The sequence below is a fragment of the Polaribacter filamentus genome, from assembly GCF_002943715.1.
Lineage (GTDB): Bacteria > Bacteroidota > Bacteroidia > Flavobacteriales > Flavobacteriaceae > Polaribacter > Polaribacter filamentus.
Genome location: NZ_MQUA01000013.1, coordinates 1 through 230,686, shown reverse-complemented (window position 1 = coordinate 230,686; position 230,686 = coordinate 1). Strand labels below are relative to the sequence as shown.

Annotated in this window: 224 protein-coding genes, 1 tRNA gene, 1 other RNA gene and 8 pseudogenes (1 of these 234 cut by a window edge); 108 read left to right on the top strand and 126 right to left on the bottom strand. The window is 31.5% G+C overall.

The features are described from left to right. From htpG to BST83_RS20110, 10 genes and pseudogenes are all read left to right on the top strand, one after another. Positions 1-768, top strand: partial view of a molecular chaperone HtpG gene (gene htpG / locus BST83_RS03175; RefSeq protein WP_104808542.1) — the final stretch only. 1,146 nt of this gene lie to the left of the window's left edge; 768 of the gene's 1,914 nt are visible here — the last part of the coding sequence; its start codon lies off the left edge, out of view; it ends in the stop codon at positions 766-768. Positions 769-920: 152 nt separating this feature from the next. Next, a complete protein-coding gene (locus BST83_RS20390) occupies positions 921-1,094 on the top strand; it encodes a hypothetical protein (RefSeq protein ID WP_240614632.1) in 174 nt (57 codons plus the stop codon). 23 nt (positions 1,095-1,117) lie between these two features. Next, complete coding sequence (locus BST83_RS20385; RefSeq protein ID WP_240614631.1) at positions 1,118-1,267, top strand: hypothetical protein; 150 nt, start codon at positions 1,118-1,120, stop codon at positions 1,265-1,267. Continuing rightward, a pseudogene (locus BST83_RS20380) lies at positions 1,267-1,731 on the top strand (amidohydrolase family protein). The gene BST83_RS20385 and the pseudogene BST83_RS20380 overlap by 1 nt, the downstream one beginning before the upstream one ends. Before the next feature lie 176 nt (positions 1,732-1,907). Next, positions 1,908-2,534: a hypothetical protein gene (locus BST83_RS03165; protein ID WP_104808541.1), complete on the top strand. Its 627-nt coding sequence runs from the start codon at positions 1,908-1,910 to the stop codon at positions 2,532-2,534. A 788-nt stretch (positions 2,535-3,322) separates the two neighbouring features. Then, entirely contained in the window at positions 3,323-4,558 is a 1,236-nt protein-coding gene (locus tag BST83_RS03155) for a DEAD/DEAH box helicase (protein WP_104808540.1), read from the top strand. A gap of 260 nt (positions 4,559-4,818) precedes the next feature. Then, the gene (locus BST83_RS19570) at positions 4,819-4,893 is read left to right on the top strand and encodes a hypothetical protein (protein WP_146092190.1); all 75 of its coding nucleotides are present in this window, start codon (positions 4,819-4,821) and stop codon (positions 4,891-4,893) included. An 18-nt stretch (positions 4,894-4,911) separates the two neighbouring features. Beyond that, positions 4,912-5,427, top strand: coding sequence for a GNAT family N-acetyltransferase (locus tag BST83_RS03145; protein ID WP_104808538.1), 516 nt, complete (start codon positions 4,912-4,914; stop codon positions 5,425-5,427). Positions 5,428-5,532: 105 nt separating this feature from the next. Next, positions 5,533-7,341 (top strand): DUF885 domain-containing protein, encoded by a 1,809-nt coding sequence (locus tag BST83_RS03140; protein ID WP_104808537.1) that lies wholly within the window; start codon positions 5,533-5,535, stop codon positions 7,339-7,341. Positions 7,342-7,386: 45 nt separating this feature from the next. Beyond that, positions 7,387-8,562 carry a nuclear transport factor 2 family protein gene (locus tag BST83_RS20110; RefSeq protein WP_205853545.1) on the top strand — a complete coding sequence of 392 codons (1,176 nt, stop codon included), beginning with the start codon at positions 7,387-7,389 and terminating at the stop codon, positions 8,560-8,562. 2 nt (positions 8,563-8,564) lie between these two features. On the opposite strand, the gene BST83_RS03130 is transcribed toward BST83_RS20110, so the two are convergent. Both BST83_RS03130 and BST83_RS03125 read right to left on the bottom strand, forming a co-directional pair. Next, positions 8,565-8,975, bottom strand: coding sequence for a hypothetical protein (locus tag BST83_RS03130; protein ID WP_104808536.1), 411 nt, complete (start codon positions 8,973-8,975; stop codon positions 8,565-8,567). Beyond that, positions 8,962-9,546, bottom strand: coding sequence for an RNA polymerase sigma factor (locus BST83_RS03125; RefSeq protein WP_104808535.1), 585 nt, complete (start codon positions 9,544-9,546; stop codon positions 8,962-8,964). Before BST83_RS03125 ends, BST83_RS03130 begins: the two co-directional genes overlap by 14 nt. 146 nt (positions 9,547-9,692) lie before the next feature. On the opposite strand from BST83_RS03125, the gene BST83_RS03120 reads away from it, so the two are divergent. The 3 genes from BST83_RS03120 to BST83_RS03110 all read left to right on the top strand — a co-directional run bounded on the left by BST83_RS03120 (position 9,693) and on the right by BST83_RS03110 (position 12,509). Next, positions 9,693-10,073 (top strand): DUF6249 domain-containing protein, encoded by a 381-nt coding sequence (locus BST83_RS03120; protein ID WP_367889139.1) that lies wholly within the window; start codon positions 9,693-9,695, stop codon positions 10,071-10,073. Positions 10,074-10,164: 91 nt separating this feature from the next. Beyond that, on the top strand, positions 10,165-11,490 hold the full coding sequence (locus tag BST83_RS03115) for a M28 family peptidase (RefSeq protein ID WP_104808533.1): 1,326 nt from the start codon (positions 10,165-10,167) through the stop codon (positions 11,488-11,490). Between the two features lie 428 nt (positions 11,491-11,918). Beyond that, a complete protein-coding gene (locus BST83_RS03110) occupies positions 11,919-12,509 on the top strand; it encodes a hypothetical protein (protein WP_104808532.1) in 591 nt (196 codons plus the stop codon). A 301-nt stretch (positions 12,510-12,810) separates the two neighbouring features. Here BST83_RS03110 and BST83_RS03105 read toward each other — a convergent pair whose 3' ends face one another. Together BST83_RS03105 and BST83_RS03100 are read right to left on the bottom strand one after the other, a co-directional pair. Beyond that, on the bottom strand, positions 12,811-14,277 hold the full coding sequence (locus BST83_RS03105; protein ID WP_104808531.1) for a MoxR family ATPase: 1,467 nt from the start codon (positions 14,275-14,277) through the stop codon (positions 12,811-12,813). A gap of 90 nt (positions 14,278-14,367) precedes the next feature. Continuing rightward, positions 14,368-15,495: a vWA domain-containing protein gene (locus BST83_RS03100; RefSeq protein ID WP_104808530.1), complete on the bottom strand. Its 1,128-nt coding sequence runs from the start codon at positions 15,493-15,495 to the stop codon at positions 14,368-14,370. 125 nt (positions 15,496-15,620) lie between these two features. Here BST83_RS03100 and BST83_RS03095 point away from each other — a divergent pair, with 125 nt between their 5' ends. Together BST83_RS03095 and BST83_RS03090 are read left to right on the top strand one after the other, a co-directional pair. Further along, positions 15,621-16,499 (top strand): TIGR01777 family oxidoreductase, encoded by an 879-nt coding sequence (locus BST83_RS03095; protein ID WP_104808529.1) that lies wholly within the window; start codon positions 15,621-15,623, stop codon positions 16,497-16,499. 101 nt (positions 16,500-16,600) lie between these two features. Next, positions 16,601-16,834, top strand: a complete 234-nt coding sequence (locus BST83_RS03090; RefSeq protein ID WP_104808528.1) for a hypothetical protein — start codon at positions 16,601-16,603, stop codon at positions 16,832-16,834. A gap of 461 nt (positions 16,835-17,295) precedes the next feature. Here BST83_RS03090 and BST83_RS03085 read toward each other — a convergent pair whose 3' ends face one another. The 6 genes from BST83_RS03085 to rsfS are packed head-to-tail and all read right to left on the bottom strand — an operon-like array spanning position 17,296 to position 21,985. Beyond that, positions 17,296-17,568, bottom strand: coding sequence for an acyl-CoA-binding protein (locus tag BST83_RS03085; protein ID WP_240614630.1), 273 nt, complete (start codon positions 17,566-17,568; stop codon positions 17,296-17,298). After that, positions 17,543-18,199 carry a phosphatidylserine decarboxylase family protein gene (locus BST83_RS03080; protein WP_104808527.1) on the bottom strand — a complete coding sequence of 219 codons (657 nt, stop codon included), beginning with the start codon at positions 18,197-18,199 and terminating at the stop codon, positions 17,543-17,545. The genes BST83_RS03085 and BST83_RS03080 overlap by 26 nt, the downstream gene beginning before the upstream one ends. A gap of 2 nt (positions 18,200-18,201) precedes the next feature. Beyond that, entirely contained in the window at positions 18,202-18,996 is a 795-nt protein-coding gene (locus tag BST83_RS03075; protein WP_104808526.1) for a phosphatidate cytidylyltransferase, read from the bottom strand. A gap of 57 nt (positions 18,997-19,053) precedes the next feature. Further along, complete coding sequence (locus BST83_RS03070) at positions 19,054-19,581, bottom strand: hypothetical protein (protein WP_240614629.1); 528 nt, start codon at positions 19,579-19,581, stop codon at positions 19,054-19,056. Between the two features lie 7 nt (positions 19,582-19,588). After that, positions 19,589-21,595 (bottom strand): ATP-dependent zinc metalloprotease FtsH, encoded by a 2,007-nt coding sequence (gene ftsH, locus BST83_RS03065; protein ID WP_240614628.1) that lies wholly within the window; start codon positions 21,593-21,595, stop codon positions 19,589-19,591. Positions 21,596-21,616: 21 nt separating this feature from the next. After that, positions 21,617-21,985 carry a ribosome silencing factor gene (gene rsfS / locus BST83_RS03060; protein WP_104808525.1) on the bottom strand — a complete coding sequence of 123 codons (369 nt, stop codon included), beginning with the start codon at positions 21,983-21,985 and terminating at the stop codon, positions 21,617-21,619. 87 nt (positions 21,986-22,072) lie between these two features. On the opposite strand from rsfS, the gene BST83_RS03055 reads away from it, so the two are divergent. After that, a complete protein-coding gene (locus BST83_RS03055) occupies positions 22,073-22,804 on the top strand; it encodes a biotin--[acetyl-CoA-carboxylase] ligase (protein ID WP_104808524.1) in 732 nt (243 codons plus the stop codon). Here the strand turns inward: BST83_RS03055 and BST83_RS03050 are convergent. Together BST83_RS03050 and pyrE are read right to left on the bottom strand one after the other, a co-directional pair. Beyond that, positions 22,801-23,190 carry an orotate phosphoribosyltransferase gene (locus BST83_RS03050; protein ID WP_104808523.1) on the bottom strand — a complete coding sequence of 130 codons (390 nt, stop codon included), beginning with the start codon at positions 23,188-23,190 and terminating at the stop codon, positions 22,801-22,803. The genes BST83_RS03055 and BST83_RS03050 overlap by 4 nt on opposite strands. 12 nt (positions 23,191-23,202) lie before the next feature. Beyond that, positions 23,203-23,844, bottom strand: a complete 642-nt coding sequence (pyrE, locus tag BST83_RS03045) for an orotate phosphoribosyltransferase (RefSeq protein ID WP_104808522.1) — start codon at positions 23,842-23,844, stop codon at positions 23,203-23,205. A 7-nt stretch (positions 23,845-23,851) separates the two neighbouring features. On the opposite strand from pyrE, the gene BST83_RS03040 reads away from it, so the two are divergent. Then, entirely contained in the window at positions 23,852-24,448 is a 597-nt protein-coding gene (locus tag BST83_RS03040; RefSeq protein WP_205853544.1) for an NUDIX hydrolase, read from the top strand. Positions 24,449-24,753: 305 nt separating this feature from the next. Continuing rightward, positions 24,754-26,415: a SulP family inorganic anion transporter gene (locus BST83_RS03035; protein WP_104808521.1), complete on the top strand. Its 1,662-nt coding sequence runs from the start codon at positions 24,754-24,756 to the stop codon at positions 26,413-26,415. A 57-nt stretch (positions 26,416-26,472) separates the two neighbouring features. On the opposite strand, the gene BST83_RS03030 is transcribed toward BST83_RS03035, so the two are convergent. Further along, complete coding sequence (locus tag BST83_RS03030; protein WP_240614627.1) at positions 26,473-28,665, bottom strand: DUF3427 domain-containing protein; 2,193 nt, start codon at positions 28,663-28,665, stop codon at positions 26,473-26,475. Between the two features lie 121 nt (positions 28,666-28,786). Between BST83_RS03030 and BST83_RS03025 the strand changes: the two genes are divergently transcribed. Then, entirely contained in the window at positions 28,787-29,665 is an 879-nt protein-coding gene (locus tag BST83_RS03025) for an IS982 family transposase (RefSeq protein WP_104808411.1), read from the top strand. On the opposite strand, the gene BST83_RS21350 is transcribed toward BST83_RS03025, so the two are convergent. Genes BST83_RS21350 through BST83_RS03015 form a run of 3 tightly spaced genes read right to left on the bottom strand, consistent with a single transcriptional unit; the run spans position 29,662 to position 31,217 of the window. Then, complete coding sequence (locus tag BST83_RS21350) at positions 29,662-29,985, bottom strand: DEAD/DEAH box helicase family protein (protein ID WP_367889138.1); 324 nt, start codon at positions 29,983-29,985, stop codon at positions 29,662-29,664. The two genes, BST83_RS03025 and BST83_RS21350, sit on opposite strands and share 4 nt — an antisense overlap. Positions 29,986-29,992: 7 nt before the next feature. Then, positions 29,993-30,826 carry a DEAD/DEAH box helicase gene (locus tag BST83_RS03020; RefSeq protein WP_367889137.1) on the bottom strand — a complete coding sequence of 278 codons (834 nt, stop codon included), beginning with the start codon at positions 30,824-30,826 and terminating at the stop codon, positions 29,993-29,995. After that, positions 30,819-31,217, bottom strand: a complete 399-nt coding sequence (locus BST83_RS03015) for a (deoxy)nucleoside triphosphate pyrophosphohydrolase (protein ID WP_104808520.1) — start codon at positions 31,215-31,217, stop codon at positions 30,819-30,821. Before BST83_RS03015 ends, BST83_RS03020 begins: the two co-directional genes overlap by 8 nt. 443 nt (positions 31,218-31,660) lie before the next feature. Between BST83_RS03015 and BST83_RS03010 the strand changes: the two genes are divergently transcribed. Then, positions 31,661-32,059, top strand: a complete 399-nt coding sequence (locus BST83_RS03010) for an HU family DNA-binding protein (protein WP_104808519.1) — start codon at positions 31,661-31,663, stop codon at positions 32,057-32,059. Between the two features lie 61 nt (positions 32,060-32,120). Here BST83_RS03010 and BST83_RS03005 read toward each other — a convergent pair whose 3' ends face one another. From BST83_RS03005 to BST83_RS02970, 8 genes and pseudogenes are all read right to left on the bottom strand, one after another. Then, positions 32,121-34,334, bottom strand: coding sequence for a xanthine dehydrogenase family protein molybdopterin-binding subunit (locus BST83_RS03005; protein ID WP_104808518.1), 2,214 nt, complete (start codon positions 34,332-34,334; stop codon positions 32,121-32,123). Beyond that, positions 34,331-34,795, bottom strand: coding sequence for a (2Fe-2S)-binding protein (locus BST83_RS03000; protein WP_104808517.1), 465 nt, complete (start codon positions 34,793-34,795; stop codon positions 34,331-34,333). The genes BST83_RS03005 and BST83_RS03000 overlap by 4 nt, the downstream gene beginning before the upstream one ends. Before the next feature lie 275 nt (positions 34,796-35,070). Next, on the bottom strand, positions 35,071-36,177 hold the full coding sequence (locus BST83_RS02995; RefSeq protein ID WP_104808516.1) for a lactonase family protein: 1,107 nt from the start codon (positions 36,175-36,177) through the stop codon (positions 35,071-35,073). After that, positions 36,170-36,646: a pyridoxamine 5'-phosphate oxidase family protein gene (locus tag BST83_RS02990; RefSeq protein WP_104810764.1), complete on the bottom strand. Its 477-nt coding sequence runs from the start codon at positions 36,644-36,646 to the stop codon at positions 36,170-36,172. The genes BST83_RS02995 and BST83_RS02990 overlap by 8 nt, the downstream gene beginning before the upstream one ends. A gap of 52 nt (positions 36,647-36,698) precedes the next feature. Continuing rightward, positions 36,699-38,452: pseudogene (locus BST83_RS02985) on the bottom strand (M14 family metallopeptidase). Positions 38,453-38,454: 2 nt separating this feature from the next. Beyond that, positions 38,455-38,910 (bottom strand): pantetheine-phosphate adenylyltransferase, encoded by a 456-nt coding sequence (gene coaD / locus BST83_RS02980; RefSeq protein WP_104808515.1) that lies wholly within the window; start codon positions 38,908-38,910, stop codon positions 38,455-38,457. 159 nt (positions 38,911-39,069) lie between these two features. Beyond that, the gene (locus BST83_RS02975) at positions 39,070-39,486 is read right to left on the bottom strand and encodes a four helix bundle protein (RefSeq protein WP_104808514.1); all 417 of its coding nucleotides are present in this window, start codon (positions 39,484-39,486) and stop codon (positions 39,070-39,072) included. A gap of 155 nt (positions 39,487-39,641) precedes the next feature. Beyond that, positions 39,642-40,619, bottom strand: a complete 978-nt coding sequence (locus BST83_RS02970; protein ID WP_302849472.1) for a D-alanine--D-alanine ligase — start codon at positions 40,617-40,619, stop codon at positions 39,642-39,644. An 86-nt stretch (positions 40,620-40,705) separates the two neighbouring features. Between BST83_RS02970 and BST83_RS02965 the strand changes: the two genes are divergently transcribed. Beyond that, positions 40,706-41,314 (top strand): PASTA domain-containing protein, encoded by a 609-nt coding sequence (locus tag BST83_RS02965; RefSeq protein ID WP_104808512.1) that lies wholly within the window; start codon positions 40,706-40,708, stop codon positions 41,312-41,314. An 84-nt stretch (positions 41,315-41,398) separates the two neighbouring features. Beyond that, entirely contained in the window at positions 41,399-42,436 is a 1,038-nt protein-coding gene (locus BST83_RS02960; protein ID WP_104808511.1) for an RluA family pseudouridine synthase, read from the top strand. A 183-nt stretch (positions 42,437-42,619) separates the two neighbouring features. Here BST83_RS02960 and BST83_RS02955 read toward each other — a convergent pair whose 3' ends face one another. The 7 genes from BST83_RS02955 to BST83_RS02925 all read right to left on the bottom strand — a co-directional run bounded on the left by BST83_RS02955 (position 42,620) and on the right by BST83_RS02925 (position 47,008). Next, on the bottom strand, positions 42,620-43,087 hold the full coding sequence (locus BST83_RS02955; RefSeq protein WP_104808510.1) for a DUF6428 family protein: 468 nt from the start codon (positions 43,085-43,087) through the stop codon (positions 42,620-42,622). Positions 43,088-43,225: 138 nt separating this feature from the next. After that, a complete protein-coding gene (locus BST83_RS21690) occupies positions 43,226-43,378 on the bottom strand; it encodes an ArsR/SmtB family transcription factor (RefSeq protein WP_437438450.1) in 153 nt (50 codons plus the stop codon). 102 nt (positions 43,379-43,480) lie between these two features. Beyond that, positions 43,481-44,389: a hypothetical protein gene (locus tag BST83_RS20375; protein WP_240614626.1), complete on the bottom strand. Its 909-nt coding sequence runs from the start codon at positions 44,387-44,389 to the stop codon at positions 43,481-43,483. A gap of 13 nt (positions 44,390-44,402) precedes the next feature. Next, a complete protein-coding gene (locus tag BST83_RS02940) occupies positions 44,403-44,879 on the bottom strand; it encodes a hypothetical protein (protein ID WP_104808509.1) in 477 nt (158 codons plus the stop codon). 48 nt (positions 44,880-44,927) lie between these two features. Continuing rightward, positions 44,928-45,809 (bottom strand): hypothetical protein, encoded by an 882-nt coding sequence (locus BST83_RS02935; protein WP_104808508.1) that lies wholly within the window; start codon positions 45,807-45,809, stop codon positions 44,928-44,930. A gap of 81 nt (positions 45,810-45,890) precedes the next feature. Next, complete coding sequence (locus BST83_RS02930; RefSeq protein WP_104808507.1) at positions 45,891-46,427, bottom strand: hypothetical protein; 537 nt, start codon at positions 46,425-46,427, stop codon at positions 45,891-45,893. Positions 46,428-46,468: 41 nt separating this feature from the next. Continuing rightward, on the bottom strand, positions 46,469-47,008 hold the full coding sequence (locus BST83_RS02925; protein ID WP_104808506.1) for an RNA polymerase sigma factor: 540 nt from the start codon (positions 47,006-47,008) through the stop codon (positions 46,469-46,471). Between the two features lie 201 nt (positions 47,009-47,209). Here BST83_RS02925 and yaaA point away from each other — a divergent pair, with 201 nt between their 5' ends. Further along, positions 47,210-47,968, top strand: a complete 759-nt coding sequence (gene yaaA / locus BST83_RS02920; RefSeq protein WP_104808505.1) for a peroxide stress protein YaaA — start codon at positions 47,210-47,212, stop codon at positions 47,966-47,968. A 141-nt stretch (positions 47,969-48,109) separates the two neighbouring features. Here yaaA and BST83_RS02915 read toward each other — a convergent pair whose 3' ends face one another. Further along, entirely contained in the window at positions 48,110-48,880 is a 771-nt protein-coding gene (locus BST83_RS02915; protein WP_104808504.1) for a Brp/Blh family beta-carotene 15,15'-dioxygenase, read from the bottom strand. A 202-nt stretch (positions 48,881-49,082) separates the two neighbouring features. Between BST83_RS02915 and BST83_RS02910 the strand changes: the two genes are divergently transcribed. Then, the gene (locus BST83_RS02910; protein ID WP_104808503.1) at positions 49,083-49,805 is read left to right on the top strand and encodes a bacteriorhodopsin-like; all 723 of its coding nucleotides are present in this window, start codon (positions 49,083-49,085) and stop codon (positions 49,803-49,805) included. A 154-nt stretch (positions 49,806-49,959) separates the two neighbouring features. Here BST83_RS02910 and BST83_RS02905 read toward each other — a convergent pair whose 3' ends face one another. Continuing rightward, entirely contained in the window at positions 49,960-50,655 is a 696-nt protein-coding gene (locus BST83_RS02905; RefSeq protein WP_146092108.1) for a hypothetical protein, read from the bottom strand. Between the two features lie 427 nt (positions 50,656-51,082). Here BST83_RS02905 and BST83_RS02900 point away from each other — a divergent pair. Next, positions 51,083-51,957: pseudogene (locus BST83_RS02900) on the top strand (IS982 family transposase). Positions 51,958-52,043: 86 nt separating this feature from the next. Here the strand turns inward: BST83_RS02900 and BST83_RS02895 are convergent. The 3 genes from BST83_RS02895 to BST83_RS21680 all read right to left on the bottom strand — a co-directional run bounded on the left by BST83_RS02895 (position 52,044) and on the right by BST83_RS21680 (position 53,789). After that, on the bottom strand, positions 52,044-53,468 hold the full coding sequence (locus BST83_RS02895; RefSeq protein ID WP_104808501.1) for an L-serine ammonia-lyase: 1,425 nt from the start codon (positions 53,466-53,468) through the stop codon (positions 52,044-52,046). Positions 53,469-53,557: 89 nt separating this feature from the next. Beyond that, positions 53,558-53,647 carry a DUF2853 family protein gene (locus BST83_RS21685; RefSeq protein WP_437438458.1) on the bottom strand — a complete coding sequence of 30 codons (90 nt, stop codon included), beginning with the start codon at positions 53,645-53,647 and terminating at the stop codon, positions 53,558-53,560. A gap of 40 nt (positions 53,648-53,687) precedes the next feature. Continuing rightward, positions 53,688-53,789, bottom strand: a complete 102-nt coding sequence (locus tag BST83_RS21680; protein WP_437438457.1) for a DUF2853 family protein — start codon at positions 53,787-53,789, stop codon at positions 53,688-53,690. 351 nt (positions 53,790-54,140) lie between these two features. Between BST83_RS21680 and dnaK the strand changes: the two genes are divergently transcribed. The 6 genes from dnaK to BST83_RS02860 all read left to right on the top strand — a co-directional run bounded on the left by dnaK (position 54,141) and on the right by BST83_RS02860 (position 61,255). Next, positions 54,141-56,045 (top strand): molecular chaperone DnaK, encoded by a 1,905-nt coding sequence (gene dnaK, locus BST83_RS02885; RefSeq protein WP_104808500.1) that lies wholly within the window; start codon positions 54,141-54,143, stop codon positions 56,043-56,045. A 138-nt stretch (positions 56,046-56,183) separates the two neighbouring features. Further along, positions 56,184-57,071 (top strand): metallophosphoesterase, encoded by an 888-nt coding sequence (locus tag BST83_RS02880; RefSeq protein WP_104808499.1) that lies wholly within the window; start codon positions 56,184-56,186, stop codon positions 57,069-57,071. A gap of 9 nt (positions 57,072-57,080) precedes the next feature. Continuing rightward, positions 57,081-57,623 carry a hypothetical protein gene (locus BST83_RS02875; RefSeq protein ID WP_104808498.1) on the top strand — a complete coding sequence of 181 codons (543 nt, stop codon included), beginning with the start codon at positions 57,081-57,083 and terminating at the stop codon, positions 57,621-57,623. Positions 57,624-57,756: 133 nt separating this feature from the next. Beyond that, complete coding sequence (locus BST83_RS02870; RefSeq protein WP_104808497.1) at positions 57,757-59,913, top strand: TonB-dependent receptor; 2,157 nt, start codon at positions 57,757-57,759, stop codon at positions 59,911-59,913. Positions 59,914-60,167: 254 nt separating this feature from the next. Then, positions 60,168-60,590 carry a DUF2141 domain-containing protein gene (locus BST83_RS02865; RefSeq protein WP_104808496.1) on the top strand — a complete coding sequence of 141 codons (423 nt, stop codon included), beginning with the start codon at positions 60,168-60,170 and terminating at the stop codon, positions 60,588-60,590. Between the two features lie 41 nt (positions 60,591-60,631). Continuing rightward, on the top strand, positions 60,632-61,255 hold the full coding sequence (locus BST83_RS02860) for a hypothetical protein (RefSeq protein WP_104808495.1): 624 nt from the start codon (positions 60,632-60,634) through the stop codon (positions 61,253-61,255). A gap of 102 nt (positions 61,256-61,357) precedes the next feature. On the opposite strand, the gene BST83_RS02855 is transcribed toward BST83_RS02860, so the two are convergent. The 12 genes and pseudogenes from BST83_RS02855 to kynU all read right to left on the bottom strand — a co-directional run bounded on the left by BST83_RS02855 (position 61,358) and on the right by kynU (position 70,455). After that, the gene (locus BST83_RS02855; protein ID WP_104808494.1) at positions 61,358-62,440 is read right to left on the bottom strand and encodes an amidohydrolase family protein; all 1,083 of its coding nucleotides are present in this window, start codon (positions 62,438-62,440) and stop codon (positions 61,358-61,360) included. A 142-nt stretch (positions 62,441-62,582) separates the two neighbouring features. Next, positions 62,583-63,116, bottom strand: coding sequence for a 3-hydroxyanthranilate 3,4-dioxygenase (locus BST83_RS02850; protein ID WP_104808493.1), 534 nt, complete (start codon positions 63,114-63,116; stop codon positions 62,583-62,585). A 138-nt stretch (positions 63,117-63,254) separates the two neighbouring features. After that, entirely contained in the window at positions 63,255-64,049 is a 795-nt protein-coding gene (locus BST83_RS02845; RefSeq protein ID WP_104808492.1) for an SDR family oxidoreductase, read from the bottom strand. 174 nt (positions 64,050-64,223) lie between these two features. Next, positions 64,224-64,346 (bottom strand): DUF6500 family protein, encoded by a 123-nt coding sequence (locus tag BST83_RS20370; protein WP_240614625.1) that lies wholly within the window; start codon positions 64,344-64,346, stop codon positions 64,224-64,226. Next, positions 64,339-64,779 carry a GNAT family N-acetyltransferase gene (locus tag BST83_RS02835; RefSeq protein ID WP_240614624.1) on the bottom strand — a complete coding sequence of 147 codons (441 nt, stop codon included), beginning with the start codon at positions 64,777-64,779 and terminating at the stop codon, positions 64,339-64,341. The genes BST83_RS20370 and BST83_RS02835 overlap by 8 nt, the downstream gene beginning before the upstream one ends. Next, positions 64,772-66,213: pseudogene (locus tag BST83_RS02830) on the bottom strand (aldehyde dehydrogenase). The gene BST83_RS02835 and the pseudogene BST83_RS02830 overlap by 8 nt, the downstream one beginning before the upstream one ends. Beyond that, a complete protein-coding gene (locus tag BST83_RS02825; RefSeq protein WP_104808491.1) occupies positions 66,214-66,618 on the bottom strand; it encodes a RidA family protein in 405 nt (134 codons plus the stop codon). Between the two features lie 4 nt (positions 66,619-66,622). Beyond that, positions 66,623-66,937: a hypothetical protein gene (locus BST83_RS02820; RefSeq protein WP_146092107.1), complete on the bottom strand. Its 315-nt coding sequence runs from the start codon at positions 66,935-66,937 to the stop codon at positions 66,623-66,625. Further along, positions 66,915-67,145: pseudogene (locus tag BST83_RS21345) on the bottom strand (DUF1697 domain-containing protein). The gene BST83_RS02820 and the pseudogene BST83_RS21345 overlap by 23 nt, the downstream one beginning before the upstream one ends. Positions 67,146-67,279: 134 nt before the next feature. Next, positions 67,280-68,689 carry an FAD-dependent oxidoreductase gene (locus tag BST83_RS02805; protein WP_104808488.1) on the bottom strand — a complete coding sequence of 470 codons (1,410 nt, stop codon included), beginning with the start codon at positions 68,687-68,689 and terminating at the stop codon, positions 67,280-67,282. Then, the gene (locus tag BST83_RS02800) at positions 68,673-69,170 is read right to left on the bottom strand and encodes a hypothetical protein (protein ID WP_146092106.1); all 498 of its coding nucleotides are present in this window, start codon (positions 69,168-69,170) and stop codon (positions 68,673-68,675) included. Before BST83_RS02800 ends, BST83_RS02805 begins: the two co-directional genes overlap by 17 nt. A 22-nt stretch (positions 69,171-69,192) precedes the next feature. Further along, positions 69,193-70,455 (bottom strand): kynureninase, encoded by a 1,263-nt coding sequence (gene kynU, locus BST83_RS02795; RefSeq protein ID WP_104810760.1) that lies wholly within the window; start codon positions 70,453-70,455, stop codon positions 69,193-69,195. 169 nt (positions 70,456-70,624) lie between these two features. Here kynU and BST83_RS02790 point away from each other — a divergent pair, with 169 nt between their 5' ends. Beyond that, positions 70,625-71,812: a C40 family peptidase gene (locus tag BST83_RS02790; RefSeq protein ID WP_104808486.1), complete on the top strand. Its 1,188-nt coding sequence runs from the start codon at positions 70,625-70,627 to the stop codon at positions 71,810-71,812. 154 nt (positions 71,813-71,966) lie between these two features. Here BST83_RS02790 and serA read toward each other — a convergent pair whose 3' ends face one another. Beyond that, positions 71,967-73,859: a phosphoglycerate dehydrogenase gene (serA, locus tag BST83_RS02785; protein ID WP_104808485.1), complete on the bottom strand. Its 1,893-nt coding sequence runs from the start codon at positions 73,857-73,859 to the stop codon at positions 71,967-71,969. A gap of 140 nt (positions 73,860-73,999) precedes the next feature. Further along, positions 74,000-74,770 carry a UbiA prenyltransferase family protein gene (locus BST83_RS02780; RefSeq protein WP_240614623.1) on the bottom strand — a complete coding sequence of 257 codons (771 nt, stop codon included), beginning with the start codon at positions 74,768-74,770 and terminating at the stop codon, positions 74,000-74,002. Between the two features lie 225 nt (positions 74,771-74,995). Between BST83_RS02780 and gcvP the strand changes: the two genes are divergently transcribed. From gcvP to BST83_RS02750, 6 genes are all read left to right on the top strand, one after another. Further along, the gene (gene gcvP / locus BST83_RS02775) at positions 74,996-77,833 is read left to right on the top strand and encodes an aminomethyl-transferring glycine dehydrogenase (protein ID WP_104808483.1); all 2,838 of its coding nucleotides are present in this window, start codon (positions 74,996-74,998) and stop codon (positions 77,831-77,833) included. Between the two features lie 360 nt (positions 77,834-78,193). Further along, positions 78,194-78,526, top strand: coding sequence for an ArsR/SmtB family transcription factor (locus tag BST83_RS02770; protein ID WP_104808482.1), 333 nt, complete (start codon positions 78,194-78,196; stop codon positions 78,524-78,526). Between the two features lie 26 nt (positions 78,527-78,552). Further along, positions 78,553-79,185: an arsenate-mycothiol transferase ArsC gene (locus tag BST83_RS02765; protein ID WP_104810759.1), complete on the top strand. Its 633-nt coding sequence runs from the start codon at positions 78,553-78,555 to the stop codon at positions 79,183-79,185. Between the two features lie 2 nt (positions 79,186-79,187). After that, a complete protein-coding gene (gene arsB, locus BST83_RS02760) occupies positions 79,188-80,222 on the top strand; it encodes an ACR3 family arsenite efflux transporter (protein WP_104808481.1) in 1,035 nt (344 codons plus the stop codon). 446 nt (positions 80,223-80,668) lie between these two features. Further along, positions 80,669-81,349 carry a hypothetical protein gene (locus BST83_RS02755; protein ID WP_104808480.1) on the top strand — a complete coding sequence of 227 codons (681 nt, stop codon included), beginning with the start codon at positions 80,669-80,671 and terminating at the stop codon, positions 81,347-81,349. A 516-nt stretch (positions 81,350-81,865) separates the two neighbouring features. Continuing rightward, positions 81,866-82,312 carry a GNAT family N-acetyltransferase gene (locus BST83_RS02750; RefSeq protein ID WP_104808479.1) on the top strand — a complete coding sequence of 149 codons (447 nt, stop codon included), beginning with the start codon at positions 81,866-81,868 and terminating at the stop codon, positions 82,310-82,312. A gap of 311 nt (positions 82,313-82,623) precedes the next feature. On the opposite strand, the pseudogene rpmE reads toward BST83_RS02750, so the two are convergent. The 5 genes and pseudogenes from rpmE to BST83_RS02730 form a co-directional block, all read right to left on the bottom strand. Then, positions 82,624-82,818, bottom strand: a pseudogene (gene rpmE, locus BST83_RS20365) (50S ribosomal protein L31); the annotation flags it as partial. A gap of 21 nt (positions 82,819-82,839) precedes the next feature. After that, positions 82,840-83,319 carry an FAD-binding oxidoreductase gene (locus BST83_RS21340; protein ID WP_367889136.1) on the bottom strand — a complete coding sequence of 160 codons (480 nt, stop codon included), beginning with the start codon at positions 83,317-83,319 and terminating at the stop codon, positions 82,840-82,842. 12 nt (positions 83,320-83,331) lie between these two features. Beyond that, a complete protein-coding gene (locus tag BST83_RS21335) occupies positions 83,332-84,237 on the bottom strand; it encodes an FAD-binding oxidoreductase (RefSeq protein WP_367889135.1) in 906 nt (301 codons plus the stop codon). 116 nt (positions 84,238-84,353) lie between these two features. Then, the gene (locus tag BST83_RS02735) at positions 84,354-85,436 is read right to left on the bottom strand and encodes a nickel-binding protein (RefSeq protein WP_104808478.1); all 1,083 of its coding nucleotides are present in this window, start codon (positions 85,434-85,436) and stop codon (positions 84,354-84,356) included. Between the two features lie 114 nt (positions 85,437-85,550). Continuing rightward, positions 85,551-85,805: a type B 50S ribosomal protein L31 gene (locus BST83_RS02730; RefSeq protein ID WP_104808477.1), complete on the bottom strand. Its 255-nt coding sequence runs from the start codon at positions 85,803-85,805 to the stop codon at positions 85,551-85,553. Between the two features lie 254 nt (positions 85,806-86,059). Here BST83_RS02730 and BST83_RS02725 point away from each other — a divergent pair, with 254 nt between their 5' ends. Beyond that, a complete protein-coding gene (locus BST83_RS02725; RefSeq protein ID WP_104808476.1) occupies positions 86,060-87,097 on the top strand; it encodes a glutaminyl-peptide cyclotransferase in 1,038 nt (345 codons plus the stop codon). 44 nt (positions 87,098-87,141) lie between these two features. Further along, positions 87,142-88,647, top strand: a complete 1,506-nt coding sequence (locus BST83_RS02720; protein WP_104808475.1) for a hypothetical protein — start codon at positions 87,142-87,144, stop codon at positions 88,645-88,647. Between the two features lie 55 nt (positions 88,648-88,702). Here the strand turns inward: BST83_RS02720 and BST83_RS02715 are convergent, their stop codons facing one another. After that, positions 88,703-88,933 (bottom strand): hypothetical protein, encoded by a 231-nt coding sequence (locus tag BST83_RS02715; RefSeq protein WP_104808474.1) that lies wholly within the window; start codon positions 88,931-88,933, stop codon positions 88,703-88,705. Between the two features lie 109 nt (positions 88,934-89,042). Beyond that, complete coding sequence (locus tag BST83_RS02710; protein ID WP_104808473.1) at positions 89,043-90,317, bottom strand: metal-dependent hydrolase family protein; 1,275 nt, start codon at positions 90,315-90,317, stop codon at positions 89,043-89,045. Between the two features lie 67 nt (positions 90,318-90,384). Here BST83_RS02710 and BST83_RS02705 point away from each other — a divergent pair, with 67 nt between their 5' ends. Both BST83_RS02705 and BST83_RS02700 read left to right on the top strand, forming a co-directional pair. Further along, positions 90,385-91,065, top strand: coding sequence for an SDR family NAD(P)-dependent oxidoreductase (locus tag BST83_RS02705; RefSeq protein ID WP_104808472.1), 681 nt, complete (start codon positions 90,385-90,387; stop codon positions 91,063-91,065). Between the two features lie 66 nt (positions 91,066-91,131). Further along, positions 91,132-91,686, top strand: a complete 555-nt coding sequence (locus tag BST83_RS02700) for a SprT-like domain-containing protein (protein WP_437438456.1) — start codon at positions 91,132-91,134, stop codon at positions 91,684-91,686. A gap of 40 nt (positions 91,687-91,726) precedes the next feature. Here the strand turns inward: BST83_RS02700 and BST83_RS02695 are convergent, their stop codons facing one another. From BST83_RS02695 to BST83_RS02680, 4 genes are all read right to left on the bottom strand, one after another. Then, complete coding sequence (locus tag BST83_RS02695) at positions 91,727-93,190, bottom strand: DUF389 domain-containing protein (protein WP_104808470.1); 1,464 nt, start codon at positions 93,188-93,190, stop codon at positions 91,727-91,729. A gap of 115 nt (positions 93,191-93,305) precedes the next feature. Beyond that, a tRNA-Lys gene (locus BST83_RS02690) sits at positions 93,306-93,378 on the bottom strand. 62 nt (positions 93,379-93,440) lie between these two features. After that, positions 93,441-94,208, bottom strand: a complete 768-nt coding sequence (locus BST83_RS02685) for an ABC transporter ATP-binding protein (RefSeq protein ID WP_104808469.1) — start codon at positions 94,206-94,208, stop codon at positions 93,441-93,443. Next, on the bottom strand, positions 94,209-94,949 hold the full coding sequence (locus tag BST83_RS02680; protein WP_104808468.1) for an MlaE family ABC transporter permease: 741 nt from the start codon (positions 94,947-94,949) through the stop codon (positions 94,209-94,211). It abuts the gene before it with no gap. Positions 94,950-95,091: 142 nt separating this feature from the next. On the opposite strand from BST83_RS02680, the gene pafA reads away from it, so the two are divergent. Beyond that, a complete protein-coding gene (pafA, locus tag BST83_RS02675; protein ID WP_104808467.1) occupies positions 95,092-96,705 on the top strand; it encodes an alkaline phosphatase PafA in 1,614 nt (537 codons plus the stop codon). 6 nt (positions 96,706-96,711) lie between these two features. Continuing rightward, positions 96,712-97,830, top strand: coding sequence for a T9SS type A sorting domain-containing protein (locus BST83_RS02670; RefSeq protein WP_104808466.1), 1,119 nt, complete (start codon positions 96,712-96,714; stop codon positions 97,828-97,830). On the opposite strand, the gene BST83_RS02665 is transcribed toward BST83_RS02670, so the two are convergent. Both BST83_RS02665 and ctlX read right to left on the bottom strand, forming a co-directional pair. Then, a complete protein-coding gene (locus BST83_RS02665) occupies positions 97,831-98,505 on the bottom strand; it encodes a PrsW family intramembrane metalloprotease (RefSeq protein WP_104808465.1) in 675 nt (224 codons plus the stop codon). It lies immediately after the preceding gene. A gap of 15 nt (positions 98,506-98,520) precedes the next feature. Then, entirely contained in the window at positions 98,521-99,456 is a 936-nt protein-coding gene (ctlX, locus tag BST83_RS02660) for a citrulline utilization hydrolase CtlX (RefSeq protein ID WP_104808464.1), read from the bottom strand. Between the two features lie 178 nt (positions 99,457-99,634). On the opposite strand from ctlX, the gene BST83_RS02655 reads away from it, so the two are divergent. After that, positions 99,635-100,570 carry a fasciclin domain-containing protein gene (locus BST83_RS02655; protein WP_104808463.1) on the top strand — a complete coding sequence of 312 codons (936 nt, stop codon included), beginning with the start codon at positions 99,635-99,637 and terminating at the stop codon, positions 100,568-100,570. A gap of 76 nt (positions 100,571-100,646) precedes the next feature. On the opposite strand, the gene BST83_RS02650 is transcribed toward BST83_RS02655, so the two are convergent. The 36 genes and pseudogenes from BST83_RS02650 to rpsL all read right to left on the bottom strand — a co-directional run bounded on the left by BST83_RS02650 (position 100,647) and on the right by rpsL (position 123,291). Continuing rightward, positions 100,647-101,561 carry a dimethylarginine dimethylaminohydrolase family protein gene (locus BST83_RS02650; protein WP_104808462.1) on the bottom strand — a complete coding sequence of 305 codons (915 nt, stop codon included), beginning with the start codon at positions 101,559-101,561 and terminating at the stop codon, positions 100,647-100,649. A gap of 70 nt (positions 101,562-101,631) precedes the next feature. Continuing rightward, a pseudogene (locus tag BST83_RS02645) lies at positions 101,632-102,917 on the bottom strand (citrate synthase). Between the two features lie 176 nt (positions 102,918-103,093). Continuing rightward, on the bottom strand, positions 103,094-104,380 hold the full coding sequence (gene eno / locus BST83_RS02640; RefSeq protein ID WP_104808461.1) for a phosphopyruvate hydratase: 1,287 nt from the start codon (positions 104,378-104,380) through the stop codon (positions 103,094-103,096). A 274-nt stretch (positions 104,381-104,654) separates the two neighbouring features. Further along, positions 104,655-105,773, bottom strand: a complete 1,119-nt coding sequence (carA, locus tag BST83_RS02635) for a glutamine-hydrolyzing carbamoyl-phosphate synthase small subunit (protein WP_104808460.1) — start codon at positions 105,771-105,773, stop codon at positions 104,655-104,657. Positions 105,774-105,865: 92 nt separating this feature from the next. Then, positions 105,866-106,339 (bottom strand): 50S ribosomal protein L17, encoded by a 474-nt coding sequence (gene rplQ / locus BST83_RS02630; protein WP_104808459.1) that lies wholly within the window; start codon positions 106,337-106,339, stop codon positions 105,866-105,868. A 60-nt stretch (positions 106,340-106,399) separates the two neighbouring features. Then, entirely contained in the window at positions 106,400-107,392 is a 993-nt protein-coding gene (locus BST83_RS02625) for a DNA-directed RNA polymerase subunit alpha (RefSeq protein WP_104808458.1), read from the bottom strand. A 94-nt stretch (positions 107,393-107,486) separates the two neighbouring features. Beyond that, positions 107,487-108,092 (bottom strand): 30S ribosomal protein S4, encoded by a 606-nt coding sequence (gene rpsD / locus BST83_RS02620; protein ID WP_104808457.1) that lies wholly within the window; start codon positions 108,090-108,092, stop codon positions 107,487-107,489. A gap of 120 nt (positions 108,093-108,212) precedes the next feature. Next, positions 108,213-108,596, bottom strand: a complete 384-nt coding sequence (rpsK, locus tag BST83_RS02615) for a 30S ribosomal protein S11 (protein WP_091891560.1) — start codon at positions 108,594-108,596, stop codon at positions 108,213-108,215. Positions 108,597-108,675: 79 nt separating this feature from the next. Next, positions 108,676-109,041 carry a 30S ribosomal protein S13 gene (rpsM, locus tag BST83_RS02610; protein WP_104808456.1) on the bottom strand — a complete coding sequence of 122 codons (366 nt, stop codon included), beginning with the start codon at positions 109,039-109,041 and terminating at the stop codon, positions 108,676-108,678. Next, positions 109,041-109,157 (bottom strand): type B 50S ribosomal protein L36, encoded by a 117-nt coding sequence (gene ykgO / locus BST83_RS02605; protein ID WP_004568720.1) that lies wholly within the window; start codon positions 109,155-109,157, stop codon positions 109,041-109,043. Before ykgO ends, rpsM begins: the two co-directional genes overlap by 1 nt. A gap of 17 nt (positions 109,158-109,174) precedes the next feature. Further along, positions 109,175-109,390 (bottom strand): translation initiation factor IF-1, encoded by a 216-nt coding sequence (gene infA, locus BST83_RS02600; protein WP_104808455.1) that lies wholly within the window; start codon positions 109,388-109,390, stop codon positions 109,175-109,177. A gap of 1 nt (position 109,391) precedes the next feature. After that, positions 109,392-110,713: pseudogene (gene secY / locus BST83_RS02595) on the bottom strand (preprotein translocase subunit SecY). A gap of 13 nt (positions 110,714-110,726) precedes the next feature. Continuing rightward, positions 110,727-111,176 (bottom strand): 50S ribosomal protein L15, encoded by a 450-nt coding sequence (gene rplO, locus BST83_RS02590; RefSeq protein WP_104808454.1) that lies wholly within the window; start codon positions 111,174-111,176, stop codon positions 110,727-110,729. Between the two features lie 13 nt (positions 111,177-111,189). Beyond that, positions 111,190-111,372: a 50S ribosomal protein L30 gene (gene rpmD, locus BST83_RS02585; RefSeq protein ID WP_104808453.1), complete on the bottom strand. Its 183-nt coding sequence runs from the start codon at positions 111,370-111,372 to the stop codon at positions 111,190-111,192. An 11-nt stretch (positions 111,373-111,383) separates the two neighbouring features. Next, positions 111,384-111,908, bottom strand: coding sequence for a 30S ribosomal protein S5 (gene rpsE, locus BST83_RS02580; protein WP_104808452.1), 525 nt, complete (start codon positions 111,906-111,908; stop codon positions 111,384-111,386). 3 nt (positions 111,909-111,911) lie between these two features. Next, positions 111,912-112,262, bottom strand: coding sequence for a 50S ribosomal protein L18 (rplR, locus tag BST83_RS02575; RefSeq protein ID WP_104808451.1), 351 nt, complete (start codon positions 112,260-112,262; stop codon positions 111,912-111,914). Positions 112,263-112,273: 11 nt separating this feature from the next. Then, positions 112,274-112,819, bottom strand: coding sequence for a 50S ribosomal protein L6 (gene rplF / locus BST83_RS02570; protein ID WP_104808450.1), 546 nt, complete (start codon positions 112,817-112,819; stop codon positions 112,274-112,276). 10 nt (positions 112,820-112,829) lie between these two features. Beyond that, on the bottom strand, positions 112,830-113,228 hold the full coding sequence (rpsH, locus tag BST83_RS02565; protein WP_104808449.1) for a 30S ribosomal protein S8: 399 nt from the start codon (positions 113,226-113,228) through the stop codon (positions 112,830-112,832). Positions 113,229-113,390: 162 nt separating this feature from the next. Further along, positions 113,391-113,660: a 30S ribosomal protein S14 gene (gene rpsN, locus BST83_RS02560; RefSeq protein WP_104808448.1), complete on the bottom strand. Its 270-nt coding sequence runs from the start codon at positions 113,658-113,660 to the stop codon at positions 113,391-113,393. Positions 113,661-113,663: 3 nt separating this feature from the next. Next, complete coding sequence (rplE, locus tag BST83_RS02555; protein WP_104808447.1) at positions 113,664-114,215, bottom strand: 50S ribosomal protein L5; 552 nt, start codon at positions 114,213-114,215, stop codon at positions 113,664-113,666. Between the two features lie 8 nt (positions 114,216-114,223). Then, a complete protein-coding gene (rplX, locus tag BST83_RS02550) occupies positions 114,224-114,526 on the bottom strand; it encodes a 50S ribosomal protein L24 (RefSeq protein WP_104808446.1) in 303 nt (100 codons plus the stop codon). A 13-nt stretch (positions 114,527-114,539) separates the two neighbouring features. Continuing rightward, positions 114,540-114,908 carry a 50S ribosomal protein L14 gene (gene rplN, locus BST83_RS02545; RefSeq protein ID WP_018943600.1) on the bottom strand — a complete coding sequence of 123 codons (369 nt, stop codon included), beginning with the start codon at positions 114,906-114,908 and terminating at the stop codon, positions 114,540-114,542. Position 114,909: 1 nt separating this feature from the next. Then, positions 114,910-115,167, bottom strand: a complete 258-nt coding sequence (gene rpsQ, locus BST83_RS02540) for a 30S ribosomal protein S17 (protein WP_004568734.1) — start codon at positions 115,165-115,167, stop codon at positions 114,910-114,912. A gap of 20 nt (positions 115,168-115,187) precedes the next feature. After that, positions 115,188-115,379, bottom strand: coding sequence for a 50S ribosomal protein L29 (rpmC, locus tag BST83_RS02535; RefSeq protein WP_100947456.1), 192 nt, complete (start codon positions 115,377-115,379; stop codon positions 115,188-115,190). A gap of 1 nt (position 115,380) precedes the next feature. After that, positions 115,381-115,830: a 50S ribosomal protein L16 gene (gene rplP, locus BST83_RS02530; RefSeq protein WP_104808445.1), complete on the bottom strand. Its 450-nt coding sequence runs from the start codon at positions 115,828-115,830 to the stop codon at positions 115,381-115,383. Positions 115,831-115,852: 22 nt separating this feature from the next. Next, the gene (gene rpsC, locus BST83_RS02525; RefSeq protein ID WP_104808444.1) at positions 115,853-116,575 is read right to left on the bottom strand and encodes a 30S ribosomal protein S3; all 723 of its coding nucleotides are present in this window, start codon (positions 116,573-116,575) and stop codon (positions 115,853-115,855) included. A gap of 11 nt (positions 116,576-116,586) precedes the next feature. Then, positions 116,587-116,991, bottom strand: coding sequence for a 50S ribosomal protein L22 (gene rplV / locus BST83_RS02520; protein WP_104808443.1), 405 nt, complete (start codon positions 116,989-116,991; stop codon positions 116,587-116,589). A 6-nt stretch (positions 116,992-116,997) separates the two neighbouring features. Continuing rightward, entirely contained in the window at positions 116,998-117,276 is a 279-nt protein-coding gene (gene rpsS, locus BST83_RS02515; RefSeq protein ID WP_015482224.1) for a 30S ribosomal protein S19, read from the bottom strand. Between the two features lie 6 nt (positions 117,277-117,282). Further along, positions 117,283-118,107 (bottom strand): 50S ribosomal protein L2, encoded by an 825-nt coding sequence (gene rplB / locus BST83_RS02510; RefSeq protein WP_104808442.1) that lies wholly within the window; start codon positions 118,105-118,107, stop codon positions 117,283-117,285. A 15-nt stretch (positions 118,108-118,122) separates the two neighbouring features. After that, positions 118,123-118,413, bottom strand: coding sequence for a 50S ribosomal protein L23 (gene rplW / locus BST83_RS02505; RefSeq protein ID WP_104808441.1), 291 nt, complete (start codon positions 118,411-118,413; stop codon positions 118,123-118,125). A gap of 9 nt (positions 118,414-118,422) precedes the next feature. Beyond that, entirely contained in the window at positions 118,423-119,052 is a 630-nt protein-coding gene (rplD, locus tag BST83_RS02500; protein WP_104808440.1) for a 50S ribosomal protein L4, read from the bottom strand. After that, positions 119,052-119,669: a 50S ribosomal protein L3 gene (rplC, locus tag BST83_RS02495; protein WP_104808439.1), complete on the bottom strand. Its 618-nt coding sequence runs from the start codon at positions 119,667-119,669 to the stop codon at positions 119,052-119,054. Before rplC ends, rplD begins: the two co-directional genes overlap by 1 nt. A gap of 294 nt (positions 119,670-119,963) precedes the next feature. After that, complete coding sequence (rpsJ, locus tag BST83_RS02490) at positions 119,964-120,269, bottom strand: 30S ribosomal protein S10 (RefSeq protein WP_004568745.1); 306 nt, start codon at positions 120,267-120,269, stop codon at positions 119,964-119,966. A gap of 18 nt (positions 120,270-120,287) precedes the next feature. Next, the gene (fusA, locus tag BST83_RS02485) at positions 120,288-122,405 is read right to left on the bottom strand and encodes an elongation factor G (RefSeq protein ID WP_104808438.1); all 2,118 of its coding nucleotides are present in this window, start codon (positions 122,403-122,405) and stop codon (positions 120,288-120,290) included. A gap of 5 nt (positions 122,406-122,410) precedes the next feature. Next, the gene (gene rpsG / locus BST83_RS02480; protein ID WP_104808437.1) at positions 122,411-122,890 is read right to left on the bottom strand and encodes a 30S ribosomal protein S7; all 480 of its coding nucleotides are present in this window, start codon (positions 122,888-122,890) and stop codon (positions 122,411-122,413) included. Positions 122,891-122,916: 26 nt separating this feature from the next. Further along, positions 122,917-123,291 carry a 30S ribosomal protein S12 gene (gene rpsL, locus BST83_RS02475; protein WP_018943587.1) on the bottom strand — a complete coding sequence of 125 codons (375 nt, stop codon included), beginning with the start codon at positions 123,289-123,291 and terminating at the stop codon, positions 122,917-122,919. 257 nt (positions 123,292-123,548) lie between these two features. On the opposite strand from rpsL, the gene BST83_RS02470 reads away from it, so the two are divergent. From BST83_RS02470 to rlmB, 10 genes are all read left to right on the top strand, one after another. Next, positions 123,549-125,129 carry a BamA/TamA family outer membrane protein gene (locus BST83_RS02470; protein WP_146092105.1) on the top strand — a complete coding sequence of 527 codons (1,581 nt, stop codon included), beginning with the start codon at positions 123,549-123,551 and terminating at the stop codon, positions 125,127-125,129. Positions 125,130-125,357: 228 nt separating this feature from the next. Further along, positions 125,358-128,486 (top strand): SusC/RagA family TonB-linked outer membrane protein, encoded by a 3,129-nt coding sequence (locus BST83_RS02465; protein ID WP_104808435.1) that lies wholly within the window; start codon positions 125,358-125,360, stop codon positions 128,484-128,486. A gap of 52 nt (positions 128,487-128,538) precedes the next feature. Next, the gene (locus BST83_RS02460) at positions 128,539-129,939 is read left to right on the top strand and encodes a SusD/RagB family nutrient-binding outer membrane lipoprotein (protein WP_170062721.1); all 1,401 of its coding nucleotides are present in this window, start codon (positions 128,539-128,541) and stop codon (positions 129,937-129,939) included. Positions 129,940-129,963: 24 nt separating this feature from the next. Then, entirely contained in the window at positions 129,964-130,893 is a 930-nt protein-coding gene (locus tag BST83_RS02455; protein ID WP_104808433.1) for a hypothetical protein, read from the top strand. Positions 130,894-130,911: 18 nt separating this feature from the next. Further along, complete coding sequence (locus BST83_RS02450) at positions 130,912-132,204, top strand: hypothetical protein (RefSeq protein ID WP_146092104.1); 1,293 nt, start codon at positions 130,912-130,914, stop codon at positions 132,202-132,204. A gap of 157 nt (positions 132,205-132,361) precedes the next feature. Continuing rightward, a complete protein-coding gene (locus BST83_RS02445) occupies positions 132,362-134,923 on the top strand; it encodes a M4 family metallopeptidase (protein WP_104808431.1) in 2,562 nt (853 codons plus the stop codon). Between the two features lie 597 nt (positions 134,924-135,520). Then, positions 135,521-138,643, top strand: coding sequence for a SusC/RagA family TonB-linked outer membrane protein (locus BST83_RS02435; RefSeq protein ID WP_104808430.1), 3,123 nt, complete (start codon positions 135,521-135,523; stop codon positions 138,641-138,643). Between the two features lie 72 nt (positions 138,644-138,715). Continuing rightward, a complete protein-coding gene (locus tag BST83_RS21330; RefSeq protein WP_367889134.1) occupies positions 138,716-139,537 on the top strand; it encodes a RagB/SusD family nutrient uptake outer membrane protein in 822 nt (273 codons plus the stop codon). Further along, complete coding sequence (locus BST83_RS21325; RefSeq protein ID WP_367889133.1) at positions 139,522-140,280, top strand: RagB/SusD family nutrient uptake outer membrane protein; 759 nt, start codon at positions 139,522-139,524, stop codon at positions 140,278-140,280. Before BST83_RS21330 ends, BST83_RS21325 begins: the two co-directional genes overlap by 16 nt. An 86-nt stretch (positions 140,281-140,366) precedes the next feature. Beyond that, entirely contained in the window at positions 140,367-141,131 is a 765-nt protein-coding gene (gene rlmB, locus BST83_RS02425) for a 23S rRNA (guanosine(2251)-2'-O)-methyltransferase RlmB (protein WP_104808429.1), read from the top strand. Positions 141,132-141,165: 34 nt separating this feature from the next. On the opposite strand, the gene BST83_RS02420 is transcribed toward rlmB, so the two are convergent. Then, positions 141,166-141,813 carry a rhomboid family intramembrane serine protease gene (locus tag BST83_RS02420; protein WP_240614621.1) on the bottom strand — a complete coding sequence of 216 codons (648 nt, stop codon included), beginning with the start codon at positions 141,811-141,813 and terminating at the stop codon, positions 141,166-141,168. 136 nt (positions 141,814-141,949) lie between these two features. Between BST83_RS02420 and BST83_RS02415 the strand changes: the two genes are divergently transcribed. Beyond that, positions 141,950-143,221 carry a replication-associated recombination protein A gene (locus BST83_RS02415; protein WP_104808427.1) on the top strand — a complete coding sequence of 424 codons (1,272 nt, stop codon included), beginning with the start codon at positions 141,950-141,952 and terminating at the stop codon, positions 143,219-143,221. Here BST83_RS02415 and BST83_RS02410 read toward each other — a convergent pair. The 4 genes from BST83_RS02410 to BST83_RS02395 are packed head-to-tail and all read right to left on the bottom strand — an operon-like array spanning position 143,218 to position 146,653. Next, entirely contained in the window at positions 143,218-144,012 is a 795-nt protein-coding gene (locus BST83_RS02410; protein ID WP_104808426.1) for a hypothetical protein, read from the bottom strand. The genes BST83_RS02415 and BST83_RS02410 overlap by 4 nt on opposite strands. A gap of 1 nt (position 144,013) precedes the next feature. Further along, positions 144,014-145,384 (bottom strand): DUF5723 family protein, encoded by a 1,371-nt coding sequence (locus BST83_RS02405; RefSeq protein ID WP_104808425.1) that lies wholly within the window; start codon positions 145,382-145,384, stop codon positions 144,014-144,016. A 1-nt stretch (position 145,385) separates the two neighbouring features. Beyond that, positions 145,386-145,931 (bottom strand): hypothetical protein, encoded by a 546-nt coding sequence (locus tag BST83_RS02400; RefSeq protein ID WP_146092103.1) that lies wholly within the window; start codon positions 145,929-145,931, stop codon positions 145,386-145,388. Between the two features lie 35 nt (positions 145,932-145,966). Next, the gene (locus tag BST83_RS02395; RefSeq protein ID WP_205853542.1) at positions 145,967-146,653 is read right to left on the bottom strand and encodes a YjjG family noncanonical pyrimidine nucleotidase; all 687 of its coding nucleotides are present in this window, start codon (positions 146,651-146,653) and stop codon (positions 145,967-145,969) included. 315 nt (positions 146,654-146,968) lie between these two features. Between BST83_RS02395 and BST83_RS21045 the strand changes: the two genes are divergently transcribed. From BST83_RS21045 to BST83_RS02380, 4 genes are all read left to right on the top strand, one after another. Beyond that, positions 146,969-147,268 (top strand): oligosaccharide flippase family protein, encoded by a 300-nt coding sequence (locus BST83_RS21045; protein ID WP_254712442.1) that lies wholly within the window; start codon positions 146,969-146,971, stop codon positions 147,266-147,268. Positions 147,269-147,279: 11 nt separating this feature from the next. Further along, the gene (locus BST83_RS02390) at positions 147,280-147,966 is read left to right on the top strand and encodes an oligosaccharide flippase family protein (RefSeq protein WP_254712441.1); all 687 of its coding nucleotides are present in this window, start codon (positions 147,280-147,282) and stop codon (positions 147,964-147,966) included. 1 nt (position 147,967) lies between these two features. Next, the gene (locus tag BST83_RS02385; protein WP_104810758.1) at positions 147,968-149,560 is read left to right on the top strand and encodes an asparagine synthetase B family protein; all 1,593 of its coding nucleotides are present in this window, start codon (positions 147,968-147,970) and stop codon (positions 149,558-149,560) included. 136 nt (positions 149,561-149,696) lie between these two features. Next, a complete protein-coding gene (locus BST83_RS02380; RefSeq protein ID WP_240614620.1) occupies positions 149,697-150,155 on the top strand; it encodes a DapH/DapD/GlmU-related protein in 459 nt (152 codons plus the stop codon). Between the two features lie 3 nt (positions 150,156-150,158). On the opposite strand, the gene BST83_RS02375 is transcribed toward BST83_RS02380, so the two are convergent. From BST83_RS02375 to radC, 3 genes are all read right to left on the bottom strand, one after another. Then, complete coding sequence (locus BST83_RS02375; protein WP_146092102.1) at positions 150,159-150,911, bottom strand: GNAT family N-acetyltransferase; 753 nt, start codon at positions 150,909-150,911, stop codon at positions 150,159-150,161. A 153-nt stretch (positions 150,912-151,064) separates the two neighbouring features. Further along, positions 151,065-152,369, bottom strand: coding sequence for a polysaccharide deacetylase family protein (locus BST83_RS02370; RefSeq protein WP_104808420.1), 1,305 nt, complete (start codon positions 152,367-152,369; stop codon positions 151,065-151,067). Between the two features lie 70 nt (positions 152,370-152,439). After that, positions 152,440-153,126, bottom strand: coding sequence for a RadC family protein (gene radC / locus BST83_RS02365; protein WP_104808419.1), 687 nt, complete (start codon positions 153,124-153,126; stop codon positions 152,440-152,442). Between the two features lie 171 nt (positions 153,127-153,297). Between radC and trkA the strand changes: the two genes are divergently transcribed. The 6 genes from trkA to BST83_RS02340 all read left to right on the top strand — a co-directional run bounded on the left by trkA (position 153,298) and on the right by BST83_RS02340 (position 160,875). Continuing rightward, on the top strand, positions 153,298-154,644 hold the full coding sequence (gene trkA, locus BST83_RS02360) for a Trk system potassium transporter TrkA (protein ID WP_104808418.1): 1,347 nt from the start codon (positions 153,298-153,300) through the stop codon (positions 154,642-154,644). A gap of 1 nt (position 154,645) precedes the next feature. Next, the gene (locus BST83_RS02355; RefSeq protein ID WP_104808417.1) at positions 154,646-156,145 is read left to right on the top strand and encodes a TrkH family potassium uptake protein; all 1,500 of its coding nucleotides are present in this window, start codon (positions 154,646-154,648) and stop codon (positions 156,143-156,145) included. Positions 156,146-156,322: 177 nt separating this feature from the next. After that, a complete protein-coding gene (locus tag BST83_RS02350) occupies positions 156,323-159,208 on the top strand; it encodes a DUF8693 domain-containing protein (RefSeq protein WP_104808416.1) in 2,886 nt (961 codons plus the stop codon). Between the two features lie 27 nt (positions 159,209-159,235). Beyond that, positions 159,236-159,403 (top strand): hypothetical protein, encoded by a 168-nt coding sequence (locus BST83_RS19770; protein ID WP_170062720.1) that lies wholly within the window; start codon positions 159,236-159,238, stop codon positions 159,401-159,403. 89 nt (positions 159,404-159,492) lie between these two features. Further along, positions 159,493-160,629 carry a phosphoenolpyruvate carboxykinase (ATP) gene (locus BST83_RS02345; protein WP_104808415.1) on the top strand — a complete coding sequence of 379 codons (1,137 nt, stop codon included), beginning with the start codon at positions 159,493-159,495 and terminating at the stop codon, positions 160,627-160,629. Between the two features lie 27 nt (positions 160,630-160,656). Beyond that, entirely contained in the window at positions 160,657-160,875 is a 219-nt protein-coding gene (locus BST83_RS02340) for a hypothetical protein (protein ID WP_104808414.1), read from the top strand. Here BST83_RS02340 and BST83_RS02335 read toward each other — a convergent pair. Continuing rightward, positions 160,859-162,211, bottom strand: a complete 1,353-nt coding sequence (locus BST83_RS02335; RefSeq protein WP_104808413.1) for a UDP-N-acetylmuramate--L-alanine ligase — start codon at positions 162,209-162,211, stop codon at positions 160,859-160,861. The two genes, BST83_RS02340 and BST83_RS02335, sit on opposite strands and share 17 nt — an antisense overlap. A gap of 151 nt (positions 162,212-162,362) precedes the next feature. Between BST83_RS02335 and BST83_RS02330 the strand changes: the two genes are divergently transcribed. Beyond that, positions 162,363-162,656, top strand: a complete 294-nt coding sequence (locus BST83_RS02330) for a hypothetical protein (protein WP_104808412.1) — start codon at positions 162,363-162,365, stop codon at positions 162,654-162,656. On the opposite strand, the gene BST83_RS02325 is transcribed toward BST83_RS02330, so the two are convergent. Next, entirely contained in the window at positions 162,636-163,514 is an 879-nt protein-coding gene (locus tag BST83_RS02325; protein ID WP_104808411.1) for an IS982 family transposase, read from the bottom strand. The two genes, BST83_RS02330 and BST83_RS02325, sit on opposite strands and share 21 nt — an antisense overlap. A gap of 144 nt (positions 163,515-163,658) precedes the next feature. Here BST83_RS02325 and BST83_RS02320 point away from each other — a divergent pair, with 144 nt between their 5' ends. Together BST83_RS02320 and BST83_RS02315 are read left to right on the top strand one after the other, a co-directional pair. Continuing rightward, entirely contained in the window at positions 163,659-169,970 is a 6,312-nt protein-coding gene (locus BST83_RS02320; protein WP_367889132.1) for an alpha-2-macroglobulin family protein, read from the top strand. A 95-nt stretch (positions 169,971-170,065) separates the two neighbouring features. Further along, positions 170,066-170,512, top strand: coding sequence for a hypothetical protein (locus BST83_RS02315; protein ID WP_104808410.1), 447 nt, complete (start codon positions 170,066-170,068; stop codon positions 170,510-170,512). Between the two features lie 34 nt (positions 170,513-170,546). Here BST83_RS02315 and BST83_RS02310 read toward each other — a convergent pair whose 3' ends face one another. Both BST83_RS02310 and BST83_RS02305 read right to left on the bottom strand, forming a co-directional pair. Then, entirely contained in the window at positions 170,547-171,068 is a 522-nt protein-coding gene (locus BST83_RS02310) for a DUF4136 domain-containing protein (RefSeq protein ID WP_104808409.1), read from the bottom strand. A 3-nt stretch (positions 171,069-171,071) separates the two neighbouring features. Further along, positions 171,072-172,082, bottom strand: a complete 1,011-nt coding sequence (locus BST83_RS02305) for a M28 family peptidase (RefSeq protein WP_104808408.1) — start codon at positions 172,080-172,082, stop codon at positions 171,072-171,074. A gap of 68 nt (positions 172,083-172,150) precedes the next feature. On the opposite strand from BST83_RS02305, the gene kdsA reads away from it, so the two are divergent. After that, positions 172,151-172,969 carry a 3-deoxy-8-phosphooctulonate synthase gene (gene kdsA / locus BST83_RS02300; RefSeq protein WP_104808407.1) on the top strand — a complete coding sequence of 273 codons (819 nt, stop codon included), beginning with the start codon at positions 172,151-172,153 and terminating at the stop codon, positions 172,967-172,969. 619 nt (positions 172,970-173,588) lie between these two features. Next, positions 173,589-174,152: a hypothetical protein gene (locus tag BST83_RS02295; protein ID WP_104808406.1), complete on the top strand. Its 564-nt coding sequence runs from the start codon at positions 173,589-173,591 to the stop codon at positions 174,150-174,152. On the opposite strand, the gene BST83_RS02290 is transcribed toward BST83_RS02295, so the two are convergent. Then, positions 174,149-174,370: a DUF3820 family protein gene (locus tag BST83_RS02290; protein WP_104808405.1), complete on the bottom strand. Its 222-nt coding sequence runs from the start codon at positions 174,368-174,370 to the stop codon at positions 174,149-174,151. The two genes, BST83_RS02295 and BST83_RS02290, sit on opposite strands and share 4 nt — an antisense overlap. Next, the gene (locus BST83_RS02285; protein ID WP_104808404.1) at positions 174,371-175,576 is read right to left on the bottom strand and encodes an NAD(P)-dependent oxidoreductase; all 1,206 of its coding nucleotides are present in this window, start codon (positions 175,574-175,576) and stop codon (positions 174,371-174,373) included. Between the two features lie 174 nt (positions 175,577-175,750). Here BST83_RS02285 and ssrA point away from each other — a divergent pair. Next, positions 175,751-176,143: a transfer-messenger RNA gene (gene ssrA, locus BST83_RS02280) on the top strand. Positions 176,144-176,907: 764 nt separating this feature from the next. Continuing rightward, positions 176,908-177,141 (top strand): hypothetical protein, encoded by a 234-nt coding sequence (locus BST83_RS02270; protein ID WP_104808402.1) that lies wholly within the window; start codon positions 176,908-176,910, stop codon positions 177,139-177,141. A 513-nt stretch (positions 177,142-177,654) separates the two neighbouring features. Here BST83_RS02270 and BST83_RS02265 read toward each other — a convergent pair. Together BST83_RS02265 and BST83_RS02260 are read right to left on the bottom strand one after the other, a co-directional pair. Then, complete coding sequence (locus BST83_RS02265) at positions 177,655-178,833, bottom strand: AIR synthase related protein (RefSeq protein WP_104808401.1); 1,179 nt, start codon at positions 178,831-178,833, stop codon at positions 177,655-177,657. A gap of 313 nt (positions 178,834-179,146) precedes the next feature. Further along, positions 179,147-181,330: a glutamine synthetase III family protein gene (locus tag BST83_RS02260; RefSeq protein WP_104808400.1), complete on the bottom strand. Its 2,184-nt coding sequence runs from the start codon at positions 181,328-181,330 to the stop codon at positions 179,147-179,149. Between the two features lie 169 nt (positions 181,331-181,499). Between BST83_RS02260 and BST83_RS02255 the strand changes: the two genes are divergently transcribed. Beyond that, on the top strand, positions 181,500-182,525 hold the full coding sequence (locus tag BST83_RS02255) for a glutamine synthetase beta-grasp domain-containing protein (RefSeq protein WP_104808399.1): 1,026 nt from the start codon (positions 181,500-181,502) through the stop codon (positions 182,523-182,525). A 75-nt stretch (positions 182,526-182,600) separates the two neighbouring features. On the opposite strand, the gene BST83_RS02250 is transcribed toward BST83_RS02255, so the two are convergent. Further along, a complete protein-coding gene (locus tag BST83_RS02250; protein WP_104808398.1) occupies positions 182,601-183,143 on the bottom strand; it encodes a DUF4136 domain-containing protein in 543 nt (180 codons plus the stop codon). An 11-nt stretch (positions 183,144-183,154) separates the two neighbouring features. Further along, positions 183,155-185,143, bottom strand: a complete 1,989-nt coding sequence (gene hutU / locus BST83_RS02245) for a urocanate hydratase (protein ID WP_104808397.1) — start codon at positions 185,141-185,143, stop codon at positions 183,155-183,157. A gap of 133 nt (positions 185,144-185,276) precedes the next feature. On the opposite strand from hutU, the gene BST83_RS02240 reads away from it, so the two are divergent. The 8 genes from BST83_RS02240 to BST83_RS02205 all read left to right on the top strand — a co-directional run bounded on the left by BST83_RS02240 (position 185,277) and on the right by BST83_RS02205 (position 195,230). Further along, positions 185,277-188,720 carry a methylmalonyl-CoA mutase family protein gene (locus BST83_RS02240; protein ID WP_104808396.1) on the top strand — a complete coding sequence of 1,148 codons (3,444 nt, stop codon included), beginning with the start codon at positions 185,277-185,279 and terminating at the stop codon, positions 188,718-188,720. A gap of 314 nt (positions 188,721-189,034) precedes the next feature. Next, the gene (locus BST83_RS02235) at positions 189,035-189,229 is read left to right on the top strand and encodes a hypothetical protein (RefSeq protein WP_104808395.1); all 195 of its coding nucleotides are present in this window, start codon (positions 189,035-189,037) and stop codon (positions 189,227-189,229) included. Between the two features lie 102 nt (positions 189,230-189,331). Next, on the top strand, positions 189,332-189,556 hold the full coding sequence (locus BST83_RS21320) for a sulfurtransferase (RefSeq protein ID WP_104808394.1): 225 nt from the start codon (positions 189,332-189,334) through the stop codon (positions 189,554-189,556). Positions 189,557-189,565: 9 nt separating this feature from the next. Next, the gene (locus tag BST83_RS02225) at positions 189,566-190,441 is read left to right on the top strand and encodes a sterol desaturase family protein (protein ID WP_104808393.1); all 876 of its coding nucleotides are present in this window, start codon (positions 189,566-189,568) and stop codon (positions 190,439-190,441) included. A gap of 126 nt (positions 190,442-190,567) precedes the next feature. Continuing rightward, positions 190,568-191,458 (top strand): dienelactone hydrolase family protein, encoded by an 891-nt coding sequence (locus tag BST83_RS02220; protein WP_104808392.1) that lies wholly within the window; start codon positions 190,568-190,570, stop codon positions 191,456-191,458. A 150-nt stretch (positions 191,459-191,608) separates the two neighbouring features. Next, a complete protein-coding gene (locus tag BST83_RS02215) occupies positions 191,609-192,430 on the top strand; it encodes a class I SAM-dependent methyltransferase (RefSeq protein WP_104808391.1) in 822 nt (273 codons plus the stop codon). A 59-nt stretch (positions 192,431-192,489) separates the two neighbouring features. Continuing rightward, on the top strand, positions 192,490-193,938 hold the full coding sequence (locus BST83_RS02210) for an FAD-dependent oxidoreductase (RefSeq protein WP_104808390.1): 1,449 nt from the start codon (positions 192,490-192,492) through the stop codon (positions 193,936-193,938). 104 nt (positions 193,939-194,042) lie between these two features. Next, on the top strand, positions 194,043-195,230 hold the full coding sequence (locus BST83_RS02205) for a BaiN/RdsA family NAD(P)/FAD-dependent oxidoreductase (protein WP_104808389.1): 1,188 nt from the start codon (positions 194,043-194,045) through the stop codon (positions 195,228-195,230). A gap of 51 nt (positions 195,231-195,281) precedes the next feature. Here BST83_RS02205 and BST83_RS02200 read toward each other — a convergent pair whose 3' ends face one another. The 3 genes from BST83_RS02200 to BST83_RS02190 form a co-directional block, all read right to left on the bottom strand. Continuing rightward, the gene (locus tag BST83_RS02200) at positions 195,282-197,243 is read right to left on the bottom strand and encodes a YgiQ family radical SAM protein (RefSeq protein ID WP_104808388.1); all 1,962 of its coding nucleotides are present in this window, start codon (positions 197,241-197,243) and stop codon (positions 195,282-195,284) included. Between the two features lie 227 nt (positions 197,244-197,470). Next, a complete protein-coding gene (locus tag BST83_RS20105) occupies positions 197,471-198,064 on the bottom strand; it encodes a hypothetical protein (protein WP_205853541.1) in 594 nt (197 codons plus the stop codon). Between the two features lie 194 nt (positions 198,065-198,258). Beyond that, positions 198,259-198,849, bottom strand: a complete 591-nt coding sequence (locus tag BST83_RS02190) for a DJ-1/PfpI family protein (RefSeq protein WP_170062719.1) — start codon at positions 198,847-198,849, stop codon at positions 198,259-198,261. A gap of 111 nt (positions 198,850-198,960) precedes the next feature. Between BST83_RS02190 and BST83_RS02185 the strand changes: the two genes are divergently transcribed. The 3 genes from BST83_RS02185 to BST83_RS02175 are packed head-to-tail and all read left to right on the top strand — an operon-like array spanning position 198,961 to position 202,966. Further along, the gene (locus BST83_RS02185) at positions 198,961-200,895 is read left to right on the top strand and encodes a CocE/NonD family hydrolase (RefSeq protein WP_104808387.1); all 1,935 of its coding nucleotides are present in this window, start codon (positions 198,961-198,963) and stop codon (positions 200,893-200,895) included. A gap of 16 nt (positions 200,896-200,911) precedes the next feature. Next, positions 200,912-202,738, top strand: coding sequence for a Xaa-Pro dipeptidyl-peptidase (locus BST83_RS02180; RefSeq protein ID WP_104808386.1), 1,827 nt, complete (start codon positions 200,912-200,914; stop codon positions 202,736-202,738). A 42-nt stretch (positions 202,739-202,780) separates the two neighbouring features. Then, positions 202,781-202,966, top strand: a complete 186-nt coding sequence (locus BST83_RS02175; RefSeq protein WP_104808385.1) for a hypothetical protein — start codon at positions 202,781-202,783, stop codon at positions 202,964-202,966. 88 nt (positions 202,967-203,054) lie between these two features. On the opposite strand, the gene BST83_RS02170 is transcribed toward BST83_RS02175, so the two are convergent. Beyond that, complete coding sequence (locus BST83_RS02170) at positions 203,055-204,098, bottom strand: IS5 family transposase (RefSeq protein ID WP_104808384.1); 1,044 nt, start codon at positions 204,096-204,098, stop codon at positions 203,055-203,057. Between the two features lie 102 nt (positions 204,099-204,200). Between BST83_RS02170 and BST83_RS02165 the strand changes: the two genes are divergently transcribed. After that, the gene (locus BST83_RS02165; RefSeq protein WP_104808383.1) at positions 204,201-204,479 is read left to right on the top strand and encodes a DUF4174 domain-containing protein; all 279 of its coding nucleotides are present in this window, start codon (positions 204,201-204,203) and stop codon (positions 204,477-204,479) included. A gap of 6 nt (positions 204,480-204,485) precedes the next feature. Then, positions 204,486-205,928, top strand: a complete 1,443-nt coding sequence (locus BST83_RS02160) for a flavin-containing monooxygenase (RefSeq protein WP_104808382.1) — start codon at positions 204,486-204,488, stop codon at positions 205,926-205,928. Positions 205,929-206,064: 136 nt separating this feature from the next. Here the strand turns inward: BST83_RS02160 and BST83_RS02155 are convergent, their stop codons facing one another. Continuing rightward, the gene (locus BST83_RS02155; protein ID WP_104808381.1) at positions 206,065-206,250 is read right to left on the bottom strand and encodes a hypothetical protein; all 186 of its coding nucleotides are present in this window, start codon (positions 206,248-206,250) and stop codon (positions 206,065-206,067) included. A 35-nt stretch (positions 206,251-206,285) separates the two neighbouring features. Here BST83_RS02155 and BST83_RS19765 point away from each other — a divergent pair, with 35 nt between their 5' ends. From BST83_RS19765 to BST83_RS19760, 5 genes are all read left to right on the top strand, one after another. Next, positions 206,286-206,450, top strand: a complete 165-nt coding sequence (locus BST83_RS19765; RefSeq protein ID WP_170062718.1) for a C1orf53 family protein — start codon at positions 206,286-206,288, stop codon at positions 206,448-206,450. A gap of 56 nt (positions 206,451-206,506) precedes the next feature. Continuing rightward, the gene (locus BST83_RS02150; protein WP_104808380.1) at positions 206,507-207,217 is read left to right on the top strand and encodes a DUF4197 domain-containing protein; all 711 of its coding nucleotides are present in this window, start codon (positions 206,507-206,509) and stop codon (positions 207,215-207,217) included. Between the two features lie 101 nt (positions 207,218-207,318). Next, complete coding sequence (locus BST83_RS02145; protein WP_104808379.1) at positions 207,319-208,857, top strand: glycoside hydrolase family 16 protein; 1,539 nt, start codon at positions 207,319-207,321, stop codon at positions 208,855-208,857. Between the two features lie 11 nt (positions 208,858-208,868). Then, positions 208,869-208,952: a hypothetical protein gene (locus BST83_RS19560; RefSeq protein WP_146092189.1), complete on the top strand. Its 84-nt coding sequence runs from the start codon at positions 208,869-208,871 to the stop codon at positions 208,950-208,952. 108 nt (positions 208,953-209,060) lie between these two features. Next, entirely contained in the window at positions 209,061-209,237 is a 177-nt protein-coding gene (locus BST83_RS19760; RefSeq protein WP_170062717.1) for a hypothetical protein, read from the top strand. 9 nt (positions 209,238-209,246) lie between these two features. Here BST83_RS19760 and BST83_RS02140 read toward each other — a convergent pair whose 3' ends face one another. Next, positions 209,247-210,035, bottom strand: coding sequence for an ABC transporter substrate-binding protein (locus BST83_RS02140; RefSeq protein WP_104808378.1), 789 nt, complete (start codon positions 210,033-210,035; stop codon positions 209,247-209,249). Beyond that, a complete protein-coding gene (pyrF, locus tag BST83_RS02135) occupies positions 210,025-210,852 on the bottom strand; it encodes an orotidine-5'-phosphate decarboxylase (RefSeq protein ID WP_104808377.1) in 828 nt (275 codons plus the stop codon). Before pyrF ends, BST83_RS02140 begins: the two co-directional genes overlap by 11 nt. Positions 210,853-210,935: 83 nt before the next feature. Here pyrF and BST83_RS02130 point away from each other — a divergent pair, with 83 nt between their 5' ends. The 5 genes from BST83_RS02130 to BST83_RS02110 all read left to right on the top strand — a co-directional run bounded on the left by BST83_RS02130 (position 210,936) and on the right by BST83_RS02110 (position 213,761). Then, complete coding sequence (locus BST83_RS02130) at positions 210,936-211,430, top strand: TlpA family protein disulfide reductase (protein WP_104808376.1); 495 nt, start codon at positions 210,936-210,938, stop codon at positions 211,428-211,430. Positions 211,431-211,512: 82 nt separating this feature from the next. Beyond that, entirely contained in the window at positions 211,513-212,271 is a 759-nt protein-coding gene (gene tpiA / locus BST83_RS02125; RefSeq protein ID WP_104808375.1) for a triose-phosphate isomerase, read from the top strand. Positions 212,272-212,349: 78 nt separating this feature from the next. Next, positions 212,350-213,186 (top strand): 50S ribosomal protein L11 methyltransferase, encoded by an 837-nt coding sequence (gene prmA, locus BST83_RS02120; protein WP_104808374.1) that lies wholly within the window; start codon positions 212,350-212,352, stop codon positions 213,184-213,186. A gap of 23 nt (positions 213,187-213,209) precedes the next feature. Continuing rightward, positions 213,210-213,485 (top strand): ATP-dependent Clp protease adaptor ClpS, encoded by a 276-nt coding sequence (locus BST83_RS02115; RefSeq protein ID WP_104808373.1) that lies wholly within the window; start codon positions 213,210-213,212, stop codon positions 213,483-213,485. A gap of 3 nt (positions 213,486-213,488) precedes the next feature. Continuing rightward, positions 213,489-213,761: a hypothetical protein gene (locus tag BST83_RS02110; protein ID WP_104808372.1), complete on the top strand. Its 273-nt coding sequence runs from the start codon at positions 213,489-213,491 to the stop codon at positions 213,759-213,761. 169 nt (positions 213,762-213,930) lie between these two features. On the opposite strand, the gene BST83_RS20360 is transcribed toward BST83_RS02110, so the two are convergent. Further along, positions 213,931-214,110 carry a hypothetical protein gene (locus tag BST83_RS20360; RefSeq protein WP_240614619.1) on the bottom strand — a complete coding sequence of 60 codons (180 nt, stop codon included), beginning with the start codon at positions 214,108-214,110 and terminating at the stop codon, positions 213,931-213,933. A 1,037-nt stretch (positions 214,111-215,147) separates the two neighbouring features. Between BST83_RS20360 and BST83_RS02100 the strand changes: the two genes are divergently transcribed. Both BST83_RS02100 and BST83_RS02095 read left to right on the top strand, forming a co-directional pair. Next, positions 215,148-215,921: a DUF6090 family protein gene (locus BST83_RS02100; protein WP_146092101.1), complete on the top strand. Its 774-nt coding sequence runs from the start codon at positions 215,148-215,150 to the stop codon at positions 215,919-215,921. A gap of 476 nt (positions 215,922-216,397) precedes the next feature. Continuing rightward, positions 216,398-217,390, top strand: coding sequence for an IS1595 family transposase (locus BST83_RS02095; protein ID WP_104808370.1), 993 nt, complete (start codon positions 216,398-216,400; stop codon positions 217,388-217,390). Between the two features lie 128 nt (positions 217,391-217,518). Here BST83_RS02095 and BST83_RS02090 read toward each other — a convergent pair whose 3' ends face one another. Next, a complete protein-coding gene (locus tag BST83_RS02090; protein ID WP_146092100.1) occupies positions 217,519-218,628 on the bottom strand; it encodes a helix-turn-helix domain-containing protein in 1,110 nt (369 codons plus the stop codon). Positions 218,629-218,876: 248 nt separating this feature from the next. Between BST83_RS02090 and BST83_RS02085 the strand changes: the two genes are divergently transcribed. The 9 genes from BST83_RS02085 (at position 218,877) to BST83_RS02040 (ending at position 230,476) form a co-directional block, all read left to right on the top strand. Continuing rightward, the gene (locus BST83_RS02085) at positions 218,877-220,313 is read left to right on the top strand and encodes a GldL-related protein (RefSeq protein WP_104808368.1); all 1,437 of its coding nucleotides are present in this window, start codon (positions 218,877-218,879) and stop codon (positions 220,311-220,313) included. Between the two features lie 4 nt (positions 220,314-220,317). Beyond that, positions 220,318-221,136, top strand: a complete 819-nt coding sequence (locus tag BST83_RS02080; RefSeq protein WP_104808367.1) for a hypothetical protein — start codon at positions 220,318-220,320, stop codon at positions 221,134-221,136. Positions 221,137-221,329: 193 nt separating this feature from the next. Beyond that, the gene (locus tag BST83_RS02070) at positions 221,330-221,698 is read left to right on the top strand and encodes a GldM family protein (RefSeq protein ID WP_104808365.1); all 369 of its coding nucleotides are present in this window, start codon (positions 221,330-221,332) and stop codon (positions 221,696-221,698) included. A 5-nt stretch (positions 221,699-221,703) separates the two neighbouring features. Continuing rightward, complete coding sequence (locus BST83_RS02065) at positions 221,704-223,830, top strand: DUF6089 family protein (protein ID WP_104808364.1); 2,127 nt, start codon at positions 221,704-221,706, stop codon at positions 223,828-223,830. 98 nt (positions 223,831-223,928) lie between these two features. Next, positions 223,929-224,273 carry a hypothetical protein gene (locus BST83_RS02060; protein WP_146092099.1) on the top strand — a complete coding sequence of 115 codons (345 nt, stop codon included), beginning with the start codon at positions 223,929-223,931 and terminating at the stop codon, positions 224,271-224,273. Beyond that, the gene (locus tag BST83_RS02055) at positions 224,274-224,801 is read left to right on the top strand and encodes a T9SS type A sorting domain-containing protein (RefSeq protein ID WP_104808362.1); all 528 of its coding nucleotides are present in this window, start codon (positions 224,274-224,276) and stop codon (positions 224,799-224,801) included. 3 nt (positions 224,802-224,804) lie between these two features. Then, positions 224,805-229,514: a beta strand repeat-containing protein gene (locus tag BST83_RS02050; protein ID WP_104808361.1), complete on the top strand. Its 4,710-nt coding sequence runs from the start codon at positions 224,805-224,807 to the stop codon at positions 229,512-229,514. 160 nt (positions 229,515-229,674) lie between these two features. Beyond that, a complete protein-coding gene (locus BST83_RS02045) occupies positions 229,675-230,025 on the top strand; it encodes a hypothetical protein (RefSeq protein WP_104808360.1) in 351 nt (116 codons plus the stop codon). 22 nt (positions 230,026-230,047) lie between these two features. Beyond that, positions 230,048-230,476, top strand: coding sequence for a hypothetical protein (locus BST83_RS02040; protein WP_146092098.1), 429 nt, complete (start codon positions 230,048-230,050; stop codon positions 230,474-230,476). Positions 230,477-230,686: the final 210 nt, after the last annotated feature.

The following is a 230,686-nucleotide window of genomic DNA, read 5'->3' as shown; positions in this document are numbered from 1 at the left end:
AAAAAATGGAACGATATTAAAGTAATTATTGAATACGGAATGTTATCCGAAGATAAATTCTTTGATAAAGCTAAGAAATTTGCTTTGTACCCAACAGTTGCAGACACTTATTTTACGTTTGATGAATTGCTTGAAAAAACAAAAGACAATCAAACTGATAAAGACGGTAATCACGTTATTTTATATGCTTCAAACAAAGATGCACAACACAGTTATATCGAAGATGCAACTGCAAAAGGATATGAAGTTGTTATTTTAGATTCTCCTATTATTTCACATTTAATGCAAAAATTAGAAGGTGGAGATGCAAAAGTAAAATTTACAAGAGTAGATTCTGATTTTATTGATAATTTAATCAAAAAAGACGAAACTGCAATTTCTAAATTATCCGAAGAAGAAAAAACTACTTTAAAGCCAATTATTGAAACTGCAATTGCTTCTGAAGCATATACAGTTCAATTAGAAGCGATGGATTCTGATGCTTCACCATTTATTATTACGGTTCCCGAATTTATGCGTAGAATGAAAGAAATGCAAGCATCTGGCGGTGGTGGCGGAATGATGGGAATGGGTAATTTTCCAGACATGTATAATTTGGTAGTAAACACCAATAGTCCGTTAATTTCTAACATCTTAAATAGTAAAGATGTAAACGAACAAAAACACTTAATTTCTCAAGCTTTTGATTTGGCTAAATTATCTCAAAACCTTTTACATGGTAAAGAGTTAACAAGTTTTATTAAAAGATCTTACGAATTGATTAAGTAAACGCCATTGCGAGGAACGAAGCAATCTGTTGATTTAATAAGTAGACTGCCACGACACACCTCCTAGCAATGACAAATAATACCAACACCACTTTGTGAAAACAGAGTGGTTTTTTTTTAGGTTAAATTTAACTTTGATTCCTTTATTAAAAAATGATTATTGACGTACATACACACCTTAACAATTACCATGAAGACAGAGTAACGTCTATTACAGACAGTTTAGATTTACTTTCAAAAACAATGAAAGAAAATAATGTAGATTACTCTTTGTTGCTATCTTCTTTCAAAGTAAATGAACATAGACCAAGTAAAAACAGGTTGTAGAAGCTGTACAAGAATATAAAAACATGGGTGCTGTAGCAGGAATAAGTTACTTATATTATAATTATAAAAATGTTATAGCAATGAGTGAATATTTAAAAGAAGGACATATTAAAGGATTAAAATTTTATCCTGGTTATGAACCTTTTTATCCTAGGACATCCGTTTTAAACTAATGTATAAAATGGCAATAGAATTTGATGTTTCTGTAATGTTTCATTCTGAAAACACTTATGCACCAGTCGGAAAAGTAAAATATTCTCATCCTTTACATATTAATGATTTGGCGATAGATTACCCATATTTAAAAATTGTAATTTGTCATGTTGGTAATCCTTGAATTAAAGATTGCATGGAAGTTCTGTATAAAAACCCAAACGTTTATATAGATATTTCTGGATTAGTTTTAGGCAATTTTAATGATAAGTTTGAACGCTATGTAAAAAAAGAAATCGAAGAAATGATAACCTCTGCTGGCGACCCAAAGTATTTATTATATGGTGCAGATTGGCCAATATCTAACATGAAATCATATTTAAAATTTATGAATCAATTAGATTTAGCAGAAGACAAAAAGGAATTAATTCTATGGGAAAACACTGCAAAATTATTTAAGATTGATATAAATGAATTAAAATAAAAGCTATTTGATTCTTCCTTTCTAGGATAAAAAATTCAAAATTTCTTTGTGAAAACAGAGCCGTTTTTTTAATTAAAATTCTAAAAAAATAGCTAATTTTGTATACATTTTAATGATAAACAGTAAACTGTTAAACCTATTTAAAAAACAACTCTAAAAAACATAAACTACTCAAAATGAACAGATTTACTACATTAATTTTAATACTATTTTCAATTATTAGCTGTGAAAAACAAAACAGTAATTCATATATTAAAAATGAAGATGAAGCCATCAATGACATCCTACTTGAAATGACGAGGTTTGATGAAATGAAAAATGTGATTGACACTAAAAATAAAAAACTTATTTTATATGTAGATGCTTTTTTAGACACTACAACGGCACTAACCTACAAACCAGAACGTTATATAAATAACATTGACACTAATAGTTTATCAATTGAAGAAATTGAAAAAAACGAAAAAGAATTTTTACAAGATTCAATAAAATATGAAAGAGAAAAAAATTTATTCTTAGGTCTAAAAAATAATCAATTAAAAAAACGTACCCTCGATTATTTCTTTAAAAATGATCAATTAAATATTAAATATTTTGATGCTGAAAAAATTGAAAATTTTGACACTAACGAAAATGAATTTGGCTATTTATTTATTTCAAGAATAATTTTTAATGATGATTATACAAAAGGGTATTTGCATTATGATTTTATTTGTGGTGATGGTTGTGCTTGGGATTATAATATCGAGATTGTAAAAACAGACAATAAATGGAAAATATCAGACTATTTTTCAGGTGGATAGTTTTGTGTGATTAAAAATAAAAACCTTAATTGATTTGTATATTTCAAGTTTTACAAGAGAAGTATTTAAAAACTTAAGATTATCCATACTAAAATACTGGTTGTGTTTCGTGCAGAAAAAAATCTGTCTCTCATAAAAAAATAACTAGAATCGAATACCTTTGTAACTTATCCGTTACACGTATGTTGTGAAAGAAATTGATATTACAAAAGATTGTCCCTAATTTATTGACAAACAAAACGAAAAAAAATTCTTTAAAATTCTTTCAACTTATTAGAGAAATTAAAGTTATCAGCACAAACTTTATTAAAAAACTAAAAGCTACTTAGTTTTATGAGCTGAGAATTAAAGCCTGGAATAAATATCGAGTGCTAATATTTGCAATTGACCATCTAAATTTTACTGAATGCAAAAAAGCTATTTATCTGACGGTATTTTAAAAAAAATCGGTAATAAATTATAATAAAGCGCTAAAATAAACCCAAAAATAGTAGCGGAATACTTAAAAGAAAATACTTACAGAAAAATCAATAAATGCAAAAGAATTAATTGCAAAAGATTTAGAATAAAAGCAACAAATTACAATATCATATAAAAAAGCAACTCTATTTTATTTGACTAAAAACGTATTTCATTTCTACAAACTTCCTAATTTTACTTAGAAATTTACTCAATCAAAAAACCGCTACTTTCCTTAACGCAACAAAGTTAAAAGAACTTTTTTAAAACAACAATTTCATCAAAAACCATTCTCCAATTTAAACTACCTTTGCAGTAAAAATACATCAATGCAGTTTTCTGATTTTCCTTTCAATAAATCTATCTTAAAAGCAGTTGCCGAAGAAAGATATCACACACCAACTTTAGTTCAAGAAAAAGCAATTCCTTTAGTTTTAGAGAAAAAAAACGTTATTGTTTCTGCACAAACAGGAACAGGAAAAACAGCTGCTTTTGCGCTGCCTATCATTCAACTTTTGTTTGATAAACCAATTGAAGAAAATGAAGTAAGAAAGATAAAATCATTAGTGGTTACTCCTACTCGTGAGTTGGCAATTCAGATTTTAGAAAACTTTAAAAGCTACAGCAAATACACAAATTTAAAAACTACAGCAGTTTTTGGTGGTGTTTCTTTAGAACCTCAAAAAGAAGAATTGGCAAACGGAATTGATATTTTAATCGCAACGCCAGGAAGGTTAATCGACCTGCAAATGCAAGGAAATATCGATTTAGGCGCAATTGAAATTTTTGTTTTGGATGAGGCCGATTTAATGTTAGATATGGGTTTTATAAACGACGTAACTAAGATTGAAAAATTATGTCCGAAGAAAAAACAAACCTTACTTTTTTCAGCTACCATTCCAGAAAAAATAGACGAATTAGCAAAAACAATTGTAAAAAACTCGGTTAAGGTTGAAATAAATCCAGAGGAAACTACGGCAAAAAATATTGGTCAGTTATTGTACTATCTTCCAAAAAAGAACAAAACAGATTTGTGTTTACACTTATTAAGAAACACGATAAACGGACGAATTTTAATTTTTAGACGCACAAAACTTGGCGTTGATAAATTGGAACAATCATTACTTAAGAACGAATACAAAGCAACAAGTATTCATGGTGATAAAACTCAGGGGGTCAGAAATCAGGCTATTGATGACTTTAAAACTAAAAAATCGAATATTTTAATTGCTACGGATGTTGCTGCTCGTGGAATTGACATTAGCAATGTAGATGCAATTATAAATTTTGATATCCCAAATGTGCCAGAAACCTACGTACATAGAATTGGTAGAACTGGTAGAGCAGGTAAATCTGGAATTGCATTTTCTTTTTGTTCTCCAGATGAAAATAGTTATATTAAAACCATTGAAGCGTTAATTGAAAAACCAATTAAAATTATTACCGAACATCCTTATGTTATTGATAAACCAAAACATAAAAAATTACAACCAAATACAATGAGTAAAAACAAAAAAGGTAGAAAATCGGATAATTCTAAAAAGAATAAAAAACGCTGGTATTAAAATTTAATTTTTGTGTATCAAAAATAACACAACATGCAAAAGGCAATCCTTGTAAAATTCTTCCTTTGTCTCTTTTTATGCAGTTATCAACTTCATAGTCAAACAAAAAAAGTGTCTAAAATTGCTGCTTGGGATGATTATGATTATGGTAAAAACTACCCTTTTAAAGAACAATCCAACGAAATATTACTAGATACTTTTGATGAACACATCAATTCTGAAAGAAAGATTCTTTCACATACGGAACTTCTGCACAAAGAATATGTTGGTTTACAAAAGGTTTTAAAACTAGTTATATAAATCAAGGTGGCCCTTTTAATACAAATTCTTCATAATTTATTTTTCACCAACTTATGTATACAATTATAAAAGCAACTTTAAAAGATGCTCAACTTTTATCAATAATTGGCAAAGCAGCTTTTTTAGTTGCCCACGGTCATTCTGCTCCTAAAAAAGATATTGATAATTATGTGAGTCAGAATTTTAACGAAGAAAACTTTAAAAAAGAGTTATCAGACGTTAAAAATGAATATTATTTAATTTATTCTGACGCTAAAATTGCTGGTTATTCGAAAGTGATTTTAAACTCAAAAAACGAAAATATAAGCTCAGAAGACATCACTCTTTTAAGTAGATTATATTTATTAGAAGCCTTTTACGGCTTAAATTTAGGCAAAGAATTGTTCAATTTTAATGTAAACCTATCAAAAGAAAACAATCAAAAAGGAATTTGGTTAGCAGTTTGGGTAGAAAACCAAAGAGCCATCAGATTTTATGAAAAAAGAGGTTTTGTAAAAGTTGGAAAATTTGATTTCAAAATTTCTGAAACGCATTACAACCCTAATCACATTATGTACTTGGCGTTTTAAGCTAGCAACAGATAATAACTTAAAAACTCTCTTTTTATAAAACTTTATACCTCAATTTATTGAGGTATTCTTTTTTGTATCTTTGAGAAAATCAACCTACTATAAATGAAAAAAATACTGCTAACCGTTTTAGTTATTTCCGCACTTATTATTTCTTGTACTAAAGAAAAAAAAGAAGTATCAATCACTAAAGAAAACATCCCTTTTAATCAATTGCTTATAGACTATAATGAAGGTAAGTTACAACTAGATCCTATAGCGGCTACGTTTGCTGGAGACAATAGATATAATGATGTTTTTCCTAACTTTTTATCAGACGAATATCAGCAAAAATCCAAAGATTTTTACACAAATTATAAAGCAAAACTCAAGGATTTTAAGGATGCTGATTTAACTGAAAGCGAACAAATGAGTAAGGCTGTTTTAGATTGGGATTGTGAAATGGCACTTGCTCAAGGTAGTTTTAAAAACGATGTGTTATTTCCTATCAACCAAATGTGGACGGTTAATTTAACCATGGGACAATTAGCTAGTGGAAGCAGCGCACAACCTTTTGCAACGGTTAAAGATTACACAAATTGGTTAAGCAGATTAGAACAATATAATGTTTGGTTAGTTTCTGCGGACGCAAAAATGAGACAAGGTGTTACTGAAGGTTACGTTTTACCAAAATCTTTAATTAAAAAGATAATTCCGCAATTTGAAAGTTTATCAGAAGTAACCACGGATGGAGAAGGAATTGTGGATGTTTCTAACCATTTGTTTTATTCGCCAATCAAAAAATTTCCTGAAAGTTTTACAGAAAAAGAAAAAGCAACTTTCATAGAAAAATACACTTCAATTTTAAATTACAAATTAATTCCGTCTTTTAAATCATTGGCATTATTTTTAAAATCAGAATACCTTTCCGCAGGACGAAAAAGTAGTGGAATTTCGGAGGTTCCAAATGGTGAAGCATACTATAATCATGCTATAAAAAACTACACTACAACCAATATGACTGCCGATGAAATTCATGCACTTGGTTTGAGCGAAGTTGCTAGAATTTTATCAGAAATGGAAAAGGTAAAAAAAGAAGTTGGTTTTAAAGGCACTATAAAAGAATTTTTTAATGAAGTTAGGACTAAAAAAGAATTGATGCCTTACAGCACTCCAAAAGAAATTTTAGATCATTTTAATGCTATTCATAAAAAAATGAAACCGCAATTAGAAAAATTATTTGGAAACAAACCCAAAACCCCTTTTATCGTTAAACAAACAGAAAAATTTAGAGAAGCCTCGGCGAGCGCAGAATACAATCCTGGTTCTTTAGATGGCACAAGGCCTGGTGTTTTTTATGTTCCGATTCCCAATGCTACAAAATACAATATGGTCTCGGATGAATCATTGTTTCTGCACGAAGCGATTCCTGGGCATCATTATCAAATTTCACTAACACAAGAAAATAAGGATTTACCAGATTTTAGAAAAACAATTTGGTACAGTGCGTATGGCGAAGGTTGGGCTTTGTACACAGAGAATTTAGGAAAAGAATTAGGTTTGTACACAGATCCTTATCAATATTTTGGAATGTTAGGCGCAGAAATGCATAGAGCAATTCGATTGGTTGTTGATACCGGAATTCATGCAAAAGGCTGGACTAGAGAAAAAGCAATACAATATTCCTTAGATAATGAAGCAGAATCTGAAGACGGAATTACTTCTGAAATTGAGCGCTATATGGCAAACCCAGGACAGGCATTATCATATAAAATTGGACAATTAAAAATTAGAGAACTACGAGCTAGAGCAAAAGCTACTTTGGGTGATAAATTTGACATTAGAGAATTTCATCATCAAGTTTTAGAAACAGGTTGTATTCCTTTGGCTTTATTAGAAAATAAAATTGATAAGTGGATTGAAACCATGAAATAAGTAAAACAGTATTGTCATTTTAAAAAACTTAACCTAAGTCATTATATGAAAAACCTAACCTTTCTTTCGTTCTTTATTGCAATGAAACTTTTCTGTCAAACAAATACGGAAGTAAGTGTTTTTGATATTATTATGACCGAAAAAGGGTATGATTTGATAAATGGAAAAAATATTTCTAATAATGCAGGTTATAACAGTCAGCCTTTTTTTTATGACGACAACAACATCATTTTTTCCTCTACGAGAAATAAAAACACAGATATTGCTATTTATAATTTAGAAACGGAAACAAAACGTTTTATTTCTGATACTCCAAATGGAGGCGAATACTCACCGCAAAGAATTCCTGAGTCAAATGATATTTCTGCCGTTCGCTTAGATGACGATGATTTTCAAAGTTTTTACAGCTACGACCTTAATACAGGGAAAAACAAAAAATTGATTTCAAATTTAAGAGTAGCTTATCCTAATTGGTTTGATAAAAATACAGTAATAGCTATTTCTATCATAAATGATTCTTTAGACCTATTTATTTGCGATATTAAAAAGAAAACAAATACATCAGTTGCAAAAAATGTTGGGCGTTCTGTGCATAGAATTCCGAATACAAATTTAATGAGCTTTATCAGTAAAGAAAATAAAGATTCTTGGTTGTTGAAATCCTTAAATCCTGAAACAAAAGAGATAAAAACGATTATATCCTTAAAATTACAAGAAGATGTAACTTGGCTACCAAACGGAACTTTATTAATTTCTAAAGGAAACGACATCTATCAATTTGATCCTGAAAAAGATAAATCACCACGTTTATTTTTTAGTTCTATGGATGACAATATCAATAATATTTCTCGAATTGCTGTAAATTCTGATGGAACAAAATTAGCATTAGTTGCAGAAGTATCCCCAGAATATTTAGCGCAAGAACAATTAGATGCATACAATAAAAGAGATATTGACGCTTTTTTAAAACCGTATGCTAAAGATGTAAAAGTATATAGATATCCTAATAATCTTGAGTATGAAGGTTTGGAGAATATGAGAAACCGCTACGAAGGTTTTTTTAAAAATAACCCTGATGTAAATTGTAAATTAATCAATAGAATTGTGAATAAAAATCAAGTAATAGATCATGAATTGGTTACCGCAAATGGCAATATTTTTAAAGCAGTAGCTATTTACACTATAGAAAACGGTAAAATAATATCTGTAACTTTTATGTAAAACTAATCCAAGCGTTTATTAAAATGATTTTTTAAAAATACTACTTGTGCAAAAAACATCAATCCAAAGAAAAAGATAGCATAAAAAACAGTGTTAGAAACTTTTAGGTTATCTAAAAAATTAGGAATTTGAATTTTATCAAAGAAATAAAAATCTAATTTTGGGATGTTGATGAAACTTTTTTCTGAAGATTTAAAAGGGATTAAAACTACTGCCAAAACCGATAGAAATATTACAAACCATCCTTTTTTAGAAATCAATTCTTTTGAAACAAAGACACTCTTTTGATGTTCTACAACGATTTTATTCATTAAAGAAGCTGTAAAATCTTTTGACGGACTTTCCATTTTAATTTCTTTTACATATTTTTTTGCAAAAGCATCTAATTCTTTGTTGTTATTAATTTCTTCCATAATGACTAATTATTTCTGGTTCTATATTTTCTTTAACAATAGCTAATAATCTTTTTCTTGCTCTGTGTAATTTCACTTTTAAATTGGATTCAGATATTTCTGTAACTGCTATAATTTCTTTCAAATTTAACTCATCAAAATAAAACATCCAAATTAAAGAGCGTTCATCTTCTGGTAATTTAAACAAACATTCATCCATTATTTTTGCCCTTTCTTTTCTTTCTATACCTTGTAAAATAGTATCTACAGAGACAATTTGATTGTAAGTTACTTCATTAATTTCTAACAAAGTAGTATGCTTTTTATTTTTTTTGATGGCATCTAAACACGCATGATACGCAATTCGATACAACCAAGTACTAAATTTAGAATCTCCTTTAAACTTCTTTAAATTCTTAAATGCTTTTATAAATGTATCTTGACTAACCTCTTCTGCGTCTTCTCTATTCTTAGTCATTTTAAATGCCAAACTAAAAACCATATTTTTATAGGCACCAACGAGATATGCAAATGCATTTACATTTCCACTGAGGACTTTATCAATATATAGTTGGTCGTTGTTGTTGGTCATTTTTACTTTGACTGCAACTCTTAAATTTAGGTTACAGTTTTTTTGAAAAATATTTTTTTATACTTTTTGTAACCTTTATTTAAATGCAATCGTCAAAGCTACAAACACAATAAAATTAATCATTTAAATTTTAAAATAATATAATTATGGAAGTAGCAATTTTAGCAGTAATTTTTGGAAGCATCTTTGGAGTATTCTATTTATTCTTTTCAACCAGAAATAAAGAACGTTTAGCCTTGATAGAAAAAGGAGCAGATGCAAGTATTTTTATGTCTAGCAAAAAAAGAAGTGCAGCGCCATTTTGGAAAGTACTAATCTTAAATTTAGGTTTATTAGCAATGGGAGTTGGAGTAGGAATTTTATTAGGAACTTTTTTAAGTTATCATTTTGGTTATGAAGGTACTTGGGAAAACAGACCACAAAACGCTATTGATTCTGGAGTTTTTTACGCTGCTTCTATCTTTTTATGTGCAGGAGGATCTTTATTAATTGGCTTTAATCAAACTAAAAAATTAGATAAAGAATAATTTTAATCTTGTTAAATTTTAAAAGAGAATAGATTTAGTTATCTATTCTCTTTTTTCTTTTGTAATTTAGTTTCTTTAAAAATTTTTATTGATGAAAACACTAAGCTTTCTATTTTTACTATTTTCCGTTGTTGTTTCAGCACAAACAGATTCTAGAATCTATGGTATTATTGATGCTGTTTCTGCGGATAGAATTAAAGCTGATATAAAAACACTCACAAAATTCGGCACAAGAAACACCTTTTCTGATACCATTTCTGATACTCGCGGAATTGGGGCTGCAAGACGTTGGATAAAATCTGAATTCGAAAATATATCCAAAGGATGTAATAATTGTATAAATGTCTTTTATCAGAAAGATTTAGTTACAAAAGAAATGGGTAATAGAGTTCCTCATAATGCCTATGTTGTAAATGTTGTAGCCATTCAAAAAGGAACAAAATATCCAAATAAATTTATAATTATGAGCGGTGATATAGATTCGCGCGCAAGTGACACGATGGATTTTACAACGAATGCTCCTGGTGCAAATGACAATGCTTCTGGAATGGCAGGAACCATAGAAACTGCAAGAGTTTTATCAAAATATAAATTTGAAAGCAGTATTATTTATGTTGGTTTATCTGGAGAAGAACAAGGTTTATTTGGTGGTGCAGGATTAGCAAAATATGCCAAAGAGAAAGGTTGGGAAATTATTGGTATTTTAAATAATGATATGATTGGCAATATAACTGGTGTTGATGGCGTAATTGATAATAGATCTTTTAGGATTTTTTCTGAACCAGTTCCTGCAAACGAATCAGAAAATGAGAGAAGAATGCGTCGTTTTTATGGGGGTGAAGTTGACGGAATTTCGCGTCAATTGGCAAGGTATATTCATAAAAGTGTAAAAACATATATGCCCGAAATGAACCCAATGATGATTTATAGATTAGACAGATTTGGACGTGGAGGACACCATAGACCCTTTAATGATTTAGGTTTTGCTGGTATTAGAATTATGGAAGCGCACGAAAATTACACGCAACAACATCAAGATATTAGAGAAGAAAACGGCATCAAATATGGAGATACTTTTGATCATGTTAATTTTCCGTATGCTAAAAAGCTAACGGCAGTAAATGCCATAAATTTGGCAGGTTTAGCATGGGCACCAGAATCGCCAAAAGAAGTTGAAATTGGAGGAATTGTAGAAGCATCGGTAAAGCTAAAATGGACAAAAGTTGATGGCGCAAAAGGATATAAAATTTATTGGAGAGACACTACTTCTCCTACTTGGGATCATTCCAGATATGTTGAATCTACAGCGTTTACTTTAGACGGAATTGTAATTGACAATTTCTTCTTTGGAGTTGCCGCTGTTGGAGAAAATGGTCATGAGAGCGTGGTTGTGTTTCCGAATAAAATAATGAGGTAAAGTAACTTTATTTATATGGATTGATTTATCAAAAAACAAACTACTGAATAGAACTATTACCCTCCATAAAAAATTAGAAAATTCAATATAGCAAGAACCTTAATTTCTAAAATAACAAAACTTATTAAAGATTTGCACTAGGCTTTAAGTTTAGATAAAAATCAAGTTAAGTAAGAAGTCTTTTTAACTACAAAAGTGTATCTGACCTTCTCAGAAATATTAAAAAATGTGAATTATTTTAAATTATATCAGAAATACAAGTTTTTGAAATATGCCAACCAAAAGTGTTTTTACCTCAAAACATTTAACCTATTTTATTAATTACCACTTTATTATAAACTAAAATTATTTAAACATAAGATAATTCAATAGTTTTATGCTCAAATATAATAGTATTACTATTATATTTGAGCATAAAACTACTAATCATGAAAAATATTTTATTAATTACCTGTGTATTAATTTTTAATTTATCTTTTTCGCAGAAAGATGTAAATGCTTTATCAGAAAAAATATTTTATAGCAATATTGAAGAGAACCACTATATACCAACTTATGATTTTTTTGCTTTAGAAAAACAGAAAGAATTACAAGCACTAAAAACAATAAAAGTGATTAATAATTCCGAAGGGAAATTTCCTCTTTACAGCCATGAAGATCAAAGTTTATTTGATTTTGAAGGAATGGTTCCTCAAAAAAGTATCCTAAATCTTAATAGCATTACATCGATTAAAAATAACAATGATTTTCTGGATCAAGTAATATTAAAAATTTTAAATGATAAAAAAATTAATATAGTTGACTTTCAAAATAGTTCAGATTTTAACGGTGATAAAAACTACCATTTTTATAATAATTATGCAACTGATGTAAATAAGTTGATTATTGCATACCAACTTAAAGGAGAAACTGATTTTCAAATTGGCATGGAAATTAATAATTTTATAAATAAAATTCTAAAAACAGAAATTGATAAAACCTTACAAAACAGTATAAATCTATTTGCAATAAACTTTTAAGACTTATAACTGGTATTTATTTAAATTTGGTTGATTGATGATTGGCATCCTATTTTAGGATGTCAATTTTTGTTTAAAAGTAATGCCTTTCTCCGATGCAAAATAAGCCTGAACTTTATTTTAAAAATGATGCTGACTTTAAAATTTGATACTTAGAAAATCATATTTGAAGAGTGGGCTTTTTTTTGGTAAAATCAAAAGTAAGGAGAAACTACAGAAATTATCATTTTTTATAAGTTACATAAAAAAGACCTTTCAGATTTTTGCAACTTGAAAGGTCTTTATTATTATAATTAGATTTCTACAATCCGTCTATAAAATTACCATACGGATCTTTAAATTGAGTTCCTTCTGCAAATCTATATTTGCTTAGTTTTTTAAATTCTACCAATGCCCACAATACAAATTCTTTTACAAAATAACTTTCTTGTTTTTTTGTATTTGGTTGATGCTCGTTCAACAAAGCCTCTAAAGGAGAAATTTTATCTAATAAACTTTTATACGCCTCTTCATTTAAATCGTCTAGAATTTCAAAATCTGAATCTGTATTAAAAAACCAAGAAATCACTTCGTCATATGGAGATTCTGCGGTTTGCTTTTCTAATTTTTTAATCTCAGGAAAATAGATAGGAAACAAACTTTTTACAGCATTCCCTATTAAACTTTTTGCAACAAATGCCGCTCCTTCTTGCTCTCCCTCATACACCAATTCTACTTTACCAGTAATTGCAGGAATAATTCCGTCAAAATCACTTAAACGTAAGGTAGTTTTCTCATCACCCGAAATTAACAATCTTCTTTCTGCTGTACTTAATAAGTTTTCGAAAGCAGTAATACTTAAACGAGCACTTACGCCACTTTTAGCATCTACAAACTCACTTTCTCTCGCTTCAAAAACAATTTGTTCTAACAAATCTTTTGCCAATTCTGGTACAAAAATGGTTTCAGTTTGACGCTTGTCTAACTTCGCTTCTTGTTGCGTAATTATTTTTGCAGTCTCGATGTCTTCTGGATAATGTGTTAAAATTTGAGATCCAATTCTATCTTTTAAAGGCGTTACAATACTACCTCTATTTGTATAATCTTCTGGGTTTGCAGTGAATAAAAACTGCATATCTAAAGGCAATCGTAATTTAAAACCTCTAATTTGAATGTCTCCTTCTTGTAAAATATTAAACAATGCAACCTGAATTCTAGCTTGTAAATCTGGCAATTCATTAATTACAAAAACACATCTGTTTGCTCTTGGAATCATCCCATAATGAATCACTCTATCATCTGCATAACTTAGCTTTAAATTTGCAGCTTTTATAGGATCAATATCACCAATAATGTCTGCAACAGTTACATCTGGCGTTGCTAATTTTTCTGCAAAACGCTCACTTCTGTGCATCCAATAAATTAAAGTTTCGTTACCTTTTTCTCGAATGGTTTCAATTGCAAATCTTGAAATCGGATTTAAAGGATCATCATTAATTTCTGAACCTGTTACAACCGGAATATATTCATCCAATAAGTTTAACATCAATCTTGCCAAACGTGTTTTTGCTTGTCCTCTTAATCCTAATAAATTGATATTGTGTTTGCTTAAAATTGCTCTTTCTAATTCAGGAATTACGGTGTTTTCATAACCATGAATACCTACAAAAGTGGTCTCTTTATTCTTTATTTTAAGAATCAGATTTTCTCTCAATTCGTCTTTAATTGATCTTGATTGATATCCAGATGCTACTAATTCTCCTAATGTTTTTATATTTTCTATATTCATTTAAATCGCTTTTTGCTATTGGCTTTTTGCCTTTAGTACTTACTCGTATTTTATAAAAATGCCAATAGCCCTTAGCTAAAAGCGATTTTTTTATCCTTTAATTCTCTTCTTTCTATTTGTTTCGTAATCTTCAAAAATCATTTCACCCAAACCTTTAAGGCCTGTATAAAATGCTTTTCCTTGATTTGCTTGTGTAAATGCTCTTACAAATTGCATTAAATATGGGTCTTGTGCAATCATAAAAGTAGTTATCGGAATGTGTAATTTTCTAGCCTGTTGCGCCATTGCATAACATTTGTTTACAATGTATTTATCTAAGCCATTGCTGTTCTTGTAATACTGACCGTCTGGCAAACGCAAACAACTTGGTTTCCCGTCCGTGATCATAAAAATTTGTTTGTTCGTATTTCTTTTTCTTCTTAACAAGTCCATTGCTAATTGTAAACCAGCAACTGTATTTGTATGATAAGGCCCAACTTGTAAATACGGTAAATCTTTAATTTTTATTACCCAAGAATCATTTCCAAAAACGATTATATCTAAAGTATCTTTTGGATATCTAGTAGTAATTAATTCAGCCAAAGCCATCGCTACTTTTTTTGCAGGCGTAATTCGATCTTCGCCGTATAAAATCATAGAGTGACTAATATCAATCATTAGTACTGTACTCATCTGACTTTTATGCATTGTTTCTTCAACAACTAAATCGTCTTCTGTTAAACTAAAATCCTCAATTCCGTTATTAATTTGAGCATTTTTTAAACTTTCGGTCATAGAAACTTTGTCTAACGCATCACCAAATTGATAATTTCTAAAATCACCCGTATGCTCATCCCCTAAACCCGGAGATTTACTTTTATGATTTCCAGAACCACTTCGTTTAATTTTTCCGAAAATATGATTTAATGCTTGCTGACGAATTGCACGTTCCGTTTTCGGCGTAATTTTTGTTCCACCTGTTCCGTCTGCTTTTATTTCTTCTTTTATGTACCCTTTCTTCTTTAAGTCTTCTACAAAATCATCGATCGTATAATTTTCATCTGTTAATTTATACTCCGTATCCAAAGAACGCAACCAATCTATGGCTTCTTCAAAATCACCTGAAGTGTGGGTAATGAGCTCTTTAAATATTTCGAATAACTTATCAAAAGGAGACTGGTTTTCTGCCTCAAAAGTTTTAAAGACAAATCCTTTTCTTTTAATATTATTTTTTTTCATCGAGTATAAAAATACAGCTTTATCAGCAGTAAAAATAAAGATTCACATTGCTTTATTATATCTTAATATAGATTTGTTTTATCAAATTTAAAAAACACTGAACAAAAAATAATTATATTTACGCTATGGCAAAGATATTAATTACCGGTGGTACAGGTTTGGTTGGAAAAAGACTAACAGAAATGTTGGTTGATAAAAATCATGAAGTTGTAATTTTAAGTAGAAATCCTAAACATAAAAATGAATTCAAATGGGATCTTTCCACCAATTATTTGGATGAAAAGGCACTCAAAAATACCGATTATATTATTCATTTAGCCGGAGCCGGAATTGCAGACGAACGTTGGTCAGCACAAAGAAAAAAAGTAATTATTGATAGTAGAGTGCAATCTGCAAACTTTCTTTTTGATAAAATAAATGAATTAAAAATCGATTTAAAAGGTTTTATTTCTGCATCTGGCGTTGGTTTTTACGGTGCTATTACTTCGGATAAAATTTTTAAAGAAACTGATAAAGCTGGTGATGATTTTTTAGCGGATGTTTGCATCAAATGGGAGCAAGCTGCACAGCAATTTTCAACAAAAAACATTCCTGTAACTATTTTAAGAACGGGTATTGTTTTAGCTGAAAAAGGCGGAGCATTAGACAAAATGAAAACACCAATAATATCTCCTTTAGGTTCTGGAAAACAATATTTACCATGGATTCATATAGACGATTTATGCGAACAATATATCGATGCCGTTGAAGGTAATTTAATCGGTGTTTTTAATGCAGTTGCGCCTGAACACCAAACAAGTGCATCTTTTTCTAAAGCACTTGCTAAAAGTATTAAAAGACCTTTTATAGGAATTTGTGTTCCTGCTTTTATGTTGAAACTTTTATTTGGAGAGTTGGCGGTTATCCTTTTAGAAGGAAGTAGAATTTCAGCAAAAAAAGTTACAGAAACCAATTTTAAATTTCAATTTCCTACACTTAAAAAAGCATTAGAAAATATTAATTAGACGCTATAACTTTCTTCTTTTTTCAAAATATAGAGAGCGCATCAAACAAAAGTACATGGTTCTTTTAATATCGTAACATTTTTCTAACTTGCTAATTACGCATGATACAATTTATACTCAATTCTAAAATTATTAAAACGGATGAAAACTCTGGAATCACATTAATAGATTTCATTAGAGATAACCAACACTTAAAAGGAACAAAAATTGGTTGCCGAGAAGAAGATTTTGGAGCTTGCAAAGTTTTAATCAGAGCCTTAAACAACAACACCGTTAGTTACCAAAATATAACCTCTTGTATTTCTCCGCTAGGAAATGCACATTTGCTTTTTTAATAGGAAAAACAATCAATTCAGAAACAATACTGCAAGCTGAAGAAGTTTTACAATCAGAAATTGTACCAATTAGTGATGTAAGAGGCACATCAACCGACAAAAGAACTTTTTAATTTTGTAATCTTTACTTGCATCTTTCGTAAAAAGACTACTTACAGGAATTGAAAACTCAGTGCTATCAATTACTTCTTTTAAGTCATTGCCTTCACCTCCAGATAGCACATAAACCTTATTAAGCTGTCCACCTCAACCTAATTTTTCGGTAGTTTTATACGCCGTAAAATTAATTTCATTTTTAGCATTTACTGAAGCAAAAGGTAAAGTACTCTTATTCGTGTTTTCTATTTCACCTGTTTTATTTTCTTACTTTTTAGCATCCGTATTATATGCAGTAAAGTTAAATGCGGTTGCGGTCACTAAAAACGAAATAATAATTATTTTAATACTCTTTTTTAATTTGTTTAATATTCTTTGGCAAGTTTTATGTATTTTCTTTTTGCTTTTTCTGCAGACATACCATTTAATTGCATCCAAGCATTAAATTTAAAGGCACTTCTTACATCTAAACCACTATTAAAAGAGAATTTATTACCAAAATTTGCTTGCTTGTAATAAGCATAAAATTTTAGCATTATATCAGAAGCAACCGCTTTTTTCAACTTAGAAATTTTGTCGAAAGCAGCTTTATACTCTATATCTAATTCTATTTTATTTTTCTGCGATAACTTGGACACCACCTTTTACTTTATCTCCTAAATTTACGTTTACCTTAGTTCCTATTGGCAAATAGATATCAACCCTAGAACCAAATTTAATAAAACCTGCATCAGTTCCTTGCACAACTGTATCTCCTTCTTTAGCATAATTTACAATCCTTTTAGCTAAAGCCCCTGCAATTTGTCTATATAAAATTTTTCCAAAAGATATATTTTCTATAACCACGGTAGTTCGTTCGTTTTCAGTGGATGACTTTGGATGCCAGGCAACTAAAAATTTTCCTGGATGGTATTTGCTATATTTAATAATTCCGCTCATAGCATATCTTGTAATATGCACATTTATTGGAGACATAAAAATAGAGATTTGTAACCTTTTATCTTTAAAAAATTCTGGTTCCTCAACTTCTTCAATGACAACAACTTTACCGTCTACTGGAGCTATAATTTGAGTATCGTCTATATTTGTAAACCTTTTAGGGTTTCTAAAAAATTGCAATACAATAACTACAAAGCCTAAAACAATTACTTGAATAGTTTTTACCAACCAAGTAATATCAATAAATTTTTCTACTAATAAAATTGACGAAATTGCAATAATAAAAGTGATTGAAATAATTTTATACCCTTCTTTATGAAAACGAATCATTTTTAAATAATAAAGTTAATATACAAATATACAAATGGCGCAGCAAATAACAAGCTATCTAATCTATCTAAAATACCACCATGTCCTGGCATTATAGTGCCACTATCTTTTATTTTAGCCTGTCGTTTAAATTTTGATTCCACTAAATCTCCAATAGTACCAACTACAGAAACAATTAGGCCTATAATTAGCCAATCTAATACAGAAAAATCAAAATTAAGTTTACTTATTAGAAAAGCCGCCAAGAGCGAAAAAGTTAAACCTCCGAGAAAGCCTTCAACCGTTTTTCTTGGTGATACTGAAGGAAACAACTTACGAAATCCAAAATTTTTACCAACTAAAAAAGCAAAGGAATCATTTATCCATATAATGGATAAAATACTTATCATTAAATAGGGGTGGAAACTATTTTTATGAAACGGAAGTAAAACCAAAAAACACATAGAAAATATTACATATCTAATTGTTACTCCTAATTTAGACCGATCATTAGAAAAAGTAATTTGTTTTTTTGCAAATAATTGATACACCAAAAACAACGAAGAAAATAACGTTACGGCCAAAACTATAAGCGTAGCATAACTATTTTGCCTTTGGATCATCAAAAATAGAACGAAAGCATAAAAAATATAGGATGCGTAGTTTTTTAATGAAATCATTTTTGTGAATTCCCAAATACATAAAAATCCACATATAGTAATCAATACTATATAAGATTCTTTTGATAATAGAATCGCAGAAATAAATATTAAAACATAAATTATTCCAGAAAGACTCCTTCTTAAAAGGTGGCGCATATTATAAATCTTCTAATAGCAACAAATATAAGTTTTTTGAATTACTGTTGCCATAGTTTAAAAATTATCATCATTATTATTAATAATATAATTTTTTATAGCCGATATGTTTGTGGGCAAACGCTCTGTACTATTCGTCTTTATGCCTGTTAAACCTTGACCTGTATCTTTAACCAGTTGACTCGTAGTTGCGTACACAATAAAATTTTCTGAAAAGTCCTTTAACCTTGTACTACCTAATTGATTTGAAGAAAATAGAATATCTCCATTATCCGCAATTAAATGTTCGCAAGAAGTAAGTATTGGCGTATTATCGTTAAATTTAGGTGTTACTTTAACCGTATTTTTATCAAATAAAGTAACTAAACTTGTATCTAACAAATAAACTTCATCCCAACCATTCTCAGAAAAGACTTTTTTTAAATTATCAATGACTTCCTCCGCATTTAAACAGTATAAAAACTTACCTTCTTTTTTAACAAAATTATGCACAAATAAATCGTCAAGAGATAACTTTACATCTTGATTTTCTATTTCTCTATCCTCATGTATTTGGATATTAAAGAGTCTTTTTAAGAAATTCATTTAAAACCTATTCTTCTGAGATTTTATCAACTACTGTTGTATCTAATTCTTCTGTGTTATTTTCATTAACTACTGGTGCCTTACTTTCATCTTCCTCTACTTCTTCCACTTCATCAAAAGGTCTTTTACCAAATATTTCTTGTAAATCATCCTTAAAAATAACTTCTTTTTCTAATAGCAATTCTGCTAATGCTGTTAGTTTTTCTTTATTTTTATCTAAAAGTTCAATAGCTCTTTGATATTGAGTCTCAATCATTTTAGAAATTTCTTTATCAATTTTTCTACCAGTTTCTTCGCTATAAGGTTTTACGAAAGCATCATTCCCTGAAGAGTCATAATACGTAATATTACCAACTTCCTCATTTAAACCATAGACGGTAATCATTGCTCTAGCTTGTTTAGTTACTTTTTCTAAATCGCTTAAAGCTCCTGTAGAAATTTTATTAAACATCACTTTTTCTGCAGCTCTACCTCCCATTGTAGCACACATTTCGTCTAACATTTGTTCGGTTTGCACAATCATTCTTTCCGCAGGTAAATACCAAGCAGCTCCTAAAGACTGCCCTCTTGGCACAATCGTAACTTTTACTAAAGGTGCAGCGTGCTCTAACATCCAACTTACAGTTGCATGACCCGCTTCGTGAAACGCAATTACTTTCTTTTCTTTGGGTGTAATTACTTTATTTTTCTTTTCTAAACCACCAACAATTCTGTCAACAGCATCTAAAAAATCTTGGTGATGAATTGCTTTCTTACCAGTTCTTGCAGCAATCAAGGCAGCTTCATTACACATATTTGCAATATCTGCACCAGAAAAACCTGGAGTTTGTTTTGCTAAAAAACCTATTTTAACATCATCTGCTAACTTTAATGGTTTTATATGAACTTCAAAAATTTCTTTTCTTTCATTAATGTTTGGTAAATCAACATAAATTTGTCTGTCAAAACGACCTGCACGCATTAACGCACTATCTAAAACGTCTGCTCTGTTGGTTGCAGCAAGTACAATAACGTTCACATCGGTTCCAAAACCATCCATTTCAGTTAATAGCTGATTTAAAGTATTTTCACGTTCGTCATTACCACCAGTCATGTTGTTTTTTCCACGAGCTCTACCAATAGCGTCAATTTCATCAATAAAAATAATAGATGGTGATTTTTGAGCCGCTTGTTTAAATAAATCTCTAACTCTAGAAGCTCCAACACCCACAAACATCTCAACAAAATCTGAACCCGATAAAGAGAAAAAAGGAACGTCAGCTTCTCCCGCTACTGCTTTTGCTAACAAAGTTTTCCCTGTTCCTGGAGGACCTACTAATAAAGCTCCTTTTGGAATTTTACCTCCTAATGAAGTATATTTATCCGGATTTTTTAAAAAATCAACAATTTCTTGTACTTCTTCTTTTGCGCCTTCTAAACCAGCAACATTTTCAAAAGTAGTTTTTACTTTCGTGTCTTTGTCAAATAATTTAGCTTTCGATTTTCCGATGCTAAAAATTTGACCTCCACCGCCTGCTCCACCACCTGCACCAGACATTCTTTTCATAAAAAACAACCAAACTGCAATTAAAATGATAAATGGCAGAAAACCAAGAATAGCATCAAAAATACTCGTGCTTTCTTTGTTATCAACATCAACAATTAAATTATTTTCTTTTTTAATCGTTGCAATATTTTCCTCAAAAGTTCTTAAATCTCCAAAATTATATTCGTACACAGGAGAACCAGGCCTATAAAAGGTTGCAGAAGTTTGCTTTACATGCTTCGCTTTTTTAAGGGCATCTGCTGTTAAAAACAATTGTGCAACATCTTTATTAATAACTACAATTTCTTTAATGTCGTTGTCTCTTAGTATTTCTTCAAATTTATTTTTTGAAATACTTTTAGAAGCCAAATCTCCACTACTAAAAAATTGCACTGCAATTATTACTATAAAAATCGCCCCATAAATCCAGTATGAACTAAACTTAAACTTGGGTAAATTTGATTTATTTTCTTTATTTGAATCGCTCATTTTTTATAAAAATCAATAGGATTAAACTGGATTTATTTCTGTAATTTTTGCATCGCCCCAAAGGCTTTCGATGTCATAAAAGTCTCTAACATGCTTTTGAAATACATGAACAACCACGTTAACGTAATCCATTAAAATCCATTCAGAATTTGTTTGACCTTCTATATGCCAAGGTTTGTCCTTTATTGTTTTACTAACTACTTTTTGAACAGAACCAGAAATTGCATTTACTTGTGTATTAGAATTACCAGAACAGATTATAAAATAATCACAAACTGTATTTTCTATTTCTCTTAAGTCTAATAATAAAATATTTTCTCCCTTAACATCATCTATCCCTTTAATAATCACAGAGATTAAATCATCGATGCTTGCTTGCTTTTTTGCCATTAATATTTTTTCTAATTTAGTGCAAAGTTATTATTTTTTTGCGAGTATTTTATGTATTATTGAACTAGTTTACACTTTATTTAACACTTGAAAATAATCAAACTTAATGCCACCAATTCTACCAATTCTTTTTTAAAAGAATTAGGGCAAGATACTGCGCTAGAAAACTTTACGATTGTAGTTACAAATGAGCAAAAAAAAGGTCGCGGTCAACAAGATAGCCAATGGGTCTCCGAACCTTTTAAGAACCTTACATTCAGTGTTTTTACAAATGAATTTGATTTAGAGATTAGACATCAAAAATATTTAAATTTTGCAATCTCATTGGCTCTTTTTAACACCCTTTCAAGTCATAAAATCCCTAATCTTTCTATAAAATGGCCAAACGACATTTTGTCAGCAAACAAGAAAATTTGTGGTATTCTTATAGAAAACAACATTAAGGGCCCTAAAATTAATAGTTCTATCATTGGAGTTGGCTTAAATGTAAACCAAGAAAGATTTCTAGATTCCTTAAATAATGTATCTTCTTTAAAAAATATCTGCAATTTAGAATTTGATTTAGACCTCTTATTGCTAGAAATTATTAAAAATTTAAAAAAGACAATACACCTACTCTTGTTAAACGAATACCTAAAATTAGAAACTGATTATTTAAATGCTTTGTATAAAAAAAATATACCAGCGATGTTTAAAGACAAAAATGGCTTGTTATTTATGGGCAAAATTATAGGTGTTTCTAAGTATGGTAGTCTTCAACTTGAATTAGAAGATGAAACCATCAAAGAATTCGGAGTTAAAGAAATTTCTTTTCTTTAAAGTTTCTCTAAATTATCGGTTAACGTTTCAATAAAATTTGTCAATGGTTTTTTGACCATCATTGCCATCATCATATTAAATTCTCCGTTAAAATCTAACTGAACTTTAGAAGACGCTTCATCAATCTCATCAATATTTGCCACCAATTCAAAACTTAACTTACTACTTGCCGCGCCTAAAGTTATGTTAGAAAATTCTGTACTTTCTTTTAAAACCAATCTTATTTCTGGCATTCCTTTTAATCCGAAGATAAAAGAATCGCCATCCACTTCAAACTTATGAATAGATATTGGCATTAATTGTTCAAAGTTTTTTAAATCTGATAAAAACTTAAAAGTTTCTTTTTGAGATTTATTTACTACTACTTTTGTACCACTAATATTCATGTTATTTGTTTTTTATTGTTTCCATTGACTAGGGTTTGCACTCCATTCTTGCAATGTATTTAATTCTTTTTCAGAAATGTAATCACTATCTAAGGCTTGTTCTAGTAAGTTTTCATAATTACTTAGTGTAGTTAAATGAATGTTTTTTTCTTTAAAATTGTCTGCAGCAATTTGAAAACCATAGGTAAAAATAGCAACCATTCCTTTTACGACAGCTCCAGCTTCCTTTAAAGCAGCAACAGCATTTAAACTGCTATTTCCTGTGCTAATTAAATCTTCTATTACCACCACATTTTGACCACTTTCTAAATGCCCTTCAATTTGGTTTTTTCTACCATGACTTTTAGGTTCTGGTCTCACATATACAAACGGCACCCCTAATTCTTGAGCAACCAAAACACCAATAGCAATTGCGCCCGTTGCCACGCCGGCAATTACATCTGGCTTACCATATTGCAATTCAACAATTTTAGCAATTTCTTCTTTTAAGAAAATACGAACTGAAGGAAAAGACAACGTAATTCTATTATCGCAATAAATAGGAGATTTCCAACCAGAAGCCCATTGAAATGGATCACTTGGACTTAACTTTATTGCTTTAATTTGCAATAAATGTTCGGCTGTTTTTTTTGCGTTATCTTTGTTTAAAATCATACTGCAAATGTATACAGTTTTTGTAAATGATAAACCAATTATTATTACATCTTCTTTAAAAAAAGAAAATAATTTTCCGGTTTACGACTTTCAAAATATTGTTTTTGATGAAATCCTTCACAAACTAAAAACCGAAACGATAAAAGGTATGAACCTCTATTCTTCTGATTTGAAGAATGATTGGCCTGTTTTCCTGGAGAATATGGACGTTATTCCTGCCGCAGGCGGCTTGGTTCTAAATCTTAAAAAAGAAGTGTTATTTATTTTTAGAAATAATTTTTGGGATTTACCAAAAGGAAAAATTGAAAAAGGAGAAAGTACTGAAACTGCTGCAATTAGAGAAGTTGAAGAAGAATGTGGCATTTTTAATTTAGCAATCGAAAAGAAATTAATTACAACCTATCATATTTATTTTTATAAAGGAGTAAAACTAAAGGAAACACATTGGTTTTTAATGAACTCAGATTTTGATAAACAATTAGTTCCACAAACGGAAGAAGGAATTACAGACGTTTGTTTTAAAAATAACACGGAGATTCATGAGGCTTTAAAACATACTTTCGAGAATATTAAATTAGTTTATAAATCGTATCAAAAGATCTAAATTAATCCGTTGTGCATTTTGAGTTAAAAAATCTCTTTCAATGTTAGTTTGAGTGATTTTTTCTTTAAAAAATGAATAAAAATCAAACATAAGAGAACCTATTTAAGAGCTAAAAGTTCTTGTTTATAATTTCTAAAAGTGAAGCCATCTTGATTCTTAAATACAACAAAGTAATTTTATAATGAAGCACAAATAAAAGAGCCCATTTACTTCGAAATTAACATCCAATATTTATTAACTCCTACGCACCAAGCCTATCTAAAAAAAACCAACTACCTTTGCCGACTTTTAAAAGCTACTAAATTATGACTGAATTCATTAGAAAAATAATACCAAATGCTAAAGACGATGTGTTAGCAGGAATCACCGTTTCTTTAGCGATGATACCAGAAGTGGTAGCTTTTGCATTTGTGGCTCAAATAGATCCTTTAGTTGCACTTTCTGGTGCATTTATCATCGGATTAATTACTGCTGTTTTTGGTGGAAGACCAGGTTTAATTTCTGGTGCTGCAGGCGCCGTTGCTGTTATTTTTGTAAGCATGATTTCTGAAGGTCATACAAAAGGAATGTTATTTAATACACCAATAGACAACATGGGGTATTTTTATTTACTTGCCTGTGTTATTCTAATGGGAGTGATTCAAATTCTTGCAGGAGTGTTTAAATTAGGTCGTTTTGTACGTTTAATTCCGCATTCTGTAATGATGGGATTTGTAAACGGATTAGCAATTGTTATTTTCTGGGCACAAGTAAAAATGTTTACACATAAATCTTTAAAGGTTTCAGAAAATGGTGTAGACCAATATGTAAGCACGTATATGTTTGGTAAAGAGTTATACATTATGCTAGGCTTGGTTGGTTTAACAATGGCAATTATTTGGCTATTACCAAAAATCACAAAGAAATTACCGGCATCTTTAACTGCTATTTTAGTAACTACCTTTATTGTTGTTTTTTCTGGCATAGAAGTTACAACCGTTGGTTCTTATATTATTGAAGGTGGCGGAACGGGTTTAAAAGGAGAATTCCCAACACCTAATTTAGAGCTTTGGCATAACTTACCTTTCAATTTAGATACCCTAACATTTATTTTGCCTTTTGCATTTTTAGCCGCTTCTGTAGGATTGATAGAGTCTTTAATGACGATGAATTTAGTGGACGAATTAACGGAAACTAGAGGAAACGGAAATCGAGAATGTGTTGCGCAAGGTGCAGGAAATATTGTAAGTGGTCTTTTTGGCGGAACTGGTGGTTGCGGAATGATAGGACAAACTGTAATTAACATCAATGCGGGTGGTAGAGGACGTTTATCCGGAATAATAATGGCGTTAACGTTACTGACTTTTATTCTTTTTACTGATAAATTAATAGAACAAGTGCCCATTGCAGCTTTAATTGGCGTAATGTTTATGATGGTTATTGAAACTTTTGCTTGGTCTAGTTTTAGAATTTTAAAGAAAATACCAAGATCTGATGCTTTTGTTCTAATCATCGTTTCTTCGGTAACCGTGGTATTCGATCTTGCCATTGCTGTATTTGTTGGTGTTATTGTTTCTGCATTGGTTTTTGCTTGGGAAAGCGCTAAAAAAATTAGAGCTAGAAAACGTTTTAAAGAAGATGGTACTAAAGTGTATGAAATTTGGGGGCCACTATTCTTTGGGAGTATTGCCGCGTTTAATGAAAAGTTTGATGTTAAAAATGACCCAGAAAAAGTAGAAATAGATTTTGTAGAAGCACGTGTTTCCGATCATTCTGCCATAGAAGCTATTTATGCCTTGGTAGAAAAATACCAAGCCGAAGGTAAAAAAATTACGTTAAAACACTTAAGTGAAGATTGTAAGGTGCTTTTACACAAAGCAAGCCCAATTTTTCTAGATATTATAGAAGAAGATATTGATGACCCTCGGTATCATTTAGCGGCAAACCCAGAGAAGTTTCCGAAACCTTTGAAAGAGTATAAGTTTTAGAGGAATATTAAATATATAATTAAAAAAGCTCAACTGGTAAACGTTGAGCTTTTTTAATTAATCTAAGACTTTTACAAATTCACTTATAACACTCATTTCTTTAGCACTTTCTTCATCAAGAATTATACTTTTAAAACTTTTATCATAGGAATTAGGCTTAAGTAAAATTGAATCATGGCGATATCCTTCCTCTGTAATAGTTTTTACACTTGAATATGTTTTAACAGTAAATGCGGAATTAAAATCTGGGTCGAAAGAATCTCTATTTTCTATTAGTAAAATTTTGCCACTACGAGAACCTGTTACATTTTTTTTGAATATGCAAATTGAATTGTTTGGAATTGTTTTATTCATTGAATCCCCAATTACTCTACAAGCGAAATAATCATCAGATGCATATCTTTCTTGCACAGGAATTAAGTTGTATTGTTTTTCATCTTGCATTTCACTAAAATTACCTGCTGCTGCATGAAAATCATATAGCGGAATTGTAAATTGGAATGTCTTTTCTTTTTTTTCTATTAATTTTATTTCATGTTTAGAGTTGTTTTGAGGTAGTTTTTGCCTTTTAACTGCTGTAATATAATTGTATAAGTCATCTTTTACAGGTTGTTCTAATAGAAACTTAAAATGTATAATAGGTTTTCCTGAATCTGGCATTTCTGCTTGCTGAATAGAGTCCTTTATGATTGATGCATCTCCCATAAAATAGAAATCTGTTCCTTCAGCATCTTCTTTTTTTACGAATAATAATATGCGTTTTGAGGCGACTACATTTTTTATTTCTTGACTAGATAACTTTCTATTTGACCTTGATTCCCATGCGAAAACCGAAGGAGTAACGAAGTAGTCATTATACTTTATAGTATTTTCAATATCATCAGATTTATGATAAGTTACAAAACAAGGAGTGACTTCATTTCTTGTTCTATATCCATAAACAGTGCTACTTACATCATTTTCCCAGTTCAACAATCTGCAAACATCTTTACGACTATACTTATTGAAAAGTAGCAGTCCATCTCTGTAATAATCTTTATTGAAATTTTTATTGAAGTTGTGAATTGAATAGTTTACAGAATCAAACAAGAATTCTCTAAAAGTGGTGTTTGTAATTAACTTTATAAATTCATCATAAAATTTGAAAGTATTATTTTCTATAAAAATGACTTTCTCTTCCTTTCGGATAAAGCTGAAATTGATATTTGAAATACATGATTTTATTGTTTCTATACTTGGTCTATATTGGTATTTATCAAATATTAATTCATTTAACTTTGAAATAGTGAGTTCATTGCTATTAAGTAGTTCTTTTAAAATAATGCTTTCTTCAATTCTTTTTGCATTGTTTATTTCTTTAGAAAAGAGTTCTAATAATTCAGAGAGCCTTTTATCTAGTGATTTATCAAATGTTTTATCAACCTTGTTAATGAAATTAAAATATGATTTAGAATATTCAATGAATGAGAAAGGGTCTCTTGAATTATTTTTTACAAAGTCAATCATCATTGGAATACGTCCAATTCTGCTTTTTAAATTATTGTAATCTATTTTTAAATCCGTTAATAATTGCATCTTTGCAGAATCAATTGAAGCATAGATTCGTTCTTTAGTGATTTCATCAAAATTGATTGTTGATTCTCCCGGAATCATGCTGCTGCCCTCTGAAATCAACTTTCTTATTTTGTCTTTATTGAAGGAGGTGTCTCCATATAAAGCTATTGGTATTAAATAATTATTTTTATAATTCCCAATAAAATCAATGATAGTTAAGTAATACTTGTTCTCGGTTTTTCTTAATCCTCGTCCAAATTGCTGTATGAATATTATAGCTGATTGGGTCGGACGAATCATAATAACTTGATTGATTTTTGGTATATTAATTCCTTCATTAAAAATATCAACAGTAAAAATATAATCTAACTTTATTGATAAATCGTCACTTTCTAATAACTCTATGGCTTTTGTTCTTTCGTCTTCTGAACTATCTCCAGTTAAAGCAATTGTTTTGTAACCTTTTTGGTTGAATTTATCTGATAATTCTTTTGCTTCATTTTTTTTGGAACAAAAAATTAGACCTCTTGTTAACCCATTATCAGAACCATAAAAGTCAATTTTAGAAATAATTTTATTAACTCTTTCTTCAGATGTTAAAAGTCTGAAGTCAGATTCATTTTCAAGTATTTCGTCGTTAACAGATAAATCTGTTACACCATAATAATGAAAGGGAATAAGCATATTCTCTTCCATTGCTTTATTCAATCTTATTTCATAAGCTATAACCCGTTGTGCATTATAAATAGTTAAAAAAAGTTATTCATTTGACTATTAAAAGTCGTATATTTAATTGACAATCAATCGATTAAATACGATGAATAACTTTAGAGCAAATTACGATAAAATTTTAGAAGTCTTAGCCACAATTACAGAAAAGGAACAATTTTTACGTCAAAACAGGAAACCAAAACTAAAAGACATTGAATTAATCGCTATGAATTTAACAGCAGAATATATGGGTATAGACAGTGAATGTCAGTTGTTTCGGGATATTCCAGAATATTTGTTTGCTAAAATAGAGCGATCAGTTTACAATAAACGGAAGCGAAAATTATTTTTTGCCATTGAATTTATAAGAACTCAACTCTCCAATAAGTTCACGGAGTTTGAAAACTATTATGTAGTAGATAGTATGCCTTTGGAGATTGTAAAACTCTCAAGAAGCGGGAGAAGTAAAGTTTGTAAAGAGTACTTTTATTCAGCCCCAAATAGAGGTTATTGTGCTAGTCAAAACATGCATTATTATGGCTATAAAATACATGCTGTTTGTTCTATTGATGGCGTGTTTAAAAGTTTTGATATTAGCAAAGCTTCTGTACATGATATTCATTATTTAAAAGACATTAAAAATCAGTTTAATAACTGTGTGGTTTTAGGGGACAAAGGATACCTAAGTGCGGACTATCAGTTAGATTTATTTGAGAGTAAACAAATTAAATTAGAAGTTCCAATGCGTAAAAATCAACAGAATTACAAAAAACAAACGTATATTTTTAGGAAGAAAAGAAAACGAATTGAGACCTTGTTTTCTCAACTTTGTGACCAGTTTAAAATACGGAATAATTATGCGAAAACTTTTGAAGGTTTTAAGACAAGAATTCTCTCAAAATTAACAGCACTAACTATCATTCAATACATTAACAAATTTGTTTTTAATAGGAATATAAACAATTTAAAAGTCAATATTGTTTAAATGCACAACGGGTAAGCTATATTATGGTCGTATAAACTATAAATTTCTTTGTCGTCGGTTCTATCAGGTGTTGCCGTCATACCAAGAAGAAAACTTGGCTTAAAATATTCTATTAATCTAATATATGAATCTGCTCCTGAACGATGAGACTCATCTATAATAATATAATCAAAAAAATCTTTATCAAATAATCCTAAATGATTTGATTTTGAAATTGTTTGAACCGTTGAAAACACAAAGTCTTTATCTAATTCTCTTTGATTTCCAGAATATAATCCCATTGTTTTTGTCTTTCCGAAAACTGACTGAAAAGTCCCCATTGCTTTTTTAGCAATGTTTAATCGGTGTACAACAAATAAGAGTTTTTTTTGGATTAAAGGCTTTGGCATCAAAAGCAGCTAAATATGTTTTACCTGTTCCTGTTGCAGAAATTATTAGAGCTTTATTATTTTCTTTTCTTACGTTTTTTAAGTTCTCTAATGCTTCTATTTGCATCGAGTTTGGTGTTATTTCTATATTGAGTTCTTTAAATAATTCCTCTTCACTTTTTTTGTAAACTAAAAATTGCTTTTTGTAAATCTCTTCATATTTTTCAATATATGTCTCATTTACAATTTCTCCTATTTCAAAATCATCTTGAAACTCTTTAATTACTTTATCGACTAAGGAACTTGAGTTTCTTGCAGAAACTTTAATATTCCATTCTTTATTCGTAGATAAAGCAGAGGAAGTTAAATTGCTGCTTCCTATGACTAAATTATAGTATTCAGAGTGCTTAAAAATATAACCTTTAGAATGTGAGTTTTCTTTAGTTATAATTTTTAATTCAATGTTCGGAAATTGTAAAAGCCTTTTTAGAGCTTCGGGTTGTGTGAAATTTAGATATTGAGAAACAAGAATTTTTCCTTTTACACTTTTTCCTTCAAGTTTTTTAAAAGTATTTATTAAAGCAGCTACTCCGCTTGTTGTAACAAAAGCAACAGATATAAAAAAGCTTTCACAACTTTCTAACTCTTTTATAATTGTTGTTAATACTTTCTTTCGCGGAATTTTTCTGTTTACCAATAACTCCGGTTGATAAAGAGCATCAGAATCTAAAGATTTGTCAATAAACCCTGTTAGTAAACTACCTTTAAAATTATCATTAAATGATTTATTCATTCTCAATTAATCTATTAACTATTGGAATATCCGCCTCAGCCCAATCTAGTTTATCTAAGTTTTTTATTGTTAGCCATTCAGAAGAAATGTGCTCGTTTAATTGAATATCTTTTGTTTTAGAATAACATTTAAAGCTATGCATTGTTAGTTCAAAATCAGGATATTCATGAATAACTGTTAAAAATAATTCGTCTATTTTAATTGGTGTAAAATTTAACTCCTCTATAAGTTCTCGCTTTAATGCTTCTATTTTTGATTCGCCTTTTTCAATTTTACCACCAGGAAATTCAAATTTTTCCGAAATATAACTTAGTTTGTCTTTAGGTCTCTGAACACAGAAGATTTCATTTTTAAAATAAACTATTGCTGCTACAACCTCAATCTTATTCATCTACTTTTTTTTGATTAATTACATAAACTTCAGATCTTAATTAACGGATAATTAGAGTTTCTAATTTAGAAACTCTAATAAAAGTTTCCGTAAGGCAACTAAAGTAAAAAAACTATTTACAACATCTCTTATAATACTCAGTAAAGTTATAATAAGTTTATAGGTTGGTAAAACCTTAAAGGTTCTAAGTGCAAGCAGCCTCCCAATCTCCGTTAACACGCTCCCCTATCTATTTTATCAGCGACTACATACTTTTACAACGCGCATACGTATCTATTTTGTAAATATACTAGTATAATTACACAAATTTACTAGTATAAATTTAAGATTATACTAGTATAAATTTTAAAAAAATGTAGTATTTTTACAAAAGATGTGCGTAGAAGCTTTGCACACACTAATTTAAAGTATATAAAGATAAAAATACAAAAAATAATTAAGAAATGGCAATACGGTATAGAATCACCAAAAGAAGCAATAGCATACAAAACAAAAAGGAACAATACATTATGCAAGCAGTTACTACTGGCACGCTAGATTTAGAATTTATTAGCGATGTAATTAGTAATGAATGCAGTTTGCATAGTGTAGATGTGCAAGCTGTATTAATTGCGCTCGGTAAAAAGTTAGATTTTTATTTACAACAAGGTAATATTGTAGACTTGGGTGCTGTTGGCAAGTTTAAAATGGGCTTTAAATGCACCGCGGAAGAAGACCCAACGCTATTATCGCCAAAACGAAATATTAAAAAGTACCACGTAAATTACCAACCTTCGGTAAAATTAAAACGAGTATTAAAAAACGGAATTACCACTTATAGAGAAGGAAGCAGGAGTATTTAATTTTTATGACAACTTGCTGTTATCCAAACACTCCTGCTTTCTTTAATCGTTGTAGCTGGTTTTAAACCATCCCTAAATCTACCAAAGGCAAACTTCTAACTCGTTTACCAGTAGCATTAAAAATAGCATTACAAATAGCGGGCGCCATTACAGGAACTCCGGGTTCACCAACACCTGTTGGATGTTTATCCATTGCTTCTATAATATCTACATGAATTTTTGGTGCGTCTTTCATTCTTGTCATTTCATAATCGTAGAAATTATGTTGCTCAACGGCGCCTTCTTTTACAGAAATTTTACCGTACAAAGCAATTGACATTCCAAAAATAGCAGCGCCTTCTAACTGGTTCTTAATATTGTCTTTATTTAAAGCCAAACCACAATCTATAGTGGTCCAAACATTTTCTACTTTTACTTTTTCATTAACTACAGAAACCTCTACAATGGTAGCAACATAGCTGTAAAAGCTATAATGAATTGCCACTCCTAAACCATGGTTTTCAGGAATTGTTTTACCCCAATTAGAAACTTTGGCGGCATTTTTTAAAACCGTTTTCATTCGTTTAGAATCATAAGGAAACTCAGATCTACCTTCAATAATTCTATCAGCTCCAATTAAATCTAAATGAAATTGAATCGGATCTTTTTTTGCCGCAAATGCCAATTCGTCCACAAAAGAATTGTTACCAAAACCACTGTGAATATGCACTACAGAGCGCAGCCAACCAATTCTTAAATTTGCTTCTGCTTGGGCATTTTCTAAAGTGAAATTAGATAAATTATACGGATTATTTGTAAAACCCATTCCCAATTCAAAACCAGAAGCATAGTCTGATAGCGGCTTAAAACTAGAAGTTATAGATGGAAATGCAACTCTTTGCAACCAGCCGGTTACCTGACCGTTTTTATCTAAAGAACCTTTTAAATATTGTGCACTTGTGGCATGGTAAAAACTATGTTGAATATCATCTTCACGCGTCCAAACCACCTGAACGGGTGCTTTTATTTTTTTGGATAAAGCAACTGCTTCTACCACAAAATCAGATTTTGATTTACGTCCAAAACCTCCACCTAAAAAAGTAACATTTATAGTAATGTTTTCTATAGGAATTTCAAAAAAGTGGGCAAGTTCTGCTCTAGCCGTTTGTGGATCTTGCACAGGCGCCCAAACTTCAATTTTATTTTGTTGAAACCATGCTGTTGCATTTGGCACTTCCATAGGTGCGTGCGCTAAAAACGGAACATGATAAATTGCTTCTATGGTTTTTGCTGCTTCCTCAAAAGCATCATCGACTTTTCCAGAACTACCAGGAACTAATTTCCCTTTTTCTTTAACTCTTTTTGTAAGTGTTTCTTTAAAATTTTCGGAATCAAATGAATGGTTTTCACCATAATTCCACTCAATTTCTAAACTTTCTTTTCCTTGAAAAGCAGCCCACGTATTATTTGCAATAACTGCAACACCGCCTAAAGCTCCAAAAAATTCTCCTGTTGGAGGCACCATTCTATCTAATTGAAAAACGTTTTCAACACCTGGTGTTTTCTCAGCCGTTTTGGCATCAAAACTTTTTACCGTTCCAAAAGTTACAGGACATCTCGCAATCGCAGCAAATTTCATATTGGGCAAGCGGATATCAATTCCGTAGGTTGCCGTGCCATGCGTAAAGTCTTTTAAATCGACACTTTTTAACGTTTTACCAATATATTTAAAGTCTTCAACTTTTTTTAGTTTGATGGTTGCTTCATCCGGAATTGCAACTTTAGCTGCTTCTTCAACTAAATCGCCAAAGAAGATTTTTTCGTTTGTATTTTTATTGATTATAAAATGGTTTTCTGCAAAACAGTCAGCTTCTGAAACGCTCCATTTCTTGGAGGCGGCAGTAATTAACATCGCTTTTGCAGTTGCACCCATTTTACGCATGGGCTCTAATAAAGTGCGTACACTTCGAGAACCATCTGTATTTTGATTGCCATATTTAGCATTTCCTGTTGCTTGTTGTACGGTAATAAATTCCCAGTCTGCTTCTAATTCATCTGCAATTGCGGATGCTAAGGATGTTCTAATTCCTTGGCCCATTTCTGATCGAGAAGCGATTAAAACAATATTACCGTCTTTCTGAATTTGCACAAATAAGTTAGGTGCAAAAGTGCCATTCATGTGCGGAATAAAATCTTTTTTATCCGAAGAAATAGTACATCCTAAGATAATTCCGCCAGTAGCTAATCCAAATAATTTTACAAAATCTCTTCGATTTATTTGCTGTATTTTACTCATATCGATTCGTTTTTAAGTGCAACAGCTTTATGAATTGCTTTTTTAATTCTTGAATACGTTCCGCATCTACAAATATTACTGCTCATGGCAGCATCGATATCTTCATCCGTAGGATTTTCTGTTTTATCTAATAAAGAAGTTGCTGCAATTAGTTGACCAGATTGGCAATATCCACATTGTGGCACATTACCATCGTTCCAAGCTTCACGTAAAAATTCTAAATTTGGTGATGATCCTTCGATTGTGAATATTTCTTTACCAATTCCGTAGGAAACCGGCATGCTACAAGATTTCGTAAGCGTGCCATCGATTAAAACAGAACAGGCTCCGCATTGACTTACGCCACAACCAAATTTTGTACCTGTTAAACCTACAATATCCCTAATTGCCCACAAAAGTGGCATATCATCCTGTACATCAATTGTGTACGATTTCCCATTAATTGATAAATTTTTACTCACTTGTATCGATTTTGAAGTTACAAGTTACGGAAATGAAATTGAATTATAAAAAAAAGAAATTTAAAACCTTTATTTGTTGAAAAATAAAAAACGTATTCCATAATCAGAAAGTTAACATTGAAGTTTTTGTTCTCTAAAAAATTCTGGTGAAACTGCCATTATAAGAACTAACAGCAAATACTATCGAATCGTGCTACTTTCGGATATTGAAAAAAGCTTTTTGCTTCTTCGCGCATTTCAGTTTGCGCCTTTGTGTTCAAAAAACTATTCTAAATTTAAAACAAAATACAAACCGGCATTGGCGCAGAAGTTTCGCTTACAAAAGTTAATTTCCCAGTTTTAGAATTGCGCCTAAAAGAAATAATATTGTCAGTATCTTGGTTGGCAACTATTAAAAATTCTTCATTTGGTGATAAAGAAAAATTACGCGGATTTTTCCCGAAAACAGCTTGATATCCTATATTTTTTAGTTTTCCGTTTTCTGGGTTTACTTCATACATCACAATTGATTCATGTCCGCGATTTGATGCATATAAAAATTTACCATCTTTTGTAATATGAATATCTGCAGCTTTGCTGTAGGCTGTAAAATCTTCTGGAAGCGTAGAAATTGAAGTTTCAACATAATAGGTGTTTTCTTTTTCTTTGACTAAAGAGACGGTATTATTTAGCTCGTTTAAAACGTATATCCATGTATTATTTGGATGAAAAGTTAAATGTCTTGGCCCTGCTCCTTCAGCCATTTCCAACGTTTTTTGATTGGTTGAAACCAATTCATTTTTCACTTCATCAATAGTAGAAAACCACAACTGATTGGTTCCTAAATCAACCGCAATCAATTCTTTTTTTGTTGGATGAAACCAAGCAGAATGCGCATGCGGTTCCTTTTGTCTATCCGTAGTTCCTTTGCCCACGTGCTGCTGTATATTTAATAGACTTGATAATTTTCCTGATGCATCCGCTTTTAATAAACCAACACTTCCGCCACCATAATTTGCGGTTACAATATAATTTTCATCATTTAAGGCCACAAAACAAGGTCCTGCTCCCCCACTTTCTTCTTTACTTATAAGTTTCAAGGAATCTTTTTGAATTCTAAAAGATTTCACAAAACCCGTTCCGTTTTCATTTATTTCTCCAACTGCAAAAAGTGTTTTATTATCTTTTGATTTTACTAAAAAAGTTGGATTCACCGTTTGGGCAACCAATCCTATTTTAGTAAGTTCACCTTCTGATGAAATTTCGTATTTATAAATTCCCTTAGAATCTTTTTGTGTATACGTTCCAACATAAAAAGAGTAATTTTCTTTCTGTACTGATTTGCATCCAGTCATTAATATAGTTGTAATTAATATTAAAAAACCTGTTGCTATTTTATTCATTTTTAAATTTAATAATTGGAGTTTCCCAAGAAATTGAGTCCCCTAAAATTTGGTATTTCTCACTTATGATCGTTGCTTTATTAGGTATAAACTTTATCAACATAAAATCTGTTGTTTTGTTTTTATAAAAATTTTCCCATGCTGTTTTCCAGAATTTTTCTTTCTCCTTTTGGGTATTTACGATGTTTGCAGTTCCTTGTAACGTAACATAACTCGCACTTTTTGCGTCAAAATAATACAAGGTTACGTTCTTGTTTTTTTTAATCTGACGAACTTTTAAACTTCTCGAATTTGTTCCCATCCAAACTGTAAAGTCTTCTTCTGGCAAAAAAGGATCCATTGCTCTTACATGCGCAACCCCTAAAGAATCTATGGTAATTAATGCGCAGTTTTTGGCATCTGTCATAATTTCTTTTGCAATTTCTTTGATGTCTTTTTTAACAGGATTTGCAGCGTTATTGCAACTCATTAAAACAAATAAAAAAACGGAACTAAAAAAATATTTTATCAAAAATTGAAATTTAGAAAATTTTAAAAACGGGTAAACGTACATGAGCTTTTTCATAATAAACAGAATTTTTGTAAATAAAATCTAATTGCGCACGTGGGTTTTTAGCAAAATCAGCATCCGAAGCTAATTTATCTTCAAAAGCTTTTTTTATTGTAGGGTTTTCTAACAGAATCTTTTCTGCAACATCTTCAAAAACATAGGCAGAATACCCTTCTTTTTGTTGTAAAATAGTATCGAAAAAGTTCCAGTTAAAAAAGGAATCTGTAGCTTCTGCTTCTAAAGTTTCAAGCAAATAACGCACTCCATTTTGATTGGTGTCAATATAAATATCCCTTTTTTAAAGTTGATTTTTGCTGATGATTTCTCAATAGTTGTATTGAAATGTAAATAATGGCCTTCATAAGGCCTTTTTGAAGTTTCAAAATCTTTGATATGACTTACCACCACAGTAATTGTAGTGTCTTTTTCAAAACGCGTAAACTCAATTTTATTGTTTACTAATCTACCAATAATATCATGCCAACCTTGTTGTAAAATATAGGCTTTCGGGATGTTGACGTCTTTAATCACTACAAACTCATCATAATATTTTATAACTTTTTCAAAAGGTTTCGTTTTATCGTAAAACAGTCTTTTTCCATTCGTTACTTTACTATCAATGAGTTCGCCTTCGTATCCTTTAAAAGATAAATCGCTATATTTTTCTTCATCAACTTTAAACTGAATCGGATATGCTTTATTCGCTAAGATTTCTTGTGTCGCTTTAGAACGTAAATCTTTTATAATTACGGAGTTCTCTTCTGTAAAATCAAAAATAGAAAACAGCAATTCATAGGTTTGCTCTACTCTAATCTTATACGGTTTTAACATGTGCGTTTCTACCATTAAGCCCAATGTATGAAAGAGTGTTGTGTATCCTGTAGAATATCTTGGCGAATCGAAAAACTGGGAAAAACCGGCTTCTGGGGTAGTACCCCATACATTTACATATGGTGTTATATGAACGCCTTTATTCTCTAAAGATTCCTCTATTTTTGGACGCATTTCGTTTTGTAAAAACGCTCCTAAATTACCGCCTAATTTGTTGTGTTGGGTAAATAAATGTGTAATTGCATATTGATAATCTGCTCCATTACTTACATGATTATCTACAAAAACATCCGGATTTACCGTGTGAAAAATTTCGGCAAAAGCAGCTGCATTTTTAGTGTCTTGTTTAATAAAATCTCTGTTTAAATCGAAATTTCTTGCGTTTCCTCTAAAACCATATTCTTTTGGCCCATTTTGATTGGCTCTTGAATGCGAATTTCGATTTAAAGAACCACCAACATTGTAAACAGGAATTACGCAAATAATCGAATTTTTATACTTTTCTTGCAAAGAGTCGTTTTGCACAATATCTCTTAAAAGCAGCATGGAAGCGTCAATTCCGTCTGATTCTCCCGGATGAATTCCGTTGTTAATTAAAATGCTGTTCTTTGTTGAACTTTTAATTTCATCAACATTAAAAATCCCTTCTCTATTATAGACTACTAAATGCAAAGGTTCACCGGAATCTGTTTGCCCAAAAGAGAACATCGAAATTTGACTATAGGTTTCTGATAGTTTAGTATAAAATGCAATTACATCTTTGTATTCTGGTGTTTCTGTTCCCTTTGATTTTTCAAAAAGTGTAGTAAAATCTGTGTTTTCTTTGGAGGTAGTATCACAAGAAATCATCAGAAAGAAGAATGCAAAAAAGCTGATTTTAAAAAAATATTTCATCATTATTTAACTCTTACTGTTTTAGGAACTAATTTTGTATAATCTCCATTATTTCTGATTACATCTCGCACAATGGAAGAAGATATATAAGATCTGTTTGCCGATGTTAGCAAAAAGACCGTTTCAATTGGTGCTAAATCTCTGTTTGTGTGTGCAATCGCTTTTTCAAACTCAAAATCTGCAGGATTTCTTAATCCTCTTAAAATGAAATCAACATCATTTTTTTGGCAAAAATGGACTGTTAAGCCTTCGTACGTAACCACTTTTATTTTAGGTTCATCTTTAAAACAATCTTCAATAAATTTTTTGCGTTCATCCAACGAAAACATGTATTTTTTATCTGCATTGATTCCGATTGCAATAATGAGTTCATCAAACAATTTTACACCTCTTTTTATAATATCAAAATGACCTAATGTTATTGGATCAAAAGATCCTGGAAAAATTGCTTTTTTCATATTTTCTTAATTTGGATTCAAGACTTTTTTGATTCAAAAATCATGACTTATGTTTCTAACTTAAAATTAATTTCTCTATATATTTTTGATGCCTCTAATTTACTTGATATTTTGATTTTTTTGATTCACGAAACATGACCTGTAAAATCTCACTTAAAATTAAGTCTTATTTCTTGCCTCAAAATATTCCTGTTTTTTATTTTTGAGACAAGATATTTTTGATTCTATTCTATCAATAAAATTTGAAATTTTTTGTTGTAATTTTTTAATTCTAATTTCTAAATCAGAAAACTTTTCTTTGGATATAAAATTAAGGTTTTTACAAATTATTAATTGGGTTTCCCATTCAAAAGCTGAGCCTAAACTATCATCTAGGTATTTTATAAAATGTTTATTCGTTCTTTTGCTGGTGCCTTCTGATATATTTGATGCAATTGAAACCGAACATCTATTCATTTGACTAACTAAGTCGAACTTTTCGTAATCTGGTATACTTGATGTAAACCCATAATTTAAGGTAATTAATTCAATGGCTTCTTGCCAAATTTGTAGTTTCTTAAAATTATGTCTTTTCATCGGTTTGTTGTTTTTTATTGATTTGATGTTTTAATTATTTGATTTTCATAAAAATAAAAAAACAAATCAGTAATCTAAACTACCATCTTTATTAACTAATAAAATCAAACTAGTTCTTAAAAAATCCTGAATCCTGAATCTAAAACATCCTGAATCTAAACCAAAGCAGATTCAATAGCAGATTCAAATAATTCGGCTAAAGAAATTCCGGCTGCTTGCGCTTGTTGCGGCAAAATACTAGCTTCTGTTAAACCAGGAACTGTATTTATTTCTAAAAAATGAGGTTCGCCATTTACCAAAATATATTCCGATCTCGAAAAACCAGACATATTTAAAACTTTATACACCTTTTCTGCAACGGCCTCTACTTTAAGCTGTTCTTCGGATGAAATTCTTGCAGGTGTAATTTCATGCGATTTTCCTTCATATTTTGCCTGATAATCAAAAAAATCATTTTCTGAAACAATCTCTGTAATAGGCAAAACTTTTGTTTCTCCTTTATATTGAATAACACCAACAGAAACCTCTGTTCCGTCTAAAAAAGACTCAATTAAAATAGCAGAATCCTCTTTATATGCAACTTCAATACCGATTAAAATTTCCTCTTTAGAATACGCTTTCGAAATACCATAGCTAGAACCTGCATTGTTTGGTTTTATAAAACATGGCAAGCCAACTTTAGCAATTATTTCATCCGTATCTATGACATCACCTTTATTTAAATAGACAGAAATTGCCGTTTTAACACCATATTCTTTCACTACGCTTAAGGTATCTCGTTTGTTAAATGTTAATGCCATTTGATAATAAGGTGCAGAAGTATGCTTGATTCCTACTAAATCAAAATAGGCAAGTAATACCCCGTTTTCTCCAGGATTTCCGTGAATTGCATTAAAAACACAATCGAAAATGATTGATTTTCCATCCATTAAAAATGAAAAATTGTTTTTATCTATTGTATATTCATTTTCTTGATCATCCAAAGCAACCCATTTTTCTTTTAAAATATGAACTCTAAAAGAAGTGAATTTATCCTTGTCTAAATGCTTGTAAACGACACTTCCACTTGTTAAAGAAATGTTTACTTCGGATGAAAATCCACCCATTACAATCGCTATATTTTTTTCATCAATCTAAAATAATAAAAACAAATTTATCAAAATATAAATAGAAACAACAACGTTTAGTTTTTATATCTTTGAACCCTTAAAACTTTTCTATGAGTATAATTCAGTTTTTTAAAAGTAAAACCTTTTTTAAGCAAATTGCATTTGCAGTTATTGGTGTAGTTGTATTTGTCTTTTTCTTAAAGTTTTGGTTAAATGTTACTACAAATCACGATCAAAGAATTCAAGTTCCCGATTTACACAAACTAACAATTACTGAGGCTGAAAGAACATTAAATGAATTAAATTTAGATTTTGTAGTAAAAGATAGCGCAAGATACAATCCTACCTATCCTAAAAAATCTGTGATTGAACAAAATCCGTTAGCTGGTGCTTTTGTAAAAGAAAAACGTAAAATTTACCTGAGTTTAAATCCTTCTAAATATAGAGATATTACAATTCCTAATTTAAACGGACGAACAAAAAGACAAGCTATTTCTGAATTACGAGCAATTGGTTTTATCGTTGGAATAAATTTTACCTATGTAAATGATATTGGCAAAGACGTTGTTAGAGGTTTAAAACACAAAGGAAAAATTGTGAATGCAAATGACAAATTAGAAAAACACTCTATAATTCAATTGGTTTTAGGGGATGGTGAAGGTGACGGGACGCCGGTAATAATACCAGAAGAACTTATTATAGAAGAAGAGGCGCAGTAAGCAGTAAGCAGTAAGCAGTAAGCAGTAAGCAGTAAGCAGTAAGCAGTAAGCAAATTTAAAATATTTGCAATTAAAATAAAAAACATGCAAGAAAATATTTCTGAAGATAATGATAATGATGATTTATACGAACACTACAGATTTACGGCTAGTGTTGGTCAAGAGCCTTTAAGAGTTGATAAATTCTTAATGAACTTTATTGAAGGTTCTACAAGAAATAAAGTGCAACAAGCTGCAAAAGCTGGTAATGTTTTAGTGAATGATGTTGCTGTAAAATCAAATCATAAAGTAAAGCCAAATGATATTGTAAGAATTGTTTTGGCCTATCCACCGGCAGAAAATTTATTAGTTGCAGAAGAGATTCCTTTAGATATTATTTATGAAGATGATACCGTAATTGTTGTAAACAAACCAGCAGGAATGGTCGTACATCCAGGTCATGGAAATTATTCTGGAACTTTGGTAAACGGTTTAATTTATCACATAGAAAATTTGCCTACAAATTCTAATGAAAGACCAGGTTTGGTGCATAGAATTGATAAAGATACCAGCGGATTATTAGTAATTGCAAAAACCGAATTTGCAATGGCTAATTTATCGCGTCAGTTTTTTGATAGAACTACAGAACGTTTGTATTATGCATTAGTTTGGGGAAATATTGAAGATGATGAAGGCACAATTGAAGGCAATATAGGCCGCAGTTTAAAAAATCGTTTGCAAATGTCTGTTTTTCCTGATGGCGATTTTGGGAAACATGCAGTTACCCACTATAAAGTTTTAGAGCGTTTAACGTATGTAACTTTAGTGCAATGTAAATTAGAAACCGGGAGAACGCATCAAATTAGGGCGCATTTTAAACATATTGGTCACACACTTTTTAATGACGAACGTTATGGGGGCGACGGCGTTTTAAAAGGAACTACTTTTACAAAATACAAGCAATTTGTACAGAACTGTTTTAAAGTGTTACCAAGACAAGCTTTACACGCAAAAACACTAGGATTTACGCATCCAAAAACCGGAGAGTTTATGCAGTTTAATACGGAAGTTCCGCAAGATATGGTTGATTGTTTAGAAAAATGGAGAATGTATTCTGAGAATTCTAAACATGAATTTGAATAATTTTTTTACAATTTAACAGCTTATTTATAAAATAAACAGTGATTTAGTTTAAAACTTAAATCGCTGTTTTTTTTATGTGAAAATTTTAATATCAATTTTTTCTTCCAATAAATCTAATGACACTAGATAATCCATTGTGAAATTTTCTTCGGATAAATTCACTTTGGTTTCTTTCAATTTTAACTAACAACAGCCAATACTAGGATCACAAGAATAACCTACAGCTTCAGAAATTTTAATTTTTGTTTTTTCAGCCGGAATTCCGCAAGCATCTATGGCTAAACAAGCTGTTAATTTTGAAGTTAATAAAAAGTTGGTTCCATCAAAATCTAAATTGTATTTACCAATGGTTTCTTTTCCTTGATACTCTACCTCGATTTCTAAATCATCAAACTTAAACATCTTTTCTGATAGCTCTATAATGTTCATTAATTTCTCCGGATGCAATCTGTGATCGTAATCATTTTCTTCCCAAAGTTGAAAATTTATCACCGTTTCACTTCTAACTTTACCTCCACAATCAATAAAATCTTTCGTTATTTTACCAACTTCTGTTACATGAAAATGGCTAGCAACTAAGTTACCGTTTGGTAATTGAAAGCCTATTTTACTTATACCTTTTAAATGATTTTTAATTTCTGATAATTTCATAATTTCTATTTTTTTAACAACAGCCTCCAGTTGAATTTTTGTTTAAAAATTTGCCCAAAATATTTTTTATTTTATCCCAATTATCTTGATATATGCGATAACATTCACTTGTGCCATCTATGGTGCCTTTTATAATTCCTAATTTTTCACCTCTTTTAAATATTGAGAAATAGTGGGTTTTGCCAAACCAATGTCTTTTACCAAATCTCCACAAACACAGGAATTAAGTTTTATAATAAATTCTAAAATAGCTATTCTTGCAGGATGACCTGACACTTTTGAAATGGCCACAATTTCATTTTATTCTTCTGTAAATATTTCTGAGTTGGTTAAACCCCTCTTAATTTGTTTATTGCAATATTACGATTAATTGACTTAAATAAAAAGATTTTACTATTTTTTATTTAAGTCAAACATATAACCAACAGATAAATTAAAGAATCCTGTTATTGGTAAATCGCTCTCTGCAGAAGTTGCTTTTGGTAAATTTAAGTTGTAACCTACTTCAAAATCCCAGGCTTTAGAGGTTAAAGAAATTGGAAAATTTAGTTGTGTATTTAGCAAATCAAAAATATCATAACTTACCGTTTGTAAAACTTTTCGTCCGTTTATAACTATATTTTTTTGAACTGAAAGAGTTTGTTTTGCAATAATAAAATGAATGCTAGGCCTAAAGCGCACCGCAAAATTAGAAGTTCTTTTTAGTGTAAAATTAACAAAACTGTTAGAAACAATTTGAAATGAATTATCAGTTCCAAAAAGATAAGAAGCAGAAATTGTAGATCCTAAACTTCGTTTGTTGTTTCTAATACCTACACTTAGATCTACAGAATTAGTGAAATCATCAAAATTATCTGTGTAAAAATACTTTGAATACCCTACGTTATATAGTATGCTTTTCTTTTTACCAATGGAATTAAAATATCCAACAGAAAGACTTGTGAAATCCCAACTTGGATCAAAATTTTGGTAATAAATTCCAGAAACACTAGCGTTAAAGCCTGATGAATGATAATAGGAAACTTGAGGAATTACGTTAAACTGATCTGTACCAGAATCTCTACCCGAAAAATACGTATTACTATTGTAAGAAACAGACGTATATAAAAAATTATATGAAAAATTACTCTCTATTAATTCTTCTAAAAATTGTTGATCTCTAAAAAAAAGTTCATCAATTAAACCGTCTAAATCATCAACCTTTTCTTCTTGTCCATACGAACAAAAAGAGGTTGCTATTGAAAACAATAGCAACCCAAAAACTTTAAATGTGTTTTTAAACCTTTGATAAATATGCGTCATAAATAGTTAAAAGCTAATTTCCATTATTTCTTTTTTTCTTACCATTATTAACATTATTTACTCTTGGTCCATCTTTTAATTCTCCTCTGTCTTTAGTGTCTCTTATTTTATCAATTCTTTCTTTTAGCATTTTTCTTTGCTCGCCAGTAAGTGTTTTTCTAAAGTTATCTCTGGTTTTTCTCAAACTAATTTGTTGATTTTTAACCATGTCTTTCTGACTTGTAGAAAATGTAGCTACTAAACGCATTCTTATTTCGTTTTTAGAAATTGTTTTATCATTTAAAATAGCTAACTGTTCGCTGGTAAGTGATGTTTTAAATGCTTCACGATTTGATATCATTACCTCTTTTTCTTGCTGCAATAAATCCCTTTGTTGTTGTGTTAACTCTTTCTGAATTAAATTAAAACTAGAATCTTGAGCAAAAACTACTGCATTAAATAGCATCAAACTAAAAAAGCTTAAAGTTGATATGATGTTTTTTAATTTCATGATAATGGGTTTTTACTCTTTAAAAAATCTAAAGTACAAATTTATTAATTAAATTTTACATGCATCTTTTGCTGCATCAAATTCTGTTTGATCGTTTATAGTAGCTGTAGTTCCGTCTTTATATTCAATATCAACAGGGAAATTTAAAGCTGGCTTAACAGTTGCATCAGGATTTGCTTTGCGCCATTCTCTTAATAATTTAAAATCTGCTCTCTCTGTAACTTCTATTACAGTTGCATCTTCCATTGTAAAACTTACAGGCAATACCAATTTAAAACATTTTCTTTTGTCTTTTCCTTTTTTACAAGAATCTTTAACTGCTCTTAATTCATCGGTATCAATTAAAGTTTGTACTGTTCCGTCTTCTAAGGTTACATCTACAGGAAAAACTAATTCTGGTCTTTCTGTAACATCAGTATTTTCTTTATACCAGGCTTTAATTAAACCCCAATCATCCGCACTTGTTAAAGTGATTGATGTATTATCTGCCATAATAAAGTCTATTGGATATACAAACTCAAAACATTTATGATGTCTTCTTCTTTGTCTTTTTTGATCGGTGTCTGCCAATTGTTTTCCTTGAAGAGAAAAATAAACTTCACTCGTTGCTTCTTCTTTTGACGCATCATCTGTACCTAAAACCACTTTATAACCTAAACCACTAGCAAGTTCTGCACTTTCTGCAAAGCTATCTGCTAATACAAATCTAAAAGCTGTTTCCGTTGCAACTGGTAAATTATCAACAGAGATAGTTACTTTTGTTGCACTTTCAATTTTTTCTATTAGTGCAGTATCTTCAATTGCAGTTTCTTCTGCAGTTTCTGTATCTGAACATGATGTTAATACTAAAGTTGATAAAATAAAGGCTGTAATCGAAAAGAAAAGAATACTCGATTTTAAAATACGCTCTCTTGAAATTGATGTTTTCATAATGTGTAAATTTTAAGTTAATAATTGTTTATATTATTTAGAACTCTCATTTTTAAAATAGTTTGAAAAATTTTATTTTTTTTATAAAATAACAACATCTACCAATAATTCATCTATATAAGTATCTAATAATGAGTCTCCTACAATTAAATTATCTAATACTAAATTATCTAGTTTTTGTTCCGAAAGTTCTGCCTTCACCAAAACTTCATTAAATAAAGTAACATCTGTAAATGCATCAATATCTGAATCTTCTATTAATAAGGACTCTAATAAAACCTTATCAGAGAAAGCTAACAATTCAAAATTAGGTTCAATTATAGTAGTTGTCTTGTTATAATTTTGCAACCAAACTGTTAAACTCAAAATAAAAGCCAAAGATGCTGCTGCTATATATTTAAAGTGTGGTCGCATCCAAAAAATAATTTGTTTCTTTTTGGATGCTGTTTCAATACTAGTTTCTTCTTTAATTTTATCTAAAATTGAGATTTTAGACTTCGCAAAATATCCTTCAGGAATTTCTGTTCCTAAATATTTTTTATGATGTTTAGAAATATCCCCCTTTAAACCTTCTTTTAGAAAGTTTTGATTGTTGTTATTTTCTGTAAATTTTTCCATAATATAGTAGTTAGACCCAAACCCTTTTAAATAGTTTGGAATTATAAAAATATTTTTTCTTCAATAATTTTAACAGCTGTGTAATATGTTGATTTTAATGTGCTTTCAGATGATTTTAAAACTTCAGCAATTTGCCTAAAACTTAAGTCGTCAAAATATTTCATTTGAAAAACACGCTTTTGTTTCTCCGTAAATCCATCAATAATTGTGTTTAGTTTTTTCTGAATTTCATCTCCATCAAAATATTCATCTTCAAATAAAACTTCTAAATGAGTGCTAGAAACATCATCAATATTTTCATAACTTTTTCTGTTATTCTTTTCTAAAAACCGAATAGATTCATTGTACGCAATTCGATACATCCAAGTATGTAAACTGCTTTTTTCTTGAAAATTATGAATGCTTTTATAAATTCTGATAAAAGTGTTTTGTAAAACATCATCAGCATTTTCATGTGTAGTAACAATCTTTCTAATATGCCAATACAAACGTTCTTGATAGACGCTAAGCAACTCACTAAAAGCAATATCTTTTAGTGTGGCATCTTTTAACTTTTTTACAAGTTCTGCGTCTTTACTCAATTATAATTGGTTAGTTTTTATTCTTTGACCCAAGATAAATTAAATAGTTTGATTAATTTATAGAAAAAAACAAAATACTTACCTCCATCGATTTTTTAAATAGGTTTATCAATTAAAATAGCCCTTTTTATTTGATGATTGTAGTAATCATTTGTATTTTTAAAATTTAATTTATAAAACATTTTTTTACAATTTCATAAAATGAAAATCATTATATCTCCAGCAAAATCTTTAGATTTTGAAAGTAAAGTACCAACAAGTTTACATACACAACCTTGTTTTTTAGAGCAATCAGAAAAACTTCATAAGAAACTAAAAACGCTGTCTAAAAATGAATTATCAGAATTAATGAAAATTTCTGATGATTTAGCTGCGTTGAACTATGACCGAAATCAGACTTGGCAAACTCCTTTTACAACAGAAAATGCTAAACAAGCTATTTATGCTTTTACGGGTGCTGTTTTTCAAGGAATTGATGTAAATTCTTTGGATGAAAAAAAACTACCAATCTTACAAGAAAATTTAAGAATTTTATCTGGTTTGTATGGCATTTTAAACCCTTTAGATTTAATACAGCCTTACAGATTAGAAATGGGCACAAAATTAAAAGTAGGCAGCACTGAAAATTTGTACAAATTTTGGGATGACAGTGTTGCAAAAGCTTTAAATGATGAATTAGAAGATGGTGAGTTATTAATAAATTTAGCAAGCTCAGAATACTTTAAAGTACTACCTGCAAAGGTTTTAAAGGTAACAATGATTACACCTGTTTTTAAAGATTTTAAAAACGGACAATATAAAATTGTGATGACCTACGCTAAAATGGCTCGTGGATTAATGGTTAGATATATTATTGATAATAACGTTAAAACCATCGAAGAATTAAAAGGTTTTAATATAAATAAATATCGTTTTTCCGAAGAAATGTCTTCGGGGAATGACTTGATTTTTACACGTTAAAATTAGCTGGCAATATGCAATAACATTATGAAATGCCAGTATTTTCAATAGCGGTATGCTGTATACGGCTAACTTTATCCTCAATGCAGAATGGCTAACTTTATCCTGAAAACTGAGACTGAAAACTGGTTCAAGATTGATTCAATTCTTCATCTTATGCATCACCCAAGTATGTGGCGCTGTTACTGCAAATAAAATCACAAAAACAACGGTTGCAAACAACTTTATTTGTGGAAATAGTTGGTATAAAATTAATAAACCAGCGATACTAATGATCCAATAAATCATTGCTTTTTTTACGTAAAATAAAATATTTTTCCTGTTCAAATCCCCTGAAATAAATTGTATTTGATGAATAATAGAAGGAATGGAATGCCAGAAAATAAAGTAGACCGCAAAGCCTAAAACCAAAGAAGAGGTTTTAAAAACAAGAAAAAGTAGTAGCAAATAAAAGAATTCTTTTACAAATATTTCGACCTCATTTTTTTTAGCTAAAACCAAATACAAACTTCCTATAAGTAAAAAAACAGCACTGGTAAGTAAAGTTGTTTCAATTTGAAATTTAGTGAAGGTTGCGCCTGTAAGCTCAATCATAATTTCAGCCACATCAAAAATTGATTGATAAAAAAGTAAAGAGAAAATAAATAATCCGTAGGCTAAAAAATAAACCGCGTTAAATAAAAAATTTAAATTAATTGTTTCTCCTAGATGCTCTTCTCCAAAATGGTAAGAGCTAAGTAAAACGAAAAGTAAAATTGCAATAAAAGGACTAAATAGATAGATAATTACACATAAAATGATGATGCTTACATAAATTACAAGATTTTTTCTAAACGTTTTATCCATTTTTTCTTTGGTGGATAGAATCAATAAATCATTGGCGCCGTGCAAAATACCGATAGAAACGACCATAATATAGGCTAGAAAATCTTCTACTACTTCTCCAAATTGAATACTTATCCAAAATAAGAAAAAGGTAAAAAAATCATAAAATCTTGATAATTATACATTTTTTTTCTTTCATATTTCAAAGTTATTAATTTTTATTGTATATTTGTTTATCTTTAATAGATAAATACTAAACATAATTTTTACTAACTTAAATCTATTTACAATGAATTTATCAATTATTTCTTTGTCGGTTGCAAAAATGGCACCAGATGATTACGTTGGGTTTACATTTTTTGTAGGCTGTATGGCTATGATGGCCGCTTCGGTATTTTTCTTTTTATCAATGAATAGCTTTGATAAGAAATGGCGAACTTCAATTTTAGTTTCCGGTTTGATTACTTTTATCGCTGCTGTGCATTATTGGTACATGAGAGATTATTGGGTATCAAATATGGAATCACCAACATTCTTTAGATATGTAGACTGGGTATTGACAGTGCCATTAATGTGTGTTGAGTTCTATTTAATTCTAAAAGTAGCAGGAGCTAAAAAATCGTTAATGTGGCGATTAATTTTCTTATCTGTGGTAATGTTAGTGACAGGTTACATGGGAGAAGTTCTATACAGAGACCAAGCATGGTTCTGGGGATTAATTTCAGGTCTAGCATATTTCGTAATTGTGTATGACATCTGGTTCGGTACCGCTAAGAAACTAGCAGAAGCTGCAGGCGGAGCTGTATTAAAAGCACACAAAACATTATGTTGGTTCGTATTGGTAGGTTGGGCAATTTACCCAATTGGATATATGGCCGGAACTCCAGGATGGTATGAAGGTGCATTTGGAGGATTAGACTTAGATGTTATTTACAACATTGGAGATGCTATTAACAAAATCGGCTTTGGATTGGTAGTTTACAATTTAGCTGTAAATAGCTCTAAAGAGTAATTAAATATTGATTATTAAAAAAATACCCAAGAATAATTTACATCTTTCTTGGGTATTTAATAAAATTAGTTTTAAAATAGCCGCTTTATAATAACGTATCTTATGTAGAATGATTATTTAGCCTTAAATGGTAAATATGGACTTTTTATCCAATTTACAAAACTAGTAATGATACTATAGAAAATTTATATATTGCTAACACAACATAAAGTTTAGCTAAAACTACTACTACACCCACATATTCCCATATAACGGACATAAAACCACCTAAACTCCAAGCACTACCGGCAGCCATTGTAGGATCCCAATTTGTCCAGTCTATAATTAAAATATTTCCTATAAACTCAAGATTTAAAAGCTTAGCCAATTCAGCTGTAGCTGCCATTGGTAAACCATAAGCATAATCTATATTCGCAATCCATTCTGTTCCAAAATCTCCTGAAACATTCATAGAAGTAGCCCATGATAATGTCATCGTAAAAGCACTAAACAAAGCAATAATGGCAGCTACATGACCTAGTACTTTAATATTGGCAATTGCAAAATCTTTAAAAACGAAATCAACTATTCCACTCTTCGAAGATGCTAAGTCATCTCCAGCTGATCTTATAACCTGAGAAATAGGAAATGCCGCATAAACCCATATCAACATAGAAAGTATATTCCCTAAAATATCTAACTTCTCGCCCATTCCACCAGACCATATAGGTGAAAGAATCACCATTAGTGATGTTAAAAGGACAACAAGGGCTGATACCTTGTAAAATTTACCCACCCAGTTTGGAATATTTCCTTCTGATTCTTGAACCCAAGAATTAAAAGTGTTTCCAGGTAATTTTGAATTGATCATTTGAGGAAGATCAAATAACTTGTTTAAAAATTTTTTCATCATAAAATATTTATTGGTTAATTACTCAATAGTACAAATAAATTTTTGATTAACAATAAATTAACTTTTCAACAGTATTATTATCATATTAATAAACTGCAGGTTTTAAATTAACATATCATCATTTTATTAACATAATTAATAGTTTAACGCTATGTTCAAAAGGATGAAAGCAAAAAGTTTTATGTTAGTAACTTGTTAAAATTAAAATTTACAAAAAAGAGATTTTGAGATTTTTTAAAATTTTGTTCCACATTTTTAAATTTCAAGAAGATTTAAAATCACTAAACACTAAGTATTTTAACCCGTTGTGCATTATGATTTAAGAAAAAAAAGTTGCTCATCTTACTGAAAATCAGTAAATTAATTTAACCACAAATCGCTTACAATGAGTAACTTAAATGCAAATTACGAAAGAATATTGGAAGTTTTAAGAAAAATATCAAAAGAACAACTTTTAACCTATCAAAGGAGAAAACCCAAAATGAGCGATTTAGAACTGATTAGTTTAAGTTTAACGGCTGAATTTATGGGAGTTGATAGTGAAAATGATTTATTTAGAAACTTACCAGCATCATTTTTAGCAAAAATAGAACGAAGTGTTTACGACAGGCGAAGGCGTAATTTAGTGCCACATTTAGAAATTATTCGTTTAAAATTAGCTTCTTTTTTTAATGATTTTGAAGATTATTTTATCATCGACAGCATGCCTTTAGAGGTTTGTAAATTAGCTAGAAGTTCACGTTCAAGAACTTGTAAAAAAGATATTTATAGTGCTCTAAATAAAGGATACTGTGCCTCACAAAACTCAAGTTATTACGGCTATAAACTGCATGCTATTTGCTCTGTAAATGGTGTTTTTCAAAGTATAGATTTGGGCGCTGCATCAGTTCATAATATTCACTATCTTAAAAAGATTAAGACTCAAATTAGTGATTGTACTTTAATTGGAGATAGAGGGTATTTATCCGCAGAAGTGCAACTTAACCTTTTTGAAACTTGTAATATAAAAATCAATACTCCAATAAGAAACAATCAAAATAATTATAAGAAACAACCTTACATATTTTAAAAAGAAAAAGAATTGAAACACTATTTTCACAACTATGCGACCAATTTATGATCAGAAGAAACTATGCAAAATCTTTTCATGGTTTTAAAACTAGAATATTATCAAAGATTACAGCGTTAACAACTATACAATATATCAATACATTTATATTTGATAGAAATATCAATAATATTAAAATTAGTATTATTTAAAATGCACAACGGGTTATTTTATTGCATAAACCATCTAATAAAAATGTAAAATCAAGTTAAATTTAAAAGTTTTTAGATTTTAACACCTAACAATTTGGTAAACCAACGTTAATAGCCAATCCACCTTCTGAAGTTTCTTTATAATTTTTGTGCATGTCTTTTGCCGTTTCCCACATGGTATCAATTACTTTGTCTAGAGGTACTTTAACCTCTTTAGGATCTGTTTCTAAAGCCATTTCTGCAGCATTAATTGCCTTAATTGCTCCCATTGCATTTCTTTCTATACAAGGTATCTGCACTAAACCTCCAATAGGATCACAAGTTAGACCCAAATGATGTTCCATTGCTATTTCTGCGGCCACCAGAGATTGAGCTGCTGTTCCGCCTAATAATTCGGTTAAAGCAGCAGCTGCCATGGCAGAAGAAACTCCTATTTCTGCTTGACAACCTCCCATAGCTGCTGAAATTGTAGCATTTTTCTTAAAAATACTACCAATTTCGCCAGCTGTTAATAAGAATTTTTTAATGTGACTAAAATCAGCTTCATGGTTTTCTATCACTAAATAATACATTAAAACTGCAGGAATTACACCTGCACTTCCATTTGTTGGTGCTGTTACAACTCTACCTAAAGCTGCATTTACTTCATTTACAGAAAGTGCTAGACAACTTACCCATTTTAAAATTTCTCTAAATTTCACCTCGGTACTTCTTATGGCAGTAATCCATTCTTTAGGATTTGTATAATTGGTATCTTTAATTAATTTTTGATGAGAAGAAAAAGCTCTGCGCTTCACATTCAATCCTCCAGGAAGTATTCCTTCTGTATGACAGCCAATGTACATAGATTCTAGCATCGTTTCCCATATTCTAGTTAGCTCAAAGTCTATTTCATCTGAGGGGCGCAGTTCAAGTTCATTTTTTAGAACAATATCAGAAATTAATAAGCTCTCTTTTTGACAATACTCTTCTAATTGAATCGCCCAATTAATAGGAAATGGAAAATTCTTTTTTGTAATTTCTATCGCTTCTTCTAAATGATCTTTTTCTTGCACGATAAAACCTCCACCAATAGAAAAATAGGTTTCAGTTGATATTTCTTTGCCTTTGCAAAAACCTCTAAAAGTTATTCCGTTTGCATGAAAAGGAAGAAACTCTTTATTGAAAACAATATTTTCAACAGAAAAAGTAATTTCTCTCTCGTTGTTAAATTGTAATTTATGTTGATTTTTAATTTGATTGACGATATTTTCAATTTCTGCAATAGGAATATATTCTGGATCTGTGCCGCTTAAACCAAGTAAAATTGCATAATCTGTAGCGTGTCCTTTTCCTGTAAGCGCTAAAGAACCAAATAAATCGATTCTAATTCCATCAATTTGATGAAATAATTTAGATTCATTCACAGTTTTAATCCACTGCTGTGCAGCTCTCCAAGGCCCAAGCGTATGAGAACTTGATGGGCCAACACCGATTTTGAGCATATCAAAAACACTTATAAATTGCGACATTCGTAAAAATTTGACTTATTATGACTGTAAATGTAAAAAATCCAATGCAATGAGTTGGATTTTTTTCATATAATTTAATGAAAGATTTCTTACATTCCGTAAACCGACTCTTTATCAAATTTCTTAACTGACATATAATATACTACAGCTCTGTATTTTTTTCTTTCAGATTTCCCTATTCTTTCCAGAACTTACTCAATTCCTAAATCTAATGTAGCATCATCTGCTAAACCTAATTTTTTTAATTAAAAAGTTATTTTTTACAGTTGCTAACTCTTTAGCCTCACAACCAGAAACTGTTTCTGCTTCCGCTTTGTAAATAGTAAGGTCCTAAACCTTTTATTACAGCAGCTAATAAATCAGAATTAGATCATAAATCGCTATCGTCCATAAACTTTTTATACAACGCTACTTTTTCATCGAATTTACTCATGATTTCGTTTTTAATTTATTAAATTTTTGTCCAACTTCCCAAATACAAAAACTAATTATGTATTTCAAAACGAATAGATGCTCCATGTTTTGGATTCAAATTATGTCAAAATGTCACAAATGTTTAAAAAACATTTTCTAAAACTGACATTTTTCAATTAAAAAGCAGTTGGCACACAGTTTGCCAATTACTTAAATGTAAAATTGAATTAAGAATTTTTTAAATATAAATATTGAGTTATGAGTAAAATAATTGGAATAGATTTAGGAACAACAAACTCTTGTGTATCTGTAATGGAAGGTAACGAGCCTGTTGTAATACCTAATGCTGAAGGAAAAAGAACAACACCATCTATCGTTGCCTTTGTAGGAGGTGGAGAGCGTAAAATTGGTGACCCCGCAAAAAGACAAGCAGTAACAAACCCAACAAAAACGGTTTCTTCTATCAAACGTTTTATGGGAAACAAATTCTCTGAATCTTCTAACGAAATTAAGAGAGTACCTTATAAAGTTGTAAAAGGTGATAATGACACGCCAAGAGTAGATATTGATGGTCGTTTATACACCCCACAAGAAATTTCTGCAATGGTATTACAGAAAATGAAGAAAACAGCTGAAGATTATTTAGGAACAACTGTTACTGAAGCTGTAATTACCGTACCTGCATATTTTAATGATGCACAAAGACAAGCAACAAAAGAAGCTGGTGAAATTGCTGGTTTAAAAGTTAGAAGAATTATAAACGAACCTACTGCAGCTGCTTTAGCTTATGGTCTAGATAAATCTCATGACGATAAAAAGATTGCTGTTTTTGATTTTGGTGGTGGAACACACGATGTTTCTATCCTTGAATTAGGTGATGGTGTTTTTGAAGTATTAGCAACAGATGGTGATACACATTTAGGTGGTGATGATGTTGATGCAAAAATTATTGACTGGTTAGCTGCTGAATTTAAAGCAGACGAAAACATGGATTTGACAACAGATCCTATGGCTTTACAACGTTTAAAAGAAGCTGCTGAGAAAGCGAAGATTGAACTATCTTCTTCTGCTTCAACAGAAATTAACTTGCCATATATAACAGCTACTGCTTCTGGACCAAAACACTTAGTTAGAACATTATCTAAAGCAAAATTTGAGCAATTAATTGATGATTTAGTAAAAAGAACAATAGAGCCTTGTAGAAAAGCTTTAAAAAATGCTGATTTAACAATTGCTGATATTGATGAAGTTGTTTTAGTTGGTGGTTCTACAAGAATTCCTGCTGTACAAGAAGCTGTTGAAAAATTCTTTGGAAAAGCACCAAGTAAAGGTGTAAATCCTGATGAAGTTGTTGCTTTAGGAGCTGCAATTCAAGGTGGAGTTTTATCTGGAGATGTAAAAGATGTATTGTTATTAGACGTTACACCTTTATCTTTAGGTATCGAAACTATGGGTAATGTTTTCACAAAATTAATTGATGCTAACACAACCATTCCTACTAAAAAATCGCAAGTATTCTCTACAGCAGTAGACAATCAACCATCTGTAGAAATTCACGTTTTGCAAGGTGAAAGAGCAATGGCTGCTGATAATAATACAATTGGTCGTTTCCATTTAGATGGTTTACCTCCTGCACAAAGAGGTGTACCTCAAGTAGAAGTTACTTTTGATATTGATGCAAATGGTATCATTAAAGTTTCTGCGCAAGATAAAGGAACAAACAAATCTCATGAAATTAGAATTGAAGCTTCTTCTGGATTATCTGAAGAAGATATCGCTAAAATGAGAAAAGAAGCAGAAGAAAATGCTGATTCTGATAAAATTGCTAAAGAAACTGCAGAAAAAGTAAACGGAGCTGACTCTATGATTTTTCAAACAGAAAATCAATTAAAAGAATTTGGTGATAAATTATCTGATGATAAAAAAGCGCCAATTGAGGCTGCTTTAGTAGAATTAGTTGCTGCTCACGAATCTAGAGATATTGCTCTAATTGATACTGCAATGGAGAAGATTAATGCTGCTTGGAAAATTGCATCAGAAGAAATGTATGCTGCAAAAGGAGCTGGAGAAGCAAATCCTGGAGCAGAACAACAAGGCCAACCAGAAGCTAAAGATGCTAAAGGAGACAATGTTGAAGATGTAGAATTTGAAGAAGTGAAATAACTTGTCATACTGAACTTGTTTCAGAATCCTCACAAGAAAAACATATTTTCTTAAAATAAGTAAAACGCAATCATTCATTTGATTGCGTTTTTTGTCTTTTAGTAAACCGTATATTTACACGTATTAAATTCCTTGAAAATGAAAAAATACTTTCTTCTTTTAGCTATTTCCTTATGTATAGAAAGCTGTTCAGAAAATAAAGAAACCTCTTTTAAAATAGGGATTATTTCAGATTGTCAATATTGTGACTGCGATGTTAAATGGGATCGATATTACAAGAAAGCACCACAAAGATTACAAGAAGCGATTGCCATTTTAAATAAGGATTCCCTAACCTATACGATTCATCTAGGTGATTTTATTGATAAGAATTTTGAAAGCTTAGATCGCATTCTACCACTTTGGGGAAAACTAGAATCCCCCTCATATCACGTATTGGGAAATCACGATTTTGAAGTAAAAGATTCCTTAAAAGAAGAAGTGATTAAAAGATTAAATCTTAAAAAAAGGTATTATAGTTTTGTGGAAAAAGATTGGCGTTTTATCGTTTTGGACGGCAATGATCTTAGTTTTCACGGCGCTTTAACCATCGCTAAAAAAGAACAAACAGATTCTCTTTTTAATTTATTAAAAGACAAAGAATTACCGTATTTAAAAAAATGGAATGGCGCTTTAAGTTCAAATCAATTAAGCTGGGTTAAAGGAGAATTAGATTTCGCCGTAAAAAACAATCAAAAGGTTGGTTTTTATTGCCACTTTCCAATTTTTCCAATAGATCAACATAATATTTGGAACAGAGAACAGTTCTTATCACTCATAAAACCTTATAATAACGTAAAAATCTTTTTTAATGGTCACAATCACGCAGGTGCATACCAAATCGAAAATAATGTACATTATTTAACCTTTAAAGGAATGGTAGATACAGAAAACACCTCTGCTTTTGCAAAAGTACAGTTTGATAAAGACACGATTATTATAGAAGGATATCACAGAGAGCCTTCTAGAAAATTAGTCATTAAATAAAATATTCTTTTGAAAACCTACAACCAACAAAACTTCTTTAAACATACTTTTTGCGAATTTCAACCAGTTGATGACTTTACGTTTCAAGAGAAAGAAAACTATAAAAGTAAATCTGAAAGTAGTTATTTTTATACTGAAAACGGTGTTTACCGAAAATCAAATCACTGGGGAAGAGTTGCTAATTGCCGTTGGAAAATTGCTGCTAATGAAAACTACAAAAATCAACAAATAGTTATTGGTTTTGCAAAATGGACGGACTTCTACCCTATCAATTCAACTGAAAAAATCTTTTTTATTAACGTTAATTTTAAAGAAAAAACAGCGAGACTTCAAACAAAAGTTACTGAAACGGCCAAGAAAGAAACGTTTACAAATCATTTATTTACTTTTCCTGAAGCGCAGAAAAGAATAAAACAAATAACTCATTTATTTAAGGATGATAAGTGGGCAGAATATTACGCTGTTGCTATAAAAGATTTACGCTTCGATGTAATTACGGCATTTATAAGTTCGGATATAACATTGCAGCAAATAAAAATAAATTTAAAATAATGATTCTTTTTTCTGACAAGAACTCTTAACATTAATCAAAACAACTCATCGTTCTAATACAACAACTCAGATAGTCTGTTTTTAGTAAACCAAGACATCTCCACATCTTTGTATCATCTAAAACAGCACACTGATGAAACAACTATTCTTATTCTTTTGTATTCTATATCACTTCTCTTTAATTGCACAAACAAACATTTCAGGCCAAGTTACCGACAAAAAGAACAATCCAATTTATGGAGCAAACGTTTATTTAGATGGCACTTATGATGGTGGATCAACCAATAAAAAAGGTGAATTTTCTTTTGAAACCGGAGAAAAAGGAAGTCAAACTTTAGTGGTTTCGTTTGTCTCTTTTGAAACTTACATCACAACTGCTGACGTTTCAGTTCTCAAAAATATACAAATAAAATTACGTGATGATGTAAATTCATTGGATGCCGTTGTCATCAATGCAGGAATGTTTGAAGCTGGTGAAAAGGCAAAGGTAACCGTTCTAAAACCTTTAGATATTGTAACAACTGCAAGTGCACAAGGCGACTTTTTGGCTGCTTTACAAACATTACCCGGAACTTCTACTGTAGACGAAGATGGACGATTGTTTGTGAGAGGTGGGGAAGCCGAAGAAACACAAATATTTATTGACGGAATTCGGGTTTTTACACCTTTTACGCCAAGTGCAAATAATCTTCCCGTTCGCGGTCGCTATTCTCCTTTCTTGTTTTCAGGAATTTCCTTCTCTACGGGCGGATATTCAGCAGAATATGGCCAAGCATTATCAAGTATTTTATTACTAAATACAATTGACAAACCAGCTCAAGAAAAGACAGATTTAACTTTTATGTCCGTAGGTTTAGGGATCGGAAACACACAAATTTGGGATAAAAATTCATTGAGCGTAAATGCTTCTTACATCAATTTAGCACCATATCAAGAAGCCTTTACAGACAGAAATAAATGGAACAAACCGTTACAATCTGCCAACGGAGAACTGATTTACAGACACACTTTTAAAGACGAATCTATGTTAAAATTGTATGGTGCTTTTAGCTATACTGATTTTGATGTAATTCAAGATGACATTAATTTTGAAGATGGATTTCGTTTTGGTATACAAAATAGAAACTTATATTTTAATAGTTCATACAAAAATAAATTTGGTAATAATTGGAAACTTGAAACCGGTTTAAGTTTCACAAACGATCATTCTAATTTAAAAATTATTGATGATAAAGTTGATAATACTGAAAACTCTGCACATTTTAAAATCAAGTTAAAAAAACAATTTACAACTCGTTTTAAAATCAGTTTTGGATCTGAATATTTCAGCACAAATTTTGATGAAAACTACACGCAAGTCAATACTCAAAAATTTAACTACGGTTTTAACAATAACCTCTTCGCATCATTTGCAGAAACGGATATTTTCTTTTCTAAAAACTTGGCAACTAAAATCGGAATTAGAGCCGAACATTCCGGTTTATTAAATGAATTTACCATTTCACCAAGAGCTTCGCTTTCTTATAAATCCGGAAAAAACTCACAATTTTCTTTGGCTTATGGACAATTTTATCAGAATCCAAAAAACGATTATTTAAAATTTAACTCCGATTTTAAAGCTGAAAACACATCCCATTTAATTGCGAATTTTCAGCACACGAAACAAAATCAAATTTTTAGAATTGAAGCCTATTTAAAAGATTATAAAGATTTAGTAAAATATGACACTGACTTTGTTGGCTTTAACTCAAATTTCTCAAATACCGGAAAAGGTTTTGCTAAAGGAATTGATGTTTTTTGGAGGCAAAATGGTCAACTAAAAAACACAGATTATTGGGTTTCGTATTCCTTTCTAGACACGGAAAGAGATTATAAAAATTATCCAACTCCTTCAAGGCCCAATTTTGCCTCAAAACACAATTTATCTTTGGTTGGTAAACATTTTATACCAGCCTGGAAAAGTCAAATTGGATTAACTTACACCTTCGCGTCTGGCAGAAATTACACGAACCCTAATGAAACCGGATTCTTAAATAATCAAACTAAAAATTATAATTCCTTAAGCTTAAATTGGGCCTATTTAATTGATCAGCAAAAAATATTGTACTTCTCTGTAAATAATGTTTTGGGCACAAAAAACATATTTGGATACAACTATAAAAACACGCCAAATACCGCTGGAAACTTTGAAAGGCAAGCAATAATTCCGAATGCAGATAGTTTCTTTTTTGTAGGTTTCTTCTGGACAATTAGTGCTGATAAAAAGAGTAATCAACTAGATAATTTGTAAAATATTTTGAAGCTATTTCCTGCTTTTCACTTTATCTTTTTTCGCTATATTTTTTGCTGAAAAGCAAAAATTACATCAAAAAAAGGATGCCGTTTCAATCAGGGCTAAGCATCTTTAGTAGCAAATAGCATGCACTAAAACCGAATACATTAATTAAAAACAACAGTTCAGTAATAAAAAAATACAATTCGGTATTATTCTTGCTTAATTGTTGTAAAAACGTCAGATATTTGAATCGTCAAAAAATAAGTATTATGAAAAATACAATCTTAACTTTAGCAATTATTTTCTCTGGAATCTTTTCTACGAATGCACAAGAAAATGAAACCTTCGATTTAACAATTGAAGTAAACGGAATAAAAAATAATCAGGGTAAAATATTTATAGCAATTTATGATAGTGAAGAAACTTTTCTTAATAAAGCATCCGGAATTATAGCGGAAATAAAAGACAAAAAATCCACAGGTATTTTTAAAGGATTAAAAAAAGGCACGTACGCCGTTTCCTTTTTTCATGATGAAAATAATAACCAAAAAATGGATACCAAAATTTTCGGAATTCCGAAAGAGCCTTATGGATTTTCGAATGGCGCTTCTGGTTTCATGGGACCGCCAAAATTTAACGACGCAAAATTCAACTTAGATTCAAATAAAAAGATTACCGTAAATATCAATTAAAAACTCTTTTACAATAACAACTATTTTAAAATCAATTAATTATGAAAAATTTATTTTTATTCATAGGGCTGTTTATTGCTCTAAATGTAACCGCCCAGACTCCATATCAAACAGGAATGCAAAAAGCTTTCTCTCTTTGGGAACAAGGAAAAATGACAGAAGCTTCGCAACTTTTTGAGAGAATTTCTAAAGTAGAAACAGAAAATTGGCTGCCTTCTTATTATGCGGCTACTGTTGAAATAATAGGTAGTTTTGGTTTAAAAGATGAAGCAATACTAACTGCAAAATTAACAAAAGCACAAGAATTTTTAGATGTTGCAGCATCTTTATCAGAAAATAATCCAGAAATTATAATTACGCAAGCTTTATTAAATCTTGGTTATATTGCTTATGATGGTCAAAAATACGGAATGACTTTATCTGGAAAGAACAACCAATTATACGCGCAAGCATTACAAATTGCACCACAAAACCCTCGTGTAATTCTAGGAAAAGCAGAATGGGAAATAGGTGCTGCAAGTTTTTTTGGAAATTCTACAAAGCCTTATTGCGAAGAAATAAAACGTGCAATTACAATAGGAAAAAAAGAAAAAGTTGAACAAGAATTTTATCCAAAATTTATGCTAGAAAGAGCTGAACAGGTTTTGAAACAATGTGAAGGTTAGTGTTCAATTTTCAGTAGCAGTATGCAGTAATCAACAAGTGGATTCAGTAGCAGTTTCCAGTCAAGTGCTAACTGAGAACTGCTACTACCAATTGAAAACTTATTATAATATCTTATCAATCAAATCTTGCTTAGCTTTTTCATCATCACCAAACAACCATTGTAAAACATTATCCTCCCAAATTTGCCCTTTTTCAATTTCTGAAATAATACCTTTTTGTACAGCTAAATCTAAAATTTTTCCAGGATAAGAAGACTGTTTATCGCTTTCCATTTCACCTAAAGGATACGGATCGTCTAAGCCCATTAAAACCTGATTTGTGCCTTGTCTTTTAAACATTAGACCTAAAGAATCGGTATCATGCACTAAGGTATCAAAGAAAATATTTTTATGCCCAACAGCTTTTCTTGGGTGATATTTGCCTTCAAATAAATCAGGTCTTCCATCAAAACCTTGAATTCGTCTTCCTAAATTCATTTGTGCTAATTGGCCACCATGTGCAAAACAAGTTCTAATGTTTGGGTAGCGCTCTTGCATTCCGTTTAAAGTATAAAAATGGTAGGCATCTCCACATTGTGCCAACATCCAAATTAAATGAAAACGCCAATTAGTATTCTCTAATTTTATCATTTTATCTCCATCATACGGATGAATTTCAATCGCCAATTTGTACTTGTCTGCTAATTCAAAAATTCGATCATTTTCTTCATCAAAAACACAACGCCATTGCCCAATAGAATCCATAAAATGAGTTGGTAAACACAACACTTTTAAGCCTAAATCTTCTACACAACGCTTCATTTCATCTAATGCGCCATAGATAAAACCAGGATGTACTACAAATCCGCAGGTAAATTTATCTGGATGACTATGTTGCACTTTTGCATTAAAATCGTTCTGAAAACGCAGTGCTTTTTTCATTTCTTCTAAACGCAATCCATTGCCATATAATTGAGAAAGGTTTAAAACTACCGCATGATCTATTTTATTTTTCTGCATCCAAAGTAATTTCTCATTTAAGAAAAAACTAGAATCTGTAACGGGTCTTCTCCACCCTTTTTGCAACATGTGCTTCCGTTCATCATCTACCCAAAAAATTTCTTTTTCCTTCATAAATTGAGGGATTTCTTCTGGATACGGTAATAAATGTGAATGTCCGTTTATGCGTAGTTTTCTTTTTTCCATTTATATCTGAATTCATTTCAATGTTTCAACCTCATTGCAAAGAAAGTTTTTCACTTTCTGTGGCAATCTCACTAATAATTAAGAGATCGTTTCGTGCCTTGTAATGACGCATTTTTATTTACTTACAGTATCCTGCGACCGATTAACTGCTAACTTTTTTTGGCGCTTCCATCACGGTTCCACAAGAATCACAAGTACATTTTTCTACATCAGAATAATAATTATCAAAAATGACTGGCATATCAGTCTCAATATTATCTAGTGAAAATTCTTCTCTGTACAACTGATTTCCACAATCTTCACAATACCATTCTAAAGCGTCTAACATTCTTCTAGAACGCGGATACTCAATTACTAAACCAACAGTATTTTCTTTTCTTTGTGGTGAATGCGGCACTTTTGCTGGCAATAAATAAATATCGCCTTCATTGATTTCAACATCAATCATTTCCCCCTTATCATCAATGATTTTCAAAATCATATCTCCTTCAACTTGATAGAAAAACTCAGGAGTTTCGTTATAATGATAATCTTTTCTGTTATTAGGACCACCAACAACCATCACAATATATTCACCATTTTCCCAAACTTGTTTGTTACCAACTGGCGGTTTTAATAAATGACGATTTTCATCAATCCACTTTTTAAAGTTTAAAGGTCTTACGAGTGTACTCATTTTTATAGGTGTTTTTGATTATTTAGAAACAAGGTTCAAAACTGATGAAAGGTAGTCAAAATTGTCTTAATCCTTGATTCTTGATTCTTCGCTCTTTTTTATTTTTTCTCTGGTCCATTTTCTCTTTTCTCTTTTCTCTTAAAGTGATTTCGTTCTTCCACCATCTACAGGAAGATTTATTCCGTTAATATAACTCGCTTTTTCGCTTGCTAAAAAGACAATTGCACTAGCAGTTTCTTCTGGTTTTGCAAATCGTTTTGCTGGCGAATAACTTTTCATAATCTCAGTCATCTGCTCAATACTTTTATTTTCATTTTTTGCTTTTGTCTTAATAATTTCTGATAAACGTACCGTTTCTGTAAAACCTGGCAACACATTGTTAACCGTTATTCCGTGACTACCAATTTCTTCAGCTAACGTTTTTGACCAATTACCAACGGCGTTTCTAATAGTATTACTTACACCTAAACCCGGAATTGGCTCTTTTACAGATGTTGAAATTACATTAATAATTCTACCAAAACACTGTGTTTTCATAAAAGGAACCACAGCCTGTACCAAAATGTGATTGCATAATAAATGTTGAGAAAAAGCCTGTTGAAATTCGTCTAAGGTTGCATCTAGAATCGCGCCACTTCTTGGACCTCCTGTATTATTTACCAAGATATGAAACTGTAAATTAGAATTTTCTATCACTTTTCTCAGTTCTTCTGGTTTTGAAAAATCTGCTACCAAATAGCTGTGGCATTGTTCTCGACTGCGCTCAAACTGACAAGCATTTAGTTCTTCTAAAACAGCTTTTAACTTTTCTTCATTTCTAGCGATCAGCGTAACATTTACGCCTTCTTTTGCTAATAAAATTGCAGTTGCTTTTCCTATTCCTTGTGTACTTCCGCAAACTAATGCGTTTTTATTTTGTAAGTGTAAATCCATTTTTCTTTTGATGTAAGAATAAAGAAACAAGAAGCTAGACTAGGGTGAGTCTTCTCTCTTGATTCTTTTATCTTGATTCTTATTTGTTATTTGTTACCATCTGTTTAATCCTAACTGCTTTTTCAAAATGATCTAACTCATGTGTTTAAATCCACTATTTGGCAACTCCCATTACTAATTTTGGATTCTCATTTTTATTTTAAAAAAAGCATAAAAAGACAAACCTACATTTTCTCTTTTTTTAATTATTTTATCATCGTAAACTTGAATTATTTTTTCTTTTATCTCTTTATTCATAAATTTCTTTTGCTCTATCAGAAATTTTTTCCATCAACATTTCTGGTTTTTTAATTTTCTCAAAACCAAATTTTTCATACAATGAATGAGCATCTTTTGTAGCTAAAATCCATTTATCAATCTTTTGCAATTCAGGGTAATTCATAATATGATCAATTAATATTTTAAAATGTCCTTTTCCCTGTTCCTCATCTACAACAAAAACATCCAACAAATATGCAAAAAACACTTTATCTGTCATTACCCTAGAGAATGCTATTTGATTTCCATTTTTAAACAATCCAAAATTAAGTGTGTTTTCATTGGCTTTTTTTTGTTCTTCAAAAGTTCTTAAACCACCCCAATAGGTCTTCTTTAAAAAACTGAATATCAACTCTATATCCATATCTTTTTTGTTATCAGAAAAAAATAAATCATCCTTAATTTTAATCATATTGAATACAAATATTTTTTGGTTCTGTAAAAAATCGCAACGCTTCAAAACCACCTTCTCTGCCTACTCCAGAATCTTTTTGTCCGCCAAATGGTGTTCTTAAATCGCGTAACATCCATGTATTTACCCAAACAATTCCTGTCTGTAATTGTTTAGAAAATTGCATGGTTCTATTTAAATTATTTGTCCATAAGGTTGCTGATAATCCGTACTTTACGTCATTCGCTAAAGACAAGGCTTCTTCATCGGTTTTAAACGACATGATCGTTACTACTGGTCCAAAAATTTCTTCCTGATTTAAGCTGCATTTATTATCAAAAACTTCAATAATTGTGGGTTGTAAATAATAACCAAGTTCACAGTTTTTAACGGCAACTTTATCACCTCCAAAAAGAGTTTTCCCTCCTTCATTTTTTGCAAGATCAATATAACTCTTTACTTTTTCTAAATGTTCTTTGGATACTAATGCTCCAATATTAGTAGTTTCCTCTGATGGATTTCCCACTTTTAATTCCGATACTTTTTTATAAAATCCTTCTTGAATTTTTCATAGATTGTTTCTTCCACAAAAATTCGACTTCCACACAAACAAATCTGACCTTGATTTGCAAATGAAGAACGAACTGTGGTTGCTAACATTTTGTCATAATCGCAATCTTCAAAAATGATGTTTGGGTTTTTTCCTCCTAATTCTAAAGAAAGTTTTTTAAACATTGGGGCTGCAACCCTGGCAATATGAGCTCCTGTTTTTGTTCCTCCTGTAAATGAAATTGCTTTAATATTTGGATGTGCTACAATTGCTTGTCCTGTTGTAGATCCTAATCCATGAATAATATTTAAAACGCCTTTTGGTAGTCCAGCCTCATTGCAAATTTCACCTAATAAATAAGCCGTCATGGGTGTAATTTCGCTTGGTTTTGCAACCACACAATTTCCTGCAGCAATGGCTGGTGCAATTTTCCAAGTAAATAAATACAAAGGTAAATTCCAAGGAGAAATACATCCTACAACACCTATTGGCTGGCGCAACGTGAAATTAACAGCATTAAACCCAATACTTTCATGCGCTTCTGATGAAAACTGCGTAATCGCATTTGCAAAAAATTGGAAGTTACTTGCTGATCTGGGTATATCAACTTGCTTTGCTAAACTGATTGGTTTTCCGTTGTCTTTAGATTCTGCTTTCGCTAAAAAGTCTAATTTCTCTAAAATTAAATCAGCGATTTTAGAAAGGATTTTACTTCTTTCATCCAAAGGAGTATTGCTCCATGTCGGAAAAGCGATTGCCGCCGCTTGGTATGCTTCTTCTACATCTTCTTTTGTTGAATTGGGTATTTGTCCGCACACTTCTCCAATTGCAGGATTGTAATTATCTATCCAATTATTTTTAATAGGATTTGCAAACTCGCCGTTTATGTAGTTTTGGATGTCCATTTAACTCTTTTTATAAGCAGTAACTTTAATTTCCACAACTAAATCTGGATGTGGTAATTGATGCACAGCGACAGTCGTTCTTGTTGGCCCTGTTTCTTTATTGAAAAATTCTGCATACGCTTTGTTATATCCTGCAAAATCATTCATGTTTACTAAGAATGTAGAAACATCCACCACATCTTTTAAACTAGCGCCAACTGTTTGTAAATTGGAATCTATGTTTTTTAGAACTTCGCTGGTTTGTGTTTCTATATTTAGAAATTTTGTTCCCATTTCATCAATAATATCCACACCTGCAATGGTATTGTCTGCTCTTCTAGAACTGGTTCCTGATACAAAAATAAAATCTCCCACAACTTTTACATGTGGATATGCGCCTCTTGGTGTTACTTTTTTTTCTTCCATTTTTTTATGCTTTAACTAACTGTAACAACTTTAAAGTTGTTCCTAAATTTCTTGTAGTTGAAATCACATTGAGTTTCTTTTCAATGATATTATTTGTCAATTTTGTACTACCAAATCCTGATGGACAATAAAGATAAATAAGATCATCATCAATTTTGTATTTATCTCCTTGTAATCTTCTTATTTCTATTTCTTTAATTTCTGATATTTTATTTAAAAAGGCAAAAGCGATAATTTTTTCATTTTCTAAAGGAAATGGATGACTTTTAACTACTCTTTCTAACTCTAAAAATGTTTTAGCAATTACAGGAAACATCATACCCCAATTTAGCTTTAATACCTACTTTTATTTTTTTACATATTTCTGACTTAGGTGCATCAGCCTCTAAAATAATATTCCCACTATGAATATACGTTTGTAAATTTTGAAACTTTAAATCCTTTCATTATTCATGCAGGTCTGCCGTCAGAATTTTATTTTTTCCTGATATATTAATTCCTCTTAATAAAACAATATATTTTTCCATTTTGCTTTTTAAATTTCTTATTGCTTTAGATGATCAATAACTCTATAAGTGGGTTAGCCCTGATTGAAATGGCATCCTTTTTTCTTTTTCAGAAAAAAGATATAATGGAAAGCAGGAAATAGCTTCTAAAAAAACTACATGCCTGTTATTTTATCCTCTTCTAAAATGGCATTTGTTTCCTCTTTCACTTTATCCAAAATAACTTTCAGCTCCTCTTTTGTCATATTTAAGTTTGTATGCACAGCGTCATCTGCAACCAAATTTAACAAGGCTTTATCTTGCGCTCGTCCTCTTGTCATGGCTTCATTATAGCCAATATTCTCGTTAAATGTGACTAAAGAATATTTAGAAAAATACTGCGTAGGAAAATACTTTTCTAAATCCATCTCTATCTTTCTTTTTTCTTTAAAAAGCGGATTTGCAACATGGTCTCGCATTTCATAAAAATTATCAATTGCCAAATCTGCAATCGCATCTGTATCTATTTTTCTTGCTTTTTGATAGGCTTTAAAGATAGCTTCCCAATCCCCTAAATTTTTATCTAAAATTTCATCAAAAACAACTACATCTTCAAACGAAGCATTCATTCCTTGCCCGTAAAAGGGCACAATTGCATGCGATGAATCGCCTAACAATATGGTGTTATTTTTATAAAACCAAGGCGCACATTTTACCGTTCCTAAAGGTCCTGTTGGGTTGTTGATAAACTCTTCTTTTATATTCGGAATTAAAGCCAACGCATCCGGAAATTCCTTTTCAAAAAATGCTGTAATTTTTTCTTCGGATGTTAAATTCTCGAAATTAAACTCGCCTTCATCATAACTTAAAAATAGCGTTACAGTAAAACTACCATCCATATTTGGCAATGCAATTAACATAAAATCGCCTCTTGGCCAAATATGTAAATGAGCATTACTTATTTGGTGATTCCCACTTTTATCAGCAGGGATTTCTAACTCCTTATACCCATGATTTAAATAATTTTGAGAATAGCTAAATAAAAACTTACGCTCTAAATAATAGCTTTTTCTTAGAATTGAACCAGCGCCATCAGTACCAAAAAGAACCGTTGCATCTATCGTAAACTCTTCATCCGTTTCGTAATCTTTAAAATGCGCAATCGTATTTTCAATATCCACTTTTTGACACCTTTTATTAAAGTGAAAAGTTACATTCGCATGTTTTTCTGCTTCATCTAATAAAATAGCGTTTAAATCTCCTCTAGAAATGGAATTGATATATTCATTTTCTCTTCCAGAGTAGTTCGAAGAAAATGTATTTCCTGCTGTATCATGCATCAATCTGCCATACATTGGTATACAAATCTCTCTTGCTTTTTCTTCCATTCCGCATAAACGCAATGCTTTTAAACCTCTATCGGATAAAGCCAAATTAATCGATCTTCCTGCAGAAATATCTACTTTTCGTAAATCGGGTCTGCTTTCATACACCTCCACTTTATAACCTCTTTGCGCTAATCGTAATGCTAATAATGAGCCGCACAGACCTGCTCCAATGATTAGTACCTTATCGTTTGTTTTCATTCTCTTTTATTATTATTATTTTCAACTTTTCTTTGTTTAAAACAAAAATTATAAAGCAAAAAAGTATAGTTAATACATGATTTATATTAGAAATATTACAATTATTTATATAGATCGATCCAGAATAATTCTGAAAATGCCAAGGAAAAATAGTATCAAATATTGGTAAATTAATATTGAATAATGAATTCATAATCCCAGGTGATAAATCTAATAAATCAGGAAATATTGAACCTAATAAAGTAGTCATAACAAGTATTTTAAATTTCTTTTTAACATAATAGATTAACAATAAAAATACAATCAAACTACTAATTACATCAACTTTTGAATTTATTGGATAACAATGAGGAATATAATCCAAGATTCCATGAGATAATACGCCTAAAACAAAACCAAATACACTGATTTTTTTATTTTCAAATTGACTTTCTTCATTAATCTTAGCAATTCCGACTATAATTGTTGCTCCAACTGCCATGTGAAATAATACATTCATTATGCTATAACAACCCTTTTAAAATAGTGACCATTCTATACACATCTTCATAAGAACTATACATTGGCACGGGCGCACAGCGTATAACATTGGGTTCTCGCCAATCTGTAATAATATTATTTTCTGTTAGTTTTTTATGCAAACTTTTATCTGTATTTTGAACTTGAATACTTAATTGGCAACCTCTTTCTTTTGGATCTTTAGGAGTGATAATTTTAATATCATCCGAATCAATTTCATTGATTAAAAACTCAAAATAACCAGTTAGTTTTTCTGATTTTTCTCTTAAACCACCCATCCCAACCTCATCAAATAAATCTAAAGAAGCTTTAATTGCTGCCATCGATAATATGGGCGGATTGCTTAATTGCCATCCTTCTGCACCTTGCATCACATCAAAAGGCTGTCGCATATTAAAACGTGTTTCTTTATTGTGATTCCACCAACCTGCAAAACGCGGCAAGTCTTTATTTTTTGCATGTTTTTCGTGCACAAAAACACCGCCTAAACTTCCTGGTCCCGCATTTAAATATTTGTAGGTACACCAAGCTGCAAAATCTACATTTGAATCGTGCAAATTAGGTTGCACATTTCCTGCACCGTGCGCTAAATCAATACCAACAATACAGTTTTTTGAATGTCCGATTTCTGCAATTTTTTTTATATCTAAAAACTGACCCGTATAATAATTTACGCCTCCAATTAATAATAAAGAAATTTCATCGCCTTCAAATTTTATAATCGACTCTAAATCCTCGATATTTAAAAGCGTTTCTCCTACTCTTGGTTTCCATTCTATAACGCCATCTTCATCATCAAAACCATGAAACTTTAATTGAGATTGCACCGCGTATCTATCCGAAGGAAAAGCATCGCTTTCAATTACAATTTTATATTTTGTTTTTGTAGGCCTGTAAAAAGAAACCATCAACAAATGTAAATTTGTGGTAAGCGTGTTCATTACCACCACTTCAACTGGTTTTGCTCCCACAATTTTAGCCATTTTATCTGTTAACAATTCATGGTAATTTAACCACGGATTTTTCGCTTCAAAATGCCCTTCTACCCCCAAATTTGCCCAATCTTCTAATTCCTGATTGATGTATTCTTTGGTCGATTTGGGTTGCAATCCCAAAGAATTCCCAGTAAAATAGATCCATTCATTTCCGTTTTTATCTTTCGGAATATGAAATCGATTTCTTAAATGAGAAAGAGAATCCTCTTTATCTTGCTGTTTCGCAAAAGCTAATGTGTTTTGATAATTCATCGCTAATAAAAATGATTTATCCCAAATATAAAACAATCCTTTTGAGAATTCGCTCTTTCGGAACGAATTTCACAAATTCATACAAACATTTCTATGTTGTTATAAATGATTTTCTTCATTTTATAAAACAGCAATTTTGTTTTGTATTTTAGCAAAAAATCTATATCTAATGAAGTTTATAAAATACTTTTCTTTGTTATTGTTCCTTATTTTAATGTCTTGTAAAAATGATTCAAAACTAATTTCTGAACTAGAGAGCATTCATGCATCCATAAAATCAGAATTTGCTCCTGACAAACGCGTTGAATTGTTTGACATCAATTTTGAATTGGCAGACAATCAACTTATTTTAGAGGGAGAAACCACTTCTAAAAGAGCCTTTTTAATATTATTAGATAGCTTAAATAATAGAAAGTTACAATTTACAAATAATGTACGTGTTTTGCCAGATGCTGCGGTTGGAAATCTACAATTTGCTGTGGCTAAAAATTCGGTGATTAATATTCGTTCAGAACCAAAACATTCCGCTGAATTGGGTACACAAGGTTTGTTAGGCATGTCTTTAAAAGTGTTCGATCAAAAAGGTGATTTTTATAAAATTCAAACTCCTGATATGTATATTTCTTGGGTTGATAGAGGCGGAATTCAATTACTAAACAAAGCCGAAATAGACACTTGGAATCAAGCTAAAAAAGTGCTTTTTACCAAAAATTTTGGATATGTTTTTGCTGATAAAAAGGATGAAGCTACTATTATTTCTGACGTTACTTTAGGCGGAATTTTAGAATACATTTCTGAGGATGACACATTCTATGAAGTAAAATATCCGGATAAAAGAACTGGATTTATCAAAAAAGAGGAAGCTGTAATTTATGATTCTTGGTTAGAAAACGTAGTTTCATCCAAAGAAAATATTGAAGCTGTTGCCAAAAATTTTGGAGGTTTTCCTTATTTGTGGGGAGGAACCTCCTCTAAAGGAATGGATTGTAGCGGTTTTACTAAAATGGTCTATTTATTAAATGGTTTAGTAATTCCTAGAGATGCTTCTCAACAAATAAATGCCGGAAAAACGGTCGATGCTACTTTAAATTTTAAAGATTTAGAGAAAGGAGATTTACTTTTTTTTGGAACAAAAGCAACATCAGAAACAAAACAACGTGTTGTACATGTTGCTATTTGGTTAGGTAATGATAAAATGGAATTTATTCATTCTTCTGGAAACGTTCATTTAAGTTCTATGGATGCTTCACAACCAAATTATGATGAGTTTAATAAAAATAGATATTTAGGAAGTAAGCGTTATTTAGGTGTAAAAGATGCCATGATTATTGATTTGAAGGAGAAAATGAAGTTGTAACTGGTCATGTTACAAAGAGATTCCCAGAGAAATTGCATAGAGTTTCACAGAGAAAAGTACTTTTAAATAAGCATAACTGCGAGGAATGACGACAAAAATAAAAGCCCTTCAAATTTTAAAATTTGAAGGGCTTTTTTAGGTTTAAAAAAGAAGATTAATACAACACTCTAAACTTGATAGTGCCTTCTACTTTTCTTAATTTATCAATAACTTCTTTGTTATATTCTTTGTCTAAATCTGTAATTACATAGCCAACTTTTGGATCTGTAGATAAATATTGACCAGAAATGTTTAAATCGTATTTGGCTAAAATCTTATTAATTTTTGCCATAATTCCGGGTACATTCTTATGAATGTGTAAGAATCTATGAGACTTTATTTGTCTTGGCAAACGAATATTAGGGAAGTTTACAGCGTCTACCGTATTTCCAGAATTTATATATGCCATAATTTTACTAGGCACAAAATCTGCAATATCTCTTTGCGCTTCTTCGGTGCTTCCACCAACATGAGGCGTTAAAATCACGTTTGGCAATCCTTTTAACTCTGTTAGGAATTCCCCGTTTTTTGCGGGTTCTTCTGGATAAACATCCACGGCAGCACCTGCTAATTTTCCGCTTTTTAAAGCAGCAGCCAATGCTTTAATATCAACTACAAATCCTCTTGAAAGATTAACTAAATACGCACCATCTTTCATTTGAGAAATCTCTGTTTCTCCAATAAAATTTTTGTTCGCTGCGTTGTCATCAATATGCAATGTAACTACATCGGATATCGCTAATAAATCTTCTAATTTACTTACTTTAGTTGCGTTTCCTAGCGCTAGAGTATCTTCTACATCATAGTAATAAACGTCCATTCCAAGACCTTCTGCTAAGATTGATAATTGCTTACCAATGTTACCATATCCAACAATTCCTAGTTTTTTACCACGAACTTCTCTTGAACCATCTGCTGTTTTATTCCACTGACCGTTGTGTATTTCCGTGCTTCTTTGAAAAACACTTCTCATTAACATAATAATTTCGCCAATTGCCAACTCAACAACCGAACGCGTATTACTATAAGGAGCATTGAAAACAACAATTCCTTTTTCTTTACAGGCTTCTAAATCAATTTGCTTCGTACCAATACAAAACGCACTAACCACCATTAATTTATCCGCAGCATCTACTACTTTCTGTGTAACATTAGTTTTAGAACGAATTCCTAAAACGTGTACATCTTTAATTTTTTCTATCAATTCATCTTCGGATAAACTTCTAGAAACGGTTTCTACAGAAAAGCCATCCGTTGATAACTTTGTAAAAGCATCTGGGTGTACGTTTTCTAATAATAAAATTTTAATTCTATTCTTTGGGTATGAGATATTTCTTGGCAACTTGTTTACGTATAAAAATTCATCTAAATTTGGGGCAATATGATCTGCGTTTTCTGTAGTTTTTACTCTAGAAATGTTTTCTGTATATGCAAAAAACTTATGTGCTACGCCCGATTTTCGGGTTACATAATCGCTATAACCATCACCAATAACTTGTATTTCTCCTTCTAAATCCATGTCTTTTAAACACTTTATTTTTCCGTTGTGCTGTGATAACGGATTATTAGCATCAAAACCAATAATTTTTCCATCATTAGCAAACTCAAAAGTATTTGCAAAAACTCTATCTGAAGGTATATTGTAGGCTGCTACAATAGGGTCTATAAATTCTTTAAATCCGCAGGAAATAACATAAATATCGTCTGCAAAATCTTTAAAAAATTCTTTATTTCTTTCTATGGATGCGGAAACTTGCTTCTTTAAAGCGCTTACTAAGTTCGCTAAATCTGATTGATTTGCATTTAACAGCTTAATTCTTTTTTCTAAAGATTCTGTAAATGAGATTTCGCCATCAATTCCTAAATTGGTAATATCAATTATTTCTTGAATAATTTTTTCTTTGTTAGGATTATTTTGTAGTGTAATTTCGGCTAAAACATCCAAAGCTTCCACCCTGGTTAAAGTACTATCAAAATCGAAAATATAATTTCTTTTTGTGGTAATCATTACTTTAAAATCATGGTTGAATTTAAATGCGTAAAGCTACAAAGATAGTAGACAAGTAAGAAGCCTTTTTAAAGTTTTATGATATCAATTTAATTTGTCACCAATATTGATTAACTTCATAAAAAAAAGACATTTAAGGCTTAAAAATTATGAAATCCCAAAAGAAATAGCAACCAAACAATAGGCAAAGACTCTACCCAAAAGGAGCTATAATATTTTGATTGATTGATTTTAGCTCTCATTAAGAAGATAATCATTAAAAAGAAGAACAGCATAAAAGGACTTTTTACTGTGATTTCTGTGGAGGACATAAACTCTAAAACTAACGAAAAAACGAGCAGTGCAACTCCTAGTTTCTTGGTGCTATCTATCCCTATTTTCTTTGGGATTGTTTGCAAAGAAATCGCATCAAATTTCATATCTCTAATATCAAAAGGAAGTATCAAAACAATTACCAATAAAAATCGTTGAATTGCATAAAAAACTGCTGATAAAGTCCCTTCTTTTCCGGCATCAAATAACGGAATTAAAACAGTAAACCCAGTCCAAACAAAGGCTACTACAATAATTTTTAGATAACTTATCTCTCTTAAATTTTTAGCAAATCCGCTTAAAAAAGGAACCGCATACAAAACGGTTAACAGCGCTAAAGGAAGGGATAAAAGCAGTGTTTTAAAATCAATTAAACACCCATAATAACACATAGCTAAAAAGCATAAAAAAGAAAAAATCTGAATGATTTTTAAATCGTTTGTTAAACTTTTGTGATGCAATTTTGCAACACCCGCATATTTTACAAAATTATACCCTGTAATTGTACCGCAGAAAATAAAATAATCTAAGTTTTCATTAGGGGGAAGTTTAAAATACATTTCTGTAATTCTAACAAAAGAATATACGGCTATAGCCACATGTATACTTGAATTTAAGTAAAAATTTAAAATATTTTTTAAAAACCTCATCAAACAAAAGTAAAGTTTATGTTGATAACATTGTCATTTGGTTAATAATTATTCTCAATTTAACGTAATTATGTGAATCTTAAGGATGCTAAAATCCTTATTTTTGCAATGTTAATAAAACATAAATCATCAATCAACTAAATCGATTGAATTTAAGACTGATAAAAAATTTAAATGAATACAAACTCGTTTCAACTAAGACATATTGGCCCTAATAAAAAGGAGCAAGAAAAAATGTTATCGGCTATTAAAGTAGCTAGTTTAGATCAGTTAATTAATGAAACTGTTCCAGAAAAAATCCGATTAAAAGAAGCTTTAGATTTAGAACCTGCTATGAGCGAATATGAATATTTAGCGCATATTAAAGAACTTTCAGAAAAAAATAAAGTCTTTAAAAGCTATATTGGTTTAGGCTATCATGAGGCGATTGTGCCAAGTGTTATTCAAAGAAATATTTTAGAAAATCCGGGTTGGTACTCGGCATATACGCCTTACCAAGCAGAAATTGCACAAGGAAGATTGGAAGCGTTGTTAAATTTTCAAACAATGATTTGTGATTTAACGGGAATGGAATTGGCAAATGCTTCTTTGTTGGATGAAAGTACCGCTGCTGCAGAAGCAATGGCATTACTTTTTGATGTGCGTGAAAGAAATCAAAAGAAAAATAATGTAACCAAGTTTTTTGTATCCGAAGAAATTTTACCTCAAACTTTATCGGTTTTACAAACACGTTCTGCGCCTATTGGTATTGAATTAGTTGTTGGAAACCACGAAGAATTTAATTTTTCTGACGAGTTTTACGGCGCAATTTTACAATACCCGGGAAAACTTGGTCAAGTAAATGACTATACAGCCTTCGTTGCAAAAGCGAATGAAAAGAATATAAAAGTGGCAGTTGCTGCGGATATTTTATCACTCGTAAAATTAAAAGCACCGGCAGAATTTGGAGTTGATGTTGTTGTAGGAACTACACAACGTTTCGGAATTCCGTTAGGTTATGGAGGTCCTCATGCAGGATATTTTGCAACAAGAGATTGTTATAAAAGAAATATTCCTGGTAGAATAATTGGTGTTACTAAAGACATTAATGGCAACAGAGCTTTACGAATGGCTTTGCAAACTAGAGAACAACATATTAAACGCGAAAAAGCGACTTCTAATATTTGTACTGCACAGGTTCTATTAGCTGTGATGGCTGGTATGTATGCAGCATATCACGGTAAAGACGGTTTAAAAAATATTGCTGATTACGTGCATACAAACACAAAAACGCTAGCAACTATTTTAAGTGATTTAGGCTTTAAACAACTAAATTCAGCTTATTTTGATACTATTTTAGTGGAAGTCGCAGCTGCAAAATTAAAAACAGTTGCAGAAGCAAATCACATTAACTTTAATTATGTTGATGAAAATCACGTTTCAATTTCTATCAATGAAACCGTCGGAATTACAGAAATTAAAGAAATTGTAGGTTGTTTTGAGCAAGCTTTTAATGTTAAAAGTGGTGCATTACCACAACCAATAAAAGCAATTCCAGAAGCTTTAGTAAGAAATACACCTTTCTTAGAAAACAGCATTTTTAACACGTATCATTCAGAAACAGATATGATGCGTTATATTAAAAAATTAGAGCGTAAAGATTTAGCTTTAAACCATTCTATGATTTCTTTGGGATCTTGTACAATGAAATTAAATGCTGCCTCAGAAATGTTGCCTTTAAGCAATCCGCAATGGGGAAATATTCATCCATTTGCACCGTTAAATCAGGCGCAAGGATATCAAGAAGTTTTAACAAAATTAGAACATCAATTAAATATTATTACGGGCTTTGCAGGTACTTCTTTACAACCAAACTCTGGTGCACAAGGAGAGTTTGCTGGCTTAATGGTTATTAGAGCGTACCACGAACACAGAGGCGATTCTCATAGAAATATTTGTTTAATTCCGGCTTCTGCACACGGCACAAATCCTGCATCCGCAGTAATGGCTGGTATGGAAGTTGTGGTGACAAAAACCGATGAAAAAGGAAATATCGACTTTGACGATTTAAAAGAAAAAGCGGAATTACATTCTAAAAACTTAGCGGCTTTAATGGTTACCTATCCTTCAACGCATGGTGTTTTTGAAACAGGAATTAAAGATATTACTGATTTAATTCATGCGCATGGTGGTCAAGTATATATGGATGGTGCAAATATGAACGCGCAAGTTGGTTTGACAAATCCTGCAACCATTGGTGCAGATGTGTGTCACTTAAACTTACACAAAACATTTGCAATTCCGCATGGTGGTGGAGGTCCTGGAGTTGGCCCAATTTGTGTTGCTCCTCAATTAGTGCCGTTTTTGCCAACAAACCCTTTGATTAAAACAGGTGGTGAAAATGCAATTAGTTCTATTTCTGCCGCACCTTGGGGCTCTGCATTAGTTTGTTTAATATCTTACGGATATATAACAATGTTAGGTGCTCAGGGATTAACGGATGCCACTAAAATGGCAATTTTAAACACAAACTATATTAAAGAACGTTTAAATGGTCATTATCCAACTTTATATACAGGCGATCAAGGACGCGCTGCACACGAAATGATTATTGATTGTCGTGATTTTAAACAAAACGGAATTGAAGTTGTAGATATTGCAAAACGTTTAATGGATTATGGTTTTCATTCACCAACAGTTTCTTTTCCGGTTGCTGGAACCATGATGATTGAACCTACAGAATCTGAGAGTATGGCTGAATTAGATCGTTTTTGTGATGCAATGATTTCTATTAGAAAGGAGATTAATGAAGTAACAATAGCGGACGAAAATAATCCTTTAAAAAATGCACCGCATACACAAGCCATGTTAACTGCAGATGATTGGGTTTTTCCATACACCAGAAAACAAGCTGCTTTTCCTTTGGAGTATATTGCGGACAACAAATTCTGGCCAACAGTTAGAAGAGTGGATGATGCTTTTGGAGACAGAAACTTAATTTGTTCTTGCAACCCAATTGAAGATTATATGTAAAAACACGAATTTTTTTTTACAGTTTAAAACCATCTCTTTTGAGGTGGTTTTTTTGTTTAGAAGTTAAAACTGTTTACCTGTATTGAAGTCCTATTAGTATTTAGAAACGGTTTCTTTTGTCTACTGCATCAACATTCCCAATTATTTTTATTTTAGTGAGTGATAGAAACTTCGTCTGTTCCTATTTTGAATTTACTTCTGCTAAATTTATTTTAAACCAATATGCATTTTGAATTGTACTACTTCTCTAATTGTCAGTTTGAGTGACTTTATCTTTAAAAATAGTATCGAAATCTTGTTTAAAATAGTTTTCCTTTTTATATATTAATCGTAACATTGCAATTAAATAATAAATAAGAAATGGGATTAGCAAAAACAGAAATGTTTACCGACCTACAAAACGAAATAGCCTTATTCGCAAAAGTCTTTGGACATCCTGCAAGAGTGGCAATTTTACAGCAACTATTTAAAATAGACGCCTGTTATTGTGGCGATTTGGTGAACGAAATCGGACTTGCACAACCTACAATTTCTCAACATTTAAAAGAATTAAAACATTTAGGACTTATTAAAGGAAATGTAGAAGGGACCAGTGTTTGCTATTGTATCAATGCTGAAAATTGGACAAAGATGAAAGAAACAATGTTGCTATTTCTACATCAAGATATTACTAATAAAAAAGATTGCTGTTAAAAGCATTTATCTTACTAAACAAAACAATGAGAACCACACAACCAACCTTATTTCCAGAAATAGAAAATATAATTAAGCGCTTAGAACCAGCAACTATTTCCGATGAGCGTAAAGCTATTTTAAAACCACTAACAGATTTTATTCAATCTAAAGTTTCCAGTCATCAAGAAATTCGTATCAATTTTATTTGTACACACAATTCCCGAAGAAGTCATTTATCACAAGTTTGGGCGCAAACAATGGCTAACTATTTTAACATCAAAAATGTATTTTGTTATTCTGGTGGCACAGAAGCTACAGCTTTATTTCCAATGGTTACAGAAACACTAAAAAATGCAGGCTTTCAAATTAAGACGCTTTCGCACGATAAAAACCCAATTTACAGCATTAAATATGCAAAGAATGAACATCCTATTATTGGATTTTCAAAAAAATTAGACGATGATTTTAACCCAAAATCTGAATTTGCAGCAATTATGACTTGTGATTCAGCAGATGGAGCTTGTCCATTTATTGCGGGTGCAGAAAAACGAATTCCGATAACTTTTGAAGATCCAAAAGCATTTGATGAAACACCTCAACAAGCAGAAAAATATACTGAAAGAAGTTTGCAAATAGCAACTGAATTATACTTCGTTTTCTCTCAAATAAACTCATAAATATGGCATTAAAAAAATTAAGTTTTCTCGATAAAAATCTAACCCTTTGGATATTTGTTGCCATGGCAATTGGAGTTGGACTTGGCTATTTTATTCCAAAATTTCCTAATATCATCAACTCATTCAACAGCGGAACAACAAATATTCCCATAGCAATTGGGTTGATTTTAATGATGTATCCGCCTTTGGCAAAAGTAAATTATGCGCTCTTGCCAAAAGTTTTTCGCAACACCAAAATTCTTTCTATTTCACTTATCTTAAATTGGGTTATTGGGCCCGTTTTAATGTTCTTTTTAGCCATCACTTTTTTACGCGACTATCCAGAATATATGGTCGGATTGATTTTAATTGGCTTGGCGCGTTGTATTGCCATGGTATTGGTTTGGAACGATCTTGCCGAAGGAAGTAGCGAATATGGTGCAGGTTTAGTGGCATTAAATAGTATTTTTCAAGTTTTTGCCTACAGTTTTTATGCGTGGCTTTTTATAACAGTACTTCCACCCTATTTTGGTTTTGAAGGCGCTATCGTTGATATCTCTATCGGAACGATTGCAGAAAGTGTTGCTATTTATTTAGGTATTCCATTTGTAATGGGTATTTTAAGTAGACTGATATTTGTAAAACTCAAAGGCGAAGATTGGTACACTAACAAATTCATCCCGACCATTTCACCAATCACATTAATTGCGCTGTTATTTACAATTGTGGTGATGTTCTCTTTAAAAGGCGAATTAATTGTAGAAATTCCTATGGATGTTTTAATTATTGCGGTTCCTTTATTAATCTATTTTACTATTATGTTTATCATTGGGTTTTTCGTTACCAAAGCAACGGGAGCAACCTACGATAAAACAGCTGCCGTAGCTTTTACAGCAGCAGGAAATAATTTTGAATTAGCAATTGCAGTGGCGATTGCAGTTTTCGGACTCAATTCAGGTCAAGCATTTGCAGGCGTAATTGGTCCGTTAGTAGAAGTGCCAGCTTTGATTTTATTAGTTCGCGTTTCATTCTGGCTAAAGAAAAAATATTATTCATAAAACTAGAGGAAACCCTACAAAATCTTCCTTTTACTAAACTCATTTTACGGGTTTGCCTCTCAAGAAGTTTTTAGGTTAATATCTTCGATTTTACATCCTATTTAAAATTATTTTTATACCTTTATAAAAAATGCAATGCTACTGGCATGCACGCACCACTTTACTTGCTTTGTAAAAGTTGTACATATTTTTACAATTTATTTTACTAAATTTAATTAAAAATAGTAAGATTTTTACTCGATTATACTAGTACTTTTACAAAAAACCTTAGTAACTTTTACAAGAAAGCCTAAATGCTCTGGCAAAGTTGGCTATAGGGGTTTTTCCTTATTGACTTTTTGATAGAAAAAAGTTAACATCGCTCACTTATGATATAGGTCATTGAAACAGGGAATTATCAGTTTTAAGTTGTGCTTCCTTAACACCAAACTAAAAAATTATAAAATATGAAACGTATTATTACAGCAATTTTTCTTTCAGGAATTTTGATTTCTTGTAATTCATCAGACAAAACAAAAACAACAATAAAAAAATACTCTGAAACAGAAACGGTAACAGAAAGTATTTCTGGTATGGGTAAACAATTAAAAGCTATTGACACAGATGAAGCTTTAATTGCCACAGCATTAATGGCGGCTCCCGAAGAAAGTAGGGCAGCATGTAAAGTTATTGGATATAATATGGCTGGTGAATTTGTGACGCTAAAAGAAGGAGATAATCAATTTATTGTTCTTGCAGATAACCCTAAACAAACAGGCTTTAGTGCGGCATGTTATCATAAAGATCTTGAGCCGTTTATGGCGAGAGGAAGAGTCTTAAATGCAGTAGGAAAGACGAGTCAAGAAATCTTTACGATCCGGGAAGCAGAAATGAAATCAGGTCAACTTAAAATAACTTCTGGATCTACTTTGCACATTTACTATGGAGCAAATGCACTATATGATTCTGAAACTTCAAAAGTTGGAGGAGCACAACTTCGTTATGTGGTGTATATGCCTTGGGCTACAGCAGCATCTACAGGTTTGCCAAATGCCCCTGTGGCGTCAAATCATCCTTGGATTATGAATCCTGGAACACACAAAGCGCACATTATGATTTCTCCTTTATCAGAAGAATATAAAAAATAGTGTTCATTCCTAATTAAAAAAATGATTAATGCATTGACAGAAAAAACAAGTAAAATGATCGGTGCTGACAGATAAAAGACGCAAGACTGCTTTACTTTTAAAAGAGAGAATTGATTCCCGCTATCTCACAAACAGATACAATTTATAACGAAATTATTTCGCAAAAGTAACGGATCACCTAAAAAATGAGTGTAATCTTTTATTTAAAAGGGGTGTCAAACTAAAAATTATATTTTAACTATATCTGCATTCCATCCAGAAATGGGGAATATTGACAAACTTTGTTTTGAATTAACGAAAACATTGGAAACAGAATAACGGAATGTAAACACAAGTTAAAAATTAATTTATTAATTGTTATTTACAAAAGTCCTCAGAAACGATTGCTTTACTTCCAGAAATTTTACAAGCCTTTAGTTTATAGACTAACTTTAGTCTTTAAAAAAGATGTTTCATTAGTAACTTTTTAATTTAAAATTCTAACTTCGTTATTTATGCTGAACATCATTAAAAAATATGATTGAAATAATAAGAACTAATTCAGAAAATATAGCTTTTAAAAAGCTAGTGGAGTTGCTGAATTCCGATCTTGCAAAAAGAGATGGAACCACACATTCGCTATCTCAATTTAATACTATTAATGAATTGAAATATGTGGTTTTAGCTTTAAAAGAAGGGAAACCTGTTGGCTGTGGTGCCATCACGAAATATGATTTTAATTCAACAGAAATTAAACGAATGTATGTTTCTCAGACAGTTAGAGGTCAAAGAATTGCAGATAAAATTCTTTCTGAATTAGAAAACTGGTCTCGAGAACTAGAAAGTGTAAGATGCATACTCTTTACCGGTTCAAAGCAACCTGAGGCAATTAGGCTATATCAAAGAAACGGCTACTATCCTATTGAAAAATATGGTAAACTAAAGGATATTGCAGACAGTCTTTGCTTTGCAAAAGATTTATAGCAAAGAAACGGTTGTCATACCGGTTTGTGAAATAAAATAGACTAGAAATCCGAATAAAATACATATTCCAATAAAAATTATAAGTAAATTATTTCTCATTTATTGGTTGTTATTTTAAAAGTTTAAAAATAATGTTTTAGTTTTAGAGGCAACAACTCAGTTGGTATATAAGTTGCGTTAGGGATTGAAATAGCATCCTTTTTGGAGGTATGAAAAAAAGATATAATGGAAAGCCCGACCTGAAAGGGAATGCCCAAACGAAAATTAAAATAATTACCAAATAAATACTTGTTTTACAAAGACACTCTTTTCTATTGGATTAAAAAAAAACTCCAACAAATGAATGTTGGAGTTTTAAATATGTTTAAAATTCTAAAAGTATTACTTTTTTTGAACTTTACGTATTTGGTTTTGAACTTGTCAATACGTCCTGCAGCATCAATAAGTTTAGATTTACCAGTGTAAGATGGGTGAGAAGTTCTAGAAATCTCTAATTTCACTAAAGGAGAGGATGACATCCTTGTTATTTATGGTTTTATATTTTGATTTACTCGAAATACATTGTTGGGATCATAGGTTCTTTTAATGTCTAGCAAGCGCTTGTAGTTGTGTTTGTAACTGGCCTGTATACGTTCTTGTCCTTCTTCCATCATAAAATTAGAATACGCACCACCAGAAGAATACGGGTGTAGTGCCTCCCAATAATCTTTACACCAATTGGTTATTTTATCCGCATCTTCAGGGTCTGGAGAAACGCCAACAATAACCCCTGAATATTTTGCATCGCGATATGCCCATGGTGTTTCATCTGATCCAACTCTACTTGCAGCACCGCTAATAGGGTATAAATGCATAGCAGAAAGTGGTGTAGGAATATTAGAACCAAATTTTAAGTGTTGTTCTTGAATTTCATCTCCTAACTCTTTAAAAAAGTCGGCTCTCCAATACCACTGCATTCCAGGAGGAAACAACGCGTCAAACATAGATTGTATTTGTGGATACGGCATTTCGTCTACATGTTAAAAAACAGGATTGAGTGCTAATACAGGCTTAAACAATTCTTTAAAATCAGCTGGATCACCAGTATAGCACCAAACAATACCACAAAATTGCTTGTTGTGTAAATGTTCTGGAAAGGGCGCCCCAGGAATAACCATAGTAGCAATAAATCCATTCAAATCATCGGGAGCATTGTTTAAAAAATCATGATACCATGCCATAATTTCTTTGGTCTTTTCGATAGGCCATAAAGTAGGCCCTCCTATAACTGTTTTAACAGGATGTGCTTGAAATTTAAACGAGGTTACAATTCCAAAATTCCCACCTCCACCTCGGATAGCCCAAAACAAATCTTGGTGTTGATTTTTATGTACGGTCACAAAACTACCATCAGCCAATACCATATCAGCTTCTAAAAGGTTGTCTATGGTCAAACCATATTTTCTTGACAAATGCCCAACACCACCTCCAAGGGTGAGTCCGCCAACACCTGTTGAAGAAACAACTCCTGCAGGTACTGCTAAACCGAATGGATGCGTAGCATGATCTACTTCTCTCCAAAGATTTCCACCGCCTACTCTCACCGTGTTTTTAGCAGTATTTACACGTACAGATTTGAGTCCTGATAAATCGATGACTAAACCGTTATCGCAAACACCTAAACCACCCCCATTATGTCCACCACCTCGAACGGCAATGAGTAAATTATTTTCTCTTCCAAAATTTACAGCAGCAATGACATCTGCAACATCAGAACACATCACAATCATGCCTGGATACTTGTCAATATTTCCATTATACACTTTACGTGTTTCATTGTATTCAACATCTTCTGGCGTTACAATTTTACCGCTTAGTTTTAACAAAAAAGTGTCCAACTTATTTTTTTCAATAGTATTCATATCTTTAAAGTTTAATTTTTCCATGATTAAGTTTATTTTTAGTTAGTAAAAACCAAAATTACACTCTAAAAGGTGAAGGAAACCACAAAAAAAATTCAAAAAACCATAAAATTAGCCCAAAACAAGAAAACTACTTTAGTTTAGCAAATCACTTTATGCAGAACGAAGCCTGGACTGCCTGATGTAGTTTGAAGGAGAAATACCAAAAAATCATAGAAACATTTTCTAAAATACTCAGGACTATTAAAACCTACATCATACGAAACTTCAGCAATTATATTGAACTGAGGAAACATCTCAATTGATTTTTTTAAACGATACTCTCTTAAAAAAACAGTAAAAGAAACACTTAAAGAAGCTGTCATTTTCCGGTGTAAACTAGAGCTGCTTATTCTTAAATACGTGCAGCAATCTTGTGTTTTTAGATTGGGATTATGCCAGTGGTCAGCAAGAAACGCTATAAATTCAGCAAGAAATTCGGTATCTACGGGCTTTAAATCTTTAAAGTTTAGAGTATTTAAAGATGCGTCTCCTTTTTGATACATTTTTTTAATAGCACTAGACATCACAATCTGACCTCTTCTTGAGGCTAAACATAAATTTTTAGCCTCAATGATTACTTTTTCAAAAATAATTTGAGCGTTATCTACTGGATTTCCACAGCTTAGGCCAATTTGAAGGTTTAAAGTATTTTTACTTGAAAATTCTACCAAGATTTTGGCGAAATCAATTGTACTTTGTACTGTTGTAAAGATGGTTAAAAAACGCCCTTTAGTTGATTCAACAATGGCTCCATTGTGTTTTTTAACACCTTGTTTCAGTGTATTCGAAAAAACTTTATTGATTTGAACATGATGGCTGTCTTCAATAAAATTTATGGCCATGATAAACCGAAAGGCTGGTTCTTCAATCAATTTTAAAACCTCACCCTCTTTATTAAAAGGGTCTTTCACCCTTCCTAAGAAAGCCAGCACAACAGATTCATCTACTTCAATAATTTCATTTGGCACACCTCCATGTGCATGGTCATGCATTTCCCTAACCGCTTCTTTACTAAGAGCTTCTACCAAACAAAAAGCTACTTTTCGCACTTCGTCAAACCAGTAGGTAATTGCTTTACAACCGTGTTGATCTTGAATTCCAAGATCAAGTAAATGTTCTTGAGCGGCTTCTTTAGCAGAAACGTCACTAATAAAACTATGTCGGTCTAAATAAATTGGCATATATTTTTTATGCAATATAAATAAAAAAAACAGTTGTTAAATTCTAAGAACTATACCACAAAAAAAACCTCGACAGTGTCGAGGCTTTTTTATATGTTAAAAATTGTAAAAAAATTACTCTTTTTTAAATTTTGCGTATTTGTTCTTAAATTTATCAATACGTCCTGCAGCATCGATAAGTTTAGATTTACCAGTGTAAAAAGGGTGAGAAGTTCTAGAAATCTCTAATTTTACTAAAGGATAAGCTACACCATCAACATCTAAAGTTTCTTTAGTGTCTACAGTAGAACGGGTTAAAAAAACATCTTCATTAGACATGTCTTTAAAAGCTACCATTCTATAATTTTCTGGATGAATTCCTTTCTTCATTGTTTTATATTTTAATACTTTAATGTTATGTTTGTATGCGGAAAGTTGGTAAAGTTTTACGCAATCTTCTAGATAGTTAATAATTAACCATTTTGAGATTGCAAATTTAACCTTATTTTTTAATTTACAAATAAAAAAATAGTTTTATTTAGTCTTTTAAATACTTTACGTAAAAAACGGATTAACTTTGTACCTAAAATGAGATAATATATCTGATTTTTAAATATTTAAAACCCAAATATAATACTTAAATAATGAAAAAGCTTGCTGTTCTTATTACCTTTTTAACCCTCTTATTCATTACTTCTTGTAATGATGGCTACAAATTTACTTTAAATGTTGTTAAAAAAACGACACTAAACTCTTCTATATCAATTACTTTAAAAGAGAAAAATGACAAACCCGTTGATAAAGTTCAGTTTTTTGTTGACGGACTAGAAATTACTGCGGATGGAAATACTGCAACTATTAATACTTCAGATTTTGGTGTTGGTAAACACGTAGTTTCTGCTCTGGCATTTTTTCCTGGAAAAACAAAAAAAGTAAATAATTCTTTTGAAGTTTTGGCAGATAAAGCTCCTGCAATTTATACCTATAAAATTATAAATTCTTTTCCGCATGATACCGAAGCGTACACACAAGGTTTAGAATATTATAACGGTTTTTTGTATGAAACTACGGGCAAAAAAGGACAATCTTCACTAAGAAAAGTAGAAATTACTACTGGTAAAGTTTTACAAAAAATAGCTTTAGACAACCAATATTTTGGTGAAGGAATGACCATTTTAAACAATAAAATTTACTGGCTAACTTGGCAAGCTAAGAAAGGGTTTGTCTATGATTTAGAAACTTTTAAACTAGAAAAAGAATTTGCATTTAATAAAAGTGAAGAAGGCTGGGGTCTAACCAACAACGGAACAGAACTTATAAAATCTGACGGTACAAACAAAATTTGGTTTTTAGATCCTGTAAGTTTTAAAGAAAAAAAATATTTACAAGTCTATACCAATAAATATGCTTTAGACAACTTGAATGAATTAGAGTTCATCGATAACAAAATTTATGCAAATAAATATCAGCAAAATGTAATGGTGATTATTGATGTAAAAACAGGTGCAGTATTAGGTGTAGCAGATTTATCTGATTTAAAAATCGAAATGGAAAAAACACAAAAGTTAGTTCCTGAAGATGAAGTTTTAAACGGAATTGCTTTTGATGCCGAAAACAATAGATTGTTTGTTACAGGAAAGCATTGGGGCAAACTTTTTGAAATTGAATTGATTAAAAAATAATAAACCAATCATTTTTAAGTTCTATTTTTATATAAAATTGATTTATGCGCTATTTCCTTACATTTCTTATTTGTGTTGCTCTAATCTCTATGAGTTCTTGTAGAAAAGATTTTTCTACAATTCCTAATTTTGGCGAACTAGAGTTTTCTAAAGACACTATTTTTTTAGACACTGTTTTTACGAATATTGGTTCTGCAACCTATAATTTAAAGGTGTACAACAGAGGAAATAAAGCTATTACCATTCCTAAAATTGCTTTGGAAAACGGAACTTCATCAAACTATAGATTAAATGTTGACGGAATTGCAGGAAAAGAATTTAATGACATTGATATTTTAGCAAAAGATAGCATCTTTGTATTTATAGAAACGACCATTGATGCCAATAATGTTGTAAATCCGTTATACACAGATCGAATTTTGTTTGATAATGGGGCCAATCAGCAAGGTGTAGATTTAGTGACTTTGGTACAAGATGCCAACTTTATTTTTCCAGGTAAAGATCCTTTAACGATGAAAATTGATAGTTTAACGATTGGCGGACAAGTGACCTCTATTAAAGGTAGGTTTTTAACGGATGCTGAACTGACGTTTACAAACACAAAACCAACTGTTATTTATGGATATGCAGCGGTTCGTGCAAATAAAACGTTAACAATTGAAGCGGGTGCAAGAGTTCATTTTCATGACAATTCGGGTTTGATTATTGACAATAAAGCAACCTTGAAAGTAAATGGTACTTTAACTGAAAGAGTGATTTTCGAAGGCGACCGATTAGAAAGTGGTTTTAATAAAATTCCTGGTCAATGGGGCACCATTTGGATGCGCGCCGGAAGTAAAGACAATGAAATTAACTTTGCACAAATTAAAAACGGAATTATTGGAATCCTAATTGATAGTATCGGCTCTACTTCTACTCCAACTTTAAAATTACAAAACTCAGAAATTTACAACCATTCAAACTTTGGAATTCTTGCCAGAGAAACAAATATAGAGGCGTATAATGTAGTAATCGGTTCGGCAGGAGAAGCTTCTTTAGCTGCCACCATTGGCGGAACTTACAATTTTACACACAGCACATTTGCTAATTTCTGGAATAATGGAATTCGTCAATTACCAGCTGTTTTAATCAATAATTTTTTTACGTATGTTGATGATGGACTAGAAATAATTGAAACCAGAGATTTACATGCTGCTAATTTTACCAATTGTATTTTTGATGGAAATAATAATATTGAATTTCTAATTGATAAAGTTGATGGTGGTAGGATCTTTAATTACAACATTAGCAATTGTATGATTCAGTTTAATGATACTAGTAATTCTTTTGAAGGAAATTCTGAATTAGATTTTACAAACCCATTTTATCAAAACATACTTTTAAACGGAAATACAAATTTTAGAAATTCTCAAAATCAAGATTTTATTATTGGGCAAGATTCAGATGCCATTAATAAAGCGAAAACCTCAATTTTTACTCTAGATATTTTAGGAGTTGATAGAACTACAAAACCTGATATTGGCGCTTATCAGCATATTACTTTTGAATAATTTACGATGATAAACATACATAAACCTTTCCAGTTTTAAAACCTGAAGGGTTTACTTATTTTTGATCATTAGCTTCTGATTCTAGTTTCTTTTTCTTTCTATAACTAAGAAAAGAACCAGCAGCAATAAACCCCCAAATTGTTCTATACGTCCAAACATTTAATTCAAATCCAAAAATAACTTCAATTGTATTATTACCGGCAAAAGAGAAAACAATATTTAATATTCCTATAATTACAAAGACTAAATCCCACTTTTTATTTCTCATTTTAATAGTTGTTTTCATTTAAGTTCCACTGCTTTTTTATTTAAAAAAATATCAGAAACCTATTTTACTAATATCGATCAAAAAATTAACTTAAATAGATAAAGTGCTCAAACTGTATCTTTAGTAATTACTTTTTATAAACAACACCCTCTTTCATTACAAAAACCACGTTTTCCATAGTGGCAATATTCTCAGTAGGATCTTCATCCACAGCAATAATATCTGCAAAAAAACCTTTTTGAATTTGTCCAATTTCGTTTTCCATCTTCAATAACATTGCGTTTGTAATCGTCGCAGATTGTATCGCCTCGATTGCTGGCATTCCTGCTTCCACCATAAAACCAAACTCTTTTCCGTTATTACCGTGCTTAAAAACACCCGCATCTGTTCCGAATGCAATTCCGACTCCTTTTTTATACGCTCTTGCAAACGTTCCTTGAATTTGCGGACCAACCGCCAACGCTTTTGGCACAACGATATCCGGATAAAAACCTTTTATTTTTGCTTTTTCCTCTACTTCTTTTCCGGCAGTAATTGTAGGTACTAAATAAGCATCGTGTTTTTTCATGAGTTCCATCGTTTCATCACTCATATAGGTTCCGTGTTCTATGGTTTTTACACCGCCAATTATAGCTCTTTGCATTCCTTCATCCCCGTGAGCATGAGCCGCAACATGCATTCCGTAATCTTTTGCCGTTTCACAAATTGCCTTAATTTCTTCGACTGTAAATTGAGGATTATCGCCAGATTTAGCAACACTTAAAACACCACCAGTTGCGGTAATTTTAATACAATCTGCACCGTTTTTATATTGTTGTCTAACGGCTTTTCTACCCTCTTCAACAGAATTTACAACTCCATCTTCTGGCCCAGGGTTTCCCATTAATTCTCTGCTACTTCCGTTTGTAGGATCTGCATGACCACCCGTTGTAGCTAAGGATTTACCAGCTGTAAAAACTCTTGGACCAATAATTTTACCTGCATTAATAGCATTTCTCAAAGATATATTTACACCGGAACCACCTAAATCTCTCACGGTTGTAAATCCGTTTTTTAAGGTTACTTCTGCAAAATTGACAGAATTGTAAGCAACATCCGCTTCATTTAAAATATACCCATTTAATCTTGAATTTGCTGTAAACTCTTGCTCGATATGCACATGAAAATCAATTAAACCAGGCATTACCACTTTATCACGCAAGTCAATAGAAACTACAGATTTTGGTATTATATAGCCATCCATGACGTCAACAATTTTATTTTTCTCAACAACAATTGTCTTCTCTGTACTGATTTTTCCTGATTTTGTATCCATTAATTTCCCACATAAAATATAGGTCGTTTGCGCTGTTAAATTTTGAATAAAAATGAACGTTATAAAAAGTAAAACTATTTTTTTCATTTGTTTGATTTTAATTCTGAAATGTATGAAAATTTGAGTAGATTGCTTATTCAAAATTTAAAAATTAATGAAAAACGTTGTTATTACAGGAACTAGTAGAGGAATTGGTTTTGAATTAGCTAAATTGTTTGCTAAAAACGGGCATCAAGTGCTGGCTATTTCTAGAAATACAAAACCTTTAGAGACTGTGAATCATAAAAATATCTCTGTCCTTTCTGTTGATATTTCTAAAAATACCGATGTTAAAAAAGTAACCAATTTCATCGAACAAAACTGGAAACAAGTTGATATTTTAATCAACAATGCAGGCAAACTCATAAACAAACCTTTTACAGAATTAACTTCGGATGATTTTTTAGAAGTGTATAAAGTAAATGTTTTCGGAGTGGCACAAATTACTAAAAATTTAATTCCTTTTTTACCAAAAGGAAGCCATGTTGTGACCATAAGTTCTATGGGCGGAATTCAAGGAAGTATGAAGTTTCCTGGTTTAGCTGCATATTCTTCATCAAAAGGGGCTGTAATTACCTTATCAGAATTACTAGCAGAAGAATACAAAGAACAAGAAATTGCCTTTAATGTTTTGGCCTTGGGAGCTGTGCAAACAGAAATGTTAGAAGAAGCCTTTCCTGATTATAAAGCGCCTCTTTCGGCCGCAGAAATGGCAAATTATATCCATGATTTTTCTTTAACCGGAAATAAGTTTTATAATGGTAAAGTACTGGAAGTATCCTCTTCAACACCTTAGTTAATAAGCAATAAGAAAAATTAAAAATTGAATACAGATTATATAAAATTTATTCCTTTGAAATCAATGCCGTTTGTTCAATTTTTAATTGATGAACACTCTTTTGATTTGTTTATTGTGAACCAAAGAGCCACAAAACACGGTGATTTTAGAAAACTTCCCAGTGGTCGATTTCAAATTACAGTAAATAACAACCTAAACAAGTATCAATTTTTATTGACTTTAATTCATGAAATTGCACATCATGTAACACATCAGAAATTTGGACGCGTGCAACCTCACGGACAAGAATGGAAAACAGTTTTTCAGCATTTAATGTTGCCTTTTATTCATCCAGAAATTTATCCGAAGGAAATATTACCTTATTTGGCAACCTATTTAAAAAACCCAAAAGCAAGTACAGATGCCGATGTGAATTTATCTTTAGCCTTAAAAGGTTTTTCTGCTGATTCTGGAAAACATTTTATTTTCGATATTCCTTTTGGTAATTTATTTGAATTTAAAAACGCCATTTACAAAAGAGGAAACAAGCGCCGAACAAGATATGAATGTTTAAATATGCACACCAAAAAAGTGTATTTATTTAATCAAAATGCAGAAGTAAAGATTTACAACTCGTAAATAATTTACGTAAAAAAGCATCCCTAAAGGATGCTTTTTTTTATCGCTCTCTTTTCATATATAGCGTATCTAACTCCATTTCTTTTTGAAGCCAATCTCTTAACTCCTTTTCAATAGACTTGATAAAGCTATCTGATAATCTATAATTCCATTTAATAGTTGCTGTAGGAATTGTATCAATCTTTATAAAATCTTTTGAAAATAAAACATTTGCAAAGCCAATCGCTTCAATATCTTTATATCTAATTTTCACATCTTTAGATATTCTACTAAAAGCAATAACTTTTTTATTTTTATTTAATGCGTCTTGTTCAATTCTGTAGTTCAACTTAATAATATCTTCTTGTAAAACTGCAATTTGCCCTTGTAAACCGGCAATAATATTCTTGCTTTCTTGTAGTTCTTCTCTTTTATCTCTATAGGCAGTTGTAATTAACTCGAAACTCTTAGTATCACTCCCCTTAATCTTTATCTCAAAATCTTTTATTTTGGTATAATTAGGATTATTATACAACTGATTTTTTAAAATATTTCTTTCACCTTCCGTAACTTCATTAAAAAAATTTAAACTAATCTCTTTATTTTTAGAACTATACGACTCATCAATTAACTGAAAGTTCGATATTGTTTTAACCTCTTTATTGATAAAAGAATTAAACTGTGTTTTAATTTGATTTTCATTAAAAACGGTTATAAACGTGAAAATTGCAGGAATCATAACAGTAATTCCAATCACAGTCGCTATCGCTGAATAGCGTTTTCTTTTAGCTGCATTTGCGTATTTATGCATTGGAAAACGCAATAATTTTAAGACTAAAAAAGTAGCCAAAGCAATAAAAATTGTATTAATTGTAAATAAATACATCGCACCAAAAAAGTAGGTAAAATTTCCTTTTGCTAAACCATAACCTGCCGTACATAAAGGCGGCATTAAAGCTGTAGCGATAGCCACACCAAAAATAACAGAAGCAATCGTTCCTTTTTTGGTTCTAGCGACCATTAAAGCTAATCCGCCAAAAAAAGCGATTAATACATCTCTAATATCTGGACTTACTCTGCCTAACAATTCTGAGTTATCTTCACTTAATGGAAAAAAATAAAAGAATAAAAAAGAGGCGAATAAACTTAGACCAATCATGGTACCAAGATTTACTAGCGATTTTCTAAAAATTTCAATATCATTAATTGCAAACGACATTCCTATACCAAGGATTGGACCCATTAAAGGCGATATAAGCATGGCTCCAATAACAACTGCTGTAGAATTAGCATTTAAACCAATAGAAGCCACAAAAACGGCGAAAATAAGAATCCAGGCGGTTGCGCCTTTAAAAGGAATATCTGCTTTTATAGCATTTATTGTAGCTTCATGATCTGTATCGTCGCGAAAGTCGAAAAGTTCGAGTAAATATTTCTTGACGCTTAATAGCAACCCTTTTGCTTCGTTTTTTATTTCATGCTTAGATTGCTCGGAAGTATCTTTAGACTGATTATCTTTTTCCATTTATACGTAATTAATAAGATGTAAATATATATAGAAAATGTAACTAATTAAACTTAAAAAACTTTGAAGCATAAAAAAACTCTGCAAAATTTTGCAGAGTTTTTAATTTAAAATGTGACCGGGCTGGGGCTCGAACCCAGGACCATCTCCTTAAAAGGGAGATGCTCTACCAACTGAGCTACCAGGTCATCTTTTCTTTTCTTAGCGGCTGCAAATATATAAGTTTTTTTTAAAAAAACAAATATCTTTTCTATTTTATTTCTTTTAAATATGCCTGCCTTACTTTTTTAAATAAATTGGAAGAATACACAAAGTCTACAACTGACTCATTATCAGTTTTAAATATCTCATCACTACTCCCCTCCCAGGCCTTTAAACCATTTTTTAAAAACATGATTTTTTCTCCAATTTCCATCACAGAATTCATATCATGTGTATTAATTACAGTTGTAATGTTATATTCGTCGGTAATTTCTTGAATTAATTTATCTATGACAGTAGCAGTTTGAGGATCTAAACCAGAATTTGGCTCATCGCAAAATAAATATTTTGGATTCATTACAATGGCTCTTGCAATTGCAACTCTTTTTTGCATCCCTCCGGATAATTCTGCTGGAAGTTTTAAATTTGAATTTTCTAAATTCACTCTGTTTAGTGCAAAGTTTACTCTATCTAACATTTCTGAATTCGAGTTATCTGTAAACATTTTTAAAGGAAACATAACATTTTCTTCTACTGTTTGAGAATCAAATAAAGCACTTCCTTGAAAAACCATTCCTATTTCTTGCCTCCATTGCCTTTTTCCTTCAATGGTAAATTCGGTATTTACTCTTCCATCAAACGAAATTGTTCCCTCTTCTGGTGTATGCAGTCCTATAAGTGTTTTTAATAAAACTGTTTTTCCTGATCCACTTTGACCAATTATTAAACTAGTTTTACCAGGATGAAATGTTGTAGATATTCCTTTTAAGACTTTTACATCACCGAAACCTTTATGTAAATTTTTGACTTCTATCATTTAGGTTAATAACATTTGGGTTAAAAAATAATTGGCTATTACGATTAAAATAGTAGTCCAAACAACTGCTTTTGTGCTTGCTTTTCCAACAGCAATTGAGCCTCCTTGTACATAATAACCATGATAAGATGGCACTGTGGCTATTAAAAAAGCAAAGAGTAATGTTTTAATCATAGAATACACTAACAAAAAAGGCTTAAAATCGGTTTGTAAGCCTGTTACATAATCTACTCCACTAAACAAACCTGACAAAACACCTGTAAGCCAACCTCCAAAAATACCCAGGACCATTGCCAAAATAATTAAAAATGGATAAAAGAAAACGGTCGCTAAAACTTTTGGTAAAACTAGATAATTTAAAGAATTGATACCCATAACTTCTAAAGCATCTATTTGCTCTGTTACGCGCATTGCACCAATACTTGAAGTAATATAAGAACCTACTTTTCCTGCTAAAATAATTGAACAAAAGGTAGGTGCAAATTCTAAAATAATAGATCTTTTAGCTGCAAAACCTATTAAAGAATCTGGTATAAATGGGCTATCTAGGTTTAATGCAGTTTGTAAAGCGATTACACCACCAATAAAAAAAGAAATAAACATAATAATTCCCAAAGATTTTAAACCAAGTTCTTCTATTTCTTTAAATAACGCTTCATAAAAAACCCTCGCTCTTTGAGGCTTTTTAAAAACCTGAACAAGCATCATAAAATATTTACCAATATGTTCTATGTAATTCACAGATTAAATTTTATGCTAAAGTATTAAATTTACATCAATAGAGTGTAAAATCCATCAATCAAAAATAAAATTTAAGTACTTTTGAGCTTAACTTAAGTTTAATTATTATGAAAAAAAACATTTTTCTTTAGTTTTATGTACAATTCTATTTTTAGGTTGTAAACTTCAAGAAATAAAGCAAGAAATCAAATCAGAAAAACCAAAACTTGTAATTGGAATTGTTATTGATCAAATGCGATATGATTATTTAACACGTTTTTCTGATAGATATAGTGAAAACGGATTTAAACGCTTGTTAAACCATGGTTTTTCGCTTGAAAATGCACACTATAATTACATACCTACCTACACCGCTGTTGGGCACACCTCTATTTATGCAGGAACAACGCCAGATAATCATGGAATAATCTCTAATGATTGGTATGATAAATATTTAAAAAAATCTATTTATTGTGTCGATGATAGTACGTACAAAACGATTGGAAATGAGGGTACTTCTGGAAATAAATCTCCGGCAAGAATGCAGACAACTACAGTTACAGATCAACTGCATTTGGCTCAAAATATGAAAGGAAAAACCATAGGGATTGCCATAAAAGATCGATCTGCAATTTTACCCGGCGGTCATACCGCTAACGGTGCGTATTGGTTTGATGGTGGACAAAACGGACAATGGATTTCCTCATCATTTTACATGGATAAATTACCAAAATGGGTGTTAGATTTTAACAAATCAGGGAAAGCAGACAACTATTTAAAAGCTCCATGGAAACCATTTTATGATATAGAAACATACACAAATAGTATTGTTGATGACAATATTTATGAAGGAAAATTTACAGGTGAAACTACGACTGCTTTTCCGCACGATATTCCTAATTTAAGAATGCAAAATGGCAATTTTGATATTCTAAAAGGGATTCCTGCCGGTAATTCTTTTACTGCAGATTTTATAAAAGCTGCAATTATTGGCGAGAATTTAGGGAAAACTGAACATACAGACTTTTTAGCGGTTAGTTTCTCTTCTACCGACTACATAGGGCATCAATATGGTCCTGCATCTAAAGAAATTGAAGATACATATATACGTTTAGACAAAGATTTGGCTGATTTATTGTCATTTTTAGACCAACAAGTTGGACAAAATAAGTACACTGTTTTTTTAACCGCAGATCATGCTGCTGTTGATGTACCAGCCTATTTACAGTCGGTAAAAATTCCTGCACATTATTTAAATTTTAGTGAATTTAAAGAAGCTGCTTTAGAGGTAACAAAAAAATATTTTAATTCTGTTGAGTTGATAGAAAATATTTCTAATTATCAAATATTTCTAGATAAAGATAAAATAGAATCTTTAGGCTTCGATAAAAATGAAGTAGCAGAAAAATTAGCTGAAGAAGTTATGAGTTTTGATGGAATTTATAAAGCGGTAACCGCAAAAACGTTGCAAACAAGCAGATTTACAGACGGCATTTTAAACTCATTACAAAATGGCTACAATCAAAAGTTTTCTGGTGATGTAATGCTAATTCCATATCCTGCAACTTTAACTGGCGGAAGAACAGGAACTTCGCATGGCTCGGGATATTCTTATGACACACACATTCCTGTTATTTTTTATGGAAACGGAATTAAACAAGGCGTATCAAAAAAGAGTTATGAAATTATAGATATTGCACCAACAATTTCCAACTTATTACAAATTGAAGCACCAAACTCATCCACAGGAAAAATTATTGGGGAAGCTTTGAAATAAAGAATTATGAAAATTACTTCTCCAAGTTTGATTTTATTGTTGTTCCTAAATTCATTTTTAGGGCAAAGTCAAATTACAAGTTTTAAAGAAAAATTTGAACTTCCAGAAGTCGTAAAAGAAACTTCTGGTTTACTTTTTTTTGATGGAAAAATCATTACACATAATGATAGCGGAGATGATGCATACTTATATGAATTAGATAGTTTAACAGGTGGTGTTTTAAGACGAATTACAATCTCAAATGCTACCCATGTTGACTGGGAAGATATAACTGAGGATGAAACTTACATCTATATTAGTGACACAGGAAACAATAAAGGCACAAGAACAGATCTAAAAATTTACAGAATTTTAAAATCTGATTTTAAAAATAGTAACACTGTTTCCGCAGAAACAATTTTATTTTCTTATGAAGATCAAACAAATTTTATAAGTTCTGATAACCATAATTTTGACGCAGAAGCCTTGGTGATTTTCGAAAATAATTTTATACTTTTCACTAAAAACAGAGGTGATTTAAAAACCAATGTTTATAAAATTCCAACCACAATTGGCAATCATACAGCTGTAAAAATTAGTAGTGCAAATGTTGCAGGTTTAATTACCGGCGCAACAGTGCAAAATAATAACTTTTTACTTTGTGGAATTGACGCCAGCGCAATTCCTTTTTTAGTGTATATAAGTTCTAATAGAGCTCCTGGTGATGACATATTTAAATCTGGGTTTCAGAAATATTCGTTATTTAATGAACTGGATTTTGGCAATCAAGTTGAAGGGATTACTAGTTTTGACAATGGTAGGTTTTATATTTCTAGAGAAGCTGTAAACCAAAATAATTTTTCCTTAAAACAAAAATTATTTGAGTTCAGAGATGATAGAGCTATACTTTTATCAGCAGTAAAAAATGATTTTGAAAATTTAACGATTTCTCCAAATCCAACTTTCGGAAATATAACTATCCAAAGCAATAAAGAGATACAATCAATTTCTATTTATACTATTCTAGGAGAAAAACTTATGGTCTTTAATTCTCATCAAAAAGAAATAAATATTTCTCATCTTTCTAAAGGAATCTATTTATTAAGAATTCAATTTAATAACCAAGAAATTATTATTAAAAAATAATTAAATATTAAAAACAGAATTTAACTGATGTTTTTTTATCGCTTTTCGAGACAAGAAAATTCCTACAAATAAAGAAGCGAAGGCACCAATTATTGTTCCTGGTATAAAGTTGATAAACAAGAAGAAATCATAAGCTCCGTGAAAAAGTGTCGCCACTAATAAACCTAGTAGATTTAAAATTCTTCTATTTTTAGAAAATTTTGCTTTTCCCATAAAATATCCCATTAAAACAGCAAAAGTTGCATGCGCTGGTACGGCCGTAAAAGCTCTTGTAATTCCTGTTTCAACTCCATTCTGTAAAACATATAAAACATTTTCTAATGCTGCAAATCCCATAGAAACCATAACTGCATAAACGATACCATCAAAAGGCTCGTTAAATTCTTTATTGGTTTGCGCATAGTATTTTACAATTATATATTTAGAAAATTCTTCAACCAAAGCAACTACAACAAATGCCTTAATAAATTGCTGAAAAATACTCTCATAGTCTGTTACTGTAAAAACAACAGTGGCAACAGTACTTAAAATAAAAGTAATTAAAATACTGGCAAAAGCACCTAAAAGAAAGTTTTTGAATAAAAAAAGAATTGGTTCTTTTTCGAATTTATCTTTAAAATAAATATATAGAATTATTACCATAACAGGTGCTACAGCAAGGAGTAATAAGCTCATTTTATAAATATCTTTTTAATTTTTAGGTAGAAAAACTTCTGCCATCATACAACGTGCACTTCCGCCACCACAGGCTTCTATAGTAGCTAAAGAGCTAGAAATTATTTTGCAATGTCTGTTAATTTGAGATATTTGAGACTGTGTTAAACAATCGTGAGCGGCCTGACTCATTACTAAAAAAAGTTCTTCATTAGCACCTTTTACTTGCAACATGTTTCCAGCAAAACTAGTAACTTGCTCTTCTGTTATATCAATTACCTGCTTTTTGTCTTCCTTAAGACTTTTCATTAGATTTTTTCGTTCACTTTTGTCATCTATGGTTGACAAACAAACTACGGCAAAGGTTTCTGCAACACACATCATCACATTTGTATGATAAATTGCTTCTCTTTTGTTATCTACCGTTTGATAAGATGTAAAAACTACAGGAGTATATTCAAAATCTTCACAAAACTCTATAAACAAATCTTCGTCTGCTCTAGGAGATAAGGCGCAATACGCTTTTTTATTTTCACGATCTAAAATCATGCTTCCTGTGCCTTCTAAATAAACCTGTTCGTCTTCCGCAGAGGTATAATCAACAATATTCTCAATTAAAAAACCACTCTTTTCTAATTCTTCTAAAACATCCTCTCTTCTTTCTAAGCGTCTATTTTCAGCAAACATTGGGTACAGAGCCACAGTTGCATCCGCATGAAAAGAAACCCAGTTATTAGGAAAAATAGAATCCGGAGTATCTAATTCTTTCGTATCTGATACGACAACGACCTCGACACCAAAACCTCTTAATTTTTCTACAAAAGCATCAAATTCCCCTTGTGCTTTTTGATTCACTGTTGCTGGCAATAAATCTTTTAAAACTTTTTGATAGTAATTATTTACCGCAGTTTGTTCGTTCATCCTAAAATTTACAGGACGAATCATTAAGATTGAATTTGTAGTTTGTAGCATATTACTGATTAAATATCAAGGCAAAATTATACTTTTTTTCACAGTTTGTAATGTATTTAGATATCTATTTTTATTTAACCTTTTTTAGAAAATATTTAACATTTTATTACAAGTTTTTGTTTAATCTTTTATTAATATTGTTAAACAAAAAATAAATACTAATTTAAATACTACAACAATGAAATTAATTACAAAATTTTTTAGCTTATTTTTGTTTGCATCCTTATTAGTATCTTGCAGCAACAATGATGAACCTACTATTGAAACAAATACAATTGTAGATGTGGCTGTAAACAACAATTTAACAAGCTTGGTTGCTGCTGCAACAAGAGCAGATTTAGCAAGTATCTTGTCTAGTCCTGGTTCTTATACCGTATTTGCGCCTACAAACGATGCTTTTCAAACTTTATTAGACTCTAACCCTGCTTGGAATACTATTAATGATATTCCAGTTGCTACTTTAAGAGCGGTTTTACTTTTTCATGTTTTAGAAACTGAAGTAAAATCTACAGATTTATCTGATACTTATGTAAATACTTTGTCTGTAGGACCAAATGAAGAGCAGTTATCTTTACAAGTAGAAGTAATTGGCGGCGTTACATTTAATGGAAATACTACACCAATTACTGTAGATGTGCAAGCTTCAAATGGTATTGTACATGTGATAAATAAAGTAATGTTACCACCAAATGTTGTAACATTGGCTTTAAATAATGATGGTTTTACAAGCTTAGTGGCTGCCTTAACAGATAGCAGACATACAATTGATTTTGTTGCAGGTTTATCGGGCGCTGGACCGTTTACCGTTTTTGCACCAACAAACGCAGCTTTTCAAGCATTATTAGATTCAAATACTGATTGGAACTCGCTTGCGGATGTTCCAGTAGCTACTTTAGAAGCAGTTCTTTTATATCATGTAGTAGAAGAGGCTAATGTTCAGTCAGGAGAGTTAACTAATGGAAATGTTTCTACTTTAGGAGGGATAATAACCATTGATTTAACCAATGGAGCTCAAATAAAAACAACAAGTTCTCAGACAGTAAATATCATTGTTGTTGACGTGCAAGGAACTAATGGAGTAATTCACGGTATTGATACTGTATTATTACCATAATAAATTTGTTTCTGAACAAAATAATTCATAAAAAAAGCTGCAAATTGTAGCTTTTTTTATGAATTATTGTAACCTATTAATCTCTTATTAGAGGCATTGTAGAACATCTTAAAAGACCTTCTTGCTTTGCAATTTCTGCATAAGGAACTTCTTCAACTATAAAATCATTTTTTCTTAACCAACTATTTAACCTCGTAAAGTTTTTCTCAGAGATAATTACTTCTTCAGAAATTGAAAACACATTACTATTCATGCTATACATCTCTTCTTTTGTAATTTCAAACACATTCTCTTTTCCAAAATAATTCAATAACCAATCATATTCTCTTTCAATTAGAAATCCATTTTTATGTAAAATGGCTTTATTTTTTCCTATTGGCTGAAAACAACAATCTAAATGTAACGCATTTTCTTTAGCGTCTTTATTTGATTTTCTTAACTCAAAAGACTTCACAGTTTTATGAGGAAACAGTTCTTGTAAAGCAATTACTGCATCCATATTAGTTCGAGCTGTAATATAATCAGCATAATCTGCACCCGAATACGTGCCTACAAAAATATAATCATTCCAAGGCACAACATCTCCACCTTCTAAATGACACTCTTTAGGCAATTGAATGATATTTTCGTCATCAATTTGTTCTAGCACGTGTTTTATTGCTAAATACTCTTTTTCTCTATCCGGTAAAATATTTGCTTTTATCAATTTATCTTCAATTACAAAAGCAATATCTCTTGAAAATATTTGATTATAATCGTGAAGAATACTTGGTCTAAAAACTTCAACATTGTATTTTTTAAAAACTTCAGCAACCGCTTCCATTTCTAAAATCATGTCTTCTTCTTTTGGATATGTGCCAGCCAAGACATGCTGTATACTTTTAGGATCATAACAATCTTCCACTTTTGGAACTGGTCCAATACTTTTGGCAGTTCCTAAAATAACGGACCTCAATCGAGACGTTTCATTTTGAATATTAAGTTGTAACATATTTTCAAATGTATAAAAAAAGCTCCATAAATTTATGAAGCCCTTATTTTTTTAGTAAAAAATATTTTTTTTATCTTTTATCTAATTCTACGAAACCTCTTTCTGTTTCACCAATATAGATTTGACGTGGTCTTCCTATTGGTTCTTTGTTTAATCTCATCTCTTTCCATTGCGCTATCCAACCTGGTAAACGACCTAATGCAAACATTACGGTAAACATATCAACCGGAATCCCCATAGCTCTGTAAATAATACCTGAATAGAAATCTACATTAGGATATAATTTTCTTTCAACAAAATAAGGATCGCTTAAAGCTTCTTTCTCTAATGCTTTAGCAATCTCTAGGATTGGATCGTCAACTCCTAAGTTATTTAAAACTTCATCCGCAGCTTTTTTGATAATTTTCGCCCTTGGATCAAAGTTTTTATACACTCTATGTCCAAAACCCATTAATCTAAAAGGATCCTCTTTATCTTTAGCCTTAGCCATATATTTTTCAGTGTCTCCACCATCCACTTGAATCGCTTCTAACATTTCTAAAACTGCCTGATTTGCTCCTCCATGAAGTGGACCCCAAAGTGCTGATATTCCTGCTGATAAAGATGCAAATAAACCTACATGAGAAGAACCTGCGATTCTAACAGTAGATGTAGAACAGTTTTGTTCATGATCTGCATGCAAAATTAATAATTTATCTAAAGCATTTTTTATTATTGGGTTTACAACATATTCTTCATTTGGTTGTTCAAACATCATTTTTAAGATGTTCTCTACATACCCTAAAGATTTAGAGCCATAATTTAGAGGTAATCCTTGTTTTTTACGCATTGTCCAAGCTACTAAAACAGGAAATTTACCCATTATTTTCACTACTGAATTATACATATCTTGCTCTGAATCTACATTTACTGAAGAAGGATTAAAAGCTGTTAATGCACTTGTTAATGATGACAAAACACCCATTGGGTGGGCTGTTTTTGGGAAAGCATCAATTATTTTCTTAATATCATCATCTACTAAAGACTGTACTTTTATATCTGCATGAAATTTATCTAATTGTACTTTATTTGGTAAATTCCCAAAAATTAATGCAAACGCAACTTCTAAAAAATCTGCCTTTTCTGCTAATTCTTCAATAGGAAAACCTCTGTACCTTAAAATACCCTTTTCACCATCTAGAAAAGTAATAGCGCTTACACAAGACCCTGTGTTTTTGTAACCAGGATCTATAGTTATTAAACCATCTGTTACTTCTCTTAATTTTTTATATCAATGGCAATTTCATTCTCTGTTCCTTTTATTAAAGGAAATTCGTAGGAATTATCTCCAATCTGTAATTTTGCTATATCCGACATTTATGATGATTTTTAAAGTATTTATGTATTTTACGAAGATATCATTTTTAAAGGGATTTTAAAAATGAACATAGATAGATTTTTGATATTTTAAGATAGTATTAGCTTATTCAGTTTATAAAAAAAAAGAACCTCATAAAAATTATGAGGCTCTTTAAATCTTAAAAAATAATTTATTATATTTTAAACGCTTTCTCTTTAGGAAAATAAGCTGTTTCTGCTAATTCCTCTTCAATACGTAGTAATTGATTGTATTTTGCCATTCTGTCTGAACGTGAAGCTGAACCTGTTTTAATTTGACCACAATTTAATGCTACTGCTAAATCTGCAATAGTGTTATCTTCTGTTTCGCCCGATCTATGAGACATAACAGTTGTATATCCAGCATTTTTTGCCATATTAACTGCAGCAATAGTTTCTGTTAAAGTACCTATTTGATTCACTTTAATTAAAATAGAGTTTGCTATTCCGTTTTCTATTCCTCTTGACAAACGCTCTACATTTGTAACAAATAAATCATCACCAACTAATTGAACTTTATCCCCAATTTTTTCAGTTAAATATTTCCAACCATCCCAGTCGTTTTCATCCATACCGTCTTCAATAGAAATAATAGGATATTTTTCGGATAGCTCTGATAAATAATCTGCTTGTTCTTTACTTGTTCTAATTTTTCCGGTTTCACCTTCAAATTTAGAATAATCGTATTTTCCATTTACATAAAACTCTGCCGCTGCACAATCTAAAGCAATTTTTACATCATCACCAAAAACATAACCTGCATTTTCTACAGCTAAAGCAATCGTTTCAATAGCATCTTCTGTACCCTCTAACGTTGGTGCGAAACCTCCTTCATCACCTACAGCAGTAGATAAATTTCTATCATGCAAAACCTTCTTTAAATTATGAAATATTTCAGAACCCATTTTCATTGCTTCTGTAAAAGTTCTCGCTTTAACAGGTATTACCATAAACTCTTGAAAAGCAATAGGTGCATCAGAATGAGAACCACCATTAATGATATTCATCATTGGCACTGGCAATGTATTCGCAGAAACTCCACCTACGTATCTGTATAATGGCATTCCTAACTCATTAGCTGCAGCTTTTGCAACTGCTAAAGAAACACCCAAAATAGCATTTGCCCCTAATTGAGATTTATTTGGCGTACCATCTAAATCTATCATTAATTTATCAATTGCATTTTGTTCAAAAACAGAAACTCCTAAAAGTTCTTCAGCAATTATAGTATTTACATTTTTTACAGCTTTTAAAACTCCTTTACCCATGTAGTCTTTTCCACCGTCCCGTAATTCAACAGCTTCATGTTCTCCTGTTGAAGCACCTGAAGGAACTGCTGCCCTGCCAAGAATTCCATTTTCTGTAGTTACATCTACTTCAACCGTAGGATTGCCTCTTGAATCAAAAATTTGACGTGCATGAACGCTAATTATTATACTCATTATATCGTTTTTATTTAATTAATGTATCTTTTTTTTCCGATGCTAAATTACAACATGTAATAAGCATTTAATAATTTGTCTCTAATTAATTACGAAAACGTTTGCTATAAACAGACTTTTAAATAAAAAAAAACCCACTCAATAAATTGAGTGGGAAAATTGCTATGAAAAAGAATGTGATTTTTACATCACTCCTCAAAAATACTATTTAAAAGTTAATTAATCATTAAGAATTTGTTAAAAAACAGCTACCTATCGATGAATAACCATAAAGTTACGATATAACTTTTTTTCCTTCTTTAATATTCGTTATAAACTGATCAAATAAATACTCCGAATCGTGCGGTCCAGGACTTGCTTCTGGATGATATTGTACTGAAAAAACATTCTTGTTTTTCATTCTGATACCAGCTACCGTATGATCATTTAAATGAACATGCGTAATTTCAATATTTTCATTTGCTTCGGTTTCTTCTCTGTTGATTGCAAAACCATGATTCTGTGAAGTAATTTCTCCTTTACCTGTTGATAAATTCTTCACTGGATGGTTGATTCCTCTATGTCCATTGTGCATTTTGTAAGTAGAAATTCCGTTAGCCAAAGCAATTATCTGATGTCCTAAACAAATACCAAATAAAGGTACATCTCTTTTAATAATTTCTTTTGCCAATGCCTGTGCTTCAAATAAAGGTTCTGGATCTCCTGGTCCATTTGATATGAAATAACCATCAGGATTAAAAGCTGCTAAATCCTCAAAAGTGGCATTATAAGGAAAGACCTTTATGTAAGCTCCTCTTTTAACAAAGTTTCCTAAAATATTCTTTTTGATGCCAATATCTAAAACTGATATTCTTATCTCTGAATTTTCATCCCCAACAATATACGGTTCTTTTGTAGATACTCTGGATGCTAATTCCAAACCATCCATACTTGGTACTTCCATAAGTCGTTTTTTTAGTTCCTCAATATTGTCGACATCCGTAGAAATAATTGCGTTCATAGCTCCATTATCCCTAATATAAGCTACTAAAGCTCTTGTGTCTACATCAGAAACAGCAACTACATTATGCTCTGTAAACCAATCTTTTAAATTTCCATCAGAATCTACTCTTGAATGTGTAAAACTAAAATTTCTACAAATTAGACCAGAAATTTTAATCCCATCGGATTCTACTTCATCCTTGTTAACTCCGTAATTCCCAATATGAGCATTTGTTGCCACTAACAATTGCCCAAAATACGATGGATCTGTGAAGATTTCTTGATAACCGGTCATTCCAGTATTAAAACAGATTTCCCCGGTAGAGGTTCCTTCTATTCCGACAGATTTTCCATAAAAAATTGTTCCATCTGCTAATAAAACTAGCGCCTTTTTACGTGTTTGATATTTCATTGATTCATGTTATTTTTAATAATGTAAAAATATAAAAAAAGGGATAAACGTATACGTTTATCCCTTTAATATAATTTAAAAATTTTCATTTTTTATTCTTCAGATTTTTCTTCTGTCTTTGTTCCTTCTACTTGAGCATCATCCACTTTTTTGCTTTTTCCTCTACGAGTAGTTTTCTTAGTTTTAGTTCCGTTAGGATTGTAAATTTCGTTGTAATCAACAAATTCTACCATTGCCATAGGAGCGTTATCTCCTTGACGATTTCCTAATTTGATGATACGTAAATATCCTCCTGGACGATCTGCAACTTTTACAGAGATCTCTTTAAATAATTCTGTAACTGCAAATTTATCGCGTAAATAAGCAAATACGATACGTCTATTGTGCGTAGTATCCGACTTAGATTTTGTAATAATTGGTTCTGCAAATAAACGTAAAGCTTTCGCTTTAGCTACAGTAGTATTAATACGCTTGTGCTCTATTAAGGAACAAGTCATATTTGCTAACATTGCTTTTCTATGCGCTGTTTTTCTACCTAAATGATTGAATTTCTTTCCGTGTCTCATGACGTTTGTTTTATACTTTCATCTTGCATCTACTCATTTTGAGGAGCAAAATATGAAAGATTAATCTCTATCTAATTTATATTTTGTTAAGTCCATTCCAAAGTTTAAACCTTTAACAATAACTAACTCTTCTAATTCTGTTAATGATTTTTTACCGAAATTACGGAACTTCATTAAGTCACTTTTGTTAAAAGAAACTAAATCTCCTAAAGTATCTACTTCTGCTGCTTTTAAACAATTTAAAGCTCTTACAGATAAATCCATGTCGATTAATCTAGTTTTTAATAACTGACGCATATGTAATGATTCTTCATCATACGTTTCTGTTTGTGCAATTTCATCTGCCTCTAAGGTGATACGCTCATCAGAGAATAACATAAAGTGGTGAATCAAAATCTTTGCAGCTTCCGTCAATGCTTCTTTTGGATTGATTGAACCATCAGTATCAATATCGAAAACTAATTTTTCATAGTCCGTTTTTTGTTCTACACGAAAATTTTCGATTGTATATTTTACATTCTTAATTGGTGTATAAATAGAATCTGTGAAGATAGTCCCTATTGGTGCCGAAGCTTTTTTATTCTCTTCTGCAGGTACAAATCCTCTACCTTTTTCTATTGTAATTTCTGCATTTAATTTAACAGATTTATCCATATTACAAATTACTAAATCTGGATTCAATACTTGAAAACCAGAGATAAATTTCTGCAAATCTCCAGCAGTAAACTGCTCTTGACCAGATACTGAGATAGAAACAGTTTCTCTATCAGTTTCATCTATTTGTTTCTTAAAACGAACTTGTTTTAAGTTTAAGATAATTTCCGTAACATCCTCCACAATTCCAGGAACAGTAGAAAACTCATGCTCTACACCATCAACTCTTAATGATGTAATTGCAAATCCTTCTAAAGAAGATAAAAGTACTCTTCTTAAAGCATTTCCTACAGTTAAACCAAAACCTGGTTCTAAGGGTCTAAACTCAAATCTACCAGAAAAATCTGTAGATTCAATCATTACCACCTTATCTGGTTTTTGAAAATTTAATATTGCCATTTTTCTTCGTTTTAATTGTTATTTAGTTGCGCGGTATATAAGTCTGAAGAAGTACATACAAACCCTTTGGCTAAATTACAATGTGATTAATTTATTACTTAGAATATAATTCTACGATTAATTGTTCTTTGATATTTTCTGGGATTTGTAATCTTTCTGGTACTTTAACAAAAGTTCCAGTTTTTGTATCTACGTTCCAAGTTAACCATTCAAATACATTGCTGTTAGAAGCTAATGCATTGTCGATAGCTTGTAAAGATTTAGATTTCTCTCTTACAGCAACAACATCACCCTCTTGTAAACTATAAGAAGGAATATTAACGATTTCCCCGTTAACAGTAATGTGTCTATGAGATACCAATTGACGTGCTCCACTTCTTGAGTTAGAAACACCCATTCTGTAGACAACATTATCTAAACGAGATTCACATAATTGTAATAAAATTTCACCTGTAATTCCGGACGCAGCCTGTGCTTTTTTAAATAAATTACTGAATTGGCGCTCCAAGATACCATAGGTATATTTCGCTTTCTGCTTCTCCATTAACTGAGTTGCATATTCAGATTTTTTACCTCTTCTTCTAGCATTTCCATGCTGTCCTGGTGGGTAATTTCTTTTTTCGAAGTTTTTATCTTCTCCAAAGATCGCTTCGCCAAATTTACGAGCAATTTTAGTTTTTGGTCCTGTATATCTTGCCATTTCGTTTTTGTTATAGATAGGGATTATGAATTAAGGCTTCCTCCTTCGATAATCTTAAAATCCTATCTTGTTAAAATATAAATTTTTGTTTTTAAACCAGAGCACTGAAACTAATTCAGCTTAAACTCTTCTCCTTTTAGGTGGACGACAACCATTATGAGGAATTGGAGTAACATCAATAATTTCTGACACTTCAATACCTGCATTATGAATAGATCTAATGGCAGATTCTCTACCATTACCTGGACCTTTAACGTAGACTTTTACCTTACGTAAACCTGCCTCTTTTGCAACATTTGCACAATCTTCTGCCGCTAATTGGGCTGCATAAGGAGTATTCTTTTTAGAACCTCTAAAACCCATTTTACCTGCAGATGACCATGAAATTACATCACCTTTTTTATTTGTTAAAGAAATAATAATATTATTGAAAGATGCAGTTACGTGCGCTTCTCCAATAGCATCAATTATTACTTTACGTTTTTTTGAACTTGCTTTTGCCATAATTGTTTAAGTTTTAGTAATTTAGTTTTCTAACTTTATAGTTTAAACTATTATTAGATCTTTATTACTTTATCTAACTTTATTTTTTCTTGTTAGCCACGGTTTTTCTCTTACCTTTTCTTGTGCGAGAATTATTCTTAGTTCTTTGACCTCTTAATGGGAGACCAAGTCTATGACGAATTCCTCTTTGACAACCGATATCCATCAAACGTTTGATGTTAATCTGTATTTCAGAACGTAATTCACCTTCAATTGTGAAAGATCCTACTTGTTCTCTAATTGCTGCGATTTGATCATCAGTCCAATCTTGAACTTTGATACTTTCATCAACCTCTGCTTTTGCTAAAACTTTTTTAGCTCTACTACTTCCTACACCAAAGATATAAGTTAAAGCAATAACTCCTCTTTTGTTCTTTGGAATGTCTATACCTGCTATTCTTGCCATTACCCTTGTCTTTGTTTAAATCTAGGATTTTGTTTATTAATTACGTATAATCTACCTTTTCTGCGCACTATTTTGCAGTCGGCACTTCTTTTTTTGACTGATGCTCTAACTTTCATCTGTTCTATGTTTTTTTTTAGTATCTGTAAGTAATTCTTGCTTTTGATAAATCGTATGGACTCATTTCTAATTTTACTTTATCCCCAGGTAATAATTTAATATAATGCATACGCATTTTACCTGAAATGTGAGCCGTAACAACATGTCCATTTTCTAATTCTACACGGAACATCGCATTTGATAATGCTTCTGTAATTGTCCCATCTTGTTGAATAGCTGATTGTTTAGCCATATTATTTATTCGATTTTCTGTTACTATTCCCTGTCTTCATTAAACCATCATAGTGACGATTTAATAAATAAGAATTTATTTGCTGCAAAGTATCAATTGCAACTCCTACCATAATTATTAAAGATGTTCCACCATAAAACATTGCCCAACTTTGCTGAATCCCAAACTTAAATGCAATTGCAGGTAAGATTGATAAAGCCGCTAAAAATAACGATCCTGGCAATGTGATTCTAGATAAAACACTATCTAATCTATCTGCAGTATCTTTCCCTGGTCTAATACCAGGAATAAAACCACCACTTCTCTTTAAATCATCCGCCATTTTATTCGTTGGAATAGTAATAGCAGTATAAAAATAACTAAAAATGATAATCAAAAATGCAAAAATAACATTGTAACCAAAACCATTCATATCTTGTAAACCCGCCATAAATGGAAATCTTTGAGCCAATGCAACTGGTAAAAACATAATTGCTTGTGCAAAAATAATAGGCATAACACCCGCAGCGTTTAACTTCAATGGAATATAATCCCTTGATCCCGCAACATTTTGAACATTTCCAGCAACCGTTCTTCTAGCATATTGAACTGCAATTTTACGAACAGCCGTTACTAATAATACAGTTAATAAAATTACTACAAACCAAACAATGATTTCAATTAAAATCATCATTACCCCCCAGCTCCTGCATTTGTTGTTTTTGCAACAAATTCCTGTAAAAATGCCGCAGGGAAATTGGCGATAATACCAACAGTAATTAATAATGAAATACCATTACCAACACCTTTGTCTGTAATACGCTCACCCAACCACATCGCAAAAATTGTTCCTGCAGTTAAAATAATGATAGATGATATCCAAAAAGTAGCTCCACTTACTAAAAAAGCTTCAGGTCCTAGACCAAATTGTGTTTTAATAGCAGTGATATACGTTGGTGCCTGCACTAACGTAATACCAATTGTTAACCATCTTGTTATCTGAGTAATTTTTTTACGTCCACTTTCTCCATCCTTTTGTAGCTTCTGTAGATAAGGAACCGCAATTCCCATTAACTGAACTACAATAGATGCAGAAATATATGGCATAATACCAAGAGCCATTACTGACGCCCTAGCAAATGCTCCTCCTGTAAATGCATTTAATAAACCTAAAAGACCACCTGAAGTACTTTCTTTTAAAGCTGATAACTGCAATGGATCTATTCCAGGTAATGGAACAGCTGCCATAAAACGGTAAACAGCAATTAAACCGATCGTAAGAAGAATTTTATTCTTTAATTCCTCGATGCTAAAAATGTCTTTTAATCTATTTATAAAATTCATCATTTACAATTTCTTATAAAGTAACAGTTTCACCTCCAGCTGCTTCAATAGCCGCTTTTGCTGTTGCTGTAAATTTATGTACAGTTATGTTTAATTTAGCCTTTAATTCTCCACCACCTAATATTTTAACTAAGTCGTTTTTACCTGCTAAACCAATAGCAACTAGATTTTCTAAATTAACTGTATCTGTTATCTTTCCGCTATCAACCAAAGATTGTAATTTATCCAAGTTGATTCCTTGATATTCCTTACGGTTTATGTTTGTGAAACCAAATTTTGGCACACGTCTTTGAAGTGGCATCTGCCCTCCTTCAAAACCGATTTTTCTAGAATAACCTGAACGCGATTTTTGTCCTTTATGACCTCTAGTAGCAGTACCACCATGGCCAGAACCTTCACCACGTGCAATTCTTTTTCCTTTTTTAATGGAACCTTCTGCGGGTGTTAAATTATGTAAACTCATTTTTCTAAATATCTTATTTAATTTCTTCGAAAGAAACTAAGTGTTTAACTGTATTTACCATACCAACTATTGAAGGAGTTGCCTCGTGCTCAACAGTCTGGTTCATTTTACGTAAACCTAATGCCTCTAAAGTTCTCTTTTGACTCTGAAGACGCCCGATTTGACTTTTTACTTGTGTAACTTTAATTCTTGTCATCGTTCTTAGATTTATCCGTTAAATACTTTCTCTAAAGAAATCCCTCTTTGTTTCGCAATCGAACCAGCACTGCGTAATTGTAATAAAGCATTAAAAGTCGCTTTTACTACGTTGTGAGGATTTGATGAACCTTGAGATTTCGATAATACATCATGTATACCAACTGACTCTAATACGTGCCTTACAGCACCACCAGCAATAACTCCTGTACCATGAGATGCTGGCTTAAGGAAAACTTTCGCTCCACCAAACTTCCCTTTTTGTTCATGAGGTAAAGTTGCTTCTAAAATTGGTATTCTTACTAAATTTTTCTTTGCGTCTTCAATCGCTTTAGCGATTGCTGAAGAAACATCTTTAGATTTCCCTAATCCATGCCCAACAACTCCATTACCATCACCAACTACTACGATTGCAGAGAAACCAAATGCTCTACCACCCTTAGTTACTTTAGTAACACGTTGTACACCAACTAATCTATCTACAAGCTCTAGTCCACTTGGTTTAACTCTTTCTACGTTTTTATAACCTTGCATAATTTCTTAAAATTTTAAACCAGATTCTCTTGCAGCATCAGCTAATACTTTAACTCTACCGTGGTATAAATACCCATTTCTGTCAAAAGCAATTGTTTCAACTCCAGCTTTAACAGCTTTCTCAGCGATTGTTTTACCAACAGCTGCTGCCGCTTCTACCTTAGTATCTGCTTTTATTTCTTTATCTCTAGATGAAACTGAAGCTAATGTTACTCCATTTACATCGTCAACTAGTTGCGCGTATATTTCTTTGTTACTTCTATAAACCGATAATCTTGGTTTTGTAGGAGTACCAGAAATAATTTTTCTAATTCGACGCTTAATTCTAGTTCTTCTTTGTAGCTTTGATAATGCCATAATGCTATGTATTATGCAGATTTACCTGCTTTTCTTCTTAATAATTCACCAACAAACTTAACTCCTTTTCCTTTATAAGGCTCTGGAGCTCTGAAAGAACGAATCTTAGCAGCAATTTGACCAACGAGTTGTTTGTCAAATGAAGATAATTTAATGACCGGGTTTTTCCCTTTCTCAGATATTGTTTCGACTTTAACTTCTGGAGCTATTTCTAAAACAATATTATGAGAGTAACCTAACGCTAAATCTAATTTCTGACCTTGACATGATGCTCTATAACCAACACCTACAAGTTCTAAATCTTTAGTCCAACCTTTACTTACACCATCAACCATATTACTGACTAACGCTCTCATTAAACCATGTTGTGCTTTATGGTCTTTACTTTCGGACGCTCTATCTAAAGTGATAATACCATCTTCAATTACTATTGAAATACCGTTTGAAATAGTTTGAGTTAATTCTCCTAACGTTCCTTTAACAGTTATAACATTGTCTTTTATGTTTACATCTACACCTTGTGAAATGCTAACGGGATTTTTTCCTATTCTACTCATTTCTTATAGATTAATAAACATAACATAAAACCTCTCCTCCAACTTTCTCAAGACGTGCTTTTTTATTTGTCATTACACCCTTAGATGTAGAAACAATAGCAATACCAAGTCCGTTTAATACCCTTGGCATCTCTGTAGAGCCAACATATTTACGCAAACCAGGTGTACTGATACGTTGAATTTTTCTAATTACTGACTCTTTTGTGTCTCTGTCATATTTTAAAGCTATCTTGATAGATCCTTGAACCTTATTATCATTAAATTGATAGCTTAAAATATATCCTTGATCAAACAAAATTTTAGTCATTTCCTTCTTCAAATTTGAAGCCGGAATTTCTACTACTCTGTGCCCTGCTGCGATTGCATTTCTTACTCTAGTAAGAAAATCCGCGATTGGATCTGTATACATATTTATTTATATTGCGATTACGGTTTTTAATTACCTCTATTTGTCCTACAGATTTCTCTGTGATAACTAAACCTATAATCAGTTAAAATTCTAATATTGAAAAAAAATAGAGCGTGCAAAGATACACATTCTATTTTTATTCTTATACTTTATTTTTGATTTCTACCAACTTGCCTTTCTAACACCTGGTATCAATCCTTGATTCGCCATTTCACGGAACGTTACACGAGAAAGACCAAACTGACGCATATATCCTTTTGGACGACCAGTTAATTTACATCTATTGTGCAATCTAACAGGCGATGCATTTTTTGGTAATTTTTGCAAACCTTCATAGTCTCCAGCTTCTTTTAAAGCTTTCCTCTTTTCAGCATATTTTGCAACAATACGTTCTCTCTTGCGCTCTCGCGCTTTCATTGATTCTTTAGCCATTTCTTAATTTTTTTTGAATGGTAAACCTAATTCGCCTAATAATGACTTCGCTTCTTTATCAGTATTTGCAGATGTTACGAATGTAATGTCCATACCGTTAATTTTTTTCACTTGATCAATATTAATTTCTGGGTAAATGATCTGCTCAGTAATTCCTAAATTGTAATTACCTCTTCCATCAAAACCGCTAGCTTTTATACCGTTAAAGTCCCTTACACGAGGTAACGAAGCTGTAACAAGTCTATCTAAAAATTCGTACATTTTATCCCCACGTAAAGTAACTTTAACGCCAATTGGCATTCCTTTACGCAACTTAAATGCTGCAACATCTTTCTTAGACATCGTAGATATTGCTTTTTGACCAGTAATCTTAGTCACTTCTTCTAAAGCATAATCTATTAATTTCTTATCTGCGATTGCAGCACCAACACCCTTAGAGATAACAATTTTCTCTAATTTAGGCACTTGCATTACATTCTTATAACTGAATTCTTCAGTAAGAGCTTTAATTACTCTTTCTTTGTATTCTGCTTTTAATCTTGGTACGTAACTCATGATTATTCCTATTTTTTAGTTTTTTTAGAGACTCTAGTCTTAGTATCTCCATCAACTTTATAACCTACTCTTACAGCTACACCTTCTTCAACTAACATTAAGTTAGAAATGTGCAGTGATGCTTCTTTTTTTACGATACCACCTTGAGGACTTTGAGCGCTAGGTTTCGTGTGCTTAGAAACTAAGTTCACACCCTCTACTAAAACTCTGTCTTTCTCCTTTATGATTTCTAAAACTTTACCTTCAGATCCTTTATGGTCTCCTGCAATTACTTTTACAGTGTCTCCTGATTTAATCTTAAACTTCTTCATCTTGTATAATAATTTAAAGCACTTCAGGTGCTAATGATACTATTTTCATGAATTGTTTCTCACGAAGCTCACGAGCAACGGGCCCAAAAACACGAGTTCCTCTCATTTCCTCTGTAGGATTTAAAAGTACACAAGCGTTATCATCAAACCTGATATATGATCCATCCTTACGTCTAACTTCTTTCTTAGTTCTAACAACAACTGCTCTTGATACTTGACCTTTTTTCACAGTCCCGTTAGGAGTTGCCGACTTTATAGATACCACAATTTTGTCACCAATACTTGCGTAACGTTTTCTCGTTCCTCCCAAAACTCTGATTACTAAAACCTCTTTGGCTCCAGTATTATCTGCTACCTTTAATCTTGATTCTGTCTGTAACATATTATTTAGCTCTTTCTAGGATTTCTACTAATCTCCAACGCTTAGATTTACTCATAGGTCTAGTTTCCATGATTCTAACAGTATCTCCCTCGTTGCAATCATTCTTTTCGTCGTGTGCAACGTACTTCTTAGTCTTTAATACGAACTTTCCGTACATCGGGTGCTTTACTCTCTTTGTTTCAGCCACAACAATAGATTTCTCCATTTTGCTACTCGAAACAACACCAATTCTCTCTTTTCTAAGATTTCTTTTTTCCATCTTTAAAACTGACTATAGAATTATTGTAATTCTCTTTTTGTTAATTCTGTTGCAATTCTTGCTACAGTTCTTCTTAATCCTCTCAATTGCAATGGATTCTCCAGAGGAGTTATTGCGTGAGCCATTTTAAGATCAGTATAATTCTTTTGCAACGCTCCAAGCTTCTCGTTAAGATCTGCTATAGATAATTCTTTTACTTCTGATTGTTTCATTTTATTTAGAATTATGTGTTAGTACGTCAACATCAAAATCTCTTGCCACCACAAACTTCGTTCTTACTGGAAGTTTTTGAGCCGCTAAACGTAAAGCTTCTTTTGCCACATCCATTGATACACCACCAATTTCAAACAAAATTCTACCCGGTTTAATAACTGCAACAAAATGATCTGGTGCTCCTTTACCCTTACCCATACGTACCTCTAAAGGTTTTTTGGTAATAGGCTTGTCTGGGAATATTTTAATCCATAACTGCCCTTCTCTTTTCATATGACGAGTTGCTGCGATACGAGCTGCCTCAATCTGACGAGAAGTTAATAAATTCTGATCTACAGATTTGATACCAAACATTCCGTTAGAAAGTTGATTCCCTCTTCCGGATAAACCAGACATATTTCCTTTCCCCTTCTGTACCTTACGGTATTTTACTCTTTTTGGCTGTAACATTTTTAATTTCTAATTTTAAAAATTATTTTCTTCTACGAGGTTGCTGACGTTTAGTCCCATCTCCTCCTTTAGCGCCACTTTGCTTTTTAGACAAACCAACTAATGGAGATAATTCTCTTTTACCATAAACCTCACCCTTCATAATCCATACTTTAACACCGAGTCTTCCGTATTGTGTATGAGCTTCTACAAGTGCATAATCGATGTCAGCCCTAAAAGTAGAAAGAGGAATTCTACCTTCTTTATAATGCTCTGAACGCGCCATTTCAGCTCCGTTTAAACGACCTGAGATTTGAATTTTAATTCCTTCAGCATTCATACGCATTGTAGCCTGAATAGCCATTTTAGTAGCTCTCTTATAAGAAATTCTATTCTCAATTTGACGCGCAACACTAACTGCTACTAACTTAGCATCTAGTTCCGGACGTTTAATTTCAAAAATATTAATTTGAACTTCTTTACCTGTAATTTTTTTAAGCTCTTCTTTTAACTTGTCTACCTCTTGTCCACCTTTCCCGATAATAATACCTGGCCTTGCGGTAGTGATAGTAACGGTTACAAGTTTAAGTGTACGCTCTATAATTACTCTAGAAACACTTGCCTTCGATAATCTAGCATTTACATACTCTCTTATCTTAAAATCTTCAGCTAATTTATCTCCGTAGTCATTGCCGCCATACCAGTTAGATTCCCAACCTCTGATGATTCCTAAACGATTTCCTATTGGATTAGTTTTTTGTCCCATTTCTACCTTGATTAATTACTTAAATTTTTACTACCTAACTCTAAAGTAACGTGGTTAGAACGCTTGCGTATTCTGTGTGCACGCCCTTGTGGAGCTGGTCTTAATCTTTTTAACATCCCTGCGCTATCTACACAAATAGATTTTACAAATAATTTAGCATCTTCTATAGACTCATCTTCATTTTTAGCTTGCCAGTTTGCAATTGCAGACAATAACAATTTCTCTAAATTTATCGATGCTTCTTTAGGGCTAAATTTTAAGATTTGCAAAGCTTTTTCAACTTCAACACCTCTTACTTGATCTGCTACTAAACGCATTTTTCTTGGTGACGTAGGACAGTTAGTAAGCTTTGCGAAAGCACGTTGCTTTCTATCTGCTTTTAACTGATCTGCCATATTTTTTTTACGAACTCCCATTTCCTGCTATTTTTTTCCTTTATTTTTTGCACCAGCATGTCCTCTAAATGAACGAGTTGGTGAAAATTCGCCTAATTTATGCCCTACCATGTTTTCTGTAACATAAACTGGTACAAATTGACGTCCATTATGAACAGCAATTGTTTGTCCTACAAAATCTGGAGTAATCATACTTGCTCTAGACCAAGTTTTGATTACAGTTTTGTTACCAGCCTCTACATTAGCTAACACTTTTTTCTCTAACTTATAGTGAACGTAAGGTCCTTTTTTTAATGATCTTGCCATAACTTATTATTTCTTTCTACGTTCTATAATATACTTATTACTAGCTTTAGTCTTAGATCTAGTTTTGAATCCTTTCGCAGGAATACCGTTTCTCGATCTTGGATGACCTCCAGAAGCACGTCCTTCACCACCACCCATTGGGTGATCCACAGGATTCATTCTTACTGCATTTACTCTTGGTCTTCTACCCAACCATCTTCTTCTACCTGCTTTACCAGATACTAATAATTGATGATCTGAATTAGATACAACTCCAATTGTAGCCGTACAAGTTAACAAGATTAATCTAGTTTCACCAGAAGGCAATTTCACAGTTGCATACTTACCAGCTCTTGCCATTAATTGAGCAAAAGAACCCGCAGAACGAGCCATAACAGCTCCTTGTCCTGGACGTAATTCTATACAAGAAATTGTAGTTCCTAAAGGAATTTCACTTAAAGCCATTGAGTTACCAATCTCTGGAGCAACTCCAGTACCTGATACAACTACTTGACCTACGTTTAAACCGTTTTGTGCAATCACATAACGTTTTTCACCATCAGCATAACTCAATAGTGCAATAAATGCTGTACGATTTGGATCGTACTCTATTGTTTTAACTGTTGCAGGAATACCGTTTTTATCTTTTTTGAAATCGATAATACGATATCTTTGTTTATGACCACCTCCTATATTACGAGTTGTCATTCTACCTTGACTGTTTCGACCTCCAGATCTTTTTTTCGGAGCAAGTAAACTTTTCTCCGGCTTATCAGTTGTAATGGCGTCGAACCCATTTACAACTCTAAAACGCTGACCTGGTGTTATTGGTTTTAATTTTCTAACTGACATTTTGTGTCTTTGTTCTTAAAGATTGTTATAAAAATCAATGCTTTCTCCTTCTGCTAATTGAACGACAGCTTTTTTGTACCCACTTTTAATACCAGTAACTAAACCTTTTTTAGTAAACTTAGTATTTCTTTGAATTGGATAATTTAAAGTCTTAACGCTTGATATAGAAACTCCGTAAGCTGACTCAACAGCATTTTTAATTTCTAATTTATTAGCTTTCTTATCTACTACAAACGTATAACGATTAAATATTTCGCTATGATTTGTTGCTTTTTCCGTAATAATAGGTTTTATTAAAATACTCATTGTGAATCCCTATTTGCTTAAATTAGTGTTAATTTCTTCCAAAGAACTTTCAGTAATCACTATTTTACTAGCATTTAAAACACCATATGTGTTTATTTCTGAAGCGTTTATTACCTTAGAGTTTTTTAAGTTACGTGATGATAAATATACATTCGCATTATCACTACCTAACACAAACAATGATTTTCTAGCACCTAAGTCTAAAGCCTTTAAAACATCCACAAAGTGCTTAGTCTTTGGGCTGTCAAAATTAAAGTCTTCTACAACTACTAAATTATTGTCGTTTGCTTGTATACTTAAAGCTGATTTACGAGCTAAACGCTTTAAGTTTTTATTCAATTTAAAAGAATAACTTCTTGGTCTTGGACCGAACATACGACCTCCACCTCTAAAAACACCGGACTTGATAGAGCCTGCTCTCGCAGTACCAGTTCCTTTTTGTTTTTTTATCTTTCTTGTAGAACCTGCTATTTCTGCTCTCTCCTTAGATTTATGAGTTCCTTGACGTTGATTTGCCAAGTACTGCTTTACATCTAAATAGATTGCATGATCATTAGGTGCTATACCAAATACATCGCTAGAAAGTTCAACTTTTCTACCTGTATCTTTTCCTGTAATATCTAAAACTGCTACTTCCATTATCTCTGAATAGTTACAAAAGCATTCTTGTGTCCAGGAATCGCTCCTTTAACAATAAGTAGGTTCTTTTCAGCAACTACTTTTAATACTCTTAAGTTTTGTACTTTCACTTTATCTCCACCCATTCTTCCGGCCATACGCATTCCTTTGAATACTCTTGCAGGATATGACGCAGCACCAATAGAACCTGGAGCTCTTAAACGGTTATGTTGACCATGAGTAGCTTGTCCAACTCCGGCAAAACCGTGACGTTTAACAACTCCCTGAAAACCTTTACCTTTTGATACACCAGATACATCTACAAATTCTCCTTCAGCAAAATGTGCTACTGTGATCGAATCTCCTAATTTAAACGTTCCTTCATATCCTTGGAATTCAACGACTTTCTTTTTAGCAGTGGTGCCAGCTTTTTTAAAGTGACCATCTAACGCTTTGTTAGAACTCTTTGCTTTTTTGTCATCGAAACCAAGTTGTAGTGCATTGTAGCCATCAACCTCTTTGGTTCTGACTTGGGTAACAACGCAAGGACCGGCTTCGATTACAGTACAAGGAATATTCTTCCCGTTTGCATCAAATAAGCTGGTCATCCCAATTTTTCTTCCTATTAACCCAGACATTTAGTTAAAATTTTAGACGATAAATATAATTATCCAGCGCGTCTATTATTAATATTTGTTTTTGAAACTATCGTTTCGAATAATCCTTTGAGTTTGTTGCAAAAAAAACAGCGTAAAACAAATTCAACGCTGATTTGTTTTTACCGTTTTTCCTTCGCGAAACGCTCTGGACATGTTACTATTATTGAATTAATATCAAAAATAGCCTTTCCCCTACTCTATTTCGGGTTGCAAAAGTATAAAAAACTTTCGGTTTAAAAAAATTAAACCGAAAGTTAATCATTTACTTTCTAATTATACTTTGATTTCAACTTCAACACCACTTGGTAATTCAAGTTTCATTAAAGCATCAATAGTTTTCGAAGAAGAACTATAGATGTCTAATAATCTTTTATACGAAGCTAATTGAAATTGCTCTCTAGATTTTTTGTTTACGTGCGGTGAACGTAATACAGTAAAAATCTTTTTATGTGTTGGTAAAGGTATAGGTCCGTTTACAACAGCACCAGTACTTTTTACCGTCTTTACAATTTTTTCAGCAGATTTATCTACTAAGTTGTAATCGTAAGACTTTAATTTTATTCTAATTTTTTGACTCATCTTGTATTATTTAGTAGATTAACCTTTAGCTTTTGCAATTACTTCTTCGGATACATTAGAAGGAGTTTCAACATAATGTGAAAATTCCATAGTAGAAGTTGCTCTACCAGAAGACATCGTTCTTAAAGCAGTAACATAACCAAACATTTCTGATAATGGAACTAAAGCTTTTACAACTTTTGCACCAGCACGATCACTCATGTCATTAACCTGGCCTCTTCTTCTATTTAAATCTCCAACGATATCTCCCATGTTTTCCTCTGGAGTTAACACTTCTACCTTCATTAATGGTTCCATAATTTTTGCTTTTGCAGATTTTGCAGAAGCTTTAAAGCCCATTCTTGCAGCTAGTTCAAAAGACAATGCATCAGAATCCACAGCGTGGAAAGACCCGTCTCTTAATGTAACTTTCATTGAATCCATTTCGTATCCAGCTAGAGGACCATTACGCATCGCTTCTTTAAACCCTTTTTCAATAGAAGGAACAAATTCTTTAGGCACATTTCCACCTTTAATAACAGATGTGAATTGTAATCCTTGAACACCTTCATCAGCAGGACCAATTGTAAATACAATATCAGCAAACTTACCACGACCACCTGATTGTTTTTTATAAACTTCTCTGTGTTCTGCTTCAGCTGTAATAGCTTCTTTATATTCTACTTGAGGTTGCCCTTGATTTACTTCTACTTTAAACTCACGTCTTAAACGATCTACAATTACATCTAAATGCAATTCACCCATTCCAGAAATAATAGTTTGTCCAGAAGCTTCATCTGTTCTTACTGTAAACGTTGGATCTTCTTCAGCTAATTTTGATAAGCCAATTCCTAATCTATCAACATCTGCCTTAGTTTTAGGCTCCACAGCAATACCAATTACCGGATCAGGGAAATCCATAGATTCTAACACTATTGGGTGTTTTTCATCCGTTAAAGTATCTCCAGTCTTGATAGACTTAAATCCTACAGCAGCACCAATATCTCCGGCTTCGATAAAATCGATAGCGTTTTGTTTATTAGCATGCATTTGATAGATTCTAGAAATACGTTCTTTTTTTCCTGAACGATTATTTAAAACATAAGAACCAGCGTCTAAACGACCCGAATATACTCTAAAGAATGCTAAACGACCTACAAAAGGATCTGTAGCAATTTTAAAAGCTAAAGCAGCAAACGGCTCATCTACACTTGGTTTGCGTAATTCTTTTTCGTCTGTATCTGGATTTACACCCACAATACCTTCTTTATCCATAGGAGAAGGTAAATAACGACATACAGCATCTAAAAGGAACTGAACACCTTTATTTTTAAATGCAGAACCACAAATCATAGGAATAATAGACATGTCCATAACAGCAGCTCTTAATGCAGCGTGCACTTCTTCTTCTGTTATAGAGTCTTCATCCTCCATATATTTTTCTAACAAATTTTCATCATAAGCAGCAACTTCTTCAATAAGTTTACCACGAAGAATCTTTGCTTCTTCTTTCAATTCTTCAGGAATATCAACAACATCAAATGTTGCGCCCATTCCTTCTTCATGCCATATAATAGCTCTGTTTTTAACTAGATCTACAATACCTTTAAAGTTCTCTTCATCACCAATGTTTAAAACAATTGGTACTGCATTAGAACCTAACATTTCTTTTACCTGCCTACAAACCATCATAAAATCAGATCCTTGACGGTCCATTTTATTGACAAAACCAATTCTTGGCACTTTATAATTATCGGCAAGCCTCCAGTTTGTCTCTGATTGTGGCTCTACACCATCAACAGCAGAAAACAAAAACACTAAACCGTCCAAAACACGTAAAGATCTATTTACTTCTACAGTAAAATCTACGTGACCAGGAGTATCAATAATATTAAAGTGGTAATCTTTAGTTTCTGGAAGAATCTCTGCATTTTCCTTTGGAAACTGCCATGTACAAGTAGTTGCAGCAGAAGTAATTGTAATACCTCTTTCTTGCTCCTGCTCCATCCAGTCCATTGTAGCTGCACCGTCATGTACTTCCCCTATCTTGTGAGAAACACCAGTGTAAAACAATACACGTTCTGTAGTTGTGGTTTTTCCAGCATCAATATGCGCTGCAATTCCAATATTTCTTGTGAATCTTAAATCTCTCGCCATTTCAATTAAAATCTAAAGTGAGAGAATGCCTTGTTCGCTTCTGCCATTTTGTGAGTATCTGTACGTTTTTTAACAGCAGCACCTTCTTCTTTAGCCGCAGCTAAAATTTCAGCAGCTAAACGCTGTGCCATTGTTTTCTCGTTTCTTTTACGAGTGTACAAAATCATCCATTTAATAGCCATAGATACTTTACGATCTGGTCTAATTTGCATTGGAATTTGGAATGTTGCACCACCAACACGACGAGATCTTACTTCTACGTGGGGCATTACATTTGACAAACCGTCTTTCCAAATTTCTAAAGCCGATTTTTCTTCGCCTTCTCCTTTTCTCTCTTCTACTAGGTCTAAAGCATCATAAAATACTTTAAACGCTACAGACTTTTTACCACTCCACATTAAGTTATTAACGAATCGCGTTACTAGCTGATCGTTAAACTTTGGATCCGGTAATAAGACCCTTTTTTTTGCTGCTCTTTTTCTCATGTCTTTACATTAAAAAAGTTACTAAATTACTTTTTTGGGCGTTTCGCACCATACTTAGACCTACGTTGAGTTCTACCCTCAACACCTGCTGTATCTAATGCACCACGTACTACGTGATATTTAACACCTGGTAAATCTTTTACCCTTCCACCTCTAACTAATACTATCGAGTGCTCTTGTAAGTTATGTCCTTCACCTGGGATATACGCGTTTATCTCATTACCATTTGTCAATCTAACTCTGGCAACTTTACGCATTGCTGAATTAGGTTTTTTTGGTGTTGTAGTATAAACACGAGTACATACTCCACGTCTTTGCGGACAAGACGACAAAGCAGCCGATTTACTCTTCTTAGTTATTTTGGTTCTTCCTTTACGAACTAATTGTTGAATAGTTGGCATACTAAATTATTACTGTTTTTCGTTTATAATTAAACATTGTCTCTTTTTTAAGAGTCCGCAAATGTACAATTAAATTCTAATTATTCAAATATCAACAAGTTATTTTTTTAAATTGATTTTATTTCGGTCAATTTTTATGATTTTATTTTACATTTGAACCTAATATAGCCAGTACTTTGATTCAAAAAATTAGTCATTATATATATATAATCTTTTTTGTTTTTTTTTCAAGTGATTTTTTTGCTCAAAAATTAAATTTGAAAATAGCTTCTACTAGAGAGGCTGAAAATTTAATTTTAAACAAAATGGAGTATCAGAAGAAACACACAGATACTGTTTCTATCGGCAGCGAAATTTATAAAATCTCTAAATATTTAGAAAATAACGGATATTTTACGCATACAGTTGATAGTGTCCAGAAAACCTCAAAAGAACAGCTAGTTTATTTTTCTTTAAATGATAAAATTGATAACGCGGTTTTGAAAACAAATTCAGATGTTTCTTTTTTAGTTGCTACTCATACTATAGAAAATAACTTAATTTATATACCAATAGAAAAATTACAACCTCTTTTATTAAAAATCTCAAAATATTTAGACAACCAAGGAAGGTCCTTTTCTAAAGTTCAACTAAAAAATATTTTAATTAAAGATAAGACCTTATTTGCTAATTTAGAAATTCAATCATCAGAAAAAAGAACTATTAATAGTGTTTTGGTAAAAGGTTATGAAGCCTTCCCTACTTCTTTTCTAAAAAACTATTTTAATATAAAATCAAACGCTGTTTTTAATCAAAAAAAAATAAACGAAATTTCGAATACATCAAAAGGGTTACAATTTATCAAAGAAATTAAACCTCCAGAAATTTTATTCACAAAAGACTCTACGCTATTGTATTTATATTTTAAGAAACATCAAACTAACAGCTTTGATGGTGTGGTTAATTTTGCGTCCAAGGAAAATGGAGATTTATTGTTTAATGGAAATATTGATCTAAAACTTAATAATGTTGCAGACCTTGGTGAAAAGTTTGAGTTATTTTGGAATAGTATTGGGGATGAGCGTCAAGAATTTAAAATGGTAGCTGAACTTCCATATATTTTTAAGTCTCCAATTACACCAGAAATTGCATTCTCAATTTACAAACAAGATTCGACTTTTTTAAACACCACTTTTAATTCAAAAATAAAATATTCCATTTCTGAAAAAATAAAACTAGGATTAAGTTATTCCTCTGAAACTTCATCAGAACTCAACAAATCTAGCCTAACAAATAACGTTGATAATTTTACTAATAGTTTTATTGCCATTCACCTATCCTACATCAAGCCTAAATTCGACTTATTTTTTAACAATAAATTTTATTTAGAAGTAATCCCATCCTTTGGAAAAAGAAAATCTGACAACAAAACTACAAATCAATTTAAAATAAGAACAATTGCAACATATATTTGGGATGTAAATTTTAGAAATAGCATTTATATTAAAAATGATACAGGTTTTTTAAACTCTGGAAGCTATTTAAACAATGAGCTATTTAGAATTGGAGGAGCAAATTCGATTAGAGGATTTAATGAACAAAGTATTTTCACAAGCAGTTATACGTTTTTTAATATTGAATATCGATACTTAACATCCGAAAAATCTTTTATATATTCCATTACAGATATTGGAAGCATCAAAGAGAATAGCAAAAAACTGCTAAGCCTAGGGTTAGGATATCGATTTATAAATAACAACTCACATATCAATATCGGCGCAGTAATTAGCAGAAACCAAAACAATCAAATTCAATTTAAAAACTCCAAAATTATTATTGATTGGACAATTTATTTTTAAAAAAACAGACATGATAGATTAAAAAACAACAAAAAACCAAATACCTTATTAATTTCATAAAAAACCTAAATCTAACAAATAAATAACACCCTGTTAAACAGCTGTTTACAACGATAAAAAAAATTTATATATATATATTCATTTATCTGGTTTATTTTTATGTTAAAAAATTGTTTATTTAAGATTAATTTAAGACTTTTGAAGTTAATTAATTCAAATAATTATAAAATGAATACAAAGTTTAATCGAATTTTAACGCTATTACTGGCGTTTGTAGTGCAAATAAGCTTTGCACAGCAGAAAACTATTTCTGGAACAGTATCTGATAACTCAGGATCTATACCAGGAGTAAGTATTATAGTAAAAGGAACTACAATAGGTGTACAGACAGATTTTGATGGTAAGTATGCTATCAAAGCTGCACCAGGAGATGTTTTAGTCTTTAGATATCTTGGTTACAAGACTTTAGAAAAAACGGTAACTGCTTCTACTACTTTAAATGTAACCTTACAAGAAGGTGGTGAAATATTAGATGAAGTGGTAATTACTGCTTTTGGTATTAAAAAAGAGGAAAAAGCACTTGGGTATTCTGTACAGAGTATTAAAGGTGAAAGTTTAACCGAAGCTAGAGAAAGCAATATTACTAACTCTATTAGTGGTAAAATTGCGGGTGTACAAGTTACTGGAACATCTGGTAGTGTTGGTGCTTCTTCTAGAATTGTATTAAGAGGTAACTCCTCTATTACTGGTAACAATGAACCGTTATTTGTAGTTGATGGTGTTCCAATTAACAATAGTAGTTTTGGTAGTGCTACATCAGGTGGGGGAGTAGATTTACCAAACGGTGCTGCGGATATTAACCCAGATGATATTGAATCTATTACCGTGTTAAAAGGGCCTAATGCTGCTGCATTATATGGTTTAAGAGCAAGTAATGGTGTTATTGTAATTACAACAAAAAGAGGAAATCCAAACAAGAAATTTAGTGTTTCTATGAATACAAACTTAACATTCTCTAATCCTTTATTGTTACCAGATTATCAGAATTCTTATGGTCAAGGTGGGGATACAAGTTTTTTCCAATATGTGAATGGTGCTAGTGGTGGTATCGGAGATGGTGTTGATGAAAGTTGGGGACCAGCTTTAGATGCTGGTTTAGAATTTGTTCAATGGGATTCTCAATTAACAAATAATGGAAATCCAACTCCTTGGATCTCTCACCCAGACAATGTGAAAGATTTCTTAAACACTGGGATAAATATTTCAAATAACGTTTCTATTACTAGTGGTTCTTTTAGATTATCTATAGGGAATAGCAAAGAAGAAGGAATGGTGCCTTTTACAGAATTAAAGAAATTTACTGTTGGTATTAGCGGGTCATTAGATATTGCAGATCATACTAAAGTAGGAATATCATTAAATTATCTAAACCAAGATAGTGACAATCTCCCTATTAGTGGATATAATAATGAAAATCCTTTTCAACAATTTATTTGGTCTGCAAGACAAGTGAATTTTACTGATTTAAGAGACTGGAGAAACTTCCCTTCAGCACCAGTAGGAACTGCAGCAGAAGGAACACCATTAAACTGGAATCATAACTTTCAGAACAATCCATATTGGATTTTGGAAACCAACACAAATACATTTGAAAAAGATCGTATTATTGGAAATGTAACAACAGAAACTCAATTAACAGATCACTTAACATTATCAACTATGTTAGGAGTAGATATGTTTAGTCAAAGAACAACTAATAGACAAGCTTTTGGTAGTAACAATGCACAAAGCGGTTCTTATCAAGAAAGAATTAGAAGATTTGAAGAAATAAATGCAAATTTCTTATTAAGTTATAATAATAATATAACAGAAGATTTTGGATTTTCTGTGAGTTTAGGTGGAAATCATATGAACAGAACAGGTGATAACGTCAATGGTTATTTACCAAACTTAGAATTACCTAATTTATATAGCCTGTCTAATTTACAAACTGGTTCTACTGCTGTACTTAGTAATTACCATGCTGATCAACAAATTAATAGTTTCTATGCAACAGGACAACTTGCATATAAAAACATGGTATTTTTAGATTTTACAGGTAGAAACGATTGGGCTAGTATATTACCAACAGCTAATAATTCTTTCTTTTACCCCTCGGTAGCAGCTTCTGTTTTATTGTCTGATGTATTCGAAGGTATTAAAGAAAGCAATGTTAATTTATTAAAAATTAGAGGTGGGTGGTCTCAAGTTGGGGGTACTGGTGCTTTAGGTGAGTATTCTTTGAATCAAACTTTTGGATTGAGTAATTCAGGCTTTGGAAATCAGGCAAGTGTGCCTAATACACAGTTTAATCCAAACTTAAAAGCAGAAACAGTAACTGGAATTGAATTTGGTCTAGATTTAAAAATGTTTAGCAACAGATTGCGTTTTAGTGCAACGTACTACGATCAAAAAAGTAATGACTTGTTAGTACCTATTGGAGTTAGCGCTGCTACAGGTTTTACAAGTGTTTGGGATAATATCGCAGATATGCAAAATAAAGGTTTCGAATTACAATTAGGAGGTACCATCATTAAAAAAGCAGATTTTACGTTTGATCTTGATGTAAACTTTGCTAAAAACGTGAACGAAGTAACTTCGTTAGGTGATTTAGATAGTTATGTATTAGGTGGCCAATGGGGTGTTAGTTTAGAAGCTAGACCAGGTCAACCTTATGGCTCTTTGGTAGGTAGAGATTTTGAAAGAACAGCTGATGGTCAAGTAATTTACGAAAACGGCTTGCCATTAATTGACGAAACTCAACAAATAATTGGTAATATCGCACCAGACTGGACAGGAGGGGCTAATTTTGCTTTCCAATATAAAGCTTTTAGTTTATCTACTTTAATTGACGCTAAAATTGGTGGAGATGTACACAGTATGACTTACGCATGGGGTCGTTACGCCGGTACTTTGTCTGAATCTCTTATTGGTCGTGAAACTGGTATTGTTGGAAATGGCGTTATGGCTGATGGTAATGGAGGTTATGTTACTAACAATGTAGTTGTTGGTGCTAAATCTTTTAATCAAGCTTCTTATTCAAACTCTATTGAATCAAGTGCTATATTTGATGCATCTTATGTAAAATTAAGACAAGTATCAATTGGATATACGTTACCTCAAAAATATCTAGAAAAAACAATTATTCAGTCATTAAAATTCTCAGTAGTAGGTAGAAATTTAGCTATTTTATACAAGAATGCACCGCATATTGATCCAGAAACAGGATTTAGTAGCTCAAATGGTAATCAAGGTCAAGAATTTGGTCAATATCCATCTGCAAGAAATATTGGATTTAATGTTAACTTGAGATTTTAATTTATAAATAGAAAAACATCATGAAAAAATAAATATAATTTTATATACTTTTTTGAGCTTTCTTTTAATCACAGGTTGTGATGAAGGTTTCGAGGAGTTAAATGTGGATCCAAATAACTCCACAGCGGTGCCTGCACATCTTTTATTAGGTAGCCCGCAAAGAATATACATGAATACACTCTACTCAGCGCAATTAGGTGGTGATATGGGAGAATGTTGGGGACAGCATTGGGCTAAAGTACAATATAACGATGAGGCAAGATATGTGCCAAGACGAGGTAATATTGACGCAATTTGGAATAATATCTATGCAAGTGTTATCTCTGAGTCTAAAGCAATGTATGCTTTAGCAGAATTAGAAGGTAATAACAGTCTTAAAGGTGCTGCCTTAGTAATGCAGGCTGTAGGTTACCAAACCTTAGTAGATTTTTATGGCCCAATTCCATTTACGCAAGCAATTGACGGTGCTATATTACAACCCGCTTATGATGATGAAGCTGTTGTTTATGAAGGAATTATTAAAATGTTATCAGATGCGGCAGCATTATTTGCTACTTCGACTGGAGAAATAACAGCTACTTCCGATCTTTTTTATGGAGGTGATACTTCTAAATGGTCAAAACTAGCGAATTCACTAAAATTTAGAGCTTTAATGAGGATCTCTTCAACGAGAAGTGTAAATGCCGAATTACAAGCTTTAATGGGGACTATGTTTACCTCTAATAGTGACAATGCGCAATTAGCATATTTAGGAGCTGCGCCGGATGCAAATCCTATATGGGAAACAATTATTGATGGAAACAGACCTGAATACAAAGTGAACTCTGTATTAGTAGAGATGTTAAAAACTTTAAATGATGACAGATTAACAGTTTATGCATCTGTGAATGCTAGTGGAGATTATTTAGGTAAACCTTCGGGGTTTGGGAATCAAACTAGTTTACCTAATGAAGATTTAGGATATACTTATGCTAATATTTCTGGTTTAGGAGATTTTTATTTAACACCGACACTTCCAGGGGTACTAATGTCTTATTCTCAATTAAGTTTTTTAATAGCGCAAGCAGCTAATGAAGGATATATTTCAGGAGGAAATACTCAAGCATCAAACTGGTATAAAGAAGGAATTAGTGCAAGTTTTTCTTTCAACGGATTAGATGCTACTGCATATTTAAGTCAACCAGGTTTAGGTTTTACGACACAAACGGATGGACGAACAAAAATAGCAACACAAGAATGGATTGCTTTATATGGTCAAGGATTTGAAACATGGACAGAATGGAGAAGAAATAAAATCCCTGTTTTGGCACCAGCTGCTGAAGCTCCTATTTCTCAAATTCCATCTCGTTTGTACTACCCAACCACTGAACCTTCTTTAAACAAGGCAAGTTACAATGCAGGCGTATCCAAAATTGGCGCAGATGAATTAACATCACCATTATTCTGGCAATAATCTAACACTAAAAATATTATTAAGATGAAAAAAATAAAATATATTTTACTTACTTTATTTACAATAGCTACTGTAGTATCTTGTATAGATGAAGATAATGATGAACTAACAGGAGATGCGACTACTGGTGGTTTATTGAAACTAAACAATAGATTGATAGGATATGTTGTAGGTGATGGCGCAAGCTATACTGCAACAGGAAATGTTTTTCAAGGACGTGAGCAAACGAATTCAGTTGGCGTTTATATAGCATTTACAAACTCTATAACTGGAGAAACAAGTAATGAAGTATTGTATGAAACCATTGATATTTCAGAAACAACCATAGGGGCTACTGGTTCTTTTTCGACAAGTTTTACTTATGAGAATTTAATTGAAGGATTATCTCTTTCAACAGGTTCATTGCCAGCAAGTGATGGAGAATTAAGCATTGGAGATTTTTGGGAATTACGTTATGTGTCTACTTTAAATAACGGAAAAATTGTATCGAATAGTAGTACAACAAAAGTTTCTGTAGGTACTCGTTTCGCTGGTACTTATAGACCTTTAGATGGAGCCTATTATAGAATTGGTGTTGAAACCTATGTATTAGCAGATTGGATAAACTATTGTCCAGTAACAACCATAGAATCTGTAGATGCTACTACTTATAGAGTTGTCGAATATTTTGGACCTTTTAATGGTAACGAATGGTATTTTCAAATTGATGGCAATGATAAAATTACTTATCCTGCAAATACACCTGCGGGTGAAGCACAATTGGGTAATGGTCAACCTTTTATAACTTGTGAATCAAATGCAGCAGACATGACAGATGTACCGTGTGGCCCTCTAACAAACTTTGTAACTCGTTTTGATAATGGTGCAGATCAGCTTACTATGTCTTTTGGATATTTTACATCTGGATCAGGTGCTAGAACTTTTTATCAAGTGTTAGAAAAAATAGTAGATTAATTATAAAAACTCTTAAAAATGAAAAATAAATTAATAAAAATATCGTTCCTATTTTCTCTATTTACCTTGTTATTGTCTTGTAATGATAATGAGGATTATACAGGTGATAGTGTACTTAAAGCTACCTCGCCTTCTTTGAATGTTACTTTAAGTTTTGAAAACTCACAAACTTTAGTTGAGCAAGAAAAAGAGTATGCTTTTACAGTAACAATTAGTGAAAAGCAGGTAACTGATGTAGTGATTTACTTAGAGCAAGTTTCAGGAGATGCAACTGATGGAGTCGATTTTTCGATTCCTCTTACTGTAACAATTAAAAAAGGTTCTTTAAGCGTTTCTGATGTAATCGCAATACACGCTGATGAACTTATTGAAGAAACAGAAACAGCAACTATCCAAATTGGAACTGGACTAGAAGCAAATGTTCAAAGTGTAAGCGGTCAAACGGTTTCTTTTAGCATTGCTAACTTGACAGACGGTGATTTAGTTGCTAACATGTCTTGGGCAGCATCAAGTGCGGTTACCGATAACTATGGTAATGCAATTGAGCCTTATGATCTTGCTGATTTAAGATTACTGCTAACAGACTCACCTTACACACAAGTTTTTGATAGTGCTGATGGTGCTGGTGCCGAAACGTACATATTATCTGGTGATGCACCTGACGGTACATACTCATTCGTTGCAGATTTTTATGCTGCGATGTCCGAAATATCAGCAGATATAGATATAACACTTACTTTTAATCAAGTTGGATCTATTAATGGTCAGACACATTCTTTTTCTGCCGCTTTAAATACTACTGATTCGTGTGCAGGTTTAAATTATGTAATGGCAACTGTTACCAAATCTGGAAATTCATATTCATTTGAAGAAGTAGGTGAGAAAAGTACACTAGATCTTTCTATTTTGGCTGGAACTTGGTCAGGTAATGCAACTTGGTACGAATACTTTGGATACACATCAGAAGTTGTAACTAATGTAGACGCTAATGGAGATGTGTATGTAACTGGAATTGCTTTCCAATGGTTTGAAGGATGGTGGGGTGAAGTAATTATATCAAGTACTCCTGTTAAAGTTACCATTACAGATCCTTGTACTGGTGCATTCATAATTGAAGAGCAACCTTATATTGTTTCATCTTACAATGGAGCTATACAACCAGCATACGGTTTAAGCGGTTCTGGAACAATAGATTTTTCGGGAGCTAGTCCAACAATGACGATATACCCAGTATTTCATCAAAGTGGTGGTACATTTAGTGGACCAGAATTTGATGGTATTCCTTTTGCAGAATATTTAACCTTAGATTAAATATCTTTTAAAAGTAATTTAAAATGCCATTCCTTAAAAAGGATGGCATTTTTTTTATGCTCATATTTAACATTAGTAGTAATTCGAAATTATATAAAAATTAACTATTTATAGTAATAAAAGTTTTATATTAACGAAAAAAATAAAATTCATAAACATGAAGAAAAGTTACTTATTATTAATTGCATTTATATTTACAATATACACCTCAAAGGCCCAAGATACTGCCTCAAAAGCAATTGCTGATTTACAAGCAACAACACAAGCGATCGTTACATTAAATAAAAATTTACAAACACCAGGATTTATAAAATTTCCGATGCTCAGTCCTTACCGATTAGAAGGAAATACCATTAAAGCAAAAGTAAATAGCTTTTTAAATACTTATAAATCCATATATACGATTACCGATGTTGATGCATCCTTAAAAGACGCAGAAATCAGCACGGATGTTTATGGATTACAACATTTTGTGCTAAAACAATATTATAAAGGTGTACCCGTCTTCGACGCTGAATTGAAATTCCATTTTAATAAAAATGAAGATTTAAATTCCATCAATGGGAATATTATTTCCAACATCAATATTAACCATATTCCCAGCATCAATAAAAATAACGCTGGAAACATAGCATTGCGTCTTCTTAAATCGCAAAATTTAAATAAGTCTGGTGCAGCTTTAAAAATCATTTCCAACGAACTGTATCTTTTTCCTAAAGGATTAGCACAAGGTTACGTAACCACTAAGCACTTAGCGTACAGAATTGAAATCAGAAATGATTTAGACGTAAGAGAATTCTTATTTATTGACGGGCACAGCGGGAAGCTAATAGAGCAATTTACTGGTATAGCACATGCTTTAAATAGAATACTTTATGAAGTAAATACAGATAATAAAAGATATTCTGAAGGAGGGTCAACTTTCTTTTTATCACAATGGCAAAAAAATGAAATAGAGACTGCCGGTCATGTCTATTATTTCTTTAAAAATGCGTTTGGTGTTATCTCTTATGACAATAATGACGCTCAAATGGTTACTATCAATAATAATCCAGATATTGATTGCCCAAATGCAACTTGGAACGGAGTGTCTGCAAATTATTGTGATGGTACAGCTTCCGATGATGTGGTAGCACATGAATGGGGGCATGCATACAATCAATACACTGCTAACTTAATTTACTCTTATGAATCCGGTGCGTTAAATGAATCCTTCTCTGATATTTGGGGAGAAACAATAGATCTTTTAAATAATTATCAAGACGATGGCGAAGATGATTCTGTACGAACTGGATCTACTGTAACCAACAGATGGCAAATGGGTGAAGATGCAACCGCTTTTGGTGGAGCTATTCGTGATATGTGGGATCCAACAATTTTCGGACACCCTAGTAACGTTACAGGTAGCGATTATTGGTGTGAAACAGGAGATAACGGCGGTGTGCATATGAACTCAGGAATACCAAATCACGCATATGCTTTGATCGTTGACGGCGGTTCTTTCAATGGTCAGACAATAACTGGTTTAGGATTTACAAAAGCCGCTCATATTTTTTGGAGAGCACAAAGTCAGTACTTAACCCAGACTAGTAGGTTTTCAGCTTTTGCAGACGCAATAGAGGCATCTACTAATGATTTGATTGGAATCGCTTTAGAAGGTTTATCGACAACAGAAACGGCTGCAGGAACTTCAGGACAAAGCATCACTACATCCGACTACGATCAAGTAGTTAAGGCACTGATTGCAGTTGAATTGCGTACTGAAAATAACTGTACTTTTGCAACAATATTGTCCGCGAATGAAGAAATCTGTGGAGCTTCTGCGAGTAATCCGATATTTCAGGAAGATTGGGAGTCTGGTGTTTCTGAAGGTTGGATAATCACACAATTACCCGAAAATACAGAGAAATGGGAAGCGAGAGAATGGGTATTAAGAAGTAATCTTCCAAAAGAAAGAGAAGGTATCGCTCTTTATGCTCCAAATCCAGCAAACGGTCTTGAAGATGGAGGAAACTGTGATACACAAAATGGAATTATTCGTTTGGAAAGTAGATCAATTTCAATACCAGATTATACAGATGGTATTTTTGAATTGGCTTTTACACATAATATTGCTTCTGAGCCAGCATATGACGGTGGTAATATAAAATATAGCTTAGATGCAGGTACTACTTGGGCAATAATCCCTGGTGATGCCTTTACTGTTAATGCTTACAATACGGTATTGACTGCAGACAACGACAATAACAACCCTATGGTAGAAGAAGAAGTTTTCTCTGGTGTAGATGAAAATTCTGTCAGTAGTATTTGGGGCCAAAGTGTAATCAATCTTTCTTCATTAGGCCTAGTAGCCAACTCCTCAATAAAACTTAGATGGGAATTTGGAAGTGACGGATGTAATGGGAACGATGGGTGGTATATTGATGATATTGTTATTTATAACTGCTCTCAAACTTTATCTATAAACGATATAGACTTTTTAAATAAAAACATTAATATATACCCTAACCCTTCTCAAGGGATCTTTAATATAGAAATGAAAAATATTTCAGATTTTCATTATGAAATTTTTGATATTAGTGGTAAGTCAATTACAAATAAAATTGACGTTACTTTAAACTCATTCGAAATCAATTTAAGTAACTATTCTAAAGGAATATACTTCTTAAAATTACAATCAAATGAAGAAGTAATAACAAAGAAGTTGATCATAAAATAAAAATTTAATCTTATTTTATAAAAAAAACCACCTCTTTCGAGGTGGTTTTTTTTTATTCTTTTTTTAGCATACATCTGCGCCATGACAAAAGAAACAACAATTATATTTGGTATTAGAACAATCATTGAAGCTATAGAAAGCGACGCTACAGTCAACAAAATATAACTTCAAAAAGGATTAAGAGGAAATCTCTTTTACGAATTAGACAAAATCATAAAAGACAAAAATATTACTACAAGCTTAGTTCCTGTTGAGAAATTAGATAGGTTATCTAAAAACTAAAATGATGAAAAATAAACAAAACAAAACTTAGTGCTTACAAATAACCAACAAAAAATAATTAGTACGTAGAAATCACTTAATGATTAAAAACCAAAAATTAACTTGATAAAAATGAAGGTTGATAATTTTAAATGCTCGAAAAAAAGCCAAATTAAACTAAACCATCTTTTTTTTTAATGTAAAAACAATAAAAAAAAGCATTTGTAAAGAATAATGCAATAAAATCGACTTTATTTTAAAAATTTACTGTTAAAAAATTGTTTATTTAATATTAATTTAAGATTTTTACATCTAATTAATTCAAATAATTATAAAATGAAGACAAAGTTTAATGGAATTTTAACGCTATTACTAGCGTTGGTCGTGCAAATATCCTTTGCACAAGACAAGACTATTTCGGGTACTGTTTCTGATCAATCAGGACCGTTACCAGGAGTAAGTATTTTAATCAAAGGTGCTTCTACAGGGACTGAAACAGATTTTGACGGTAAGTATACGATATCAGCATCAGAGGGAGCTGTTTTAGTTTTTCGCTATTTAGGTTACAAAACTCTAGAAAAAAGAATTGGTAACTCTAATGTTATTAACTTAACAATGGCAGAAGACAGTAGTGTTTTAGAAGAAGTCGTTATAGTTGCTTATGGCACTTCAACAAGAGAAGCTTTAACAGGTTCAGCGAGTGTGGTTACAACAAAAGACTTGGCATTAAGAAATGTTACATCTCCAATTGCTGCAATTGAAGGTAAAGCAACTGGTGTTCAATTTGTATCAGCGTCTGGTCAACCAGGTTCTGACCCAACAATAGTTATTAGAGGTGTGGGTACTTTAAATGGAAGTTCAGATCCATTGTATATCGTTGATGGAATTCAATTTGAAGGAGGTTTGAATACAATAAACCAAGATGATATTGCATCTATGACTATCTTAAAAGGTGGTGCTTCGACTTCTTTATATGGTGCTCGTGCTGCAAATGGTGTTGTATTAATTACTACAAAAACTGGTACAAAAGGAAAAACTCAAGTAAATGTTACTACTCAATACGGCCTAGTAACTAGAGGGATTCCAGAATATGATTATCTAAACCCAGGTCAATATTATGAAACAATGTGGGAAGCATACAAAAATTCTTTAACTGGAGCTACTGCTGCTGCAGACGCTTCTGTAGGAATTTATTCTCGTTTAGGTTACAATCCTTTTAATGTGCCAAACGATCAAATAGTTGGTACTGATGGAACTTTAAACCCTGCAGCTCAAGTAACTTATAAAAGTTTAAATTGGTACGATGTTTTAGATCAAGTTGGAACAAGATCTAATCATTCTGTAAACGTTGCATCTGGTGGAGAAAACCATAAAGTGTTTTTCTCTGCTTCTTACTTAGACGAAGAAGGTTATATTATTACTTCAAAATTTGATCGTATTACAACTCGTGTAAACGGAGATTTTAATGTGAATAAATGGTTGAAAATTGGAGGTAGTGCAAATATTTCCATTTCAGAATCTAAGGGACCACCTTCTAGAGGTGGAAGTATTGCAAACCCTTTTGGATTTGCTAAAAATATCGGATCTATTTATCCTGTATACTTAAACGATGCTGATGGTAATTTAGTACTTGATGCAGCTGGTAATCGTATTTTTGATGTAGGTGAAGGAGATATTTCTCTAAATCAAGGATCTAGACCTAATAATCCTGGGCGTCATGCAATAGCTGAAGCAATATTAAATGATGAGTTAAACAGAGATAATACTTATGGTTTTAGATATTATGCGGACTTAAACATTACAGAAGGTCTTAATTTAAGACTTAACTACGGAATGGATATTAATGAAGGAATTAATAAAAGTTACGAAAATCCAATTGTAGGAGACGGGCAACCAACAGGTAGATATGGAGAGACAAGATTTAGAAGAGACGTTATTAACTTCTCTCAAGTATTAGATTACACTAAATCTTTTAAGAACGTACATAATTTCAATGCTACATTAGGTCATGAAAGTTATCAAAGAGATTTTTCTAGCAACGACGGTTTAGCAACTACACAGACAGCTTCAGGTATTTTTGAATTTGATAATTTTGCAATCCCTGTAAGATTAGGTGGTTCTACAACCACAAAGAGAATTGAAGGATATTTTGCAAGATTAAAATACGATTATGATAATAAGTATTATATCTCTGGTTCTGTAAGAAGTGATGGTACTTCTGTATTAAGTACAGATGCAAGATGGGGTACTTTCTATTCTGTAGGTGGTGCATGGAGAATAGATCAAGAAGATTTTATTAAAAATGTTTCTTTTATAGATCGTTTAAAATTAAGAGCCTCTTATGGACAAGTAGGTAATGATGATTTAAATGATTTCTTTATCTCTCAAGCTTTATATTCATTAACATCTAATGCTGGTGTTCCAGCTATCGTATTTACAAACCCTGGTAACCAACTATTAGAATGGGAAACTGTAGGAAGTTGGGAAGCAGCTTTAGAGTTTGGTTTATTCAATAACTTTTTAGATGGTAGTGTAGAATATTGGGAAAAGAATTCTACAGATTTATTGTACAACTTGCCAATACCATTATCTAATGGTATTAATTCTGCTCCTTTTAATATTGCAGATGTTAGTAATTCAGGTATTGAACTTAGTTTAACGGCTCATTTATTAAACAAAAGTGACTTTAAATGGGATGTAACTGTTCAGGCTTCAACTTTTAAGAATGAAATAGTTAAATTACCAGAACCATTTATAAATGGTTCTAAAAGATGGGAAGTTGGAAGATCTAGATATGACTTCTTTTTGTTTCATTCTGCAGGTGTAGACCCAGCAAATGGAGATGCCTTGTATTACATGTATGAAGATGATTTAGATGGTAACAGTGTTGCTATTTTAGATGCAAATGGTGTTCATGAAACTACTAATGATTGGAATGATACTCAAAGAGCATATTCAGAAGCGAACACAATTCCTGATGTTTTAGGTTCTATTTCTAATACTTTTAGTTATAAAGGATTTACAGCAGATTTATTATTTACCTACGGTATAGGAGGTGACCTTTTAGATAACGGATATTCTGCAATGATGCATACTGGTAATTATGGAAACTCTTATCATCCAGATGTTTTAAATGCATGGAAACAAGCAGGAGACATTACAGATGTTCCTAGATTAGAAGTAGGTAGTACAACACAAGTACAAACTCAATCTACTAGATTTTTAACAGATGCTTCTTTTTTAGCACTTAAAAATGTAAATGTTGGGTATAGTTTTAATGACTTAATTACAGAAAAATTAGGTGTAAGTAATATGAAAGTATACGTGTCTGGTGAGAATTTATTCATAAATACTGCAAGAACAGGACTTAATCCTCAATTCAATTTAGGAGGAACGGGTGCTGGAAACGATTTTAATCCTGCTAGAACAGTAACTTTTGGATTAAATATATCTCTTTAAATTCATAATAATAAAAATAATAATCATGTTAAAAAAATAAGTTTATTGTTATTGGTGGTTTTAACAATCACAATGACATCATGTAACGAAGAATTTTTGGAGACTACACCAACAGATGCAATATCTGCTGGAGATGCCTTATCGTCTCCAGAGAATATGCGTTTAGTTGTTAATGGTCTTCATAGAATAATGTTTGCTCAAAATGGTTTTATTCCAGGAGGAGAAAATACTAGAGCTGGTATGCATTACTTCTTACCAATGTTTGATGTAATAAGTGGAGACTTAATACATTCTGCAAGAGGTAATGGATGGATGAGAGCTGAATTACAATGGAATACTCATACATTAGAAACTTCTACTACTGTTGAGCAATTATGGTACCAACGTTACCAAATTATTGCAAGTGCTAATTCTATCATTAACAAAGTAGAACAAGATGGATTAACCAAAGATGCTAATATGAACGATATTTTGGGACAAGCACATGCATATAGAGCTTGGGCTTACCATTCTTTAGTATCTACTTATGGTAAAGGTTATATTATAGGGATCCCTGCTACAGATCCTGGAGTTCCTTTATTGTTTGCTACAGAAGCACCTTACACAAGTGAGCCTAGATCCACAGTGCAAGCTGTTTATGATCAAGTATATCAAGATATAGATACTGCTATCGATTATTTTAAGGTTGCAGCTCCTAGTGATAACAAATCTAATTTAGATCTTAACACAGCATACGGTATTAAAGCAAGAGTAGCATTATCTGCAGGGAATTGGTCTGTAGCATCAGAAAACGCTATTTTAGCACGTAATGGTTATGCTCTTATAAACAAAGATGGTTGGAACTCTGGTTTTAATACTACAGATTTATCTGAAGTAATTTGGGAGCGAGAGTAATCTCTACAGAAACAACATTTTTTGCTTCTTATTTCTACTACATGTCTCCTACTTTTCAAGGAAGTCAGAATAGAGGAAATCCAAAACTTATCAGTAAGTTAGTGTATGACGCTACTCCTGCTACGGATTATAGGTCAGATTTATATTTACCAATGGCACCAAATACTAATGGTTCTGCGGCAAATGATCAAGGTGGTTTTGGAAACGACCCTAACTACACAGATGCGGCTGCATTCCAAGCAGCAAGAAGAGCTATTGAAGATGCATGGGGTGTAACTTCTAGACATAATCAGCATCCTTATATGCATGTAAAGTTTAGAAATAAAAACCCAGGCACTATAGACCCAGATGATGTTATTTTCATGAGAGCATCAGAAATGTATTTAATTGAAGCGGAAGCTGAAGCAATGATGGATGATGTTGCAGGAGCTCAAGCTGCATTGAAACCATTAGGTGAAGAGAGAGATTCGGCTTACGATGTTACCATATTTAATACTAAAGAAAAATTAATGGACCATATCAAATGGCAAAGACGTATTGAATTGTACGCAGAAGGTTTTGGATATCATGATCATATCCGTTGGGATGAAGGAATTAACTTAACTGGTTCTGGTGCTTCACTAGTGTTATATCAAGATGGTTTTACACAAGCAAAACCATCTCTTAATGATAAATGGATATTTAAAATCCCACAAGCGGAAATTAATGCTAATCCAAATTTATCTGCAGCAGATCAAAACTAAATTTTCTTAATATTTATTTAAAGAAACCGTCTCAATACTAATTTGAGATGGTTTTTTTTTTGCATTTATTTATCTACATTTGCAGCATGCAAGACAATACAACTATTTTTGGCATTAGAGCAATCATTGAAGCTATAGAAAGCGAGGCTACAATCAACAAAATATACCTTCAAAAAGGATTAAGAGGAAATCTATTTTACGAATTAGACAAAATCATAAAAGACAAGAAGATTACTACAAGTTTGGTCCCTGTAGAAAAATTAGATAGATTATCTAAAAATAATAATCATCAAGGAGCAGTTGCACAGATATCACCAATAGATTTTTATGATTTGGAACGACTGATAGAAGAAACTCTTGAGAGCGAAAAAATTCCTTTGTTTTTAGTTTTAGATCAACTTTCTGATGTTCGTAATTTTGGGGCCATTATAAGAACTGCAGAATGTACCGGTGTTAACGGAATTATCATACAGAAAAATGGAAGTGCGCCCGTAAATGCAGAAACCGTAAAAACTTCTGCTGGAGCTGCATTTAAAATACCAATCTGTAAAGTAGATCACATAAAAGATGCATTGTATTTATTACAAGCATCGGATATTAAGACAGTTGCAGCAACCGAGAAAACTGATGATTTAGTGTATGACATCAACTTTAATCAACCAATAGCTATTGTAATGGGTTCTGAAGATAAAGGTGTAAACCCATCTGTACTTAAAATGGTAGATTATAAAGCCAAATTACCATTGTTAGGTGAAATTGCTTCTTTAAATGTTTCTGTGGCTTGTGGCGCTTTTTTATATGAAACTTTAAGACAGCGCGTCATTGTGAGTAAAAAAAAGCAGTTAACTTAAAAGTATAGAAACTACTCTTCTCGTTATTTTCTTATTATTCCACTATTTTTTCACCTGAATGAGCTTCTGAATTTACTGGTGTTTCTTCTACTTCTTCTATTTTTGGTGGAGCAAAATTACCCTGTTCGTCAAAAAGTAAATCGAAATCTGTTTCTTTAAATTGATACTCTTCTCTTACAATACCTCTCTTTCTATGGATAATTGCGAACAAAAATCCTGTTAAAAAACCAGACAAATGCCCTTCCCAAGACATGCCCTCTTTTATAGGTAAAATGTACCAAATCATACTTCCATAGAGAAAAATAATGATCAAAGAAAGAGCTACTAATCGATAGTGTTTTCTTATCATTCCACTAAAAAAAACAAAACTAAAAAGCAGGTACACAATTCCGCTTGCACCTATATGAAAAGAATCTCTAGCAATTATCCATGTTATAAATCCTGTAAAAAAACCTCCAAATACTAAAACTTTATAAGCAACTTCTTTATAAAAATAAAAAAGACTACTTAAAAGCACGAATAAAGGAATCGAGTTGTTAAAAAGATGACCTGTATTGCTATGGATAAAATGTGTTAAAAAGACCCCTCTAAAACCTTCAAAAGTTCTAGGATACACGCCGTACTTATTAAAATTGAAGTTAAACTGTATTTCAATAAAATAAATAACCCAAATTGAAACCAAATATACTACCGGAACTAGTAAAAATGACTTCGAAAATTTAAATGTATGCACGTCTTTCATCCCTCCTAAAATAACAAAAATCTAACCAAATCCAAATTATGACATTTCTGTCAAAAATCTTTGTTATTTTTGCAAAATGAATGAACCTTTGGCAGAAAGAATTAGACCTAAAACGCTTGAAGATTATATTAGTCAACAACATTTAGTGGGTAAAACTGGTGTTTTAACAAAATTGATAAAACAAGGAATCATTCCGTCTTTAATTCTTTGGGGACCTCCCGGAATTGGTAAAACAACGCTTGCTAATATTATTGCAACGGAATCAAAAAGACCTTTCTACACTTTAAGTGCCATTAGTTCTGGCGTAAAAGATGTAAGAGAAATCATTGAAAAAGCAAAAAAAAGTGGCGGATTATTTACAACAAAAAATCCAATTTTATTTATTGACGAAATTCATCGTTTTAGTAAATCTCAACAAGATTCTTTACTTGGCGCTGTAGAAAAAGGTTGGGTAACTTTAATTGGCGCGACCACAGAAAACCCTAGTTTTGAAGTAATCCCTGCCCTACTTTCGCGTTGTCAAGTTTATATTTTAAATTCATTTGATAAAACCGATTTAATTGCCCTTTTGCACAGAGCTATTAAAAAAGATGCATTTTTATCAGCCAAAAAAATTACATTAAAAGAAACGGATGCGCTGCTGCAGGTTTCTGGCGGCGATGCAAGAAAACTTTTAAATATTTTTGAATTACTGGTTTCTGCAGATGATGAAATTGAAATTACAAACAAACTTGTTTTAGAGAAAATTCAAAAAAATACAGTTAGATATGATAAAACTGGTGAGCAACATTATGATATTATTTCTGCATTTATAAAATCGATACGAGGAAGTGATCCAAATGGTGCTGTTTATTGGTTAGCTAGAATGATTGAAGGTGGCGAAGATGTGAAATTTATTGCAAGAAGATTACTAATTTCTGCTTCTGAGGATATTGGAAACGCGAATCCTACAGCTTTAATTTTAGCAAACAATACATTTCAGGCAGTTTCAGTTATTGGTCATCCAGAATCTAAAATTATATTAAGTCAGTGTGCCGTTTACTTAGCAAATTCTCCTAAAAGTAATGCCTCTTATTTAGCGATAAATAACGCAATAGGTTTGGTTCAAAAAACAGGTGATTTATCAATTCCATTGCATTTAAGAAATGCACCCACTAAATTGATGAAAGATTTAGATTATGGCAAAAACTACAAGTATTCTCATGAGTATCCTAATAATTTTGTAGAACAAGAATTTTTACCTGATGAAATTTCTGGAACAAAATTGTATGAGCCCGGAAACAATGCAAGAGAAAATCAGTTTAAAGACGCCTTAAAAAGTAAATGGAAAAATAAATACGACTACTAGAATTTTATTTGATATTCTCTCGTTACTAATTGATTCTTTTCATAGAACTCTGCAACCCATTTTTCACCTAGTTTATATAAAATTCCGTTTTTATCGTGAATAATAAAAACGTTTTTCACATTTGTTTTTAAAATTAAAAAAACCACTTCTGGTGCAGTATTCACTAATTGAAATCCGTTATTTTTTATTTGTGCGTATAAAACATCCACAGTCTTAGAAACAATTATTTTTTCTTTTATTGTTTCAATCTCAACATCGGGAGTCATCACAACTTTTTGAGTTTTAGTCCTCGCAGTACTGTCTATATCAGCGATGAACAATTCATTTTTTTTATCCTTTTTAACATCAACTAGCAAAGGATTATAACTATAGTTAAAATCAGTCATAGTTTCATAAGCATTTCTTATAGCTTCTTGATACCCTTTCTTATAATCTTTTTCTTTGCTTTTACCCTCTTGAGAACTAAATAAAATTTCCCCATAACAATCTTTAATTTCTATAGTATTTTTTATGGTAAACATGCTAGAATCGTCTTTAATAGCTGCAAATAATGCTATACATCTATTAACTTGTAAATCTTTTGGTAGCTTATCACTATTTAAAAAAACTTTAAACCCCTTCTTTTCTAGTAAAAATTTAGTTAGCGAACTTGTTTGATATTGATCTGTTTCACTCACAAAATCAAATTTATCTGCAACCACTATATATTGATATTTATCGAAATTTATTTCTTGACTAAAACCTGAAGCGCTTATCAAAAGAACTAGAAAAAAGAGTATTTTTTTTATCATTTTAATTAAATATTAGATTGATTCCTACCTGTAAAGATAAACTATTCGCGGCTGACAGATTTGAATACTCTAAAATATTGTCTACCATTCCATACAAATTTACCTTACCAAATTGTGCAGAAAGTCCGGCTCCAATATTCGCATACGAAAAATCATCTATGGTGTACGTTACCTTTGTATGTATTTTATTAGTAATTGATTTTTGATAAAAACCAGTAAGTGCCAATTGCGGACTTAATGGTCTAAAAACACTGTAAAGCTGAATGCCTAAAGCATCCGTATAAAAATCTTTATAGGTATTATCGTAGCAATATTTACTTCTTCTTTCGCCAAAACTATACTTTAATGCAGCATTCAGTTTTGCAGGTCTCCAAGAAATATAAGATTCCTGGTTATCCTCTGTTGGCAATTGTTCTTTAAAGTTTTTATCAATTTCTCCCCAATAATTTGTTTGATTATTTGAATCGTACAGGAATTCTACTCCTTCAAAAACAAAGCTACCTTTTGCTGTAGTGTTTTTGATATCTTTTGTATGATTTATAAAACCTAAATCTAACATACTAGCAGAAAGTTCTAATTGTGGATTTATGTGAAACGTAAATCCACAATCGAAACCAATTCCTAAATTACCTCCTAAAAAAGTATTTTTCAAATACGCGTTTGGATCTTCTTGATATTCATCATCTACTACTAAACCAGAAGTTCTAGCATTTATATTTATAGTACTTAAATAATGTTTGTAAATATTATCAGTTCCTAAAATGGTAGTAATAGTACCTGTATTATTTGTCGATTCAATATTTAAAGCCGACGAATATATTTTAACCCTTCCTCCTAGCGTTAATTGGTCATTAATTTTTTTTGATACTCCCGCATGCAAAACTCCTAAAACATCTAATTTATAAAGTATTTGAGAAACACTAAAGTTTTTATTTAAATACGCATTATTACCTTCATTAAATAACGTTATAAAATCTTTTGGAAAATAAGTAATTGCATCTATTTCTTGATAAAAACCAAAGCTAAAATAAGTATTTTCGTCACCTCTAAAACCACCATTAAAAATTTCTATTTGGCTATTAAACTTCACAAAATATCTTGAACTTAATGAGTTTAACATTGTAGAAATTTTATCCTTAATATTTTTATTATCTAAGGCAAAAATATCTGTTAAAACCACATCTGAAGAACCATAAGCAATTGAAAAACCTGACAAAAAAGGCATTCCAAAATGGAATTTGTAATTAGTTTCAGCACCTGGATTTAATAATAATGTTTGAGGTAATTCTGCAAAATCATATAAAACTTGTTTATTCTGCGCAGAAATTTTAACGACTGATAAAACCAGTATAAAAAATAAAAATTTCTTCATTTTAAATACCTGATTCTATGAAAAGTGTTACTGATGATTTAAATACAAGCTCACTAATATCATTAGGATCCATTTGAGTTCCTGTGTTTTCTATAGTTGTTAAAATATTTACTTTGGTTGTGTTTAAAATAGCTGGATGTGATGCAACTTCAATCTCTTCTAAAAATATTAAATTCAAGTCACCAGCTTCCACTATAATAGGTGTAAAAGAATAGACAACGATATCACTATTGTTTAAAAAATCAACTTGAATTGTTACTTCTCTATCAAATTCATTTTTTATTTCTGCACTAAAATCTAACTTAACAAGATTATCTTTAACATAGGTGTTTTGAAAACCATAAAAATTTGTAATATCAGAAATACTGTTTTTTTGAGTACCATTTGAATCAAAGAATTGAGCTGGTACGAGAGTAAAATAAGTGAATGCTGAAGTAAAAACAGGTTTAGAAACATAGTCATCTACTTGATTAAAATCTAAACTTTCATAGCAAGATGATAGGACAAAAAAGCATAAAAACATGCTTATTTTAAAGAGGGATTTCATAAAATATTTTCTATTTATTTTAAACGTAAATTCAATTAAAGATATTGCTTTAATTCTAAAAGAGATTTTATACTAGGAAAACTAGGGTTATTTACTTCTTCTCCTACAAAATTAAAATGAATTGCGTGCATACCAGCATCCAATGCTCCTTGAATATCTGCTTCAATATTATCGCCAATCATAATAGAATTTTCTTTTTTTGCATTTGCAACCTCTAATGCAAAATTAAAAACTTTAGGGTTTGGTTTTTTAACTCCTACAGAATCAGATGTAATTACTTTCTTGAAATAATGTAAAATATTTGAAGATTGCATTTTTTTAGTTTGAATTTCTTCAAATCCGTTTGTAATAATATGCAGCTGATACTTCTCCTTTAAATAGTCTAAAACTTCAAAAGTATGCTCAAACAAATGATTAAAATCTGGCATAAAATCGACATATTCAATTGCAATTACATCAATCAACTCATCTGTGATAACATAATTTACAGCATCAAAGGTTCTTTTTAATCGCTGGTACCTTAATTCTTCTTTCGTTACTTTTTCTTCTCTATATAATTTCCAATATTGATGATTTAAAGGTCTATAAATATCTAAAAAGCTATTTAAATCTATGGTAATATTTTGCTTATCAAAAACCTTTTTGAAAGCTAAATCAGAGTTTTTTTCAAAATCCCATAAAGTGTGATCTAAATCAAAAAAGACGTGCTGTATATGTTTCATTTCCATTATATTTGAGAACAATAATTAGACTAGTAATATGCAACTATTTTCTTTTTTAAAAAAAGAGTTTGTTAAAAATGTTTTAACATTGATAACCGGATCTGCTTTGAGTCAAGTTATAATTTACGTATCTATTTTAATACTTACCCGACTTTTTTCTACAGAACTTTTTGGAATTTACATGCTATTTTCATCAGCAACTTTAATATTAAAGCCTTTAGCAACATTACAGTATGAATTTGCTATTGTTTTACCAAAAAAGGATACAGACGCCATTAATTTAGCAGGTTTTTCTTTTATTATCTTAGTAAGTTATTGTCTATTATTACTTATAATAATCTTCTTTTTAATAAAAATATTGCTGATTTCTTTAATATTACAGAACTGGCTAATTTTATCTATTTATTACCGCTGAGTGTTTTCCTTTTTGGAGGCGTTTCAATTTTTGATTATTGGAACAATAGAACTAATATGTTTAAAAACATTTCTAAAGGTTTGTTAACAAAATCGGCTGTGATGAGTTCTTCTCAAATTGCTGTTGGTTTTAGTTCTTTTAATTCTTTGGGGTTAATTCCTGGGATGTTGTTTGGTAATTTTTACAATTGTTATTTTTAATTAAAGTCTCATTGAAATCAATACGAGATGTATCACAAGAAATATCCTTAAAAAGGATGTTGTTTTTAGCGAAAAGATATAAAGATATCCCTGTTTTTAATACGATTATCAACCTAACAAATAATCTTTCTAATGAATTACCGGTACTTTTAATTACCAAATATTTTGGTTTGGCAAGCTCAGGAATTTACGGACTTGCCATTAAATTTACACGAGCTCCTGTTGGCATTTTTCAGCAATCTATAAATCAAGTTTTCTTTAATAAAGCAAGTAAAATATATAATGATGACGGTAACTTGCATGAGTTGGTTCTAAAAACAGCTAAGCATTTATTATTTATTAGCTCCTTTCTTTTTATCCCTTTATTTATACTTTCTTTTTATTTAGATATTATTTTTGGAGAAAACTGGACAGACGTTGGTTTGTATTCAAGAATTTTAATTCCGTGGTTATTCTTTGGTTTTTTAAGCAATCCAATAACTCCGTTAATTCTAATCTTAAACAAACAAAAAACGATGGTTGTTTTCGATGCTTTTTTATTGGTTTTTAGATTTTTGGCATTATTCTCAGGATACTATTTTTACAATAGTATCGTTATAGCTTTGATACTTTTTTCCGGAATTGGAATGCTTTTTAATATTCTTATTTTTATCTATCTTTTAAAAACATCCAAAGAAAAGAAGATTGCCTATAACTAACATGAACATTACTTTAAAACATAACAAAGGCTTTCAATGGTTTAAAAATGATTCTCTTTTTTTTAAAGGGTATTTTTATGTTGATGCTGTTTTTTATGAAAAAGAAAACGCCTTCAATTACTTATCAAGCATCTCTAATAGGTACGGTTTTAAGGAAATTTTAAAGAAATTAAATGGCGTTTTTACGATTCTAATTGTGGATGATCATTCTCTTTATGTTGCTTCTGATCTAACAAGATCTTTCCCGATTTTTTACACATTTCAAAACTACAAAATATTCTTAAGTGATGATATTTTTCACCTGAAAGACACTTTTGAGCTTGATGATTTTGATCCATTATCAGAAATTGAATTTAAAGCATGCAATCATACACACGGCAAAAAAACATTGTTAAAAAATGTTTTTCAAGTGCAAGCTAGCGAGTATGTGATCATAGAAAATAATGAAATAATTGAAAGTGATTTTTTCTATTCTTACGCCATAAAGAAAGAAAGTTCAGATACGTATCAAACTTTAAAAGACAATGCTGTTTTTGCTTTCGAAAATACATTTAACAGATTTATAGATTCATTACAGAATAGAACAGTCGTAATTCCTTTAAGCGGTGGTTTTGATTCGAGATTAATTGCTGTGATGTTAAAAAAATACAATTACAAAAATGTTTTGTGCTATACGTATGGCAGAAAAAACAGTTTTGAAATTGAAAATTCTAAAAAAACAGCTGAACAATTAAATTTTAAATGGATTTTTATTGAATACGATACTCAATTAATTGACGGTTACTTAAAAACAACAGAATTTAAAGAATATGCACAGTTTGCTGGTAAACTTTCTTCCATGCCAAATTTGCAAGAATATTTTGCTGTTAAATACTTAAAAGAAAAGAATTTAATTCCAGAAGATTCTATCTTTATTCCTGGTTATGCAGGCGATTTATTAGGCGGAAGTCAGTTTTTAAAAGTAATTCCAGAAAATTTAAAACACACTGAAATTGCTGATTTAATAATTAAACAGAAATTCACTAATTACCCTTTATCAGCATCAGACAAGAAAATTTTAAAAAGCGAAGTTGAAAAAAAGTTAGTTCGTTTTGATAAAAACTACTTAGAGAAAATTCCTTCATCTGTTTTTGAAGATTATGATCTCAAAGAAAAAATTGCCAAATATATTTTTAATTCGGCCAATTTTTATACTTATTTCGGCTTTGAACATCGATTTCCTTTTTGGGACAAGGAACTATTAGACTTCTTTAAAAAAGTTTCCGTAAAAAATAAATTGATGAAAACATTTTTTGATGATGTCCTAATCAATAATTATTTTGTGCCAAATAATATTTACTTTGAAAGCGAATTGCAACCATCAGAAAAAACTATACATACTCAAAAAATAAAAGAGAAAATAAAACCAATTTTGCCTACTTTTATAAAACAGAAATTTTTACTAAAAAACGATTGGAATAATTACAAACCTATTACCGATAAAATGCTTGATTCAATTTCAGTTAACGAATTAAAAGTCTATCAATTATGTAAAAATTACAATGAAATAATTACACAATGGTATCTGTATTTCTCTAAAAACAAGATAAAATAAATGTTTAAAAAATTGATTTTTTCTTTTTTGGATGGATTATAAATTGGTTGTATCCAAAATATTATAGACCTAAATATGGTTATCAACGTTATTATATTTTATTTTTCATTATTTAATTCCTCAAAAAGTATTTAGATTGAATCCAAAAGTAAAATGGCCAGTTCATTTTACATCAAAAGTGTTAGCGCCAGAAAATATAAAAAAAGGGATTTTATGTGATCCAGGAGATAACTTCAATAACTACATTCAAGCGAATAACGGAATTATTTTTGGCTCAAATATTGAATTGGGACCAGGAGTTTCGATTATTTCATCCAATCATAAAAACGATAATTTAAGAAAACATACAAAAGGAAAATCAATTACAATTGGTAATAATGTTTGGATTGGTGCAAACAGCACTGTTTTGCCAGAAGTTTCTATTGGTAATAATGTTATCATCGGCGCAAATTCTCTGGTAAATAAAGACATCCCTAGCAATTCTGTTGCTGTTGGTAATCCCTGTAAAGTTATAAAACAAAAAGAACCTTATACTGAAGATTTATCAGCAATTATTTTCAACAAAAAACTTCCAAAAAAGTTTTATGATTTTTAAACTCTAACGTTTAAATAATTTAAGTAAAAAAGGTAAATTATTATATTTTATTTGTTGATATTTCTCTGTTTTTGAGCCAAAACTTACATAATAATTAGCAATATTTTCCATTGATGAACCTCCAAAATTATAGCTATCAAAATGTGGTTGGTATTTAAAAATAGCGCGATCATTAAAAAAAGTATGTACACCGTTTTGTCTGTTAGAAATATCTGAAGCACAAACCAATTGAGTTACTTTATTTTTATGTTTTAAGAAAAAAGCAGCAGCTAATAATTTATTATTTGTATCATAAATAGTTAACAACTCTCCTACTCCATTTTTTAAAGAAAAATTCATCAGGTTTCGTAAATTAGCATAATCCTTATCAGAAATTCCTTTAACACGTTCAGCGATATTTTCTTTAAAAATAGTAATTAGTTTATCTGGATTATCTGTCCAATTTTCTATTAAATGATATTTATTTGCTTTTACAAGTTCTCTTTTTCTATTTCTATTATAGCCTTTTAAAATAGCTTCGTAGCCAATTTTTAAATCTAAATATTGAAACTGTTTGGAAATTAAAGATGCTGATTTTAAAAACTTATTTTTAGTATTTAATCGAAGTTCTACAAACATAAATTTACTGCATAAAATGGCTAAAAACGGTTGAATATCTTGGCTTTCATCCAAAGAAAAAACACCTAATTCTAACAACCAAAGAGACGGATACACATATTTAATTCCGGCTTTTTTTCGCCACGTTATTGGCATCACTGCCTCATAATCGTCTAAAACTAAAACATCCCAATGGTCTGCAACGATATCTAAATACCATGAAAACGCATAAATTCTACTTTGAATTGAATTTTCAATACAAGTATTATATTTAGTAACCTCTAAATCTTTCTTTTAATATAATTAATCATTTTATGAAGTGGCTATTTTTAACATCGATTCATACAAGCGTTTCCATCCTTTCCATCTTAAATAATCGCTTAAATTTTCATTGTGAAATAACGTTATAAAAGTGCCATCAACAGCTTTTACTTCATTTTTTAAATCTCTAATTCTACCTAAAGATTGCTTTGGTGTTAACTTCATGTAATCGTTTAAAGTAGTATCCATCAAAGCAAAAGGAAATATTTTTAAGGGCGTTTGAATCTCGAAATCCAAATCATAAAAATAAAATGGTGTACATGTGCCCGCTCTAAAACCTACATTGCTCGCATAGCCCATCGAGTAGTCTTCTTCTACCTCTAAATCTATTAAATTTTGATAAGTTTCTGGCAAAGAAAAACGCAAATAATGTTGCCTAGATCTGCTAACAGGCATATTGGTAATCGATTCTAAACGTTCTTTTTCTTTCTTTAAAAGAGCCGCATTTTGCATGGTAAAATAAGAAGGATGCAAGCCAACTCTGGCATAATCTACCATTTCTTTTATCAGCAGTTTATATTTCGTTTTTGAACCAGAAACATTAGTGTCAAAAGTTGAATAATCACCAATTAAAAAAAAGAAAATAGTTTTAACATTATAGTCTTTTTTTAATCTTAAAATTTTATCAAAAGTATCAAAAGGATCTTTTTTTAGGTTCCAAACCACCGCAGTACGATTCCAAACTTCTAACAATTTAAATTTGAATAAATCATTAAAAAAACCGCCTACACTTCTTGTTAAACTCTTATGTTTGTAGGCAAATGCATTGTCTACATCAATGGTCGAAATATAGTTATACATTCTTTTTTTGTATTCATACTCCGGAAATCTTTCTTTTAAAACGGCTAAGAATTTATATGCCCAAATATCTACGATTGGTTTTTCTAAAAATTGATGTTTATACCCTAAACTTTGTTCCGCCGTAAACCTTCCATGAGTATCTTTAACATGTGGTAAATATTCTTCGTATCTAGAAATTAAATAGAAGCTTGCAGCGAAAATATCAAAAGGTATGCTTGATTTTTTATTCGATTTAAAAAAACAAGCAATGTCATCCCATTTTTGGACACTTATTTCTAAATCATTTACACCTTGTTCAAATAATAAATTGTTGCTTTTTATAAAAAGCTCGTTGCTTAAAGGAGTCTTAGTATAGGATAATTTTGGTCCATTATGAGCAACAAAGTCTTCGATTTTTGTAGTAAAAGAAACCGGAATTACCAATGTTCTTGTTAGAATATGCTTAAAAATATAACGTACTCTAGGTGTTATTTTATGTGTGTAAACTAGTATCATTTTTTTCTATAGTTGCAAAGCTGCAAAGTAACAAAGATTCAAAGCTTACCTGCTGATAAAAACATAAAACTTATAGCAAACCTTCATCTGCAAAGCTAAAATACGCTTTTTCGGTAATTATTAAATGATCTAATAGTTTTATATCTAAAGTTGTACCGGCTTGTTTAATTTTTTGCGTCAATTGTTTATCCGCGTTACTGGGTTCTAGTTTTCCTGATGGATGATTATGACACACAATCATAGCAACAGAAGTAAGTTCTAAAGCTTGTTTAAATAACAATCTTACATCTACAATTGTGGCTGTTAAACCACCTTTACTTATTTGGTTTTTTGCCAATACTTTGTTTGAATTATTTAGAAAAAGCACCCAAAATTCTTCATGTTCTAAATCGCCGATAATAGGTTGTATAATATTAAAACCGTCTTTACTACTAGTAATTTTGGGTTTTTCTAAAGCTATTTCTAATTGCCTCCTTTTGCCTAGCTCTAAACCTGTTATTATAGAAATTGCTTTTGCTTCTCCAATTCCCTTAAATGTCATTAATTTTTCTACGGATAATTTTGCTAGTGCATTAATATTCCCTTTAACAGAATTTAAAATTCTTTTAGACAAAGCTACTGCGCTTTCATTTCTGTTTCCAGATCCAATGAGAATTGCAATTAATTCGGCATCGGACAAAGCATTTTTTCCTTTCGCCACTAATTTTTCTCTAGGTCTATCGTCTAAAGCCCAAGATTTAATAGTCAATTTTTCCATGTAACAATTTTTGATAAAAATACTAAAATGAAATTTGTTACCCAGAATTTGTTTTTTTTCGGATTTGTGTGAACTATCAAATTGAAAATCATCAATTTAAAAAGAACATCAATTTTTTAAAAAGCCAATACTTACTTTCGTATATTTGCAACCTATTTCTATATTTCAAATATGAAAATTATTATTGCAGGTGCTGGGGATGTAGGCTTTCATTTAGCAAAGCTTCTTTCTTACGAATCTCAAGACACTTACGTTATAGATTTTGATGGTGAAAAGTTAAACTACATCAACAATCATTTAGATGTAATTACCAAAAAAGGTGATGCAACTTCTATAAAGCTTTTAAAAGAAATTGGCATTGATTCTGCTGATTTATTAATTGCTGTTACTGATAGCCAAAACACAAATTTCACGATTTCTGTTATTGGAAAGTCTTTAGGAGTTAAAAAAACAATTGCGAGAATTGATAATCCAGAGTTTTTAAATGAATGTGAAGTAGATTTTAAAAAATTTGGAGTAGATTTTATGATTTCTCCTCAAGAATTAGCCGCAAATGAAATAAAAATGCTGCTAAATCAATCTTCATTTAATGATACTGTTGCCTTTGAAAGCGGCTTATTTAATGTAATGGGAACGGCACTAACTTTCAAATCGCCTTTAATAAATTTAACCGTAAAAGAAGCAAAAGAAAAATTTTCTGATGTAGATTTTATAACCATTGCTATTAAAAGAGAAAATGTTTCTCAAACCATAATTCCTAGAGGAGATACGAAGTACCAAGTGCATGATCAAGTGTATTTTTCTGTACCAAATTACAGTATGAAAGACTTGTATCCAATTCTTGGCAAGAAGCAATACAATATTAAAAATGTTATGATTCTTGGTGGAAGTAGCATTGGCGAAAAAACAGCAAGAAACCTTTGTGAAGACAATTTTAAAGTAAAGTTGATTGAAAAAAATAGAGAAAAAGCAGAAAGTTTAGCTGAAAGTTTAACCAACACTTTGGTTATTAATGGTGATGGACGAGATTTGGAATTATTAGAAGAAGAAAACATTAGAGAAATGGATGCTTTTATTGCGGTTACCGGTAATTCTGAAACCAATATTATGTCATGCTTGGTTGCAAAATCTAAAGGCGTTAAAAAAACAATCGCTCTAGTTGAAAATATGGATTATATTGATATTTCTCAGACCATAGGAATTGAATCCCTTATCAATAAAAAACTAATTGCAGCAAGTAATATTTTTAAACATATTAGAAAAGGTGAAATTTTAGAATTAGCCAATCTACATAATATTGATGCTGAAGTTTTTGAGTTTGAAGTAAAACCTAATTCTAAAGTTACAAAAGAGCCTATTAGAGATTTACGTTTTCCTAGAGAAGCTGTTTTTGGCGGAATTATTAGAGAAGGAAAAGCCTTAATGTCTTTTGGTGATATACAAATACAAACTGGAGATAAAGTAATTGTTTTCTGTTTACCAGAAGCAATATCAATAGTAGAGGGTTTTTTTAATTAGAATGGGAAGTCTAAATCTAAAAATAATTTACCGTTTTTTGGGCATCACTGCAATTCTTAATGGATTGTTTATGTTTGTTGCTTTTCCGTTTAGTTATTTTAATGAAGAAGAAGCTGCTGCTGGAATTTTAATTGCAGGAATTATTACTGTATTTATAGGACTTCTACTCTACCTTCTAAACAAACCTAAAAGCACAAATATTCATAAAAAAGAAGGATACTTAATTGTAACCTTAGGGTGGCTTACCCTCTCATTTACAGGAATGTTACCGTACTTGTTTTCAGGTGCAATACCAAGTATTTCTGATGCTTTTTTTGAAACTATTTCTGGTTATTCTACTACAGGATCTTCGATTCTTACCGATATAGAATCTATGCCAAAAGGAATTCTCTTTTGGCGTAGTGTTACACATTGGATTGGCGGAATGGGAATTATTGTGCTTACCATTGCCATTTTACCACTTCTAGGAATTGGAGGAATGCAACTTTTTATGGCAGAAGCTCCTGGACCCTCTGCAGATAAATTACACCCAAGAATTACAGACACCGCAAAACGTTTATATTTAATTTATGTATCCTTAACGTTTGCTGAGTTCTTTTTACTAAAAATTGCCGGTATGACGTGGTTTGACGCCATAAATCATGCAATGGCAACATTAAGCACAGGCGGTTTCTCTACAAAAAACAGCAGTATTGCCTACTATAATAATTTGCCTTTTGTACAATATATTATCATCTTTTTTATGCTGATTGCTGGTACAAACTTTGTACTTATTTATTTTGCTTTAAAAGGAAAAGTTCGAAAAGTTTTTCAAAGTGAAGAATTTAAATATTATTTATTTGGTATTTTAGGAACTTCGGCTATTATTGCCGTCTTAATTATATTTTATCAAGACCCAAATTTACAAACTACCATTGCACATCCAAATGTTTATGGTGATACAGAAAGTGCTATTAGACACGCATTATTTATGGTAACATCTGTAGTAACAACAACTGGTTTTGTATCCGCAGATTTTACAACTTGGAGTTTCTTTGCAACCGCTATTTTCTTTGCACTCTTTTTTACAGGAGGATCTGCAGGTTCTACAAGTGGAGGTGTAAAAGTTGTTAGACATATTATAATGCTAAAAAATAGTTTTTTAGAATTTAAAAAAGCATTGCACCCAAATGCAATAATTCCTGTTAGATATGATGGTAAATCTGTAAGCCAAACAATTGTTTTTAATATTCTTTCTTTCTTCATTATTTACATGCTTATTTTTATAATGGCATCAGTAATTTTAACTTTTTTAGGCTTAGATTTTATTTCTGCTTTAGGAGCAGCAGCTTCTTCATTAGGTAATATTGGCCCAGGATTAGGTTCTGTAAGTCCTGTAGATAATTTTGCACATTTATCTTCTACCGCAAAATGGTTTTGTTCTTTTTTAATGTTAATTGGCCGGTTAGAATTGTTTACTGTTCTAATCTTGTTTACTCCTTTCTTTTGGCGTAAGAGCTAAAATAGCCTTACTTCCTTTTTTTGTTTAAAATCGAAAAAATAAAAGTAGTCCTTCTGAAAATCAACAAAATAAAAGTGACCAAAATTTATAGAAAAAACATTTAATGTACCCTAAATACGGATTCCCGTAACCTTTTTATTTGAGTATTAATTAATTTGTAAGCCAAAATTAATTATTATGAAAAGACGAAACATTTTTAAAATTGCGATGATTTATATTCTCGCAATAACCGCTAACAATTCTTTTGGGCAAACAACAATTTATTCTGAAGGTTTTACAGACCAAGAAAACAAAGGTGCAATTGGCCCCGAACCAAATTTAGATTTAACTGGAGTTGATTGGAGTGTAGATATTTCTGCTACCGATTTGTCCACAGATAGTGATTGGTTTAAGGTGACCGACGGAGTTTTCGAAGCCAGAAATCTAGACGGAGATGCTATCTGGCTCTCAAAATCAATTACTATTTCTGATTATACTAATATATCATTTAGCTTAAGTGCGGCAGAGTCAGGAACTTTAGAAACTCAGGATATTTTTAAAACAGAATATAAAATTGACTCAGGTGCATGGACTGTAGCTTCAACCAATGGTGATTTAAGTGACGATTTCGATACTTTAACTGTAACTCAAACAGAATTAAATGGTAGTACCTTACAAATAAGAGTGATTATGAAAAATAATGCAGACACAGAATATCTAAGACTAGATAATATCATCATTCAAGGTATTTTAGCTACTTCAGAACCAACAATAACCTTTAACAACGCTTCAAGTAACCAAACAGAAACAGATGCCACCTTTGCAACTAATGGCATCCCCATAACTTTCACCAATTACGATACCAATGTCACCGTTACAGCAACCATAAACGGAAGTAGCACTTCTGAAGCGGAAGATTACACGATTGATTTAACTCCTTTGGTATTCGATGCGAATGAAACGTTGAGTATTCCTTTAAGTATTAATGATGATGCAGATTTATATAATGAAACAATTATTATTGATATTTCTGTTACTTCAGGAACTGCTACTTTAAGTATAAGTCAACATGTAGTTAACATTACAGATGATGATATATGGAATATAATCATCAACGAAATTTTAGCCGATCCAGCGGCAACAGACCCAAAACCCTCTATTGATTCAAACGGAGATTCAAATTTTAATTCCTCTGAAGATGAATTTATTGAATTGGTAAATTTAGATAATAAATCTCATCTTTTAACGGGTTATACAATATCCGATGGCACAGGTGTTAAGCATACTTTTGGTGCTATTTCGATTCCTGCTGGTGGATCGGTTGTCGTCTTTGGTGGAGGAACTCCCACAGAAATCTCAGGTATTACAGATACGGCAAATGGATTATCATTGAACAATGCTGGTGATACTATTACTTTAAAAAATTCTGAAGGAGCGTTAATAACCACTTATACGTATGGAAATGAAGGAGATGAGGACCAATCTATTGGTAGAAATAATGATTTAACAGGTGGTTTTGTAAAACATTCTGAAATTTCATCAAACCCCGTTGCTGCTTCTCCTGGGAGATACAATTCTTCAGGACAGCCTTTTAGTATGAATACATGGACTGGTGCTACTGATAATTCTTGGACAACAGCATCCAACTGGAGTTTAGGAATAGTTCCTGGAACGGAAGATGATATTCAAATATTAAAAGCAACAAGTCAACCAACGGCTTCATCCGCGGTTACTGTAAATTCAGTAATTATAAACTCTGGCACAAGTTTAATAGCTGAATCTACTTTTTCAGGAACTGCAACTTACAAAAGAAACTTACCAACTGAAAATTCTTGGTATTTTATATCCTCTCCAGTTGATGGAGAAACAATTCAGAACTTAATTTCTAATCATACTTTTTTACCCAGCAACTCTGTTGCTGGTAGAATTGGTATTGCTCCTTATGATAATATCCAAGCAATATCAGCAAAAAGATGGGCTTATCAAACTACTTCCTCTACTGGTGATTTAGAAGATGCAAAAGGATATTCAGTACAATTAGATGAAGTAAGAAATATTTCGTTTTCGGGTACCATTAGAACGGATGATTCAAATGCTGATATTCCTCTTATTCTTGGGGGAGTAAATGGCACTAATTTTAATTTAGTAGGGAATCCATACACTTCCTATATTAATAGCACAACTTTTTTAACCACGCAATCTAATGATTTAGAACCAAACTTTTATATGTGGAATGGATCCTATTATGATACAAGATCAACAGGAAGTCATGCTGATTTTATGATTGCACCCGGTCAAGGATTCTTTGTTGAAGCTAAAACTGCTAATACGGTTACTTTTGTAAAATCTAATCAAAATCATAACGCAACAAATACTTTTCAAAAAAGTAATTCAAGACCAGAAATTAAACTTTTAATTACTGATAATATATCCTCTAGATATGCAGATATTTACTATATAAATGGGACAACTACGGGTTTTGATAATGGTTATGATGGTAAGTTATTTGGCGGCGTTCCACAACCATTTGCAATATACACTCATTTAGTTTCTGATAGCGAAGGCAAAAATTTTCAGATACAATCTTTGCCAACTTCTAATTATGAAAACATGATAATTCCGATTGGAATTAATTCGGCTTCGGATAAAGACCTTACTTTTTCTGCGGAAACTTCAAACTTACCCAATGAACTTAAAGTCTTTTTAGAAGATAGATTATTAAATACTTTTACAAGTTTAGAAGAAGCAAATAGTACTTACAAAATCACTTTATCAGAGGCTATAAAAGGAATTGGAAGGTTCTATTTACATACTTCTACAAAATCACCTTTAATTACAAACAGTAGTGATTTAAAGAATATCAGTATTTACAAAACGAACAATCATAATTTAAGAATTGTTGGTTTATCACACGGAAAAACAAAATTAAAACTATTTAATATTCTTAGTAGACAAGTATTAATTTCTTCATTTACTTCTAACGGAATTCAAGATATTTCTTTACCAAAAGTAGCTGCTGGTATTTACATTGTTCAGATAGAAACTGAAACCGGTAAATTGAATAAGAAAATTACTTTAGAATAAAAACGAGAATTTTAAATACGAAACATCATGAAAAACATAAAAAACTTAAAACAAGAAATTACTCGTAAGGATGCTATCAAAAAAATAGGCTTTTATGGTAAATATGCTGCATTAACTGCTCTTGGCACTTATCTAATTTTGAATCCGCAGAAAGCACAAGCGCAAAGCCCTGAAACCCCAGGTACAGGATTCTAAATTCAATACCACATAATATTTGTAAAACGTCTCAATTTATGAGGCGTTTTATTGTTTTAATAAACACTAAATAACTACTTTTATTCTTTATGAAAAATACAACAGCACTCTATAAAGTTATTGAAGATAAAACCATTACTTGGTTTGAAAAAAATAATGAATATGTAGTATTAGAAAATACAACAGCAGATATTCTAAAAAGATTAAATAAAGGGATTTCAGTTCATGAAATCGCAACCGTTTTATCAAAAAAATTAGCTGTTCCCTTAAATAAAACGATCGATTTAATTTTAGAGCTTGAAAAAAAGTTTTTTACTAGAAATACTTCTAAAAATTCAGAAATAGATGATGATCACAAAGATATAAAAAGACCTAAAAACTTTGAGTTTATAAAGTATTATAAAATCAATGATATTATTTTTAAGATTTCTTTTTTAAGTGAAAAAGGACTTTCTCTTGTGCATCCCAAATTTGCACATTTGGTTATTGATAAAGTAACCAAATTTCAAAATGAATTTGAAGTTTTTATCAACCATAATTACATTTTTTTATACGTAAATAATACATTTATTGGTTCTTGGAGCAGTCAGAATATTCATTTCTTTCAAGGAAAATTCTCTATGGAATTAATTCAGAAAATTCATCAAAAAAAAGAAAGTGAATGGTTGGGAGTTTTTCATGCTTCTGCAATTAGTAATGGCGAGAAATCTATGCTTTTTTTAGGGGATTCTGGCAATGGTAAAAGTACTTCCTTAGCGCTTTTACAAGCAAATGGTTTTACCTGTTTAGCTGATGACTTTGTGCCGATGGATGCAAACAAACAAGAAGTTTATAGTTTTCCTGCGGCTATTTCTATTAAGAAAAATAGTCTAGAAACGTTGCTTCCTATTTATCCTGAATTAGCAACCACTGCAGAATACAACTTTATAAGATTAAATAAAATTGTGCGTTATTTAAAACCAAATAATGATGATTTTTTCGCACACTTACCTTGTAATGATTTGGTTTTTATTAAGTATGAAAAAAATGCCGAATTAAGCTGTAAAGAGATTTCTAATATTGACGCTTTTCAGCAATTAGTTCCTGATTCTTGGTTATCACCAAAAAAAGAAAATGCTCAACTATTTTTAGATTGGTTTGCAGGTTTAAAATGTTATCAATTAACGTACTCCGATAATAAAAAAATGATTGCATCTATTACCAAAATATTTAATGATGACTTATAAAGAGACACTTTTTTTATTGGAAAATGTTTGACGATTACTCATGAAGAACATAATAAAACTCTAAGAAACAGACATCATAAAAGAAGTGGAAGAAAACTTAATATAAAAAGTAGGTTAGATATTATTTACAAATCATTATTTAATAAGGATCATAGAAATTGGTTAATTAAAAGAACTACTGATAAAAACTGGTATAAAGAAAAATTAGTTCAAGTTGGGTTAAAGAAACCTACACCAAACTCTTAACCTCCTCAAAATCTAAACCACCATAATTACCAGAACTCATTAAAACGACTGCCGAATTTATTAAATTTTGACTAAATAAATAATTTTTAAATTCTTGCGGATTTGTATAAATAACCAAATCATCTCTTTGAAAAGCATTTGCAATTTGCTGTGCTGTAACTTCTTCTAATTGCTTAATTTTTACTGCATGCGGAGAATAAAAAACAACCGCTTTATCAGCAAAATCTAATGCACCTTTGTATTCTGATAAAAATTCTGCATTTAAACTAGAATACGTATGCAACTCTAAACAAGCTAAAACTGTTCTTTCTGCATGTTGTTCTTTTACCGCTTTTGTAGTTGCCGCAACTTTACTTGGCGAATGTGCAAAATCTTTAAAAATAACCGTTGAATCACTTTCTGCAATTTTTTCTAAACGTTTACTTGCGCCTTTAAAACTTACAATTGCCTCATAAAAATCGTCTTCATCAATTCCCATATGCTGGCAAATCCATTTTGCACCTGCTAAATTTTGAAGATTGTGTTTTCCGAAAATCTCTAAAGGTAAATTTCCCTCTGCGGTTTCTATGTAGGTAATTCCGTTTTCAATAAAATGTTCTGGCGTTTTATAAGGATATTTTTTAATATGATTCTCCGAAGATTCTACAACATCTTTTACAATTTCATCTTCAATGTTATACACCATACTTCCGCCATCTATCATGGAATCTGTAAAAATTTTAAACTGCTCAACATAATTCTCGAACGTCGGAAAAACATTAATATGATCCCAGGCAACGCCACTTAACAACGCTATATTTGGTTTGTATAAATGAAATTTTGGACGCATATCAATTGGCGAACTCAAATATTCATCACCTTCTAAAACAATAAAATCATTTTCATTGGTTAAATGAACCATAGTTTCAAAGCCTTCTAATTGAGCGCCAACCATATAATCTACTGCTTTTTCATGATAGTTTAATGCATGTAAAATCATCGAAGTAATCGTAGTTTTACCATGAGAACCACCAATAACAACGCGTGTTTTATTTATAGATTGCTCATACAAGAACTCAGGATAAGAATATATTTTAAGACCTAATTCCTGCGCTTTTAATAATTCAGGATTATTTTTTTTAGCATGCATTCCTAAAATAATCACATTTAATTTTGATGCTATTTTCTCAGGAAACCAGCCAAATTCTTCGGGTAACAATCCATATTTTTCTAATCTAGATTTTGATGGATCATGAATTGTATCATCACTTCCAGAAACTTGGTATCCTTTTTGGTGTAACGCAATGGCTAAGTTGTGCATTGCACTTCCACCAATGGCAATAAAATGAATTATCATTGAACAAATTTTAAGATGCAAAAATACAAAAGCTTTGTACAATATAAAGTATCTTTAGAACTAAAGTTAGTTTGAAAAAGTAACTACTAAAATTACAGTTTTTGGTATTTGAAACTAATTAAAATGACTTTGAAAATTAAAAAATCTGATTATGAAAAAAATTACTACAACCCTATTATTGATTTTCTTGTTTTCTATATCTGTAAATGGTCAAAATAATTATGACGAGCTTTGGCTTGAAGTAGAAAAATTTGAAGTTGATGGTTTGCCAAAATCAGCATTAAAAATTGTGGATGAAATCTACGAAAAAGCTGCTAATGCAAGTAATTCTCCTAATATCATAAAATCACTTTTTTATAAAAGTAAGTTCGCTTTAACTTTAGAGAAAGATGCGCAATTAAAAGTAATCAAACCCGTTGTGCATTTAAACAATATTGACTTTTAAATTGTTTATATTCCTATTAAAAACAAATTTGTTAATGTATTGAATGATAGTTAGTGCTGTTAATTTTGAGAGAATTCTTGTCTTAAAACCTTCAAAAGTTTTCGCATAATTATTCCGTATTTTAAACTGGTCACAAAGTTGAGAAAACAAGGTCTCAATTCGTTTTCTTTTCTTCCTAAAAATATACGTTTGTTTTTTGTAATTCTGTTGATTTTTACGCATTGGAACTTCTAATTTAATTTGTTTACTCTCAAATAAATCTAACTGATAGTCCGCACTTAGGTATCCTTTGTCCCCTAAAACCACACAGTTATTAAACTGATTTTTAATGTCTTTTAAATAATGAATATCATGTACAGAAGCTTTGCTAATATCAAAACTTTTAAACACGCCATCAATAGAACAAACAGCATGTATTTTATAGCCATAATAATGCATGTTTTGACTAGCACAATAACCTCTATTTGGGGCTGAATAAAAGTACTCTTTACAAACTTTACTTCTCCCGCTTCTTGAGAGTTTTACAATCTCCAAAGGCATACTATCTACTACATAATAGTTTTCAAACTCCGTGAACTTATTGGAGAGTTGAGTTCTTATAAATTCAATGGCAAAAAATAATTTTCGCTTCCGTTTATTGTAAACTGATCGCTCTATTTTAGCAAACAAATATTCTGGAATATCCCGAAACAACTGACATTCACTGTCTATACCCATATATTCTGCTGTTAAATTCATAGCGATTAATTCAATGTCTTTTAGTTTTGGTTTCCTGTTTTGACGTAAAAATTGTTCCTTTTCTGTAATTGTGGCTAAGACTTCTAAAATTTTATCGTAATTTGCTCTAAAGTTATTCATCGTATTTAATCGATTGATTGTCAATTAAATATACGACTTTTAATAGTCAAATGAATAACTTTTTTTAACTATTTATAATGCACAACGGGTGTAATCAATAGTTTTAAAGAGCATATTGCTAAAAGTGATTTCCCTACAAAAAACGTGTTAGAAAATGTTTTAGCTAATTTATATTGGCACTATTTTAATGAAAATAGATATCAGTTTTACAATAGAACTAAAACTGAAAATAAGGTTGATTCAGAAGATTTTAGAACGTGGGATTTAGACACCTTATTTAAAGAAATTCATTGTTATTTTGAAGCCTCTTTACAAAATGCTGATCAGCTTCAAAAAATAGAAATAACAGCTTTTTCAGATATATTACAAATCAACATTGAATCTAAGATTTTCAGACCAACACTGTTTGATTTTTTAGCTAACAACAGTTTACAATTTTATAAAACAACCGAAACGTCTATTACAAGTCCTGCGTATAAATTTATTATTGATGACGCTTCTTTTTTGGGTGATGTAAAAACATTTTCTGAATTAAAAATAATATCAAAAGATAGTTTGTCTTTACAATTGAATGCACTAAAAATATATCAAAAAATAATTGCTTTTCATTTAAAAGAGAACAATAAAAATGCGCTAGCAGAGATTGATATTCAACGGTTGAATTTCGTGAAGCAACATGCAACTTTTAATGATTCAGAAAATATTTTACTGTCAAGTTTAATTACATCCAAAGAACAATTTAAAAATCATGAAGCGAGTGCTTTGTATGCTTTTGAAATTGCAAATAGTTACAGAAATAAAGCAAATTCATCATCAGCAGAAAACACTAAAGATCGCTTTAAAAATAAAGAAGCAATTGCTATTTGTGATGAAACAATCAAACAATTTCCTAAAAGTTTTGGCGCTGAAAAGTGTACCCTTTTAAAAGCTCAAATTGAGCAAAAAACACTTTCTATTATTGCCGAAGAATATATTCCTATACATCATACTTCAAGACTATTAGTAAGGTATAAAAATGTTGAAAAATTATTTTTTACAGCATATAAAATCAATCAAAACAAACTTGAATTCTTTAATAAATTACACAAGTTAGAAGATAAAAAAACATTTATTAGCAAGCAAGAAAAGGTTACAAATTGGCAACATCAACTTAGAAATGAACACGATTATTTACAACACACGACTGAAGTACTTGTTCCAAAATTTGAAAACGGAATGTATTTAATTCTTGCATCAGAAAGTGAAGATTTACAAGAAAATTCCATTTACGGAACAGCACAAATTCAGGTTACAAATTTAACCTTAATTGAAAACAATTTTGACGATCACTACCAGTATCAAATTGTGAATAGAAATGCGGGAAATCCTATAAAAAAAGCTGAAATACATATTACAAATCCTAATAGAACTAACAGTGGTTTTATAAATCAATATCTAACTACAGACAAAAACGGATTTGCCACGTTTAAAAATAAATATACGTATGTTGATTGTGATATTACAGTAAAAACTAAAAATGATTTCGCTTATTTTGGTTCTCATTATTTTTATAAAAATGATCGAAATACCTATCAAGATAATACTAAAGAAATCAACATAAAACCTTTTATTTTTACGGATAGAAGTATTTATAGACCAGGACAAACTGTTTATTTTAAAGCAATTATACTTAAAAAACAAGGCGATAAATCTGACGTTTTTACAAACGAATTTGTAGAAGTTGCTTTATTTGATGTTAACAATCAAAAAATAGCATCGTTAGATTTAAAACTAAACGAATTTGGCTCTGTTGCTGGCGAATTTACTATTCCGAATAATGGTTTAACAGGCGAGTTTTCTATTGAAGTTGATGAAAGCATAGCACATGACAGCTCCTTTTATGACAATACCAATTTTGATTTTGACTACGATAATGAAGTACGGTTTTCTGTAGAAGAATACAAAAGACCCAAGTTTGAAACCGAATTTAAACCTGTTACAGAAAGTTTTAAAATCAATGATTCTGTTAAGGTAAATGGTTTTGCAAAAGCCTTTTCTGGCGCAAATATTACAGATGCAAAAGTAGTTTATAGAGTGCATAGAAAAGTACAATATCCTAGTTGGTATTATTGGTACAGACCAAACCCTACTTCAAATTCTCAGGAAATTACGAATGGTGAAAGCATTACAGATGCATCAGGTAATTTTTATATAACTTTTAAAGCAATTCCTGACGAAACCGTTTCTAAGGAAAATCTTCCTGTTTTTACCTATGAAATTACTGCGGATGTTACCGATATAAATGGAGAGACAAGAAGCGCGACAAGCTTTGTAAAAATAGGATATCACAGTTTACTTGCTTCTATTTCTTTGGATGCCGAAATTGACAAAAACACAAATGACAACATTCTAAAAATTGATACTAAAAATTTAAATGATGAGTTTGTTGCTGCAACGGGAGCGGTGAAAATTTACAAATTACAAGCGCCAAAAACACCGCAAAGAAAAAGATCTTGGCCTGCTCCTGATTATCAAGATATTTCTGAAAATGAGTTTAGAAAACTCTTTCCCAATGAACCTTATACAGATGATGAAAGTGATGAAAAAAACTGGAAAAAAGGAGCCCTTGTTTTTAGCGAAAACTTTGACACTTCAACATCCAAAGAAATCATTTTAAAAGATATAGATACCTGGGTTTCTGGAAAATATATTGCTGTTTTAGAAAGTAAAGACAAATTTAATCAAGAAGTAAAAGACGAAAAAAGAATAACACTTTTCTCATACAAAGAAAAAGAAGTTGCTGATAATTCTTTGTTTGACATTAATACCAATAAAACTTTTTATTCAATTGGTGATGCTGTTGAAGTCCAAATTAGCTCAGCTTCAAAAGATATGACGGTTGTTGTTCAAATTGAAAAGGATCATAAAATTATAGAAACCTGTTTTGTGAAGTTAAAAAACGATTCAAAAACAATTAAAATTCCCGTAAAAAAAGAAGATCTTGGTGGCTTTGCCATTAAATATCACTTTGTGAACTATAATTATTTTGAAAGCGGAAACTTATTAATTAGTGTTCCTGAAAAACAAGAAAGTATAGAAATTAGCACGAATATTTTCAGGGATAAATTACAACCCGAAGCAAATGAGACTTGGAGTTTTACCGTTAAAAATGACAAAAATGATGCTGTTGTTGCAGAAGTTTTAGCTTCTATGTATGATGCTTCTTTAGATGAATTTAAATCTCATAATTGGCAATTTAACCCAATAACTCCAAAACCAAGTTACTATTCTTATAATGTTAGTCGCGCAAATAAAAGTTTTGATAACACGTATTTCAATATCAGAAATATAGAAAGAAATTATTATGCATTTCCTTCAATTGGCAATGACACGTATAACTGGTTTGGCTTTAGCTTCAACAATAATCGCTGGATCAATCAACAATATTTAAGAACTACCAGAAGAAAAATAGATAGTTCTAGAACTGATTTTGACGGAACAATTACTGGCTTTATAGCTGATAAAAATGGAGAACCTTTGCCTGGAGTTAACGTTCAAATTAGCGGAACAACTTTTGGAACACAAACAGATTTTGATGGCAACTATTCCATTAAAATTAAAACTGGGGATGTTTTGATAGTTAGTTATTTAGGATTTAAATCTCAAGAAATTACTATAAGTAAACAAACAAACTTAGATCTCAAATTAGAAGCTGATGAAAGTAATTTAGATGAAGTTGTAGTTGTTGGTTATGGAACTCAAAAAAAAGAATCTATAACTGGGAGTTTAAGTTTATTAAAAGGAAAAGTAGCTGGAGTTATGATTGAAGAAAGTGAAAATTCTGAGAATATTCCTTTTGTTAAAATTAGAGGAAACTCATCAATTTCTGGAGAAAATCAACCTTTGTATATTGTTGATGGTGTACTTGTTGATAAATTCAATTTAAATGAAAATGATATTGCAGAAATTCAAGTTTTAAAGGATGCCGCTGCCACATCACTTTATGGTGCAAAAGCAGTAAACGGAGTTATAATTATCACTACAAAAGCTGGCTTGGCAAAGCTAGATAAGGAATTATCAAAAGTACAAGCTCGTAAAAACTTTAAAGAAACGGCTTTCTTTTTCCCACAATTAAAAACGGATGAAAACGGGAAAATAAGTTTCAATTTTACAATGCCAGAAGCTTTAACAAGATGGAAATTGCAATTGTTAGCACATTCTAAAGATTTAAAATCAGCAAGTAAAACCTTGCAAACGGTTACTCAAAAAGAATTAATGGTAGTGCCAAATGCGCCTCGTTTTTTACGTGAAAAAGATACTATTACATTGAGCGCGAAAATTACCAACTTAACAAATAATCAATTAAGCGGTGTAGCTAAATTAATTTTAACGGATCCTATTACTGGGAAAGAAATAAATACTGAATTACAAAACACAAATGCTACTAAAAGTTTCAAAGTTGATAAAGAAGGCAATACAAATGTTTCTTGGAATTTATCGATTCCGGAAACGGTGCAAGCTGTTCAATATAAAATTGTTGCAAAAGCCGGCGATTTTTCTGATGGAGAACAAAATGTGTTGCCTGTTTTATCAAATAGAATGTTAGTTACCGAAACACTTTCTATGTGGATTCGGGCAAATGAAACCAAAACCTTTACGTTGGATAAATTGAAAAACTCTAATTCAACAACTTTAAAAAATCACAAATTAACGCTAGAAATGACATCGAATCCTGTTTGGTATGCCATTCAATCTTTGCCATATTTAATGGAATATCCTTATGAATGTGCAGAACAAACCTTCTCTCGCCTTTATGCAAACACGTTAGCTAGTTTTGTGGCAAATTCAAATCCGAAGATTCAAGAAGTGTTTAATTCTTGGGCGTCCTCGGATGCACTTTTATCGAATTTAGAGAAAAATCAAGAATTAAAGTCATTGATTATTCAAGAAACTCCTTGGTTAAGAGATGCACAATCAGAAACTGAACAAAAGAAAAGGATTGCGATATTGCTCGATTTGACGAAAATGAAAAACGAAAAAGAAAAAGCCATCAATAAGTTGCAAGATATGCAGATGAATTCTGGTGGATTTCCTTGGTTTAAAGGCAGTAGATATGAAAGTATTTATATTACACAACATATTGCCACTGGTTTTGGGCATTTACAAAAATTAGGTGTTTCTGATTTTAACGCATCCACTAAAGATATGCTTGAAAAAGCAGTACGTTTTCTAGACAAAGAATTATTAGGTCAGTATACAAAATTAATAGAAAGAGCATCAGAAATTAAAGCCGAATCAAAAACAAAAAAAGAAGGAACGGAAAAATATACCGAGTTCTTAGAAAAAAACAACTTGAATTATTTTACGATTCAGCATTTATATATGCGTAGTTTTTATAGTAGTATTACTTTAGATGAAAAAACAAAAAATGCTGTTGATTATTATCAAAATCAAACCTCAAAATATTGGAATGAGTACAATTTATATGCAAAAGGTCAAATTGCATTGTCTCTTTTTAGAAATGATGAAAAAGCAGTTGCAAATAAAATTTTAAAATCTTTAAAAGAAAATTCTATTACTTCTGACGAATTAGGAATGTATTGGAAAACCAATACCGCTGGTTATTACTATTATCAAGCGCCAGTTGAAACGCAGTCTTTGCTGATTGAAACTTTTTCTGAAATTGAAAATGATGTAGAAACGATCGATAATTTAAAAATTTGGTTGCTAAAAAACAAGCAAACAAATAGTTGGAAAACTACAAAAGCAACTACAGAAGCCGTTTATGCATTGTTATTAAATGGAAGTGATTGGGTTTCTGTTACAGAAATGGTCGACATTAAGGTGGGTGACTTAGAAATAAATCCATTAGAAATGCCAGCTATAAAAGTGGAAGCTGCAACAGGATATTTTAAAACTTCTTGGAATACGGATGAAATTAAATCAAAAATGGGCGAAGTTACCATCAACAAAAAAGGAAACGGAATTGCTTGGGGAGGTTTGTATTGGCAATATTTTGAAGATTTAGATAAAATTACATCCGCAGAAACTCCGTTAAAAATCAGTAAAAAATTATTTTTGAAAGTAAATTCTGATACAGGAAAAGAATTGAAAGAAATTACTAAAAATACTTCCATAAAAATAGGAGATTTAATTACGGTAAGAATAGAATTGAGTTCGGATAGAGATATGGAATTTGTTCACATGAAAGATATGCGTGCTTCTGGAGTTGAACCAGTTAACGTACTGTCCCAATACAAATGGCAAGATAATCTAGGCTATTATGAAAGCACAAAAGACGCAGCAACTAATTTCTTTTTTGATAGAATACCTAAAGGAATTTATGTTTTTGAATATGAAGTTCGGGTAAATAATGCTGGTAATTTTAGCAACGGAATTACAACGATACAAAGTATGTATGCACCGGAATTTAGCAGTCATTCTAAAGGTATCAGAATTAATGTATTAGAAAAATAACCATTTTATTTAACAAAAGTTTAAAATAATAGAATCGAAAAAGAGGATTGATTTCTTAAATTTGTTCTCAAATTCAACTCAAAAAATATATAATTATGAAAAAAGTAGTATTCATATTTGGTTTATTAGTATCGCTAACGTTGTCTGTAAATGCGCAGGATATTGCTGATAATGCAATTGGTTTACGATTAAGTGGTGGAAATGGAGCAGGCGGAGAAATTTCGTATCAAAAAGCTCTAGGAAATAACAATAGGTTAGAAATTGATTTAGGTTTGGCAAACGAATTTGCTGATTTTAAAGCAACCGGTTTATATCAATGGGTTTGGAGTTTAGAAGAGCAATTTAACTGGTATGCTGGCTTTGGTGGAGGAATTGTTTCTGCAAACGGAACAGGAATTTATGGCGCCGGAGTAATCGGAATTGAATATAATTTTAACGAACCTGTTTTACTTTCTATAGATTATAGACCAGAAATTGGTGTTGCTGGTGGCTTAGATGGATTAAATTCGAGCTTTTCTTTAGCTGTTAGATATCAGTTTTAAGAACAACATTTTTTAAAATAATAATTCCTCTAAATTAGTTTTTAGAGGAATTATTTTTTGGTGAATACGTGTCCAAAATCTTTTTTATAATTTCATTAAAATGAAGTTTCTTTTGTTCTGGAGTTCTTTTTTCTTTTATTGTAGAGTTTAAAATCCCTTCCCAAATTACTTGATCTGTTTTAGCGTTCACAAACTCAATAACAAATTCTTCATTTAACTTCTTACCTCCAATTGGTATTCCGCCAGAAAGACCAAAACCATCATTTCCTAACCCTATTCCTATTAAATTTTTATTTGGATTTTCTGATATTTTCGAAGTAAAATTGATGAAAAAATCAGGATTTTCAACTTCTTGAAAAGTCCGTTGTTTCATTTCCAATTTGAGCGCAGAAGTTACTCTATTTACATCTAATTCATTTAAACCTTGACCAACATCTTCATAAAAACTATAGGTTTTAAAATCAGAAAAATTAATGGTATTATCAAAATCCGTCATCACTTTCGAAGACGAACATCCCATCAATAAAAACAAAAATAAATATTTTAAATTCTTCATTAATTACTGTTTTTTGTCATCTTCTAGCAAAACCCTGGTTGGGGTATCCTTACCATTAATAATACTTTCTGTTCCTTTTGCAACTGCCTGAATTGTTTGTGTAATTACGGTCATATTTAAAGTTTCAGCTTCATCAGAAACTTGATGATAATCCTTATCTACATCAATTGGTGTTGTAGAAAATGTATGAGAAGGCACGCCTAAGCGAGCCAAAGAAGCATTGTCTGATCTAAAAAATAAGTTAAAATTTGTATAGGGATCAGGAAATAACTGATATCCAGTTCCTACTAAATTCTTCTGAATAATCTTTCCAAAATCTGATCTTTCAAAACCAGTTAACCAAGCTGTATTTGGGCCAAAACTTGGTACTTTACCAATCATTTCTAAATTGATTCCTGCAACAAATTTACTCGCGTCTATTCCCTTTCCAAAATGAGTAGAACCAATCAAACCCATTTCTTCACCCGTAAAAGCAGCAAAAAGAATTGTTCTTTCATTCCCTACTTTTTTAAAATATTCTGCCAACGCTAAAACACCAGTAACGCCAGAAGCATCATCATTTGCACCATTATAAATTTTGTCATCTCCTTTTCCTTCATTTCCTAAATGATCATAATGTGCAGAAATAATAACATATTCGTCTTTTTTACTTTTGCCTTCTAAAACACCAATAATATTTGCGCTCGTAATTTCCTCCTTCCCTTTTCTTGGTTTAAAATTAAAGGTTTGTCTATACGTTTCTAAGTCATCAAAAGTGGATAAACCAATTCTTTTAAATTCATTTTCTATATATTTCGCAGCTTTTTCAATGCCCGGAGTTCCAGATTTTCTTCCTTCCATTTCATCAGAAGCCAATGTATATAAATGCTTTTTAACCGTTAAAGAATCGATAAAAAAGGCGTTTCTTAAAACTTCTATTTTGGTTGATGCAACATGCGTCTTAGTAACATTCTTTGCACTGTCGCAAGAAATTATAAATGCTAATGCTATTAAAGTGATATAAATTCTATTCATTTTTTCAGTTTTTAAAAGGATAAATATAACGCAAATTTTTTATGTATTTTTGCGTAAAATTAATACAAATGATTTTATCTGAAATTCCGAATATAAAACACACAAACGAGAACAATTTTTTCCTTTTAGCAGGACCTTGCGCTATTGAAGGCGAAGAAATGGCATTAAGAATTGCTGAAAAAATAGTTTCAATTACTGATAAATTAAAAATTCCTTTTATTTTTAAAGGAAGTTTTAAAAAAGCAAACAGAAGTAGAATTGACAGTTTTACGGGAATTGGCGATGAAAAGGCGCTAAAAATTTTACGTAAAGTTTCTGAAACTTTTGGTGTGCCAACGGTTACAGATATTCATGAAGTTTCTGACGCTCAGAAAGCAGCTGAATATGTAGATGTTTTGCAAATCCCTGCTTTTTTAGTACGACAGACAGATTTAGTTGTTGCTGCCGCAGAAACAGGAAAAGTAGTGAATTTAAAAAAAGGGCAATTTATGAGTCCGGCTTCCATGAAACACGCAGTGCAAAAAGTTCTCGATGCGGGTTCTAACAAAGCTTGGATTACAGATCGCGGAACCATGTTTGGTTACCAAGATATGATTGTCGATTTTAGAGGGATTCCAGAAATGCGTAAGTTTGCACCAACAATTTTGGATGTAACGCACTCTTTACAGCAGCCGAATCAAACCGCAGGAATTACTGGCGGAAGACCAGATATGATTGAAACAATTGCCAGAGCAGGAATCGTAAATAACGTAGATGGTTTATTTATTGAAACTCATTTTGATCCTGCAAACGCAAAAAGCGACGGCGCAAATATGTTGCATTTAGACAATTTAGAAAGTCTATTAAGTAATTTAGTTGCGATTAGAAAAACAATCAATAGTTTATAAAATTATTTAATTACTACTTTTAAAATCCTTCAAGTTTCTAAAACCTGAAGGATTTTTATTTTTGATTAAGTAAATTAAAGGGAAGAAAAATTTTCAAAAACCAATAATTACTAAAGAAAAAATACAACAACTTTAACTATTAAAAATCCGAAAATAAATATTAATTTGGTTTTATTCATTAACAAAAAAGATGCTTTGCATTTTAAGATAAAAATGAATTGATTACTTTGCTTTATGAAATCCTTACTCTTTTTTCTAGGATACTAACTAGAAATCGTGCTTACAATTTATTCCTTTATATCCATTATTTTAGAAGACTTTAACCAATTTACAACTTTTATGTTTTCAGTAATTCAAAGTCATTTTACTATGATAAAGCGTGGAAATATAAAATAATAAATTTTATAACCTTTTTTAAGTGCGAATTAATTAACAAAAATGTTTGTCATCCGAATAAAAAATACGTACTTTTCATTTAATTTTAAATCATTTTCCAAAAAAGTACTTTCAATTAAAATCTGTAAATACATTAAAACCGTTTTAAAAGGTTCTCCCTGATTTAAAATGTATGCTTTTACAAGTTTGATTTTTTTGTATATTACCCAGATTTATAAAGTTTATGGATAAACAAGATAATTTTCAGTTAAATTTTTCTTTAAAAGGATATTCAAGTATTCAAATTGGATTGTACTTTTTATTAGCTGCTTTTTTTATTAAAAAAATACTTGAAGGTTTTTTAATTGATGATAACCCAATGGGCATGCTATCTGCAGAAATTATTGAAATTTTAGTACTAGGTATTATTTTCTTAACAATGGTACTTTCTGCTTTGGCGTTGTTTTTTAAAGGTCAAAGAAAGGCAAGGAGACAAGAATATAAGCTTTGGAATACTAAAACTAAAATAAAATCCCAAGCATTTTCAACTAGTTTTATAGTAATTTTTTCGGTTCTTATTGTCTTAACTACTCAAGATTTTGCAGATTATATGACGCCTACCTTTTTATTCTTATATGGTATTTCACTCCTATTTCTAAAAAATAAAAAAAGTAAAGATTTATTTGTCTTATCTGGTATAAGTCTGCTCCTTACAGTGATCTGCATTTTAGTTCCAAATTACTGGTATTCCTCAATTTACATTCTAGGAATTGCTCATATCACGTATGGTTTGGTGGTTAAAAATTAAAATTTTCTTCTAATTTCTCTAATCATATCCTCTAAACCATTTAATTGAAGTTCATAAACCAACTCCATTTGCTTTCCTAGCTTTCCGTTTGGGAAACCTTTGGTTTTGTACCAAACAATATAATGTTCTGGTAAATCAATTAAAAAAGTGCCTTTGTATTTACCAAATGGCATTTTCATTTTAGCTAAATCAATAAGAAATTGTTTGTCTTCTGTCATTTATTCTTTTCCGTCTACATAATCTTGTAAGTATGAAAAACGTGCTGTTAACTTTCCGTTTTCCGTCATTTTTGCACGCTCTAAAACGCCATATTTATCATTATTAAAAAAAGCAGGAATTACATTTTCTAAAAACATTTCTCCAAAACCTTCACTTGCGTCTTGTGGTAATTCACAAGGTAAATTATCAACTGCCATCACGACAATAGCATTTTTGTCTTTAAAATCTACTTCGGCTTCTGTTTGAGGATTGTAGCCGTAAAAGGGATTTGCAATTGTAGATGCTCTTAAAGTTGACGCAACAGGACCATCTACATCACAAGAAATATCTGCAACATATTTGATATTAAAATCTTCTGATTTAGCATCTTCTCTGGTAAATAAATAAGGCGCTCCGTTTCCATAAAAATGCCCAGCAATAAAGAAATCTGTTACGTTTGCAAAACGCATAAAATCAGATTCATATTCTTCTGGATTATTATAAAAATCGTAATTATCAATTACTTTTCCATCTTTACGCTTATTGTAATCTAAAACATCTAGAAAACAATAAACAGATTCACTCAAAGTCTTTGTTATATAGTCATTTACAGAAACCTTTTTAATCTTCATTGCATCCAGCATCTCTTTCGCACCGTAGGCCACTTTACCGCTACCTGTTAGTAGAATTTTAGTATTTGATACATTAATTTTCTTCAATTCAGAAATTAATTCTAGCTGATTTTCTAACGTTTCTGCCTTCGGTAAATTGAAAGTTTCTTTTGTAATACCAATAGCTCTAAAACCATTGTAAGCACCAACAATACCAGCATAACGTCCAAAACCAATTAAACGTGCTCCATTTTCTTTGATAATGGTTTCATGGTCGAACAACTCAATATTTTTTTCTAAAATTGCTTTCAACAATTCTCTATTATAAGGTTGTTTTTTGATGGTATGGCTAAAGAAAAAATATTTTTTATTCGGAATTAAAGCGCCTATTGGTACTTCTTTTACGCCAAATAACACCTCGCAATCACTTATATCTTCGGAAACTTCAAAACCTAGTTCTTTATACTTTTCATCCGCAAAAATTCTAATATTAGACTTTTCAACCTTTATTTCTGATGAAGGGAATTGATCTTGAAATTCTTTTAATTTTCCTGGAGAAAATACAACCCTTCTATCTGGTGGGTTTTTAAGTTCTTTAATGATGGCAAACTTCATTTTTTATGTTTTAGAAGCTACAACGGATTTAAATATTTTCAATTTAAACGAGTTTAGTAGTATTGGTATAATATTTGTTCGAAGATATTAGATTTTATAATGATAAACAACTGTATTTTTTTATACTTTTGCAATCTATATTTCTTAGGATAAGAAATATTTCTTTGACATTTTGGGGACGACTGGTTTTGACAGCAAGATCAGTAGATTTGTAAGCATACCAAGGAATGAAATTATTCTTGTAAAACTTATTTCAACTTTTTAAACGGCGAAGATAACTACGCTTTAGCTGCTTAATCCGAAATATAGTAGGATTAGCCTAGGCACACAAGGTGTGCAAGCTTTATGTCCACGAACAGCCTTGGTTTATGGCGTTTCATATTAGGGCATCGTAAATATAAACATAGAACACCTGAAACTTCGGCAGGTTTTTGAAACTAAAGAAGTTAAGTTAAAAGTAGGTTGTTTTTGATCATCTTTTAAACGAAAACCAATCAAAAACTAAGTATGTAGAAAGCTTTTTGACTGCTTGTTTGGACCCGAGTTCGATTCTCGGCGTCTCCACTAAACGGGACAAACTCATATTTTTTGAGATTTGTCCCTTTTTATTTTGAGCTAAGTATATGTATATCTGTAAGATACACCTCAATACATCATTGATTCTTGTAGTTCGACATTTTTTTCCGTCAAATTCTATTTTTTCTGGAAAAATCAAACTAATTAGCGTCGATTTACATTCCATTCGACTCTCTGTATAGGTTTGCTTAAAATTTTCTAAATGATTAAAAACAGATTTAATCAGACCTTTACACTCATAATATTAGGTATTTAGCACATTCAAATTAGAAGCTATTTTGATCTCTTTGTCTGTTGTAACAGCCTGAGACGGGTTAAACGTTGCTAAATAATTAAGCGTTGATTTTAAATAGTTAAAACAAGCGAGCCATAAGAAGTGCTTGGCTTTACGAGCTCCCAAAACAGAAGTTGATGGATTTAATGAAGCCATACTACTCTACCAAGCTTTCAAATTATTGAATATAAATTTAATCAATTAATACTTAATTTATTGAAATTTGGCACAACGGAAAAACAAGGCACTCTGCTTTAGATTACAAAATAATTAAAGAGTTCTGGAAATAGAAAAATATTTTTAAAAATGTTACGTAACTAATAGCACGAGTTTTATTTGCAGATCCAGATAGGGTATTTTAAATAGAGGTGGTCGATAGGGATGGTGAGATAAGATACTTACTGTCTAAGATAAATTATGAGTATAAGTACTAATAGAAACATTTACAAGTTGCTACAACAGATAGAATATCGGGGAAAATATGAATGATATTTTGAAGGATAAATTAGCTCCAAAGACAGCCTTAGACAAAGATCGATATAGAAGTTTTGAAGCTTTTGCTAAAGAGAATCAACTTGAGCATCAATCAATAAAAGTATCAGCCAAAGAGTATGTAAAAAAAGAAATTTATCATGTTAAACATGCCAATCAGACCGCGCATGATTTAAAAAAATGGATAGAGAAATTCAATGGAGTCTCAACAAAATATTTATAAAATTAGTTAAATTGGTATGCATTAAAAGCAATCATAGATGAAAATAAAGGTCCAATAAAAAAAACAGTGGCACTGATAGCTACTTCTTTTTCTGCTTGGTATCAATTTAAAGACATTATCAATTTAACATATTTATATATTTAGATTAAAGCCTTATTTATTAATAACTCTTGCAGTCAAAGTTGCTACTTGATGATTTTATCTTTCTTCATTTTTTCAAAAATTTAAGCCAAAACCCTAGAAAGTTTGTCAAGATATTCCATAAATCCTTCTAATAAAAACACGTCAATTGGTTTTTAAATTAGCATTCACAATCTATTGATTAAAAGTATAAAGCACCATTTAATGAGAGTTTAAAAGTTTTTGAAATAACCTTTATCTTTTTTTTTACAAAGTCGAAACTAAGGTTATTTATTTAAACTTTAAAAAGAATTATATATTCTTTAAAAAAATTAAGTAACCCTAAAATATCGAAACTATTATACTTAAAAATATCTCTTTTTTCTCATTGAATTAGTACTCAAAAACACCAAACTCGCTTGTAATCGTCAGTTTTTTAGTTGGTGAAGCTTCTACTCTACCCACAATTTTGGCATCTACATTAAAAGATTTTGAAATTGCAATAATATCTTTTGCTGTTTCAGGCGAAACATAAATTTCCATTCTATGCCCACAGTTAAAAACTTGATACATTTCTTTCCAATCTGTTTTTGATTGTTCTTGTATCAGTTTAAATAGAGGCGGAATCGGAAATAAATTATCTTTTACAATATGCAAATTATCTACAAAATGTAAAATCTTAGTTTGCGCGCCGCCAGAACAATGAATCATTCCGTGAACTTCATCGGAAGTGAATTTAGATAAAATTTCTTTAATAATTGGCGCATAGGTTCTTGTTGGCGACAATACTAGTTTACCAGCATCAATAGGAGAATTTTCTACGGCATCCGTCAGTTTTATATTTCCAGAATATACTAATTCTTCAGGCACTGCGGCATCATAACTTTCTGGGTATTTTTCTGCTAAATATTTATGAAAAACATCGTGCCTTGCGGATGTTAATCCGTTTGAACCCATTCCTCCATTATATTCAGTTTCATAACTAGCCTGTCCAAAAGACTCTAAACCTACGATAACATCACCCCCTTTTATATTTGCATTGTCAATCACTTCAGAACGTTTCATTCTTGCGGTTACTGTAGAGTCTACAATAATTGTACGAACTAAATCTCCAACATCCGCAGTTTCTCCTCCGGTTGAATGAATAGTTACTCCGAATTTTTTTAAATCTGCAATAAGTTCTTCTGTTCCGTTTATAATTACTGATAAAACTTCACCAGGAATTTTACTTTTATTTCTTCCAATAGTAGAAGATAACATAATATTATCGGTTGCACCAACACACAATAAATCGTCAATATTCATTATTAGAGCATCTTGCGCAATGCCTTTCCACACTGAAATATCGCCGGTCTCTTTCCAATACATATATGCTAAAGAAGACTTTGTACCTGCGCCATCTGCGTGCATTATTAAACAATAATCTTCATCATTTGTTAAATAATCTGGTACAATTTTACAGAATGCTTTAGGAAATAATCCTTTATCTATATTTTTAATAGCATTGTGCACATCTTCTTTGGATGCAGATACACCTCGTTGTGCGTATCTTTTAGAAACTTCTTGACTCATATTATTGTGTTGTTCGGCAAATTTAGTCTTTTGATTAAAAAAAAACGATAGAAATCTATATGAATATTTAAAGGCAAACACCTTACCTCTGTCTAATAAAACCCAAATTTTATTTATCTAATTAAGAAATTTACGTTCTAAAAAATAACTTACATATCTTTATAGATGCAGGTAAATTTAAAGAACTTACTTTTAAGTCTTACAATAAGCGTTAGGGATTGAAACGGTATCCTTTTTTATTTTTCATAAAAAAGATTTAGTGGAAAGCCCGTTAAAACGCCCATACTTAGCAAAGCTCAGTACTCACCACTATCTATCTAGTAAACAACAATTCTCTATATTTTGTAAGTGGCCAAAGATTGTCATCTACCATCGTTTCTAGTTTATCGCAATGATATCGTATTTGCTCAAAAAACGGTTTTACATTGTTGCAATACATTTCTGCGGATTTTAATGCCGTATGTTTGTTTGCTTTTCTGCGTTCATCTATCATTTTAACACTTAGTGAGTTAATTTCTGTAATATGATTGGAGATAATCATAATTAATTCTATTTGTTCTTTTGCAATATTTTTATACTCTTCGCCAAAAATTTCTTTTAAATTTCTAGTATTTTCTAACAATGTATTCTGATAAATAATTGCCGTAGGAATGATATGATTTCTCGCAATATCGCCTAAAACCCTACTTTCTATTTGCAAACGTTTCGTATATTCTTCTATATCAATTTCAAAACGAGCCTCTAATTCTATCTTATTCATTACCTCCATTTCTTCAAATAAGTCAATGGTTTTCTTAGAAATTTTTACTTTTAAAGCTTCTGGTGTCGTTTTATGATTGCTTAAACCACGTTTTTTAGCTTCTTTTTCCCAAGATTCACTATAACCATCTCCTTCAAAACGAATTTTTTTCGATTCCTTTATGTATTCTCTTAACACATTAAATATTGCTTCATCCTTTTTTAAATTTTTAGCATCAATTAAAGAATCCACTTCTTTTTTAAATTCTTTTAATTGTTTAGCAACAATTGTATTTAAAACGGTCATCGGTTTTGCACAATTTGTCCAAGAACCAACTGCTCTAAACTCAAATTTATTACCTGTAAAAGCAAAAGGTGAAGTTCTATTTTTATCTGTGTTATCTAATAAAATTTCAGGTATTTTACCAATAATGTTTAATTTTAAATCGGTTTTTTCTTGAGGTGATAACTTTCCTTTAGTCACATTCTCTAATTCATCTAAAACTTGTGACAATTGACTACCAATAAACACAGAAATAATTGCTGACGGCGCTTCATTTGCTCCTAATCGCTGATCATTACTTTCGGATGCAATTGACGCTCTTAACAATTCTTCATACTCATAAACTGCTTTTATCGTGTTTATAAAAAAAGTTAAGAATTGTAAATTCTTCATAGGTGTTTTTCCCGGACTCAATAAGTTTACCCCATCATCTGTTGATAAAGACCAATTATTATGTTTTCCAGAACCATTGATTCCTGCAAATGGTTTTTCGTGAAATAATACTTTAAATCTATGACGTCTAGAAACTTTTTGCATTACATCCATTAGTAAAGAATTATGATCTACCGCCAAATTGGCTTCTTCATAAATAGGCGCTAATTCAAATTGATTTGGAGCAACTTCATTATGTCTTGTTTTTAAAGGAATACCTAATAACATGCACTCTTGCTCTAAATCTTGCATAAAGTTCATCGCTCTTGCAGGAATGCTTCCAAAATAATGGTCATCTAATTGTTGGCCTTTTGCAGAAGAATGTCCTAACAACGTTCTGCCCGTTAGCAAAATATCTGGTCTAGATAACGCTAACGCATCATCAATTAAAAAATACTCTTGTTCCCAACCTAAAGTTGCATATACTTTAGATGCGTTTTTATCAAAATACTTACAAATAGCAGTTGCATGCGTATCAACAGCTTGCAGCGCTCTTAATAAAGGAGTTTTATTATCTAAAGCTTCTCCCGTATACGCAACAAAAATTGTTGGAATACACAAAGTGGTTTCATAAATAAATGCGGGCGATGTTGGATCCCAAGCCGTAAAACCTCTTGCTTCGAAAGTATTTCTAATTCCGCCATTCGGAAAACTTGAAGCATCTGGCTCTTGTTGAACTAATTGTTCTCCATCAAATTTTTCCATCGCTAAGCTACCATTAATAGACTCAAAAAAAGCATCGTGTTTTTCCGCTGTAGCTCCTGTTAATGGCTGAAACCAATGTGTATAATGTGTTGCACCTTTCGAAATTGCCCAATCCTTCATGCTTACCGCAACTTGATCTGCAATTTTTCTATCAATTTTAGTTCCTTTGTCAATCGCATTCATCACACTTTCATACGCAGCTCTTGTAAGATATTGTTGCATAGCATATTTGTTAAAAACATTTTTACCGAATAAAACCGATCTTTTTTCGTTTTCAACCACTTTTATAGTGCTTCTATTTAATGTTTCTTGCAATGCGGCAAATCTAATTGTTGACATAATATGATTTTTAACTAGTATATTTTATTCTTTAAACAAATATACCCTATAAAAATTAGGGATAAAATTATTTTCAGATGATTTTTAAAATTATACCCCTATTTTTTTTGATATCTTAGTAAAATATTTCATTTTTGTAGTATTAACATCACATATACAACTATTTATTATGGCAAAAATTAAATTAGAATACATTTGGTTAGATGGATATTTTCCAACTCAGAACATGAGAAGTAAAACCAAGGTTGAAGAGCATGAAAATTTTCAAGGAACTGTTGAAGAATTAGGAATGTGGTCTTTTGACGGATCATCTACTAAACAAGCTTCAGGCGGCGCTTCTGACTGTTTATTAAAACCAATTGCTATCTATCCAGATCCTGCAAGAATAAATGGTTACTTAGTTATGACAGAGGTTTTAAATGCAGATGAAACTCCACACGTTTCTAACGGAAGAGCAACTATTGATGATGACGATGATGATTTCTGGTTTGGTTTTGAACAAGAATATTTTATTATGGATACTAAAACTCAATTGCCTTTAGGTTTCCCTATTGGTGGTTACCCTGCTCCACAAGGAATGTATTATTGTTCTGTTGGAGGGTTGCATACTCATGGAAGACTTTTAGTTGAAGAGCATGCTAATTTATGTATTGATGCAGGATTAAATTTTGAAGGTATTAATCAAGAGGTTGCTTCTGGACAATGGGAATTTCAATTGTTTGCAAAAGGTGCTAAGAAGGCAGGTGATGAAATTTGGATTGCTCGTTATTTATTAGACAGATTAACTGAAAAATATGGTTTCTATATTGAATATCATCCAAAACCATTAGGTAGAGATATGGACTGGAATGGTTCTGGTATGCATGCAAACTTCTCTAACCACGTATTAAGAACTTGTGGAGATAAAGAAATATATGGTAAAATTTGTGAGGCATTTAGACCTGTTGTAAAAGAGCATATTGCTGTTTATGGTGAGTTTAACGATCAACGTTTAACTGGTTTACATGAAACTGCTTCTATTCACGATTTCTCTTGGGGCGTTTCCGATAGAGGTGCTTCAATTAGAATTCCAATTATTGCAGTTCAAAAAGGTTGGAAAGGTTGGTTAGAAGACAGAAGACCTGCTTCTAATGGTGATCCATATAAGATTGCAGGAAGAATTATTAAAACCGTAAAATCTGCGAACATTAGTTAAAGTTTAAAAAACAATAAAACAAAAAACTCCGAAATCAGAATGATTTCGGAGTTTTTTTTTATGATTAAACTTTATCTATTTGTTTTCTTCTGGTGGAAATTTAGATATAATTTCTTTTACAAATTCTTTAATTCTAGCATCTTTATTTTCTCTGTTGTCTATTTTCAGAGCCCCTGTTCCAATCCCCTGCCAAACTAATTCTTTCTTTTTGGCGTCAATAAAATCAACAAATAAAGTACCTTCAGTAAATTGTGAAACATTTATGTTATTATTCATTCCGTTCATCATCCAAGGATTCCAACCAAATCCCCAACCAAAACCAGTATTATTGTTTTGATTTACATTTACGCGTTCTCTAGATTTGGTAAAAAAGCTAACTAACATATCTGGGTTTTCAGATTTCATAAACCCTTTTGCTAATAATTCTGATTCTACAGCCCTTAGAACACGCTTCTTATCTAAATCAGAAATAGCTGCTTTGTCAATTCCTGGCTTATAAAAAGCAAACGTTTTATAGCTATTAAAATCGGCTTTAGAATCATAATCTACAACTACTTTTACCGAGTTACAAGATGACAATAAAACCACACTAAATAAAAAAAGAACAAAATTTTTCATGATTAATTATTTTAAGTTATTGAATCTATAAGTTTATCGTCAACCATATTAGGTAGCGTTACTTGCAGGTTTTTTTCAGCTTTCATAGCTCTTTTAATTGCAAAAACAGCCTCTTTATTTCTTGCCCAACTTCTTCTTGAAATTCCGTTGTTTACATCCCAAAAAAGCATGGATTCTAAACGTTTTGACGCTGCCTTTGTACCATCAAGAAGCATGCCAAATCCGCCGTTAATCACTTCTCCCCAACCAACGCCACCACCATTATGAATGGACACCCAAGTTGCACCTCTAAAACTATCGCCAATTACATTCTGAATCGCCATATCTGCTGTAAATTTAGACCCATCGTAAATATTAGAGGTTTCTCTATAAGGAGAATCTGTACCAGAAACATCGTGATGATCTCTACCTAAAACTACTGCTCCGATTTCTCCTTTTTTAATGGCTTTATTAAACGCTTTTGCAATTTCAACTCTTCCTTCGGCATCCGCATATAAAATTCTTGATTGAGAACCCACTACCAATTTATTTTCTTGTGCGCCTTTTATCCATTGAATATTATCCGCCATTTGTTGCTGAATTTCTTCGGGCGAATGTTGTTTTATTTCCTCTAAAACTTCACATGCAATTTTATCTGTCTTGGCTAAATCTTCTGGTTTCCCCGAAGCACAAACCCATCTAAAAGGCCCAAATCCGTAGTCAAAACACATTGGTCCCATAATATCTTGCACATAACTAGAATACTTAAAATCAATTTTATTTTCTGCCATCACAGCTCCTCCTGCTCTACTTGCCTCTAATAAAAATGCATTTCCATAATCAAAGAAATAGGTTCCTTTTGCCGTATGTTTGTTGATAGCATCCGCATGTCTTCGTAAAGTTTCTTGCACTTTTTCTCTAAATCTCTTCGGATTTTCAGCCATCATTGCATTTGCATCTTCAAAAGAAATATCCGTAGGATAATAACCTCCAGCCCAAGGATTGTGCAATGACGTTTGATCTGAACCTAAATCTACATGTACATTTTCTTTATCAAACTTTTCCCAAACATCCACGATGTTCCCCAAATACGCGATGGAAACTGTTTCTTTATTTTCTTTTGCTGATTTTACTCTAGCAACTAACTTATCTAAATCGATGATTTTTTCATCAATCCAACCTTGCTGTAATCTAATTTCTGTAATTTTTGCATTTACCTCAGCACAAACGGTAATACAACCGGCAATATTTCCTGCTTTTGGCTGTGCTCCAGACATTCCGCCCAAACCAGAAGTCACAAATAAATTTCCTTTTGTTTCTTTTTTTATTTTTCGAAAGGCATTTAAAACCGTAATTGTTGTTCCGTGAACAATTCCTTGCGGCCCAATATACATATAACTTCCGGCGGTCATTTGTCCGTATTGCGAAACTCCCAATGCGTTCATTTTTTCCCAATCATCTGGTTTTGAGTAATTAGGAATTACCATTCCGTTTGTAACCACCACTCTTGGCGCATTTTTACTGGAAGGAAACAACCCCATCGGATGCCCAGAATACATTGTTAACGTTTGTTTATTAGTCATTTCTGATAAATACCTCATTGTAACTAAATATTGTGCCCAATTTTGAAAAACAGCTCCGTTACCTCCGTAGGTAATTAATTCATGTGGATGTTGCGCCACTGCATCATCCAAATTGTTCTGAATCATTAACATAATTGCCTTTGCTTGCTCAGATTTTCCAGGATATGCTGTAATATTTCTTGCAAACATTTTATAATCTGGTCTAAATCTATACATATAAATTCGACCGTATTTTTCTAACTCATCAACAAATTCAGACAGTAATTCAGCATGATGTTCGGCTTCAAAATAACGCAAAGCATTTCTTAAAGCTAATTTTTTTTCATCCGCAGATAATATTTCTTTTCTTTTTGGTGCGTGATTTATAGAAATATCATAGTGCTTTTTTGATGGTAAAATAGCCGGAATTCCTTGCTGAATTTGTTCTTTGAAAGTCATAAAACGTTCGTTTTTAAGTGTTTTTAAACAAATATATTTCTTTTTATAAATACTATTTTAAAAACAATAAAGATTTGCAGTATTTTTTAAGATTTTCGTAAATTGCAACCCTAAAATCAAACATTTATTACGAATGGAACAAATTACACCTTACACGCCTCAACATAAAGTACGAATTGTAACTGCTGCCTCACTTTTTGATGGTCATGATGCTGCCATTAATATTATGCGTAGAATTATTCAATCTACAGGAGTTGAAGTTATTCATCTAGGACACGATAGAAGTGTTGAAGAAGTGGTTAATTGCGCCATACAAGAAGATGTAAATGCCATTGCAATGACTTCTTATCAAGGCGGTCATAATGAGTATTTTAAATATATGTACGATTTATTGCAAGAAAAAGGCGCCGGACATATCAAAATATTTGCTGGTGGTGGTGGCGTAATTCTTCCTGAAGAAATTAAGGATTTGATGGAGTACGGAATTACTAGAATTTATTCTCCGGATGATGGTCGCTCTCTTGGCTTGCAAGGCATGATCAATGATTTAGTACAAACTTCTGATTATGCAATTGGTGATATTTTAAATATTGATGTCAACAATTTATCAAACAAAGAAGCTGGAAAAATTGCAAGAGTAATTTCTTCTGCAGAAAACTTTCCTGAAGTTGCAAAAGAAACTTTAGATAAAATTCATACAAAAAATAAAGATTCTAAAACTCCAGTTTTAGGAATCACAGGAACTGGTGGCGCAGGAAAATCGTCTTTAGTAGATGAATTAGTTCGTCGTTTTTTAATTGATTTTCCAGAAAAAACCATCGCATTAATTTCTGTTGATCCATCAAAAAGAAAAACGGGTGGCGCTCTTTTGGGAGATAGAATTAGAATGAATGCCATTAATAATTCAAGAGTTTACATGCGTTCTTTGGCAACTCGTCAATCAAACTTGGCATTATCAAAATATGTAAATGAGGCTATTCAGGTTTTAAAAGCAGCTGAATTCGATTTAATTATTTTAGAAACTTCTGGAATCGGGCAATCGGATACCGAAATTATAGAGCATTCTGATACTTCGTTATATGTAATGACTCCAGAATTTGGCGCAGCAACGCAATTAGAAAAGATTGATATGTTAGATTTTGCTGATTTGGTTGCCATTAATAAATTTGATAAAAGAGGTGCTTTAGATGCTGTTAGAGACGTGAAAAAGCAATACATGCGCAACAATAATTTATGGCATATTCATCAAGATGATTTACCTGTTTACGGCACAATTGCATCTCAATTTAATGATCCAGGAATGAATACTTTGTACAAAAGTATTATGGATAAATTGGTAGAAAAAACAGGCGTAGATTTAAAATCAACCATGGAAATTACCAAAGAAATGTCTGAAAAGATATTTGTAATTCCGCCAGCTAGAGTTCGTTATTTGTCAGAAATTGCAGAAAACAACAGAGGGTATGACAAAAAAGTTGATGAACAAGTTATAGTTGCTCAAAAATTATACGGGATTTATCAAACAATTCTTTCTGTCATTACGAGTGAAACGAAGCAATCTCTTCTTACAAAAATAGGTTTAGATTCAGATGAAATTTTATCCGCAGAAATAGAAATAGACGATATAGAATTTGTTAAACTTTTATTAGCTCAGTTCGAGAAAATAAAAATGAATTTTGATCCTTATAATTGGGAAGTTATTTTAAACTGGCAAGAGAAGGTTCAGAAATATAAAGACCCAATTTACACGTTTAAAGTTCGTAATAAAGAAATTAATATTGAAACACATTCAGAATCGTTATCGCACTCTCAAATACCTAAAATAAGTTTACCAAAATACGAAGCTTGGGGAGATTTATTACGCTGGAATTTACAAGAAAATGTTCCTGGAGAGTTCCCATACACAGCAGGTTTGTATCCGTTTAAAAGAACAGGAGAAGACCCAACAAGAATGTTTGCAGGTGAAGGTGGACCAGAAAGAACAAATAGAAGATTTCATTATGTGAGTTTAGGAATGGACGCAAAACGTTTATCAACGGCTTTTGATTCTGTAACTTTATATGGAAATGATCCTGGTCATAGACCCGATATTTATGGAAAAATCGGAAATGCAGGAGTTTCTATTTGCTGTTTAGATGATGCTAAAAAATTGTATTCTGGTTTTGATTTAGCTCATCATATGACATCGGTTTCTATGACTATAAATGGACCAGCACCAATGTTGTTAGGGTTTTTTATGAATGCAGCCATTGATCAAAATTGTGAGAAATACATCAAAGAAAACAAATTAGAAAAACAAGTTGAGGCAAAATTTAAAGAAATTTATGATTCAAAAGGTTTAGAAAAACCAACCTATCAAGGAAATTTACCTGAAGGAAATAATGGTTTAGGGTTGCTACTTTTAGGTTTAACAGGAGATATGGTTTTACCGCAAGACATTTATCAGCAAATAAAAAAAGATACTTTAGCGCAAGTTAGAGGAACAGTACAAGCAGATATTTTAAAGGAAGATCAAGCACAAAATACCTGTATTTTTTCTACAGAATTTGCGTTGCGTTTAATGGGTGATGTGCAAGAATATTTTATCGAAAAACAAGTTCGAAACTTTTATTCGGTTTCTATTTCTGGATATCATATCGCGGAAGCAGGCGCAAATCCTATTACCCAATTAGCCTTAACATTATCTAACGGGTTTACCTACGTGGAATATTATTTATCACGCGGAATGGACATTAATAAATTTGGTCCCAACTTATCCTTTTTCTTTTCAAACGGAATAGACCCAGAATATGCAGTAATTGGTAGAGTTGCCCGTAAAATTTGGGCAAAAGCAATGAAGAGAAAATATGGCGCAAATGAACGTGCACAAATGTTAAAGTATCATATTCAGACTTCTGGACGCTCTTTACACGCACAAGAAATCGACTTTAATGACATCAGAACTACGTTGCAAGCATTGTACGCAATTAATGATAATTGTAATTCTTTACATACCAATGCGTACGATGAAGCAATTACAACGCCTACCGAAGAATCTGTAAGAAGAGCAATGGCTATTCAGTTGATTATCAACAAAGAATTAGGGTTAACCAAAAATGAAAATCCAATTCAGGGTGCTTTTATTATAGAAGAATTAACAGATTTAGTTGAAGAAGCCGTTTTATTAGAATTCGACAGAATTACCGAAAGAGGTGGGGTTTTAGGAGCGATGGAAACGATGTATCAGCGTTCTAAAATTCAGGAAGAAAGCATGTATTATGAAACTTTGAAACACAATGGAGAATTCCCGATTATTGGCGTAAATACTTTTTTAAGTTCTAAAGGATCACCAACTGTGCAACCAGCAGAAGTTATCAGAGCAACGGAAGAAGAAAAACAATATCAAATTAAAACGAAAGAAAACCTAAACAAGGCAAATCTTAAAAATGTGGAACAGCAAATTGCAATTTTACAAGAAGCTGCGATTCAGAATGAAAATTTATTTGATAAGTTAATGGAAGCAACCAAAGTATGTTCTTTAGGACAAATTACAGAAGCGTTGTTTAAAGTTGGGGGACAATATAGAAGAAATATGTAATAACTGTTTAAAGTAAAATAATTATACTATAAGCGCATAAAAAAAGGCAACAAAATTTAGATTCTTGTTGCCTTTTTTAGTTCTTATTTTTTTTAAACTTTTGCTGGTAAATAAATTCCTTTTGTTAATAAAGAAACACCTATAAACAATAAACAGATTGTATTGCCATCGTATTTACAAAAATAATAAACCACTTGAAAAGAAGATCTTTTGTGAAAAAAGCTGTATCAGGTTCTTTTTCAACAATTAACGGATTGTGTAAAGCTGAAAGATTGTGATGGATTTTGCAAAATTATAATTTTAAAAATATAAAAATGCTTCAAGGAGACATTGAAAATTGGAAAGCTATTAATGGGAAAGTAACTCATAAAATTCCTGAAAAAGTAAAAACAGTAGTTGCATTTCCTGAAAAAACTAATATGAAATACGCAATTTCAAAAGAAGAAGTATTCAATGCTTTATCAAAAAATGTTGTAATTGTTGACACAAGATCTTTTAAAAAATTCTAAGGAAAGCAAAAAAAAGGACGCTTCATAAACAGGAAGAATTCCAAATAGCATTCATATTAATTGGGATGAAGCTATCTACTTCAACGGAAATCATACGCTAAAATCAATAGAAACTTTAGCAGAATTTTATGCAAAAAATTAAATGTAACAGAAAATAATTCAATAATTTTGTATTGTAATAGTGGCGTTCGCTCAGCGCATACCACTTTTGTTCTTATTCAACTATTAGGATATAAAAATGTAAAAAATTACGATGGTTCTTGGACAGAATGGAGTTGTTTTAATGATTTACCCTTTACTAATAAAAGTTTAACTACAATTAATTAAAAACTAAAAATGGAAAAATATTTAGATGCGTTTGTAAATGCTTTTACAGGAACTGTAAGCTGGACATGGAAGTCTATCATTTTTGAAGTGCCGTGGTATACCAATTATTTTTGGGGACTTATCGCTCTTTCGCTCATTGTTTGGATTTTAGAAATTTTCTTTCCTTGGAGAAAACAACAAGCTATTATTAGAAAAGATTTTTGGTTAGATGCCTTTTACATGTTCTTTAACTTTTTCATTTTTTCAATCGTTATAAGTGGTGTGTATAAAATTTTAGAATTGGTTTTTAGCGAGTCTAATATCACTACAAAAAGTCTAGCGCTTTTCGATATTTCTCAATGGTCTGCTTGGTTACAATTACTTGTTTTCTTTGTAATTCTTGATTTTGTTCAATGGTTTACGCATGTGTTATTGCATAAATATGCTTTTTTGTGGAAATTCCATAAAGTACATCACAGTGTCAAAGAAATGGGTTTTGCTGCTCATTTAAGATACCATTGGATGGAAAATATTTTTTACAAGCCATTGAAAACTTTTGGTGTAATGATTATTGGTGGTTTTGAACCTGAACAAGCTTATATTGTTCATTTTATCACGATTGCTATTGGTCATTTTAACCATGCAAATATTAAAATAACTTGGGGCGTTTTCAAATACGTTTTAAACAATCCAGTGATGCATTTGTACCATCATGCATATGTGGTGCCAGAAGGAAGAAACGGCATGAACTACGGCATTAGCTTAAGCATTTGGGATTACATTTTTAATACAAATTATATTCCAGAAGATAGTGGAACTATCGAGATTGGTTTTAAAGGTGATGATCAATTTCCACAAAATTTTATTAATCAAAATTTATACGGTTTTAAAAAAGGGCAGAATTAAATATAATTGTAGTAACTATTTTATAGGATAGTTTTTTTATAGCCATTATATTCAAAAAATAATCAGAACAAACTTAGCTTCCTTTTATTTTAATTATCTTAGATATAATTATAAAATATCTAAAAAATGAAAGCACTTAAAAAAGAAGATATCAGTCAAGAAGTATTTGATTTATATGACGACTACGCGCACAATAAAATAGATAGAAAAGCATTTCTTAAAAAACTATCTTTATATGCAGTTGGCGCAATTACGTTGCCCGCTTTATTAAGTTTTATTTCGCCAAATTATGTAGATTCTATATTAGTTCCATCAAATGACCCAAGGTTAAAATCAGAATTTATAACGTACGATTCCCCAAAAGGCGGCCTAAGAATAAAAGGGTTATTTTCTATTTTAAAAGATACTACAGAAAAAGTACCCGGAATAATTGTTGTTCACGAAAATAGAGGGCTAAATCCATATATAGAAGATGTTGCTAGAAGAGCTGCTTTGGAGGGTTTTGTGACTTTAGCTCCGGATGCATTATCTCCTTTAGGTGGATATCCAGGAAATGACGATGATGGTAGAGAAATGCAAAGAAAAAGAGATCAAAATGAAATGTTAGAAGATTTTATTGCGGCGTATCACTATTTAAAATCTCACAAAGATTGTAATGGAACTGTTGGTGTTGTTGGTTTCTGTTTTGGTGGATGGATTTCTAATATGATGGCTGTAAAACTACCAGATTTGGCAGCGGCTGTTCCTTATTATGGACGACAACCAGAAAATGAGGATGCTGCAAAAATTAAAGCGCCTTTATTATTGCAATACGCAGGTTTAGACAAAAGAGTAAATGATGGATGGCCAAATTTTGAAAAAGTTTTAAAAGAAAACAACATAACACATGAAGCTTATTTTTATGCGGATGTAAATCACGGTTTTCATAACAATACAACTCCCAGATATGATGAAGAAGCTGCAGATTTATCATGGGAAAGAACCATTGCTTTTTTTAACACACATTTAAAAGGTTAATCTATGTTACTTTCTTATTGCGAAAAAGAATAAAAAGCAATCTGTTTATTATGTGTTCATTATTTTATAATTGACCGATTGTTTCGTTCCTGGCAATGACTCTTCAATTTTCACTTTAATTTAAGTACTTTTATCCTTTAAATAATTAAGGTGAAAAAGAAAACACTTATCAGCAAAGAATTAGATGACTTTTACAACAAAGCATCCGAAGAAACCAGACTTGAAAAAGGAATGGGGATTTTTGAATTTGAACGTATTAAAGAACTCATAGAACTTCATATTTCCAGCCCGAAAGCAACAATTATTGATGTTGGTGGCGGAACAGGGAAATATGCTGAATGGTTAGCAAAAAAAGGACACAATGTTCATTTAGTTGAACCTGTTTTAAAACACATTAAACTCGCAGAAAAAAGAGCAAATAAGTTAAAAAACCCTTTTTCTGTTGCCATCGGCGAAGCTAAAAAGTTACCTTTCAAAACTGATTCGGCAGATTTGGTTATTCTCCACGGACCTTTATACCATCTTCAAAAAAGGGAAGATAGAGTTGCCGCAATTTTAGAAGCCAAAAGAGTTTTAAAAAAAGGCGGAATTATTTTAGGTTTCGCAATTAACGCAACAGCGTCTACGGTAGTTGGTTTAATGAACGGAATGATTCATGCAAACTCATTTTTTGATATGTGCAAGGAAGAACTCACCACAGGAATTCATAATGCACCAAAAGATTTTCCTTTTTTATTAGCGGATGCTTTTTATCATAAACCACAAGATTTAAAAGCAGAATTTTTAGAGCAAAACCTCAACTTTATAAATCTTTTTGCGGTTGAAGGAATGATTTGGTTAGACAATGAATATTTTGCAAATATGCTAGATAAGAGAAAATCGAAAACGTTAAAAACCTTGCAAACTCTTACTCAAAATGATCAATATTTGTTGCCGTTTAGTCCGCATATGATGATTGCTGTTAAGAAGTAGTTGTTTTATTTCCAAAATTAAATTTAAAAAAATACACTAAATAATTAAAAATAAGGTAGTTGAAAAAAAAAGAAGATCATTGGACTGTTTGTCAGAACTGCAAAGGCACTGGCAAAAAGAGGAAAAGTCTTCGTAAAAAAGCTATACTCAACTACCCGCTGGAGTTCGCGCAATTTAAAAAATCTAATGGCAAGGAAACCCCGCCAGCTCGCCCTAAAGGTCAACTTTATTCTTGTTTAGATTGTAATGGATCCGGATTAATTCACGCTACAAATCATCCTATAGCAGACAACGAAAACTACCCACATATCGCTATTATTGGCGGCGGAATTGGTGGAGTTGCTCTGGCAGTAGCTTGTTTGCATCGTAGAATTCCTTTTACGCTTTATGAGAGAGATCATAGTTTTGATACGCGGTCTCAGGGCTACGGACTCACCCTGCAACAAGCAAGCAAAGCCATGGCTGGACTAGGAATTCCTACTTTAGAAAAAGGCGTAATTTCTACTAAACATGTGGTTCATACTACTGATGGAAAAATCATCGGCGAATGGGGAATTAGAAAATGGGGACGATCAGACACCAAAACATCTCCTAAACGAACCAATATACATATTGCGAGGCAGTCTTTACGTTTAACTTTACTTGAGCAGCTCAACGGACAAAACTCCGTAAAGTGGGGATATCAATTATTAAGTTTTAGTGATTTCGATAGCAAAAATGTAAATCTAAAATTTCAAGTAAAAGACAAAATCATAAATGTCAAAGCGGATCTTGTCGTTGGAGCAGATGGAATTAGAAGTACCGTAAGAAATTTACTAATTGGAGAAGAAACAACTCCTTTACGTTATTTAGGTTGTATTGTGATTTTGGGAATTTGTCCTTTAAAAAATTTAAAAGGCGTAGAAAGTTCTTTACTCGATTCGGCTACCGTATTTCAAACTGCCAACGGTACTGAAAGGATTTATATGATGCCGTATAGTTCAGATGCTATCATGTGGCAATTGAGTTTTCCTATATCAGAAAAAGAGGCTAAAGAACTTCATAGTAAAGGTGTAAAAGCTCTGAAAGAAGAAGCGTGTCTAAGAACTCAGTGGCATGACCCAATTCCGCAGATTGTAGCAGCAACATTAGAAACTCAAATTTCTGGTTATCCTGTGTACGATCGCAAATTACTAAATACCGAATTATTAAAAAAAGGAACTAAAGTTACCTTAATCGGTGATGCAGCGCATCCAATGAGTCCGTTTAAAGGTCAAGGTGCAAATCAAGCCCTGTTAGATGCATTATCTCTAGCTCGAGAAATATATAAAGGATGCAAACCAGTATCTCAATGGAAGGAAATTGGAATACGAAAAAGTATATTAACTAAGTTTGAAACTGAAATGTTAGAACGAAGTGCTTCTAAAGTGAAGAGTTCTGCAGAGGCTGCAAAATTATTACATTCTGAAATTGTGATGTATAAAGGTGATGGCCCAAGAGGAAAACATCGGAAGAAAAAAGATGAATAACTTTACAACTAAATTACAACAAGAGTTAACTAAAGAAACGCAGTTGCATATTTCTAAAATTAAATAATACGGATACCGTAGTAAGAAGAGATAAATACAATAACATGAAAAAAACCATTGCCATTATTGGAGGCGGACCTTCTTCTTTTCTTCTCGCTGCTTTTTTAGACATAGAAAAGTTTGAGATCACCATCTATGAAAAAAACAAAACGGCTGGTCGTAAATTTTTAGTTGCGGGTAAAGGTGGTTTTAATGTAACACACTCAGAGCCTATGGAAGCGCTTATTAAACGATATACTCCAGATGATTTTTTAGAGAAAACTTTACGCAGCTTTACAAATAATGATTTTAGAAATTGGCTAGAACAAATAGGAATTCCAACCTACATAGGAAGCAGTAAAAGAGTATATCCAAAAGAAGGAATTAAACCTATTGAAGTGCTGAATGCGATGCTTAAAAACCTTAAAGAGAAAGGAGTTAAGATAAAATATAATCAAACTTTTTCTGATTGGGATGCTAGTAATAACCCAATTATCAATACTAAAACTTTAAAAACAGATTACACCATTTTTTGTTTGGGCGGAAGTAGTTGGAAAGTTACAGGTTCTGATGGTAGTTGGCTTAATACGTTTTCTGAAAAAGGCGTAAAAACAAAAGAATTTCAAGCCTCTAACTGCGGATATCAAATTGATTGGAAATCAGGTTTTATTCAGAAGCACGAGGGAACTCCGTTAAAAAATATCGCAATTTATTGCAATCATCTAGTTCAGAAAGGAGAAGCGGTTATCACAAATTTTGGCCTAGAAGGAAATGCTATTTATGGATTAAGTCCGCAAATTAGAAAACAATTGTCTGCAGGTTCAAAAGCAAAAATTTTTATCGATTTTAAGCCTTCATTAACATCAGAAAACATTTTGTCAAAAATAAAATTATCTAACGCTAAAAATACAACGCAGGTTTTAAAAAAAGAACTCAAATTAACTACTGCGCAAATCGATTTACTAAAAATATATCTTTCTAAAGAATCTTATTTAAATGTAGATGCATTAGTGAGAAACATTAAAAAATTTCCTTTAGAAATAATTGATATGGCAGCTATTGATGAAGCTATTTCTACCGTTGGCGGAATTGATTTAAACGCAGTTTCTGAAAATTTTGAACTTAAAAAAATTTCTAATCAGTATTGCATTGGCGAAATGTTAGATTGGGATACACCAACTGGCGGTTATTTATTGCAGGGAAGCGCAAGTATTGGTGTTTATCTGGCAAATCATTTAAATAAAAATAATTGACCAAACTAATTTAGTCAACCATTTAGATAACCTATGCTATTAAAATTGCTACTACCTTGCACTTTTAGGCGCTCTACTCACCTTTTTCTTTCTCTTATTAAAAGGAATGGCATCATCAAAAGTGTGTTGTGCTATTTTATGAGCAGTTTTGTTCTTTTTCCAAGAGTTATTTTCTGGCAATAATTTTTGAAGTAAATCGTGTCTTCCAACTTTATTCAACGTGTTTTTAATCCATTCTTTATTTTCTTTTTTATACCAAAAGAAAAATTTATGTTGATCTTCACGCTCCTGTTTCGTCTTTGGAGTCTTCGTTGGTTTTAGCGTATATGGATGGTATCCAGAATAATAAATAACCGTTGCTACTGTCATTGGCGTTGGTGTAAAACCTTGCACTTGCTCCAACTGAAAGCCCATATCTTTAGTTTCTGCAGCTAAATTTGCCATGTCTTCTACTTCACTTGCTGGGTGACTAGAAATAAAATACGGAATCAATTGTAAGTTTAATTTCTTCTTGATATTGATTCTATCGAAACGTTCTTTAAAGAGGTGAAAATATTTAAAAGAAGGTTTACGCATCAATTTTAAAACAGGATCAGAAGTATGTTCTGGCGCAACTTTTAATCGCCCAGAAATATGTTTGGTCATCACTTCTTCCGTATATGCATCTAATTCTTTTGGATCTGCATTTTTATTAAATTCTGGCACTAATAAATCATGTCGAATTCCGCTTCCAATAAACGATTTTTTAATCTTTGGATGCTTATCAACTGCTTGGTATAAATCCGTTAAAGGTTTATGAGACGTATCTAAATTAGAACAAACTACAGGCGAAATACAACTTGGTGCAACACATTTCTCACAAATAGATTGTACCTTTCCTTTCATCTGATACATGTTTGCAGATGGGCCCCCAATATCAGATAAATAACCTTTAAAATCTGGCATATTTGCCACTTTATCAATTTCTCTTAAAACAGATTCCTGACTTCTACTAGCAATAAATTTTCCTTGATGCGCAGAAATTGTACAAAAACTACAACCTCCAAAACATCCTCTATGAATATTGATAGAAAATTTTATCATTTCAAACGCAGGAATTGGCCCACGTTTGTCGTATTTTGGATGCGGTAAACGTGTGTAAGGCAAATCAAAAGAACCATCAATTTCTGCTTCTGTCATTGTAGGAAAAGGCGGATTTATCACCAACGTTTTTCCTTCCACTTCTTGTAGAATTCTACGCGCTTTCAATTTATTTGATTCTTGCTCAATCACTTTGAAGTTTGAAGCAAATGTTTTTTTATCGGCCAAACAAGCTTTATGAGAATTTATTGTTACATCTTCCCAATCGTTTACAAAAGGTAATTTTTCTTTATTTTCATCAATTAAAACAGCCGTTTGTTTGATGTTTTTTAGACTCGAAAACGGCACCCCTTTTTGCAATAATTCTACAATTTCTCGCAAAGGTTGCTCGCCCATTCCGTACACTAACATATCTGCTTTAGAGGTTTCCAAAATAGTTGGCAACAACTTATCAGACCAATAATCATAGTGAGTTACACGTCTTAAAGAAGCTTCAATTCCGCCAATTAAAACAGGAACATCCGGAAATTTTTCCTTTAATATTTTAGAATATACCGAAGTTGCATAATCGGGTCTAAAACCCTTATCACCATTTGGAGTGTATGCATCTTTATCACGGCTTTTTTTATTTGCAGTATAATTACTAACCATAGGATCCATACAACCCCCAGTCACGCCAAAAAACAAACGAGGTTTTCCTAATTTTTCGAAATCTTGCAAATTGTCATTTACACTTGGTTGTGGCACAATCGCCACTCGCAAACCATAACTTTCTAAAATACGACCAATTACAGCAGGTCCAAATGACGGATGATCTACATAAGCATCTCCGCTAAATAGAATTACATCCAATTCTTCCCAACCACGAATTTTAACTTCCTTGTTTGTAGTTGGTAACCAGTCTGTTAATTGATGTCTTTTAGTGTTCTCCATAATTTTGCAAAAATACAAGAAATTTAATTGAATAAAACAATATTTAACAAATGTAATTTTTTATGAGATTTGAAGCTATTTCCTGCTTTCACTACTCGCTTTTTTTATCCTAAATAGGAATAAAAAAGAGCTCAAACAAGCCGTTCAATCAGGGCTAGGCTTGTTTATGACCTTTTAGAAAACCTATCTATTTTATTACAATTTACTAAAAACAAATCTTTAAATGTTTACGACACCAATTCATGAAGTTCATCTTCGTCATCAATACCGTCATCAAAATCATCATTAATATCAAAATCGTCAAAATTATTTCCTGATGGATCATAATCTTCATCACCAAAAGGGTCATCAAAAGGCAGCTCATCATCAATATCAAAATCGTCAAAATTAATTCCTGGCGGATTAAAAAGACCCCATCTGTCGATTACATAATTCGATACATTAAAAGTTTTTACCCATTCTGTAAATAAAATTCTAAATGCTTCAATTTCATCTCTAATTAAGTCTAAATAATCATGCTCTTTAAATCCACAAATCTTTAAACCAGATATACTCGTTAAAATATAATGAGCCTCACTTCTTATAATAGCGACATTTTGCATTCTACTGTGGTACAACATATCTTCTTTATGAGCATTCACTATTTTTCCAGCAATAGTAAAAGCACTACTCTTAAGAGAATTTTTGTAATCATTTAAAATATTATTTGCAAGATCATTTTTATCCCCATTTTCTTCAACTAGCAGTAAAACCTTACAAACCAAGATATAAATTTCTTCTGCTTTAATAAATAGCGGAATTTGCCTTATTTCTTCATCCATAATAGTACCTTTTAAAAAATTAAAGATTCGTATTTTACTTTAATAGCGTGTTACGCTTATTTCAATTTCGCTTTCTTCATAATGAGATTCTTCAATGGCTTAAAAACTGATTGCAAAATAACACTTTATTACTTTATTTTTAACTGCGGTACTTTTTCTACATTCCAATCAATAACCAAACCACCAGCTAAAGATTACGCAACATCTTTTCTAACATCTAAATTTGGAAACATTGCTCTCATTTTATTCATATCACTTGGAAAATAAGAAACTTTTTTACTTAATAATCCTGCTTTTGCCAACAGAAATGCTCCATCACAATGCGATGCTACAAATAACGCTTCTTTACCTATTTTCTTTACAAAATCAATCATCGCTATGTCTTCCAAATAAGTACCTAAATGATATTCTGCAGAAGGAATTACCAAAATATCTTTTTTTGGTAGCGAATCTTTTAAATAATTAAAGTTTGGGAGAATTCTCATTCCTTCAAAAATGGTAATTGAGCTATCAGAATTTATGACACTAAAAACATTCATCGCTTTTATATTTTCTCTGTAAATGGTATGCTGAAAAATATCTAAAGGAGCCGTAAACTCTCTATTAAAAGTTCCATCCATTATTAAAAAAGCTGGATTATATCTATCTTTTTCGAGTTTTGGAAATGTTTTATTTTGCTCCACTATATTTACTATTTCATCATTTTCTTTATCAATATTTGTATTCCCTTTAGAATTGAATCCTAAAAAAATCACTAAAAACAAGAGAAATAAATTGTTTTTCATCAATTTAAAATTTATAAGTTGAATGAAAGTATTATTAATCATTTTAACAAAAGTATTTATCACTAACTCTTTTTAGTTTCGTAGATTTAACAAAACTTAATAAATCAAACAATGAAAAACCAAACTTTAAGGCTCTTTTTTATAGCTATATCCTTTATTTATTTTATCGGATGTACTCCAAAAACGGAAAAAAAATTAGCAACTGAAGAAAAAACAGACACTTTTGTTGTGGAGAACTACACTAAAAAAGAGGTTGATATTGTAATGAGAGATGGGATTAAACTCCATACAACCATTTACACTCCAAATGATAAAAGCACAACATATCCTATTTTAATGCAAAGAACTCCTTATAATTCTGCGCCTTATGGAGAAGGAAAAATGAAAACCAAAATTAGTCCGAATGTTCATTTAATGAGAGAAGGTAATATTGTGGTGTATCAAGATGTTCGTGGGCGATGGATGAGCGAAGGAGTTTATGATAATATGCGTGCTTACATCCCAAATAAAAAAGAAAATCAGTCTGATGAAGTTTCTGACACCTATGATACGATTGACTGGTTGGTAAAAAACGTAGAAAACAATAATGGAAATGTGGGAACTTGGGGAATTTCGTATCCTGGGCATTACGCAACAATTTCTGCTATTGATGCGCATCCAGCCCTAAAAGCAGCTTCTCCTCAAGCCTGTATTGGCGATTTTTTCTTTGATGATTTTCATCATAATGGTGCATTTTTATTGAGTTATTTTAGAGCTATTCCGTTATTTGGAACCTACAAAGACACGCCAACGGATTCGGCTTGGTATTCTTTACCAGAAATGAAAACTCAAGATCAATATCAATTTTTCTTAGACAAAGGGCCTTTAAAAAACTTGAATGAATATTTTCAATATGATAAATTAGATGTAAAAACGGCCGAAAATAAAGACAGAATTGATGATTTTTTCTGGAAAGAAATTATTGAACATCCTAATTACGATTCAGTTTGGCAAAGCAAAGGAATTATACAACATATGGATAAAGTACCTAGCTCTGTGGCAACCATGATTGTTGGTGGTTTCTTTGATGCAGAAGATTTATATGGCCCCCTAGAAACGTATAAAGGCATAGAAAAAAACGGAAAAGAAAATTACAACACACTCGTTTTTGGCCCTTGGGATCATGGAAAATGGGCAAGTTCTGCTGTTAGAAATGATGTGGGTAATTATTATTTTGGGGATTCTATTTCATTAAAATTTCAAAAAGAAATTGAAACAAAATTCTTTAATCATTTCTTAAAAGGAAAAGGAGATAAAAACTCTGGATTGCCAGAAGCGTATGTTTTCGATTCAGGTAAAAAAGAATGGAAAAGTTACAATGCTTGGCCACCAAACAATATGGTGAAACAAGATTGGTTTTTATCAGAAAATCAAGAATTAACAGCAACTAAAAAATCAACAGCAGCAATAAAATTTATTAGTGATCTTAAAAGACCCGTTCCGTATTCTGAAGATATTAAAACTGTTTTTACGCCAAGAAAATACATGACAGACGATCAGCGTTTTGCAGCAAGAAGACCCGATGTATTGGTTTTTGAAACGGATATTTTAACCGAAGATTTCACCTTAGCGGGAGATATTTTAGCAAAATTAAAAGTAGCTACCACGGGAACTGATGCTGATTGGATTGTAAAAGTCGTTGATGTTCATCCTGCGGATGCAGCAGAAAATAATGATAAAATGCAAGACCATTTAAAAATGAGTAATTATCATTTAATGGTTCGTAGCGAAGTAATGCGTGGTCGTTTTAGAAATAGTTTTGAACACCCAGAACCTTTTATGCCCAATAAAAAAACGGATGTAAACATTAAATTGCAAGATGTTTTTCACACGTTTAAAAAGGGGCATAAAGTACAAATTCAGTTACAAAGTACCTGGTTTCCTTTAATCGATTTAAATCCGCAGACCTACGTAGATAATATCTATAAAGCAAACGAAAAAGATTTTAAAACGCAAACACATACTGTTTTCACAGATTCTTCAATCGAATTTTCAATACTAAAATAACCCAACAAATTTTAACATGAAAAATAACATCAAAATTCAATTTATCATTTTATTTCTTATCGCTTTTTCGATAAAAGCGCAAGAGAAAGCAGTACCTATTTTTAAAGATGGGGAAGCTCAAATTGTAGAAGCTTTTAACAATCCAGAAAAATGGATTCAACACGATTTATGGGTAGAAACTGCATTTGACTCAGATGGAGACGGCAAATTAGACCGAATGCACGTAGATGTAACCAGACCAGAACAAACAGAAACAGAGGGTTTAAAATTACCTGTAGTTTACGAGTCTAGTCCATATTATGCAGGAACAGCTGGAGATGCACCAGGTTTATTTTGGGAAGTAAAACACGAAATTGGCGCAAAAGAAAACCCAAGAACGCACGTGGAAGTGCAAAGAAGAGGCGAACGCCCAATTATTTCAAATTCTCAAGTAAAAACTTGGCTTCCTTTAGGATATATTGTGGTGCATTCATCATCACCAGGAACCGGTTTATCAGACGGTGCGCCAACAGTTGGTGGCGATAATGAATCCTTAGCTCCGAAGGCAGTGATAGATTGGTTAAACGGTCGTGCAAAAGGATTTACTTCTAGAGAAGGAACTGAAACTGTAACCGCATTTTGGTCTACGGGAAAAGTAGGAATGACAGGAACTTCTTACAATGGCACAATTCCTTTAGCTGCAGCAACAACTGGCGTTGAAGGTTTAGAAGCAATTATTCCTGTGGCGCCAAATACTTCCTATTATCATTATTATCGTTCTAACGGATTGGTGCGCTCTCCTGGCGGCTATTTAGGAGAAGATATTGATGTTTTATACGATTTTATCCATAGTGGAAAAGAAGAAAATAGAGCAAGAAATAATAAAGTTGTTCGTGATACTGAAATGGCAAATGGCATGGATAGAATGACTGGCGATTACAATGATTTTTGGGCTGGACGTGATTATATAAATGATATGAAACCAATGAAAGCCGCTTTATTAATGTCTCACGGTTTTAATGATTGGAATGTGATGCCAGAACACAGTTATAGAATTTATAAGAAAGCTTCAGAAATGGGCTTGCCTACTCAGATTTATTATCATCAAAATGGACACGGAGGACCACCACCAATGAAAATGATGAATCGTTGGTTTACGCGGTATTTACACGGTGTTAAAAACGATGTAGAAAACGATTCGAAAGCTTGGATAGTTAGAGAGGATGACAAAAGAGAAGAACCAACGGCGTATAAAGAATATCCTAACCCAGAGGCAAGTCCGGTTACTTTTTATTTAGAAGCTGGCGCTCCAGAAACAGGAAATTTATCTACTGATAGCTCAAAATCGAAAGGAAAAGAAACTTTGGTAGATAATTATTCATTTTCATCCGAAGTACTAGCCCAAGCAGCTTATACAAATCACCGTTTATTATATGTTACTCCGGTTTTAAAAGAAGATATCCATATTTCTGGTTTGGCTTCAATTACTATAAAAGCTTCGAGCTCTAAAGCTGCGGTAAACTTATCTGTATATTTAGTTTCTTTGCCTTGGAATACTGGCAGAAATTCTAAAATCACCGATAATATAATAACTCGCGGTTGGGCAGATTTACAAAATCACGAATCAATTTCTAAAAGCGCTCCTTTAAAAACTGGTAAATTTTACGAAATGAAATTTGACTTACAACCTGATGATCAGATTATTAAAAAAGGACAACAAATTGGTTTGATGATTTTTTCTAGTGATAATAATTACACTTTATTACCAAAACCAGGAACTGAATTAACGATTGATTTACCAGAAACAACAATAACAATACCTATTGTTGGTGGCGAAAATGCTTTTAAAAAAGCTGTTGAATAGTTTTTAAAATTCTTGAGATTCATTTATAATAAACAGAAACCGATGAAAAGATTATATCTGTTGTTTTTATTGATAACGCCAGTTTCTATTAGTCAGAATATTAAAAAATATTTGGGAAAACACAGAATTTTAATTATTAGTACGAACGATAAAAACAACGCCGATTTTATTAATCAAATTGAATTAAGACCGTTGCAAAAAGCGAACTTAATTAATTTTACTTTTTAGAGTTCCCTTTTTTTTAGCTAAAACATCGATTATGCTATTTTTTTTCTATTTTAAGTGAGTAAATGCCTTTTTTAGGCTTCATTTTTCCTTAATTTTTACAATTAGACGCAAATATCCCTGGACTTCGATATAAATTGTAGCATATTGCCTCCATCAAATTTTGTGTATGCATTTTTTTCATCCCTCTGTATCTTGCAATTCCACCTTTAAACCATAATTTTATTCCTCCAAAAGTACGTTCTACTTTAAACCTTGTTTTTCCTATTAATTTATTGAATCTAGTTTCCCATTTTGTTAACGGTTTATTTTTTACCGCCTTTTTAAGGATATGATTCTTTAAATTACGCTTCTTTAAAATCGCAACATTTTTCTTTGATTGGTACCCTTTATCTGCCTTTAGAGGGATGCCTTTTGGTAATGCTACATTTACAGTTTCTAGAACTTCCTCCAAATTTGCAATCTCATTTTTGCTGGCAGTTGTGGTTAGTACTCCTAGAACGAGTCCTTCGTTATCCGTTACATGATGCTTTTTAAACCCAAAATGGTACTTTCCTCTTTTCTTTAACCAAGTACCCTCTTTATCGACACTATCTGGATATTCTTTGTGTACTTCTACTTGGTCTGCACAGCGGTCTTCGGTTACCTTAAAATTTGTTTTTCCTTTTGGTCTAAGTGGCGTATCTATTACACTAGCGTCTATTATTAAACCTGTTTTTACAATGATATTATGTGCTTCTAGCTGTTTGTTTATGGAGGTAAATAATTTTTCGAAGGTTTGTGTTTTGGTTAATGCGGTTCTAAACCTACTTAAAGTACTATGATCTGGAGCAACCTGTTCAATGGTCATCCCACAAAAATAACTAAAGGAAAGACTGTCATTTATTCGGTCTTCAACTTCATAATCGCTTAAACCATACCAACTTTGTAAAAGACACATTTTAAAAAGTAATGTCCCATCATAAGAAGGCTTGCCAGTGGCACTTTTTCCTTTTAAATAATCATTATTTATTAGGATAGAGATCGTATCCCAATCGATAAGGGTGTTTATTTGGGTGAAAAATGTCTTTTTAATTTTTCTTGCTCGTAAATCACAAATGCTATCGGCTAAAGTTGGTTGTTTTTGTATTTTCATACACTAAATTTACAACTTAATATACTTACAATCACATATTTAACATAAATAATTACGTGTTATTTTTGTTTTTTTTAGGCACTTCCTTGCAACGGTCTTGAATTGTTAAAAAATAAAAGTACTGAGTTTGAAGAACGGGAATTAAAAGTTTTTCAAGCGCTACCTAATTTTTTTAAATCTGATTCTGATGAAAACTGGAGTCAATCACCAGATTTATATCAAAAATTTAATACAGAGAAAACAGCTTTCAAAATAGTATTAATTGGTTTAGATAGAGGTATAAAAGTATCTCAAACAGCAATTTTATCCGTAGAAAAATTATTTACTATTATTGACGGAATGCCAATGAGGCAAAGAGAATTAAAGTTAAAAAACAAATAATTATTTATGAATTCTGATATTATAATTATTGGTGCGGGCTTATCGGGAATTGGTGCAGCTTGTCATTTGCAAAGAAAAAATCCGAATAAAACCTATAAAATTCTCGAAGCCAGGGAAGAAATTGGGGGCACTTGGAGTTTATTTAAATACCCCGGAATTCGTTCAGATTCTGATATGTACACTTTTGGTTATTCTTTTAAAACCTGGAATGATGATAAATCTTTTGCAGATGCTCCTTCAATTTTAAACTATTTACATGAAGCTTCTGATGAATATGATGTTAAAGAAAAAATAACATTTAATCAAAAAGTAGTTTCTTATAATTTAGATACTTCACAGAATTTATGGACTGTTAAAACTGTCAACCCTAAAACAAATGAAGAACAGCTTTATACCTCACAATTTATTTTTAATTGTAGCGGATACTATAATTATGATGACGGTTATACTCCAGAATTTAAAGGCTTAGAAAATTTTAAGGGCAAATTTATTCATCCACAAAAGTGGGATAAAAATTTAGAGTATAAAAACAAAAAAGTAGTCGTTATAGGCAGTGGGGCAACTGCGGTTACTATTGTGCCTTCAATTGCAAATGACGTTGCTAAAGTAATCATGTTACAAAGATCGCCTACATATATTGCAGCTCTGCCAAATAAAGATAAAATTGCTCGTTTTGTCAAAATAATTTTTCCGGTTACAATTGCTCATAAATTAATAAGAGCTAAAAATATTTTTGCGGATATGCTCTTTTATAATCTTTGTAAAAAGTACCCAAAAACGATGAAGAAGATGGTCTTAAAAGGCATCAAAAAAGAGCTTGGAGATTTACCTTTAGAACCTCATTTTACGCCAGATTACAAACCTTGGGATCAGCGTTTTTGCTTGGTTCCTGATGGCGATTTCTTTAAAGCTATTAAAAAAGGAAAAGCAGCGGTAGTTACCGATACTATTGATACTTTTATTGAAAACGGGATTCTTTTAAAATCAGGAGAAATTTTGGAAGCAGATATTATTATTAGCGCAACTGGCTTAAAATTATTGCCTTTTGGTGGCGCAAAAATTTCGATAAATAGTATTCCTTTTGATATTACAAAACAATTTATTTACAAAGGTTTAATGCTCAGTGAACTGCCAAATTTTTTCGTTTTTACAGGATATACTAATGCTTCTTGGACTTTAAAAAGCGATTTAACAAGCGAATATCTTTCAAGGCTATTAAAATATTTAGATAAAACTAATTACAAATCAGTGAGTGCAAAAGTGTTAGAAGAAAACTTAGGCACATTGCCTTTAATTAATTTAGATTCCGGGTATATTCACAGAGCTAAAGACATCCTTCCAAAACAAGGAGACAAGTTTCCATGGCGATTGTATCAAAATTATATTTTAGATTTTAAAGCTTTAAGAATGGACACTGTAAAAGATAAAAGATTAGAGTTTATTCGATAAATTTTGATTAAAACTTTTGTAATCTTCTTTGTTTCTATTTTTTTTAATATCCTTAAAAAGTTAAGGTAGAAAACATTTTACGGGTATAAAATTTACCCCAAACCAAACTTTAAAAGCGTTGTTACCATAAACAATTTTAGGCTTCTTTTTTTAGGTACATTTTATAACGTGTTTCACTATCAAAAAGAGCGCGTTTAAAACAAAGTTTTGCAAAGTCTAAAGCATACACTTTTCCCATTCCAGAAGCTGCACCAATAATTACCACAATTTTATTTTTAAAGTTTTTCCTAATTAAATAATTGAATAAATATAACGCTTTCAATACAATTAAATTTTAAAAAGCCATATTTTTGCAGCATGTTTAAACCAAAAGTAGAGCTAGAAAAAGACGATTATTATCTTAATGAACAAGGTTATAGAGTTTTTACTGAAAAATATCACTTAAAAAGAGGATATTGTTGTAAAAATGGTTGTAAACATTGCCCTTTTGGATATGATAAAAAAACAGATAGTTTTAAATAAAAAAGTGACTTTTTAATCAAAAAGGTTTCAAATAAAGAAAGTCTAAATTTAGATACATGATTAAAAAAATTTTAGTTTTAGTGATTGCTATTCAGTTTGTAGGTTGTGCAGAATTGCAAAATGTTCTTAATCAATTACCAAATGGTGTTGGTTTATCTCAAGAACAAATTGGCAACGGATTAAAACAAGCGTTAGATAAAGGCATAAAAAATCAAGTTTCTAAACTAACATCACAAGATGGGTTTTATAAAAACGATTTAGTTAAAATTTTGCTACCAGAAGAGTTGCAAGTTGTAGACGATGGTTTGCGTAAAATTGGTTTAAGCAATTTAGCAGATGAAGGAATTAAAGTTCTTAATAGAGCTGCAGAGGATGCTGTAAAAACAGCAACTCCTATCTTTGTGAATGCGGTTAATGAAATTACATTTAATGATGCTAAAAATATTTTATTAGGCGATGAAAATGCAGCAACTAGTTATTTACAGACTAAAACTTCAGAAAGTTTGTATAGTAGTTTTAGCCCCGTTATAAATGATTCTTTCTCTAAAGTTGGAGCAGATAAAATTTGGTCCAACTTAATTTCTAAATACAATTCTATTCCGTTTGTGGCTAAAGCAAATCCAGATTTAACTAGTTATGTTACAAACCAGGCCCTAAAAGGTGTTTTTACGATGATTGAAGTTGAGGAGAAAGGTATTAGAGAAAAAGTAAGCTTAAGAACTACCGCTTTATTAAAACAAGTATTTGCATTACAAGATAATAAATAAATCAATGATTTTAAACCTCTGTATGGTTTTTGTATAGGTTCTTTTTCATGAAAAAGGGTTAGCATGACCTTATATTTGTAAACTAACCTTAATTACAAAGAATGCAAAATTTATTTACGCTACTAGCACTTACTTTTTTTGCATCCATTTTTTCTCAACAAAATGTTGTTGATGATTTTGAAGGAAATGGAACAATTACAACTTGGGCTGGTGATGATTGCGGAATGGATAAAGCTTTTTTAAATCCTTTTAAAACAGGTGTAAATAATTCTAAGACGGTTTTAAAATATACAGATGAAGGGGGCGAATATGCAAATGTTCGTTTTGATATTCCTGCAAATTTTGATTTATCAACAAACAACACTTTTTCTTTAAAAATTTATGTTCCTTCTGCTAGTATTACAGGTTCTGAGAACAATCAAATTTCATTAAAATTACAAAATTCAAAAATTTCTGAAGCTTGGTCTACACAATCAGAAATTATTAAGAACATCGTTTTAAATCAATGGCAAACCATCACTTTTGATTTTGCTACTGACAACTATATAAACATCAACAATAACTCAGGAAACCCTATTAATAGAAAAGATTTTAATAGAGTCTTAATTCAGATTAATGATGAAAATAATACGAGTAAAGTTACAGCTTATATTGATGATTTTTTATATGATGGAACAATAGCTGAGCGTAACAATTCTGGCACAGATCCTGTTTTTGATAATTTGGTTTGGTTTGATGAATTTGACGGAGTAGATGGGCAAATTGTAGATCTGGATAATACTAGGTGGTTTAAACAGACCTATCCAATTTTAGGTGGAAATTCTTGGGCTAATGGTGAAGTGCAACATTATACAGATAGAATTGATAACTCGTTCATTAGTAATGGTAGTTTAAAAATTTTAGCAAAAAGAGAAACCTACCAAGGAAATAATAAGAATTCTAAAAATTTCACTTCAGCTAGATTAAATTCGAAATTTGCCTTTACTTATGGTAAAGTGGAAATCAGAGCAAAGATGCCTTTTGGTTTAGGTACTTTTCCTGCGCTTTGGATGTTAGGACAGAATATAACTGAAACTGGCGGGTATTGGGCATCAACTCATGGAAATACTCCTTGGCCAGATTGTGGTGAAATAGACATTATTGAGCACTGGGGAGACAATCAAGATTTTGTACAAAGTGCTATGCATAATAGATCAAGTTCTGGCGGAACTATTAACAAAGGTGGACAAAAAATTTCAAATGCATCAACTGAATTTCACACCTATACCATGGTTTGGGACGCCACTAAAATGGTTTTTAGTGTTGATGACATTGTACATTACACTTATAATCCAGAAAATAAGAATATTGAAAATTGGCCTTATGATGCGCCGCAATATTTATTGTTTAATGTGGCTATTCTGCCAAACATTGCTGCAAATTTCACAGAAAGTGCTATGGAAATAGATTACGTGCGAGTCTATCAAGAATCTACAGCTTCTCTTTTTGAAATTGACAATTTAACAGACGTACTCGTTTTTCCTAATCCTGTAAATAATAAATTAACTATTAAAATACCAAATATTGATGTTGCATCAAAGGTAATTATCTATAACATAGTAGGAAAAAATTACATACTTTTAATCAAAATTCCACTTTAGAAACACATGATATCTCTTTTTTAACAACAGGAATTTATTTATTAAAACTTGAAATGAAATCAAATTCAAAGTTTTTTAAAATTATAAAAAACTAAAGATGAATTTATTACAATTATGAAAAGTTTATTTTATTTTGAACTATTGGTTTTTTGAATGTGATTTTTCATTATATTTACCTTAATAATTCCCCAAATAAAATAAACATGCAGAACCAGAATCAATTTAACAGCTTTAAAAAACACCTCAAAGAAAGGTATGATAATCTTGTGGAGAAATCTAATGATTACAGATTTGAAGATGAATCTATTAGTGATTTAGCTGCATTTAAAGCAATGAAACTGCTTAAAAAACTGAATCAAATTAGTTATTTAGATAGATGAGATACTCTTTTAAAGTTGACTGTGTAGCATCTTAAAATAATCGAAAGATTTTACTAACCTTGAACCATACCAAGAAAAATATTCACCATCGACTAAAATTATTTTTGTTGATTTGAATTTTTTTTGAAGTTCTATAATGTGCTTTTCTTGAAAAGGAAATGGTTCAGAAGATAGAAAAATAGCATCAAGATTTTTTTTTCTTAGTTTTTCTAAGTCAATTTCTGGGTATCTTTCTTGTTCATTATAAATATTTTCGAACTTATTAAGCCTCAAAAGATGATTGATAAACGTGCTATTTGCGGCCACCATCCAAGGTTTTCTCCAAATAAAATAAGCAACTTTTTTTATACTTTTAGTTGCTGTAAAATCTATAAAATCGGTTTGTTTTTGCTGTATTTCTAAAATTAAGTGTTCGGCTTTTGCTTCACAAGAAAAGAGTTTTCCATATTGATGAATAAGCTCTAAAGTATCTGTAATTGTATAAATATCCGAAACATGTGTTGTTGTAATTCGTCTACACGTTTCAACAATTTCTTTTGTGTTTTCTTCTTTATTACACAAAATAATAGCGGGTTGAAGTGCTTTTATTTTATCAACCTTTATGTTTTTTGTACCACCAACAATTATTTTCTCTTTTAACAAAGAACTTGGATGAACACAAAATTTGGTAACACCAACGATGTCATCTTCCAAACCTAAATCTACTAACAACTCCGTAAGACTTGGTACTAAACAAATAATTCTTTTTGGGGTATTTTTAATGTCCAAAGTGGTGTTTAATTGGTCTTTAAACTCCATAGAATTCCTTTAAAATCGTTTCCATTTCAGTTTGTAATTCTTTTGATTTTTCAGCAGCAATTATAGCAAAATCAATGCCTTTCGAGGCATAAATTATTCCACGAGAAGAATTAATTAATAGACCAATATTTTCTGATAAACCATATTTACAAACCTCTTGTAAACTTCCTCCTTGTGCACCAACTCCCGGAACTAATAAAAAAGAAGTAGGAACTATTTTTCTTATTTCCTTAAAATACGCTGCTTTTGTTGCGCCAACAACATACATTAAATTTTCAGCGTTTTTCCAGTTTTTAGAAGTTTCTAAAACTTGCTTATACAATTCTAATTCACCCACTTTTTTTGTTTGAAAATCAAAGGCACCTTCGTTAGAAGTTAATGCCAACATAATGGTATGCTTGTTTTTAAAAGCTAAAAAAGGCTCAACAGAATCTTTACCCATATAAGGTGCAACAGTAACCGAATCGAATGCTAAATCTTCAAAGAAAGCTTTTGCGTACATTGTTGAAGTATTGCCAATATCTCCTCTTTTAGCATCCGCAATTGTAAAAATTTCTGGATACTCTTTGTTGATGTACGAAATTGTTTTTGCCAACGCTTGCCATCCTTTAATTCCGTATGCTTCATAAAAAGCGGTGTTTGGCTTATATGCTACACATAAATGATGTGTTGCATCAATAATAGCTCTATTAAATTCAAAAATAGGATCTTCTAGCGTTAATAAATGTGCAGGAATTTTATTTAAATCTACATCTAAACCAATGCATAAAAAAGATTTCTTTTGTTTAATTTGCGCTACTAATTGTTGTGTTGTCATTAATTGTGCTTAAAGTTATGCAAAAGTACTATTTTTAAGATACAACATTTGTAAGTTATCCCTTTTTAATAGACAAATTTTACATGAAAAAAATAATTATTTTACTCTTTATCGTATTTATCAGTTGTAATTCAGAAAAGCCAACTCAGTTTTCTGATGAAGCTTATAAGGAAATGTTGATTGGTTTAGACGGCTCAAAAACTACTTTAAGAGAAGTTTTATATTATAAGAAAGGTCAAAAAATTTTAATTGATGTTTGGGCTTCTTGGTGCAAAGATTGCATTGTTGGTTTTCCAAAAATAAAAGAATTACAAAAAGAATTTCCGGATGTAGTTTTTCTTTTTTTATCTGTGGATAGAAGTAATCCTTCGTGGCAAAGAGCGATTGAAAAATATAATTTAGTTGGTGAGCATTACAATCTACCTGATGGAATGGATGATGGAGAGTTTGTAAATTTCATCAATTTAAACTGGATTGCACGCTATATGGTTATTGATGAAACCGGAGAAATTAAACTTTTTAAAGCAACAGATGCATCCGACGAAAAAATAAAAGAAGCTTTAAAAGCGAATAGATAAATCGTTTTAGTAACTATTTTAATTAATAAAGTAGAAATCCTTTAGCATTTATTAAATTTACATTTTAATAAATAAAATAATTATGAGACAAAAAATAGTAGCTGGTAACTGGAAGATGAATAATGATAAGGATGAAACAAAACAGCTTATCAAAGAAATTAAAAAATCTATTAAAAAATTATCTCTAAAAAGCACAAGAGTAATTGTTGCACCAACATTTGTTAATTTAGCTTTAGCTGTAAAAAGAGCAGAAGACACTAAAATAGAAGTAGTTGCACAGAACATGCATCACGCTAAAAATGGCGCTTATACGGGTGAAATTTCGGCTGATATGTTAAAGTCTATTGGTATAAAAACTGTTATTTTAGGCCATTCTGAAAGAAGATCTTATTTTGGTGAAACCGATGCTATTTTAGTTGAAAAAGTAAATGCCGTATTAGAAAACAATTTAGAAACTATATTTTGTTTTGGCGAATTATTAGAAGACAGAAAATCTGAAAATCATTTTAATGTTGTAGAAAGTCAGTTAAAAAATGGATTGTTTCATTTAGAAAGTACCGCTTGGAAAAGCATTGTTTTAGCATACGAACCTGTTTGGGCAATTGGGACTGGAGAAACTGCTAGCCCAGAACAAGCGCAAGAAATGCATGCCTTTATTAGAGGTATTATAAAAAATAAATACGGTAAAGAAATTGCTGATACCGTTTCTATTTTATATGGCGGAAGTGTAAAACCCTCAAATGCAGAAGAAATTTTCTCTAAACCAGACGTTGATGGAGGTTTAATTGGAGGTGCTGCTTTAAATGCTGAAGATTTCACAGCAATCATAAAAGCAATTTAAAAGAAGTTTATTAGTAAAACTTCTATAGAAAACCGATAAATTTGCATCAAGATTTAAAATCTTGATGCATTTTTTATTATGGACAATATTTATATAGAATACAATTTTACAATTACACCAAAAGAACCTGCAACAGAAATTTTAATTGCAGAATTAGGTGAGGTAGGTTTTGAAAGTTTTGTTGAAAACGAACACGGCGTAACCGCTTATATTCAAAAAAGTGAATGGAATTCTTCAATTCTCGAAGATATCTTTGTTTTAAATTCTGATGAATTCTCGATAGAATACAATCAACATGAAGTTGAACAAACTAACTGGAATTCAGAATGGGAAAAGAACTTTACTCCTATTCAAGTTGATGATTTAGTGAGCATCAGAGCTCCTTTTCACGAAAACCCTAATTTAAAATACGATATTGTTATAGAACCAAAAATGAGTTTTGGCACTGGTCATCATGAAACTACACATATGATGGTTCAACATTTACTAAAATTAGATTTAACAAATAAGAAAACTTTAGATATGGGTTCTGGTACTGGAATTTTAGCAATTTTTGCTGAAATGAAAGGCGCAAATCCCATTGATGCCATTGATATTGACAATTGGTGTTATGAAAATTCTTTAGAAAATATTGAAAGAAATAATTGTAACAAAATTGATGTCTTTGAAGGAGATGCATCACTTTTAATCAATAAAAAATACGATGTTATTATTGCCAACATCAACAGAAATATTTTATTGATGGATATGAAAGTGTACACAGATTGTTTAAACGAAAAAGGTATTCTTTTATTAAGCGGGTTTTATGAAGAAGATATGCCTATTATTGATGCAGAAGTTTCTAAATACAATTTAAAATTAGAGACTTTTATCCAAAGAAATAACTGGGTTGCGTTAAAATATAACAAAGAGTAAAAAATAATCTCTATTTTTATAGTATGAGTACAAAAGAAAAAATACAAGAAGACGTAGCTGTTTTAGAGCAAGAAACTTTTCAGCATGAAATAGTTTTACATAATGATGATGTAAACACGTTTGATTTTGTAATAGATTCTTTAGTTTCTGTTTGCGAGCATACTTTTGAACAAGCAGAACAATGTGCAACTTTAGTCCATTACAAAGGAAAATGTACGGTAAAATCGGGTGAACTTAAGGATCTAAAACCTAGATGTTCTAAATTATTACAATTAGGTTTATCCGCAGAATTAATTTAAATTATGGAAAACGTTCTACAATATTATGAATTTTCTCTTTTTAAGAAAGATGAGTCTGACGCATTTTCTGGAAATGAAATTGCATTTACTGCATTAAATGAAACTCATTTTTTAATTTTCGAGAAAAAAGAGGAAACCTACAATTTATATGTTTCTAAATATGCTAACAAAAAAGAAGTTGGTGTAAATATGCCCGAAATACTAGAGTTACTGGTAGAAAATTATGATAAAAGTATTCCAGAACATCGAATGGCAATTAAACAATATTTAAATTAGTCTGCTAATTTTTATTTTAAAATAAAATGTGCCTAATTAAATTTAATAGTTCCTTATAGATAGAAGACCTTAAAAAAATTCGAAAGAAAAAAATAGTAGTAGTTAGTTTTTATACCAACTTTGGTTAGGCGTAAAGACCTTGAACATATGCAAGGTCTTTTTAATTATATTAATTTTCTAATTTTTCAATCGTTACCTTTGGTGACAATATTTCCTTTACCATTCCATAAATAAGTTTATCCTTATTGTCCCAAATTTCTCTCCAGAGCAAAAACTTTAAAGTTTGTACTTCACACTCTTTATCCAAGTATTCTTCAATAGCTTCAAATTGTGTTCCAGTAATAAACAAAGCGATATCATTTTTATAATACCCTTGAGCTATCTTTTTAGGGAAAATTTCAAAATTATTTTCCCAATAACTTCATAAATCTCATTATTAAAGTTATACCCAAACTGTTTTATATATGTTGGATTTTTATAATTAACAATAAATCTATCACCTCTTTTTACTTTTTGCCAAATTGGCAAAGTAAAATCTTCAAAATTCCGATTAAAAAGCACCATATTTTGTTTTAAGCCTAAACTTCTTTCCCGTAGTGATGCAAATTCAATTTTTAAATCTTGATTTTAACTTCTTAAAAAACAAGCCGGTACAGTTAAAAATAGTAAAGAAATATACGTTATAATTTTATTTTATTTTCTAAATTAGAAACCACAAATAAAATTTATTTTGATTTTATTATTAATTTATTCATGCCTTTTCATTTAAAGGATAAAGGAAAAAAGCTCTTTTGGAAAACAAAACACTACCCAAAAAAATGTAACTATTTATAAACAGCTGTTTACTTGATCTTTATAGAGCATAATAGCTTCTTGAACTTAAAAAATAAGTTCATCAAAATTGCGTAAATTTAAGTTTATAGAAAAGTTTATTTTATAATAGAAAGCAGGTTAAACGAATATTTTTTAACCGATTTATTGAAACTTGACTTAATGTCACCTCTTATATTATCCTTTTTAGGGGTTTAGGACTTATCAAATATCTAATAATAAAAAATTTAATATCCATATCATAAATAAATAAAATCGGCTTTATAAGAGCATATTTAGGAATAGAATAGTTACTTTTATGTATCATGTTTTTTGATTTTACAGCTATAATTTACAATTTTATTGAAGACGTACTTTAAATCTTTAATTCACTATTCCAAAATAGATTGATGTCCAGTCGATTTCTGTGCCTTGGTTAATAAACTTGTTTTTTATTTAGGATATGGTTATTATCTTTCGGTTTAGTTAATTATTAACTTCCCTTTTCATTATCTTTCGTACTTAAAAAAAAATGCATGCTAACTTATTATGCTTTATTACACTCAACGCTAAATAATGATAAAATTCTTTAGAAAAATACGATACGACCTTATGGAAAAAAATAAAACTGGAAAGTATTTAAAATACGCTATCGGAGAAATTATACTTGTTGTTATTGGAATCTTATTAGCCTTAAGTATCAGTTCTTGGAATATAGAGCGAAACCTAGGAAAAAGTAATGAGGTATATCTCGTAAAACTAATTCAGGAATTGAATTCAAATATAAATAGATTAGACTTTTTAGCTTTTCCAAGTAATACAAGCATAGGTTTAGATAGTGTAGTGAAAAATTGTCTTTACATTCTACCTCGTTTTTCGAAAGGTTTAGAAAAATCAGATTATGAGTTTTTATTAAATAATGATATGTATTTAGGTTCATCACAATTAAATCTCAATGATGCCACTTATGAGGAGCTTCTAAATACTGGAAAATTATATTCATTTGGTTCTGATAGCTTAGTCAAAGCAGTAAAAGATTATTACAAACGTTACGAGCGTGAAAAATATTATAACGAAATGTGGAAGAATATGGGGGTTAAGGGGCATGATTTATATCTAGGAGCAATGATTAATCTAACAAATGACCATAGATTCAGTCCAGAAACATTTAGTTTGCATAATTATCCTTGGGTTTTCGACAAGAATTCTAAAAATTACAATGATTTACAACTGGGTATTGAAAAATTTCGTATAAATCAAAGAATCGATTTAACTAAATGCATCTCACTAAAAGAAGACACCAATAAGTTAATAGAAATAATTGAAAAAGAACTTAAAGAAAAGTATTAAGAATCCTAAAATGATAAAGCTATTTAAAAAATAACGAAATGCTAACACAGTACATAATTAATTGCCAGTACTCGCCTACTTGCAGAAATCCTCATAGATTTTATAGTTTAGTGGTTATAGCCGTTATTTAATCACCATAATTTTAATTATCCTTTTTTCTTGAGAAAGAATGTTTATTAAATATATCCCTTTTAATTCTGAAACATCAAAGGTGTTTCTATTTACACTAATTTGTGATGATATACTCTTCTTCCAATAGCATCATAGATTTCAACTTGAGCACTTAAAGAAACACGTTTAATATTGACAGTTTATTTGATTAATCAACCTTTTTTAAAATGGTTAACAATCTTTTTCAATTAATAATCTCGTTATGTGAGATAATTAATAATTGATTTGTATTAATTCATACTTCATAAACTTTAATCACTAAGTTCTAAAATACATATGTTTTATCTTAGCAAAAAAGAACATTTATGATACCATCTGATTTTAGAGATTATTTTTTGAGCAGTAGCTTAATTATCCAACAAGATATTGTAAACTCTTTACTGTCTTTATCAACATCGGGTTCACATTTAGAAGAAGATAAAGAACGAAAAGCAGTTACTTGTCCTCATTGTAAAAGCGAACGCATACGTGCAAATGGTAAACTAAAAGGCGTACAACGCTATTTGTGTAATGGTTGTGGTAAAAACTTTAGTGAAACGACCGGGAAATTTTGGTTTGCATTAAAAAAGAAAGACAAGATTAACAAGTATCTTTATTGTTTACTATCGGGCTATAGTATTAGAAAAAGTGCAAAGGAAACAGGAATCTCAATTCAGACCTCATTTGATTGGCGTCATAAATTATTAACCTCATTTTCTAGCGTTTCAGTATCCGAATTTGAAGGTATTGTAGAGAGTGATGATTTGTTTTTTCCAATTTCAGAAAAAGGGAATCGTACTTTAGAAAGAAAACCTAAGAAACGAGGAGAAAAAGCAAGCAAAGCAGGTATATCTAATGAAAAAGTAGCCGTAATTGCTACCTGCGATCGTTCTGGAAATAAGGATTTTGAAGTGGTTACAACAGGACGAATTAGTAAAAAAGACCTAAACAAGGTGTATCAAGGTAAGCTCGATAAAGCAACAGTACTTTGCAGCGACAGTCATAGAAGTTATGATGCCTTTGCAAAATCTAATACAATTATTCATAAGAAGTTCAACGCATCAAAAGGACAGAAAACAGTTGATAAAATATATCATGTTCAGAATGTGAATAATATGGATATGAGATTGAGGAAATTTATGGAATCCTTTAATGGTGTAGCAACTAAATATCTGCAAAATTGTTTAAACTGGTTTTTGGTACTAGAAAAAATAAAGAATAAGACCAATAAAATGGCAACACTTGCTAGTATTGCATTAGCTTCTAATCAAGTCTGGATACAATTCAAAGAAATAGCTATAAACAATATACTTTTTTGAACTTAGCCATTATTTTTTACCAACAGAGACCAAATTGTAACTTCACCTTTCACCATGACGACAAACAAAAAGCAATTTAGCTAAAAAGTATATCGAAACACGAGATGTTTTGTACGGACCAATTACTACTATAGATTAGGCAACCGATTGTTCTGCCTGCTATAGGATAATGGCGTTTGATTCGTTATATTTTTAAATGCCCTAAAAAAGGTTACAGGCGAGGAAAAACCAGAATCAATAGAAAGCGAATTAATAGTGTGCTTATTTAGATAACCCCCATTAATAAGATCTTTGGCATACATAACACGCTGGTGCTTTAAAAATGATTTAAAGTTCTCAAAATCAGATTTTTTTAAAGCATCTCTAATTGTTTTGGCGCTTAAATTTGAGTGGAATTGCATTTTTGCTAATGAAAAATCGCATTCTAAAAATAATTTATTAACCATTACTACATGTGTTAAGCGGTCAAAAGCTTGATTTTCATGAGCTAAATTAGAATCGTCTTGATTAGTGAAAGTAACATTTGCAATGCTAGACAAAAAGCTAGGAATTATTAAAGGAAATAAAAACTCAAATATTAAAAGCAGTCGAAATAGAGTAGTGAACTCTTTAGCACTAGAATGGTTTCTGAAAAAAAATTGTAATATAAGAGCAATTGTTAAGTTTATTAATATGATTGAAACGTAGAAAGAGAAATACATTACAAAAGCCTTTACTTGTTTTGTTTGCTTCTTAAAGCGCTTCAATGCGCTCACAAAATTGAAAATTAATAAGACAACTAACAGTAAGTTCGCAATCCAAGAAAAAAGTGCAGTATCTCTATACAGTATTGTAAGCGTGCCCGGATTAAAGCCAGGGTTTATACCGAAAGTCACTGGCAACAATATTCTATACCCCATAAAATTAAAAACAAAAAGCGCTAAACTTATTAAAAAAACCAGGATAATTACTTTTGGCACTTTTGGCCGTATTTGAGAAAAAATAGACTTTGAAAATAGGAATAAGAATATCAAGCTCAACTGTTTATATAAAAGAATAATTTCCACCGGAAACGGAGATAGTTTTAAGAAGAACAGAAACCCTAAAAAACAAATCAAAAAAGTCAACGCAACATGCCCTAAAAAGTAGGATAAATGCATTTTATTTCGGGGAGTTATTGCATGCATCAATCGATAGAGGATGACTCCCAAAAACAATATAAGAAAAATAGAAAGCGAAAATTTTAAATCTTGAACCAAAATATTACTTATTCCATTAATTGTTAAAATATAAAGTATGTATAATTAAATACAAATATATTTTATTTTATGTTTTTTTCGGTTAATATGTTATGTTTTTTTAACATAAAAAACACATCATTATATGGTTCTAATAGTATCAAAAAATACTTTCTGACACTTATTTCTTTAGGAAAGTGAAATAAAATCAAACAATCTATTCTAAATTTGCGGGAATTTAATTTTAAATAATTTTTAAAACTCTATCCATGAAAAAAAAGTTTGATATTTTCAATTTTTTCTTTAGTTCTGCTGCAGTTGTTATACTTATAGGGGTTATTGCTAAGATTTTGGAATGGCCTTCACAAGATTTACTTATAACAATGGGTTTAAGTATAGAAGCACTTGTATTTGGAGTATCATCTATACGATTCATTGAAGTATCGAAATCAAAGAAAGTAGCTACTGAAACGACGCTTTCAAAAATGGCTGATAATCTTGCAACAGGAAAGCAAACCAAAAACGATGATGAAGCACTCATCAGTCCAGACAAAACTATACAAATAGGCAATGAATCAGAATTAAGCAGCACCACAAAATCAACGATTCTTGATAAATTACAAACTGAAGAATATACTATGTCAAATTTTAAAAAACTTAAATATTTTAATATTTCAGATGATTTCTATTTTCAACTAGAATGGTTTATTCTCCCAAAAGATGAATACAACTCGCTTAAAAACTTAATTCATGAACTATTTGGTAAAAATTTACCTGAAAAATCAGATTACTTATTTCTGAAAAACTCTCCAATCGAACTTCCTGAATACTCTTTCAGTGATTTAATTTTAGTTAAACCAGTAAAAATGAGTCGAGAAAGCTTGAGCTTACTTATAAATTCGTTTAAACTTGTCAAGTTTAAAGATTTCCTTTCCAAATTTATCTTATCAGAAATAAATAATAAAATATTAATCAGAAGTAGAAAAAATGGAGAAAGTCAAGTGTATTTTGAAGAGTCTTCACTGGTGTCTAATTACATCAAATCTCATTATAACCATAAGCTTGTTAAAGCACCTGTCATGAGTGTTTTAGAGCCTTTAATAGCTCTTAAAGGAGAGGAGTTAGTGCGGTATTTAGTTGATGACCTAGAAGTACAAGACTTAGTCAAACTAACTGATTTAGCTGAACTAACAATTCAATTGTCTGACACTTTAAAAATGTATTTGATCATTAAAATAGGGCATGTGGAATTCAACATGAAAACTAAGAAAGAGTTGGACGTATTAGTTCCTTTGATCAAAATTTTATTGGCATTAGATAACACAAACACTGCTAAAGAAAACTTGAACAAATTACTTTCTTTAAAAATCGATCAAAAAACAATTCTTCGTTTACAAGATGTCGTATACTTTAATGACAGTCAAATTTATTTTGGTGATCAAAATGAATATAACTTAAATATTACTGATTTGTTTTCTAGTGATCAACTTGGGATAATAAACTACTTTGAAAGTGTTATGGAACTGACTTCATCTAATGAAATGAGGGAAGTAGAACGAGTTCGAAAATTGTTTGGATTAGACGAATTTAACACTATAACAGAGCTTCATCAAAAAATGAATCGCTATATAGCGACCCGTCAAGAAGGCAAGCCCAAGGCTGGACAAATAGCATTCATTTTATTACACAAACAGTTTAGCAAATAAACATATGTCTGCATCAGAAAATAGTGATTCTAAACGGAATAAAATTATTGGTCTATTGTATATAGTCTTTATTTGTTTTTCCGTCATTTCCATAAAAGTTTCTTTGTTAGACTCTAATTTATACACCATTAGATCTTTTGAAGAGATATTTGAGGAAGAAGACAAAAAAATCAATGTTAGCGAAGATGTCATATTACATAATAAAGAGCAGTTGTTAAAGATCCCAAAGGCTGCTAGTTACTTAAAAATAAGCAATCGTATTGAAGAAAGTCAAAATTTAATTAAGGATATAATTGATTCTCTAAATAATCAATTAGGACAAAAGGGAAAATCTATTGTCAAAGAATTCAATAATCGGACTGCTGTTGAAAACATACTTAAAAAGGATAAATTCGTCCCCCTACTAAAAAAAAACCTGTTTGAACTTAAAGAATTTATTTCGTTTTCTGAATACCAATTAGACTCTATTCAAGATCCTTTATTTCAAAATATTCCCGTAAAAAAAATAATCAAAACAATTAAAGGTAAAGAAGCTGATTGGGAAGACTATTTGTTTTACAAAAAACCAACTGCCATTAGCTACATGCAACTCGTTAGAATAAAGGTTTTGTTGGCAAAATCAAAGTTACTATACAACGAAGCTACCCTCAAAGAAATTAATTATTCAGCAACATACTTCTCTCCTTTCAACCCAAAACTGTACGTGTTAAAATCAGAAGTTGAATATTACGATGATGATAAAATTTTAAAAGAGGGGAACGCGCTGTTTCAGAGAGCACTCAGGTTGTTGATGAATTATTCAAAGGTATACTTCAGTCCTTGAATACAGAAAATATTTTTGCTGGAATTCCCTATACGTTGTTATCTGATTTTAAATTTAAAATGGATTCTGAATTTGATATAGAAATTAACCCACAGGTTAAAACAAACATCAAAAAAACCAATATGTCACTGTATTCAGAGAACCAGGCAATTACTCTCTTAAATTTTACGACAAAAGAAATGGCTCTAATTTATTGTTTGAAAGAAATTTAAAAGTAGGCTACATCCCAGACCCAGTTGTAAGGATTGTGGGTAAAGGTTTCGAAGACAACATTATAAACAAGGACGAACTGTTACAAGCGGAACGATTAGAAGGGATTTTAAAAATCAATTATTTATCCTATTTCCCTGGTAAAATAAACAATTTTAAAATATCACGAATCAATAATGGTATCGAAGTGGCGGCTGCTTTGAATTATGGCGAAGTTTTTCAGTCACCTGCACAAGAAATAATTGCCAAACTTGATAAAAATGATTTTTTAGTGATTAATTTAATTAATGTAACAATGGATGATGGGACAACTCGTGTTCTTACTCCCTTAACGTTTAGAATAGTAAACTAAGATTAATGAGATACTTTTACAATATAATTACGGTTTTCTGCATATTTTTTTGCAGCGCAGCTTATAGCCAAGATACCCTTCAAGGGACATACAAAGATTACAAAATAGAAGCTGGTGAATATCTAATAAATGAAAATGTTCAATTCAATGGAAGTCTAATCATATCTCCAAATGTGAAAATTATTTTTGAGAAAAAAGGAACCATGATTATTGGCGGTAGTGTTCGTGCTATTAGTGAAAACTTTGATATAAAATTTATTGGTGCCGAAGGTAATGTAGGTAATGGGGTAATCATTGTAGATAAACAAAATGTTGAAATTGAATTTAACGGGGTGATATTTAAAAATTTAAATACTCCCCTATTTTTTGAAAACAGCTGGTATAGAACGAAAGTTAACGTTCGTAATAATATATTTATTCAGAATTATGGCAAAATTAGTCTTATTCAAATATTAACTCCTTACAATAGTTATTTTGAAAATGATCTCCCTATAGAATTTAAGTTAAACGGTAACCTTTTTGCTGAAAACAATTCCTCAATTTTTATACAAGATTTAGGTAGTTTAAATTTAAAGATTGATATTACCAACAACACTTTTATCAACAATAAAATTTTTGGTTTAGATTCATACACTATATCTTCCAACCTTATATATGGCCGCCTTGATGAAATCAATGCAGTAAATATTACTAAAATAGAAGCGAATAGTTTTATTAACAACTATTTGGTAAACAACTTAACCGGCCTACAGATTAAAAAAGCTAACTTAGGGATTTACGGAACCAAAGAAACATTCAATATTGGAGGTAATTTCTTTGGAACTATCGACCCTGATCAAATAGCCAACTCTATTTATGACAAAAAATACAATTACAACTCACCTCTAGTTGCATTTGAGCCATTCCTAACAGCACCCAACCCAGAAAACCCAGCACATATTTACGGTGCTTTAAATTTTGAAGGCAAAGAAATTAAGTCTAATGTTCTGTTAAATGAGCCACTAGAAGAATTTATTACCCTAAGCAATACATTCATTGATTTAACCAATGCAGAACTGTCTTATGTGTATTTAAAAGATACGCTAAGTGCAGAAGCCAGTAAGAAAGTAATTCCCTTCAAATTTAAACCAGGGGAAAAGGGAATAAACGTCACTGTAAGCAAAGAGTTTAATGAACTCAAAGGCAAAGTCGGGTATCTTGAATTAGATAACATAATTGATACAAACAAAACTTATGTCCCAAAATTACAAATTGGACAATTAGCGTTTGGAGAAAAAAAAATAAAAATTAAAGCAACATTAGACAAAATTGAAAAAGAGATGGAGTTGCTAAAAAAACAGCAAGACTCAATCAAAGGTAATGAAGAGGAAATAAGTAAGACAGAGCTTGGGAAGTTTGAAGTTGGTTTAATTGCTGGCGGTGCAATATTTCGAGGGTCAATTAGTAATAATAATTTCATGGAAAATGACTTGAACATTTCTTTTGGTATAGATATTGGTTATAACGTAAACCCCTATTTAACAGCAAGAATTAATATTTCAAGTTCTACACTAAGTAACTCCGACATCAACTCAGGAGATGCAGATAAGATTAATCGTGGCATGAATTTCTCCACTCCAATCTTGAGTATTTCGCCAGGGATAGACTTTGATCTCATCAATAACAGATCAAATCCAAAAGTTAATAAAGTAAGACCTTCTATAGGAATTGGACTTGATGCAATATCATTCAAACCTACTGGTATTTTTAATGGACAGGAATATGATTTAGCATCGTTAGGAACAGGCGGGCAATTCTTGAATGAAGAAACAGAACCATACGCAACGTTTACATTGGGCCTATATGTTACGTTTAAATTAAAATATCAGATAGGCAAAAACAGCATTGGTTTATTTGCTTCATATCATTCAACATTAACTGATTATCTAGATGATGTAGGTGCAGACCCCTATCCTGATCGAGATGCGCTCTATAACTCTAATGGAGAAAATGGCGGTGCTTCCGTATACTTTTCTAACCCTACATCAATTAATACGACCAATAGACTTAGAAGTGACCCTTCATCTGGAAATGATTCATTTGTAAAGGTTGGTATTTCCATAACAAGAAAACTGTTTAATCCTAAAAATTAATCATGCACATATTCTATTTTAACATCCGCACTAAAAAGACCCTTATTTTACTACTAATCTTGTGTTCATTGTTGTCATGTGCTGAAGAAATAATACCCTTGACAAATATTGAGTTTAGCAAGGAACTGCTATCAGGATCAATAAATATTACAGGACAGCAACATAAGGTTTGGAAAATTGACTCTATGTCAATCGATAATGTAGGACAAGTATTGAACAATTCTCAATTGAACTATTTTCAAAAATTCGATGCATTTGGATCGTGGAGCGATTACGACGGATTAAGTGGCGTTTGGGACATGCCAACTCAAAATACGATTAATATTATTATAGGCAATAATACTGTTGAATACTACGATGTGAATGTGTTGTCTTTTATGTTAAAGATGAAGAGACAATCTGAGGGTCAAACTATAGAATACTTTTATAAAATTAATAATTAAATGAAGTTACTATATTCAACCATGCTAACCATGTTGGTTAGTTTAATTTCAAATGCTCAAATATCCACTGGATATTCGATGGGAATTGTTGATGGGAACTCATTCTCAGAAGCGACATTTAGCTACCCCGTTACTGTTAACTATGATGATTGTTATTTTGTGACTAACACATTGCTTAAATATTGGGCGGGAAATGACGGAAGCTTTGTTTCTAGTTGTAATTCAGTCTTAGAAAAAGAATTGGTATTTGCAGATACAAAATACTTGGACTTTCCAGTTCAGATTTACCCGAATCCAACCAGCGCTATTACGGAGATTATTTTTTTAAGTGATTTAAACTTTCTAAAATCATTTGATGTGAATATTTTTTCTAGTAACGGAAGTCTTGTTTTAATAAAAGAAAACATTCCATTTAACGAATTCAAAATAGGATATAAACTAAATATTTCACTTTTATCAAATGGTATCTATTACCTGAGTCTTACGAGCGAAGATTTTTATAAATCCTTTAAAATAATTAAAATTTAAAAAATGAAGAAAACGGTACAATTTTTGATTTTTATACTTTGTTGTTCACCAGCGTTAATGCAAGCACAAGTTCCTAATGGCATTTCGTTCCAAGCAGTCGCAAAAGACGCTAATCAAAATGTAGCAAGTGAACGAACAATTCACATTAAGGTTAATATTAACGAAAATGACGCCAATGCGACTGTTTATTCTGAAACTTTCGAAGTAACCTCTTCTAGAGAAGGTATTTTCTCTGTAGTTATAGGTCAAGGAGATTGGCTTTTTGGCACAAACAGCATTCGAGAACTAGATTGGAGCAATAATATTTACTTTCTGAATTTAAATGTTGCCGTAGAACCCTCATTATATGACCCAAGTTGGAATTACCTCAATGAATACGTTGACTTAGGAACCTCTCAAATTTGGTCTGTACCTCATGCGTTTAGTGCTGATATAGCAAATAGTATTAGTGGCATTGTTCTAGGTGCTAATGGGGGTACTGGAATGAATAATGAAGGAAAAAAGATTGTCTTAGATGGAGATTTAAGCTTAATTGGAGATTACAGCCTCACATTAAATACTACAGGAGACACAAACGTTACTTTGCCAACATCTGGTACTCTTGCAACTCTTAGTGATGTCAATAACGGGATTTCAGGAGCTACTGCTGATTTATCTATCCTTCAAAATGAAATTGACGCAACGCAATTAAACGCGGGATTAAATGCTGATGGCACCTACTCAACAAACTTAAGTACTAATTACATCACAACTTCTACCTCTATTGTTGAGGCTACGGAAGCTCTTGATACACAAATCAAAATAAACACTGATGCAATTGCTGCAAATGCAGGAAGTAACACGGACGCCTTACAAACGGAACTAGACACCACACAAACAGGTGCTGGACTAGGGTTAGATGGCAGCTACACTCCTGATAGTAGTACGAACTATTTAATTACGGCAACTTCACTTACTAATGCAGATGTAGCATTGGATGCGCAGATCAAAAATAACCAAACTAATATTGCAACAAATTCCGATAACATTGCAATCAATGCAGGAAACAATACAAACTTGCGGACAGAACTCAATGCCACGCAAACTGGAGCAGGACTTGCAGCAGATGGCACATATATAGCTGATAGCTCTACCAACTACATCACTGCTGTAGGTTCTCTAACAGATGCGGATGCTGCTTTGGATACACAAATTAATATTAATACTACATCCATTACTGCTAATGCAACTGCAATTGCCACCAATAAATCAGATACCACTGCACTTCAAACAGAACTAGATGCCACACAAACAGCGGCTGGGCTTGGAACGGATGGCACCTACTCAGCAAACTTAAGTACCAATTACATAAAGACTGCCACCTCTTTAGTTAATGCTACTGAAGATTTGGATACACAAATCAAAACAAATAACGAAGCCATTGCAACCAATGCAACAGGAAACACTAGTATTCAAATAGAACTCGATGCCACTCAAACAGGTTCTGGACTGGGAACGGATGGTGCCTACTCAGCAAACTTAAGTACTAATTACATGACAACTTCTACCTCTATTGTTGAGGCTACGGAAGCTCTTGATACACAAATCAAAATAAACACTGATGCAATTGCTGCAAATGCAGGAAGTAACACGGACGCCTTACAAACGGAACTAGACACCACACAAACAGGCGCTGGACTAGGGTTAGATGGCAGCTACACTCCTGACAGTAGTACGAACTATTTAACTACGGCAACTTCACTTACTAATGCAGATGTAGCATTGGATGCGCAGATCAAAAATAACCAAACTAATATTGCAACAAATTCCGATAACATTGCAATCAATGCAGGAAACAATACAAACTTGCGGACAGAACTCAATGCCACGCAAACTGGAGCAGGACTTGCAGCAGATGGCACATATATAGCTGATAGCTCTACCAACTACATCACTGCTGTAGGTTCTCTAACAGATGCGGATGCTGCTTTGGATACACAAATTAATATTAATACTACCTCCATTACTGCTAATGCAACTGCAATTGCCACCAATAAATCAGATACCACTGCACTTCAAACAGAACTAGATGCCACACAAACAGCGGCTGGGCTTGGAACGGATGGCACCTACTCAACAAACTTAAGTACCAATTACATAAAGACTGCCACCTCTTTAGTTAATGCTACTGAAGATTTGGATACACAAATCAAAACAAATAACGAAGCCATTGCAACCAATGCAACAAGAAACACTAGTATTCAACTAGAACTTGATGCCACTCAAACAGGTTCTGGACTGGGGTTAGATGGCAGCTACACTGCTGACAGTAGTACGAACTATTTAACTGTGGCAACGTCACTTATTAATGCAGATGTAGTATTAGATGCGCAGATCAAAAATAACCAAACTAATATTACAGCAAATTCCGATAATATTGCGATCAATGCAGGAAACAACATAAAATTGGAAGCAGAATTAGACATCACACAAACGGGCGCTGGGCTTGGAACGGATGGTGCCTATACTCCTGACAGCAGTACGAACTATTTAACTGCGGCAACGTCACTTGCTAATGCAGATGTAGCATTGGATGCGCAGATCAAAAATAACCAAACTAATATTACAGCAAATTCCGATAATATTGCAATCAATGCAGGAAACAACATAAAATTGGAAGCAGAATTAGACATCACACAGACGGGCGCTGGGCTTGGAACGGATGGTGCCTATACTCCTGACAGCAGTACGAACTATTTAACTGCGGCAACGTCACTTGCAAATGCAGATGTAGCATTGGATGCGCAGATCAAAAATAACCAAACTAATATTGCAACAAATTCCGATAACATTGGGATCAATGCAGGAAACAATACAAACTTGCGAACAGAGCTAAATGCCACGCAAACAGGTGCGGGACTTGCAGCAAACGGCACATATATAACTAATAGCTCTACCAACTATCTCACTACTGTAGGTTCTCTAGCGGATGCGGATGCTGCTTTGGATACACAAATTAACATTAATACTACTTCTATTATTACTAATGCAACTGCAATTGCCATCAATACATCAGATACAAATGGACTAAAAACAGAACTAGATGCTACACAAACAGGCGCTGGGCTGGGAACGGATGGTACCTACTCAACAAACTTAAGTACCAATTACATAACCACTTCAACATCTTTAGTCGATGCTACTGAAGATTTGGATACGCAAATCAAAACAAATACTGATGCTATTGTAACCAATGCAACAAGCAACACTAATATTCAATCAGAACTTGATGCTACCCAAACTGGGGCTGGATTAGGAACGGATGGAGCTTACACTGCTAATGGCAGTACGAACTATTTAACTACAGTAACGTCACTTACTAGTGCAGATGTAGCATTGGATACGCAAATCAAAACAAATACTGATGCTATTGTAACCAATGCAGCAAGCAACACCAGTATTCAAACAGAACTTGATGCTACCCAAACTGGGGCTGGATTAGGAACGGATGGAGCTTACACTGCTAATGGCAGTACGAACTATTTAACTACAGTAACGTCACTTACTAGTGCAGATGTAGCATTGGATACGCAAATCAAAACAAATACTGATGCTATTGTAACCAATGCAACAAGCAACACCAGTATTCAAACAGAACTTGATGCTACCCAAACTGGGGCTGGATTAGGAACGGATGGAGCTTACACTGCTAATGGCAGTACGAACTATTTAACTACAGTAACGTCACTTACTAGTGCAGATGTAGCATTGGATACGCAAATCAAAACAAATACTGATGCTATTGTAACCAATGCAGCAAGCAACACCAGTATTCAAACAGAACTTGATGCTACCCAAACTGGGGCTGGATTAGGAACGGATGGAGCTTACACTGCTAATGGCAGTACGAACTATTTAACTACAGTAACGTCACTTACTAGTGCAGATGTAGCATTGGATACGCAAATCAAAACAAATACTGATGCTATTGTAACCAATGCAACAAGCAACACTAATATTCAATCAGAACTAGATGCCACTCAAGCGGGTGCTGGATTAGGAACGGATGGAGCTTACACTGCTGATGGCAGTACGAACTATTTAACTACAGTAACGTCACTTACTAGTGCAGATGTAGCATTGGATACGCAGATCAAAACAAATACTGATGCCATTGCAACCAATGCAACAAGCAACACCAGTATTCAAACAGAACTTGATGCTACCCAAACTGGGGCTGGATTAGGAACGGATGGAGCTTACACTGCTAATGGCAGTACGAACTATTTAACTACAGTAACGTCACTTACTAGTGCAGATGTAGCATTGGATACGCAAATCAAAACAAATACTGATGCTATTGTAACCAATGCAGCAAGCAACACCAGTATTCAAACAGAACTAGATGCTACCCAAACTGGGGCTGGATTAGGAACGGATGGAGCTTACACTGCTAATGGCAGTACGAACTATTTAACTACAGTAACGTCACTTACTAGTGCAGATGTAGCATTGGATACGCAAATCAAAACAAATACTGATGCTATTGTAACCAATGCAACAAGCAACACTAATATTCAATCAGAACTAGATGCCACTCAAGCGGGTGCTGGATTAGGAACGGATGGAGCTTACACTGCTGATGGCAGTACGAACTATTTAACTACAGTAACGTCACTTACTAGTGCAGATGTAGCATTGGATACACAATTAAAACGGTTTCTGATCAAGTAACAAATTTATCAGCTTCTAGCTCTAGCGGATCTACTAGTATTCAATCAGAACTAGATGCCACTCAAACAGGAGCTGGACTTGCAACTGATGAACTTACACTACTAACGCTACAACCAATTACATAACCACTTCAACATCTTTAGTCGTTGCTACTGAAGATTTGGATACGCAAATTAAAACAAATACTGACGCCATTACTACCAATGCAGCAAGCAACACCAGTATTCAAACAGAACTTGATGCTACCCAAACTGGGGCTGGATTAGGAACGGATGGAGCTTACACTGCTAATGGCAGTACGAACTATTTAACTACAGTAACGTCACTTACTAGTGCAGATGTAGCATTGGATACACAAATCAAAACGGTTTCTGATCAAGTAACAAATTTATCAGCTTCTAGCTCTAGCGGATCTACTAATATTCAATCAGAACTAGATGGCCACTCAAAACAGGAGCTGGACTTGCAACTGATGGAACTTACACTACTAACGCTACAACCAATTACATAACCACTTCAACATCCTTTAGTCGTTGCTACTGAAGATTTGGATACGCAAATTAAAAACAAATACTGACGCCATTACTACCATGCAGCAAGCAACACCAGTATTCAAACAGAACTTGATGCTACCCAAAACTGGGGCTGGATTAGGAACGGATGGAGCTTACACTGCTAATGGCTGTACGAACTATTTAACTACAGTAACGTCACTTACTAGTGCAGATGTAGCATTGGATACACAAATCAAAACGGTTTCTGATCAAGTAACAAATTTATCAGCTTCTAGCTCTAGCGGATCTACTAATATTCAATCAGAACTAGATGCCACTCAAGCGGTTGCTGGATTAGGAACGGATGGAGCTTACACTGCTGATGGCAGTACGAACTATTTAACTACAGTAACGTCACTTACTAGTGCAGATGTAGCATTGGATACGTCAGATCAAAACAAATACTGATGCCATTGCAACCAATGCAACAACAACACCAGTATTCAAACAGAACTTGATGCTACCCAAACTGGGCTGGATTAGGAACGGATGGAGCTTACACTGCTAATGGGCAGTACGAACTATTTAACTACAGTAACGTCACTTACTAGTGCAGATGTAGCATTGGATACGCAATCAAAACAAATACTGAATGCTAATTTAACCAATGCAGCAAGC

Excerpts from the sequence above, each read along its gene's own strand:
- BST83_RS03050 (WP_104808523.1), bottom strand. The coding sequence starts at position 23,190 with ATGAATATTAGTGGTACAAAAGTAGTAGTAAATAAATCTCAAAAAGAA.
- pyrF (WP_104808377.1), bottom strand. The coding sequence starts at position 210,852 with ATGACAACACAACAATTAGTAGCGCAAATTAAACAAAAGAAATCTTTT.
- tpiA (WP_104808375.1), top strand. The coding sequence starts at position 211,513 with ATGAGACAAAAAATAGTAGCTGGTAACTGGAAGATGAATAATGATAAG.
- BST83_RS02185 (WP_104808387.1), top strand. The coding sequence starts at position 198,961 with ATGAAAAACCAAACTTTAAGGCTCTTTTTTATAGCTATATCCTTTATT.
- BST83_RS02655 (WP_104808463.1), top strand. The coding sequence starts at position 99,635 with ATGAAATTAATTACAAAATTTTTTAGCTTATTTTTGTTTGCATCCTTA.
- BST83_RS02235 (WP_104808395.1), top strand. The coding sequence starts at position 189,035 with ATGCTTCAAGGAGACATTGAAAATTGGAAAGCTATTAATGGGAAAGTA.
- kynU (WP_104810760.1), bottom strand. The coding sequence starts at position 70,455 with ATGAATTATCAAAACACATTAGCTTTTGCGAAACAGCAAGATAAAGAG.
- BST83_RS02260 (WP_104808400.1), bottom strand. The coding sequence starts at position 181,330 with ATGTCAACAATTAGATTTGCCGCATTGCAAGAAACATTAAATAGAAGC.
- BST83_RS03120 (WP_367889139.1), top strand. The coding sequence starts at position 9,693 with ATGGAAGTAGCAATTTTAGCAGTAATTTTTGGAAGCATCTTTGGAGTA.
- rpmD (WP_104808453.1), bottom strand. The coding sequence starts at position 111,372 with ATGACAAGAATTAAAGTTACACAAGTAAAAAGTCAAATCGGGCGTCTT.
- ctlX (WP_104808464.1), bottom strand. The coding sequence starts at position 99,456 with ATGCTACAAACTACAAATTCAATCTTAATGATTCGTCCTGTAAATTTT.
- BST83_RS02770 (WP_104808482.1), top strand. The coding sequence starts at position 78,194 with ATGGGATTAGCAAAAACAGAAATGTTTACCGACCTACAAAACGAAATA.
- rpsQ (WP_004568734.1), bottom strand. The coding sequence starts at position 115,167 with ATGGAAAAAAGAAATCTTAGAAAAGAGAGAATTGGTGTTGTTTCGAGT.
- BST83_RS02765 (WP_104810759.1), top strand. The coding sequence starts at position 78,553 with ATGAGAACCACACAACCAACCTTATTTCCAGAAATAGAAAATATAATT.
- BST83_RS20370 (WP_240614625.1), bottom strand. The coding sequence starts at position 64,346 with ATGAATAAAGAGATAAAAGAAAAAATAATTCAAGTTTACGATGATAAA.
- BST83_RS20105 (WP_205853541.1), bottom strand. The coding sequence starts at position 198,064 with ATGGATGAAGAAATAAGGCAAATTCCGCTATTTATTAAAGCAGAAGAA.
- BST83_RS03075 (WP_104808526.1), bottom strand. The coding sequence starts at position 18,996 with ATGCGCCACCTTTTAAGAAGGAGTCTTTCTGGAATAATTTATGTTTTA.
- eno (WP_104808461.1), bottom strand. The coding sequence starts at position 104,380 with ATGAGTATAATAATTAGCGTTCATGCACGTCAAATTTTTGATTCAAGA.
- rplD (WP_104808440.1), bottom strand. The coding sequence starts at position 119,052 with ATGGAAGTAGCAGTTTTAGATATTACAGGAAAAGATACAGGTAGAAAA.
- infA (WP_104808455.1), bottom strand. The coding sequence starts at position 109,390 with ATGGCTAAACAATCAGCTATTCAACAAGATGGGACAATTACAGAAGCA.
- BST83_RS02705 (WP_104808472.1), top strand. The coding sequence starts at position 90,385 with ATGAAAAACGTTGTTATTACAGGAACTAGTAGAGGAATTGGTTTTGAA.
- BST83_RS03040 (WP_205853544.1), top strand. The coding sequence starts at position 23,852 with ATGTATACAGTTTTTGTAAATGATAAACCAATTATTATTACATCTTCT.
- BST83_RS02355 (WP_104808417.1), top strand. The coding sequence starts at position 154,646 with ATGGGAAGTCTAAATCTAAAAATAATTTACCGTTTTTTGGGCATCACT.
- BST83_RS02400 (WP_146092103.1), bottom strand. The coding sequence starts at position 145,931 with ATGAAATCCCTCTTTAAAATAAGCATGTTTTTATGCTTTTTTGTCCTA.
- BST83_RS02650 (WP_104808462.1), bottom strand. The coding sequence starts at position 101,561 with ATGTTACAACTTAATATTCAAAATGAAACGTCTCGATTGAGGTCCGTT.
- BST83_RS02855 (WP_104808494.1), bottom strand. The coding sequence starts at position 62,440 with ATGGAAAAAAGAAAACTACGCATAAACGGACATTCACATTTATTACCG.
- rpsD (WP_104808457.1), bottom strand. The coding sequence starts at position 108,092 with ATGGCAAGATATACAGGACCAAAAACTAAAATTGCTCGTAAATTTGGC.
- BST83_RS02285 (WP_104808404.1), bottom strand. The coding sequence starts at position 175,576 with ATGAAGTTTGCCATCATTAAAGAACTTAAAAACCCACCAGATAGAAGG.
- BST83_RS02325 (WP_104808411.1), bottom strand. The coding sequence starts at position 163,514 with ATGAATAACTTTAGAGCAAATTACGATAAAATTTTAGAAGTCTTAGCC.
- BST83_RS02110 (WP_104808372.1), top strand. The coding sequence starts at position 213,489 with ATGGAAAACGTTCTACAATATTATGAATTTTCTCTTTTTAAGAAAGAT.
- pyrE (WP_104808522.1), bottom strand. The coding sequence starts at position 23,844 with ATGATTTTAAACAAAGATAACGCAAAAAAAACAGCCGAACATTTATTG.
- BST83_RS02435 (WP_104808430.1), top strand. The coding sequence starts at position 135,521 with ATGAAGACAAAGTTTAATGGAATTTTAACGCTATTACTAGCGTTGGTC.
- BST83_RS02715 (WP_104808474.1), bottom strand. The coding sequence starts at position 88,933 with ATGAAAACAACTATTAAAATGAGAAATAAAAAGTGGGATTTAGTCTTT.
- BST83_RS02965 (WP_104808512.1), top strand. The coding sequence starts at position 40,706 with ATGAGTATAATTCAGTTTTTTAAAAGTAAAACCTTTTTTAAGCAAATT.
- BST83_RS02395 (WP_205853542.1), bottom strand. The coding sequence starts at position 146,653 with ATGAAACATATACAGCACGTCTTTTTTGATTTAGATCACACTTTATGG.
- rpsM (WP_104808456.1), bottom strand. The coding sequence starts at position 109,041 with ATGGCAAGAATAGCAGGTATAGACATTCCAAAGAACAAAAGAGGAGTT.
- BST83_RS03105 (WP_104808531.1), bottom strand. The coding sequence starts at position 14,277 with ATGAATATAGAAAATATAAAAACATTAGGAGAATTAGTAGCATCTGGA.
- BST83_RS02405 (WP_104808425.1), bottom strand. The coding sequence starts at position 145,384 with ATGAAGAAATTTTTATTTTTTATACTGGTTTTATCAGTCGTTAAAATT.
- BST83_RS20390 (WP_240614632.1), top strand. The coding sequence starts at position 921 with ATGATTATTGACGTACATACACACCTTAACAATTACCATGAAGACAGA.
- BST83_RS03005 (WP_104808518.1), bottom strand. The coding sequence starts at position 34,334 with ATGAGTAAAATACAGCAAATAAATCGAAGAGATTTTGTAAAATTATTT.
- BST83_RS02250 (WP_104808398.1), bottom strand. The coding sequence starts at position 183,143 with ATGAAAAATTTTGTTCTTTTTTTATTTAGTGTGGTTTTATTGTCATCT.
- yaaA (WP_104808505.1), top strand. The coding sequence starts at position 47,210 with ATGAAAATCATTATATCTCCAGCAAAATCTTTAGATTTTGAAAGTAAA.
- BST83_RS02065 (WP_104808364.1), top strand. The coding sequence starts at position 221,704 with ATGAGATACTTTTACAATATAATTACGGTTTTCTGCATATTTTTTTGC.
- rplV (WP_104808443.1), bottom strand. The coding sequence starts at position 116,991 with ATGGGAGTTCGTAAAAAAAATATGGCAGATCAGTTAAAAGCAGATAGA.
- BST83_RS03020 (WP_367889137.1), bottom strand. The coding sequence starts at position 30,826 with ATGAATAAATCATTTAATGATAATTTTAAAGGTAGTTTACTAACAGGG.
- BST83_RS02095 (WP_104808370.1), top strand. The coding sequence starts at position 216,398 with ATGATACCATCTGATTTTAGAGATTATTTTTTGAGCAGTAGCTTAATT.
- BST83_RS02670 (WP_104808466.1), top strand. The coding sequence starts at position 96,712 with ATGAAAATTACTTCTCCAAGTTTGATTTTATTGTTGTTCCTAAATTCA.
- BST83_RS02205 (WP_104808389.1), top strand. The coding sequence starts at position 194,043 with ATGAAAAAAACCATTGCCATTATTGGAGGCGGACCTTCTTCTTTTCTT.
- BST83_RS21340 (WP_367889136.1), bottom strand. The coding sequence starts at position 83,319 with ATGCCGTATCCACAAATACAATCTATGTTTGACGCGTTGTTTCCTCCT.
- rpsC (WP_104808444.1), bottom strand. The coding sequence starts at position 116,575 with ATGGGACAAAAAACTAATCCAATAGGAAATCGTTTAGGAATCATCAGA.
- BST83_RS02825 (WP_104808491.1), bottom strand. The coding sequence starts at position 66,618 with ATGGAAGAAAAAAAAGTAACACCAAGAGGCGCATATCCACATGTAAAA.
- BST83_RS02190 (WP_170062719.1), bottom strand. The coding sequence starts at position 198,849 with ATGAAAAACAATTTATTTCTCTTGTTTTTAGTGATTTTTTTAGGATTC.
- BST83_RS02350 (WP_104808416.1), top strand. The coding sequence starts at position 156,323 with ATGAAAAGACGAAACATTTTTAAAATTGCGATGATTTATATTCTCGCA.
- carA (WP_104808460.1), bottom strand. The coding sequence starts at position 105,773 with ATGAAATATCAAACACGTAAAAAGGCGCTAGTTTTATTAGCAGATGGA.
- rplE (WP_104808447.1), bottom strand. The coding sequence starts at position 114,215 with ATGAGTTACGTACCAAGATTAAAAGCAGAATACAAAGAAAGAGTAATT.
- serA (WP_104808485.1), bottom strand. The coding sequence starts at position 73,859 with ATGATTACCACAAAAAGAAATTATATTTTCGATTTTGATAGTACTTTA.
- BST83_RS03110 (WP_104808532.1), top strand. The coding sequence starts at position 11,919 with ATGAAAAATATTTTATTAATTACCTGTGTATTAATTTTTAATTTATCT.
- BST83_RS02960 (WP_104808511.1), top strand. The coding sequence starts at position 41,399 with ATGCAAGAAAATATTTCTGAAGATAATGATAATGATGATTTATACGAA.
- BST83_RS02750 (WP_104808479.1), top strand. The coding sequence starts at position 81,866 with ATGATTGAAATAATAAGAACTAATTCAGAAAATATAGCTTTTAAAAAG.
- BST83_RS03015 (WP_104808520.1), bottom strand. The coding sequence starts at position 31,217 with ATGAATAAGATTGAGGTTGTAGCAGCAATAGTTTATTTTAAAAATGAA.
- BST83_RS02410 (WP_104808426.1), bottom strand. The coding sequence starts at position 144,012 with ATGATAAAAAAAATACTCTTTTTTCTAGTTCTTTTGATAAGCGCTTCA.
- fusA (WP_104808438.1), bottom strand. The coding sequence starts at position 122,405 with ATGGCGAGAGATTTAAGATTCACAAGAAATATTGGAATTGCAGCGCAT.
- trkA (WP_104808418.1), top strand. The coding sequence starts at position 153,298 with ATGAAAATTATTATTGCAGGTGCTGGGGATGTAGGCTTTCATTTAGCA.
- BST83_RS02625 (WP_104808458.1), bottom strand. The coding sequence starts at position 107,392 with ATGGCAATATTAAATTTTCAAAAACCAGATAAGGTGGTAATGATTGAA.
- BST83_RS02310 (WP_104808409.1), bottom strand. The coding sequence starts at position 171,068 with ATGAAGAATTTAAAATATTTATTTTTGTTTTTATTGATGGGATGTTCG.
- BST83_RS21350 (WP_367889138.1), bottom strand. The coding sequence starts at position 29,985 with ATGGGGACTTTTCAGTCAGTTTTCGGAAAGACAAAAACAATGGGATTA.
- BST83_RS02730 (WP_104808477.1), bottom strand. The coding sequence starts at position 85,805 with ATGAAGAAAGGAATTCATCCAGAAAATTATAGAATGGTAGCTTTTAAA.
- rpsL (WP_018943587.1), bottom strand. The coding sequence starts at position 123,291 with ATGCCAACTATTCAACAATTAGTTCGTAAAGGAAGAACCAAAATAACT.
- BST83_RS02955 (WP_104808510.1), bottom strand. The coding sequence starts at position 43,087 with ATGAAATTATCAGAAATTAAAAATCATTTAAAAGGTATAAGTAAAATA.
- BST83_RS02720 (WP_104808475.1), top strand. The coding sequence starts at position 87,142 with ATGCGCTATTTCCTTACATTTCTTATTTGTGTTGCTCTAATCTCTATG.
- BST83_RS02220 (WP_104808392.1), top strand. The coding sequence starts at position 190,568 with ATGAAAGCACTTAAAAAAGAAGATATCAGTCAAGAAGTATTTGATTTA.
- BST83_RS02665 (WP_104808465.1), bottom strand. The coding sequence starts at position 98,505 with ATGAGCTTATTACTCCTTGCTGTAGCACCTGTTATGGTAATAATTCTA.
- BST83_RS02315 (WP_104808410.1), top strand. The coding sequence starts at position 170,066 with ATGAAAAAAGTAGTATTCATATTTGGTTTATTAGTATCGCTAACGTTG.
- BST83_RS03035 (WP_104808521.1), top strand. The coding sequence starts at position 24,754 with ATGACTGAATTCATTAGAAAAATAATACCAAATGCTAAAGACGATGTG.
- rplN (WP_018943600.1), bottom strand. The coding sequence starts at position 114,908 with ATGTTACAGACAGAATCAAGATTAAAGGTAGCAGATAATACTGGAGCC.
- BST83_RS02330 (WP_104808412.1), top strand. The coding sequence starts at position 162,363 with ATGAAAAAAATTACTACAACCCTATTATTGATTTTCTTGTTTTCTATA.
- BST83_RS02455 (WP_104808433.1), top strand. The coding sequence starts at position 129,964 with ATGAAAAAAATAAAATATATTTTACTTACTTTATTTACAATAGCTACT.
- rsfS (WP_104808525.1), bottom strand. The coding sequence starts at position 21,985 with ATGGCAAAAAAGCAAGCAAGCATCGATGATTTAATCTCTGTGATTATT.
- BST83_RS03165 (WP_104808541.1), top strand. The coding sequence starts at position 1,908 with ATGAACAGATTTACTACATTAATTTTAATACTATTTTCAATTATTAGC.
- BST83_RS03125 (WP_104808535.1), bottom strand. The coding sequence starts at position 9,546 with ATGACCAACAACAACGACCAACTATATATTGATAAAGTCCTCAGTGGA.
- BST83_RS02255 (WP_104808399.1), top strand. The coding sequence starts at position 181,500 with ATGGCAAAAATTAAATTAGAATACATTTGGTTAGATGGATATTTTCCA.
- BST83_RS02935 (WP_104808508.1), bottom strand. The coding sequence starts at position 45,809 with ATGAAAACATCAATTTCAAGAGAGCGTATTTTAAAATCGAGTATTCTT.
- BST83_RS02055 (WP_104808362.1), top strand. The coding sequence starts at position 224,274 with ATGAAGTTACTATATTCAACCATGCTAACCATGTTGGTTAGTTTAATT.
- BST83_RS02735 (WP_104808478.1), bottom strand. The coding sequence starts at position 85,436 with ATGCCAATTTATTTAGACCGACATAGTTTTATTAGTGACGTTTCTGCT.
- BST83_RS19760 (WP_170062717.1), top strand. The coding sequence starts at position 209,061 with ATGCAGAACCAGAATCAATTTAACAGCTTTAAAAAACACCTCAAAGAA.
- BST83_RS02270 (WP_104808402.1), top strand. The coding sequence starts at position 176,908 with ATGAATGATATTTTGAAGGATAAATTAGCTCCAAAGACAGCCTTAGAC.
- BST83_RS02305 (WP_104808408.1), bottom strand. The coding sequence starts at position 172,082 with ATGAATAGAATTTATATCACTTTAATAGCATTAGCATTTATAATTTCT.
- BST83_RS02990 (WP_104810764.1), bottom strand. The coding sequence starts at position 36,646 with ATGAGTTGCAATAACGCTGCAAATCCTGTTAAAAAAGACATCAAAGAA.
- BST83_RS03115 (WP_104808533.1), top strand. The coding sequence starts at position 10,165 with ATGAAAACACTAAGCTTTCTATTTTTACTATTTTCCGTTGTTGTTTCA.
- BST83_RS03155 (WP_104808540.1), top strand. The coding sequence starts at position 3,323 with ATGCAGTTTTCTGATTTTCCTTTCAATAAATCTATCTTAAAAGCAGTT.
- BST83_RS02370 (WP_104808420.1), bottom strand. The coding sequence starts at position 152,369 with ATGATACTAGTTTACACACATAAAATAACACCTAGAGTACGTTATATT.
- BST83_RS02445 (WP_104808431.1), top strand. The coding sequence starts at position 132,362 with ATGAAGAAAAGTTACTTATTATTAATTGCATTTATATTTACAATATAC.
- ftsH (WP_240614628.1), bottom strand. The coding sequence starts at position 21,595 with ATGAGCGATTCAAATAAAGAAAATAAATCAAATTTACCCAAGTTTAAG.
- BST83_RS02800 (WP_146092106.1), bottom strand. The coding sequence starts at position 69,170 with ATGGCAGTTGGAGCAACAATTATAGTCGGAATTGCTAAGATTAATGAA.
- BST83_RS03010 (WP_104808519.1), top strand. The coding sequence starts at position 31,661 with ATGGCAATACGGTATAGAATCACCAAAAGAAGCAATAGCATACAAAAC.
- BST83_RS02930 (WP_104808507.1), bottom strand. The coding sequence starts at position 46,427 with ATGGAAAAATTTACAGAAAATAACAACAATCAAAACTTTCTAAAAGAA.
- BST83_RS02865 (WP_104808496.1), top strand. The coding sequence starts at position 60,168 with ATGAAAAATACAATCTTAACTTTAGCAATTATTTTCTCTGGAATCTTT.
- rplQ (WP_104808459.1), bottom strand. The coding sequence starts at position 106,339 with ATGAGACACGGAAAGAAATTCAATCATTTAGGTAGAAAAACAGCGCAT.
- BST83_RS03095 (WP_104808529.1), top strand. The coding sequence starts at position 15,621 with ATGGCAAAGATATTAATTACCGGTGGTACAGGTTTGGTTGGAAAAAGA.
- BST83_RS19770 (WP_170062720.1), top strand. The coding sequence starts at position 159,236 with ATGAAAAACATAAAAAACTTAAAACAAGAAATTACTCGTAAGGATGCT.
- BST83_RS02290 (WP_104808405.1), bottom strand. The coding sequence starts at position 174,370 with ATGACAGAAGACAAACAATTTCTTATTGATTTAGCTAAAATGAAAATG.
- BST83_RS02160 (WP_104808382.1), top strand. The coding sequence starts at position 204,486 with ATGAATTCTGATATTATAATTATTGGTGCGGGCTTATCGGGAATTGGT.
- dnaK (WP_104808500.1), top strand. The coding sequence starts at position 54,141 with ATGAGTAAAATAATTGGAATAGATTTAGGAACAACAAACTCTTGTGTA.
- BST83_RS02755 (WP_104808480.1), top strand. The coding sequence starts at position 80,669 with ATGAAACGTATTATTACAGCAATTTTTCTTTCAGGAATTTTGATTTCT.
- BST83_RS02725 (WP_104808476.1), top strand. The coding sequence starts at position 86,060 with ATGAAAAAGCTTGCTGTTCTTATTACCTTTTTAACCCTCTTATTCATT.
- BST83_RS02050 (WP_104808361.1), top strand. The coding sequence starts at position 224,805 with ATGAAGAAAACGGTACAATTTTTGATTTTTATACTTTGTTGTTCACCA.
- kdsA (WP_104808407.1), top strand. The coding sequence starts at position 172,151 with ATGATTTTATCTGAAATTCCGAATATAAAACACACAAACGAGAACAAT.
- rpsK (WP_091891560.1), bottom strand. The coding sequence starts at position 108,596 with ATGGCAAAAGCAAGTTCAAAAAAACGTAAAGTAATAATTGATGCTATT.
- BST83_RS02860 (WP_104808495.1), top strand. The coding sequence starts at position 60,632 with ATGAAAAATTTATTTTTATTCATAGGGCTGTTTATTGCTCTAAATGTA.
- BST83_RS02080 (WP_104808367.1), top strand. The coding sequence starts at position 220,318 with ATGTCTGCATCAGAAAATAGTGATTCTAAACGGAATAAAATTATTGGT.
- rpsG (WP_104808437.1), bottom strand. The coding sequence starts at position 122,890 with ATGAGAAAAAGAGCAGCAAAAAAAAGGGTCTTATTACCGGATCCAAAG.
- BST83_RS03130 (WP_104808536.1), bottom strand. The coding sequence starts at position 8,975 with ATGGAAGAAATTAATAACAACAAAGAATTAGATGCTTTTGCAAAAAAA.
- BST83_RS02150 (WP_104808380.1), top strand. The coding sequence starts at position 206,507 with ATGATTAAAAAAATTTTAGTTTTAGTGATTGCTATTCAGTTTGTAGGT.
- arsB (WP_104808481.1), top strand. The coding sequence starts at position 79,188 with ATGGCATTAAAAAAATTAAGTTTTCTCGATAAAAATCTAACCCTTTGG.
- rplP (WP_104808445.1), bottom strand. The coding sequence starts at position 115,830 with ATGTTACAGCCAAAAAGAGTAAAATACCGTAAGGTACAGAAGGGGAAA.
- rpsJ (WP_004568745.1), bottom strand. The coding sequence starts at position 120,269 with ATGAGTCAAAAAATTAGAATAAAATTAAAGTCTTACGATTACAACTTA.
- BST83_RS02335 (WP_104808413.1), bottom strand. The coding sequence starts at position 162,211 with ATGATAATTCATTTTATTGCCATTGGTGGAAGTGCAATGCACAACTTA.
- BST83_RS03100 (WP_104808530.1), bottom strand. The coding sequence starts at position 15,495 with ATGAAAAAAAATAATATTAAAAGAAAAGGATTTGTCTTTAAAACTTTT.
- BST83_RS02700 (WP_437438456.1), top strand. The coding sequence starts at position 91,132 with ATGCCGTTTGTTCAATTTTTAATTGATGAACACTCTTTTGATTTGTTT.
- BST83_RS02975 (WP_104808514.1), bottom strand. The coding sequence starts at position 39,486 with ATGAAAAGACATAATTTTAAGAAACTACAAATTTGGCAAGAAGCCATT.
- BST83_RS02880 (WP_104808499.1), top strand. The coding sequence starts at position 56,184 with ATGAAAAAATACTTTCTTCTTTTAGCTATTTCCTTATGTATAGAAAGC.
- BST83_RS02850 (WP_104808493.1), bottom strand. The coding sequence starts at position 63,116 with ATGAGTACACTCGTAAGACCTTTAAACTTTAAAAAGTGGATTGATGAA.
- prmA (WP_104808374.1), top strand. The coding sequence starts at position 212,350 with ATGGACAATATTTATATAGAATACAATTTTACAATTACACCAAAAGAA.
- BST83_RS20375 (WP_240614626.1), bottom strand. The coding sequence starts at position 44,389 with ATGACGCATATTTATCAAAGGTTTAAAAACACATTTAAAGTTTTTGGG.
- BST83_RS03025 (WP_104808411.1), top strand. The coding sequence starts at position 28,787 with ATGAATAACTTTAGAGCAAATTACGATAAAATTTTAGAAGTCTTAGCC.
- BST83_RS02170 (WP_104808384.1), bottom strand. The coding sequence starts at position 204,098 with ATGAAAATACAAAAACAACCAACTTTAGCCGATAGCATTTGTGATTTA.
- BST83_RS02845 (WP_104808492.1), bottom strand. The coding sequence starts at position 64,049 with ATGGATTTACACTTACAAAATAAAAACGCATTAGTTTGCGGAAGTACA.
- BST83_RS03140 (WP_104808537.1), top strand. The coding sequence starts at position 5,533 with ATGAAAAAAATACTGCTAACCGTTTTAGTTATTTCCGCACTTATTATT.
- BST83_RS02295 (WP_104808406.1), top strand. The coding sequence starts at position 173,589 with ATGGATAAACAAGATAATTTTCAGTTAAATTTTTCTTTAAAAGGATAT.
- BST83_RS02870 (WP_104808497.1), top strand. The coding sequence starts at position 57,757 with ATGAAACAACTATTCTTATTCTTTTGTATTCTATATCACTTCTCTTTA.
- BST83_RS02345 (WP_104808415.1), top strand. The coding sequence starts at position 159,493 with ATGAAAAATACAACAGCACTCTATAAAGTTATTGAAGATAAAACCATT.
- BST83_RS02835 (WP_240614624.1), bottom strand. The coding sequence starts at position 64,779 with ATGATTAAAATTAAGGATGATTTATTTTTTTCTGATAACAAAAAAGAT.
- rpmC (WP_100947456.1), bottom strand. The coding sequence starts at position 115,379 with ATGAAACAATCAGAAGTAAAAGAATTATCTATAGCAGATCTTAACGAG.
- BST83_RS02915 (WP_104808504.1), bottom strand. The coding sequence starts at position 48,880 with ATGGTCGTTTCTATCGGTATTTTGCACGGCGCCAATGATTTATTGATT.
- BST83_RS03080 (WP_104808527.1), bottom strand. The coding sequence starts at position 18,199 with ATGATTCGTTTTCATAAAGAAGGGTATAAAATTATTTCAATCACTTTT.
- BST83_RS19765 (WP_170062718.1), top strand. The coding sequence starts at position 206,286 with ATGTTTAAACCAAAAGTAGAGCTAGAAAAAGACGATTATTATCTTAAT.
- gcvP (WP_104808483.1), top strand. The coding sequence starts at position 74,996 with ATGAATACAAACTCGTTTCAACTAAGACATATTGGCCCTAATAAAAAG.
- BST83_RS02175 (WP_104808385.1), top strand. The coding sequence starts at position 202,781 with ATGAAAAGATTATATCTGTTGTTTTTATTGATAACGCCAGTTTCTATT.
- rpsS (WP_015482224.1), bottom strand. The coding sequence starts at position 117,276 with ATGGCAAGATCATTAAAAAAAGGACCTTACGTTCACTATAAGTTAGAG.
- rplR (WP_104808451.1), bottom strand. The coding sequence starts at position 112,262 with ATGGCATTATCAAAGCTACAAAGAAGAACTAGAATTAAGCGTCGAATT.
- BST83_RS02415 (WP_104808427.1), top strand. The coding sequence starts at position 141,950 with ATGAATGAACCTTTGGCAGAAAGAATTAGACCTAAAACGCTTGAAGAT.
- BST83_RS02385 (WP_104810758.1), top strand. The coding sequence starts at position 147,968 with ATGAACATTACTTTAAAACATAACAAAGGCTTTCAATGGTTTAAAAAT.
- BST83_RS02820 (WP_146092107.1), bottom strand. The coding sequence starts at position 66,937 with ATGATGTTTCCTGTAATTGCTAAAACATTTTTAGAGTTAGAAAGAGTA.
- rplW (WP_104808441.1), bottom strand. The coding sequence starts at position 118,413 with ATGAGTATTTTAATAAAACCTATTATTACGGAAAAAGCAACAAATCAT.
- BST83_RS02710 (WP_104808473.1), bottom strand. The coding sequence starts at position 90,317 with ATGAAAAAAATAGTTTTACTTTTTATAACGTTCATTTTTATTCAAAAT.
- BST83_RS03145 (WP_104808538.1), top strand. The coding sequence starts at position 4,912 with ATGTATACAATTATAAAAGCAACTTTAAAAGATGCTCAACTTTTATCA.
- BST83_RS02465 (WP_104808435.1), top strand. The coding sequence starts at position 125,358 with ATGAATACAAAGTTTAATCGAATTTTAACGCTATTACTGGCGTTTGTA.
- BST83_RS03030 (WP_240614627.1), bottom strand. The coding sequence starts at position 28,665 with ATGGAAGAGAATATGCTTATTCCCTTTCATTATTATGGTGTAACAGAT.
- coaD (WP_104808515.1), bottom strand. The coding sequence starts at position 38,910 with ATGAAAAAAGCAATTTTTCCAGGATCTTTTGATCCAATAACATTAGGT.
- BST83_RS02240 (WP_104808396.1), top strand. The coding sequence starts at position 185,277 with ATGGAACAAATTACACCTTACACGCCTCAACATAAAGTACGAATTGTA.
- rplX (WP_104808446.1), bottom strand. The coding sequence starts at position 114,526 with ATGAAGAAGTTTAAGATTAAATCAGGAGACACTGTAAAAGTAATTGCA.
- rplO (WP_104808454.1), bottom strand. The coding sequence starts at position 111,176 with ATGAGTTTACATAATTTAACACCCGCAGAAGGTTCCATTAAAAAAGGA.
- BST83_RS03090 (WP_104808528.1), top strand. The coding sequence starts at position 16,601 with ATGATACAATTTATACTCAATTCTAAAATTATTAAAACGGATGAAAAC.
- BST83_RS02940 (WP_104808509.1), bottom strand. The coding sequence starts at position 44,879 with ATGAAATTAAAAAACATCATATCAACTTTAAGCTTTTTTAGTTTGATG.
- BST83_RS02085 (WP_104808368.1), top strand. The coding sequence starts at position 218,877 with ATGAAAAAAAAGTTTGATATTTTCAATTTTTTCTTTAGTTCTGCTGCA.
- BST83_RS02910 (WP_104808503.1), top strand. The coding sequence starts at position 49,083 with ATGAATTTATCAATTATTTCTTTGTCGGTTGCAAAAATGGCACCAGAT.
- rpsH (WP_104808449.1), bottom strand. The coding sequence starts at position 113,228 with ATGTATACAGATCCAATCGCGGATTTTCTTACTAGAGTAAGAAATGCA.
- BST83_RS02145 (WP_104808379.1), top strand. The coding sequence starts at position 207,319 with ATGCAAAATTTATTTACGCTACTAGCACTTACTTTTTTTGCATCCATT.
- BST83_RS02450 (WP_146092104.1), top strand. The coding sequence starts at position 130,912 with ATGAAAAATAAATTAATAAAAATATCGTTCCTATTTTCTCTATTTACC.
- rpsN (WP_104808448.1), bottom strand. The coding sequence starts at position 113,660 with ATGGCTAAAGAATCAATGAAAGCGCGAGAGCGCAAGAGAGAACGTATT.
- BST83_RS02995 (WP_104808516.1), bottom strand. The coding sequence starts at position 36,177 with ATGAATAAAATAGCAACAGGTTTTTTAATATTAATTACAACTATATTA.
- BST83_RS21330 (WP_367889134.1), top strand. The coding sequence starts at position 138,716 with ATGACATCATGTAACGAAGAATTTTTGGAGACTACACCAACAGATGCA.
- rplB (WP_104808442.1), bottom strand. The coding sequence starts at position 118,107 with ATGTCAGTTAGAAAATTAAAACCAATAACACCAGGTCAGCGTTTTAGA.
- radC (WP_104808419.1), bottom strand. The coding sequence starts at position 153,126 with ATGGAAAAATTGACTATTAAATCTTGGGCTTTAGACGATAGACCTAGA.
- rplC (WP_104808439.1), bottom strand. The coding sequence starts at position 119,669 with ATGTCTGGGTTAATAGGAAGAAAAATTGGGATGACCAGCTTATTTGAT.
- BST83_RS02100 (WP_146092101.1), top strand. The coding sequence starts at position 215,148 with ATGATAAAATTCTTTAGAAAAATACGATACGACCTTATGGAAAAAAAT.
- BST83_RS02695 (WP_104808470.1), bottom strand. The coding sequence starts at position 93,190 with ATGGAAAAAGATAATCAGTCTAAAGATACTTCCGAGCAATCTAAGCAT.
- BST83_RS02790 (WP_104808486.1), top strand. The coding sequence starts at position 70,625 with ATGAAGTTTATAAAATACTTTTCTTTGTTATTGTTCCTTATTTTAATG.
- BST83_RS02140 (WP_104808378.1), bottom strand. The coding sequence starts at position 210,035 with ATGGAGTTTAAAGACCAATTAAACACCACTTTGGACATTAAAAATACC.
- BST83_RS02895 (WP_104808501.1), bottom strand. The coding sequence starts at position 53,468 with ATGTCGCAATTTATAAGTGTTTTTGATATGCTCAAAATCGGTGTTGGC.
- BST83_RS02685 (WP_104808469.1), bottom strand. The coding sequence starts at position 94,208 with ATGATAGAAGTCAAAAATTTACATAAAGGTTTCGGTGATGTAAAAGTC.
- BST83_RS02265 (WP_104808401.1), bottom strand. The coding sequence starts at position 178,833 with ATGAGTCAAGAAGTTTCTAAAAGATACGCACAACGAGGTGTATCTGCA.
- rplF (WP_104808450.1), bottom strand. The coding sequence starts at position 112,819 with ATGAGTAGAATAGGAAAAAATCCCGTTAGCATTTCACAAGGTGTAGAT.
- BST83_RS02905 (WP_146092108.1), bottom strand. The coding sequence starts at position 50,655 with ATGATCAATTCAAAATTACCTGGAAACACTTTTAATTCTTGGGTTCAA.
- BST83_RS02180 (WP_104808386.1), top strand. The coding sequence starts at position 200,912 with ATGAAAAATAACATCAAAATTCAATTTATCATTTTATTTCTTATCGCT.
- BST83_RS03070 (WP_240614629.1), bottom strand. The coding sequence starts at position 19,581 with ATGAATTTCTTAAAAAGACTCTTTAATATCCAAATACATGAGGATAGA.
- BST83_RS02115 (WP_104808373.1), top strand. The coding sequence starts at position 213,210 with ATGAGTACAAAAGAAAAAATACAAGAAGACGTAGCTGTTTTAGAGCAA.
- BST83_RS02130 (WP_104808376.1), top strand. The coding sequence starts at position 210,936 with ATGAAAAAAATAATTATTTTACTCTTTATCGTATTTATCAGTTGTAAT.
- BST83_RS20385 (WP_240614631.1), top strand. The coding sequence starts at position 1,118 with ATGGGTGCTGTAGCAGGAATAAGTTACTTATATTATAATTATAAAAAT.
- BST83_RS21335 (WP_367889135.1), bottom strand. The coding sequence starts at position 84,237 with ATGGAAAAATTAAACTTTAAAGATATGAATACTATTGAAAAAAATAAG.
- BST83_RS20110 (WP_205853545.1), top strand. The coding sequence starts at position 7,387 with ATGAAAAACCTAACCTTTCTTTCGTTCTTTATTGCAATGAAACTTTTC.
- ykgO (WP_004568720.1), bottom strand. The coding sequence starts at position 109,157 with ATGAAAGTTAGAGCATCAGTCAAAAAAAGAAGTGCCGACTGCAAAATA.
- BST83_RS02805 (WP_104808488.1), bottom strand. The coding sequence starts at position 68,689 with ATGAAAACAAACGATAAGGTACTAATCATTGGAGCAGGTCTGTGCGGC.
- hutU (WP_104808397.1), bottom strand. The coding sequence starts at position 185,143 with ATGACTTTCAAAGAACAAATTCAGCAAGGAATTCCGGCTATTTTACCA.
- BST83_RS02225 (WP_104808393.1), top strand. The coding sequence starts at position 189,566 with ATGGAAAAATATTTAGATGCGTTTGTAAATGCTTTTACAGGAACTGTA.
- BST83_RS02200 (WP_104808388.1), bottom strand. The coding sequence starts at position 197,243 with ATGGAGAACACTAAAAGACATCAATTAACAGACTGGTTACCAACTACA.
- rlmB (WP_104808429.1), top strand. The coding sequence starts at position 140,367 with ATGCAAGACAATACAACTATTTTTGGCATTAGAGCAATCATTGAAGCT.